Source organism: Prosthecobacter debontii, from assembly GCF_900167535.1.
Classification (GTDB): domain Bacteria; phylum Verrucomicrobiota; class Verrucomicrobiia; order Verrucomicrobiales; family Verrucomicrobiaceae; genus Prosthecobacter; species Prosthecobacter debontii.
On sequence record NZ_FUYE01000001.1, the window covers coordinates 228142 to 458827 of the forward strand.

The window sequence follows — 230686 nt, forward strand, 5'->3', positions numbered from 1 at the left end:
TCTATGCAGCCCACTCCGAGCCGACGGAGTGAGGAGAACTTCACACACCCATTGATCTTAGGCTCAGGTTGGCTACTGGGTAACGATGGTCCCACCCCGCAAGTTTGTTCCCCACCCGTTCACGTATCATCAGGAGCTCGATGTCCGGATTGAGAATCTGACGAACGAAGGCAGTGGTGTCGCACGCGTGGATGGCTGGGTCGTTTTTGTGCCCTTTGCACTGCCGGGGGAAAAGGTGCGCTGCCGAGTGTATCGCAATCACAAGAACTATAGCAATGCGGATCTCGTCGAGGTGCTGGAACCGTCCGCGGACCGTGTGCAGCCCCAATGCACGCTGTTTGGCACCTGTGGCGGCTGCCAATATCAGCACCTGGATTATGCCCGACAGACCGAATGGAAGCGGCGGCAGGTGGAGGAACTGCTCAAGCACATGGCAAAGATCGAACATCCGGTGGAGCCTGTCATCGCCTCCCCGCAGCAGTATGGCTACCGGTCCAAGATCACGCCTCATTTCCACAAACCGAAAGGCGGTGAGATCGGAGCCATAGGTTTCCTCCGTGCGGGCACGCGCAGTGCCATGGTGGACGTGGAGCACTGCCCAATCGCCATGCCAGCACTCAATGAAGAACTGGCCGCGGTGAGAGCGCAAGCACGGGCGAATCAGGACGCTTTTAAAAACGGAGCCACCCTGCTCATGCGTGCCGCCGTGAATGGCGTGCTGACCAAGGCCGATCAAATTGCCATCGAACAAGTGGGCGATGTGAAATTTGAATTTCAAGCCGGCGATTTCTTCCAGAACAATCCCTTCATCCTGCCCGAATTCGTCGGTTATGCTGTGGCAGAGGCCCGCGCTTCTGGCGCACGTTTCCTCGTCGATGCCTACTGTGGCAGCGGTCTGTTCGGCATCAGTGCCGCCCGTGATTTCGAGGAAGTACTGGGTGTGGAGCTGTCTGAAAGCGCCGTGCGCAAGGCCGCCCACAATGCCGAGATCAACGGCCTGACCAACTGCAAGTTCCTGGCTGCCGATGCCCGGGAGATCTTCAAAGAAGTGCCTCATGCCGGTCAAGAAACGGTGGTCATCATCGACCCCCCACGTGCCGGATGCAGCGAGGAGTTCCTGCAGCAGCTCTTCGCCTTCGATCCGAAGCGCGTGGTTTACATCTCCTGCAACCCTGCCACTCAGATGCGGGATCTGAATCTATTCACCGAGGCGGGTTACAAGCTCGGCAAGGTACAACCCTTCGACCTGTTCCCCCAGACCAAGCACCTGGAATGCGTGATGACGCTGAGCCGGGAGTCGTGACACGAAAGTGGGATGTATCGGTAATCGGAGGGCGGTTTTCTCAAAGATCGTCCAATAGAAGAGGCGAGCCCCTATGGGCCGTTCTGTTTTCTGGCACGGCTTCATCAATGAGCCCATCGAGCCCTTTCAAGCCCAACGGGCTTGTGTCTTTCAGCCCGGGGTTGTTACAACCCCGGGTCTCAGAATGAAGATCCTCATAACCAAGAGAGAAGCCTGAAGGGCTTCCGTCCATGGTCGTGAAGAAGACACAAACATGAAATCGTTCATCAACCGTGGGCAGAACCCAGTTGGGGTTCTCCGCCGACAGATGTGCATTGCTCGAACCACCCAGGGTTCAAAGAACCCTGGGCTCGATGACACAAACCCTTTGGATTTGATGAATCGCGAAGAGCCGAGGTGCCATCCAGGGCACAGCCGAAATATTCCAGAGCTTCAGCTCTTCAAGAGTCTGTTCTGGACTAACCGGCATCTGCACCAACATCGCAAACCCAGTGTCCCAAACCTCACTGTGGTCCGAGCGCTTCCACGATGACTTTGACGTTGTGGGTCAGCATCGTCTCGAAGGTATGTGCATCCTTGGAGGTGCCATCGGCGACGAGGGGACGACCGGTTTTCACGCCGGTGCCACGCACGATTTCAGTGAGCACCTTGGGGTTGGCCTGGTCTTCAGGAAAGACGGCTTTGATTTTGTAATCGCGGATGGCCTGGATCGTCTGGGCGATGTATTGGGCCGAGATGTCATCGCTGCGGCCAATGCCCAGCATCGGGATGGTCTTGAAGCCATACTCCTTGCAGAAGTAGCCAAAGGCGGCGTGGGCGGTGACCAACTTGCGATCCCCGCGGGGAATGCGGGCGATCTCCTTCTGCGCCCAGCTCTTGAGCTGCATGAATTTTTCTCCTGCGGCCTTGGCGCCTGCTTCATAGGTAGCGGCATTCGCAGGGTCCACTTCACTCAGTTCCGCAGCGACTACCCGTGCGGCACGGCGCATGTTTTCCGCACTGTGCCACCAGTGCGGGTCGATGCCGCTCTTGGCATGGGCTGGGCAACAGACAAAAATTTCCTGCTTGGGATCCAGCAGAAGTGACGGGATGGTTCGCCCCACCTCCACGACTTTCACCTCACCACCCACACTATCCCGCAGCTTGTCGAGGTAAGTTTCCAAATGCTTACCGCAGGCCAGGATGATCGGGGCTCCTTTCATCGCCGCGATGTCGCGGGCGGAAGGTTCGAAATGATGCACATCTCCACCGGGTTTCATGATCTCGATCACTTCCACATGAGCACCGCCGACTTGGCGTGTCACATCGGCCAGGATGGGGTGCAGTGTGGCGACTTTGACGGCCGCTTCAGCACTGAGGCTAAAGGCGAGAAGGCTGAGGAGTGAGACCAGAAATTTCATGGCAGAGGCAAGGCGAGGGGCGTCCCGAACTCAGGACGCCCTTTGGGTTTAATAACGATGGTGGAAAAGAAATTGTTGTCTCCGAGATTAGCGAACTTCAGGACCACCCCAGTTGAAGCTCACCTGAGCCCACACGGCGTGGTCGGTGCCACGTTCGTTGGAGTTGTCGTAGTTATATTGCAGGCGAAAGCGCAGCGTGCGGGCATCATTGGCATACCAGGTGACGCCGGGGCTGACTCGGAAACGGGAGTCTTGAGCGGTGTCCGCATTGCCGGCCACATACTCACCACGCAGACCGAGTTCGAGATTATTGCCCAGACCGTAGAGGACGCTCAGGTAGGCACCGAAGTCCTGCTGGGCCTCAGGATCACGGCCTTCCACGAGTTCATCCTCCACCTTGTAGTCGTTGAACATCGCCTCGGAACGCACGCGGAGATAACGACCACCGGGATCGAACCCGTTTTCACGCCACTGATACTCGGCATGCACTCCATAGACGCTGGTGCGGTAGCCGGAAAGGTTTTCACCCCAGGCCCCGGAGATACCGGCGCGGTATTGGTGGAAGTCGTTGTAGTTGTAAACGTTCGTCCAGTTCGCCACGATCAGCGTCTCATCCTCGGCAAAGACGGCTTCCTCAGCGGCATAACGTGCTGCGCCTTCTTCCTCATGGCCGTGACCATGATCATCCTCATTTTTGGGAGCGACGCCCAGAGCCAAGTCAAACTGCGACGTCCAGGGTAAGGGTGCCACCCAGGTGATCTCTGCCCCGATGGTCGTCATGGAGTCTTCCCCCAGCATGCGGGTGTTCACCAAATATTGGTCGACCCAGTCAAAGCCATGCGGGTGATAGGTGTTCTGGATGCCGAACCGATTGTAAACGCGGCCACCGCGAAGCTCGAAACCGCCGGGCAGGTTTTTAAACTTCCAAAACACTTCCTCAAAGATCGGGTCAATGCGGCTATCCGCAACGGCACCGGCATACGTGATGAAGAATTCATTGTGATCATCCAACCGACCCGAGAGCCCGAACTCCACATTCTGGAAAGTGACGGCATCCCGCTGCTCAGGATCGTGGTGGCCCGTCCGCAGTTCCCCCTGATCAATGGACGAGGTGCCAAACGCCGCATCCAAATGAATGTGCGGGAAGATCTTCCCCGCCAGACTGACGTCCATTCCCGTCAACCAATCGGCCTTACCATCCATCGGTAGCACCACAGGAGCCGACATTGCGGTAAAGGTGGAGTATTCGTAACGCTGTTGCTGCTGAGCGGCGAACTGCGTGGAGGTCTGGGCACCAGCCATCCAGGGGAAAACCAGGCAAGAGGAAACAACAAGTCGGAGAAGAGAAGCCGGGGAGCTCATGCTAGTAAAAAGCAATATAGTTGCATTAACATCAACTCATTTTCACAACTTTTTTGCATTAACAAAAAGCCCCCTCCAGGTGGAGAGGGCTAGCCCGGGGGGAATTGGTGGGAAAACGGGAATCGATCAGGCTTTCAGCTTTGCCGTGATCTGGGCGACGTGCTTGCCCTGGAAACGGGCCAGCGACAATTCCTTCCCACTGGGTTGGCGGGAACCATCCGCACCAGCAATCGTCCCGGCACCGTAGGGACTGCCGCCGCGCACTTCACTGATATCGGTCAACTCAGGAGCCGAATAAGGCAGACCCACATAAACCATGCCGTGATGCAACAAGGTCGGGATGAACGTGAGGATGGTGGATTCGTTACCACCGCCCGTGCCCGTGCTGGTGAAAATGCTGCCCACTTTACCAATCAAGGCCCCTTTAACCCACAGGCCACCGGTTTGATCCAGGAAGCTGCGCATCTGGGCCGCCATGTTGCCAAAGCGAGTCGGGGTGCCGAAGATGATGCCATCGTAGTCCGCAAGTTCTGCCGCAGTGGCTTCAGGGAAACCGTGATCGAGCTTGCCACCCATCTTTTGGATCACTTCCTCAGAAAGTGTCTCGGGGACGCGTTTGACGGAGACTTCGACACCATCGACGGAGGAAGCGCCTTCAGCGATGGCCTTGGCCATGGTTTCGATGTGGCCGTAGGTGGAGTAGTAGAGAACGAGGATCTTGGACATGGTCTTGAAAAGTTAGAGTTGCTTGACGGTTCGATTCTGCCCCCGCATTCGCGCCTCCACCAATGCCATTGAGTCAGTCTGAGACTGATCTTTGAGCATACCCTTCCACTTGCGAAGTGGCGCTTTTCCGCCAAAGAACCTCATTCCGGGACACTCTGTGCTATATCTCCACCGTCATGCCGATCACCCGCATCTACCTCATCCGCCACGGGGCCACGATTCTGACCGCAGAGGACCGCTTCGCCGGGGCCACCAATGTGCCCCTCTCCGATGAAGGACGTGCCCAAGCCGGGGGCCTTGCCGAACGGCTCAGCGCCTACTCAGTGGGTGCCGTTTACGCCTCACCCATGGACCGCACCATGGAAACCGCGCGCATCCTGGCCTCCCCCCATGGCCTGGAGGTGCAGCCGCGTGATGGCCTGCGCGAGATCTCCCACGGTCATTGGGAACAAATGACACGGCAGGAAGTCGAGCACGCCTTTCCCAAAGAAGCCGCTGCCTGGGATGAAGATCCCTACACCTACGCACCAGAAGGTGGCGAAAGCGGTCTCGCCGTGACGGCGCGTGCTCTGCCCGTGCTGGTGGACATCGTGCGCCATCACGAAGGTCAGTCCGTCATCGTCGTCTCCCACAAAGCCACCATTCGCCTTTTGCTCAGCTCCTTGTTAGGCTTCGATCCGCGCCGTTATCGCGATAACCTGGATCAAGACCCTGCCGCCTTGAACATCGTGGACTTCAAAGATCCTGTGCGGGCGCGTTTGATCCTTTTCAATGACACGTCCCACTATGCCGAGGCCCGCCTGAGAAAACCGGAGGCCCCCGAAGCTCGTCTCTCCAAGTGGTGGACACATTGACACCTACCTAACCCAAACCTTTTCATCATGAATATCGCCATCGGATCCGACCACGCCGGGTTTCGCTACAAAGAGGCCATCATCGAACACCTGAAAAGCACAGGCCACGAGGTGACCGACTTCGGCACCTATTCCGACGCATCCACGGATTACCCGAAATTCATCCGTCCTGTCGCGGAGGCGGTCGCAGCAGGTAAGTTCGAGCGCGGCATCGTCCTGGGTGGCTCAGGCAATGGCGAAGCCATCGCCGCCAATCGTGTCAAAGGCATCCGCTGTGGTCTCTGCTGGAATCTGGAATCCGCACGTCTCACCCGCCTGCACAATGACGCCAACGTTTTGTCCCTCGGTGAACGCATGATGGATCTGCCCACCGCCCTGCAAATCGTGGATGTCTTTCTGTGCACCCCCTTCGAAGGTGGACGCCACCTCGCTCGCATTCAGCAGTTGGATGAATAGCATGACTCCCGAACTCCTGCGCGAGACGGAGCAGTATCTGCATCAGCAGATCCCGCTGACCCAAGCCATGGGCGTGCGTCTGGAAATGGAAGGTGCGCGACTCGTCGTCACCGCGCCTCTGGAGCCAAATCACAATCACTTGGGCACCGCCTTCGGGGGAAGCCTCAGCGCCATCGCCACGCTGGCAGGTTACGTGCAGCTCTGGCTCATGCTGGAGGACCGCACCGCTCATGTGGTGGTGCGTGAAAGCCACATCCACTATCGTGTGCCGGTGCGCCATGGCATCCGCGCCATCTGCCACCCCCCTGACGCCACCTTATTGGCGGGCTTCCGTCACCACTTCGAGCAAAAGGGCAAGGCCCGCCTGCAACTGACGGTCGCGGTCGAGGATAACGGGCAAACTTGCGTCGAGTTCACCGGAGAGTTCGTGGCGATCCGTGGATGATTCGTGGATGATTCGTGGGCCGGATGTGTTCGGCGAAATCCAGCTTGATCGAGAGAAAGTCACTTCGCCTGGGTTGCACCAAACCCAGCTGGCCGATGAGATCTTGATCTCGGCTAACGCCAAATCGTCTTTTTGGAGAGAGGTGTTATACTGTAAGCATGAGCAGAAGTTCGTCCAGAATTTGCCAACGACCCTCTGTTTCTAGAGGCGCTCAGAGAAGGTTTGGAAATCCAAGAGCGCTTCTCCGCTGAACCTGTTTACGCCAAAACTGGCAAAGGTTACCTGAAGAGTGTCGGCGTGGAGGAACTGCAAAAGCTGAAAGCCCCAGAAGCGAAGAAATCCAAATGAGGTGATGAAATGAAGGCGGCTTGGTTGGCTCCTTACACACGGGTCTTTTTCACTGCGCAGAATAAGGTGTTATGCCAGACGAAGAACGCTCTTCATAAGCCAACATCAGATGGTCATGACGTGACTCAGGCATTGTGGGAGCGAGAGCACACCCAAATTATGAATCTTGAGGATGCCATTAACCTCTGCCGTCGCTGCCACCGCCTCGCCTCCTTTTGCTTTTACAATGGCAACACCTTTGCTGCCATTGCTCGCTCATTGATCCAGAAGCCGATGTGTCCCAAGCCCAAGCCGCAGTGCTACGCAGTTTAGCTGGACATATCGTCGCAGGCGTGGCGAGTGATGAGGAAGTGCAGGCTTGTTGAGCCTTTTGCCAATCTGGCCTGTGTGAATGACGGTAGGCCGGATGTGTTTGGCGGAATACAGCCTGATACATGGAACGTCTGTTCGTCGAACTATCCGGCTTCATTGGGTGTGCGAGGTCCTTTCCATGAACGAAGTCCCTAACGCCGGATCGTTTGGCGAAGATGATCCATCTCGTTGCGATATGGGTTGCGCCAAACACATCCGGCCTACGTTCAGCGAATCACCGCCGCAGAGCCCCGCCAGGGTGTTCTCCAGTTAAGTTTCCATCCCGAATGACGGGCATGCCATCCACCAGCACATCGTTGAAACCCTGGGCATAATGATGGGGATCATCGAACTGAGAGGTATCCTGCACCTGATCAGGATCGAAGATCACCAGATCTGCCCAATAACCAATCTTCAAGGCGCCTCGATTTTTCAGACCGAAGGTTTCCGCAGGTAGGGAGGTCATGCGCTGAATGGCCTCCTCCAGCGACAACACTTTTTGTTCGCGTACATATCGAGCCAAAACCCGCGCATTGTTGCCATAGCTGCGTGGGTGCGGCACGTCTTCACCGAGCAAACGCGGACCACCATCGCTGGCGATCATGGTAAGGGGATGCTTCAGAAACACTTTCAAATCCTCTTCATTCATGCCGTGAAACACACCACTGCCGCCGCCACGCTTTTCGATCTCCAACAGGAGTTCGATTTGATCCTCCAAGGCATCTGAACCCCGCAGCTTTTTCGCAGCTTGGGGAATCGTCAGGCCATTGAGTGAGGGATCATCCGCGAAACGTGCAATGACCGCATAGCTGTAATCCCTGCGTCCGCTGCGGCTGAGGATTTCCTTCATGCCCTGGATGATCTCCGCCTTCCGAATCGGCTCCTTCAGACGCGCGGCGAAGTCGGCTCGGGTGCCCTCCAAGGCTTCATCGGGGATCGTCTGTCGAAGGCCCGTGCTGGAGGCCGTGTAGGCATATTGATCGTGCGTGATGCGCAGCCCTTCTGCACGGGCTTTGTCGAGATAAGCGAGAACCTCCGGCGCACGTCCCCAGGCACTCGGCCCTGAGAGTTTGATGTGGGAGAGCTCGGTTTTCACCTTGGCCTCCCGAGCGATGCATGTGAGCTCGTCCAGGGCGGTGAAAATGCGGCTGGTTTCATAGCGCATGTGGCTAGAATAAATCCCGTCATGAGCAGCCACCACTTTAGCCAGCGTGACGATTTCCTCCGTCTTGGCAAAGGAACCCGGCACATAGATCAAACCCGTGCTCATGCCCAGAGCCCCATCCCGCATGGCCTGATCCACGAGCTTTTTCATCGCTTCCAGTTGGGCGGCATCCGGTGCACGGATGAACTTCCCACCCATCCCCTGCTCTCGCACCGCGCCATGGCCGATCAACGTCGCCACATGCAAACTCACCTTGGCTTGATCGATCTCGCGAAAGAACGCGCTCACATCGGTCCGTGACATGCCGCAGTTTCCCGTAACGATGGTGGTCACGCCCATGCGCAGAAAATTCTCGGCCACAGGCAACTCGCAGATTTTCTCGGAGTGCGTGTGCACATCGATAAAACCCGGAGCCACCACTTTCCCCTGAACATTGAGCTCCTGCTTGGCCTTTCCCTTCACCTCACCGAGAGCTGTAATCTTACCCCCGTGGATGCCGATATCGCCCAACCACGAGGCCTGCCCGCTGCCATCGACAATGCGAGCCTGGCGAATGATCACATCGAACGGAATGGTGGTTTCCTGAGCCCATCCGAGGCTGCATGAGATCATGCAGCCGAAGGTCACGCTACGAAGCCAAGCCATGATCGTCATCGCCCAAGCTTTTACAGGAAGGCGTTACTTTTTCCCACCTTTTTCGCGGATCATCTTCGCCAAATAGCGGGCGGTTTCATCACCGATCACATGATAACCTGCCAGATTGGGGTGTCGATCGCCAAACCAGCCGGGTAATTTGCCGAGCTGGGCATCGAGTTGGTTGTCCATCACCATCACATCCTGTTTGGGGGCTTTTCCAAAGACAAAGGATTTCACCAACTCGTGATACTGCTCCGGCACCTTACTCAGGGCATACCGACGATAGTTCAGCATGTTTTCTCCCTTCCTCAGCTCCTGGGCATAACGTGGGTAGATGTCGAAAAGCGGCAGCTTCTCATCTCGGGCCACCTGTCGATTCAGCGCGTTGATCTGTGCACTCTTTTCCGCATCCATGTAGGGGATAACGGTCATCACGATGAGGGTCGCCGCTGGGTGATCTTTGCGCAAACGCGCGATGAGTTCGCTGTAGTCCTTGGGATAGTTTTCGGTAAAGTTCTCGCGCCGAGCATAGTCATTGAGACCGTAACGAATGAAGATGTAATCGACGCCGGGTTTCTTGGCGATCTCCCGATCATAGCGCCCTGTATCGAGAAGACGCCGCACATACTCGCCACTCAAGCCGAGGTTAATGACGTTGGTCGGCGGCAGGTCTTTTTCAGCAGCAAGAAGGATACGCACCACATCCTCCAAATGCGGTCCCTGCGGACGCATGAGACGCGGCATGCTTCCCTCAGTGCTACTATCGCCCACCAATAAAATTTGCAGCTTGCCCTCATGCTCGGCGTGAGCAGGCAGCACGGCCGTGAGGCATGCCATGGCGAGAAAGGCCAAACGGCTCCGAGTGGTGGTCGTGAACCAGGTATTCATAAAGGAGATCATCATCGATTAAGCGTCCAGCTTCCAAGGCGCACGCATCGGGCGCAGCAGCATGGCATTGGCAGTGTCTTGTTGTGGGAAGGTTTCCGTAACCGGATCGAATGTTAGGCCATGGCCGACTTTCGCGGCAATCGCGCCCATGTGGCAGATCGTCGCCGCCCGTTGAGCGATCTCCGCTGGAGCCGCCACCTCGCCGCGTGAGTAGATGGCATCAACGAAGTTGCGATGATGGTTCTTCGACACATAGAGCCGCACATCTCCATCCTTCATTTTGGTGCGGAGGATGTTGATATCACTGGCCTTCAGCATCTCGGATTCGGAGAAGACCCAGCCCTCGCTGCCAATAAACTTCGTGCCGTAAGTGGCTTTATCATCGGTGGTGAAGAGCGTCATCTTCACGCCATTGGCATAGCGATACTGGATGCGATACTGCTCAGGCGCATCGTAGAGGCCCTGCGTGCGTTTCTTCACCTGAAGCGCCTCGACTTCCACAGGTGCGGTATCGTCCATGCCTGCGCCCCATTGCGCTACATCCACAAAGTGAGCCCCCCAATCGGTGATGTAACCCGGCGCATATTCATCGATCCAGCGGAAGTTAAAATGACAACGCGCGGCGGTGTAAGGCCGCTCCGGCGCACTGCCTAGCCACATGGCATAGTCCAGGTGGGGAGGCACGGGTTCAGGTCCTTCCATACCGGTGTACCCCCCACGAATGGCAAAGGTGCCGGGCACGCCAACTTCGATCTCCTTCAGCTCACCGATGTAACCGTTGCGCACCAGTTCACAGGCCATGCGCACCTTTAGGCCTGAGCGTCGCCAGGTGCCACATTGCAGGATCCGTTGATGCTCCTTCACCGCTTGGCAGATGGCGCGGCCTTCGACGATGCTCGCACCGAGGGGCTTTTCAGAAAACAGATCTTTCCCAGCCTTGGCTGCAGCGATGGCCACATTGGCATGCCAATGATCCGGCGTGGCATTCATCACGGCATCCACATCGGTTCGGGCCAAGACATCGCGAAAGTCCTTGTAGCCGTCTTTGGCAGTCAGCCCCGCCATTTGCAAAGCCTTGTCGCGATGTTGATCATCCACATCACAGATGGCCACCACTTGCACGCGCTCATCTGCTAGAAAGGAGCGCAGATTGGCCGTGCCTTGGCCACCAGTGCCAATGCAGGCGAGGCGGATCTTGCTGTTCGGCGAGACGGCACCAGCTCTTCCGAGCACCGAGACTGGCAGGATCAGAGGAACAGTGGATTTGAGAAACTGACGGCGAGACAGGGCTGTGTTTCCAGGCATGGGACACCAACGTTCTTTGGGGCCAGCTTTGATTGGCCTGTTTCTGACGGTTTCTGATACGTTTTCGCCATTCACCCCTCAGAAAGTTCATTTTTTCTTCCTCGCCTTAACCTTTTCTAAAGGTTGGCGGTTCAGAGTGCGGATGGGAGCAGACCTCTGCACCACCCCTTTCATGAAACTCTCCAATCCCCCCCGGAGCCTCATTGGCCTGTCAGGCATCGCCCTGACTGTGCTGATGGGGGCCTGCACCTCCCTCAAGCGTGAGCAGAGCGAGCTCGCGGTTCCAGGACGCTGGCAAGGGCGCGCTTCATCCACCGTGCCTTTGGATACCACCAGCCTTCCGAAATGGTGGCAGCGCTTCAATGATCCCGTGCTGAATCAGATCATCGCAGAGGCGCTTCAATCCAGTCCCGACGTGCGCACCGCACTTGCACGGGTGGATGAATACAAGGCCCGCCGTGGGGTGACCAAGTCCAACCTTTTCCCCACCGTCAGTGCCGGGTTTACTGGGCGTGCGTCTCGAACCGACAACCGCCAGACGAACCTCATCACCAATAGCGATAGCTACAGCACCTCGCTGGACGCCAGTTGGGAATTGGATCTCTTCGGCAAACTGCGCCAGAACTTCAAGGCGTCCTCGGCTGATCTGGCCCAGGTGACTGAAGATCATTACGGTGCCCAAGTCACCCTCGCCGCCGCTGTGGCCGAAGCCTATGTGGACCTGCGCACGGCGGAATCTCAGCTCGCCGTGTATGAAAGGAATCTCGCCACCCGTGGAGAGACCGTGCAACTGACGCGCTGGCGTGAGCAAGCCGGTGAAGGCAACAGCCTGGAAACGCAGCAAGCGGTGAGCACCCTGGAACAGGCACGCGCCACCATCCCAACGCTCAAACAAACGATTGAACAAACACGCAATCAACTGGCCTTGCTCGCTGGCAAAACCCCAGGCGCGCTGAATGCCCAGTTGATGAAACGACAGAAGGTCCCACAACCCCCCAGCGTGCTAGCCATCGGCATCCCTGCCGAGACTCTCCGCCAACGCCCGGATGTGCGGGCGGCTGAGCGAGGCATCGAAGCCGCCGTAGCGCGGGTCAAATCGGCAGAGGCCGAGCGTTACCCCACCTTGACGCTCAGTGGCTCTCTCGGCCTGGATGCACTGAAGTCGGGCAGTTTCTTTTCACCCGAAGTCGCCGCTGCCAATGCGGCGGGCAGCCTCGCCGCTCCGATCTTCAACGCCAGTCGCATCCGCCAAACCATCAACATCCAGAGCGCTCAAGAAAAGCAGGTGGTCATCGCCTATGAATCCACGGTGCTTCAGGCCTTGAACGAAGTCGAGAATGCGCTGATTGCCATCAATCGCACCAATGAACGCCTGCAGACTCTCAATGGTGCTGTAGCCTCGGCTCGGGAAGCCGCTACCCTGGCGGCTCAGAGTTATGAGGCTGGTCAAGTGGACCTCTTGGATGTGCTGGATGCTCAACGCACCCTGCTCAGCCTGGAGGAGCAGCAGACCCTGACTCAAGGCAGCCGCACCACGGCTCACATTCAACTCTACAAAGCCCTCGGCGGCGGCTGGTCGAAACAAGGCTGAACCTTCTCCCCCAACACGTATGGAATCAACAACCTCAACTTCACCCGAAGATCTGGGCAAGCTCATTGGAGCCCAAAAAGGATCATCCTCCGCCCGCTGGATCACGTGGCTGATTGTCGTGAGTGTGCTCGCAGGTCTCGGCTATTTTGGCTGGACCAAGTTTAACACACCTACCACCCCACTCGTCAGCTATGCGACCGAGCCGCTGGCACGTGGCGACATCAGCCTCACCATCACTGCCACCGGCAACCTGGAGCCCACCAATGAAGTCACCATTGGCAGTGTGCTTTCAGGCAATGCCGATGAGGTTTTTGTGGATATCAACGACCGTGTCAAGAAAGGCCAGGAACTCGCCAAGATCACCATCCGCCGCCTCGAGCAAGACACGGACAATAGCCGTGCAGCTCTGAACTCTGCCCGTGCGAAGGTGAAGCAAGTGGAGGCCACTCTGGCCGAGAATGAAGCGAGTCTGGCGCGCCTGCAGGAGCTGCATAAACTCAGTGGCGGCAAGACCCCGTCCAAGGCCGATATGGTCACCGCCCAGGCCTCCGTCGCCCGCGCCCAGGCCGACCTCGGCAGCGCGAAAGCTTCGGTGGAACAAGCCGAGGCAGAACTGCGAGCCAATGAGAGCGACCAAGCCAACGCCATCCTGCGTTCACCCATTGATGGCATCGTGCTCACGCGCTCGTTGGAACCCGGTCAAACCGTGGCGGCCAGCTTCACGGCACCTGAGCTGTTCGTCATCGCGGAAAACCTTGAACACATGAAGCTCAAAGTGGCTGTGGCAGAAGCAGACATCGGTCGAGTCCAAGCCGACCAACAGGCTACCTTCAGTGTCGATGCCTGGCCTGATCGTTCTTATGAAGCCAAGGTCACACGCGTTTCATTTGGCTCTGCCATTACCGATAACGTGGTCACCTATGAAACCGAATTGGAGGTGTCTAACAAAGACTTGAGCCTACGTCCCGGAATGACCGCCACAGCCGACATCCATGTCGCTAAAAGTGATGACGTGCTCATCGTTCCCACCTCAGCTCTCCGTTTCAATCCTTCCGCAGCCTCCAGCTCGCACTCGGGTTTTGGCGGCATGGGTGGAGGTGGTGGTGGCGGTGAAAAGAAATCCTTCGTGCAGAGCCTGATCCCTAGCCCGCGTCGGTCACGAAGTGGACCTCGTTCCTCTGAAGATGAAAAGCGTCCTGGCTCCGCAAAGGGAAAACATGCAGGCCACTCTCAGATCTGGATTCTACGAAATGGCAAGCCCGAGGCCGTGCCTGTCAAGACGGGCCTCTCTGATGGCCGCTATGTCGAAGTCTCGGGTGAAGGTCTGGAGGAAGGCATGGCCGTCATCACCCGCACCAACAGCATCGTCAAGCCATGAATGCTGCCGCCACCAAGCCCCTCATCTCGCTACATGACCTGACCAAAACCTATGGTAAAGGTGATGCCGCCTTCCAGGCTCTGCGCGGTGTGGATCTGACCATTGATCGGGGGGAGTTTGTGGCTGTCATGGGGCCCAGCGGATCCGGCAAATCCACACTGATGAATTTGTTAGGCTGCTTGGATACACCCACCACAGGGCAATACCTGTATCAAAACATTCCGGTGGAAACTCTGGATTCCGAACAGCGCTCCCTGCTTCGTCGTCATGCCCTGGGTTTTATTTTCCAGGGCTTCAATCTCCTGGCACGCACTAGCGCGCTGGAGAATGTCGAGCTGCCCTTGCTCTACCGAGGTATTTCCAAAAAGGAGCGGAGGGAGCGCGCCATCGAAGCGCTCAGGTCCGTCGGGCTGCCCACCAAACTGCGTAACACACCCGCCGAACTCTCAGGCGGCCAGCAGCAGCGTGTGGCCATCGCTCGTGCCGTCGTGACGGAACCTAGCACTCTGTTCGCTGACGAACCCACCGGTAATCTCGATACCTCCACCACAGCGGAGATCATGGAACTGCTCACACGTCTCAATGAAGATCGCGGCATCACCGTCGTCATGGTCACCCACGAAGATGAAGTCGCGGCTTATGCCAAACGCACCGTGCGAGTGAAGGACGGCCTCATTGAGTCCGATATTCGCCGCACCTAACCATCAATTTGCTCTTTCGTATGCTTTGGAATGCTTTCACCATCGCTCTCCGCGAAATACGGCGAAACCTCACCCGTGCCTTTTTGACGGTGCTCGGCATCATCATCGGGGTCGCCGCCGTGATCACCATGGTCACGCTTGGCCAAGGCACCACTCAGGCGGTGAAAAACCAAATCTCCAATCTCGGCACCAATCTCCTCACGCTCCGTCCCGGCACCGGCTTTGGCCCGCGCACGGCTGGGGTTCCCAATTTCACCCAAAGAGATGCCGATGCTGTCCGAGATCAGATCACCGGGCTGGCTGCCGTCGCTCCGGTGATGTCGGCAAGCCTCAGCACCATCTACTTCCAAAACGCCCGCACCACCCAGATCACAGGCACGACACCGGAATACTTCAACATCAGCAAATGGAGCATCGGTGAAGGACGTTTCTTCACCGAAGAAGACTATCGCACCGGAGCGGCCGTCTGCGTGATCGGCACCACGGTTCAAAAAGAGTTGTTTGAAGGTGATGACGCCCTGGGGAAAAAGATCCGTCTGGGCAAAGCCTCCTGCACTGTGATTGGCATTCTAGTCTCCAAGGGACAATCCTTTGGAGGTGACCAAGATGATACGGTCGTCGTGCCACTGACCACGCTCCAACGTCGCCTGGTCGGCAAGACCTCGGCACAAGACGTCCGGGAGATCATGATGTCTGCCGAAGATGGAGCCGATACGGATGCCGTGATCAATGACATCACCTCGCTGATGCGGCAGCGTCGTTCACTGCAAGCGAATGAAAATGACAACTTCTCCATCCGCGACACCCGTCAGTTGGCCGAGACGCTGAGTGCCTCCACTCAGATGATGACCAGCCTGCTCGCAGCCGTGGCAGGGGTCAGTCTCCTCGTCGGCGGCATCGGCATCATGAACATTATGCTGGTGTCCGTCACGGAACGCACCCGCGAGATTGGAATCCGTCTGGCCATCGGAGCACGGGCCCGTGAGGTCCTGCTCCAGTTCCTCGTGGAAGCGGTGACACTCTCGTCCATTGGCGGAGTCATTGGCATTTCATTGGCCCTGGGACTGTGCATTTTTCTGGCACAGCTCATCGACGTGCCGTTTATGTTTGATGCACGTATCAACATCATCGCCTTCTTTTTCTCCACAGCCGTCGGCATCATTTTTGGATTCACTCCGGCTCGCCGTGCGGCCAAGCTGGACCCGATCGAAGCCCTACGTCACGAATAAACCGCTCATGTCATGAGAGTCCTCCTGGTCGAAGACGATCCTCACCTGATACGTAGCCTTGCCGCCACTCTGCGGGAAGAAAACTATGCTGTGGATGAGGCTCAGGACGGCGAGGACGGTCTCTTCAAAGCCCAGACCGAAAACTACGATGCGATCATCCTGGATGTGATGCTGCCTCACCTGAATGGATGGCAAGTCCTGGAGCGATTAAGACCCGCTCGAAAAACCCCCGTGCTCATGCTTACCGCTCGGGATGCGGTGCGAGATCGCATCAAAGGCCTCGACACAGGGGCCGATGATTATCTGACCAAGCCCTTCGATATCGACGAACTGCTCGCCCGATTGCGTGCGCTGATACGGCGTGCGGCGGGTCAAACCCATTCCATCATCGAGATCAGCGAGCTCACCCTGGACACGGCGGCTCGCACCGTCCGGCTCAGTGGCCAAGAAGTCGCCCTCACGGCTAGAGAATACGCCCTGCTCGAATACCTAGCCCTCCATCGCGGCCAAGTGGTCAGTCGCACGACCCTGTATGAGCATCTCTTCGATGAAGATGACTCGTCCCTTTCCAATCTGCTGGATGTGCATGTCTCCAATCTGCGCAAGAAGCTCGGCCCTGACATCATCACCACCCGGCGTGGCCATGGCTACAGCATGACCTAACTAGAAATGATTAAAACACTTCTCCAATCCCTCCGCTGGCGGCTCCAGGTTTGGCATGGGCTGCTGCTTTTGGTCGTTATTGCAGCGTCATTTGGCCCGGGGTATCACTTTGCGTTGGAGAATCAAATGCAGCGGATTGATCGTGAACTCGGCCGCATGGAGCGCGGCTTGATCCGTTCACTCATGGATGTGATTCAAGGCATCCCCAGTCCCGAAGCCCGACACGATCAGCCTTTCTTATCTTTCCCTGAATTCGTCCAAAAGCTCATCGCTCAAAAAGTCGCTCCACCTGAAGCCACGGCGACTCAGTTTCAAGGAACCGAACCCGGGTATGCCTACTACAGCATTCGCGACCAAGACGATAACATCATCCTGCAATCGGAGAATGCCCCGGCTGATCTCAAGTTCCTGCCCATCCCTGCCACGGATGTGAGCGAAGAGGCCCGTAGCATCGACAATCGCCGTGAAAACCTGCGCAGCACAGCCCATGGACTGAAGATCGTCGTGGGCCGTGACATCACTCCTGAACTTCAAGAAATGCGCACCATGGCTTGGTTGCATTTGCTCATCGGGCTCGGTGTTTGGATCTTGGCACTGCTGGGTGATTGGTGGTTATCCGGACGCGCCATTCGCCCTATCCAAGCGATCAGTCAAACCGCCACGCGAATCGCCGATGGCAATCTTGAGGCGCGGATCGACATCACCGAGACTGACAGCGAACTCGGGCAACTCAGTCAAGTGCTCAACCAAACCTTCGAGCGATTGCATGCCTCCTTCGAAAGACAGCGTCAATTCACTGCGGATGCTTCCCATGAGTTACGCACGCCTATCACCATCCTGCTTTCGGAGACGCAACGCATCCTCAAGCGTGAACGCAGCTCTGAGGAATATCGTGAGGTGCTCGAAACCTGCGCTTTCACCGCTCAGCGCATGCGCCGCCTCGTCGAGGCCTTGCTGCTCCTCGCCCGACAAGAAAACGATGGCGTTAGGACGCATCACGAATCCTGCGATCTCGCGGTGATCCTGCATGAAGTCATCCAGCAGCTGACGCCTTTAGCTCGTGAACGCGGTCATCACATCGTCTCCAGTCTCGTCTCCGTTCCCCTCAGGGCAGATCCCGCAGGACTGGCCATTCTAGCCAGCAATCTCATCAGTAATGCCCTGCAACATGGGGGTAAAGTCGAAGTCAGTTGCAGCCGAGAAGGTGACACGGCGATGTTCACGGTCAGTGACGATGGACCAGGGATTGCGGAAACCGATCTGCCTCACATTTTTGATCGTTTCTATCGAGCAGACCAAGCACGCACCAGCACCTCAGGCCATACCGGCCTCGGACTTTCCATCGCCAAAGCGATCGTTGATAAACACGGTGGCAGCATTCAGGCAGTCAATCTACCGCAGGGTGCAAGCTTCGAAGTCAAACTACCGCGTCATCTGACGGAATTGCAGGATGAAGCTCTGGCTTAGACTAAAGATAATCGCAGTGGATTTCGGCCTCGCCCCTTTCTAACGATGGCATCAATGCCCACGGATCATCGCGACTGGTATGACACTCCGCTTTATTACGACATCATCTTCGATGGAGACACGCCTCGTGAAGCGGCATTCCTTGAGGAAGTCTGGGCCTGCTACGGGCCACGCAGCCGCACTCGGAAACTCCTAGAGCCTGCCTGTGGCAGTGGCCGCCTCGTGCTCGAGATGGCTCGACGTGGCTGGAAAGTTTCGGGCTTCGATGGCAATGAACGCATGCTGCAATTCGCTCGTGAACGATTGAGCAAAGAGGGCCTGCAAGCCCTGTTGTGGAGTGATTGGATGCAGAGCTTTCACCTGCCTAAAACGGAGCCGTATGACTTGGCGCATTGTCTCGTGAGCACTTTCAAATACCTGCTTACCGAAGCGGATGCGGTGGCCTTTCTGCAACGTATCGCGGCTTGCTTAAAGCCTGGGGGTGTCTTTGCTCTCGGCCTGCATTTGAGCGACTACTCGAAGGGGAAGGAAGAACACGAGCGCTGGGTGGCTCAGCGCGATGACATCCATGTCGTCTGCAACACCCACACTTGGGCCCCCAACCGCAAGACACGGCTGGAGGACTTGCGCACCCGATTGAAGATCACCCATGCCGGGCGTTCCCACTTGCAAGAAACTCGCTGGCAGTTCCGCACCTACGACGCACGCCAAGTCAAAGCCCTGCTGGGCCAAGTGCCCGAATTGCATCTGGCCGCCTGCTACGACTTCACCTACAACATCCACGAGCCGCGAGAGCTGGATGACAGCTATGCCGACATCGTGCTGATCCTTGTTCGTGAGTAAAACGGAAGTTTTGCATCAACGAGCGTACAACACATCAACGTCATCCAGCCAACGCTGCATTCACATCCAAGGAGATGAGGTGCAGCAGTTCGGTGGTGCTCAAGTCCATGAGCAGGGCTTCTGCGCCACCTTCCTTACTGAGTAAGGCCCCAGACATAGTAGTCTTCTTTTCCAGCAGGGCATCGATGCGTTGCTCGATGGTTCCTTGGCAGACGAACTTGTGCACGAGCACGTTCTTCGTCTGGCCAATTCGAAAGGCTCGATCCGTGGCTTGGTTCTCAATAGCGGGGTTCCACCAACGGTCAAAGTGAATGACGTGACTCGCGGCCGTGAGGTTCAGTCCTGTGCCTCCAGCCTTCACACTGATGATCATGAAAGGCGGCCCCTCTGGCGTTTGGAATTCTGCCACCAACAAAGGACGCTTCTTCACAGGAGTGCCTCCATGTAAAATCAGTCCTTCCCGCCCAAAGAGACGAGCTAGGTAACGGGCCAGTGGATCACAGGTCTCCTGGAATTGGGTGAAAATCAAAACCCGTTCATGCTTGGCGGCGATCTCCGCACAGATCTCACCGAGACGTTGGAACTTGCCACTGTCTTCAAAACCCCAAACACCATCGCCATTCCACTGGCTAGGATGATTGCACACCTGCTTAAACTGAATGAGATAACTCAGAATGAGTCCCTGCCTGCGCACAGGATCAAGACTGGGGTCCGTCATCAGCTTGGTCATCTGATCCACCAGCTTGGCGTAAATCGTTGCCTGTCTTTTAGTTAGGCTGCACCAAGCTTTGACCTCGATCTTATCCGGAAGGTCCTGGATGATGCTCTTATCCGTTTTCATCCGGCGCAGGATATAAGGCTGCACCAGCCTGCGCAGCGGCGCGTAACCTTCGCGACTCGCGGCACACTGCTTCACTACTTCCGCGAAAACCGAAGCAGGGCCTAACAAGCCAGGATTCAAAAAATCAAACAGGCTCCAGAGATCGCCAGGACGGTTCTCCACCGGTGTGCCCGTGAGTGCAATGCGCGAGGGAGCCTGGAGGCGTTTCACGGCCTGCGCGGCACCACTGCTCGGGTTTTTGATGGCCTGAGCTTCATCCAGAATCACCAAGCCCCATGCATGGGCTTGCCAGCTCTCCGTTCGCTGTAGCAAGGTGTAGGTGGTGAGCATCACATCCATCCCCTGGAGCGTCCTTTGAGGTGCCTGAATGGCTTCATCCAAAGGCCCCCGGTCCACGGAGGAGGGGTGTGCGATGAAGACCCGTAAGTCTGGAGCGAAACGAGCCATCTCCGCCTGCCAATTGCCAATCAAGGAAGCGGGCACGATCAGCAAGGTGGGAGCGAGTCTCCGAGGCTGGCGCAGAAGCAGCAAAGCAATGACTTGGAGAGTCTTGCCGAGCCCCATATCATCAGCAAGACAAGCACCGAGACCGAGCTGCGTCATGAAATGCAACCATGATAAGCCCTGAGCTTGATAAGGGCGCAGCGTGGCTTGGAGATTCGTCGGTGCAGCGATGCATCCGGGGGACTTCAGCCTCTCTAGTACGTCCGCCAATCCTTTCCCGGCGATCACCTGCGTCCAGTCTTGTAGCGTCTCCGCATCCACGGTTTCCTCCACCTCGGCTCGGGGCACGTATCGAGCCAGCAGACGCATGCCATCCAGGAAACCGATGAGCCCTTCACCCACGGCATTCTGCACCTTGCGCCAATGCTCCAGCACCTGATGCAGCTTTGCTCCATGAACCTCCACCCAGCGTCCACGTAGAGACACGAGCCCCGTCTGTGCACTGAGTAGCTTCTCCCATTCCGCGTCCGTGAGCGGTTCGCCCTGGAGCGCGGCTTCCATCCGGAAGGAAAGCAAACCCCCTGCATGAAGCCCTGCACCATCGGTCGGAGCATCCAGCGTGATCTGCACCGTGGGTCGTGTGGCCTTGCCCTCCTTCCACCAATCCGGCACCTTCACGACAATGCCGCTTTGTTGGAAAACGGCGGTGTCCTTCAGCCAGCGATAAGCTTCCTGAGGGTCCAGCGCCAGAGGCTGAAACAAGCGCCGCGTCTCCAGCCACTCTTTCAGCAAGGAGCTCTGCTCGGCCGCGATGCGCACAGGGCTCAGGAGGGCCTGCATGGCGGCTGCGTCCTTCTGCCCCGCATAGAGCTGCAAAGCCCGAGCCAACGGCAGGTGCTGGAGTTGCCCAGATGCTCCAAGCTTCTCGGCAAAGGTCGCCAGGAAGGCAAAAGGGCGCTGAGGATCGGCCTTGTTTTCAGCCAGGTGAAAAGTGACCCGCCCCACGAGATGCCACGTCGTATTCCCTGCCTGAAGCCACCCCTCCAATCCTTCAGGATGCGCGGAGATCTGGGCCGTGACACTCTCCTGCAAGGCCCGCCAGACTTGGCTCAGCCACCCCGGAGTCAGGCACTCCGCACCTGGAAAAAGCGGAGCCGTCTGAATGAGCTCCTGCCACACTTTCTCCTCCGGTGGAGGAAGCTGCTGCACATCACGCGCCCGGCAGAGACGGGTCAAAAACAGCCGAGAGACCTCCCTCAACCAGCGCCAGGGAGGCGTGAGCTCCGCCTGCAATAGCTCCGTGCCGAGAAGGATGCCCACAGCGCCCAGCCCAGCCTTCACCGTGGCGGCCAAACGCTTCTCCTCAGCCGTGGCTGCCTCCCCCTCGGTGAGGAGGTGGCCGTCAGGGGTGAGCACAGGCAGAAGCATGCCTGCCTAGTGGTCGAAAAACCAGGCCGGAGCAAGGCGGGAAGAGGTGTCTTCTCACTCGCCCCAGACCTTCGGTGCCGTGTAGTCTTTGGGCATCGGATTGCTCTTCGGTGGCAGAGCTTGAGCGGCCATCTCATCCAGCTTGGCCTTCAGTTCGGCCACTTTCTCGGGATGGCTATCGGCGAGGTTATTCCCCTCGTAAGGATCATCGGCGAGGTTGAAGAGCTCGACCGTGTCTTTGCCCTTGCTGGCAGGGGCCTTCTTCGCTTTGGCCTTCCCTTTGCCTTGACCTTTCCCCTTACCCTTACCCTTACCTTTCGGTTGGGCCCCTCCATCTTCGCTCTCTTCCCCGGCGAAGTTGCTGCCATTGATCACCAGCTTCCAGTCTCCCATGCGGATGGCTCCGTTGTTAGGGGTCGTGTTATAAAGGATCGTGTCATGCGGAGAGGCCGCACCTTCGGTGATGGCAGGCCAGGCGTCCTTGCCATCCAGAGGCAGCTTTTGCTCCGCCGAAGCCCCTGCCAGCTTCAGCAAGGTCGGATACCAGTCCACGATGTGGAGCGGTGCCTTGACCACACTGCCTGCCTGGATTTTCCCCTGCCAAGTCGCAAAGGCCACCACACGAGTGCCGCCTTCATACAGGGTGCCTTTGCCCGCGCGAATGGGTCCGTTATCCGTGATAACACCCGGGCTTGGGCCCCCATTGTCACTGCTGAAGATGAAGAGCGTGTTATCCCGGATCCCCGCTTCATCCACCGCTGCGCTGATCTTACCTACGGCCTCATCCATGCAGGTCAGCATCCCCGCATAGATGGCGCGGTTGCCTTTCAGATGGGCATAGGGTTTCACATACTCCTCCGGCACCTGCCAAGGGCTATGCACTGCATTGAAAGGCACATAGAGGAAAAGGGGCTTGTCCTTATCCCGCTCACGGATCACGCGCGCCGCATCCTCCCCCAGCAGATGGGTGGAGTAGCCCTTGTCATCACTGCGGTGGTCATTGCGATGCCAGTCATGCCCGCCATCCCGCTCCAGCTTGAAGTAATCGATGGCCCCATTGTAGTGCCCATACTGCTGATCAAACCCCCGCTGAGTGGGCAGATACTCGCGAGTGACGAATCCCAGGTGCCACTTGCCGACGATGGCGGTTTGATACCCTACCTCCTTCAGCGCCTGAGGCAGCAACCGCTCGGAAAGGTCGAGGCCATAGTTCGCCCAAGGGCGGATCACCCCGACTTGTAGACCTTGGCGCATCGGATACCGCCCCGTCATCAGCGCCGCCCGCGTGGGACTACACACAGGCTGCACGTAAAACTGATCCAGCAGAGCGCCTGCCTTAGCCAGCTTATCCAGATGCGGCGTGGCGATCTCTCCTCCCATGAAGCCGCAGTCGGCCCGCCCTAGGTCATCCGCCAAGATAAAAACGATGTTCGGCTTCGGTGCCTCCGCGTGCAGACCCACCACCGCGGCTAAAAAGAGGAAAAGGCGTTTCATGGCCCGCTGAAACGACCGGATTTTCCCCCGCCTTTCTCTCCATTCGACAATCCCGCTGAACTGGTTATTCTCCGTATTCCCCATCCACACATGAAAAAGAAAATCGTCCTCGCCTACTCCGGCGGCCTCGACACCTCCGTCCTGCTCTCCTGGATCAAAGAAACCTATGATGCTGAAGTCATCGCTTTCTGCGCGAACATCGGTCAGGACGATGAACTCAAAGGTCTGAACGCCAAAGCCAAGAAGACCGGCGCTCTGAAGATCTACGTGGATGACCTCCAGGAGGAATTCGCCAAGGACTTCATCTTCCCCATGATGCAGGCCGGGGCCATCTATGAGGGCCAGTATTTCCTCGGCACCTCCATCGCCCGCCCTCTCATCGCCAAGCGCATGGTGGAGATCGCCAAGGCTGAAGGTGCCACCGCTATCGGCCACGGTGCTACTGGCAAAGGCAACGATCAGGTCCGTTTCGAGCTCACCACCGCCGCGCTGGCTCCTGACCTCGAAATCATCGCCCCCTGGCGCGACGAGCGTTTCCGCACCCAGTTTCCGGGCCGTGCTGAAATGATCGCCTACTGCGAAGAGAAAAAGATTCCCATCCAGGCCAGCGCGAAGAAGCCCTTCTCCATGGACCGCAACCTACTCCACATCAGCTACGAGGCCGGTATCCTGGAGGACCCTTGGTTCAACGCCGGTGACGTCAAGTATCGCGACTACTTCACCACCCTCTCAGTGTTCCCTGAAGACGCCCCGGACAAGGCCGAATACGTCGTGCTCGACTTTGATAAAGGCAACTGTGTGGCCGTGAACAGCAAGCCCATGAACCCACTCCAGGTCATGAAAGCGCTGAACAAGCTCGGCGGTAAGCACGGCGTGGGCCGTGTGGACATGGTGGAAAACCGCTTCGTCGGCATGAAGAGCCGCGGTGTCTATGAAACCCCCGGTGGTGCCATCCTCCACTTCGCCCATCGCCAGATCGAGTCCCTCACCATGGACCGCGAAGTCATGCACCTGCGTGACAGCCTCATCCCTGAGTATGCCAAGCTCGTCTACAACGGCTTCTGGTATGCCCCTGAGCGTCTCGCCCTCCAGGCCCTCGTCACTGAGAGCCAGAAGAACGTCTCCGGCACCGTCCGTGTGAAGCTGTATAAAGGCGGCATCCACGCTGCGGGCCGTCAGTCCCAGTTCAGCCTCTACAACCCGCACATCGCCACGATGGAAGCGGACCCGACCAAGGCCTACAACCAGGACGACGCCACCGGCTTCATCCATCTGAATGGCCTGCGCCTCCGCGTGAATTCCCAGGTCAACGGACCTGCCAACATCGGTGGTTAATTGGTTTACAGGCTGAACGTTCATTCCGTCTACATCCAGCCCGGAAGCCGTCAGGTTTCCGGGCTTTTTCGTGTTCTTGGTGTGATGGTTAGGCTTCGACGTCCATGTCGGCCTTGCACCCTGTGTTCCCTTTTGCGATCGTTTGTAGACGTTTTGCATTTTGTCTACAGGCTCGCCCAAGACATCCCCACCTCCTTGTTAGCCAAGGTTTCCTAAACGTACCAAACCGGAAATGGATGAGCTCAAGATCTAAAAAAACAGGTTCCAGACTCTGTTCAAGGCGTGAAGGCTTCTAGCCCTGACATGAGGCCAAGATGGCCTCACACCTTGCTGGATGTTTCCACCACCTTGTGCCAAAGCTCCTGGCATGTCCTTCGATCCCCAGCGCGAGCTTTCCTTCCTCTTGCGGGATGGCACGCCTTTGGCGGTGCGTTCCATTCGCCCCGAGGATCGGGATTTCATCACGGAGGCGTTTCGCAGGCTGTCGCCAGAGTCGCGTTACTTTCGGTTTTGGACCCGTGTGCGGGAACTCAATCCCCGTTTGATCGAAGAGCTCTGCTCACCAGATCAGAAGGACCATGTGGCCTGGGTGGCACGGCATCAGACGCGTGAAGATATCCCCGGTGTCGGAGGCGCATCGTTTTGGCGCTTGAAGGACGATCCGACGGCTGCGGAAGTGTCCTTCACCGTGGCGGATGAGTTTCAGGGGCTGGGCGTGGGCACCTTACTATTGGCTTTGCTTTGGGAGCATGCGCTGACCTTGGGCATTCAGCGGTTGGTGGGGCATGTGCTGCACGAAAACATCACCATGCGGGCCTGGTGGGATGCCTTGGGGGCGATGGAGCAAGAGGCACCTCGGCATTGGCAGACGACTCTGATTTTGGATGAATCCCTGCTGGAAAACAATCATGCAGGCGACCATCTGCGCGAGCGCTTGGCTCAGGTCAGGAAGAGCATGAATGAAGAAATCACTTTGAAGGATTGACCCTCAGGTGCGTTTCTGTCTTTTTCTCTTCTTATTGTGACTCCCGAATCTCTCAACCTGCTCTATCTTTCCACAGCCTCGGTGGCTGTTTTGATCATCCTCATTGCCTGGGCGCGCATGAATGCGTTTTTGGCCCTGCTGCTGGCTTCGATCGTCATGGGTTTAGGCTCGGGGATGGACCCGGTGAAGATGGTGAAAGCCTTTGAAAGCGGTATGGGCGGCACGTTGGGCGGGATTGCCGGTGTGCTGGGCCTGGGCACGATTCTAGGCGGTCTCTTGGCTGCCTCGGGTGGCGCGGAGGTGCTGGCGAAGGCGTTGATCCGTTTGTTTGGCCCGAAGCGGGTTCACTGGTGCCTGATGGTGCTGGGCCTGTGCATCGGTCTGACCACATGGTTTGCCGTGGGTTTGGTGATGCTGGTGCCGATTTTGATCACCCTGGCTCGTGAGACGAAGGAGCCTTTCTTGAAGCTGGCGATTCCCATGCTGGCGGTGCTGTCCATCATGCACGGTGTTATGCCTCCGCATCCGGGGCCCGTGGTAGCCTTGCAGGCGCTGAATGCTGATCTCGGGAAAGTAATGCTGTGGGGCTTGCTCGCCGCTGTGCCTGTGGCGGCGATTTCGGGCCCGATTTTCGCGAGTTGGGTGGTGCCTCGGGTGACGGTGACAACTCCTGAATTGCCCCCCGTGGACCCAGTGGTTGCAGCACGTGCCAAGCCTTCCTTGGGTGTGACCGTGGCGGTGCTTGTGGTGCCGATCCTGCTGCTCATGACCCAGACGGTGGCGGAACTTCTGGAAGAAGATCCCAATCACCCGATTCGTCAGATCGCTTCCGTGATTGGTAATCCGACCTTGGCCTTGGGCCTCTCGGTGATCTTTGCAGGCATCGTTTTCCGCTTCTCACGCTCAGAGTCCCTGAAGATCGGTGAAAAAGCCATTGCAGCCGTGGGCATGACCCTTTTGGTCGTCGGTGGTGGCGGTGGATTCAAAGGCGTGCTGGAAGCCAGCGGTGCTGCCGGAGCGATTGGGGATATGGCCGAGGCGGCGCATCTACCACCTCTTGTCTTCGGTTGGGTCTGCGCGGCTCTAGTGCGCGTGGCCACAGGTTCGGCCACGGTGGCGATCACCACCGCTAGCGGCTTGGTCGCTCCTTTGGTGATTGGTAATCCAGATGTGAACCCCGAGCTCGTCGTCGTCGGCATTGGCTGTGGATCACTGTTCCTTTCACACCTGAATGACGCGGGTTTCTGGATTGTGAAGGAACTCCTCGGCATGACCGTTGCGCAGACGCTGCGTACCTGGACGGTGACAGAGACACTCGTGGGCATCACCGGTCTGTTCGTCGCCTGGGGCTTGGATTTGGTGTTCTAATCGGAGCAGGTCAAGCCACCGCCAAAGCCGCGCATTTGCGCCACAGCATCGCATGTAAGAAAGGCGATGGGTGGTGCATGACTCGAAGAATCGATTTTGGCGAACACGCACATCGTTGCCTGTTTAGGAACGACTGTGTCCAAGCCCATCTCCTGGGGCTGAAACCTGACTGCCGGTGTTTCGAGGCCTGTTTCCCGGCGAGCACGACCGTCATCGTCACCTTCGGAGAAGCCAGCGTGCGCATCCCCGGCTGCGAGCGCGAGCTGCGGGCCGGAGATCAGCTCGATGTGCCTCAGTGCAGCCCTCTGCGTTTGTTCACGTCCAGCGAGGCGGACGTCATGCTGCTGCTGAAAGCGGCATGAAGGGCAGGGAATGGCAAGCGACCATCAAAGCCTGACAAGTGGGGGCATTCAGATAGCGGCATTCCGTCTTATATCATCCCCTTACCATGAACTTGCCTAACCAATTCCGACTTCTCCTCTCCTTGCTCTTAGCCTTAGCTCCTGTGCAGGCCGAGGAGCCAGCCAATCCAACCTGCCCGATCATGACGGAGGACGAAGCCGATGTGGAAGCGAAGGTCAGCTATCAAGGGCACGACATCTTCTTCTGCTGCAGTCCCTGTGTGAAGCAGTTTAAAAAAGAGCCGGACTACTACGTGGCTTTGTTTCAGATCATGAAAAGCGTGCCTGCGGTGCAGGCGGTCAAGGTGCCGGGAGACATCCATCTTCTTGAGCAACGCTTCTGTCCATTCAGCGACAAACGTCTCGTCGGTCCTGCCTCTCCCTCCGTGGAATACAAAGGCGTGAAGGTGTATTTCTCCAAACCTGGCCACCTGAAAACCTGGGAGGCTGATCCTGATAAATACGCCAAGGAAGCCTATGCCAAAGGTCTGCTGCCTCAGCTGAAAGGTAAAATCTAATCTCCCTTCGCCTAACTATAGATTTATTACATATGATGCGTTCACTCATCGCGACTTTCGCCTTTGCTCTTGTCTGCCTGACGGCCAGCGTTTCCTCGGCCCATTCGGTTTGGATCGAAGCTCTTCCTGACGGCCAGCTTTGCATTCGCTTCGCCGAGTGGGGGGAGGAGTTTGAAACCTCACCTGGACACTTGGATTCCTTTACTCAGGTCAGCGGCTGGGCCGTCGGTGAAAAAGGGGCTCCATCGGTCTTCGAGATCGTGAAGAAAAGCGATCACTTTTTGTTAACTGGGTCTACCTCTGACAAGCCTGCTTTCGGTCAGGCTCCCTTTGTAGTGCGCAAGCTCCATGAGGATAAGCCTGCCCGCGCTCCCATCTTCTACTGCCGCTGGCAGCCCGAGGGCGGGGGTGCAGGGACCCCGGCCATGACCCTGGACATCGTGCCGACGGGTCAACCTGGCGAGGCTCGTGTCTATTTCCGTGGCAAACCGCTGCCCGACCTTGAAGTCGGTCTGCATCCACCCGCCTCCGATGAGATCAAGCTGAAAACCGATGCAGAAGGGTATGTGAGAGTGGAGGATCTGTCGAAGGCTGGACCTTACCTGCTCACCGTGGCTCGTTATTCCGAGGATCTGCCCGGCTACTTTTTGGGTGTGCCCTTTGCCATCACCAGCCACAGTGCCTCGCTGTATTGGACGGTGTCCAAGAAGTGATCCGTGTTTCGGAGTGCGGAATAAATTCCGTGCTCTTGGGCCACTGCTGAATGCACCCTACAAAGCAAACGCAAAGAACGCGAACACGCAGAGCATCCCCCACCAGAGCACCCAGGTCTGCATGCGCCCGTAGTCACGTCCGCCGCTGGTGTCGCTAGGGATTTCGTCATCGAAGCCAAACAGACGCACCTGGTGCTTCCAGAAATAATAACCGAGAGCCAGAGTGCCTGCGACACAGATGAAGGCGAGCACCTTGAAAGGAAACAGATCTTCACGGCTGAGCGTCATGGCGGCGATGAGTTCGAGGTTCATGCTCGGAATGTGTGGCTAAGCCAACCCTGCCACCAGATACAGATAGCTCGGTTCAGAGCATGCACAGATGGATCTGTATCCGATCACATCTGCCTCGCCGCCAGTTTGCCCAGGGTTTGGAGCGCATGATGGAGCCGTTCTGTCCAGGGCACGCCGCAGGAGATGCGGACGCAATTTCGGTAACCCTGGTTAGCTGAGAACATGGGCCCTGGAGCGATGTTGATCTCGTGGGCCAGCGCCTCGTCTTGTAGGCGCAGGGCATCCACTCCGGTGGGCATTTCCACCCAAAGGACAAAACCTCCCTGCGGCTGGCTCACCTGGGTGCCTTCAGGAAAGGCGAGGCGGATGGCCTGCCCCACGCGCTTAGTATTGGCCGCGTAGAAGGCGCGAGCGGAGCGCAGGTAGTGATCGTAACCTCCATTGGCGAGGAAGTCGGCGATGGCCAGCTCCGGCAGAGTGGGCGTCGCAAGTGTGGTGGTGAGCTTCAGAGCCTTGATCCGGTCGTAGTAGCGACCTGGAGCCACCCAACCCACGCGATAGCCGGGTGCGAGTGATTTGGAAAAGGAGCCACACAGCATCACCAGCCCTTTCTCATCGTAGCTCTTGGCCAGATGAGGCCGATGCGGACCATGATGCAATTCTCCAAACACATCGTCCTCGATCAACGGCACCTCGCGCTCAGCCAGCATCTGCACCAGACTCCGCTTATGCGCATCGGGCATGAGGCTGCCTGTGGGATTGCTGAAATTAGGCACCACCAGACAGGCCGAGATGTCATGTTGGGTCAAAGCCACCTCCAAGGCATCCAGATCCATACCATGCTCAGGATCGGTAGGGATCTCCACGGCACGTAGCCCCAGCTCCTCCAGCGCATGCAGTGCCCCGAAGTAAGCCGGACTTTCCACGGCCACCACACTGCCGGGTTGCGTCACCGCCCGCAGGCAGAGCATCAGGGCCTCCGTCGCTCCACAGGTGGTGATGACTTCCTGCGGTAGCAGCGTGGCGCCGGCATTCAGCGTCCGTTTCACAATCTCCCGCCTGAGAACTTCGGAGCCGGGAGGCATGTCATAGGCCACACCGCTTTTCCCCTGACGCCTGGCCACCGCCGCCAGACTGCGATTCAGCTTCACCATGGGCAGCAGTTCCGGCACCGGAACCGCTCCCCCCAGAGGGAGGATGCGTGGAACCATAGCGGCGTCGAACAGCCTCGATTGTAACCCGCCGACGGAGACCTGGGTGATGCTGCTCGCCGCGGGTTGTCGTTGGAAGGCAGGCTCTTTGATCGGCTTTGGCTGCACCCGCACAAAAAAGCCTGATTTGGGCCGACCTTCCACGAGACCTCGATCCTCCAGCTGAATGAACGCCTGAATGGCCGTGGTCAGGCTCACCCCGTATTGCCCACTCACCTTTCTCAGGGACGGTATCTTCTCCCCCGGACGCAAGACACCCCCCTGAATCAGTCGCGCGAGCTTATCCGCCACCTCCTGATAGAGGGGAAGCGAGGACGCACTGGCGGAGGAAGACGAGGTCATGGGAAGAAAATAGCCAAAGTTCACACTTGAGCATGAACCGAAGCCTTTGAATGATACACCCAGCGCGTAGCACCTGCGTCCCGGTAGTTCAATGGATAGAACGAGGGTTTCCTAAACTCTAAATACAGGTTCGATTCCTGTCCGGGATACCATGTTGAAGATCAATTGTTTGGGGTTCATGGAAGGGGTCGGCTGATTACAGGACTGACAATGCGTTCAAAATTGTTTCAGGCTGTGGGCAACTGTCTCTGAGAGGCGATTTTCGCATGCTGCATCCGCAGCTTACAAAACTCAATCTGGAGATGCGGGATCTTTCGGGGCGGTGCATTCCTTCTTGTTATGCCCTGCTTACAGTGAGGTTCTATCAGGAACTTGATTGAGTGACGGCTCCTGAAACTGGGATTCAGGATGCATCCCAAAATGCTGTGTTGCCCAAGATGACGAGGTAGGGCGAAACCATGGAGTAGAGATTTAAAAAGGGGCGGAGCCTGGGGCGTTCGCTGGGCAATCCAATCCTGCTTGTTTAATCTGCTCCGCCACTTTCAAATTCAAAGTATGGGAAAGTCACCGAAGCTCAATACTGTCCAATAAAAAAGGCGTGGGTAGTACCCACGCCTTCAAACCCGCTGCAAAAAAGGTTATGCTGCAACCAAGCTATCCCGCAAGTTGCGGATGTGATCGTGAGTAGCTTTTACTGTGGCATATTGAGTCTGGACGATGTCAATCACGTTAACTGGCAACTCCTTCTGTTCGAGCGCTTTTTTATAAGCGGCTACGGCGACGTCTTCACCACGCTCGCATTCAGAAAGAATGGCATGATTGTCGCGAGTGGAGAGAGCGGCTTTTAAATCGATCCATCCACGATGAATTGCTCCCCCGAGTGAGCCGCTATCGGTAGGTTCATCCTCGCCAAGACTTTTAACCAAGCCCTGCAGTTCACCTGCAAACTGAGCTCGTTGTTGGGAATAGCCGAGGAAGAGACTTTTAAGGTCGGCATCAGGCACGTCTTGGGCCGCATCGGCAAAGCCGTTCTGCCCGTCTTTGAGAGTTTCAATGAGATTATTGAGCGTTGAGATGGTGTTCATAGGTGTGTGTAGTTCGCTAAGAAGTGATTCTTTGCGCTTCAAAATTTGTTTTCATATTCATGGCTCAAATGGGCATCTGACCACCAGTCGCGCCGAAGACTTCGCCTGTGACATAGCTAGCCTGAGGGGAAGCGAGAAAGACAAAGAGAGGTGCGAGTTCGACAGGTTGAGCAGCGCGGCCAAAGGCATTGTCAGCGCCGAACATTTTGGCTTTTTCCTTCGGCAGTGTCGACGGGATCAGCGGTGTCCACACAGGCCCCGGAGCGACGCAGTTCACCCGGACTCCCTGTTTGATGGCGATGTTGGCCAGAGAGCGGGAAAAACTAACGATAGCCGCTTTGGTAGAGGCATAGGCCAAGAGTTCGGGACTGGGATCGAAGGATTGAATCGAGGCGGTGTTAATGATCGAACCCCCAGCAGGAATGTGCGGCATCACGAGTTGCGATAAGCGAAACATCGCAAACACATTGACCTCATAGGTTTCGACAAATTCATCATCACTCGTGTCATCGAGTTGTTTGCGAGATCGTTGAAAGGCGGCGTTGTTGACCAGAATATCGATCCCACCAAGCTGATGTAATGCGGTGTCAGTGATCTGTTTACAGGTTTGTTTTGAGGCGATGTCTCCGGCGAGAAGCACGGCTTTTCGACCCGCTTCGATGACGAGTTGCTCAGTGGCACGGGCATCTTCATGTTCGGAAAGATAGGAGATGGCGACATCGGCGCCCTCTCGCGCAAAGGCGAGAGCGACCGCACGACCGATGCCACTATCAGCGCCGGTAATGAGAGCTTTACGTCCAAGCAATAGATTGTGGCCTTGATAGCTTGTTTCGCCGTGATCGGCTTGGGGGCCCATCTCGTCCTCAGTGCCTGGAGGTGTTTGAGCCTTGGTTTTATAAGGTGGCGTGGGATATAGATAACGAGGATCGACGAGAGAATGGGTATTCATAGAACGTGAGTGGTGAGGGTTCGAAAAAGCGTTAAAAAGCTGGAGCGGGCGTTCCCAAGATCGCCGTGGTTGGAGTCTCGGAGGCTTCCTTTTCAAAGGTTTCCGCAACGGAGGGTGCGGCAGTCGATGAGGATCCCGGATACATGACCACCTTCACACAGCCGTCCTTCTTCTTATTGAAGATGTCATAAGCATGGGCAGCATCGGTTAACGGAACCCGGTGGGTGATGATGTCGTCCAGCCGGATCTTTTTGGACTCCACCCATTGAATCAGATCATCGATGCAGGCATGAACGGGGGCTTGCCCAAAACGCATGGAGATCCCCTTATCGAAGATCTGCCCAAGCGGAAAATTGTCATAGGGCACCGCATAAACACCCACCACGCTGACAATCCCACCCCGACGGACAGCGCTGAGGCACATTCGCAAAGCGTTGAGGCTTCCGACCTGGAGATGAACAATATTGGCGATCTTATCCCACAGGCTACGCTCCGCCTCTTGGCCCACCGCATCAATGCAAACATCTGCTCCACGCCCATGAGTAAGCTCTCGAATTGTTTCCGCCGGATCCTGGTCGTGAAGGTTGATTGTCTCGGATTTGCAGACATTCCGAGCCATCTCCAATCGGTAGTCTTCGATATCAACCGCAATGACTCGGGCTGCACCACGAGCCCAAGCCACTTTCTGCGCCATGAGTCCGACCGGACCGCATCCGAATACGGCGACGGTTTCGCCTCCTTTAACTCCGCCCCATTCCACCGCGCTGAAGCCCGTGGGAAAAATGTCTGTCAGAAACAGCACCTCTTCGTCGCTGTAGTCCGAGGAAATGATCCGAGGACCAAAATTGGCAAAAGGCACGCGGACGTATTCTGCCTGGCCTCCATCGTAGCCTCCGTAAAGATCGGTATAACCAAACATGCCACCGCCTTTTTCTTTCAGCAAAGAACCTTCCGGACCGTATTTGGAGGGGTTGGAGTTTTCGCAGTGTCCAGGCAAGTGATGGTTACAGAAAAAACATCCTCCACACGCGATGGGGAAGGGCACAACCACTCGATCCCCTTTTTTGAGGCGGGTGACGCCGGGGCCGACATCTTCGACAATGCCCATAAATTCATGGCCCATGATCATGGGTTTCACTTGGGGGGTGAAACCATTGTAGATATGCAAGTCAGACCCGCAGATGGCTGTTGCGGTGACACGGACGATGACGTCCTCCAGATGATGCAAGCGCGGATCAGGAACGTTATCCACACTAATCCTGCCAGGAAAGTGAAATACAGCGGCTTTCATAGTGACAAGGCTTCGCTGAGTTCATCGAAAGCGGAGGTGTGAAATTAGACCTGCGGGCCTAACGAACCTCAGTTCTTGTTGGTCACGCCTTCCTCAGTTGCCTTCCAGAGACGGCAGAGTGTTCTCACATCTAGATAGGAAAAAGCAAAACCTGTGAAGGAAAAGTCTGAGGGGGCCTGCATCTGGATTTGTTCCTGAGGCCGTTTCGCTCAAAGGCCACAGAAGGCTCCTCAGACGATAGATGATTACCAGCGTTTGACTCAACTCTCCCGAATGAACCCTCCCCCCAAGCTTGCCATCATCGGCAGTGGACCCTCCTCGCTCTACTTGCTGAAGCATATCTTCGATGAAGCTGCTGCATTAAGCTCGTCTTTGCGCGACATCACCATCTTTGAAAAGGAGCCTTTGACCGGCACAGGCATGCCCTACAGCCCGCTCACCACGGACAAATTTAATATGGCGAACATCTCCTCGGAGGAGTTACCAGAACTGCCCGTCACCTTTGGAGATTGGCTCCGTGCTCAAGGCCCAGAGGTTCTCGCCGCGCTGGATCTTGATGGTGGGGAGATTCGGGACGACGAAGTGTATAGCCGCATTGCGTTGGGGCAGTATTTTAGAGCCCAGTATCATGTTCTTACGGCTTGGCTGGTGGCCGTAGGCATCCGTGTGCATCCATATGCCGACAGTGAAGTCACGGATATGGTGGATGATCCTGAAAGTGGTCGAGTCACTGTGATCACGCAGGATGGACAAACGCATGAGTTTGACCGTGTGGTCATAGCCACAGGTCACTACTGGCCCAATCACGATCGACCCCAATCCGGATATTACGCTTCGCCTTGGCCCATCTCCAAACTGCTACCCAACGAGGGAGAATTTTATAATTTCACCATCGGGACACTTGGAGCGTCTCTCAGTGCCTTTGATGTGATCTCCTCCCTGGCGCATCGCCATGGAACATTCACAGAAGGCCCCGATGGAACCACTTATTCTCCCCACACTGGCACGGAGGGCTTCAGGATCGTCATGCATTCGGCTCAAGGATTACTTCCACATTTACAGTTCGATCAAGTCAACAACTTCAGGTTGATCTATCGGCATGTGGATCGTGAAGGCATCCTGGCTCTGCTGGATGGAAATGGCTTTCTGCGCTTAGAGAAATATTATGATCAAGTCTGCCGCCCAGTGCTACAGGAGGCCTTTCGAAAGGATGAGATGCCGGAGATGGTCCAACGCCTTGCTAATCCTAATTTCACTCTGCTGGATTTTGTCGAGGAGATGGCGGATAAGCATGAATACTGCGATGCTTTTGAGGGGATGCGCACGGAGATGATCGGGGCTAAGGAATCGGTCGAAAAACATCGGCCCATTCATTGGAAGGAGGTGATCGATGACCTCATGTACACTCTCAACTTTCATGTGGGATTCATGCCTGCAGAGGACGTCCTCATTTTGCAAAAAGAGGTGATGCCTTTTCTAATGAATGTGATCGCCGCTATGCCTCTCCCTTCCGGAAATAGGATTCTTGCGCTTCGTGACGCAGGCATCCTGGAATTGGTTCCCGGTAAAGTCACCTTAGCCGAAAACCAAGAGGAGGAAAACGTGACCACCATTGAGGTGGATGACGAAGGTAACAAATCCACGCGCCTTTATCGCATGTTCATCGACTGTAGCGGTCAGCAGCCGTTGGATTTAGAGAACTATCCCTTTTCAAGTTTGATCAAGCAAAAGTCGGTGCGTAAGGCTCGCAGCCGCTTTTTAAAAGGGAGGGCACATAACGATCTGGCGAAGGAGCAAAAGAGGCACGTTTTCAGAGACAATGGGCAATGGCTGTATCATCCTGGAGGCATTGATGTGGATGGCATCTATCGTGTTCTTAACCATGAAGGGGAGCCTAATCGTCGCATCCACGACGTCGCTTTTCCGCACCTCACTGGCCTGCGCCCCTACTCATATGGGTTGCAAGCCTGCAATCATACCGCAGCCATCCTTGTTAAAGGCTGGGTGGAGGAAATCAAGGCAGCAACCGCCTTGGAAATGGATCTCGCTGCGTTAACCCGCGTTTATGAGGCCGTGTGAGTCGGAGCAAAGACGCCTGATTGGCTTGACTGTAATATTCGCTTCACCGTTGAAGCGGATTCCTTGGAAGGAAATCACAAGTGTTATAGGTCGAATAGTGCGGATAGAAACACCGTGGAGGTGGCATTCATACCTTACTGAGGGAGGAACTGTTTCTAAAATTGAATAATGGAACGGAGTTTCTTGGCCAGTTATACCTTTTAATCCCTCATTGGTTTTCTGAATCGAGGATTTGACGATAATATAACAATGCCTCTGAATAGTGCCGTTCGCCTCGTTGGCGAGTCTCGATGGTAGGCCAGGAACCCTGGGAAGAACGTTGACTCTGACGTGTGAGCTTTCGAGCCTAACCGAGAGTGAGAGGCGGAGCTTAGGCAGCGGCCTCGGGGGCTGTCGCCAGACTGGGGGCAGGGAAGGGCTGCGGGAGGGCGGGCCGACGCAGGCGCAGGCCGAGGAGGATGAGCAGAAGCGGAATGGCGAACTTGAGCGCCTCGGTGACGGTTTCCAGCTTTGCGAGCACGTTGCCTTTCCACTCGAAGCGGGCTTCTTCCGGCGTGCTCATGTAGAGGTGGTTTTCCCGATGGCGGATGAGATCGACCATATCCGGGTGGGGTCCGTAGTAGCGGGTGAGCAGGGGCTCATTGTGAGCCAGCTCATCCAGGCTGAGCACGCGGCCCTGTTCATTGGTGGGGATGATCTCCAGGTCGGGATCGTAGAGATGCCAGTCGTTGTCATACCACACCTCCATGACGACGTGGCCCTGCAGGCCGATGTGACGGGCTTTGAACCCATGAGCGTGAGCGAGGTGGAGGAGGAGGTAGGAGGCTTGATCGCAGAAGAGAGAGTAGCCGTGGGAGACGAGGCGCTCTGGGGACCAGATGTGCCGGAAGGTGGGATGCACGAAGCCAGCGAGGTAGAGAATCCAGTTGCTGGCCAGGGTGTGAGTGGCCTCGGCGTGGGTGAAGCGATCCTCGACGATGTCGCACATCAGAGCGATCTTTTCCGCGTCGCTGAGGGAGTTACCCTCCAGCTTTTTGTCCACCGCATGGTTCAGCGCGGTGTAATCCTGCACTTGGGTGACTAGGGCGGGATCGAACCTCTCCCAGTCTCGTTTCTGGTCACCATAACCACGGCCCCAGGTTGTCCATTCGCCGAGTGCAGCCAAGGTGAAAAGGCTGAGCCCCATCAGCGTCAAAAGGACACCGGTGAGGGAGCGTGTGGGGCGGGAAGGCAACATGTGTGACCGGGAAATTTACAGAATGGACGCAATTTGCACGAGTAAGAAAACCGTAAATACCGCTCAAATCGGGCCGTGTCGGCGTCGAAAATGGGGGGATTTGAGGGGGGTATCAGTCCCGCTCATCGCTCTCATGAGTAAAATCCCCTTTGCGAATGTCCCCCGCACGGGTATCACTTCGGCCCCCGCGCAGGCGGCCTAACCTACCCCTATACTGACTGAAATGAGCCAAAAAAGTGACTTCGGACTGATCGGCCTCGCCGTGATGGGCCAGAACCTTGTGTTGAACGTGGAAAGCCGTGGCTTCCAGGTTTCCGTTTACAACCGCACCACCGCCACCACCGACGAGTTCATCGCCAAGCACCCAGGCAAGAAGCTGGTGGGCACGAAGACCCTCGAAGAGTTCGTCCAGTCCCTGGCCACCCCACGCAAGATTCAGATCATGGTGAAGTCCACTGCGGTGAAGGACACCGATCGTGACGCTGTGGATGCTGTGATCGAGCAGCTCATTCCTCTCCTCGAAAAAGGCGACATCGTCATCGACGGTGGTAACAGCTTCTACCAGACCACCGAACGCCGTGACGCTTACCTAGCTGAAAAAGGCCTGCGCTTCATCGGTGCTGGGGTCTCGGGTGGTGAAGAAGGCGCTCGTAAAGGCCCCTCCATCATGCCGGGTGGCCCTGCCAGCACTTGGGAGGTGATGAAGCCGATCTTCGAAAGCATCTCCGCTAAGGTGGACGGTGAGCCTTGCGTGATCCACATCGGCCCAGGCGGCGCCGGTCACTATGTAAAGATGATCCACAACGGCATCGAGTATGGCGACATGCAGCTCATCTGCGAAGCCTACAACATCTTCAAGGCCGCTGGCATCACCACCGACGAGATGGCTGCCATCTTCAACGAGTGGAACGAAGGCGACCTGCTCAGCTACCTCATCCAGATCTCCGGCAAGGCCCTGGAGCAGAAGGACCCTGAGACCGGCAAGCCAATCGTCGAACTCATCGTGGACAAAGCCGGCCAGAAAGGCACCGGCCAGTGGACGCTCCTCAATGCCGCTGAAAACGCCGTGGTGATCAGCACCATCAACGCCGCGGTGGAAGCCCGTATTCTTTCCTCCCAGAAGAAGCAGCGTGTGGCCGCCAGCAAGGAGCTCACCGGTCCTGCGGTGAACATCACTACCGAGAAAGCTGAGCTGGTGAAGAAGGTGCACGACGCCCTCTACGCCTCCAAGATCATCTCCTACGCTCAGGGTCTGGACCTGATCAAGACCATGGGTGAGAAGAAGAACTGGGGCCTCGACCTCGGCCGTATCGCCTCCATCTGGCGCGGCGGTTGCATCATCCGTGCACGCTTCCTCAACCGCATCACCGATGCTTACCGCAACAACGCCGATCTGGCCAACCTGATGCTCGATCCTTTCTTCAAGGACGTGCTCAGCAAGACCCAGCAGAACTGGCGCGAAGTGGTGTCCATCGCCACCCTGAACGGCATCCCGGTTCCAGCTTTCTCCGCCTCCCTGGGCTACTACGACAGTTACCGTGCTGAACGTCTGCCAGCTAACCTGCTGCAGGCCCAGCGTGACTTCTTCGGCGCTCACACCTACGAGCGTCTCGACAAGCCAGAAGGTCAGTTCTTCCACACCGAGTGGCCTGAAGTGATCGGTTAATCCGTGTAGAGACGCGCTCGCTGCGTCTGACTCTTCTCTTCTCAAAGGCGGCTGGGGCGACCCAGCCGCCTTTCTGTTTTATCAGGGAAGGAGGAGATCTCCGTTGCCCGCGAGGAGCTGTCGGCAAGTGCACTTTGCCATCGCTTGCCTCATGAGTAGATTGCATCCTGCATATCGCCTCGGGGTATACCCTGGTTATTCAGGCCAAAAAACGCGTGGTCAGCGCGTGGCACAGCGTTTGCGTAAAGGCTGAATAACCCATTCACCTAGCCATGCGCTGCTCCAAAACCGTCCCCGCTCTGCATAACTTCCTGTTCATGATCCCTGCCGGTGTCACCCGCGCCGAGGAGGAGATCATCTTGAATCTCGCCCGCCGCCTCACCTCCATGGGCTATGTCTATGTGGCCAGCAGTGGGGTGGAAACCATGACCGACCGGGATGACATGCGCTTTCTGCCACTGCATCCCCGCGCACTGCCCTCCTTCGGCAGCATGACCGGTGTCTTTGTGGTTCACAATCCAGGGCTGGCCATGCTCGCACGTGTCAATTATCCAGATGCCCACGTCCTCGTCATTGACCCCGCTCGCATTCAGGAAGACCTCGCCGATTTCGAACCGGAGACCGTCATCGCCTCCTGGCCCGCCGCTCGCATGACGCTGCCACGGCAGGCCGCTTGAGACGAGCATTGCCGCCTCGGGCATTATTGTTTGCAGCGCAAACAAGATCTCTCGGTTTACTGGTTAACGGCTGTCGGTGCCATTCTGTGCGATCTATTTTTTAAACAGACGCTTGAAGAAACTGGGCTTCTTTTCTTGGCCTGCCGCAGGCTGACTGGCTGGTGGAGTTGGTTGTCCGGGATTGGCTGGAACCACCGGTGGAGCAAATCGGGAGTTATCGGGCTGGGTTCCTGCGGGGAGACCTGGGGCTCCCCCTTGGGTATAATCCAGAGCTTGAGGCTTCAGTGTGGGCGATGCGGCATTCAGGTTCACGACCTTCGGAGCGAGCTCCTTACCGTCAGCTCCGTAACTGTGGATGACCTGTTGGAAGACCTCGCCTTGTAGGTTGATGAGACGATCTTCTTTACGGCGTCCGAACTCATCGTAAAGGCACTGGACTCGGGCTACCAATGTACCACGGCCGTCATAGACATTGCCTTGAATGGGTTCAGCTTTTTCATTGAGAAGAAAGACCTTTTTCACTGTGAGCTGCCCCGCAGTGTTGTAAGTCATCTCGGTCATTTCCCGGGTGTTTGGGTCCTTCACCATCTCTGTGCGGGAGTCATCCTGATGATAGAGTGTACGTCCCACCACGGGCTGGAATCCGGGGGCGGGTGTCTGGCCGAGGCTCGCTAGAGACAGGGAACAAAGGCCAAGAATGGCAGCGCACTTTTTCATCATTTCAGGCAGAGTTGAATGTCAAGATTAGACTCCTGCACCGTTTCAGACAATCTTCTTTTCGCCTTATGGACCTGCCAAGCAAACCCACCCCCGACGACTGGAGCCTGTTTTTACAATCCGTTGTGGCCGATTTTGACTGCGTGACAGGCACGCTGCATCGCTTTGATCCGGTGGATAATCACCTGAAGCTGGTGGCTGAGCTGGGCATCCCGCCACAGCTCATGCCGGTGATCCAGGCCATCCCCATTGGCAAGGGCATCGCCGGAGCGGCGGCGCAGCGGCGGGAGCCCGTCGAGCTGTGCAATCTCCAGACGGACACAAGCGGCGTGGCGCGAGAGGGGGCGAAGCAAACGCAGGTGCAGGGTAGCCTCGCCGTGCCGGTGCTAGATGGCGAGCGCCTTTGTGGCACGCTCGGCATTGGTAAGCGCGTGCCCTATGACTTTACGGAGACCGAGAAAGCCCGCCTCGTCGCTGAAGCCACTTCTGTGGCGGCTAGGCTGCTGCCAGGATGAGCGGGCTGCCTCTCGCTCATTCACTGCGCCGCTGACAGCACTTTGTTACGCTGCCATAGCAGCGCCATGGCCGCTACCCCAATCCATGGGGCCAGACCGGCGATGACCAACCCGGTGTCATAGGAGCCACTGCGGTCTGCCAGATTGCCGAACACGCGATGCAGGGGCGAAGTCACCGCCCACACCCACAGGCTGAGCAAACCTGTGAGCCTGCCCACATGGTGCACGGAGAGCTCCTGCACAAAGCTGTAGTAGCAAGGAAACAGCGCCAGCGCACCCGCCCCGATCAGCAGTAGCACGCCCAGCAGCACCCAGCCCTGCCCCAGCCATGGCAGCAGCAGGCTCAGGGAGGTGAAACCGCAGGCCACCGCATACACCCGGCGGCGAGAGTGGTGCGGGCTTAGACCAAACCGACGCACCAGCCAGAGCGAGGCTACCCCGGCCAGCACGCAGCCCACATCCGTGGAGATGTAATAGAGCGAGGTGAAATTCAGCGCCTCCGCTTCGCTGTAGCCGCGTCCCGTTTGCAAAAACTTCATCAGCCACACCCGATAGATGTGCCACACGGTTTGCGTGCCCGTGATGAGTAGGGCAAGAGCCCAAAAGTTACGGCTGAGCAGGATACCGCACAGCGGTTGGGTCGGTGGGTTAGCCTGAGTAGCGGGCGGCACCTCCAGCTCCGCCGGACGCAGGAGGATGAACCACACCGCCACCCAGAGCAGGCCTGCCGCCCCCACCACGATGAATGCACTGCGCCAGGAGCCAAGATCCTCCTGCGTCATCAGCAGCGCCATGATCTGCGGCGTGATGATGGCTCCGATGGAGGCGCCACTCTGCAAGACACTGTTCCCCATCGTGCGGTCCTTTTCACTCAGCAGGGCAAAGGTGGTCTTCAGTGCGCAGGGCCAGTGCCCGGCCTCGAAGAAACCGAGCAACATCCTGCACACTAACAGTTCCTCATACGTCCGCGTCCATCCGGAGATCATGCCCATCAGGGACCAGCCCGCCAGCACACAAGGATACAGCCAATAGATGCGGAACCGATCCGCCAGAAAGCCGAACACCAGGGAACCTGCCGCAAAGGCCCAACCGAAGACCAACTCCAGATGCCCATACTGCTCATCACTGAGGCCAAATTCCTGCGTCACCCGCACGGAGGCATTCGCCAGCGTCACGCGGTCCATGTAATTGATCGTCGTGGCCAGCAGCAGCAGGCCGGTGATCCACCATTTCCAGGAAGCGGGGCGATTCATACGATACGAAGAAGGCGAGCACGGAACGGACCGTGCCTGATCCATCATCTTGAACGGAGTGGACAGGAGTTTTTCAGCAGTTGAGGAGATTCGTATCAGTTTTCAGTTCTTTTAGTCAGGCCGCAGCCGTGCTTTTCTGCTCTGGCTGGGGCAAATCGCGCAGCCACGCACTCGTCCGAGCAGATTCGATATCTTCGTGAAAGAACTCCTGCGTTTTCTTCCCTCCACATGCGTCATGAGCACCTCCACCACCCCGATCTATGTTCCAGTGGGTTACCGTTCCATCACTCCATCCTTAACGGTTAAGGATGCAAGCGTGGCCCTCAAGTTCTACGAGGCAGCTTTCGGGGCCGTGCTGGGTCTGCGGCTGACCGATCCTCAGACAGGCGGGGTGGCACATGCGGAGTTCCGCATTGGAGACAGCACGCTTATGATTTCAGATGAATACCCTGGCTATCAATGTTGGGCTCCGGAAGTGGGTAAAGGTGGCCTATTCATGATCTATGTACCTGATGTGGACGCAGCCTTTCAAAAAGCCCTCAAGGTGGGTGCTTTTGAGGTGCAAGGTCCGGCGGATCAGTTCTACGGAGATCGCACGGCCCGAGTGAACGATCCTTTCGGCTATCGCTGGACTTTAGCTCAGCGGGTGAAAGACGTCTCCGAGGCCGAGATGACCCGGCTGATGGCAAAGTGGCAAGCTGCCTAACAAGTGATTCGAACGTTTTGGGTGGCGACGAGGGGATATCTGAATAGGGGAGCGAAGGGCTAGATCTACTGAACAAAAAAAAGGCACGAGCCTTTCGACTCGTGCCTTTGGAAAAGTGGAGTATGTGACCGCGCTCGGCGGCCTCATCATCACTCGTAGCTGGCCTGCTGGCCCTTCACGTCGCGCTTCTTGATCCAAGGCATCAGGCCGCGGAGACGACTGCCGGTCTTCTCGATCGGGTGCTTCTCACCGTCTTTGAGGAGCTTGTTGAAGGTCTTGTAACCGGTTTCGGTTTCCTTGATCCACTCCTTGGCAAATTTGCCAGTCTGGATGTCCTTCAGAGCGGCCTTCATGCGCTTCTTGACGCTGGCGTCGATGATCTTCGGACCCACCTTCACGTCACCCCACTTGGCGGTTTCGGAGATGGAGAAACGCATGCCGGCGATGCCGGACTCGTTCATGAGGTCCACGATGAGCTTCAGTTCGTGCAAGCACTCGAAGTAAGCCATCTCAGGAGAGTAGCCAGCCTCGATCAGCACTTCGAAACCAGCTTGCACGAGGGCAGCGGTGCCGCCGCAAAGAACGGTCTGCTCACCGAAGAGGTCGGTTTCAGTTTCTTCCTTGAAGGTGGTCTGGATGACGCCGCCACGGGTGCAACCCACGCCGTGTGCCCAGGCCAGAGCGATCTGCTTGGACTTCTTGGTTGGGTCTTGATAGATGGCGATAAGGCCAGGAACGCCTTTGCCTTCGGTGTATTGACGGCGGACGATGTGACCAGGGCCTTTAGGAGCCACCATGATCACGTTCACGTCTTTCGGCGGAACGACCGTCTTGTAAAGGATGGCGAAACCGTGGCTGAACAGGAGGGTCTTACCCTTGGTCAGGTTCGGGGCGATGTCTTTCTTATACACGCCACCAATCTTCGTGTCTGGCACGGCGACGAAGATGACGTCTGCCAGCTTCACAGCTTCAGCGGTGTCATAAACTTTGAAACCTTTTTCCTCAGCGACCTTGCGGCTCTTGCTGGAAGCATACAGACCGATGATGACGTTGACGCCGCTTTCCTTGAGGTTGAGGGCGTGAGCATGGCCCTGGGAGCCGAAGCCGATCACGGCGCAGGTTTTGCCTTTCAGAGGCGCCAGGCTGGCGTCTTTTTCAGTATAGATTTTAGCGGGCATTAGTTGTGGTCTGGTTTGAGGGCGGGCAGAGTGGTGCAACTGGGGGACATGGTCAAGAGGGAGTTGACACGCTGTTAGGCCATCTGGAGGCCAAAAAGGGCACTTTTGGCCACTTGGAGGGCTGTGACCGCCCTAACGAACCGCCATCGAGCATCACCGCAGTGATGGTTATGCAGCTTCAAAAAGGCTTCGTTCGCCTGGGCTTGAACTGCTGAAGAGTGTGCCGATGGCCGGACTCGAACCGGCAAGGGAGTTACCTCCCAGCAGATTTTAAGTCTGCTGTGTTTACCATTTCACCACATCGGCGCGATGCAGAGGGCCTTTACCTTAGCAAGTTTTAGCCAGAGGCCAAAGGCAAAGTGGAATCAATTTTTCAAGATCGTGAGATTTCTGAATTCCAACGCCCCGATTTTCTCCCCGTCAGGCCCGCCAGAGTCGCCGCCCAAGCCGAAGGCCTGCTTTTCCTCGGCCAGAGCGGGATGGCTGACGCTGAACGTTTGCCCATCAACGGTGGCGGTGAAGACGCTGCCTTTGAAAACAAGGCGAGCCTCATGCCACACTTCCGGCTTCAGGGTGTGGGCTTGTTTATAGAGTTCTTCGGTCTTGCCTTTTTCGGGGTGAGCCAGCACCCGCAATTCCTCGCGCGCCATGACGAGATGCACGATGTGCCCACGCTCTTGGCTCCCGTTAAAAATGATTCCAGCAAAGCCAGCTTGGCCTTCGAGCCGAAACTCACATTCCACGATCCCATCCGTCAGGGGAAAACGGCGCATTTTCACCGGCCCATGACGGCGAGGTCCAGATTCGAATCCCCGCAACACGCCCTGGTGAGTGGTCCAAGTGCCCAAGCCCCAGAACCACTGTGGCGAGAGCGGTTGCTGAAAGTCCTCCTTGAGAAGCACCTGTGGCTCTTCGGCCAAGCTCAAACCTGCACTGGCTAGGATCAGCCATGGCATCAACAAGAATGCGGACAGTTTCATCGGAGGCTGTTTTGCAACTCACTTCGCAGCTGCACGGGCGGTGCCAGAGACCTTCAACGCACGCACCTGAGCCGCCTTGCCCACCGCCAGCCAACTGCGCGTCTTCGGCGTGGCCAGATACGGATGCTGAGCCTTGAGCGTATGTCCGTCCAAATTAGCCGCCATTTGATCGCCCGTCCATTCCACCCGGAGGTGATGCCATTCCCCTGTTTTCACCGGCAGCTTCAGAGTCGCCAAGGTGTGAGAGGGTTTCACGGAGTCTTCTGCGATGCTGAGTCCATCGGGTTTCACAATGACTCGGCCGACATGCTTCGTCGCATCGCATCCCACCAGAAAGGTGCCGGGTTTATCGAATCGAACCTCGCACTCAATCACGGCTGTCTGAAGAGGCACCTTGTGATGCAGGACCGGCACATGTTTGTTTTCAGGCAACTCCACCACATCCAGCACTCCCTCGCGAGGTGTCCAACGTCCATGCGCGATGCTCCAGGTCTTGTCCAAGGGCTCTTTGAAGCTTGGGCTCGCAATCTCAGGCTGAGGCTGGCTGATCAAAAGAGGCTCAGCCGCAGGAAGGCTGGCGGCCAAGACAAAGATCAAGGAGAGGAAAGAACGAAGCGGGATCATGGCTGGATCAGGGTTGAACTGCACTAACGCGGAGATCATCGAGTTCGATCCCCTTTTCTCCGCCATTTTGCATCCAGAGTAGTTTTCGCTTCTGGCCCTTAAAGCCGGGGCGTTTCAGGGCATCCACATAAAGCTGACCGTCCAGATGCAGGCTCAGAATATCCCCACGAAACGTGAGTTTGACCTCGTGCCAGACATTCTCCTGGAGAGAAAGTGGCTGCAAAGGCAGCACCTCATTCAAACGGTAGGCACCACTCACGGCATCGGCCTCGCGTTTCATCTGACGCTGGGGATGTGCCGGATCTTTGGAATGTCCATCCACTTGGAGTTGGAGGCCGGTTCGCAGTAACTTGACGCGCAGCAAATGATCCGTGCTGCCGAAGCCATCATCGCCATCCACAAAAAACCAAAGCCAACCCCCGGCTTGCAAATGCCGATAGCGGAAAGAAAGCGTCAGATCCGCGCCTTCAACTCCCAGGTAAAACATGGGAGGGTATTTGCCTCCACTGCTACCGCGCGTCCACAAGACCCCATCACGCACTTCGGTGTTCTTGTTCGGAATGGGTGTGAGAAAACGCTCCGCATGAATGGGCTCAAAGGTTTCCACCCAGTCCTGCTCCTCCGCTGCCAGCGTGAGCACCGAAAGGCAAACCAGTGAACCCAGACACATCCAGCAACGAGAGGTGGTCATTCGAGATAAAGCAGTTCGTTGGAATTTAACAAGCCACGGCATAGTGCTGCCATGCCGTGGCTCTGAACGAGAGCTTCTGCCGCGCTTCTTTCAGGCAATGTGGGAGCTCGCTGAAACAGATAGCGAAAGGCTTGGCTGACAGGGTCATTACCACGACTGCGCTCTGCCAGAGCTTGCGCCATCTCCAGCGTGAAACTGTGGTTTAACAGCGTCAGCGCCTGCAAGGGGGATGTGGTGCTGGCACGGCGCGGGGCTGCAAAGGAGATGTCAGGAAGATCAAAGTCATTCAAGACATCCACCACACTGGCGCGGGCATTCTGGTGATACACGGCACGTCTCCACGTCTCGGGTCCATGCTGATCCAGTGGGAAATACGTGCACACATTGTTTTGCGTGAATTTGTAAAGCCTGAACCCTGGACCGCCCATGGGTTCGAGCTGAAGTTTCCCTGCCACACTGAGAAAGGTATCTCTCACCTCCTCTGCCGTCAGTCTGCGCGGCGGGAAGCGCCAGAGGAGCCGGGCTTCCTGATCCACTTGCGCTGCCTCCTGACGATACTGCCCCGACTGCCGATACGTGCGCGAAAGCAAGATCTCCCGATGCAGAGGCTTCCATCGCCAACCATAACTGCGCAGACGCTGAGCCAGAAAGTCGAGCAGCTCAGGATGGGTGGGCTGACTTCCGAGGAACCCGAAGTCACTGGGGGTATCCACCAGACCTATGCCGAAATGATAGTGCCAAACCCGATTGGCCAGCACCCGCAAGGTTAACGCATTTTTCTCAGCAGTGATCCAACGAGCCAGAGCTAAGCGACGCTCCCCCTCTGAAGCTGTTTCAGGTAACGCATACTCTGGCACAAGCTGGTCTAAGACCTTCAAACTGGCAGGCTGCACTGGCTCAGTGGGCTTCATCGGATCCCCGCCCTGCTGAACGAAGGTGGGTTCCTTCGGCTGGGTATAAGTGCCCGCCCAGACCGTCGGTAAAGGGACGATGGCCTTCAAAGCAGCCTGAATTTGCGCCATCTCTTTGTCTAACAGCTTCAGACTTTGCGCCTCATCCGCACGTGTCACCTGTCGCTTTGCTTTGGCTATACCGTGAGCGGGACTCCAGGGCTCACGCCCTTCATCACTCGCCACGGTTTGCCAGTGCTCACCGTCCATGGAGACCTGCACCTCATATTCACAGGGAGTCGCCCCGCGCACTTTGCTATCATCCAACTCACGTCCCCCTCGGGCATTGATGAAGGTGATGCCCTGGATACGCTCCGGCTTCGCTAAAGTCAGCGTGAGAGTGGCGGGCTGTCCGATGAACCATTGCTCGCCGAATTGGCCATCAATGCAGAGCTGCGGTCCATAAGCCTCTGGGAAATCCTCGGCGGTCGCCGACTTTGCCCCTTCTGCACGAGCGCCTTCTGCAGCCAAGGCTACATTGCGTTTCGGCACCTCAGCGCTCCATACCTGAAACTCCGTCAATCGCCCCGAAACCGCGCTTTTCGGACTCAGGTCCGTCGTGGCATGGATCACAAACCGCACCCGCTGAGCTTCCACCGGGGCGAAATTCTCTTCCGTGCCATGCACGTCAATCTTCGGACGAGTCGGCTTCTGCGCCGCATTGACCGCTTGGGCGCGTTTTTCGATTTCTTTATCCAGAGCCGCTTTCCGCTCGTTCAGCTTGGCCAACTTCTCATTCAAGGGCCTGACCGCTGCCGAATGGGCAGCCCGGGCTTCGCGGCTCGCAATGACACGGCGCCCATGCTTGACCCCTTCAAAGGCGGCCCGCATCCGATAATAATCCTCGGTGGGAATGGGATCGAACTTATGATGATGGCAGCGTGCGCAATTGATCGTTAGGCCAAGAAAGGCACTGCCCGCAGCGGTAATCATATCATCCAACGTCGCCGCTCGGATATTTTTTTGGGCAACCGGATCTTGATTGCCCACATCATCGTAGGGACCCGCGACGAGGAAGGCGCTACCCACTTCGATCTCCGGCTGATCTTTCCCCACCACATCGCCAGCCAGATGCTCCACGATCAACCGATTGAAAGGTTTATCATCATTGAGCGAGCGGATGACGTAATCCCGAAAGGGCCAGAGATCATCAATGATGAAGTTACGTTCGAACCCATTGCTTTCACCAAAGCGCACCACGTCCAACCAATGACGTCCCCACTGTTCACCATAGCGCGGGCTGGCCAATAGACGATCCACCAACGCTTCCGTCGCGGCTTCGGCATTGCGGGCATACTCCTCAGCGAACTGAGCCACCTCCTCCGGTGTGGGCGGCAATCCGATCACATCATAGGTCATGCGCCGGATGAGCGTGCGTCCGTCGGCAGGAGGATTCAGATGCAGGCCCTTTTCTGCCAGCTTATCCTGCACATAATCGTCCAGATGATCCTGGGTGAGATCTTCGCGGAGCGGTTGCAGTGACCACCAGGATTTATCCGCACGCTTCGCCTCGATTTTCATTCCCGCGCGTGGATCCGGCGCGCCCATTTTAACCCAGGTGATAAAATCTGAGATGATCGCGTCGGACAACTTGGGCTTCTTGGGCGGCATTTCCAAGCCCTCCTCCACATGCTGCAGGCTACGAATCAGCAAGCTATCCTGCGGATTACCGGGAACAATGACCGGTGAGCCGCTATCACCCCCCGCCTCCCAGCCCGCTTTCGAATCGAGATAGAGATTGCCTTTCAGCTTCTTCGCTTCCGCGCTATGGCAGCTGTAACACTGCTCCACCAAGACTGGACGGATCTTTTGCTCGAAGAAGGTGTGGTCGTCCGCACGCGTTTGGACCCAAACCAAAATGAAAGCCAATGGTAACAACGTTTTCATAACAAGAGGGCTCTTCACATCGCTTCAAACCAGCAGGTCCTTGAGCACGTGTCCGTGCACATCCGTAAGACGGCGATTGGTGCCGTTGTGGTAATAGGTCAGTTTTTCGTGATCCAACCCTAACAAATGCAGAACCGTGGCGTAGAAGTCATAGACCGTTGCCACATCCTCCACACTGCGGCGTCCAAAGTCATCGGTGGCACCGTGACTGATCCCCCCCTTGACTCCCGCCCCCATCATCCAGGTGGTGAAAGCATCAGGATTGTGATCTCGCCCGGAGGTGCCCTGCTGATGCGTGGGCATGCGACCAAACTCGGTGCACCAGACCACTAAGACGTCATTCAGCATCCCTCGCTGTTTCAGATCGGTAAGCAAGGCCGCGGTCGGCTGATCGAAGATGGGGCAATGACGTTCGTAGTCAGCCTTGAGCGTCTTGTGAGCATCCCAATTCAGAAGACCATCCACGGCACTGGCACGGCTGGCACAATACAGGCTGACATAACGCACTCCCTGCTCCAAAAGGCGGCGGGCGAGCAAACAATTACGCGCATAGGCTGCCTTGAGATGGTTGCTATCCTCCGTGCCATAGAGTTCCCGAATGGATGCCGACTCATGCGACAAATCACTGACTTCTGGTGCCGCCAACTGCATTCGTGCCGCCAACTCATAACTGGCCATCCGTGCCCGTAGCTCCTGGTTGCCGGGACGTTCAGCGGCATGCTGCTCGTTGAGAAAGTGAATGAAGTCACGAGTCGCTTCTTCTTCACGGCCACTGACCGCAGTGGGTCGCTGAAGATTGCGCAGCATCTGTTGGGCGGACATAGAAACCGCTTGATGCTGGGCAGGAAGGAAGCCGTTGGACCAATTCGCCTTCCCATTCGGGGGCTCCCCTCGCAGATCCTGGATGGCCACATACGTCGGGAGGTTATCGTTCAAGCTTCCCAGGCCATAACTGACCCAAGAACCTGCACTGGGAAAGCCATCCCGTGTGAAGCAGGAATTCATGTTCACACAGCCCGGACCATGCGTGTTGGTCCGCGAAGTCATGCTATGGATGAAGGCGATGTCATCCACATGACGTGCCATGTTGGGCAACATGGAGGAGATCATCTTTCCACTCTGCCCTGCTCGTGCAAAGTCCCAGGGTGAGCGCATGAGATTGCCATTCTTGCCCTGGAAAGACACCTCCGCCTCTCCGCCTGGAAGTGGGGTTCCGTGGAACTTTTCCAGCAGCGGCTTATGATCCCACAGATCCACGTGCGAAGCCGCGCCAGGGCAGAAGATCTGCAAAATTTGTTTGGCCCTCGGCGCAAAATGCGGCCGCTGAATCGGCACTGCCTGCATCAAGTGTGTGAGGGCAACACCCGTGAGCCCTGTGCTCATGCGTTCCAAAAACGCCCGCCGTGAAAGTGCCGACAGATCCGTGGTCATAACGATAAACTGAAGAGGTGAATTGCGAAAAGTTACAGGTGTTACTCGAGCCCAAGATCCTCGCGGGCCGTTACTAAGTGGCGGCTCATCGCACGAGCCGCAGCCAAGCCATCCCGTTGTTCGATGGCCTTCACCACCGCTCCATGCTGACGCACGGCCGTCGCCGGTGTCACACGCTTGTAACCGTGCTTTAGGCTGGTTTGCAGCAATTCCGACAAAGACTGCATCAGCAAGGCCGCGATCTGATTGCCTGAAATGACGGCCACGTATCGATGGAACTCCATGTCAGCCAACACAGACTCTTCATAACCCGTCGCACAGACCAACCTCTCATGCACCGCTCGCAACTCCACCACCTGTTCATCGGTGGCGCGCTCTGCGGCCAATCGAGCATTCTCGGGTTCCACCATCAGCCGGACCTCGATCAATTGTTTCAACCGCTCCGTTTTTTCTGGCACCAGTAGCTCCAGAGCTCCCGTCAGAGGTTTGTGCAAATGATTCACCGTCCGGACGCCCAGGCCCTGACGGACTTCTAAAAGCCCCTGCTGCTCTAAGCGTTTGGTCGCCTCCCGCACGACACTACGGCTCACGCCTAGCTGACTGGCCAATTCCCGCTCCGTTGGTAACCACGCTTCTTCCTCAGGCAAATGCTTGCGAGCGAGCGCCGCGAGGCTTTCACATACTTTTTCCACCAACGAAGGTGGACGAGCGATTGCATTCAAAGTCATGGCTTGGTGATCAGGTGGTCTGACCACTGTTAGAACGCTGGTCGCAGTTCTTTTATTTCAACCTCTATTAGGATAGGGGTTCAGCCTCTATCCACGAAACTCAAACGTCTCCGCAAGAGCTAAACACTCTGTCACCGTTTTCATACCGCCTGAGGGAGTCGGATGAGATAACGAAGCTGCCGCCGTGCAGACCGCGAGCTTCAAACGCTCAGGCAAAGATAAGCCTTCGTGAATGCCATACAACAACCCGGCCGCGAAGGCATCACCAGCACCTGTAGCCCCCTGGCTGTAGCCAGCAGGGAGGTTCAATGAAGGCTGGATATGGCTTGTGCTGTCGCTCTGGCAAGAGACCGCGCCATGCTCCACGTGGATGGTCACACTCGTTGAGACACCAAAAGCCAGAATCTCCTGAGCTGCTGCGAGCAGCGCGGGGAAATCCATGGCAGCGAGCGGGCGGGAAAGCACCCTCGACGCTTCGATTTCATTGATGATGAGATGATCCGTGAAAGGCAAAGCACTCAGTGCAATCTCGCGGAACTGCGGGTTCTCGGTGCTGACCATGTCCACACTGGTGATCAAGCCCGCTTCACGAGCCTTCTCCAGCAAATGCGAGGCATAGGTGCGGCCGGTGGCATCGAAGCTATCCATGCGATCCAGCAGCATGAGATAACCCAGATGCAAGATGCGGGCGCTACTTCGAAAAGGATCACAATGCAAAACATCAAAGAGCGCATTGGCTCCACGCTGATGGAAGAAGGTGCGCCTTCCGGTGCTCTGCACCGTCATGGCATCGGTGTAGGACGTGGAACGCTCAGAACTGCTGTGAAGCTGCGTGGTATCAATGCCATGCGCAGCGCAGTCACTGCGAATCCAACGACCATTGGCGTCCTCTCCCACGAGACCGCAAGCAGCCAGGGGAAACCCAGCCTGCATGGCGGCTAGGTCTTTGAGAACGTTGTAAGGGCCGCCGCCATTGGCCTGCGACTCGCTCAGGATGCTAGCCAGCATGTCCTGCTGCGGGTAGTGATCGACAATCTTCACGTAATCCACGATGAAGTTGCCAGCCGCGAGAATGCCTGAGCGAGATGAGGTCATGACAGAGGGAATGGGATCGGATCAGAGACTGACAACCGTGCCATTGCGCTGGGACTCCAAGGCAGCAGCAAAGATCTCGTGAGTCGCCACGGCCTCTTCAGGAGTGGCACAGCCAAAGCGGCCATTGAGTTCACCCGCACGCTCCATGAGAAAGGCGGCCCACATCTGCTGAATCACATCCGGGAAACCTGGCTCAAAGATGCCACCCGTCACGGCTTTGAATGGGGTGCCAAAGCCGAGATCGGTGCGTTTCCACCACTGTTCCTTACCGCGCTCAAAGATCCAGAGCGTCTTGGGTTCAGCCGTGCTAAATCTCACACCACCATCGGTGCCGAGGATCTCGATATACCAAGTGTTGGTCGCTCCAGGAGCCAGACGCTTCATTTCCAAACGCAGGGGCACTTCCTCACCCTGAATGCTGGTCCAGGTATGCAGCATTGCATTGTCCCAGGTATCGCAATTCGTCACGCCACCTTTGCCATCGGGACGCTGAGGATAACCCTTCTGAAGCTGAGCGAACAGGCGGGTGGGTTTCCAACCGAGGCGCAGGGGCAAGTGACAGGAGTGCATGCCCAAGTCATTGAGCGCGCCACCTTCACCACAGGTCGCGTTGAGACGCTTCCAGTTGGCGGCTTTAGTCGGATCGAGATCGCTGCTGTGATGGAAACCGGAGACGACTTCTAAGACGCGACCGATTTCACCTTTGCGAGCAATCTCAAACGCACGCTGAGCCCCCGGGAAGAAGGGCATCTCGGAACTGCAACGGACGAAACGACCGCTGGAGTTCACGGCTTCCAGAATGCGACGGGCCGAAGGCAGGTCAATGCCGAAAGGTTTCTCTGCAAAGAGGTCTTTGCCTGCAGTAAGCACGTCCAGATAAAGCTTCTCATGCAGGTTATGCGGCACCGCCACATACACCACATCCACATCAGGATTAGAGAGGAGTTCCTTATAATCCGTGGTCTTCTGCGTGCAGGAGGGGATGCAGTCAAACCAAGCCAGGGTGGATGGATTCAGATCTGCGACCGAAACCAGCACGGGGCGGACGGTCACGTCCGTAAGTGCACACCAGCGGGCAAAAGCGCTGGCCATTTCGCGACCCATGAGACCGCCGCCGATGATGCCGATGCGAACGTCTTTCATGTTAGGCGGCGACAAGTTTCAGAGCTTCATCCACACTCGCATTGTCATGCACCATGGCCATGAGGGCCTGGGTGATGCCTTTCGGGTTCGGATGCTGGATCACATTGCGACCATACACGATGCCCGCTGCGCCCTGCGCCAGGAGGCCTTGTGTGCGCTCCAGGATTTCCTTGTCGCTCACACGACCACCGCCACGAACCAGGATTGGGATGCCGGAGGCTGCGGCGACGACTTTGTGATAAACACTCACGTCATCGGTCGGGTCGGCTTTGACGATATCAGCACCCAGCTCCACGGCCTGACGGACAAGGTGAGTGATGGCGGTTTCATCGCCATTCACCATGTAGCCACCAGCCACGCTGTTTTCCTGGAACACCAGCGGCTCGATCATCATCGGCATACCGTAGTAGTCGGCCTGGGGTTTCAGGCGCAGGATGTTTTCCACACACTGCTCGTGCACTTCAGGCGCGCCGGGGATCTGGAACAGGTTCACACACACACATGCGGCGTCATAACGCACGGCTTGAAGCATGGTTTCCTCGATCATCAGACTGAAGCGGCTCTCGGGCAGCACCTTGCCGTAGATGTTGGCTACGTCCGTTCGCAGCACCAGGGAGGGCTTGAAGCGGCCTTGGACTTCCTGAAGATGGCGGGCCTGACCCAGCGTGAGCTGGATCGCATCGGGTGCTGCATCCACGAGGGTCTTGATCACCACACGCATGTCTTCGATGCCCTGGAGGAAGCCAGGTTGATTGAAGAATCCATGATCCACCGCCACATCAAAGCAGCGGCCAGACTTGGCATTGAAGAGACGATTGAGACGGTATTGTTTCATGATGGGGGAGGGAGTCGTGGATGATTATTGGAGTCCCATCAAGTGCTTCATCACATACAATTCCAACGCCTCGTAGTCGCGAGCGTCACGGAATTGCTGGATGAGGTTGTTGTCCACACTGCGGACCTTGTCCACGAGGTGCATGAAGATCTCGCGGCTGTATTTGAGGTGGTCGGTGACAGGGCAACCGCGCTGGGTGCGCATAGCTTTCACATCCAGGCCGATGAATTCGCCGCGCTTGCCGTAGCCGGCCTCTTCAAGCACACGGACTTGATTGAAGGCGACACGCAGATTGGCTCCGCCGAAGTTCTTGTCCTGGTCATACTTCAGGCCGTTCTGGTCATTGAGGTGGACGCTGCCCAGCTTGTCGTGAGCGAGAGCAAATGCCATTTCATCGCTCGGGTCCAAGCCAGCGAGGATGGCATGGGCACTTTCGATGAGGCCCTTCACGCGTTTGTGATCGCTGGAAGCATAGGCCAGGGCCACCGCGTGGCCGATGGTCGGCACATAGGCCTGATCGGTCGGCTCATTCGGCTTGGGTTCGATCCAGATTTCGATCTCCTTATCGTAGTCCAGCATGGCATTCACGGTGTCGAGGATGCGTTGGTAAGCCAGACGGGCGTCCTTGGCTTCGCGAATGTAGGTGCCTTCACGGGAAAGCCAGAGCACGATGGCTTTGCAATCAATGGAGCGGGCGATGTCGATGCACTTCTTCGTGCGATCCCAGGCGTAGTCGCGATCCGAGGCGCTGTTGGAAGTGTAGGCACCATCGGTGGTCTGCTCAGCAAACCAGAGACGCGGGGCGACAAACTCAGGAATCAACCCCTGATTGGCCAGCATGGCTTTCACTTCCCCGGACTTCTTAGCGATCTGGTCAGGCGTCAGGTCATCCATGCCAGGGACGACGTCATCGTCGTGAAACTGCACGCCTTCGAAACCCAGCGGGCGATACAGGGCAAACTTTTCCTCGTGAGGGAAAACGGCGCGGACTTCGGTTCCAAAGGGATCAGCGCCTTCGCTGATGTTCCAGGGGCCAAAGGAAAAACGGTAGTTGGTTGGGGTGCTCATATGCAGGGCTGTTTTTAACGTGGCCCCTAGATTCCGCTCTACGTCTGCTGTCTCGAAAAATGGCACTATCATCTCAAATCTGTATCGAAATTGTTCGAAAATGTGTTATGAAAGTGCCGTGCAGGTCGAACGTGAACAGATTCAGATTCCCAGCGGGCATTCCTTTCGAGTGCTGCGCTGGTCGCGTTCCCTACGAGAGGTGGAAAACGTCTTGGGACCGGAACAGGTCGAGCGTGTGAAGGGCGAGGGCACCCACTGGCATTTCCATGTCGAGATGGAACTCACACTTTTCACCTCCGGCACGGGCACGCGTTTCGTGGGGGATCACATTGGCTCCTTCGCGGCCGGAGATCTTGTCCTGCTGGGGGAAAGGCTGCCTCACTACTGGCACACTCGTGGCTCCAGCAGCGGCATCTCTGTGCAATGGCACTTTCCGTTAGGCCATGCTCTTTGGTCGTTTCCAGAGACGGCATCCCTCAGCGATCTCTTCCGCCAAGCCAGCCACGGTTTGCGTATTCGAGGCCCTGCCGCGCAACAAGTCGCCGCCTGGATGCAGGAACTGACGCAGGCCGAGGGCATGGATCAGCTCGCCCTGCTGCTGCGTATCCTCGCCTGCATTCAGCGGACCTCTACCCAGGAGCCGCAACCCCTCTCCGCACGCTCTTTTGCCCTGGCGACCGAGACCCACTACCAGCAGGCCATCGCCAAAGCGGTGCGCCACCTCGCGGCGCATTTCCGTGAGGAGGTGCGTCTGGAAGACGTGCTGAAACTCACCCACCTCAGCCGCCCCACCTTTGCCCGTCAGTTCAAAAAACACTCCGGTCGCACCTTCAGCGAGTTCCTCAATCGCCTCCGCATCCAAGCCGCCTGCCGCGACCTTCAAGAAACGGATCGCAGTGTCCTAGAAATCGCCATGCACAGCGGCTTTACCCAGCTTTCTTTCTTCAATCGTCTGTTCCGCCGCGTGATGAAATGCAGCCCGCGGGAGTATCGGGGGATGAAGCGAGGATAACGATTTGCTTCAATCATTCGTAATGACTCCAAAGCCGTAGAACCTTAACGGTCTTTTCTTCCTCAATTACTTGGTAAACCAAACGATGTTGGATGTTGATGCGGCGCGAATAGGCACCCTGCAGATCTCCGACCAAGGCTTCATAGGGTGGTGGGTTGGCAAACGGGTTCTTGGCAATCACATCCAGCAGTTCACGGGCTTTGGCCGCCAAATGGCTGCCTTTCAGCTTCTTGGCATCTTTTTGCGCATGGCGTGTGAAAACCAGTTTGTAGCTCACAAGTCAATGTCCTCACTGCAGTCTTCGATTCGCGTTTTCATCCCTTCGACAATCGAGTCCCGCATGCCGGGGATATTGAGCAAATAGAGTGTCTCTTGAATGGCCCGCCAGTCGGATTCAGAAACCAAAACGGCATTGCCACGCTTACCCGTGATTTGGACCGGCTCATGATTTGCCAGCGTGGCATCAATGAGATTGTAGAAATCTGCGCGTGCGGATGTTGCCGTGACCGTCTTCATACCGAGAACGTGCGTGATTGCGTGCGCTAAGCAAGGTTTTTCTCCCATCACTCATAATGATACCGAGCCTGCGCGACCTGGATCGTGTCGCCCTCCACACGATAAACCAAACGATGTTCGTCCGTGATGCGGCGTGACCAAAAACCACTGAGTGCATGCTTCAATGGCTCGGGTTTGCCAATGCCTGAGTAAGGTGTCCTAGAGATGTCTTTCAGCAGACCGTTGATCTTTTGAACGATCTTTTTATCCACCTGCTGCCAATAAGTGTAATCCTCCCAAGCCTGCGATGAAAACAGGAGTTTCATGCTTCCAGTTCATCCAGAGTTTTAGAGACGCCTTTGCCAGCTTTCAGTTCTTCAATGGAGTTCAACAAACGACGGGCATTGGCAGGGGAACGCAGAAGCATCGCGGTTTCATGGAGAGATTCGTAATCCTCCAGCGACATGAGTACCACAGCTTGATCGCGATTACGCGTGATGATGACCGGATCATGGTCCTCACAGACACGATCCATCGTCGCCGCCAAGCTTTCCCGAGCCGCCGTATAGGTGATCGCCTTCATATGGACAGGATGTTGTCCATAGCGTGTAATGTCAAGCCAAGACCAACATCCCTCGCTGTCGCCTCGCCCACCACTTGCACCCCAGCCACTCCTCAGCCATGAAAGAAGTGTGCTGACCGACTATCACACCCACCATCCCCTGTGCCGTCGCGTGATGAAATGCAGCCCACGGGATTATCGGGGGATGAAGAGGGGGGAAAATATTTACAATCACTAGTACATACCTCAACCAGTGAACCGTTTGACACATAGTCTATGACGCGCCCGCATCGTGAATGGTTTTGCTTTAATGATCCGACCTGCACATTGGAGAAGTTAGTGAAGCCTTACGATTGTCTTGGTAGGCACCTCTGGGTGACACAGACTATTTTCTTTGGGGACTGCACACTTACCCCGCCGACTTCCTCGTTGGAGCACGATGCTCATCTTCATACCATTGATGAGGATACTCCAGGATTGGCATCTCTTGAAAAGACCACTGAGTTGAAAGATCTTTGGCGTATCGCTAAAGACTTTGATGGACATCGCTATTATTGGGCAGCCCCTTCCGGGGAATTATGGGTGCGATACCATGATCCCGATGAATTTGAAAATCTTGGTGCATTGGGAACACAAGAACTACTTCAATGGTTTTCGACAAATCGTTCGAGATTGCCGGAAAAGCAAAATTGGGGCATCTACTACATCAATGTGGCTCCGGGCGCTTTTGGGCAGTGCTTTCTGGAACAACGTGAATCCATTGATTTGAAAACCATTGAGTCCAGCGTCTCAAATTTAAGGTCATTCCCCTGCCAATTTTCCGACACCAAACGTTTCTCTGCCTACGACCCAGCCTTGGGACTGTCTATTGAAGCGAGCTTTGATGAAGAAAGCCAATACGGGCTGCTAGAGATGAAGCTGCGAGCGCCGTCTAGTGTGTCCGCAGAAATCCGCCATAAACTGGAAGGCTGGTGGGACAATATGAAGTCCAACGTTTTTACCAGTGTAACGTAATGGGGCTAAGTAACCCAACTTCGCTCCCACTTGCACCCCAGCCACTCCTCCGCCATGAAAGAAGCGTGCTGACCGACTATCACACCCACCATCCCCTGTGCCGTCATGCGGAGGGGCATCCGATTGAATACGCCCGCCATGCCCGTAGCATCGGCCTCGCTGAGATTGGTTTTTCGGATCACAACCCGACGCCGGAGTTTCTGGATGAATGGCGCATGACCTGGGATGAGCTGCCGGTCTATCTGGCCGAGGTGGAGCAGGCTCGCGAAGCGGTGCCAGAGATCCCGGTGCGACTGAGCCTGGAATGCGATTACCTGGAGGGACGCGAGGCCTGGACGGATCGCATCGCCAAGCTGGCAGAGTGGGATTACCTCATCGGCAGTGTGCATTACATCCAGGACGGCTTGGCCGTGGATGATCCGAAATACATGAACCACTTCAAGACTCAGCCGGAGATCCTGGAGATGTGGAAGAACTACTGGCGGCTGTATGAAAAGATGATCCGCGCTCAGCAGCATGACTTCTATGCGCACCCAGATCTGGCCAAGCGTTTCGGGGCCCTGCCTACGGGGGATCTTCGGCCTTATTATGAACCTGTGATCCAGGCCTTGGCGGATACGAAGGGTGTCATGGAAGTGAGCACGGCAAGCCTACGCAAGGGACTCAACGAATTTTATCCCGCACGTGCCATGCTGGAGATGGCCTTCAGCGCCGGGGTGCCTATCGTGATCAATTCCGATGCCCATAAACCCACCGATGTGGGAGCAGACTTTGCTCAAGCTTTAGAGTTCGTTCGCAGTGTCGGCTATCGTGAAACCGTGCGCTTTGAGAAACGCCAGCGTCGTGTGGTGCCCCTGCCGGAAACATGGCCGCTTTGATTCTGCCTAACCATGATTTGGAAAGCCCGTCATCACGTCATTGAGTTTCCCCGCCGCCCGTTGGTGATGGGGATCGTGAATATCAATGACGACTCCTTTTGCGGAGATGGCACCCTAGACCCCGACAAAGCCCTGGCTCAAGCCGAGACCATGCTGCGTGAAGGGGCTGACATCATCGATATCGGAGCCGAGAGTGCGCGGACGAATCGCGGCCCCATCAGCGTGGAAGATGAAATCCAGCGGCTGCTTCCTTTCATGGCAGCCTGGCCGGAGTTAGTAGCAAAGTTTGAAAAGGCACCGTGGGACGCGGCCCAGCTCTGGCCGCCACTGCTTTCCATCAATACCTGGCGCTCCGAAGTGATCGAGGCGGTACTTCCCCATGGTGGTGATCTGATCAATGACATCAGCGCCCTGCCCGATGCCACGAATGCGCGCCTCTGTGCAGAGCATGGGGCCAGTCTGCTGATCATGCACAGCATCGGCCAGCCAAAGGTGCGGCACACTCATGTGGGTTATGCGAATATCCTGGAGACCATGACTGCGTTCTTCGATGAAAAGCTGGCTTTGGCGCATAGCGCAGGACTTTCTCCCGAGCACATCATCCTGGATCCAGGCATCGACTTCGCCAAACAGCGGGAGGATAATCTCACGCTGTATCGCCATGCCGATCAGCTTCAGAAATGGGACCGTCCGGTGCTGCTGCCTGTCTCACGGAAAACCGTGATTGGTCAGGTGCTGGATCTTCCTAATGCTGTGGATCGCGATGCCGGCACCCTCGCCTGCATCGCCGCCGGGATGCGACGCGGGGCTCAGATCTATCGTGTGCACAATGTCCGTGCCGCTGCTCAGGCCATCAAGGTATTGTGGGGCGTGAGCTCATCACCTCATGCATGAATTTGGTTCTTGAAAACGTTATGACCAGTGTCTCTCGTTTCCCATCCACCCCTTCGTCTGATCGTTGCTTTTTCGATGTTGATTTCGTGGTCGTTCGCGGCCGACTCAGGGTTTCAAGCCGCGACTTGTGAAGGCATTTATAAGCGTCATGTCCAGGGCATCTGCACCGATGCCCAAGACGCCATCTATTGGTCATGGACGGACGCGATCGTGAAGACGGATCGCCAAGGACATATCCTTAGACAGGTGCAGGCCCCAGATCATCAGGGCGATCTCTGCCATGTGGAGGGAAAGCTCTATGTCGCCGTGAATCTGGGCAAATTCAATCAGCCCGCCGGGGCGGCCGATTCCTGGGTTTTCGTTTACGATAGCGATAGCCTGGCCGAGCTGGCGCGGTATCCGGTGCCGGAGGTGGTGCATGGAGCAGGGGGCATGGCTTACCGTAACGGCCACTTTTACATCGTCGGCGGCCTACCTCCTGGGGCAGATGGAAACGAGGTGTATGAATACGACGCCTCCTTTAAGCTCGTGAAGCGTCATGCCCTGGCCAGTGGCTACACGCTTATGGGCATTCAAACGGTCGAATATGCCGAGGGGGCTTGGTGGTTCGGGTGCTATGGCAAACCTGCGGTGCTGCTGCGTGCAGATGAGGCTTTTCAAATGACAGGCCGCTGGGAAATCAATGCCTCGGTAGGCATCGCCACGCTTGGACAGGGCCGGTTTCTCATCGCCGAAAACCTAGTGGGTCCAGATAAGCGCAATACCGCCCGGGTAAAATTGGCGCGGGCGGATGCCCAGCAGGGGCTGATCTTCGAGGCTCCGATCCCAGCGTCACCGTAAAAACGGCGGCATTTGCATGAAACAAGCAGCGCCTTGCCGCTGTTCACAGAGTCTTGACCTCACTCCTGCCTGAGTGATCCTTCCTCGCGGTCTGATCGTTCGTGGCGGAAGCCTCCGCTTCACTTTCTTTTTATGTTCCGGTCCTTTTTTAAACCGCTCACCTTTCTCGCTCTGGCTGCTGCGCTGCATGCGGCCGATAAACCTAACTTCATCTTCATTCTCTGCGATGACCTCGGTTACGGCGATGTCCGCTGCCTGAATCCTGAGGGCAAGATCGCCACGCCGAACATGGATCGCATTGCCAAAGAAGGCGTGACCTTCACCGATGCCCACACCCCCTCCAGCGTCTGCACCCCCACGCGCTACGGCACCGTGACGGGCCGCTACAACTGGCGCACGAAACTGCAGAGCGGCGTGCTCGGGGGGCTGAGCCCGCACTTGATCGCCACCGACCGGATGACGGTGGCCTCCCTGCTGAAGGCGCAAGGCTACAACACCGCCTGCATTGGCAAATGGCACCTGGGCATGGATTGGGTCATCAAGGAAGGTCAGACCGTCTCTGAGCTGACCATCGAATCCCGCGAACAAGCCTGGAGCGTGGACTTTACCCAACCGGCAAAGAACGGGCCTAACAGCGTCGGCTTCGATTATTACTTCGGCATCAGCGCCTCTCTGGACATGGTGCCCTATTGCTTCATTGAAAACGGTCGTGTCACCGTCCAGCCGACTGAAGATCGTGAGCTGGAGATGGTGCAGGGAGAGACCAAGCGCTACACGCGCAAAGGCCCTGCCGCCCCCGGTTTCACCGGCTACGAGGTGCTGCCCACCCTGGCCTCCAAAGCCTCTGCGTATGTGGCGGAAAAAGCCGCTGACGCTAAAGCGGGCAAGCCCTTCTTCATCTACTTGCCCTTCACCTCCCCGCATACGCCGATCCTACCGAATCCTGAATGGCGTGGCAAAAGCGGCCTCAATCAATATGGCGACTTCGTGATGGAAACCGATGCCGCTGTGGGGCGCGTGCTGAAGGCCCTGGACGATAACGGACTGGCCGAAAACACCGTCGTCGTGCTGACCAGTGACAACGGCTGCTCCCCCAGTGCCGATTATCCCGCCCTGCTGGCGAAAGGCCACAACCCCAGCGGCAAGCTGCGCGGTCACAAAGCCGACATCTATGATGGCGGGCATCGCGTGCCCTTCCTCGTGCGCTGGCCCGCCAAGGTCAAGGGGGGGCAAACCACGACGCAACTCACCTGCCTCACCGACTTCATGGCCACCACCGCCGAGATCACTGGCACACGCCTGCCCGACAATGCGGCGGAGGATAGCTTCAGCTTTCTACCCGTTTTGTTAGGTCAGGAGAGCGACGCCCTGCGTCAGAGCGTGGTGCATCACAGCATCGGCGGCTACTTCGCCATCCGTGAGGGGAAATGGAAACTCGCCTTCTGCCCCGGCAGCGGCGGCTGGAGCGAGCCGCGCCCTGGCAAGGAACCGAAGGACGCCCCGAGCGTGCAGCTCTTCGACCTGGAAGCGGATCTCGGTGAGCAGACCAACCTCCAAGCCGAGCACCCCGAAGTGGTGGCCAACCTGACGATGAAGCTCAAACAAATCATCGCCGATGGCCGCAGCACCCCCGGCGATAAGCAGACCAACGACGTGCCCGTGGACATGGTCAAGCCCAGCCCGCCTGCCCCGAAGAAGGGGAAGAAGAAGTAAGGGGGGCTTGGTCATTGGTTCCCCCATGCGGGATCAGGAGGGCGGCTCGTTTGGAGCCCCGGCTTCTGCCCGGACTCTGTGGGCTGTCAAAGTCCCGAACGCTAGAAGGCACGCGGATGAATACACGGATTTCATCTTAGCTGCCGTCACAAGCAGGTAAGAATTCTTCGCTTACTTAAATCATCAGGCCGTCTGCATTCCGCGTTCGACATTCGTCATTTTCCTCTCACCGTTGGGCATGCTCGCGCTCTTCATCCTGGTCCTCGCATTGTGCTTCGGCGTCTGCCAGTGGGCGGCCGGGCGAGCTGACGTGGTGAAGAGCCAAGGCCTCAAAGAACGAGCTCCGACGGCTCATACGGCCACGGAGATGGTCAAGCTTTTCCTGGCTTACGAAGGGGCTCAAGATGTGGAAGTGGTGGAGTATGACGGGGTGGTCACCGACTACTTCGACCCTGCCCGGAGGAAGCTGTTTCTGCGCCCGCGTATTGCCCGTAGCACCTCAATGGGGGCTTGGGCTGTAGCGCTGCATGAGGCTGGCCATGCTCTTCAGACGGATTCGGCTCTTTCCGACCTGAAATGGCGACAGACGGTGATCCGGCTGAATCGGTATGGACCGTTCTTTGCCCTGGTGGCAGCGGGAGGGCTGCTTTTCTTGCGGCTTCCACCGCGCATTGCTGTGCTCTTGATGGTGGCTTGCTGTGTGATTTTCCTGCTCCTGAATCTGGGCACCTTAGCGGTGGAATACAATGCCAATGCGCGCCTGCGCCGCTTCCTGGAAAAGCATCTGGATCGCTACCCCGATGCACTGGATCGCCTGAATGGTTACCTGGGCCGCATGGCCGTGCGCGAGGTGGGGGATCTCATTCAGTCACCACGGTATTTCTTCCTCAGCGCATTGCCCGGTAGCGGTAAGCTACGCCCGACGGTTACGGAGCCAAAAAAAGATGAGGAAACCTAAGCACGAGCTGCTTTCGGATAGACTCTCACGGCCTTTTTCGCGGCGAGCCGTTCCGTAGTGCAATCTTCGCTGGCTTATAAGCGGTGAAGGGCACATGGCCTCGTTAATCATGTTTTCCCCATGGGGCTGACTTTCCCCGAAATCTGGCCCGCCCCTTGCGCTGGAAAGGTTCGCCACGAGAGCGACCGACCCAACCCGCCATGCACGAAGCGCCTTCCCGACATTTTGACATTGCCATCATCGGCGGAGGTTTTGCCGGCGTTTACTGTGCCCAACAGATCTTGAAACGCCTCGGCGGGGAAAAGCTGCGGGTGGGCATCATCGCCAGTGAAAACCACATGGTCTTCCAGCCCATGCTGCCGGAGGTGGTGGGCGGCTCGCTCTCCCCTCAGCATGTGGTCAACCCCATCCGCATGATCTGTGAGGCGGCGGATGTGCTGAAGGGGGAGGTGACGGCGCTGGACCTGGAAAGCCGCGTGCTGACCCTGGATGGCGGGCGCTTCACCCCCAATGTCACCGTCACGTTCGATCACCTCATGCTGGCGCCCGGCGCAGGCGTGGACCTCAGCCGCATCCCCGGCATGTCCGAGCACGCCTACCTCATGCGCACCGTGGGGGATGCCATGAAACTGCGCGCCGCCATCATCAGCCGCATGGAGGAGGCGAATCTCATCACCAAGCATCAGCAGCGGAAGGAGATGCTCTCCTTCGTGGTCGTGGGCGGCGGCTACTCCGGGGTGGAGACCGCAGGCCAGATCCAGGACCTCATCGCCGGGGTGCTGCGGTATTATGATAACATCCGCCCCGACGAGCCCAGCGTCACCGTCGTCCACAGTGGCGAGCGCGTGCTGGGCATGCTGGGGCCGCGCCTGGGGGACTACACGCGGGAGTGCCTGGAGAAAATGGGCGTGAAGCTCATCTTTCAAAAACGCGTGCGCGCCGTCACCGCCCGCACCGTGCAGCTCAATGACGGCACCACCATCCCCACCAGCCTCGTCGTCTGCACCGTGGGTAATGCGCCCAATCCCATCCTGGTCACCCTGGGGGAAAAAGGTCAGCTCCCGCTGGAGCGGGGCAAGGTGGTCGTCGAGGCCACCGGTCAGGTCAAAGGGCTGGACAAGGTGTGGGCGGCGGGAGACTGCGCCTCCTTCCCCAAGGCCGATGGCGGCCTCTGCCCAGAGACGGCCCAGTTTGCCATGCGGCAGGGTGCGCTCATTGGCCATAACATCATCTCCGCGCTGCAAAACAAGCCGCTCAAGCCCTTCAAATTCACCGGTCTCGGCGAGCTGGCCACCATCGGCCACCGCAAGGCCGTGGCCATGGTTCTGGGGCTGCGGTTCTCCGGCCTGCTCGCCTGGTTCATGTGGCGCAGCGTTTACCTCATGAAGCTGCCTGGGCTGGACAGGAAACTGCGCGTGATGGCGGAGTGGACCTTCGAGCTCTTTTTCCCCCGCGACATCAATCTCCTCACCCCCAGCTTCTCCTCCCCGCTGGGCGAGATGCACCTGGAGAAGGGCGACTCGCTTTTCCGCTCCGGTGAGCCCGCCCAATCTCTCTACGCTGTGAAAAAAGGCTGCGTGGAGATCACCGACGCCTCCGGTCAGCTCGTTAAAGCCGCGCGTGCTGGCGAACACTTTGGCGAACGTGCTTTGTTAGGCGATGGCATCTGGCGCTTCGATGCCACGGCCACGGAACCCAGCGAACTCGTGGCCATCGATGGCGATACCTTCAAGACCCTGGCCAACAGCATCGGCTCCCTCGGCTCCCTCTTCCGCTCCACCGCGCAGCAGTATCATCTGCCCGAGGAGATCCTGCAAACCGTCAACGCCATCCCCGAAGCCACCCGCCTCTCCACCGCTGCGGATGTCATGACGCGTAACATCGCCTCCCTCACCTGCACCCAGACCGTGCAGGACGCCGTGGCTGAGTTTCAGGCCCACCCGCACAGCACTTACCCCGTCACGGACGCGGGCAAAGTCATCGGCCTCCTGCGCCGCAGCATCGCCTACGACTGGCTGAAAAACCACGGCCTCACCTGCCGGGATCAACTGCAAGACCTGCCCCTGACCACCCCCTTCTGTGTCCGCTCCGACATGCCCGTGCCCGAGCTGGTGCAGACCCTCATGCGCAGCGGCGTGAGCAAGGCCGTGGTGGTGGACGCAGAGAATTATTTGTTAGGCATGGTCACCGTCTTTGATCTCCTGAAAGGCGCGGCCGCATGAGGGGAACTGGACGATGGATGGTTGAATGGCGGCCCACAGGCGCGGTTTCTGGGGGGGGGAGTTAGGGGCCCAGGCTTCGGCCGGATTCTTCCACCTCTCGCAGCTCCCCAGGTTACGCCTGAAGTCGGGACTCCGAACGATGCGCTGATAAGGATCGTTGGATGAGGGGGATGTATGGATCCTTGGATGCGCAAGCGGCTGCTCAAAGTGGCTCGCACACTCCGTGTGCGAAAAGCCCGGTTCGGCAGGCCAAGCCCAGGCTCCTGATCTCTCCCAACCTGGCATACGCACCCTTGGGGGTCATGGGCTGGGATGCCCCGGTGTGATCTCGGGTTAGGTCAGGCCAGGGTGGGCCAAGTTGGAGATCGATGGGCAGCTCACTCGGACTTCCACGCGGTTTCCCGCACACGGAGTGTGCGGACCACTTGAGGGCCACCGCCTACGTCAGCCATCCACCCCTCCTCTCTAGCGCCTCGTTCTTCGAGTTCGGAGCCCCGGCTTTAGCCGGAATCAGGAGAGCTTCGAAAGCCCCAAGATTTCGCCTGAAGCCTGGACTCCGAACTGGCGATTTGTCCCCAACCCGTTCTCACTTTGATACAGTCGGGCGTTTTGCCAGATTCGATTCTTAGGAAACGAACCTCCGAAATCACGTATGCCCCGCTCCTCTCCCGATGACGACGCTGAGCCTCCCTCTTTTCCAGCCCGTTCTTTCCCTTCCGCCCAGCCGAGGTTGAGGGGGATCGGGGGCGGTCTCGTTCTGGTGCTGATGATGTGCCTGGCCGCCTGCACGGGGGGCAGTGTCCGCCACCCGGCCACACAGCCACCTGTGCCCGCCTCCATCCTGGAGGGGCAGAAGACGATCGAGGCCTCCAATCACCAGCGCACGGTGCACCGGCAAGGCACCTCCGGTTTTGAACTGCTGGCGGATGGGCAGGAGGCCTTCCTGGCGCGTCTGGCGGTGGTGGAGACGGCGCAAAAGACCCTGGATTTCCAATACTTCATCTGGCAGGACGACACCCTCGGCACCGCCTTTGCCGAGCGTCTCCTAGCGGCGGCGGATCGTGGTGTGAAGGTGCGTCTGCTACTGGATGTGACCTTCAAGGCGCAGAGCGAGGTGCGCTCCGCCGTGTTGGCCGCGCATCCCAACATCCAGATCGGCTTTTTCAATCCCATGACGAAGCTCTCCGGCATCTTTGCGGGCAATCCCCTGCCGGTCATCGGTGAGATCGACCGCATGCAGAGCCGCATGCATAACAAACTTTTGATTGCCGATCGTAAGGTCGTCATCGGCGGCGGGCGAAACCTGGCGGATACCTACTTTGGGGTGGACCCGCGGCATAACATGCGCGACCTCGACTTCATCGCCGCTGGGCCCGTGGTGACGGCGGCGGCCAAGTCCTTCGACCTGTATTGGGACTCCCCCCTCACTCGTAAGGGCGACCCGGCCAAACTCACCGCCGAGGATCGCGAAGACCTCCAGGATCTGCGGCGTAAGATCAACCGCAAGAAACGCTTCCTGGCCTGGCGCCGTGAGTTTCCCTTTCCCCTGCTGCTGTCGGCGGAAAAGGCCCGCAGCCTGTTGAGTGACTTTGAGCGCCGCATGGTGTGGGCGGACTATGAATTTGTGGCGGATCCCCCCGAGCGCATGCTACGCCAGGGCCGGGTGTCCTCCCCAGTCTGGCACACCGTGGAGGGAGCGGTGGGCGAGGCCCGGCGGGAGGTGTTGATGCATGCCGCCTACCTTATTCCGCAGGAAGATACCCTGGAGCTCTTCCACCGAGTCACCGACCGGGGCGTGACCTTCCGCATCCTGACCAATTCGCTCGGCTCCATCGATGGGCTCAGCGCCATGTCCGGCATCGCCAACCGTCGCAAGGATGTGCTGGAGGCCGGTATCTCCTTGCATGAGATGGATGCCCACGCCCCCTCCCGCCGGGACTACGTGCGCGCCCGCCGCCTCACGCCCATGGGCATGCACTCCAAGGGGCTGGTGGTGGATGATCACATCTCCTTCGTCGGCTCCTACAACATGGACCCGCGCTCCAAATACATCAATACCGAGACCGGCGTCATCATCGACAGCCCTGTCTTTGCCCAGCGGCTGAAAGCTTACCTGGAGACGGATTTGAAACCCGAGAACTGCTGGCGCATCACCTGTGAAAAAGGCCGCATCACCTGGACCCGCCAGCTCCCCGGGAAGCGCCTAGAGGTGCATCATCATGATCCGCACACCCCGTTCAAGCGCCGCGTCATCTACTGGCTGTTCACCCACCTGCCGTGGGAGGATTTGCTGTAGCCTGAGACGTTTACGCCAACAGCCCCTTCACCACATGACCATGCACATCTGTGAGGCGATAGCGGCGGCCTTGGAACTTGTAGGTCAGGCGCTCGTGATCGATGCCTAGCAGATGCAGCAGCGTGGCGTGGAAGTCATGGATGTGCACGCCGTCCTTCAGGACGTTGTAGCCAAATTCATCCGTCTCTCCGTAGATCGAGCCTGCCTCGACTCCGCCCCCCGCCATCCAGGCCGTGAAGCAGCGTGGGTGGTGATCGCGCCCAAAGTTCTCACTGATCTTGCCTTGGCAATAATTGGTTCGGCCAAACTCACCGCCCCACACCACGAGGGTGTCGTCCAGCAAACCGCGTTGTTTGAGGTCTTTGATGAGGCCTGCGGAGGCCTGATCCGTCTCCTTGGCCAATTTACGGATGTTCCCCGGCAGACCGCCATGATGGTCCCAGTCCTGATGATAGAGTTGAATGAAACGAACCCCGCGCTCCGCCAGGCGACGCGCTTGCAGGCAGTTCGCGGCAAAGGTGCCCGGCGTCTTCACATCCTCGCCATAGAGATCCAGCACGTGCTGCGGTTCATCCTCGATCCCCGTGGCTTCGGGGATGCTGCTCTGCATGCGATAGGCCATCTCGTAGTGATCGATGCGGCTGCTGATCTCGGCATCGGGTGTGCCTTCGAGCTGATGCAGATGCAGCTCCTTCAGGCGATCCAGCATCATCCGGCGACTGTCGCCGCTGATCCCCTCGGGATTGCCCAGATACAGCACGGGATCTTTCGCCGCGCGGAAAAGAACGCCTTGGTGTTTGGTCGGCAGGAAACCGCTGCCCCACAGATGCGCCCCCAGCGGCTGACCGCCTTTGCCTTTCGTGATGAGCACAGTGAAGGAAGGTAGATTCTCATTCTGCGCGCCTAAACCATAACTCAACCACGCCCCCATGCTTGGGCGTCCGGCGATCTGGGAACCGGTCTGAAAAAACGTCACGCCAGGGCCATGGTTGATGCTCTCGGTAAACATGGATTTCACCACGCACAACTCATCGGCCACGCTGGCGGTGTGAGGCAGCAGTTCGCTATACCAGCCACCCGCTTGGCCATGCTGCGTGAACTTGAAGGGCGAACCGACCATCGGGATGGAGCTCTGATTTCCCGACATGCCCGTGAGCCTCTGGCCACCACGCACGCTGTCGGGGAGCTTCTCGCCATGGCGCTTGTTCAACAGCGGTTTGTAATCATACAGATCCAGGTGCGAAGGCCCGCCGGACATGAACAGATAAATGATGCGCTTCGCCTTCGGCGGCACATGCGGAGCCCCGAGAATCCCCGCATCCGCCCCCAGCGCCTGCTCACGCCCCAGCATCTCTGCCAAAGCCACGCCGCCCAGCCCCAGGCCAAAACGATTGAGGAGCTGACGGCGGTTGATGAAGTGATGCGAGGGCACCTCGACTCCGTTTGGAAGCGTGCGTTCAGATTTCATGGCTGAGAGAACAAAATGGGGAAGGGCGATGACCACGAATTTCACGAAGAGACACGAAGGCTAAACGGCTGGCGATGTTCGTGATCCATGGACTCTGACGATTCGTGATCATTCGTGAGATTCGTGGTTAAAGGCGTGCCCATTCACCGCTTCACCACGCAGGCGTCGTGGTTCATGAGGGCTTGGGCGAGGATGGTGGCGGCAGCGGATTCGGCGAGAGGCAGGTCGGGAGTTGGCTTGGAGTTGCCGTGTTGGAGCAATGCCTCGGCTTCTTGAGGGTGCGCTTGGTAGTGCTTCCGTTGATCTTGATAAAGCTGTGTGCAGATCTCTCGCTCACGAGCATCGGGCCTGCGGCTGAGGCAGCGGAGAAAGCCCTGCTCGATCATCGTTTCCAGCTTGCCTTGAGCTTCTCGGTGCAGGCTTTCGCCCAAGGCGCGTGCGGCTTCCACATACTGGGTGCCGTTCAGCAAAATGAGCGCCTGGAGCGGGCTGTCGGTGCGTTCGCGTTTGGCGCTACACACGGCGCGGCGTGGGGCATCGAAGGCGACCATAGCCGGAGGTGGGCTGGTGCGACGCCAAGTGGTGTAAACACTGCGGCGATAGACGCTCGTGTCCTTGCTCACCTCTACGGGCTTGAAGGCCTCCGTCATCTCATAGGGGTTCACAGGAGGGCCGCCGACCTGTCTCCCCAGCAGTCCTGAGGCGGCCAGGGCATTGTCACGAATCATCTCAGCGGGCAGACGGAAGCGTGGGCCACGAGCCAGCCACTGATTCTCGGGGTCATCGGCCATGAGGGCGGGATCGGCGATGCTGCGCTGGCGGTAAACCTCACTGCTGACGATCTCGCGCAGCAGGGCTTTGACATCCCAACCGGACTCGATCAATCGCAGTGCGAGATAATCCAGCAGCTCGGGATACAGAGGCTTCTCACCCTGGCTGCCGAAGTCCTCGCTGGTTTTGACCAAACCGCGCCCGAACAAACTATGCCACAAACGATTAACGATGACACGCGCCACCAGCGGATGCTCAGGTGAGGTCAACCAGCGGGCCAGACCGAGACGATTCTTCGGCGCATCTTTCGGGTAAGGCGAAAGCGAGGCGGGAGTGACGGGCGGCGCTTCCTCCCCGCGCTTGTCATACTCGCCCCGGAAGAGCACATAGGCTTTCTTGGGCTGCGGCAGCTCCTGCATGACCATGATCTCCGGAGCCCCGTCCATGAGTTCGGTCAGCTCCCGGCGTGCTTCTTTCAAGTCGGCCAGCTTTGACTTCAAACCGGCATCAAGGGGCTGGGAAACATCTCGTGAGAACACCCAGAGATCATCCACCGCACCGCCTTTGAAACCGCGATCGCGGAAGCGTTCGCCGAGGCTGATGGTATCACCACCGCCACCGGTAATGTCCTTGGTCAGATGATCCCGAATCGTCTCCACCTGGGCCTGCTGGCCGTTGATGAAAATCTTCAGCCCGTTCGCACGGCTGCTGCCATCGTTGGTCACCACCACATGCACCCATTCATTGAGCGGCAGCGTCTGCTGGGCACGAATCGAGATGGCATCGCCTGGCCAGAAGTGAATGAGGGACCACTTCAGTTTACCCTCTTCAATGAGCAGTTCATAACCACGGCTTGCGGCATCCGTCCAGGCTCGGGAGCGATGCAGCACCACCGCACGTTCTTTGACATCCGGTGTCTTGATCCAGAGGGACAGGCTGAAGGGATCATAGCGATGAAAGTTTCCCACCGGGGTATCCACCGGATCATCGCCCGTGAAGAGGATGGCTTGCCCCAAGCGCCCCGGCGCCAGCTTGTTTTCCCCCTTGAGAGTCGCGGCGGTTTCCGGCGCTTTGGCCTTCGGGTCTTTTTTGGGGGCTTTTGCTGACGGGGTGGTTTGAGCTACCACGCGTTTGTTGTCTTCCACATTCTCTCTGGACTGGGGGGGAGAGGGATTCAGAGAATCCTCGAGTTTATTACCGTCGAGATTGTTGAAGGTGAAGTGTGCGATCTGGCCTTCCAGTGATGCGGACACCCTGTCCCGCGACTGCGGTGATCCTGCCCGCAATTGGAGGATCGTATCAAGCTCAGTGCGGTCAGGAGTGCCCACATCCCTTTCCAGCTTCGCGATCTTGGCTTCCAATTCCGATTTCTTCTTCTTGTTAGGCTTGTCCAGAATCTTCATCGCGGGCGTCGGTGCCGATTGAGTAAAGAAGGAATACAGACCCGCTTCATCAATGTTCTGAAGGAAGGCGGAGAGGCCGTAATATTCCTTCTGCGAGATGGGGTCATACTTGTGGTCGTGGCAGCGCGCGCACTCGAAGGTGAGGCCCAGGAAAGCCGTGGCGAAGGTCTGCACACGATCCGCTACGTATTCGATGCGATACTCTTCCTCCACCGACCCGCCCTCGCTCTCCTGCTGATGCAGGCGATTGAAAGCGGTGGCTAACACCTGATCCTCCGTGGCATTCTGCAGCAGATCACCGGCCACCTGCCAGGTGATGAATTGATCCAGCGGCAGGTTGTCATTGAACGCGCGGATGACCCAGTCCCGCCACATCCAGACCTCACGCGGACGATCCACCTGAAAGCCATAGCTATCGGCATAGCGGGCCACATCCAGCCAATCCACGGCCATGCGCTCACCATAGGCCGGGGAGGCCAGGAGCCGCGAGATGAGATCCGCATAGGCACCCTGGGCATCGTGCTGGGCCTTCGCAGTGAAAGCCTGCACCTCCGTAGCACTCGGGGGCAATCCGGTCAGGTCAAAGCTGGCACGGCGGATGAGCGTCTCCGCATCAGCCGGGGGCTGAAGTTGCCGTTGACGAGCCTTAAGGCCGGTCTTCACCAAATGATCAATCGGCGTGACCTCCCCTGCGGCCTGAGCTTCCGCCTTCCAGCGTGGCATCTGGGTCTGATCCGGTGCGATGAAGCTCCAGTGCTTTTGATACTTCGCCCCTTCATTCACCCAGCGCTGGAGTGTGGCGATTTCACGTTCGGTTAGGCGACCCAACTTCGATTCTGGTGGCGGCATCACCTCATCGGCATCGTGGGTGAGCACACGCTCGATGATCACGCTCTTGGCCGCATCTCCCGGCACGATGTGCCCCTCCGTCACCGCGGCTTCCCGTTCATCCAGACGCAGGCCCGCCTTGCGCGTCTTGGGATCGAAGCCATGACAGTGAAAGCATTTGTCCGAGAGGATGGGGCGGATATCCCGATTGAACTCCAGTTCCGCCGCCACACCGGGCAGAGCGGTGAGCGAGAGCAGCAGCAGGGGGATGGCATTCTTGCAGATCATGTCACCTCATGTTACGTGAAAAGGCCGTGTCACATTGTCTGTATTCTGTGTCTGATCGTGAGCCATTCCATGCAGAATTCAGGCATGAGGCGAGCTTGAAACCACTTTTTTCATGTCGGATTCTTGATTTATCATGCTGAGCAGGCCCAAGTATCTGAACTACACCACCGCCCACGGCGTCAGCCTCTCCGGCATGGAACGCGCAGGCTGGTCGGCGTTTTTGATTCATGAAAGCGGCTACCATCCGGCTCTGGAGGACTGGAATCATCCCGGTGTGGATAGCCCCTTCTGGCGATTTTATTACAACCCCAAACCGGGATGCCATCTCCAGCACGAGGCGCGGCAGATCCCGCTCACGCCAGAGGCGGGAGTGCTGATCCCGCCTAACACCTTGTTTGACTGCTGTGCCCCGGTCTCGGCCTGCCACTACTGGCTGCACTTCACCGTCAGTCGCCTCGCCGGGCCGATACCGCGCGGCCCGGTGGTGATCCCACTGGATGAACCCCTGCGTGTGCTTATCGAGGCCGCCTTGCGCACCCATGCGGCCCCTGCCAGCGAGGCGCGGGATCAGCGTCTGCACCATCAGAGCGCGGCCCTGCTGCACAGCGTCTTTGCTGGGCTGGATCTTCCGCCTGCCCCCACCCTACCGGAGCCCCTGCTGGCCGTGCTTACCCTCATTCAAAAAGCCCCGCAGGCCCAGCTCTCCAATGGCTTCCTGGCGGATCGTGCGGGCATGCCGCTTGAGCGTTTCATCCGCCTTTTCCGCCAGCACACGGGACAAACCCCTGCCGCCTACGTCATCGCCACACGCCTGCGGTTAGCTCGCGAGGCCTTGGTGCTGACGGACAAAACCATCGATCAAATCGCCGTCGAATGCGGCTTTCCGAATCGCCATTACTTCACCCGCATGTTCACCCGCCAGCAAGGCTGCGGCCCCGCTGAGTTCCGCGCACGCCAGCATCAGCGGAGAGGGAGGTAAGGGTTTAGCACGGATCTTGTAAAAAGGGTTCGTCTAGGCTGCGTAGATAGAAGCCTTTCCAACCATGTTTTTACGTTCTCTGATTTTCGCTTTGGGTTTCACGGCTGTTCTTTGCGCGGCAGACAAAGACCAGCATATCATTCTCATCAGCATTGATGGTTTTCCCGCATGGATGTGGAAAGACCCTTCTTTGCCGGTCCCAACATTACGCAAGTTGGCGTCTGAAGGGGCACAATCTGAGGCGATGACAGTCTCCAACCCCTCTATTACCTGGATCAATCACACCACCATGGTCACCGGAGTCAATCCACAAAAGCATGGCGTGCTCTTTAACGGGCTCTTGGTTCGCCAGGAGGGGAACAAACCGCCAAGGATTGAGCAATGGGCACCGAAAAACCGCCTCGTCCATGTCCCAACGATCTACGACATTGCTCACAAAGAGGGCCTCACAACCGCTGAGGTGGATTGGGTCGCTATCAAGAACGCGGATACTATTGATTGGAGCTTTGAGGAGATTCCAGATGCCAGCCGTCCAATCGAACAAGAAATGATTGCGGCAGGGATTATGACGGAAGAGCAGGTAGGATGGATGACCCCTGGGCCTCAACGTAAAAATATGGCTTGGCACGATCTCATGTGGACCCGAGCTGCCAGTCACATTTTCAAGTCACATCAGCCTAATTTGTTATTGTATCACACATTGAATTCGGATGGAACCCATCATCGCTACGGCCCGGCCAATATGGCTAGTTACACGGCCCTGGCATACGCAGATCGTTTGGTCGGCGATCTGGTGCAGGCGGTGGATGAATCTGGGTTGAGAGACAAAACGACTTTTGTGATCGCTACCGATCACGGTTTCAAAAAAGTGTCCAAGTTTGTCTATCCAAATGTGGTTCTGAAAAACGCAGGTTATGCTCGCGCATTTGGCAATGCTATCACTCAGTGTGACGTCGCTGCAATGACTCAGGGCGGTCTCTGTTTTGTCTATGTACTAGACCCTGCCAGGAAGTCTGAGATGCTGCCTAAACTCAAAGAACTCTTTGCTTCTACAGAGGGTATTGAAAAAGTCATCGACGGCAGTGAGGGGCCCTCTCTCGGTATGCCTACACCCACAGAAAACCAAGGGATGGGTGATCTTGTTCTGTATGCTAAAGCTGGCTATGCTTTTAACAACGCCGCAGCAGGTGAAGCGGTGACCGCCCCGAGCATCGATTACGGGGGCACGCATGGCTATCTCAATAGTGATCCTGAATTGGATGGCATCTTCATAGCCTCAGGCAAAGGTATCAAAAAAGGCACTGTGTTATCGCGGATGGCTAATCTGGATATCGCTCCTACAATCGCCCGACTGTTGGAAATCGAGATGCCGTCGATGGATGGCCGTGTACTGGAAGAGATCTTGGACGTAAAGTGAGATCTGTCGCTGATCGACGGCTGATCCCTCAACGAAAATCAGGTTACCAGTCGAAGCCTTATGCTGCCTTCCTGTCTGGCTCCATGTCGCTGAGTTGCACATCCAGCGCACGGCAGGAGATCACCACTTCATTCAAAGTTAGGCTCAGGGAGAGGATCATGAAGATGAGGCTGATGAAAAAGCAGATTTGACCGCCGGGTTGGGCGTCGAAGAAAAGGAAGGTCATGCTCAGGGTGCAGGCGATCAGGCTGATGACGCCCGCCGCCTGCATATTGCGAATGAGATGGATGCGGCGACGCAGGTTGCTGATCTGGGCCTCCAGCAGGCAGTCATGGCTCTCCCGCCAGATGGCGTGGAGATTGCGGATGATGGTGGCGAGGGCCAGAAAGCGGTTCGTGTAGGCCAGCATGAGCAGCGAGATGGCCGGGAACAGCAGGGAAGGGGTGGAAAGAGGCAAGGCGGGCAGTGGCATAAGCGGAATTTAGGGCAAAGTTCCTGTCTGGGGAAACGGAGTCTTTGGTTGCGAAAACGTTCCGCCCGCTTCCAATGGTGGCGCATGGCAGACGCACCTCCTCCCGCAATTGGCATCATCGGCGGCTCCGGCCTCTACGACTTCGAAGGCTTTGAAGGCCGGGAGGAGATCGAGGTGACCACACCTTTCGGTCCACCTTCAGACACCTTGATCCGTGGCACGTATGCCGGGCGGCAGGTGTATTTCCTTCCACGACATGGCAAGGGGCACCGTATTCTTCCTACCGAGCTGAACCACCGAGCCAATATCTGGGCGCTTCGCTCTCTGAATGTGCGCTGGATCATCGCTGTGACGGCGGTGGGCAGCCTGAAGGAGGAATACAAACCTCGGGATGTGGTGCTACCAGATCAGTTTTTCGACCGCACCAGCCGCCGGGAACATCATACGTTTTTTGGTCGGGGTCTGGTGGGGCATGTGGCCTTTGCGGACCCGATCAGCGCAGGCTTGCGTGGTTTGCTGCACGAGGAATTGCAAGGCCTGGAAGCTCGGGTGCATAACGGCGGCACCTATGTGAATATGGATGGCCCGGCCTTCTCCACACGGGCTGAATCGAATGCGAACCGTCAGCTCGGGTTCGATGTGATCGGCATGACGAATCTGCCGGAGGCCAAGCTGGCTCGGGAGGCTGAGATCGCGTTGGCGACCCTGGCCATGATCACGGACTATGATTGCTGGAAGACGGATGAAAAGCACGTCACTGTGGATGCGGTGATGTCTCACGTGGCGGCCAATGTCGCGCTGGCGAAGTCGGTCATTGCGCGAGTGATCCCGCGCATTCCGCTGGAGCCGTCCTGGCCTGAACATCACGCGCTGGAAGGAGCGATCATGACAGCCAAGCCCTATTGGCCCGAGCAGGTCCTTCACGACCTGAAACCCATGCTGGAACGTTTTATCTAAAGAAGCCCCACGCCTATGTCTCTCCCCTCCTCCATTACACTCACGGAAGCCATTCCGGGGTATCCGGTGCTGACGATCCACCATACCACATGCTTGGCGCGTGTAGCTCTGAATGGGGCTCATGTCATGGAGTGGGCTCCGGCGGGCCAATCCCCCGTCCTCTACCTGAGTCCCCAAGCCGTCTTGGAACCGGGGAAACCCATCCGTGGCGGGATCCCTATCTGTTGGCCATGGTTCAATGCTCACCCGTCCGACGCCACGAAGCCGATGCATGGCATCGCCCGTAACCGGCCCTGGACGCTGAAAAAAGCCAATGAGTCGGAAGCGGGGGTGAAGCTGATGTTCGTCCTGTGCAACGATGCAGAAACCCATGAACTGTGGCCCCATGGTTTTGAAGCTCAGGTAACGATCTTGCTCGGGCAGAAGCTGGAAGTCAGCCTGGAGACCATTAACAAAAGTGATTCCTCCTTCGTCATTACTGAAGCCCTCCACACCTACCTAACGGTCGGGGATATCAGCAAGATCACTGTCAAGGGACTCGCCGATACAGATTACCTCGACACGGTGGGCGAACGAATGATGCGGCACCAAACGGGCGACATCACCTTTGACCGAGAGGTGGATCGTCAGTATGCGAGCACTGGCGCTGTAACGGTGGAAGATCCGGCGTTGGGCCGCATCATTACGGTGGAGAAAGAGGGCAGCGGCACGACCGTGGTCTGGAATCCGTGGATCGAAAAATCCAAGCGCCTCGCGGATCTCCCTGATGAGGCTTACCATCAATTCCTTTGCATCGAGGCGGCGAATGCCGGGGACTCTGCCGTCACCATCGGGCCAGGAGCCTCCCATGTGATTCGCACCGTGGTGCATTTGTGAAATGCCCATTGGCCAGATCTCTGGGAAGGCAGGCTCTATAAACGTCATCCACTGGCGGTGTTGGCCTAGCCAACGCCAGCGAGGCCTGAAATGCTTCCGACCTTGCAGAAAGTGATTGCCGTCCGGAGGCGTTTTCCGTGTAATCGCCCCGCCTTTCCTCTCCCGACTCCATGAAATCTGCTCCCCCTAGCTCTTCCCAGCCCGACATGAAGTTGTTCTGGGCCTGCTTCATCGCCCTCGTGGCCACCTCCTTCGTCTTCGGCGTGCGCGCCAATACCATCGGGGAATTGCAAAGCAGCTTTAACCTCTCCGAATCCCAGAAGGGCGACATCAACGGCGCGGGCATGTGGCCCTTTGCTCTGAGCATCATCTTCTTCAGCTTCATCATTGATCGCATCGGCTACAAGACCGTCGCGCTCTTTGCTATCGTCTGCCACGTGGTCTCCCTGGTGCTCACGCTGCGGGCCTCCGGCTTCAAGGATTTCTACTGGAGCACCCTCCTCGTCGCGGTGGCCAATGGCACGGTGGAGTCCTTCATCAACCCGGTGGTGGCCACGCTCTTCAATAAGAACAAGTCCAAGTGGCTGAACATCCTGCACGCAGGCTGGCCCGCAGGCCTCGCCCTCGGCGCGCTGTTCTGTGCGCTTCTGCCGGATACCAAGCTCTTTTTCGGGGCTGTGTGGCAGTTCCGTTTCGCCCTCTGCTTCATCCCCGTGGTGCTGTATGCGCTGCTCATCCTGCCACGCACCTTCCCTGTGAATGAGCGTGTGGCCGCAGGCGTGAGCTATCGCGACATGCTGAAGGAAGTGGGTGCTGTTGGCTTCTTCATCATCGGTTCCCTGGTCTATTTCGCCGTCATGCAGATGGCCGGGCATCAGGCTTCGCTGATGTCTTCTCTCATCGTCGGCACGGTTATCGCCGTGCTGGCCGGGCTGTACACCGGCTCTTTGGGGAACTGGTTATTCCTGGTGGTGCTCATCACCATCGGGCCGCTTGCCACCACCGAGCTAGGCACGGATGGTTGGATGCCCGATCTGCTCAAACTGAGCGGTCCGAATTTCCCGCACTTTGAGACCTGGATCTTCGTCTATGTCTCCACCATCATGACGGTGCTGCGCTTTTATGCGGGTCCGATTGTGCATCGCTTCTCGCCCATCGGCCTGCTGGTCATTGGTGCCATGATCGCCATCACGGGTCTGCTCATGCTGTCGCACTCCATCGGCTGGGCCATCCTCGGTGCCTCCACCGTGTATGCCCTGGGCAAGACCTTCCTGTGGTCCACCACGCTGGGTCTGACCTCGGAGCAATTCCCGAAAGGCGGTGCGCTGACCCTGAACGGTGTCTCTGCCGTGGGGGTGCTCTTCCTCGGTGTGCTGGGCAGCCCCTACATCGGCTACAAGCAGGACATGGACATGGATAAACGCCTCAATGTCACGGAGCATACTGCTCTCTACACGTTGGTGCAGGGGCAGCCGAAGGAAGGAATTTTTGGCACGGTACCTACGCTGGACCAAACTAAGATTCAGAGTCTGCTCGAAGACGAGAAGAAAACTCTGGAAGCCGTGCAGGCAGAGAGTAAGCGCAGCGTCTTCACCTCCATCGCCGTGCTACCCACCTTCATGCTGATTTGCTACATCGGCCTCTTTATTTATTTCCGCTCGAAGGGTGGCTACAAGCCGGTCGAAATCGGCGCGCACTGATACTTGCGTGCGCTTTTTTCCTTGTTCCTGACAGAGGCTACGCCTAAAACAACGCCGCTTTGCCAGGACGGGGCTCTTCCCGACGTTCAGGCACGTTCATTCCCCCCGTTTCATCATAACCGCACACCAACCTCATAGCATCCAAACACATGTCAGCAAAAACTGAAGGCATCGCACCTAACGCCAGTCGGCTCCTCTGGGCCGGATTTATGGCCATCCTCGCCGCCGGCGTCGGCTTCGCCATCCGTGGCGGTATCTTCGATAACTGGGGGAAAGAATTTGGCTTCACCGCCACCCAACTCGGAGCCATCGGCGGTGCCGGTTTCTCCGGCTTCTGCTTCGGCATCATCCTCGGCGGCGTGATCGTGGACAAGATCGGCTACGGTAAGCTCGTCGCCCTGGCCCTGATCTGCCACATCATCTCCGCCTTCGTCACCTTCGGGGCCAGCACGCCGGAGAATGCCTACAGCTACCTCTTCTGGGGCATGTTCATCTTTGCCTATGCCAACGGCACCCTGGAAGCCGTGGCCAACCCCCTGGTGGCTACCCTCTATCCGAACAACCGCACGCACTTCCTGAACATCCTCCACGCCTCCTGGCCCGCAGGGATGGTGCTAGGCACGGTAGCCGGCTGGATCTTGGACGACAAGATGCAACTGAACTGGAAGCTCCAGCTCGCCCTCTACCTGGTGCCGACCGCACTGTATGCGATCATGTTCCTGGGCCAGAAGTTCCCGAAATCCGAGGCTGCCGAAAAAGGTGCCAGCTTCGTGCAGATGCTGAAGCCCGTGGGTATCCTGGGTGCCGTCGTCGCCTGCTATCTGCTGGCCCTGTTCTTCGGTGACATCATCAAGGCCTTCTCTCCAGACAATGCCAAGGCCATCGGTTATGGCATCGGCGGTGCCCTGCTCATCGTCGTTGCTCTGATCACCAAGTTCTCCCTTGGCTCCATCCTGCTGTTCATCCTTTTCGTCACCCACGCCCTCGTCGGCGCTGTGGAGCTGGGCACCGATGGCTGGATTCAAAACATCACCGGGAACCTCTTCTCCTCCGAGCAGGGTAAATACCTCTTCATCTGGACCTCCGCCATCATGTTCGGTCTGCGTTTTTGCGCTCACTGGATCGAGACGAAGCTCAAGCTCTCCCCCATCGGCCTCCTCCTCGTCTGTGCCATCATCGCCTGCGTGGGCCTGAATCTGGCCAGCGGCATGCAGACCTTCGGCATGGCCCTCGTGGCCCTGGGCATCTATGCCGTGGGTAAGACCTTCTTCTGGCCCACCATGCTGGCTGTCATTGGTGACCGTTACCCGCACACAGGTGCCGTGGCCATGTCCATCATGGGCGGCATCGGCATGCTCTCCGCCGGTCTCATCGGTGGCCCAGGTCTCGGTTATGGTAAGGATCGCTTCGCTGGCGAAGCTCTTGAAAAAGCCAACCCTGCTCTGTATGCCGAATACAAAGCCGCTGAGCCGAGCAAGTTCCTGAACCTGGACTCCACCGCCGCCTACGGCCTCGATGGTAAGAAGCTGGCCGCTGCCAAGGAAGCCTCCCCCAAGACCCCTGAACAACAGGCCGTGGTGGATGCCGACCAGAAAGGCGACCGTGCCACTCTGAAGGCCGACTCCTTCATCCCCATGACCATGGCAGGCATCTACCTGCTGCTGTTGATCTACTTCAAAGCGATCGGCGGTTACCGCGTGGTGAAGATTGACGAGCAAGCCGCTTAGTCCCGGTCTTCTTCCCCCTCTCCTCCCGACCTCTCACGGCGTCCCTTTCATCGGGGACGCCGTTTTTGTTTCTTGTGAGCGAGGCCAACGTAGGACGGATTTGTTCTGCGAACGAGATCGCACTCATCTCAGATCCCAATGCAGAATAAACCGCTTCCAGAGAGAACGTTGACAGGTCTGCCAGGAGCATTCTACCAACCACCATCTTCAAGGCGGGTCATCCGGCATCGATGCCAGGAGACGATCCAGAGTCCCAAGCCGGACACGCCCACATTCCCCGACGACTCTAGAGAACACCCCCATCAACATCGCACTCGGCTCGTTTCTTCTTGATCCTGAAACGAAAACCCAGAACCTTAACCCCACTCCACCGTTCCCCCTCATGCCCACCTACGTTTACGAAACCATCCCCCAGTTTGAAGGTGACCAGCCCAAGCGTTTTGAGATGCGTCAGAGCATGAAAGACGCCCCGCTGACCCAGCATCCTGATAGCGGCCAGCCCGTGCGTCGTGTGCCTATCGGCGGCACCGGTCTCATGGGTGGTTCTTCGGGGGGCAGTTCCTTCCCCAGCAGTGGCGGCGGTGGCTCCTGCGGCACTGGCTGTGGCTGTCATTAGTCCCCTTTTAACAGAGGATGGGTGCAAGCGTGTTTTACCTCACCTCAAGCTGGCCTCGGCGCGTGCTTTCTTCACCTCATCGGCCAGGATCTCCAGGCCCTCCTGCACCACCGTCGTGGGCTGGCTGTAGGTGAGGCGCAGGCACTGCTGAGGGTGCAGCCAGGGTTCATCCAGACCGAAGGCGAAGTAATGCCCGGGGATCACCAGAACCTTTCGCGCTTTGAGCCGCTGATACAGCTCGGCGGCGGGGATGGGCAGATCCTTCAGCCACAGCCAGAGGAAGAAGGCGCCCTCCTGAGCATGCAGCGCCCAGGGCAGATCGTCGCCCAGGGCTTGGGTGAGGATGCCTTTGGCCAAATCAGATCGCTTTTTATAAAAGGGCTGGATCACCTCGCGTCCCAGCCGCAGCATCGTATCATCTCGGAGCAGCGGCCCCACCAGGGCTTGACCGACATTGCCATTGGCCAGAGAGACCACGGCATTCATGTTGGACAGGGCTTTGACGATGGCGGGGTCTGCAACGACGACGGAGGTGCGCACGCCGGGTAGGCCCACTTTGGAGAGACTGATGCTGAAGATCATGCCCGGCTCCCAGCGCGGACGGAAAGGGCCGTGGATGACGTCCGGAAAGGGATGCCCGTAGGCATTGTCAATCATCAGTGGGATGCCGTGATGACGGGCCAGATCCCGGAGCTGATAGAACTCGGTCTCGGTGAGCACGTTGCCCGTCGGATTGGTGGGGCAGGAGACGCACAGCGCGGCGATGTCGGGCGTGATCTTCAGGCGCTCAAAGTCCACCTCATACTTAAACTCACGCGGTCCATGCTCGCTGATGCGTGGGAGACAGGCGGTGAATTGCCCCTCGGTCAGAGCTTGGTTGGCGTAGCCGATGTAGTCGGGCAGCAGGGGGAAAAGGATGCGCTTTTTGCCCTGAAGCGTCTCTCCTGCCAGCAGATTGAAGAGCAGGAAAAAAGCGCTCTGGCTGCTGGGCATCACCACGATGTTTTCAGACGTGACCTCCCAGCCGCATTCGCGCTTCAGAAAGGCGGCGAAGGTTTCACGGAACTGGGGGTTCCCTGCCGGGGGATCGTAGTTTAGCAGCGTGCGGTCCAGGCTGCCTTCCTCCAGCATGGCCTGCATGCGCTGGCGCCAGAGGGCCTGCACCTGAGGGATGGCCGCTGGCTGCCCTCCGCCCAGCATGCGCATGTCTGGATACAGGGAGAGCGCCTCCCCCAGATCATCCATGAGCTCCTGAATGCCGCAAGGCCCGGCAAGGCGTTGGCCGATGGTGGAAAAAGAAGACATGGGGAAATAGGCGCCGTGCGCGATAGGGGTGGTGGAAACAAGCTCAGGAGGACCCGAGAAGCCTCTCCAGGATCTTAGCACGGCTAGCCGCCACTATGTCCAGGCCTGGCACGAATGCAATTCACTGCAATCTCGAGACCCTGCTTATCGTTTGCACGAGTTCCTGACTATGATTCGACGTCTTATTCTCAGCATCGGCCTGCTGGCCACCACCCTCTCCGCTGCGCCCAAGGGGCCGCCGAATATCGTGTTTTTCTTCTGCGATGACCTAGCCTATCAAGCCATCTCCGCTTACGGCGATGACCGGAAACTGTTGGAGACCCCGGGCTTGGATCGTCTGGCCAAGGAAGGCATGCGTTTTGATCGCTGCCTAGTCACCAACTCCATCTGCGGCCCGATGCGTGCCGTCATTCAGACGGGCAAATACTCCCACCTGAACGGCTTTTACAACAACAGCAACAGCACTTTCGATGGCAGCCAGCAGACCTTTCCCAAGCTGCTGCAGAAGAGCGGTTACAGCACGGCGGTCATTGGCAAATGGCATCTCATGTCAGATCCTCAAGGCTACGATTACTGGCACATCCTGCCCGGCCAAGGGATCTACTACAACCCGCCGATGATCGACAACGGCAAGGAAGTAAAACATCAAGGCTACACCACAGATATCATCTCCGACATCACTCTGGAGTGGCTGAAAAATCGCGATAAAACCAAGCCCTTCATGCTGATGACCCAGCATAAAGCCCCGCACCGGGAATGGGCTCCTGCACTCCGGCACCTGGGCTGGGATAAGGATCGCGTCTATCCTGAGCCGCCCACCCTCTTCGACGACTATGCCGGTCGTAGCAAAGCCGTGAGTGATCATGACATGGGCATCGATCGCACCTTTACCGATCGTGATGCCAAGCTTGTGCCGCCGCCGAACATGACGGAGGAGCAGCTCGCCCAATGGAACGCCTATTACGAGCCGCGTAACCAAAAATACCGCGAAGCCAATCTGACGGGTAAGGATCTGGTGAAGTGGCGCTATCAGCGTTACATGCATGACTACCTCGCCACGGTGAAGTCTGTCGATGAAGCCATGACCAAGCTGCTGGACTATCTCGATCAGGAAGGCCTGTCTGAGAACACGGTCGTCATCCTCAGCAGTGACCAAGGCTTCTACCTGGGGGAGCACGGCTGGTTTGATAAACGTTGGATCTTTGAAGAATCTCTGCGCACACCGCTGATGGTGCGCTGGCCCGGGGTGACCAAGGCAGGCCGCACCGATAACCACATCGTTTCCCTGCTGGACATGGCCCAGACTTTCCTGGACATCGCCGGGGTGCCTCAGCCCGCCGACATGCAAGGGCACTCCCTGGTGCCGCTCTTCAAAGGCGAAGCACCGGCGGAATGGCGCAAGTCTCTCTATTACCACTACTATGAATTTCCGGTGCCGCATCGCGTGCGGCCTCATTACGGCGTGATCACGGATCGCTACAAACTTGTGCATTACTACACGCCGGACGTGGATGACTGGGAGCTAATGGATCGTCAGGCCGACCCCTTGGAGGTGAAAAGCTTCTACAACGATCCTGCCTATGCGGACACGGTCAAAGAACTCAAGGCAGAACTCAGCCGCCTACAAACCGAGGTCAAGGAAACCCTTCCGCCACCGCGCTTCACCCATGGCAACAAGGCTTTCGAAGGCGAGCCCGAACCACCTGCCCCGGCGAAGGGCAAAGGGAAAGGGAAGAAGAAAAAGGCGCAGGCGGAATAACCTCTTCGTGGCCTCCTGGTAAGCAATGTGAAACCTGCCCCGCATCGGGCAGGTTTCTTTTTGGCACGATACAAATGGTCTTTACACCAAGGCCGCCAGAGCGATCAAGCCTACTGCGATCCAGTCTTTTAGACCGAGCCGATCGGCATCGCCGGTGAACCGGATGAGTTTAAACACCGCCCCCGTGGGGCAGCCGTATTTGCAATAAGCCAGTGGGGTGAATAGCGCGGCTACGAGCCCCACCACCGCCAGCACCAGACTGCCCCAGCCAGCCACGCGCGGCACATAGGCATCGAAGGGCTCCAGGGCATTCAGGTTCAGCCCCCAGCCGATGACTACGGAGAGGAAGATGAGGCCTAACAAGAAGAAAGGTAAAAGAGATAGGCTCTTATCCAACCCATGCGGCACCCGCCACTGCCAGCGCAGCCGCCGTGCCAGGAGCTGCTGCAGCGCCCCATGCGGGCAGATGTGGTGGCAATACAGGTGCTTACTGGTGAAGACCGGCCCCAGCAGGGCCACCGCAGCCAGCAGCAGCAGACCCGGCGCACTGCGCCACGGTGTGCCATGCGCGGCCCAGCCCGTGAGCAGGCCCTGAGACAGCAGCTCTCCCGCCATGAACCCGGCATACACCACCAGCAGCGCATGATGCCCATGCCGCACCCAGGCGCGACCCCGCAGACGCGTGAAGGCCATCACCAGCGCAGAGGCGATCACCGCCACATGGCCCCAGTCCTGCCAGCGCCACGTTACCGTGCGCAGCCAACCGGTGGGGCGCTGCTCAAGCAGACTCGCCGCGCGCCGTTTCAGCCCCTCAGCCATGCTGTAGCTCGTCTCGGTGGCACCTGAGACACCCTCGATCTTCGCCTTCTCGTAGTCCAGGTCCGCCAGCTCCTCCAGAGACTTGTCATTGAAGAGATTCAGGAAATACGAGTCCCCCGTGATGTAGCCCACATAGCGCTTCGTATCGTAGCTGCGGCGCAGGGCGATCTTCTTCAAAGTCTGCCCGCTCGGGTCTAACAACATGAGTGTATCCGTCGGTCCCTTATACCCGATCATCGTGTCCGTGACGGGTGAGGTGCGCACCACCCGGCCGATCCTTTTTCCCTGCGCATCCAGCACCTCAAACCCACCCGCGTATTGCGTGGAGGGCTGCAGCTCCGCCGCCTCCGGCATCAGCATCTGCACCTCCGCCAGCGTGATCGGTTCTGGGAAGCGGAGCGAGGCCCCCGCAGACTGCCCCATGCGCGTCAGCACGCCCTGCGCGATCGCCGCACTCGTCAGCGTCGCCCCCGTCACCGTGTGCAACGGCTTCTCCAGGGGCTCGCCCGGTTTGCGATTCGTGAACTGTTTAAAGAACTCCCGGTCCGCAATCACCTCCGCCAGGTGATCCGGCGTATCGTGGCTCTTCAGCACCCGCACCCCCGTCAGCACGCCCTGCGGAGAGAACACCAGCAGTGAGTTCGTTGGGCCGGAGTAACCAATGATGCCATCGGACTCCGGCGCGGTGGTGGCCACATAGCCCAGCACCTTTTGCGTGCCATCCAAAGCCGCCCGCCAACCACTGGTGGGCATCGGCTCACCCAGGCTCACGATCTCCGGGAAGAAATCCCGCAAGCGCTCCGGCTGCAGCGCCGCCACCGCCTCCCGAGCCTCCCGTGTGGCCACCCCCTGCCGCAGCACCAGCACCGCCGCGACCAGCAGCCCCACCCGCCAGAGGCGGAGGAGCAGCGCCCGCAGCCCCGCACCACCCCGCCGCACCGTGCGGGAAGGGGAGCTAGGGGGGAGCGTTGAGACTGCCATTCCCTATTAAACTGAGGCGGAGGTTGGCTTTTGTCACGTTCAGGGGCCAGATCTTTCCTGGCTCAACTAGATCGTAGTTCACCAAACTTATCCGATCTTCTCCGCGCCGAAGTGACCGCGCAGGGCTTCGGGGATGAGGATGCTGCCGTCGGCTTGCTGATAGGTTTCAACCAGCGCGACGAACAGACGCGCCAAGGCGGTGCCGGAGCCATTGAGGGTATGCGGCACGCGGTTCTTCCCGTTCTCGTCCTTGTAGCGCAGCTTCATGCGGCGGGCTTGGTAGTCGCCAAAGTTGGAGCAGCTGGAGACTTCCAGATAGGTGCCTTGGCCGGGAGCCCAGACTTCGATGTCGTAGGTTTTGGCCGAACCAAAGCCGATGTCACCCGTGCAGAGCTCGATGACCCGATAGTGCAGGCCCAGGAGTTGCAGCACTTTCTCGGCGTTGCCGGTGAGGCTTTCCAGTTCCGTCATGCTGGTCTCGGGGGTGGTGATCTTCACCAGCTCCACTTTATCAAATTGGTGCATGCGGATGAGACCACGGGTGCCCAGGCCGGCGCTGCCCGCCTCACGACGGAAGCATGGCGTGTAGGCGGCGTAGTTGATGGGCAGTTGCTCGTGCTTGAGGATCTCTTCGCGGTGCAGGTTGGTCACCGGCACTTCGGCGGTCGGGATGAGGTAAAGATCATCCTCAGGGCTGTGATAGACCTGATCGCCAAACTTGGGCAACTGACCGGTGCCGACGAGGCAATCCGGCTTCACTAGCAGCGGCGGGCTGATTTCCTGGTAGCCGTGCAGGGTGGTGTGCAGGTCCAGGAGGAAATTGATCAGAGAGCGCTCCAGACGTGCGCCTTGGCCGCGATAGACCACAAAGGCACTGCCGGTGATCTTGGCCCCAGCTTCGAAGTCAATGAGGCCGAGCTGCTGACCGAGCACGGTGTGGTCTTTGGGTTCGAATTCAAACTTCGGCTTGCTACCCCAGGCGCGCACCTCAGGGTTCTCCTCGGCGCTGTGACCGACGGGGCAGCCCTCATGCGGGAGGTTGGGCAGGCCGAGCAGGAGTTCCTCCTGGCGGGCATCCGCAGCATCGGCGTCACGACCGATCTGCTCGATGCGCTCATTGATCCCCCGCACCTCCGCCTCGATGGCGCTGGTGTCCTGGCCGTTCTTTTTGGCCATACCGATCTCTTTGCTGATGCGGTTGCGGTCTCCCTGCAGCTTCTGGCGCTCGGTCTCAGCGGTGCGGCGGGCGGTGTCGATGGAAAGCACTTCATCCACGATGGACGCGTAGTCGCCGCCACGGGCGGTGAGGCGTTCTTTGACTTGATCAGGATTGTCGCGGATGAGGCGGATATCGAGCATAGGGCGCGGAGATTAGCGGGAGAATCCCACTTGTCGAGAGTTCGGCAGAGAAGAGTTTGCTCCTACCAGTTACCACGCCGCAGCCCGGTGGTTTAAGGGTGCCTAGGTAAAAGCGTTTAAGATCTTGAGGCCGAGACGTTTGGGAAGGAAAGCGAACTCACAAAAACGGAGAATTACGAAGGTTTTTTGTAACGAGACCAGTGGTTTAAGGTAGTTGCTAAAAGAGCGGTCCTGTTTGGGGCTGCACTTGAGGTGTTGTGGAGGTTCCTTTGCCGCACAAGCTGCCTGGAAGATACTTTTTTCAGTGACTTCGGTCCGGGGGGGCTTTGAAGTTGAGCAGCTTGTGCGGCGTTTCCCCGGCTATCATCACGGTTTGAGATGAGATCACTTTCCGTTCGGCTGATGTTCTGACCAAGCAGGGTCTGTGAGTCGGGCGGCTTGCTCCTCCATCCCCATCCATTTTTGCCGATCCCAGTGGGTGCCGACAGGTTTTAGGATCTCATGGGCTAAGGACGGCATCTTGAGCATTGCTGCCAGCCTGCCCAGGTCGTTGCGGAGCGACAGGCTACGTGGATGCATCGCAATCGCTTTCTGGATGGAGGCTTCTAAGAGGGGAGCGTCCAGGCCTTCGGTGCAAACGGGCACGATCAGCGGTGGGAGGGCTGCCAGGGCCAATGCCACTGTCTGGGGGTGGTCGGTTTTGGCGATATGGGTCAAAAATTGGCTGCCGAGCGATCGTCCGTTGTCTTGTTTGAGCAGATTCAGATGCATCAGCATGACCAGGCTGGCATAGTCGGGGAACTTTTCATAACCCGCATGAAAATACTCCGCAGCGACGCTAAAATCTTCGTTCATAGAGAAGCTGAAGATCATCTGGAGCTGCGGCAGCAGGGGACTTACAGGGCCGAGGTCTTCGATCTTTTTTTGGATCGGCGCGAATTTCGCTAAGAAGGCTTTTTTAGTCTTTGGGTTGTCTCGGGTCACCGCACCCATTTCATAATGAAGTTCCACAATCTGCGCATCTATCGAGGTCGGCAGCTTCTGTCTCCACTCTCGGATGTGCTGGCCGATCTCAAGCCAGGCTTCATCGGACTCGTGTTTGTCAGGATGCAGGCTCTGGACACTGATGTCCGAAACCCATCTGGAAGAAGCCGTCGTGAGCTGACGCAAACGCGCCTGGGAAACGAAGTGATCCAGAGCGTCATAGTTCCGCTTCTTGAGGAGGTCTAACGTGAGGTCCTCGACGGCTTGGGTCTGAGATTCCGCATCGAATTCATCGTTCTCGGCTGGAAACTCAAAGGTGGCCACCTTTTGGGTGAGAATGGCGATTCGAAGGTGGCAAGCTTGCTCATGTTGACTGAGCGTTTTGCGAACGGGAAGAAAGGTCTGATCGGGACGAAGCAGAAGTGAGTACGGCAGGTTTTTATCCACCGTTTTCAGCACGGGAAGCGCCTCTTCGACGCGTCCTTCATTGAGAAGCGTGCATCCTTTGGCCAGAAGCAGAGCGCCAGCTTCATGGTAAGCTTGATACTGGTGAGCATCCTGCCAGGTGGGCACTTGGATGACCCAGGGAGACTGTCTCAACGCCAGAGGTAGAACCTTTTGCAAGGCCGCGTCGATCTCCCCAAGATGTTCGGCGTTGGGATGGTTATACCAGTCGAGTGCCGCCTCATGGAGATCCTCGCCTTGGGTTTTACCTGAGTGAGTTGGAACCTCATTCGAGGGCGGAGCGCTCAGTTGAGACAGCAGCGGTTTCTGCGCATTCGCGCTCGTGACGATCATTCCTGCCCATAAAACGGCGTGAATGATGAGGGAATCGAGCGACATGGAGGTCGACCTTATAGGATTTAAGATGAGCGTCAAATGCGGGTAATGCCTTGTCATGGCATCGGACGAACGGGGCGCAGCGAGACCGATGACGATTCGTGTGGAAGAAGGTTGGATTCCTCCGTGACCTGTGGTTGGTGGCCCCGATCATGAAACGACAAGCAAGCCATGACAAAGACAGTAGGGGAGCCGCGTGGGGAACGGGTCTGGTGGGGCTGGGCTTACTGCTGCTGACGGCTTGTTCGAGTTCACAGCGCGTGCTGGATCTGAGTCCTCGGCCCTTCATTCGTCGGGGGGAAGTCATGGCGATCGCTGAGGCTTATACACGGCATCGCTGGAAGCCGACGCAGGCGAATGTCAGACATGGACCGGATGCGCGGGGTATCCAGGTGGATACGCCAGATGCGGGGTATCACCCGGTGGATGGCACGGTGGCGGGCTGGTGGCTGCCAGGGCGGTGGAATGAAGGCCTGCCGTATCAGTGGGGTGGGTTTGATACACCGACGGAGTTCGATGCGAAGGTGAAGCAGGGCCTGGCCGCAGGGGATGTCTATACGCCGGTGAAGCGTGCGGGACTGGAGGCTCAGGTGAGCGCGGAGGCGGCGGGGATTGATTGCTCAGGTCTGGTCTCACGCTGCTGGCGGCTAGAGCGGTCCTATTCCACGCGGGAACTGCCAGGGTTGTGCTCGCGGCTCGGGAATTATGAGGAACTCCGGCCGGGGGATATCCTCAATACCCACAATGCGCATGTGCTCATCTTTGCCGGATGGGCCAACCCTGCCCAGACGCAGGTGAGTGTGTATGAGGCGGGCTGTCATCCCACCTGGAAGGTCTTTCGAAGGCAGGTGCGCCGGGAGTTTTTAGAAGCCAAGGGCTATGTGCCGCTGCGTTATCGAGGCCTCCGAGATTAGCCAAAGGTGAATCCATTCCCGCCGATGGAGCGAATAGTGACTGTGCTATGATGCGTGTGATGAAACTGTTTTCTGCCATTCTTCCCGGGTTGTTCAGCTCATGCAGCGCTGAACAGGTTTTCGTCCACGAACCCGCCCCCGTGATCTCCGCTGTGAATCAGGAAGGCGAGACGGTGAACTTTGCCGACGTCTATGCGAAGGGACCGACCGTGGTGTTCTTTTACCCCAAGGCAAACACCCCCGGCTGCACCGCGCAGGCTTGCTCTCTGCGGGATGCATTTGCAGACCTCACCAAAGACAAGGTGCAGGTGCTGGGGGTCTCCATGGACACGGTGGCGGCGCAAAAGAAATTCAAGACCCAACGTCAGCTCCCCTATGACCTCATCGCCGATACAGAGGGGAAGGTGATGGAAGCCTTCAAGGTGGGGAAGGCGATGGGCGGTCTGCTGCCGATGGCGCAACGCCAATGTTTCCTCATCATGGAGGGGCACATCGTCTGGCATGATGACAGTGCCTCCACCGCCCGTCAGGCGGAGGATGTGAAGAAGGTGCTGGCGGCGCTGAAGGAGAAGAATCCTAACGAATGATGCGTTGGTTCGTGAGGGTGGACCGCAAAAAGGCGCAAGAAGCCGCAAAGGGGGAGGGGGAAGGCAGAGCCCCTCGTAGGGCGGGTTTGTCCGGCTAGGGAGGTTTTGATCTCGTTGGATCGTGTGGCCGGATAACCCGCCTGCAGGGAAGGTGTGAAGAGGTGGTCGATTCGAGAATAACAAACGATATGATCGAAGGTGTCTACTAGGTGCAAGGGGGCAGCCACCTCGCTCGGGAGCCGGGTTATCCGGCAACGGGGATTCGAGAACGAACGTGAATCTCCAGCCGGACAAACCCAGCCTACGGTTGGCTCCAAACGGGAGGCGATGTCACAAAAAACTCCAGACCCGCGTGAGCAGGTCTGGAGTGGAGGTCTCGGGGTCCAGGTGAGGGACCGAGAAGTGGGTTAGGCTTTCCAGCCGTCGCGGTAGGCGGGGCGAGCGACGTATTTGTTCGGCTCTTCCACGTTGCTTACCTTCATGTTCTGCTTGTCCCACTGCACGCTCTGCTGGGCGCGGACGGCGAGGTTGCCGAGAAGCACGAACTCGGTCAGCGGGCAGCTGTAGTCGAAGTTGGAGCTTGGGGCACCACCGTTGACGATGTGATAGGCCCACTCACCCTGCGGGTTGTTAGGCATCACACTGCGGGTTTCCGTCTTCTTGATCTTACCGGCCTTCATGTCGAGGCGCACCTGGGTGTAGCGCTCTTCATTGTAGATGACGGGGCTGCCGCAATAGGCTTCGCCTTCGAAGACGGTGCCTTCGGTGCCGATGAACATCATGCCGCTGCTGGCTTTTTCGAAAGCCTTCTTGGCCAGATCGCTGGTCATGTGCGGGGAGATCTCGGGCTTGTTCGGCTTGCCATCTTTGGAGCCGTCGTTCCAGGAGACCTTGAGGGCGTCGTATTTGCCGGCAGGCATGTGATAGACGAGGTCGGACCAGACGGGGGCGTTCAGTTCCGAGATGGGGCTGCTGGTGGCGTCGATGCGCTCAGGGATGAGCTGACCGAGGATGCTGAAGGTGGCGTCCATGATGTGGCAGCCCATGTCGCCGAGGGCGCCGGAGCCGAATTGCCACCAACCACGCCAGTTGAAGGGGTGGATGCTGTTGCCGCGCTTGGCGCTCATGCCTTCGGGGATTTCAAACTCGAAGTAAGGCTCCATCGGCTCGCTGGAGAGCCAGAGATCCCAGTCGAGCTCCGCAGGTTTTTCAGCGGCTTTCTTCGGCAGCGGGCCCTGAGGCCAGATGGGGCGGTTGGTCCAGAGACGGATTTCTTTGAGGGTGCCGATGGCACCCTGCTCGATCCACTCTTTGGCCAAGCGCTGGCCTTCCATGGTGCGGCCTTGGTTACCCATCTGGGTGGTGATGCCGGCGGTCTTGGCGGCTTTATGCAGGTCACGCACTTCGGCGATGTAGTTGCAGAGAGGCTTCTGCACGCAGACGTGCTTACCATGCTTGATGGCGTGCATGGCGGCCAGGTAGTGGGTGTGGTCCGGAGTGGAGACGATGACGCCGTCGATTTCGTTGGCCATCTCGTCGAACATTTTGCGGAAGTCCTGATACAGCTTCGGTGCGGCAGGGGCTTCTTTACCGGAATCCAGGTGGTGCTTCTCACGCTTCTTGGCGGCTTCGTCCAGGCGCTTCAGGTCCACGTCCACGAGGGCGACGATGTTGTGGTCCAGGGTCACGCCCTGGGTATCGGACTGGCCTTTGCCGTTGGCACCGATGACGGCGAGATTCAGCTTCTTACCGGCGGCGTTTTGACCGCGGAGGAGGAGATTTGGACCTGCAAAAGCGCCGGCAGCGAGGCTAGCCGTGCGGCCGAGGAAATGACGGCGTGAGATGATGTTAAGACCCATGGGGTTATATAGTGGTTGAGTTGGGGGATCGAGTTAAACGGTGGGTTTTTCTCGAAATTTCGACCGAAATGCTAGCAACCATGCGGGTTCCCGTCCAGCGGGCAAATGCGGAGGACTATTTACAAAGGCAGGCATTTCCGCTAAATTCCGCCTCCCCATGAAGAAAATGCGCCTTGCCCCCCTGGCCGCCCTTGGTCTCGCTCTCGTTTTTTCCGCCTCAGCTCTGGCTCAGTCGGACGATGCGGCTGAGCAGTTCTTTCGCGGTTACGTGATGAAAAAGGACGCGGAAAAGATGGAGACGGACGGCAATATGTCCGGCGCTCTCCAGGTGTATCAGCAGATGGCGCAGATCTTTGACACCGTGGCGGAAAGCCATCCCGAGTGGCAGCCAGGCATGCTCGCCAATCGGCGGGGTTTGACCCAGCAGGCCATCACCCGTGTGAAGGCGAGCCTGAATCAACCGGCGGCAGCTCCCGCAGCAGCGGCCCCGGCGGCCGTGGCCGCTGCACCTGCCCCCGCTCCCGCACCGGCACCGGCACCGGCACCGGCACCAGAGGCTGCATCCACTCTACCGGGTCTGGCCCCCACCGCGGCGGCTCCCGTTCCTGGAGTGCTGGCTGGCTCTGCGGGCACCATTCCGAGCCTGGGAGATGTGATCACCCAGTGGGAGCAGTCCTACCGCCAGCGCATGCTGGCCCTGGAGACGCAGAACAATCAGATGCAGATGGATCTGACCAAGTGGCAGCAGTGGTATCAGTGGGCCTCCAGTGAGATCACCACGGCCCGGTCCGATAAAGATGCGCTGGCACAGAAGTCCGCCGCGCTGGAAAAATCTCTGGAGACGCTGAAGCAAGAGGTGGCCTCCGGTAAAGCCACCAACGGTCAGTATGAAACGGCCATGAAGGAAAAGCTGGCCATCGAGGTGGAATACCGCAAGGCCACGCAGCGGCTGACGGCGGCGGAGCAGGCGGCCAAGGAAGCCTCGCAAAAACTGGCGGATGCCTCCCTGCGGATCGCCGGTCTGGAAAAAGAGCGCAACGATCTGCTGGCGGAGCGTGACACTGCGGTGAAGCAGCGGGATGAAGCCGTGACGGCCCGGGATGGCCTGCAGAAAGAGCGGGATACCCTGAGCGCTCAGAATCTGGGCATGCAGACTGAGATCGAGGCGCTCAAGCGTCGGTCTCCGGCCAGCGATGACGTGAAGAAGATCCTCGCGGAGAATGACCGCCTGAAAAAGGATCTCGATGTGGCTCAAAAGCAGGTGGCCTCCCTGCAAGCGGATGTGAACCGGAAGGATCAGGAAATCGTGCAACTGCGCGGTCAGCTCACCACTCTCCAGACGGAGATGGCCTCCCTGCGCCAGCAGAGCGCCTCCTATCAGACGCAAGTGGCAGACCTGACCCTGCAACTGAAGACCCTCCAGGAAGGCAAGTCAGGGGAAATGACGCCGGAATTGGTCAAAGAAAACGAGCTGCTCCGCGAGATCGTCATGCGCCAACTGCGCAGCCAGTATCGCCAGCAGCAGGCGAAGGATCTCGTCCTGGCTGAGCTGCAGAAGATGGAGGGCGTGTCCAAAAAACTGCTCGAGCAGGTGGAAGATCTCAAGGAAAGCCGCATGATGCTGACCCCGGATGAGGAGAAGCTGTTCTCCGATCCCTCCGTCCGGGAAATGCTCGGCTCAGGCAGCATCCAGGGCACCCTCATCGCGCGGGTTTCCAATCCCGTGGAGAAAACCGTGGCCACCAATCCGGTGGAAGACCTGCTGAACAAGGCCAACGAAGCTTTCAGCGCCCAGAAATTTGCCGAAGCTGCCGCGCTCTTCGAAGATGCTCTGCGTGCCGACCCGAAAAATTCAACGGCGCTCGTGGGCTTGGGCTATTCCCGCCAGCGTGAAAACAAGCTCAGTGAGGCCGAGGCCGCGCTGAAGAAGTGCCTGACCTTCGATCCCTCCAACGAACTGGCGGCCTTCCACCTCGGCGTGACTCATTTCAAACAGCAGCGCTGGAGCGATGCCACGGCGGCCTTTGAAAAGGCGCTGGAAAAGAATGCCAAGAATGCTCGCGCCCGTCATTACCTGGGCATCATTTCCACCAAGCTGAACCTGCTGGATCGTGCCGAGCGTGAGTTCAAGACCGCCTTGGCCATCGATCCCAACTACGGGGATGCCCACTTCAATCTCGCCGTGCTCTACGCCACCTGGGACCCGCCACAGTGGGATAAGGCCAAGACCGAGTATGACTTTGCCCTGAAAAAGGGCGTGCCTCCCGATGAGGCTCTGGAAAAACTGCTGAAAGGCAGCGCAGCCAAGTCCGTGTCGGCCCGCTGATCCCTGCCTGCCTCCGGTTCTCAAGGCTTTCCGGGGGCGGACCTTGTCTTTTGAAGAATCCGAGTCATGCTCCGGCGCATGACTCATCACTGTGCGGTCACTGGTCAACCCTTTCCCTCCAGCAAGCTGCGCCCGCTGGCCTCGCTCACCCCGCAGGTGGCGGAGATCATCCGCACGCAGCATCCTGGTCTGAAAGAGAGTGATCTCGTCAGTAACGAGGTGGTCAATGAAGCGCGCCTGGAGCATGTGCGCGTTTTGATGCAAAGTCAGTTAGGCGACCTCTCGCATTTGGATGAAGAGGTGCTGGACAGTCTGCACCGCCATGAGCTGCTGAGTGAGCGCCCGCTGGATGAGCAGGAGGAGGATCAGCAGCAGACGCTGGGGCAACTCCTGGCAGATAAGCTGGCCGAGTTTGGCGGGAGCTGGACCTTCATTCTGTTTTTCGCCGGGGTCATTCTGGTCTGGATTCTTGTGAATGTGACCGTCTTGGTGAACCGGGCCTTCGATCCCTATCCCTTCATCCTGCTGAATCTCGTGCTGTCCTGCCTCGCCTCCCTCCAGGCACCCGTGATCATGATGAGCCAGAACCGCCAGGAGGCGCGTGACCGCAAGCGCGCGGAGAATGATTACAAGATCAATCTCAAGGCGGAACTGGAGATCCGGCACCTGCATGACAAGATTGATTTCCTCCTGCACCAGCAGACGACTCGGCTGATGGAGGTGCAGCAGATCCAGGTGGAGCTCCTGCGTGAGATGGCCACAGGCCGGTCCGAGACCCGCCATCCGAAAGCTTGATTCGATTCTTTTCTCTTCTTTTTATGTCGGCACCTTTTTCGCGGATACTGCGGCGGGTCGGGGTAGGTTTGATGCTGGTGGGCGCGGTGTGCGCTCAGGAGGATGAAGGGGAGGGGCCGGTGCCGCGAATGCAGGTGGCGCTGTCTCAGGGCCTGACCAAGGTGCGCGTCTATGAGCCGGATGAGGAGAAGCCGCAGGCGATTGTGATCTTCGGATCGGGGGATGGCGGCTGGTCCCCTTGGGAAGATGCTGTGGCGCACTGGCTGCGGGAGAGCGCGGTCATGGTGGTGGGGCTGGATCTGCGGAACTACGCTGCCAAGGACTATGATCAGAAGACCTTGGTGCATGACATGGCCACTCTCGCCACGGAGGCGGAGCGGCGCTGCGAGAGCAGCGAGATCCCCGTTATCTATGGCGGATGGAGCATGGGCGCGGTGCAGGCGGTGGCTGCCGCTGGCAGTGTTGAGCGGTCCCCACAACTCCGGGGGCTGCTCCTGTTCAGCGCGGATAGCAGAGGGCGCTATGGGCTGCGGGAGAAGGATGAGCTGGGCATCACGCCCGAGGGGCCGGGCACCTTTGGGCTGGCGGAGTTCAGCGCTTTTATGAAGGACCTGCGCGTGGCGCAGTTCCATGGTGGGGCGGATTTCATGGCTTCGACGGCCTGGATTCAAAGTCTGAAATCCCCCAAAGCTCTGTATGTAATGCCGGGTGGCAATCATGGTTTCAACGGACCTGACGATGCCTTTCAGGCCTGGGTGACACGCGGGCTGGCCTGGGTGCTCGGGGATGACAGCGCTGCGGTGGCCCCGGCTCAGGAGGAACTGCCCTGGGGCCTTTCACCGCTGTGGCCGGCGGCGGCTTTGTCGGTGGTGCTGACGTTTATCTTTTTGTTATCCCGGCGGCATTCCTTGCGCATTCTGGTCTGGTCCATTTCCATCATGGGTGCCACGGGGCTGGTCGAGGCGCTGATTCTGAAACCCTCCACGGTGTTGGATTGGATGGAGCAGTGGTTGCCGCTGGGTGTGCAGGATAACAGTCGCCTGCTGCTGCTCTTTTCAGGCATCGGGCTCATCACTCTGGCGCGGGGGCTGCGGCGGCATAAACGGATCGCGTGGTTGCTTGCCCTGATCCTGCTGAGTGTCTCGGTGGTGATCCATCTGACCCGCGCCTTTGATTGGCATCATGCGCTGGCCGCCGGGCTGTTGCTGGTGCCCTTGATCCGCTGGCGCTCGGAGTTCACGGCGAGGTCGGATGCGCCTTCACTGCGTCTAGCCTTTTTGGGGCTGCCGCTGCTCGCTGTCGGGCTGTTCGTTTACAGCGTCTTCGGCTTGCGCCAGTTCAGTGAGCGCGGCGAGTTCGGGGAGGCTTTGACGTGGGCGGATTGCTTCAGCGGTGCCGGGTCGGCCCTGGTGTGGCAGAAGAGTGATCTGGATATGGATGGCAGCCGGAAGGTGCGGCTGTTCTTATCTCATGTGCGGGGCGGCAGTCTGCTGGCCGCCTTGTTCGTGCTGGGGCTGACTTTGCGCCCCGTGCTGGCCTCGCGCTTGCCGGAGGCCTCGGTGGAGGATCGGGATCTCGTGCGCCGGATGATCGAGGCCGACGGGCGTGATCCGATGGATAGCTTCGCGCTCCTGGAGGATAAACGTTACTTCTTCAATGAGGATCGCACGGCCTGCATCGCCTACGCACTCTGGCGGAAATACGCCGTGGCTTTGGCCGATCCCCTGGGGCCGGAGAGGGATCGAGCCGGGATGATCACAGCCTTTGCCAAGTTTTGCGGGCGGCAGGATTGGGAGCCGATCTTTTACTGTGCTCATGTGAGCAACCGCCCGCTCTATGAGGAGGCCGGTTTTGTGACGGTGAAGGTGGGGGAAGATGCGCGGCTGGATGTGGCGGATTTTAAGCTGGAGGGCGGTAAGTTTCAAAACCTCCGCACGGCCCGCAATAAAGCCCGGAAGAATGGCCTCACCTATGAGTGGTATCATGCCGAGCCGCACCCGGATCATGGCCTGGAGGCGCAGCTTCAGCTTTTGTCGAATCATTGGTTAGATCAAAAGCACGGCGGTGAGATGACCTTCGATCTGGGGAGCTTCAGCCTGCTAGGCATACGCACCCACGGGGCCTCCATCGTGCGCAATCCTGAAGGCCGCATGGAAGCCTTCGCCACCTGGCTGCCCTATGCGCAGGGTAAGGGGCGCTGCCTGGATCTGATGCGGGCCCGTGAGGATGTGCGGGACGTCATGGACTTCCTCATCGTGGAGGCGATCGACCACTTCAAAACTCAGTCGGTGGAGCAGGTGAGTCTCGGCAATGCCCCGCTCGCCAATGTGGCTGCCGCCCAAGATCCTGCGGAACTGACTCGCGAGGAAAAAGCGGTGCAGTTCCTGTTTGAAAACTTCGATCGTTTCTATGGCTACAAGAGCCTGTTTAACTTCAAGAAGAAGTATCAGCCCGATTGGCAGGGACGTTATTTAGCCTATCAACCGCGCACATCCTTGGCCATGGTCGGGCTCGCCGTGGCCGGGGTGCATTTGCCGCGAGGCTTTCGGGGTCTGATTCGCTCATAAATCCTTGCCTGGGGCCGATGCTTCGGCACAGCATTCGTTTCGTTTTCTCATGGTGTCTGCCGCTTCTCTCTCTGCTGATTTCGTTACTTGGTTTCATCAGGTCGGTCGCGACTATCCCTGGCGGAGAACCCGTGATCCGTATGCGATCTTGGTCTCCGAGATCATGCTCCAGCAGACGCAGATCAGCACGGTCCTGGATCGCGGTTATTATGCCCGTTGGCTGGAGCGTTATCCGGATTTCGCAACCCTGGCCCGAGCTCCTGAAAGTGAGGTGCTGAAGACCTGGGAAGGGCTGGGTTACTACCGCCGGGCGCGGAACCTGCAAAAGCTGGCTCAGGTGATCCAGAGTGAGCATGGAGGGGTGTTTCCCACCGAGCCCGCCGCCATTCGGGCTCTCCCCGGCATCGGTCCCTACACCGCGGGGGCCATCGCCAGCTTTGCCTTTGGCCTCGCCGAGCCCATCGTGGATGGCAATGTGGCCCGGGTGCTGTCTCGACTGGATAATGACGCCACCCCCGTGGACTCCGCCGTCGGCAGCAAACGCCTGTGGGAGCGCGCGACGGAACTGGTGCAGGCGACCGAGGATCCGCGCGCGCTGAACTCCGCCCTCATGGAGCTGGGCCAGACCGTGTGTAAACCCCGGCAGCCGCTGTGTGCTGAATGTCCGGTGAAAAAACACTGCCGCGCGACCGAGCCCGAGTCTCTACCGGTGAAAGGCAATCGCACTGAGATCACCGAGGTGACGGAGCGGGTCGTGTTTGTGCAGACGGGGCAGGGGATCCTCCTGGAGCAGGAGACCGGCTCACGCCGAACCGGCCTGTGGAAGCTCCCGGCCCTGCCCGCGACGGGCGAGGCGGCCTTGCCTCCGGTGCTGATGAAGACCTCCTATGGCATCACGCGCTACAAGGTCACGCTCTGGGTGCATGAGGCCCCACTGGAGAGCCTCGCATGGCCGGAGTCCCATCAATTTATCCCCCTGGCCGCCCTGGCTAAAACCGCCATGCCCAGCCCCTACCGCAAGGCTTTGGACAAGCTGCTGCAGCATGCCGCTTTCCGCCTGGAGGGTTAGAACATCTTGAAGCGGCGGTATCCTGCTGTTAGTTGCACCCCTCATGTCAAAAGGCCCGGGGAAAACCACCACCCAGTTCTTTCAGCTCGGTTCCGAAGCTGAACCGTTCGTCTTTGCCAGCGGTGAATCGCTCCCTGGCATCACCCTGGCCTATGAAATGTATGGCAAGCTGAACGCCAAAAAGAGCAATGCCATCCTGCTTTTCCACGCCCTCTCAGGCAGCCAACACGCCGCAGGCCGCACCGAAGAGGTGGACGGCGTGGGCGAACGCTGGACGGAGGATGTGAAGGCCGGCTGGTGGGATATGTTTGTCGGCCCCGGCAAGGCGCTGGATACCAATCGCTACTGCGTCATCTGTGCCAATTACCTGGGCGGCTGCTACGGCAGTAGTGGACCGGCCTCCATCAATCCGGCCACGGGAAAACCCTATGGCAGCAGCTTCCCCGCCGTCCTGTCGATCGACGTGGTGAAGAGCCAAATCGCGCTCCTGGATCATCTCGGCATCGAGCAACTGCATGCGGTCATCGGCACCAGCATCGGTGGTTTGCTCGCCCTGAATCTAGCCACGGTGTTTCCCGAGCGTGTGCGCATCGTCATGCCGGTGGCCACGGGATTGCGCACCACGGTGCTGTCGCGCTTGACCCTGTTTGAGCAGGTCATGGCCATCGAGAACGACCCGCATTTCAATGGCGGTGATTATTACGAGGGTGAGGCCCCCGAATACGGCCTGGCCCTGGCGCGCATGATTTCGCACAAGACCTTCGTGCACCTGGATGCCATTGAAAAACGCGCCAGCTCCACCGTCAGCCAGGCCAATGGTCACCTCTCCTGGTATCAGGTGGGGCACAATGTGGAGAGCTACATGCTTTATCAGGGCAAGAAGTTCGTGAAGCGCTTCGATGCCAACAGCTACCTCCGCATCATCAACATGTGGCTGCGCTACGATCCGCTGCGCGATGCGGGCGTGGAGAACTACGAGCAGCTCTTTGCCCGCAGCACCGCCGCCGGGCATCATTACCTCGTCTTCAGCATCGACTCGGACTTCTGCTTCTACCCCGAAGAGCAGGCTGAGATGGTCCTGGCCCTGGAGAAGGCCAAGACCTCCTCCATGCACATCACCGTGCACTCTGGCAAGGGCCATGACTCCTTCCTGCTGGAACCCGAACTCTACACCCCCCACCTTGTTTATACCCTGGAAGGCCGCTGGAAAAAAGGCAGCCTGGATGGAGAGACGACGGTGCTGGAGGTGGAGTGAAACGTTGAGGATACGTGGATGGCGGCGTCTGCTGGATGGAGCGGACCTTTCTCGCGTCCCTCCAGGACGCGGCGCTGCGGGTGTGTATCGGGCGTGGTGCCCGGGGGTTCATTTCGCTTCGCTCAAGTCACCCCGGCTAATGTCTCGCCTCCCTCCAGGAGGCACCTATTCAGGATGCTTCCAGAACCAAGAAGGCCGCTGGAAAAGGCAGCCTGGATGGGGAGACGACGGTGCTGGAGGTGGAGTGAGGTTTGCTAAACGATGCATTTCCCATTTTGGGAAATTTGTTCTTTTCATGGGCTCAGAGGCGCTTAAAATAGAGGCGTCTCATGAAACTGGTTGGCCGCGACATTCTGGACAATTTCGCTAAACGGCACGCGAGTTCACTCAAGCCTCTCAGGTCATGGGTGAAAATTGTCGAGGCTGCCGAATGGAAATCATTTCAAGACATTCGAAATCACTTTCGCTCGGCTGATGTGTTGAGCCGTAATCGCGTCATCTTTGATATCAAAGGCAACGATTATCGTCTCGTCACCGTGGTCGCTTACAGACAGGGCGTGATGCAGGTTCTATGGATCGGCACCCACGCGGAATACGACAAGAAAAAATGGGACTGAATCCTTTTCTTTGATGATGAACATCTTTCCTATCCATACCCGAGCCGATCACCAGAAAGCCATGAAACGGGTTTCTGAACTGATGCAATTGGACCCATCCCCTTCTTCTTCTGAGTCGGATGAACTGGAAGTCTTGGCAGAGCTCATTGAAGCTTATGAAAAGAAACATCACGATCTCGGTTCTCCGACACCGGCGGAACTGATTGCATTCGTCATGGAACAACGGGGTCTGACGAAGGGAGAAATGGCGAGCTATCTCGGGTCTCCCAGCCGTGTCTCGGAGGTCTTGAATGGCAAGCGTGCGCTCACACTTCCCATGATTCGCAATCTTCATGTCCAACTGGGTTTGCCCCTTGAACCGTTGGTGATGGGAACGGCTTCCAATCCAAGCTCGCGACCAGCGAAGCCGAGGCGCTCCGTTGTCTTGCGACAGAAAAAAGCGACTGCGATGTCCAAGAAGCGCCGGGTTCAGAGCAAAGCGCTGTGAGACTAGATCACAGCCTCATGAGCTAGGGGCTCCTGTCTCGTTGGACAAAGAAGGGGAGAATGTGGATGTGGTGTGTATATTACGAATGGGGAAGGACCCTCCCCGTCGTCCTGGAAGGACGTGAGAGATTAGCCGGGCGGTGAAGCGAGGCACGAGCGTAACCCCAGGATTTGCGAACACGAGAGCGTGCATGCGCGGATCAAGCGTCCTGGAGGGACGCGAGAAAGGTGCCTGTCACCCCCCTCGTCTCCGACTTCTCCGTCATCCCCATTCCACAGCCAGCTACGTTCTCCCGTTGCGCATCGCCGATGGACGGAGACACTGCACGATGCCATCCACGCATCTATCTCTGCATTACCATCTGGTTTTCAGCACAAAGAATCGCGAGCCCTGGCTTTCCCCTACGGATCGAGATCGCGTGCATGAATACATCGGAGGCACCTTGCGGGGCCTGAACGGCATCGCCCACGCAGTCGGCGGCACAGGGGATCATGTGCATGTGTTTGCCGGATTGCGTGCTACCCATTGCCTGGCGGATGTGATGCGTGAGATCAAGAGCGAATCCTCCGCCTGGATTCACCGTGAGCTGCGGATGGCGGGCTTTGCCTGGCAGGATGGTTACGGCGGCTTTACCGTCAGCGCGTCCAAGCTGGAGACCGTGCGTCAGTATGTATTAAACCAGGAGGAGCATCATCGGGTGAAGACCTTCCAGGAAGAATATGTGGCGATGCTGAAACGCGGTCTGGTGGCGTATAACGAGGCTTATTTGTGGTGAGATGAGGTCATGGGGCATGGACCTTTCTCGCGTCCCTTCAGGACGCGGTGCTACGGGCGTCGATCGCTCGCGGTGTCCGGGGGTTCCGCTCGTGCCTCGCTGCACCCCCGGCTAATGTCTCGCCTCCCTCCAGGAGGCACACTGGTGTCATGATGGAGGACGCAGGGGCCCCCGCTAATGGCTAGCCTCCTGACAAGAGGCACCTGTTCAGGAGACTTCCAGACAACCTCAAGAACTCATTTACAACCCCATCGGCTGATCTTCCCCGATCACCTTCACTTCCATCTCGAGCTGCACGCCGCGTTCGCGTTGGGCCACTTCTTGGATTTCGGCGACGAGGTCGAGCACCTGACGGGCGGTGGCACCGCCGCTGTTGACGATGAAGTTGCCGTGGATGTCGGAAACGATGGCTTTGCCGACGCTGCGGCCTTTGAGGCCGAGGTCGTCGATGAGCTTACCGGCTCCACACACCTCGGGGTTTTTAAACGCGCAGCCGGCGCTGGCGCCCACGGGTTGACTGGTGCGGCGTTTCTGATGGGAAGCGGCGAGTTTGGTATCAATCTCGGCCTGATCCGCAGGCGTGCCTTTGAGCACGGCAGAGACGATGTAGCGCTCCTCAAACTCCGGCACGCTGCGGTAATGATGCTGGATCTCGGCCAGGGGCTTCTCTTTGATCTGGCCATCGGTATCGATGAAGCGCACGCTGACGATTTGGTCGAAGGTTTCCGTGCCCATGGCGCCAGCATTCATGCGGATGGCACCACCCAGATTTCCAGGCACGCCTTCCATCCATTCGAAGCCACCCAGACCGGCATTGCGGGCGGCACTGGCGATCTTTTTCAAGCGAGTGCCGACGCCGACGATGAGGGTTTCACCCTCGACTCGGACGTCTTCAAACTCACCCTTGGACGGATGGAGCACGGCACCGCGAATGCCACCATCTTTGACCAAGAGATTGGAACCACGACCGATCACACGAATGGGCACGGAGTGGGCGCGCAGGTAACGCACGATCTGGGCGAAACCCTCGATGCTGCGAGGCTCGATCCAATACTGAGCCGGGCCACCGATGAGGAAGGTGGTGTGACGTGCCATGGGCTCATAGAGGCGAGCCACCCCACCGCCGTGGGCTTCGAGCAGCGTCCACAGCTTTTCCAGCACCGGCAGATCGCGGGCGATGCAGCGTCCCACTTCATGGACATTGCCCGCGCCTAAGGTGATGAGCAGATCTCCTGGACGCAGGGTGTTGCCGACCTTGTCACGAGACAGCAGGAGGGTGGGAGTGGATTGGGCCTTGGTGGCGGACTGGGCTTTGACTTCTTCGACGATGGTTTCGCCGCTGACGCCGGGCAGAGGTTTTTCACTGGCGGCATAGACATCGGTCACAAAGAGTTCGTCCACATCGCCAAAGCTGGCACCGAACTCTTTTTTCAGAAGCTGGGTGCGGCTGTAACGGTGTGGCTGGAACAGGCAGACGATGCGCTGAGGTGCCAGCCCCTTGGCCGTGGCCAGGGTGGCGGCGATTTCGCTGGGGTGATGCCCGTAGTCATCCACCACCGTGAAGCGCTCACCACTGTGGCGGATTTCAAACCGGCGCTTGGCTCCACGAAAGCTCTTGAGGGCGCGTTGGATGTTTTCAAACGGCACGCCCAGCTTCGTCGCCAGGGCGATGGCAGCCAGGGCATTGGAAACATTGTGCTTACCCGGAATGCCCAGAGTGGCGATGCCTAACAAAGTATCCTTTTGATACACTTCGAAGTCGGAATGATCCGGCTTCATGGCCAAGATATTCGCCGAGAAATCGAAGTCGCGAGACCATCCGTAGCTCACCCCCTGAGGGCCGCTGCACACTTCACGAGCGACCGGGTCCTCGGCGCAATGCACCCAATAGCCTGGGGTTTGAGAAAGGAGCTGGCGAAACACCGCCTTGATGGCCTCGATGCCATCGTAAAAGTCCAGGTGCTCGGGTTCGATGTTGAGGATGATGGAGTGCTGGGGATGGAAGTTCACCAGAGTGCCATCACTTTCATCTCCTTCGGCCACGAACAGTTCACCTTCGTGATCCCAATGCGCATTGGCTCCCAGGATCGGGATTTCCGCCCCCACATAGTGGCTGGGTTTCAGCCCGCCTTGGCGCAGCACGTGGGCGGTCAGCGCGGAGGTGGTGGTCTTGCCATGCGTGCCGCCCACGACCACGCCTTTTTTATTCGCCATCACTGCGGCCAGAGCCTCGGCCCGGCGCACCAGGGGGATGCCCTGCTTGTAAGCCGCCTCATAGGCCACGTTTCCGGGTTTGATGGCGCTGGAGTAAATGACCATGTCGCAGTCCTCCACCTCCTTTTCGGAGTGTGGGGAAAAGAACTGCAGGCCCAGCTTCACCAGGCGATCCGTCTCCAGGGTCGTCACCTTGTCCGAGCCGCTGACCTTGTGCCCCAGCGCCAGCAGCAGGGAGGCCAGCCCACTCATGCCCGATCCGGCCACGCCGATGAGGTCAATGCGCATGGGGTGACGGCTTTCTTTGAGGAGGCTGAGGACGGCGTGGGACATGAGCAGCAAAGCTAAGCGCAGCTTTCAGATCGAGCAAATGCACACGCAAAGGAATGCGTTTCAGCCAGCCAAATCGGCATCTGCTTTCAGCCGTGCGGGGATATCCATCTTTTCATGCAGCACGCTGATGACACCGAGGCGCTTTTTGGGTAACTCACGAAAGAAGATGTAGTGATGCCGATAACGAAAAAAAATAGCCCCCGGTCAGCTCGTCGTCCAGGAAAGGCCTCCAGCGATGTCTTTGTCCGGCGACCCTCTCGATTTCAGCGACGAGTTCACTCACATAAGCGTTGGTCTGCTTTTCACCCCATTGCTCTTTGGAATAGTCCCAGATCTCCAGGATACGCTCTTCAGCGCTGGGGTAAATTTTAGCGGGCATTGGCCTTATTGCGCTTTTTGGCTTTTGAAATCAGAGTCTCCGCGTCCAGAGGGACAAACTCCGATTCATCAGCGACGGCACCGGCTCGAAGTTCGTTTCGAAGCCAAGCCCATTTACGCTGCTCTTCCTTATCGTAGTCGCGCCGGACGAGGTCACGGATGTATTCGCTTGTGGAGCTATACAGACCAGATTTCAAAACCCTCTCCTGGATGAAGTTTTGAAGTTCACCTGCGAATCGCACATTGACACCTGCTGCCATAATGAAGCCAATCTAGGCCCCGTCCCACAAAATGTCAATTCTGTGGGACGGAAGGCACCTCCTCGGAAGGTCCTGCCCGCAGTTCCACCCAGGTCGCGCCCCAGCCGCCGGAGCGTTCCCCGGCGGGCCAGCGGATTTCCTGGACGATCTCCATTTTCGCCAGGGCGGCGTGCACGCCGGTGCGAAGGGTGCCGGTGCCTTTGCCGTGGATGATGCGCACGTTCAGGATGCCTAGCTTTTGGCATTCGGTGAGGTAGTCCACCAGGAGATCACCGACCTCATTCGGGCGGAAGGTGTGCAGATCCAGCTCGTCGGTGATGGGGATGTGGACAGGCTCTTCCTCCATGGTTGAACAAACTAAGTCATGGAATGGAAGTTTTGCCACAGCACATAGCTGCCGGTGCAAAGAACCAACACGGCAAAGGTCTGCTGGAGACGCCGCACGGGGAGGCGTTTCGCAAACAGGCTGCCGATCCAGGTGCCCGCGACAGCGAGACCGGCAAAAAGGAGCATGAGCGGCCAGCGCAGCGGGGCATCGTGGAGATGGCTGAGGAAACCGGCGGCGGAATTGAAGGCGATGATGGCCAGGGAGGTCCCGGTGGCGGTCCGCACCGGCAGTCGGGCGAACTGGATCAGCGCGGGCACCAGGAGGAAACCTCCCCCCACCCCGATGAACCCCGTGAGCACGCCCACCCCGAACCCGGCCAGGAGGCAGCGGGCGGGCCGACACTCCGCAGGCACCACGGGCTCCCGCCCGGAGCTGAGCAGCATCTTCAGGGCGACCCCGAGCATCAGCAGGGCAAAGAGCATCATCAGCACCGCCGCAGGTAGCAGTGGGGTCAGCCTAGCGCCAAGCGTGGCACCCGCCATCCCGGAGAGGGAAAACATGAGGGCGGCGGAGGGATGAAAATCACCGGCGCGGACGCGCTGAATGGCTCCGGCCAAAGCGGCAGCGCCGACCACGAACAAACTCATGCCCACGGCCTCGCGGGCGGGGATGGCGGCCAGATAAACCAGCACCGGCAGGGTGATGATGCTGCCACCTGCGCCGGTGAGGCCGAGCGACAGGCCGATCAAGGAAGCACCGATGAGGGTTAAGAGTGTGTTCATGGCTGGCGGCGTTCAGGCTTCAGCATCCGGGAGAACAGGGAATGGTAAGGGTGCACCGCCGTCACGGGTCGCTCTCCCTGAACGACGGGGTGCCCCTCATTGGCCCAGGTAAAGATGCCACCTTCCAGATTGGCAACGTCTGCGATGCCGAGGCTGTGCAGGCGACGGGCGAGCTGGCAGGCGCGATATCCGGCCGAACAATAAGTGACGTAAGAGCGGGACGGGTCGAGACGCTGCAAAGTTTCATCCGTTACCGACTCGACATCCAGATGGAGCGCTTCCGGAAGATGGCTGACGGCGTTTTCCTCGGCAGAGCGTGCATCGATGACGATGGGGGGCTGACGCGAGGCATCGCTTAACCATCGTTGGAGATCGGCTGAGGAGATGTGGCGCACATCAGGAAACCGATCTCGCACCACGGAGATGGCCCAGGCGGTGCCTCGGCGATGATCCATCAGCCACCAGAGCAGGAACCCGGCGACCAATGTCGCAGCCAGGAGACCCAGGGTGATCTTGCTCCAGAGTGGCATAACAAAAAGCGTTTATTCGAATTTGATGTAGGCGTAGCCCTGCAATTGCAGATCCACCAATCGAGGGAAGGCCCCGACGACGAGCTTGACCCCCGGCATCAGCTCCGTGGGTTTCACGCCTTTTTGCTGCATGGTGTTTTCACACAGCTCGATCTGCACCCCGCGTCGGATCAGCTCCGCCAGGATCTCGCCATTGGGGTTTTCGGCTTTCTCCGCTTTCAGCCGCTCACGCGCTCCGGCTTGGACCACGGCATTCAGACCGGTGCCATGGAAGACCAAATGCAGGTCCACTTGATTGGGCGAGATGCCCTGCTTGTCATAGGTGTTGATCAGCTTGCGAGCATAGAAGAGGCCTTTGTTCACGCCTTCATAGGACAGATCCTCGGTGACTTGATAGACGATCTTCAGGTTCTCCCGCACCTGGAGGGGGATGACTGGCGTCTCGGCATCCGCCGCGTGGAGGCCGGGGGTGGCGAGCAGGAGGCAGCCAAAGGCGATGAAGGTGTTTCGATTCATGCGATGTGAAAGTAAGTTAGGCTTGAGCCGGGGTTTTGAGCGAGGCAGCGATTTGTCCGAAGCTCCCATCCACCAGCACGGCATCGAACCCCTCGCGGGCCAGGTAGGCGGTGGCGAGGCTGGCTCTCAGCCCGCTGCCGCAGTGGACATACAGGCGGGTGTCGCGAGGCAGCTCAGCCAGCCGTGCGGCGAGGCGGGTGTAAGGGATGTTGAGCGCGCCCTGCACATGACGTTCGGCATATTCATCGGCCCCGCGCACATCCAGGACCTGGGCGGAGGTCTGCGCTTGGAGCGCATCATAAAGCTGGGCTGTGGTGATGAAGGCCTGCGTCTGGATCAGGTCATCCTCGCTATGCAGGGCCTCGGCCACGGTGATCCAGCCCACCACGTGATCCAGGCCGATACGGATGAGCTGCCGCACGGCTTCCACCACCTCGCTTTCATCATTCACCACCAGCAGCAGAGCGGCGTCTTCCGCTACATACGATCCCGCCGCGATGGGTAGCTTTCCACCGGCCAACGGTGCCAGGAGTGCCCCGGCCAAATGCCGCTGCATGAACGGCTGGCGGTTGGATCTCAGGTCCAGCACCACGTTGGCGGGATTGGCTAAAAACAGCCGTACTTCAGATCTGGAAAAGTGCTTGGGCCGGGGGAGCCGACCTTGGGGTAACAGAGCCGGTCCTTTCTTGTTGTCCTGCTTCATGCGGGCGAAGTAGAGGGGCGGTGCGGGCTGGCCTGCCAGGATGTCTTTGACGAAGGTGTCTTCGGACTCGGTCAGGGCCTCTTTAAAGGCAGCGTTGAAGCGCCGCTCGTAGCCCATCACGCTGGTGGGCACGGCACCCAGGGCCTTACCACAGGCACTGCCAGCCCCATGGGCAGGCAGGATCTGCAGATGCTCGGGCAGCGCGGAGGCGGCTCTGAGGCTGGCATACAGCGTGCGGGCGCTGGGCTCCATGACCCCGGCCTGCCCCGCGGCACTCTCCAGCAGATCCGGCCGACCCACATCCCCGACGAAGATGAAGTCCCCACTCAGCAGGCCCATGGGCTCCGTGGCACCACTGCCGTGATCGACGATGAGAAAGCTGAGGTGCTCCGGCGTGTGCCCTGGGGAGTGGACGGCCTTCAGCTCGATGTTTCCCACTTTGAAAGAGTCCCCATCGCTCAGGAAACGGGCGTTCAGGTGGCCCTGCGCCCACTCGAACTGCCAGTCCGGGCCACCTTCGCGGGACAGGTAGGCTTTCACCCCGTGGCGCTCGACCAATTCCCGCGCGCCACTGAGGTAGTCGGCGTGGATGTGGGTCTCCGCCACGGCGGTGATGCGCAGGTCGTTTTCCGCCGCCAACCGCAGGTAGCGGTCCACATCCCGCTCGGGGTCCACGATGACGGCCTCCCCGGTGCGTTGACAGCCGATGAGGTAAGCATTCTGCGCCAGGGCAGCGTCGGTGATTTGTCGGAGAAACATGGTCGTGGGGGCTTAGCGGTGAGACATCAGTTAACGGCACAGTTTTTCGGTGTGCAGCACGCCTGACCTTCGACTCGGTTCCAAGGCATCTTGGAAAGCAGGATGGCCAGGCCACACCAGCCCGTGCTACCGGCCAGCAGCAGACCGGAGGCGAAGAAGGCACACAGGAACGCCCAGTAAGGATGCACGGTGAGGGCGAGGATGACCCCCAGCCAGACCCCGGCACCGATGATGAGCTGCACCTGCTGCATGAGCGGGAAGACCTTTTGGGAGCTCGACTTCACCGGCAACCCGGCTTCCTTCCAGGCGAGAATGCCGCCGGTGAGGTTCTCCACCTGGGGGAAACCGAGCGCCTTCAGTTTGGACAAGGCTTGTTCACCGCGCTTGCCACTGCGGCAGTGGATGACCACGGGCCGATCTTTGGCGATCTCCGAGGCGCGCTTTTCCAGCTCACCCAGGGGGATCAGGCGAGCGCCGGGGATATACATTTCCGCGTGTTCCACAGGTTCACGCACATCGATGAGCTGGCAGGCACCGTGGGAAAAGCGTTCATTCAACTCAGCAGGGGAGGTGGTAGTTTGCATTGCGAGACGGGGTTAAAGGATTACTTTTTCTTCAATCACTGAAGAAACTATATTGCTATATGGCGATATAGCAAATAAAATTACCGCATGCCTAAAAAGAAAAATCCTGAACCGAAACCTGTGTTGTCCGATACGGCTCTGGAGCTGATCGCGCTGAGGTTCCGGGCGCTTTCAGAGCCCATGCGGCTGAAGCTGCTGAATCTGCTGATGCAGCAGGAGCACACCGTGGGGCAGCTCGTGGAGGCCTCGGGCTCCGGCCAAGCCAACGTCTCCAAGCACCTAGCGGTGCTGCGGGAGTCGGGCATGATCGGCATGCGTAAAGAGGGCCTCTCCACCTGGTGCTACATTGCCGATCCCGTGGTCAATGAGCTTTGTGAAATGATGTGCCGGAGATTGCGGGAGGAGATGGAGGCGAAAGCGCGTGCGCTGGCCTTCGATCCCAAAATCTGATCGCCCTGTGATGTCTGATCTGAAAGAGCTGCTCATCGCCAAGACCCGTGAACTGGGTTTTGCCGACTGCCGCATCGCCCCGGCCAAACCGGCGGCTCGGAGGGAAATCTTCGAGCAATGGGTGGCCGAGGGGAAGTATGGCGACATGGCCTGGATGGCCAAGAACCTGGACCGACGCACCGACCCCTGCATCGTGCAGCCAGGGGCGAAGACCGTCATCGTGCTGGCGATGAACTACTACCAAGGCCAGGCTCCCGCCACCGCTGCCGGTGGCTATCGCATCGCACGTTATGCGTGGAATGAAGATTACCACGACCTCATTCAAAAGAAGCTGAAGGAGCTGGATGCCTTCCTCATCAGTCATGGCGGCACGCAGCGCTATTACGTGGATACCGGGCCGGTTCTGGAGCGTGACTTTGCCAGTGAGGCCGGGCTCGGCTGGGGAGGGAAGAGCACCATGCAGATCCACCGGGAGCTGGGCACTTGGTTCTTCCTGGCGGAGCTCATCAGCACGCTGGACTTCCCCGTGGATACCCCGGCCAAGGATCTCTGTGGCAAATGCACCCGCTGCATCGACGCCTGCCCCACCCAGGCCATCACCGCCCCACGGCGCATGGATGCCCGCCGCTGCGTGAGCTACCTCACCATCGAGAGTAAAGGCCCCATCCCGCCCGAATTTCGCCGGGCTCTCGGAGATCGCATCTACGGCTGCGATGATTGCCTCAAGGCCTGCCCCTGGAACAAGTTCGCGCAGGTTTCCCATGAGGCTACTTTTCAAGCAAGGGAGAGTGTGTTTAACCAAAAGTTGCGCGATTTTTTAAGCCTCGATGACGATGGCTTTCGCGCCTTGTTTGCCAAGTCTCCCATCAAGCGCATCAAGCGCCCCGCGTTCCTGCGCAATGTCTGCGTGGCCCTCGGCAATGTGGGCACGCAGGCGGATGTGCCTGCGCTGGAGGCCGCCGCCCAGGATGAGCATCCCTTGATCGCCGAGCATGCCCAGTGGGCCCTGGCGGAAATCCGTGAGCGGTTAGGCTGAGGCGAAAGCTAAGGCCAAGCTCAAGAAAGTATCAGTATCCAGCAGGTCTGAGCGGATACCCGTCGCTCTTTTGGCCTAGCCACTGCTCAGTAAGGCCAGTGATGAAATCCCCCCTTTTATCACTGGGGCTGGCACTGTGGCTGGCTCCTCTCACCGCCTCGGCGGCCACCGTTCTTTTCAGTCATCAGGGCTCCACCGACCCGACGACGGAAGGCTGGACCCGTAACTACACCACGACCACCGTGGTGGGCAGTGCCTATGATGACGATGGCACGCCGGTCTGGAAGGTGTATGACCCCGGCAATGCGTCAGGGGGCACCGGGCTGTATTACTCAGCCACGATGAACTCCACCGTGCTGGACACGGCGATGACCTCGGGCTGGGAGCTTTCCGCCACCATCAGCATCCCTACCGACGATCCGAACTCAAACATCGCCTGGCCGACGAATGGCAATACCTGGTTAGGCATCATCGTCAACGAAAGCCCCGGTGTCCGTCGATACTGGGGGTTGGTTTTCGGGCGTGCCGCCAATGGGGATACGATCGTTTCGATCAATGGTTACGTGGGCGGTGCTTCCAAGACCCTGGCCCCAGGCTATTATGATTACAGCATGGTCTATGACCCGGTCACCAAGCTGGTGAGCGTGTATGTGGATGGGGAGTTGTGGAAATCCGATTTCAATGGCCTCACCACCGGCACGGGATCGAATTCCGTCTATTGGGGGGACAATAGCGCGCAGAGCAGTGCCATCACTCCCCGCAGTGCCTATTATGAATCGGTGCAATTCACCATCGCGCCTGAGCCCTCCCGCCTGCTGCTGCTAGGGCTGGGCCTGCTGGCCCTAGGCGGCAGACGGCGGAAAAAGTGAATGCACTCCGAAGAAAGTGCAGGCAAGAAAGTATGGATTCAGGGCATGTCAGTGCCTGAACATCTGGCTCCGTTGGCTTGGCCATTGCTCAATAGAGCCAGCGATGAAATCCCCCCTTTTGTCCTGGGTTTTAGCCCTCTGGCTAGCTCCCCTCTCATCCGCCTTCGCCGCCACACTTCTCTTCAGTCATAACGGCTCCACCGATCCCACCACGGAAGGGTGGTCACGCAGCACCGCGACGACGACCGTCACCGGAGCCGCTTATGATGATGATGGCACCGCCGTGTGGCGGGTCACCGACCCTGGCAACAGCAGCGGCGGCACGGGCCTGTATTACTTTAGGACGATGAATGCCACCACCCTTGACACGGTGATGACTTCCGGTTGGGAGCTCTCCGCTACGATCAGCGTGCCCACCGATGACCCGACCTCCGGGATCGCTTGGGGCGTGGATAGCAATACTTGGTTAGGCTTTGCCGCCACGGAAGGGGCCGGGCGTCGGTATTGGGCCTTGATGTTCGGTCGAGATGCCTCCGGCAATACTCGGGTCACCGCCGCAGGATCGGCCGCAGGCACCCGAACTTTGGCAGCGGGGTATCATGATTACCGGCTGGTGTATGACCCCGGCACGGCGCGTGTGACCATCTACATCGATGGCGAGGTCTGGCAGTCCGATTACAACGGTGCCTCCGCCTCCGCCGGGAGCAATCTGGTGTATTGGGGTGACAACAATGGCCAGAGCTCCGTCATCCCCACCCGCAGCGCCTACTACGAGTCCGTGGACTTCGTCGTAGCCCCCGAGCCCTCCCGCCTACTCTTTCTCCTGCTCGGTGCCTTCGCTGTCTTTGGTAGAAGACGACGCGGATAAACTTGCTCTCCAGCCTTGGCTTTCCAATGTAAGAGCATGTCTGACATTTCCCCTCATGCCGTCATCGGCTTGATTGTGCATCATCATATCGTGGAAGCCGATGAGCCGCTGACGCCCGAGTCCGATCTCTTTGCCTGCGGCCTCGATTCCCTGGCCATGATGCAACTGATGCTGCATCTGGAGAGCGAGTTCAAGGTGCGCATCGATCCTGCCCAGATGACGCGCAATCACTTTGCCACGCCCACCGTCTTAGCCCAGTGGCTCTCGCATCCTAACCGCAGTGCTGCATGAGCTGGGAGACTGAGGTGGAGGTGATCGTGGCAGGCGGTGGCAGTGCCGGTCTCGCGGCAGCGCTCGCCTCGGCACGCGGCGGTGCTCGCACGCTGTTGCTGGAGAGGCAGACGAAACTCGGAGGCATGGGCACCTGTGCGCTGGTGCATACCTTCTGTGGTTTATTCCATCCCGATGTCACTCAGCCCTGGGCTTGGTTGAATCCAGGCATCGCCACGGAGGTCGGGCAGGAGATGATGATCCGCACGGGGCAGGAGGCACCCGACCTGATGGGGAAAGTGTATGTGCTGCGTCAGCACCCTTCTTTGTATGCGCAGATGGCGGATGAACTCTGCCGCGCCGAGTCCATGTTGGCCGTCTTGAGTGGCACAGAGTGGACGGGTTTGAAACAAACGGCATCGGGCTGGGAGCTTGAGGTCATTACACGCGGGGCAGCACGCACCCTCAGCAGCAAGGCTCTGGTGGACACCACTGGAGATGCCACCGGAGCCCGCCTGATGAATCCGCAATGGTGTGAGCAAACGGAAGGGGCGAGGCTGTATCGGCCCGCCTACATCAGTGCCTTTCATGGCATTGCTGGGGTGCATGATGATGCCTGGCGTTTGCAGACCGGGGGGATGATTTTTCGGGCGATCCGTGATGGCGTTCTTCCTCAGGCGGCGATGGGCGCGGCGTTTCGCGATTCCCCTTTTGCTGGGGAAACCTTTCTGACCGTGGATCTGGAAGCCGGGCAGGGAGACTGGGACCCGTTCGATCCCGTGAAGCGTGCTCGAATGGAGCAGGAAGGGCGAGAGGTGGCTCTATCTCTGTGGAAGTTTCTGCGGGCTCAGCACCCTGATTTCCAGCACTGCGCGCCGCCTTTACTCCCCACGAAGGCGGGCATCCGTGAAACAGCGCGTTATGTGGGAGACTATGTGCTCACGGGGGATGATCTGGCCGGAAACCGTCGCTTTGAAGATGAAATCGCGCTGGCAGGCTGGCCCATGGAGAAGCGTGAGAATGCCAGGGGGCCCAAGTTCCGTTATTTCGATGAAGCCAAACCTGCGGGTATCCCGGCGCGTTGTTTGCAGCGTCGTGAGGTGCCGGGTCTCTTCTTTGCCGGTCGCTGTGTATCCGCTGATCATGAGGCCCTGGCCTCCGTGCGTGTCATGGGCACGTGCATGGCCACAGGTCAGGCCGCAGGAAAGTTGGCAGTGGACTTTGTGCAGGGTCGCTGACATTGGCTTGTGCGTATGCGCTTGCTTTGTCTGACGAATCTCTTTCCTGATACAACCCAAGCTTGGCGAGGGTTGGATAACGTCACTCTTCTGCATGCTCTGAGAGCCTTGGACCCGGCTCTGGACATCCGCGTGCTGTGCCTGCGCCCAGGTCACGGATTTTGGACCGGCAAAGCCTGTGGGTTGAAACCGCGACCGGGAGACGAGGCGTTGCATCCCTCGTATCACTGGACGCCTTATGTGCCGAAGTTCGGTGGCATGAATGACCGGCTCTATGCGCTGGCGGTCCGACGGGCCTTGAAGTCACTTCCTGCCGGGTGGAAACCGGATGCGCTCCTGGTGCCCTGGCTTTTTCCCGATGCTTGTGGCGTCCATCGAGTGCCAGAGCTGAAAGGGGTGCCGCTTTTGACCGTGGCTCAGGGATCGGATGTGCATCAGTATCTGAACCTGCCCATGCGGCGGCGGGCGATCCTTTCTCTCTGCCAGCGGGCGCATGTGATCACCCGCAGTGAAGACCTGCGCCAGCGCCTCCTGCGGGCCGGGGCGGCTGCGGATCACGTCAGCACGGTTTACAATGGGGTGGATATCGAAACCTTTCGCCCCGGGGATAAGGTGGCTTCACGAAAATACCTAGGTTTGCCTCTCGGTCCTAAAATCCTTCTTTTTGTCGGCAACTTCCTGCCGGTGAAAGGCCTTGATCTCTTGATCCAGTCGGCAGCGGCCCTGCACGAGGAACTGCCGTTGCATTTGGTGCTCATCGGCAGTGGTCCTTTGGAAGGGGAAATGCGCAGCCTCTGCCAATCCTCGGGTTTGGGTGACGTGAATGTCACCTTTGCAGGCAGGAAAGGTCCCGCGGAGGTGGCACAGTATATGCGCGCTGTGGATGCTGTGTGCTTATCGAGTCATAACGAGGGGGTCCCCAATGTCTTGCTGGAGAGCTTCGCCAGCGGCAGACCCCTTGTGACCACGCATGTCGGCGGCATATCAGAGATCACCCAGCCCTCACCGAGAGGCGGTTTTCTGGTCCAGGAACGTGTCGTGGCCCCATATGTCCAGGCCCTCAAGGAAGCTCTCTTGAATCCACCGGATGAACAAACCTTGTCCGCCTACACCCGCCCCTTTTCGTGGCCTCAATGTGCGGGCGCATATTGGAAACACTTGTTTGCACTTCGCCAAAAAATCGGTAACTGAAACCCTACTATCTGTAACTGCTGCCCCCATTTAGGGTAACTTTCACTAGAACTCGGCTTTTAGCCTCCCTTTCTCCCGCTCATGCTTCTTCCCGGAACAAGCCATTGGATGTCAATCGCCCGGCGCGCTGGCCGTGACGGTTTGACGTTCGCACTTGGTTTTCTGTTGGCCAATTACGTGCGTTTTCATGAGTTCTGGCGGTTGGAGCATTACATCGCCCCGATTTCTGTCGGTGCGGTGGCCCTGATGATGTCCAGTTACATCATGGGTTTGTATTCGGTGGAATCACGCGGGCGTTCAAGGTTCTTTGCCCACGGTTTGCTCACTACCCTGGCGTTCACGATTGCATTCTTAGCAGTGATTGTGGTCGGGTATGTGGATTTCGGCACCCGAGTGGGGCGTGGGTTCATGTTTTTGGGCCTCTGCGCGGCTTATCCCACGGTCATCTTCCATCACTGGCTGATGTTCAATAAACATCGCTTTGCCCCAGAGCGGGTCGCCTTTGTGGCGGAGACCCCGAACGAATTGGAGGAATACGAAACGCTTAAGGAGCTGAAACCTCGTGGCATCGAGATCGTGGGAAGGCTGACGGTGAAGGACAATGAGCGTGCGGATGATGTTCTCGGGCGCCTCAAGCATGCGCCCATCATCATCCAGAGGCATAAGATTGATCGCATCGTGTTCGCGGATTGGCGTCTGACGGACCCTTATGCGAGGCCGTTTTTACGCCAGCTCCGGTATTCCGGTGTGACCTGTGTGCCCTTCATCAGCCTGTGTGAGCACTATCTTCAGTATGTTCCTCTGCATCTGGTGACCAATGAATGGTTGATGCACTTGGAGAGCGCTCCGCGTGACTTTTATTTCAGCAAGCTCAAGCGGGCTTTCGATATCCTGACATCCCTCGGGCTGCTGGTGGCGCTTTCGCCCTTCTTGCTTGCCGGTATTCTGCTCGTGAAGTTTTTCTCGCCGGAAGGTCCGCTGTTTTTCACCCAGGAGCGGGTGGGACGGTTTGGGAAAAAGTTCAAGATTTTCAAGCTGCGCTCCATGCGCACGGATGCGGAGAAAAACGGACCGCAGTGGTCTTCCGGTACCAAGGACCCTCGCGTGTTCCCCGGTGGTAAATTGCTGCGCCAATACCGCATCGATGAGATCCCGCAGCTCTTCAACATCCTGCGTGGAGACATGTCCTTCGTCGGCCCGCGCCCTGAGCAGCCTGCGTTTGTCGATGCTCTAAAGCAGGAGTTGTCCTTCTACGAGGAGCGTCATATGATTCTCCCAGGGCTCACGGGGTGGGCCCAGGTGTCCTACCCTTACGGCTCCACCACGGATGATGCCCGCTGCAAGCTGGAATACGACCTTTACTACCTCAAGCATGCGGGGGTGGTTTTTGACCTCCTCATCCTTCTGGATACCGTTCGCGTGGTGCTGATCGGAGGTATGAAGAAGGAAGCTCAGCGTCCTCGTTATCTCGCGACGCCGACGAGCAAAACTTCGTCCATCCCGATCATGAGCCCAGCGGTGGCGCAGAAGGATGTCGCGGCGTGATGCATTTATTGTCCTGAGGCTTTCCCTGGCACGCGTGGATCGTGGGCGGGAATGAGCAGGTTTCGCTGGGTGTCTTTCAGGATGGCTTGGCAGGCTCCGAAACTCGGGCTGGGGGCCAGTTGGTGTCCCATCTGTTCCAGTTGTTGCAAAACCTCGGCCGGCACCTGGCTTTCGATCTTCAGCTCATCCGGGTTCCATTGATGATGAAAGCGCGGTTCTTTCAGCGCCGCATTCGGGCCCATGCCGTCATCGATGACATGGCTGATCAAAAGCAAGGTCTGGGTGATGATGGTTGGGCCTCCGGCCGCCCCCACGGTCAGGATCGGCTGCCCATCCTTGAAGACCAGGGTGGGGCTCATGCTGGAGAGGGGGCGTTTGCCAGGAGCGATGGCATTGGCCTCTGCTCCCACGAGTTTGAAGGCGTTTGGCACCCCGGGCTGCACGGCGAAGTCATCCATCTCATTGTTGAGGAGCACCCCGGTGCCGGGAATCACCACCTTGCTGCCGAAAGCCGTGTTGATCGTTTGATTGAGCGCCACCCAATTGCCCTCGGCATCGGCCGTGCACAGATGGGTGGTGTGCTTGCCAAAGACGTCGCCCTCCCAGTGGGGCGGCATGCCGTGGGCTGGCACCGCTGTGGTGTGGTCGAGATCAATCTTGGCCGCCAGCTCACGAGCGTATTCCTGCGTCACCAGACCGCGAGGCACGGGCACAAAATCAGGATCACCGAGCCAGTGGGCACGGTCAGCGAAGGCCAGTTTCATGGCTTCGGTGACCACGTGAATCCGACTGCTCGCCTTGAAATGGCGGACGGGGAACTGCTCCAGAATGTTCAGGATCTGCGCCACATGAACACCGCCACTGCTGGGGGGCGGCATGCAGACGAGATCGTAGCCACGGTAGCTGGCGCGGATCGGCTCCCGCTCGATCGCCCGGTAGCCAGAGAAATCAGCGGTCGAGAGCAGGCCACCGTTTTCCTTCATCCAGGCCTCCGTCTGCTGAGCGAAGGGACCGCCATAAAACCAATCCAAACCTTGGTCGGCCAGGGCTCGGTAAGTTTTGGCCAGATCCGTCTGGACCAGGGTTTCACCTTCTTGCCAGGGACTGCCGTCGGGCTTGAGAAAGAGGGCGGCTGAGCTGGGAAAGCGGCGCAGCTTCTCGGCGGTGGCTTTCAGTTTCCGGGCATAGACTTCATCAATGGGAAAACCTTTCTCGGCGAGATCTGCCGCTGGGCGCAGGAGATCTGCGAGGGAAAGGCGACCGTGCTTTTTCAGCGCCAGTTCATAGGCTCGGAGCGCCCCAGGCACAGCGGGGGCGAGGGCCCCTGTTTTACTGGCTTCATCGTCCAGTTTTCCTCCGATGAGATACATGTCGCGATGGGCTTTGGCCGGGGCCGTTTCACGTCCATCAATGGCTGTGAGGCTGCCATCCGCAGCCCGGATGACCAGGAAGCAGCCTCCTCCGATGCCGGAGTTGTGGCCATCCACCACGCCGAGGGTGAGAGCCGCAGCCACGGCGGCATCCACGGCGTTGCCGCCACGGGCATAGGCGGCATGGGCGGCGTCAGAGGCCAGGGGATGGACCGTGGCGACGGCGAATTTGGAAAATCCTGCTTCGGCCTCCGGAGGCGCAGTTTGAGCGATGCTGGAATAGCCAAGTCCGCAGGCAAAAGGGAGTAAAACGATCATTTTCACGCTTCGGATGCTAGCAGGCCCAGGGTAGGGTTTTCACGGAAAAAATGACGGATTCATCCGACCTAGCCCCGGGTGAGAAGACATCACATTTGGGAATTGACCAAAGTCTCAACTTTTTGTTAAAACGAAGTTTCGTCGGTTAGGCACCTTTCATCCCGAAGCTGCGGACCGCTCCAACCACCCGCTCCCGCTCATGCAACGTTCTCACCCATGGACTCAGGTGAAAGCTTTTGCCGTCAGTCTTGCACTGCTTGCCTCTTCATCGGCCTTGCTGGCTGATACGGATTACGATGAAGATGGCTTCAGTGATGTCTGGCAGCAGATATATACCGCCTGGGGGCTGGCCCCCAATGGGGATGAAGACAATGACGGCTGCACCAATTACCTCGAAAGCATTGCCGGAACCAATCCCTGGGACCCGCTGGACTGTGTGAAAGTGGATGAAGCCACGGTCCTTGAGAATGAGGTGGTGATTCGGATGGCCTCGAAGCCCGGTAAGTTTTACCGACTGCTCAGCAGCGCCTCGCCGGGTGGGCCGGGCTGGACGAGTGAGGGGGAAGAACTCACAGGCACTGGGGAAATTCTCGAATTCATCACCCCACAATCAGGCGGTTCCTCACGCCGGTTTTTCAGAGTCGAGACCTATGACAAAGACAGTGATGGGGACGGCGTGGAAGATTGGGCTGAAGCCATGACCGGTACCGACCCGGCTGAGTCGAATACCCTGACCAATGCCTCCGGTGGCTCCAAATCCGATGGTGAGGTGCTGAAAAGCCTGTTCGCACTGTCCTTCGCAGCGGTGGAGTCGGACAGTGAAGCCATTGAAAAGGAAGGCCAGACGGCACGCATTCGCCTCAGCCGACCTGCCGAGGTCAGTGCCACGGCGCTGACGGTGGACTTCAGTCTTTCGGATAATCCAGATCCGGCCAAGGGGTCGGCCAGCGGCAATGATTTCACCTTGAGCGTGACTCAGCCAGGCGGAGCGGTGGTGGGCACAGGCAGCGGCCAAGTAACGATCCCGGCTGGAGTGAGTACGATGGACATCATCGTCAATGCCACGGCCGATAGCGCTGCGGAGGTTCCTGAGCTGCTGACCATGCATCTTCAGCGGCCTGGGGAGGGCTTCGCTAATGTGCCGCTGGCGGCCACCGCCATGATCAAGGATGCTGACCCTGTGAATGAGGCCAATCGCACCTTGTTCGTCGCCTATCTGGGGAAAGAAGCGGGCGTGAACACGAACGCCACCGGCATTGCCACGGCTCTGGTGAATGGAGACAACGATGGAGCTGAGATCAGCCTCATGTTCAGCAATCTCACCTCGGCCCAAAACACCGCGTATCTGCGCATCGAGAACGACGACATCATCAACGTGGGGCTGGGGCAGGTGAGCGGGCGTGAATGGGCCATCCGCGCAGCCAGCATCAAGCTCACCGACCAAGCCATGCTGAATGCCCTGTATGCCGGCCAGCTCTACATCAGCATCACCACGGCAGACAATCCCACCGGGGAGATCCGCGGTTACTTCAACCGAGCCACCGGTTCGACCGATTTTACCTACAATCCGAATCTCCATGGCGCTCCCACCCTGGGCAGCTCGAACTGGCTGGCACCGACTCCGGCGGAGCTGGAGCGGGACATCTGGCGCTTTTTGGATCAGTGCACCTTCGGTGGCACCGAGAGCCTGTATCAGGAGGTGCTGGCGGAGGTGAATACGGCGCTGGGGAATGGCGGCACCTACTTGGATGGTTATTCCGCTTGGTTGGATAAACAAATCGCCTTGCCCAATCCCAGCCTCTTGGAGTTGACCTATGCGGCGGATAACGAGGAGTTTGTTCTCCGGGGCAATAAGCCGTTGTGGTCCGGAAATGACCCTCAGTTTGCCGGTGAATCCTACGGGGTGACCTTCGATAGCTTTTACGGAACGCCCACCATCAGTGCGACGTCTAACGGGACGTTTAACAATAACCACCCTTTCCACAACAACCGTCGGCGTGAGCAGTGGACCCTGGCCATGCAGGCCAAGGCCCAGGTGCGGCAGAGGATGGCGCATGCACTCAGCCAAATCGTTGTCATCTCTGAGATCGATGGCACCGTGCAGAGTAAGCATTATGGCGCCGCCGCTTACTGGGACATGCTGGCTGACAATGCCTTTGGCCCCTACCGCAGCATTTTGGAAAAGGTGACCTATAGCCCGATGATGGGCATCTACCTGAGTCACCTGCGCAACCGGGCCGAGTATGTCTCCGGCGGGGTCTCCATTTTCCCGGATGAAAACTACGCCCGTGAGATCATGCAGCTCTTCAGCATCGGTCTGGTGCTGCGTCATCCGGATGGCAGCCTCGTGCTCGGTCCAAATGGTTTGCCCATTGCCACCTACGACAATAGCGACATCACGGAACTGGCCCGCGTCATGACCGGCCTCTGCCATGGCGCAAGGCATGCTACCGCCTCCGTCCAGCGTTTCAATGGCCTCCACTTCGCCGCCTCTAGCCCACGGGTCGGCACCACGATTGAGATTCAAGGGGTGGACTTCACCGGCTTCAATGAGGGTGGGGGAGACTCGTGGTGGCAGGCTCCCTGGATCTACCCCATGAAGGCGCTCGGACGCACCGGGACGGTGACCAGTGTCAACCGACCCATGCATGATTTCGCCGCCAAAACGCTCCTGCACAATTATAACGGTGGGACGGCCATCCCAGGTCTGACGGACAGTGAGGTGAATGCCCTGAGCCTGGCGCAATCCAATCAGCGCGCGGATCAAGACATTGCCATTGCGCATAACCTGCTGGCCGGTGATCCGACATCCCAGACTTACAATGGACACCAGAACACACCCGTGAACATTTCCCGCTGGTTGATTCAGCGCTTCACGACGTCGAACCCCAGCGCCGGTTATCTCTACCGGGTCAGTCAGGTGTATCGGAATACGAATGGAAACCTCGGTAGTGTTTTGAAATCCATATTGTTAGACTACGAAGCACGTAGCCTGCAGCTTGCGGATACCTCCATTTCCCATGGTCGCATCAAGGAGCCGCTGGTTCACTTCATGGCAGTCATGCGTGGTTTGAAAGCTTACACGGGATTGCCTGTGCAGGCCTTGAGAGACATGCAGCTCCCCTTCAGTGCGACGGACAGCCCTAAAAACACCCCCCTGTCTTCGACCGAGTTCGATAAGTATCTGCCGAACGCCACACGCTTCCGCTTTTCCGATAGCACCACCGCCTTGGGGCAATCGCCCTTGCGGGCCCCTAGCGTTTTTAACTGGTATCTCCCCGATTACATGGTGCCTGGGCCCATGGCTGCGGCTGGGGTTTTTGCTCCCGAGTTGCAGATCGCTTCCGAGACCAACCTAGTGAACCGCATCAACCGTCTCTGGACCTACACCTGGATGAATTTGGTCGGTATGGCCGTGCAGCCGGGGTCAGACTCCGGCGTGGAGGATGTGACCCAGGTTTCCACCAATGCTGCCGTGCAGGTGAAGGTGGGTTTGAATCAAAGCAATGCGAACAGCTTCGCTACCACGCAGACGCTGACGTTCACCTCGACGAACTACAACACGCCACAGACGATCTATGTGGCCGCCGTGGATGATAACATCCGTGAAGGCACCCACGTCACCTCGATCCAACATATGGCGACGAGTGCGGATGCCAGCTACAACAATGCCGCCCTGCCTGCTCAATCCATCAGCATCACGGACAATGAAGGCACCACAGGTGCGGTTATCGTGGAGCAGAGTGATGATCTGACGGTGGTGTCTGAACACACTACCCCGGCGACTTACTCGGACACCTACACCGTGAAGCTGAGCAGCGCCCCCACAGCGAATGTGACGGTGACGGCCAATGCCAACGCACAGTTGGCGTTATCCCCAGCCTCCCTCACCTTCAGCACCAGCAATTGGAATACCCCGCAAACGGTGACGGTCACAGCCGTGAACGATGCTTTCTCCAGCGAGGTGATCCACATGGGCTTCGTCGGTCACTCCGTGGCGAGCACGGATGCCGCTTATGCGGGAGTGGCTGCGCCGAGCTTGACCGCCTTTGTCGGGGACAACGATCAGGCGGGCAGCAATGGCATCACGGTGCGCCATACCGATGCCACGACGGTGGTGAAAGAGGGCGGTGGAACGGATCGCATCGTGGTGGCTCTGAATCGCGCGCCTACAGCCAACGTGACGGTCAGTTTAGGCACAAATGCCCGCATCACGAGAAGTCCCGCCAGCTTAACCTTCACGACGAGCAACTGGTGGGTGCCTCAGGTGGTGACGATCCAGGCAGTGGATGATGCCTTGGCCAATGGCGATACAACCTTCAACCTGTCTCTGAGTTCTTCCGGCGGTGGTTACAGCTCCACCGCGACCGCTGCCATCACGGTCCTCGACAATGACAGCACCGCCGCAGGCAGCATCGTCATCACTCAGACCGGTGGCACGACTCAGGTGGCGGAAAGCGCCACCTTTAGCACGGGCACCCAAGACAGCTACACGGTGCGTCTCTCCAGCCAGCCGCTCTCCAATGTGACGGTGGTGGTGTCTCCCATCAAGCATGTGCGGCCCATGTCGTCTTATGCCAAGCAGATGGGCTACTATGCCTCCGATTCTCCTGCCAGTACGAGCAACAACCAGAAAGACCGAGTGGTCTTCGATTACACCGACATCATCACTCTTTACAACAGCACCTTCACCAGCAGTGGAGGGGTGACGGGCAGCAATGCCAATAACCTGAATGCTCATCTGGCCGCCACTCAGGCTGTGATCAATAAGATGGATCTGATGTGGTGCGGGGGGCAGTTAAAGTCCCAATGGCCAGCGACTCTGACGACTACCGACCTCGCAGACACGGGGCTGATCAATCCGCGCAAATCCATCGTGGCGGGGGTCCTGTATGGTTACAGTACCAGCCGAGGCAGTTCGGAGAGTTCCTACGCTGCGGAGGTTCGCGACCGCTGCCGCATTGCCGCCTATCTCGTCAGCATCAGTCCGCAGTCATTCACTCTGAAATAAGGCTCTTCGCGCGTTTCATTTTCATCCTTTCCCGTCATGAATCTTTTTTCCCGTAGGACTCTGGATCGCAGCCAGCCCAACCGTCGTGACTTCATGGTGCAGAGCACCTGTGCGGGGCTCGGCATCACCAGCGCTGTGAATACCCTGGCCCATCTTCAGTTGGTGGGCACCTCGGCGGCTCAGTCCGCAGGGAATGATTATAAGGCCTTGGTGTGCATTTTCCTCAATGGCGGCTGTGATACGAATAACCTCCTGTTACCCATCGCAGGCACCGCACGGACCCACTATGAAAGCGGGCGCGGCATCCCTCAATACATCGATGCCAGTAAAGGGGGCGTCGCCATCCCTCTGGAGGACATCACGGCCGCAGGCACCCAGATCAGTCCGTTGAATGCCGTCGGCACCTATGAGCATGCAGCGGGTTACATCGGCCAAGATGGCAGTGGCAATCGCATGGCCGTGCATCCGGGGGCGTATCATCTCAAGACCTTGTTTGATGCTGAAGAGCTCTGCTTCATTTCCAATGTCGGCGTGCTCACGCAGCCGAATGTGACCCGGGCTAACTTTAGCGCGTTACCCATCTCGCAGAAGCCGCCGCAGTTGTTCTCCCACTCAGATCAGCAGACGCAGTGGCAGTCCTCCATCCCGGACAAGCCCTTCAAAAGCGGCTGGGGTGGGCGCTTGGCGGATCTGCTGGATGGCATCCACAATACAGACCCCAATGCGCTGTCCATGATGGTGTCTGTGAATGGCTTCAATAGCTTTCAGGTGGGCGTGCAGCAGCAGCCTTATGTCATGGGCTCATCGGGGGTGACATCGTTTTCTGGATTCGGCACCAACTACACCAACGGCCTCCTCACCTTGGGGCAGCAGCCTTACACGGGTTACAATGCCTTTGCCAATCCCGGCACCGCCAACTCGAACTACAAGAACAGCAATGCCGGCTGGCGCTTGGCGGCTCTGGAGCAGATGCTGGGCATGTCCCACGCCAGCTTGTTCGATCAAGGTTACGCCAATGTGGCCAAGAGCGCACGTGTGACGGAAGGGCTGGTGGGAGGCGCGCTCAGCATCACCGCCAATGGCTCGGCGACCACCCTGGACTCCCATTTCGTCAATGCCTTTGCAGGCACAGGCATCGATGGCCTAACCAATAACTTTGCACAACAGATGCGCATGGTAGCCCGGTTGATCGTGGGAAACTCCGCCCTCAATAACAAACGCCAGATCTTCTTCGTGCAGCTTGGCGGTTGGGATACGCATACCTCCCAGATCCCGGTGCTGAACAATGTGGCGCGCACGGATCAGAGCTACTACAGCCTGATGCTCCAGCTCTCCTGCGCCATGAAGGGCTTCCGGGATAGCATTCAGGGAGCTGGGATGTGGGACAACGTGACGGCCTTTACCGCCTCGGATTTCACCCGCACCTTTACGCCGAATAAAACGGACGCCACCGGTGGCTCAGATCACGGTTGGGGTGGGCACATGATGGTGATGGGCGGTGCGGTGCGTGGTAAGCGCATCTTTGGCACTTATCCAGATTTGACCGTCAATGGTGGCATTGATGTGCAGGGGAACCGCGGGCGCTGGATTCCCTCCACCTCGGTGGATCAATATGCGGCGGTCTTGGCCAAGTGGTTCGGCGTCGGCCCAGATCAATTGAGTGCGATCTTCCCCAATCTCTCGCGCTTTACCGATCCCTTCACTCCGGCGGCGAAGCTTGAGTTTATGGACGCGGTGGCTTGATTCGGTCATATTGCGGTTATGTTTTCGTTGCCCCAAAGGCCCGGCCCGTATCTCATCGCTCTGCTGCTCATCATTCTAGGCGTTCTTTCCTTTTGGATGCTGAAGGTGCTGAATGATCCGGCCATCCAGCAGGCGGTGCAGAAAAACAAGAGCCCTACGAGCAGCCTGCCGCCCCAGCCCACGGCCCCTCTCGCCGTGCCCGCCCCGCCGCCTCTGTCGGATCAGCCGATCGACCCCGCCTTTGTGCAGATGCATGAGGAGATGCTGCTGCCGGAGACTCCCCCCGAGCGGGAGCTGGAGATCCTCCAGGAGTTGATGTCCCTGCACCAAAAGGCCATGAAGGACAGTTCCTTTGGAGATAACGCGGATGTGACCCAGGCTCTGGTGGGGCAGTCCGTGCAAGGGATTTGGTTACCCCGACAGTCTCCGCGGATTCAAGACGGGCGGTTGCTCGACCGCTGGGGCACGCCCTACTGGTTTCATGCCAATACCGGCAGTCAGGTGGAAATCCGCTCCGCAGGTCCAGACCGGAATCTGTTTTCTCCCGACGACATCATCCTGAATGGAAGCCCCGCCGGGTTCGGCGCGACTCCCGCTCAGCCGTGATCCCCGACATCAGGCTCTGAAGTCAGTCCACACGTCCATTTTATCAGCGCATCGTTCGGAGCCCCGGCTTCAGCCGGACTCTTTGCCCACGTGGGGCCGACCCAAAAAAGCCATGCCCAGGAGTGGCATCCAGGCATGGCGTAAGGGGAGAGCCGCTTAGCTCACCTTGAGATCAATAGCTGCGGGCGAAGACGACGCGGCGCTGGCTGGGTTTGCCAGTCAGGAAGCATTTGCCTTCTTCCGCGAACTCGTCGCTCAGCGGCACGCAGCGGATGGTCACCTTCATGTCTTTGGCGATCTGGTCTTCCTCGTCGTTGCTGCCCGCCCAGTGCATGAGGGCGAAGCCGCCGGGGGCTCCTTCGGCAAAGAAGGCTTTGAATTCCTCCAGCGTGTCCAGCTTCTTCATGTTGGAGTCACGCATGGCTGTGGCGCGGGCCAGCAGCGCATCCTGAATCTCCTGGAGCAGTTCGGTCACGTTCTGGAGGAAGTCCTCCTTGCCCATGAACTCCTTGGCTTTCGGGCCTTGGTCTCGGCGACAGACGGCGACACTGCGGCTGGTGATGTCACGCGGACCGATCTCGATGCGCAGAGGCACCCCTTTCTTGATCCATTCCCAGTTCTTAGCACCGCCTTGCAGATCGCGCTTATCCACATGCACGCGCAGCGGCTCGCCGTGGAAGGTCTGGGCGCGTAGCGTCTTGGCGAGGGCTTCGCAGGAGTCGATGACCTCCTGGCGGGTGTCAGGCTTGGGCGTCACTGGCAGGATGACGATCTGGCTCGGGGCCACACGCGGTGGGATGATGACGCCATCGTCATCCCCATGGGCCATGATGAGGGTGCCGATCATGCGGGTGCTCACACCCCAGCTGGTGGTGTGGGCAAACTGACGCGTGTTGTCACGACCCAGGAACTGGATGTTCGCGGCTTTGGCGAAGTTTTGGCCCAGGTAGTGGCTGGTGCCGGCCTGGATGGCTTTACGATCCTGCACCATGGCTTCGACCGTGAAGGTATTCACGGCACCGGGGAAACGCTCGTTCTCAGTCTTCTCCCCAGGGATCACCGGCAGGGCTAGGTGATTGCGCATGAAGTCGGCATACACCTTGTGCATGAGCTTGGTCTCATCCATGGCCTCTTCAAAGGTCTCATGGGCGGTGTGGCCTTCCTGCCAGAGGAATTCGGCGGTGCGCAGGAACAAGCGAGGGCGCATCTCCCAGCGCATCACGTTGGCCCACTGATTGATCAGCAGGGGCAGGTCGCGATAGCTCTGCACCCAGCGGGCAAAAGCGGCGCCGATGATAGTTTCCGAGGTGGGGCGGATGACGAAAGGCTCCTCCAGCTTGCCTGTGGGGATCATCTTGGTGGTGCCATCGGGCTGCTTTTGCGCCTCCAGGCGGTGGTGGGTGACCACGGCACACTCGGTGGCAAAGCCTTCGGCGTGTTCGGCTTCTTTTTCCAGATAGCTCAGGGGGATGAGCAGGGGGAAGTAGGCATTGACGTGCCCGGTCTCCTTGAATTTGACATCGAGCTGGCGCTGAATGTTTTCCCACAGGCCATAGCCCCACGGCTTGATCACCATGCATCCGCGCACTTCGGAGTTTTCCGCCATGTCGGCGGCACGGACGACTTGCTGATACCACTCAGGGAAATCTTTTTCGCGGGTGGGGGAGATAGCAGGGGCTTGGCTCATGATTGGGGCCTGCACAGTAAAGGCAATCAGCGGGCGGTCAAATTCATCGCCAAGACTGGCGAAGCTTAATCCGGGAAGTTTCGGCCTCCCTGTGGAAGGGAGAGGAATTTACCTCACGCCCAGGCCTGCCGCAGCAGGCGCAGGAAGTTTCCGCTCATGATGCCTTCGATATCGGTCTGGCTGTAGCCGCGTTTCTCCAGCATGGCGGGGATGCGGGCGAGATCGGCGATGGTGTCGAGGTCCTCCGGGGTTTGTTCGATGCCGTAGCCGCCGTCGAGATCGGTGCCGATGCCGCTGTGCTGGGCATTACCTGCGAGCTGGCAGATGTGGTCGATGTGATCGCAGATAACTTCCAGCTTCAGGCCGGTCTCCTGCGGGGTGGTTTGCCCACGCACCCAGCCGGGTATCATCATCCAGGCATCCAGGGCGGCCCCGAGCACGGCTCCGCGTTCGATCAGGGCTTTGATCTGTTCATCGCTGAACTGGCGCACGTCGGGCACCAGGGAGCGGCAGTTGCTGTGGCTGGCCCAGATCGTGCCTTGGAAGATCTCCAGAGCCTCCCAGAAACAACCGTCGGAGAGGTGGGTCACATCCAGGATCATGCCCAGGCGGTCCATCTCCTGGATGAGTTCCTTGCCGCCTTTGGGCAGGCCGCCGACTTGATCATGACCCAGGGCGTATTTGCACACACCATAGTGTGCGGGGCCCATGGCACGCAGGCCCTGCTCCCAATGCCGCTCCAGGTGCTCCACGCTGCGGATGCTGTCGGCCCCTTCCAGGCTGAGGATGTAGCCGATGGGTTTATCGTCATTCGGGGTGCCATCCGTCCACAGGCTGATCATGGCCTCCAGGCCTGCCCGATCCGTGATCTGGCGCATGTGTCCCTCCTCCTCCATGGCGCGATACCAGGCGAGCTGGCCCTGGGTCTGCGCATAGGCTTGCTCGGAGGACATCCAGTTGGCCATGGGGCGCGGACCCACCATGCAACCGGCCAGCTGGGTGGCCACACACAGGCCCATCTCTGTCTTTCGCATTTCTGGAAAAGCCGTGGTGCCTAGCGCGCGGCCTTTCATATCCGTCATGCCTTCTTCGCGACGGCGGATCTCATGCACCGGCAGGCGCAGATCGCGATTGTATTCCAGAGCATTGAGACTGAGGTCGAGATGGGCGTCGAAGGTGAGCATGGGAGACGGGAGAAAAAACGCGGTGAAACTCGGGTTTATGCGAGCGAAAAACAGCCGGGCAAACGATCCGCTCCACTGTCCGCGAAATCACGGGGCAGGATAGCGCGAGAACTGACGAGTTTGCATGATTTTGCTTCCTCGGGATGGTGGGTTGAATTTCCGATGGGGCCCTTGGGGAAAGTGAGGGAGTTTAGACAGGATTAACAAGATGGGCAGGATTGGCGGAGAGGCCGAGGGAGTGGAAGTGCCTAACTAATTTTTGGTTTGGCAGTTTAGATTTGAGATCTGGAATCTGAGATTTGAATTGAAAATGGAGCCACGGCAGGTGCAGGCAGGGTGGAACTTGGTTTGACCTGTGACTTGGACGGGCGATGGTTTCCTCCCCCCAACCGACCATGTTAAATTCTCTTTCTGATCTGACGCTGAAGAAGCAAGCTGGTGAACGTGTGAGCGTGCTCACGGCTTACGATTACCCCATGGCCCGTCTGCTGGATGAGGCGGGGGTGGATCTCTTGCTGGTGGGAGATTCTCTGGGCATGGTGGTACTGGGCATGCCGGATACTACGGGAGTGACGATGGAGATCATGTGCCATCACATCCGCGCCGTGCGGCGTGGGGTGAAGCGGGTGCCAGTGATCGGTGATCTGCCTTTCCATGCCTATGAGACCCCCGCGCAGGCTTTGGCCAATGCACGTCTTTTGATCGAGGCGGGCGCGGATGCGGTGAAGCTGGAAGGCGGGGCGGCCTTTATCCCGCAGGTGCGAGCCATTGTGGAGGCGGGGATTCCGTTTGTTGGCCACATCGGCATGCTGCCGCAGAGTGTGAAGGAAGAGGGCGGCTATAAGAAAAAGGGCAAGACGCCTGCGCAAGCGGAGCAATTGCTGGCAGATGCTCTCGCTCTGGATGCGGCGGGGGCCTGTGCCATCGTTCTCGAAAGTGTGGTGGCAGACGTGGCGGCGGAGATCACGCGCCAGATCAAGGCGACGACCATCGGCATCGGGGCAGGGAAGGAGACGGATGCCCAGGTACTGGTGACGCCGGATCTTATCGGGGCCTTCCCTTGGTTTTGCCCGCCTTTTGCCATTCCTCGTGCCAATGTGGCCGGAGAGATCCAGCGGGCGGTGAAGGAGTGGATGGAGGCTATTCAGTGATCAGTGGTCAGTATGCAGTGGTCAGAGGCCGAACACGTGGTGGTAGCTGGATGTGTTCAGCGCGAGGGTAGCTCGTTCGCATGAAACGTCCTTTCGCTGACCATCCGGCTTTCAATGGACGCGAGGAGTCGTTCGGACGCCCGAAGCTCTTTTGGCCATCGCAACCCTTTCCCTGAGCCGGATAGTTTGGCGCAGAGCGCTATCTGACAGCAGACTGGGTTTGCGCCAAACACATCCGTACTACGACCAGCCTTCGGTATTCAGTCTCTGAAAACTGAATACCGAAGACTGTTTACTGACTACTTCGCGTGCTCTTGCTTGTAGTGCTCAGCCAGGATGTCGCGGCCAAAGTCACCGTCGAAGCTACGCAGGACACTGTGAGGGTGGTTGGCACCGTTTTGCACGTTGTCGTATTCGATGAGGAAGGTCTTGCCCTGCACCCGATAGTAGTGGGGCTCGCCACGCTCTTTACCACCGGCCCAGGCGAAGTAAACGGGACCGTTTTTCTCAATCTCAGCCCAGGTTTCAGCGGCCACTTCAGGGCGCAGGCGGGTGAGGTATTCGTCGATGATCTCGTGAAGCTTGGCTTTTTGCTCGGCGTTGAGCTCGGTATCAGCCAGGCCATCGGGCTTGAGGGGATCCACTTTCTTAGCGGCCTCAGTCAGCATTTCTTTGGGAGCTTCCACATTGAAGAAAGCGGTCTTGAATTGGGCTTCGTCCAAGGACTTCACCAGCTCCCGGCCGAGGTCTTCTTCCTTACCCAGCACACGCAGACCGACCAGCGGGCCCTGACGCAGTTCACCGGGGTTAGTGCCCATGAAGGCGGGAGTGGCCCGAAGCAACTCACCATCTTTAATGGTGAAGTTCAGGGACATGTGGTGCCCCTCGATACGCCAGCCCCAGGTGCCTTTTGGATCGGGCGTGCCGAAGATGCTGACGAAGTATTTCTCAGGATCGCGTTTTTCACGGATCGCAGCGCGCTTGGATTCATCGGCGGCGCTTTCCATTTGATAGAGCACTTCTTCCAGAGACATGATGGTGACGGCCTTAGCGGCACCTCGGAAACCGAGCCCGGTATTCATGAGGGCATGGGCCAGCAGGCGTTGTTGGGGAGTCATTTCCTTCATCGGCAGGCCCTTGCGCTCGCGCGGGATGAAGTGCCAGTTCAGGCGCTCTTCATCGTCAAACTTGAAGGTAGCCTTGGCTTTTTGCTCGGGGGTGAGGGAGTGCAGAAAGGTATCTGCGACCCCAGCCATCTGGAGGCCCGCATCATGAGCATGGACGGGGGCGACGGAAAAGAGAAGGGCGCATGAGAGCGAAGCAAACAAGGGGCGGAACATAGGAAGGGAGGTTGGCAATGGCAGAGACGAACGCGCCAGAAAAGGCGTCTTTGTCACAGAACCCGCCTCTCAGAGCGGCTTTTTGCAAAAAGAATCCACAGATAAGCCCGCGATGATTGACACTCAGCGTCAAAATCCTCTAGTCTGACAATTCACAAAAAATTTCCGCGAATCCCCCCGCCGCATGTATTCAAACGAAGAATATCTCCTGGAACTGCTGACTGAGTCAGGGTTGATCGCCGATCGCGACCTTCAACAGGCCAAAACCACCAAGAAACCGACCGAGACTCTGCTGGAGTGCCTGATTAAAACCGGGGTGGTCAGTGATGAGCAAGTCGCCCAGACGGTGGCGGTGAATTCCGGCATGGAGTATGTGGATCTGAACGGTTTTGCCGTGAATCCTTCCCTCAAGGGGCTGGTGCCGATGGAAGTGGCCCAACGTTATAAAGTGGTGCCGATCGGCATCAATGGCACCGCACTCCAGGTGGCGGTGGCTGACCCTTACGATTTCGAGACGTTGGACTCCCTGCCGCACGTGCTGCAGCCAGATCTGGAAATCTTCTGCTCCACTCCAGCGCTGATCAAGACCGTCCAGGCCAACATTTACGGCAATGAGATCTTTGGTGATGCGGTGACTAAAAGTGGCGGTGGTGCCAGCGATGGCGATGCTCCGATCATCAAGTTGGTGACCAACACCCTGATGGAGGCCTTTAAAAACGGTACCTCCGATATTCACATCGAGCCACTGGAGAAGGATGTGCGAGTCCGCTTCCGCATCGACGGTGTGCTGAACGATGTGGAGCACCATCCGAAGCGCCTGCACTCCTCCATCATCGCCCGTATCAAGATCATGTGCGGGTCGATGAGCATCGATGAAAAGCGTGTCCCGCAAGACGGTCGTATCCAGATGGCCTTCAATGGCAAAGAGCTGGACATGCGTGTTTCGGTGATCCCCACCAACAACGGTGAAAGCGTGGTCATGCGTGTGCTTGATAAGAGCAGCCTCCGCCTCGGCCTGTCCGATCTCGGTTTCCTCTCGGATGACCAGGACACCTTTGAGAAACTGATCACCCTGCCGGACGGCATCGTGCTGGTGACAGGGCCAACGGGTTCGGGTAAAACCACCACCCTCTACGCGTGCTTGAACTTCATCAACCGCCCTGACCGCAAGATCATCACCGTGGAAGACCCGGTGGAATATGAGTTGGCCGGGATCAACCAGGTGATGGTGAAGGAAGACGTGGGAATGAGCTTCGGTGCGGCCCTAAAAGCCATCCTTCGTCAGGCGCCGAACATCATCATGATCGGGGAAATTCGAGATCTCGAGACGGCGTCGATCGCCATCGAGGCCTCGCTCACCGGTCACTTGGTGTTCAGCACCCTGCATACCAATGACGCCCCGGGTTCCGTGGCTCGTCTGGCGGATATTGGCGTGAAGCCTTTCCTGATCGCTTCTGCGGTGCGCGGGATTTTGGCGCAACGTCTGGTGCGTAAACTCTGTTCGGAGTGTAAGCAGCCCTCCGGCCTGAGTGAGCGTGAACTGCGCAGCCTGGGGTTGGAAGCCAGCCAGCTGTTCAATGCCACGATCATGGGTCCCAATGGCTGCAACAAGTGCCGTCAACGTGGTTACAAAGGCCGTATGGTGATCGCTGAAATCTTCAAAGTGGATGATGAAGTCCGTAACATGATCAACCAGCAGCTCACCACACCCCAGTTGCGCAAGCGTGCCCGTGAGCTGGGCATGCGCACCCTCCGTGAAGACGGTGTGCGCAAGGTGCTGGCCGGGATGACGACGGCTGAAGAAGTGATCGAAGCCACCATGGCCGACGGTGAATAATCCACGGGTCCCCACGAAATCTTAACTCTGAAAGACTGATTCCCCCCTATGACAGCCCAGAACGTGGTAGATATGCTGGAAGCCCGCGGTGTGATTGACAGCGGCCAGGCCTACGACATCACCCAGGACGCCGTTCACAACGGCAAAGACGTTCTCCAGGTCGTGCTTGATTACGGCCTTTTCACGACTGAAGACGAGTTCTGGGCCATGGTGGCTGAGGAACTCGGTGCGGAACACTTCGACTTGGCGGAGTTTGAGCCGCCTCCCTCTGTCATCGGTTTGATTCCTGCTGGGATGGCCCGTCTTTATGGGGCATTCCCCATCACCCTGGATGGACGTGGTTTGCATGTGGCTTTCACCGATCCGCTGAATCCCCAGCTCGTGGAGGACCTGCGTTTCGGTCTGGATAAAACTGTCGTTCCTGTCGTGGCCCGCCGTGCTCAGGTTCAGGCGCTCATTGACAAACATTATGGCTCGGGTGCCCCGAACATTGATGAAATTTTCGGCGGTCTGAAGGATGCGGGGAAAGGCTCTCCTGAAGTGGAAGCAAACTCGGCACCGATCGTCAAATTCGTCGATCTGGTGATGACTCAGGCCATCAAGGAGCGTGCCTCTGACATTCACTTCGAGCCCTTCGAGCACGAGTTCAAAATCCGGTATCGTGTGGACGGTGCGCTGTATGAAATGGCACCTCCGCCCATCCACTTGGCCACCAGTGTGATCTCTCGTATCAAGGTGATGTCGAACATGAACATCGCCGAGCGCCGAGTTCCTCAAGACGGTCGTATCAAAACCACCGTGAACGGCAAAGGGGTGGACATGCGTGTGAGTTCACTGCCCACTCAGCACGGTGAATCCGTGGTGCTTCGTGTCTTGGACCGCAGTTCAGTGAACCTGGACCTCGAACATCTGGGCATGCCGCCCTACCTATTCGATTACATTTCTGAGACGATCAACAAACCCAACGGTATTTTCATCGTCACAGGCCCTACCGGTGCCGGTAAGACCACCACCCTGTATGCTTGCCTACGTCGTATCAACACCATCGACAGTAAGCTGCTCACGGCGGAAGACCCGGTAGAATATGAGTTGGATGGCGTCATGCAGGTGCCGGTGAATCCCGCGGTCGGCCTTACCTTTGCTAAAGCTCTCCGCGCATTCCTGCGTCAAGATCCTGACCGGATCATGGTGGGAGAGATGCGTGACAAGGAAACAGCCCAGATCGCCATTCAGGCCTCGCTGACGGGACACTTGGTGCTGAGCACCCTGCACACAAACGATGCTGCCGGTGCCGTGACTCGTCTTGTGGATATGGGTGTGGAGCCTTTCCTCGTGGCCGCCACGCTGGAGGGTGTGCTTGCCCAACGTCTGCTGCGCACCGTTTGTAAAAACTGCCGCATGCCTTACGAGCCGAGCCTTTCCATCCTCAACCAACTCAACCTGTCGCAGTCGGACATTGGTGGAAAACAATTCTACACGGGTAATGGCTGTGACAAGTGCGGTGGCAGCGGTTACAAAGGCCGTAAAGGCATCTACGAACTGCTGGATGTGACCGATCCGATCCGTGACCTGGTGACCCAGAGAGCGCCGACTCTCGCCCTGAAACAAAAGGCCATCGAGCTGGGGATGCAAACTCTACGCGAAGACGGCCTGCGCAACATTTACGATGGCGAAACGACCATTGAAGAGGTGCTGAAATACACCTGATCTCAACCGGGGCTCAAAGGCAGTTTGTCAGCCCTGACATTATTTATTTGTTGGACATTCTGCCTCAAGACCCGGTAATCTCAAAATTGCTCTAAACCCCCCGCAGCGCTCCCTTTTCTATGCCGAAGTTCCACTACATCGCCCTCGATCAGAACGGTCAAGAAGTCGCCGGTGAACTCGATGCCTCCAGCGAAGCCGAGGCCATCAACCTCCTCCGTCAGAGCCAGCTTTACCCGACTCAAGTAGCCCAGGAAGGTCGGGGTGATGCAGCCGTGAAAAAGCGCGCCAAGGCCACCACCCCCAAAGGCAAGTCTGTGAAGGCTGGTGCCAATGCTAAGGTGAAGGCCAAGGTGCTGATGATTTTCACCCGCCAGTTGGCCACTCTGATCGATTCGGGTCTACCCCTTCTTCGTGGTTTGACCGTGTTGGCCCGTCAAGAGCCGAACCCGATCATGAAGAGCACCGTTACGACCATTGCTGATAACGTGCAGACGGGTAGCACCTTCTCGGAGACGCTGTCTCAGTATCCCAAGATTTTTAACAAGCTTTACATCAACATGGTGAAAGCGGGTGAGTTGGGTGGTGTGCTTGAAATCGTGCTCAACCGCTTGGCTGAATACCAAGAGAAAGCTCAGAAACTGAAGAACAAGATCGTGGCCGCGATGGTTTACCCCATCATCGTGATGTTCATCGCCGTGGCTATCATGGTCTTCCTCATGTTGGTCATCGTGCCTCGCTTCGAGAAGATCTTCGAAGACATGCTGGGTGATAAGAACAAGCTCCCCGAGCTGACCAAGCTGGTGATCGGCTTCAGCCGCTGGATGGGAGATAACTTCCTCTATCTCGTCGCTGGTGTTGTCGTGACCGTGGTCGGTTGGAGGCTGTATGCAGCTACGGCTGGTGGACGTCGTGCCATTGATAAACTGAAGCTCAAGTTGCCTCTGTTTGGTGACGTGCAAAAGAAGACCGCCATCTCTCGTTTCAGCCGCACTCTGGGCACTCTGGTCACCTCCGGTGTCCCGATTCTGCAAGCCCTGAACATCACCCGTGAAACTGCTGGCAATACCGTCGTTTCAGACGCCATCACCAAGGTGCATGACGCCGTGAAAGAAGGTGAATCCATGGTAGCCCCTCTGGAGTCCAGCAATGTCTTCCCGCCGATGGTGATCTCCATGGTGGATGTCGGTGAAGAAACCGGTCAGCTCCCAGAGATGCTTCTGAAGATTGCCGATGTGTATGAAGATGAAGTGGACAATGCGGTTTCGGCCCTCACGTCCATGCTTGAGCCTCTCATGATCGTGATGCTGGCTCTCGTAGTCGGTGTTATCGTTATGGCGCTGTTCCTTCCGCTCATCGAGGTGATCAAAGGCCTCAGCGGCGGAGCCTAGTCCTCCCCAACCCTCCATCCCCCAGCCAGCTTATGAAAACTTACATGCGGAAGCCTGTTCAGGCGGGCTTCACCGTGGTCGAACTTCTGGTCGTCATCACCATCATTGCGCTGTTGTTCGCTCTGACGATCGGCGCATTTACCTATGCGCAGCGCTCTGCGGCACGGAGCCGCACAACCGTGGCGATGAACGCCATCAAGAGCGGTCTCGAACGCTACTCGACGGAATTTGGTGAATATCCGACGCCTCAAAACGCGGGTGACACCATCGCTGTAGGCAACAAAACATACGAGGTGGGGGCTGCAGCAATGCTCTACCAAGTGTTGAGTGGTGATGGCTACGATAACATCGCCATCGCAGAACCTCCTGTGGACGCAGGCCCAGCGAGTTCAAACGGCTCAATTGACGAAAACGAGTCTAAGTATGTCATGATCACAGACATGCCCAAAGAGATTTACGTTTACGAGTCCACCAGCAATCGCGGTTACATGGTGGATGGGTTTGGTAAACCTTTTCAATATGAGAAGGCCAATCCAGCTAACTCAGGTGCAGGTGTGAATACCGTCAATCCAACTTACGACCTCTGGTCTTACGGTGAGGATGAAGAAAACATCACGGCACGTTCTATTGATACGCTTAACGCTGGGCCCGTGAAGGATGCCAGCCAAAAGTGGATCAAGAATTGGTAATCGATTTTCCGTCCTGCGTTTTTCTCAGAACGGACTCAATTAAAAATAACTCATTTTTTCAGTTGAGATTTTTCGGCGGTGATGGATCATCCGCACCCCGACCCAAGGCGTTTGCGCGCGTGGCGGAATTGGTAGACGCGCTAGATTCAGGTTCTAGTGAGTAACATCGTGGAGGTTCGAGTCCTCTCGCGCGCACCACCTCAACAACTTGTTGGGGTGTCTTTTTTCGATGCAGGACGCTGGTTATGTCAAAAAAGCTTTCGCGGGGATCGCTCGCCGTTACATGCTGGCCAATCATGTGTTGAGTCTCGGCATTGATGTGCTTTGGCGAAAAAAAACGGCAGGTCTGGTGGCTCAATGTGAGCCCAAGATGATCTTAGATCTGGCCACGGGTAGTGGTGATCTCGCTCGGGAGTTGCAGCGCCAGTGCCCGCAGGCACGCGTGCTCGGGGCGGATTTTTCGATTCCGATGATGCGGGAGTCACAGGCTTTGGATTTCCCTCAGCTGGTGGCTGCCGATGGCATGAATTTGCCTTTCCAGAGTGAGTCCTTCAATGCCCTGACGGTGGCTTTCGGGCTGCGTAACATGGCTTCTTGGCCGGGTGCTTTGAGGGAGATGCAGCGTGTGATTGCACGTCAAGGAAGCTTGTTTGTCTTGGACTTCTCTTTGCCGACACTGCCCGTCGTGCGCCCGCTGTATCTGTTTTATCTCAAACGCATCATGCCCATGATTGCCGGTTGGATCACGGGTGAGCGTGCGGCTTATGAATACCTGTGCAGCTCCGTGGAGCGGTTTCCTTCTGGCGCGGCCATGGAGAAGCTGATTCTGGAGGCAGGCTTCAAGACGGTGAAATCCATTCGACTGACGTTCGGCATTGCCTCGCTGTATCTTGCCAAGAAGGGCTAACAAGCTCGCTCAAGGGGCGCTGCTGACGGGAGCGATGCGTTTCAGCGAATCAAAGCTGACCCGCTTCATGACGGTGATGAACTCCTTCATATAAGCGGTCTGAGCAAGGCTGCGGGTAGTCGCCGCATGGAGATTGGAATAAAGGCCTTGTTTGCGCACGGGGCGGCTTTCTACATAACCTTTCTCCAAGTAGGGCATGACGGCCCAGCAAGGCATGGCGGCGATCCCTCGACGACTCGCCACGAGCTGTAAAATCGCGATGGTGAGCATCGCGGTGCGCCGGATGGGATTCACACCCACGGGGCCTAAAACCTCGCGCACGATATCAATACGATCATCTGGGATGGGGTAGGTGATCAGGGTTTCTTTGGCAAAGTCTTGAGCGGTCAGAAAAGCTTTGCGGGTGAGAGGATGTTTGCGTGCAAGCAGAGCCAACACCTCATAACGAAACAGCGGGTGATAAACGACATCTCGCCTCGGAGGCGCTTTGGAGACGATGACCAAATCCGCTTGGTCTTCTAGCAAGAGACCTGTGGGGTCGGGTTGGAAGCCCGAAACGAGATCCATCTCCACCTCCGGCCAAGCTTCGCGGAAGCTATCCATCGCAGGCATCAGCCAGTCGAAACAGGAATGGCACTCCACGGCAATGCGCAGTTGGCCCGCTTTGCCCTCGGCAATACGCGCCACATCCCGCTCGCATTGTTGCATGTTTTTGACGACTTCATAGGCCGTGCCTAACAATCTTTCACCCGCGGCACTGAGACGTAAGGGACTGCTTTTACGTTGGAAAAGTTCCACCCCCAGATGTTCCTCCACGGCTTTGATCTGATGAGAAAGGGCAGGCTGAGAAAGGTGAAGCCGCCGACCTGCTTTGGACAGGTTTCCGGTTTCGGCTAGGGCGATGAGAGCTTGGAGATGGCGGACTTCGAGCATGAGACTATCATAAACCATTTGAATGATGATCCACAAAACTCTGTGGATTGTTTATATCGGGAGTGACGATAGTTGTCTGGTCGCCATGAGCGATATTTACACACACAACTTGGGCTACCCACGCATCGGGGAGCAACGCGAACTGAAAAAAGCCACCGAGGCGTACTGGCATGGCAAGCTCTCCCGTGAGGAACTGGAGGCCACTGGACAACAGTTGCGATCCCAAAACTGGGCGAAGCAAAAGGCGGCAGGAGTGGATCTCATTCCATGCAATGACTTCAGCTTTTATGATCAGATGCTCGATTTCTCATGCCTCATTGGCAACGTTCCACCGAGATTCGGCTGGCAGGGCGGGGAAGTAGATCTGGATGTGCTTTTCTCTATGGCCCGTGGCTCACGTGGAGAAGGGCAGCCCTGTGCCTCGGGCTGCTCGCATCAGCCTGCGTTTGCTTGTGAGATGACGAAGTGGTTTGATACCAACTATCACTACATCGTGCCGGAATTCCGTGCAGAGACAAAGTTCCAGCTCGTGGGAGATAAGGTGTTTCGGGAGTATCAGGAGGCCGTTTCCTTGGGCTATCGGGTCAAACCGGTGTTGCCAGGTCCGGTGACGTATCTTTCGTTAGGCAAGGTTCAGGATGAGCAGAATCCAGACTTTGATCGATTTGTGCTTCTGGAGAGTTTGCTGGAGCTTTACGAGAAAATTCTGCAACGGCTGGCGGCTCTTGGGGTGGAGTGGGTTCAGATCGATGAACCGATTTTTAGTCTGGATCTGAGTCCCGTTCAGCGTGATGCGCTGCTCACGGCATGGCAGCGTTTATCGCAATCGGCCCCGGGGCTGAACATTCTGGTGACGAGCTACTTCGGTGCTTTACAAGAAAACCTCTCCTTATTCTTGGCTTTACCCGTTCAAGCTCTGCATTTGGATGTCGTGAGAGGGGAAGCAGACTTGGACGAAACTCTGGCGCGCTTTCCGGCTCATAAGACCTTGTCGTTAGGCGTCGTGGATGGGCGGAACATTTGGAAGAACGACTTCTCGGCTTCGCTGACGCTTCTGCAAAAGGCTCAGGCGAAACTGGGGGCGGCGCGTCTCTGGGTGGCGCCTTCCTGCTCGCTCCAGCATGCCCCCATTTCTCTTGCGCTGGAGCCCAAGCTGGATGCTGAACTGAAAAGCTGGATGGCCTTTGCCGACCAAAAGTTAGAGGAAGTCGTCGCTCTGAGCGGGCTGCTGCGGGGCACGACGCCTCCTCTGGTGCTGCAAGACAACCAGCGTGCCATCCTGTCCCGACGAAAAAGCACGCGCATTCACAAGCCACAGGTGAAGGATCGTGTGGCTGCAGTGCAACCGGAAGACTCCCAGCGTCAGTCTTCCTTTGCTCAGAGGCGTGAGCTTCAGCAGGCGAAACTCAAGCTGCCAGAGTTCCCGACGACGACCATCGGCTCCTTTCCACAAACCGCGGAGGTGCGCTCCATGCGTGCCAAGTGGAAAAAGGGTGAGATCAGCACTGAAGCCTATGAAGTTTACCTTCAGCAGGAGATCCAGCACTGTGTGGCCTTTCAGGATGAGATTGGCATGGATATGCCCGTGCACGGAGAGTTTGAGCGGAATGATATGGTGGAATACTTCGGCGAGCAGTTAGAAGGCTTTGTCTTCACTCAAAAAGGGTGGGTGCAGAGCTATGGCTCACGGTATGTGAAGCCCCCCATCATTTACGGGGACGTCAGCCGACCTGCTGCCATGACCGTTCGCTGGTCACAGTATGCGCAATCATTAACGAAGCGGCCCATGAAGGGGATGCTCACTGGCCCTGTCACCATCTTGCAGTGGAGCTTTGTGCGTGACGATCAGCCGCGGTCTGAAACGACTCGCCAAATCGCTTTGGCCATTCGAGACGAAGTGCTGGATCTAGAAACCGCAGGCATCGCCGCGATCCAGGTGGATGAGCCTGCCATCCGTGAAGGACTGCCTTTAAGACAGCGGGATTGGTCCGCCTACCTGGATTGGGCCGTCGAGTCTTTCCGCCTCTGCGCCAGTGGTGTGCGGGATGAGACCCAGATTCATACCCACATGTGTTATTCAGAGTTCAATGACATCATCGAAGCCATTGCCGCCATGGATGCCGATGTGATCACCATCGAAACATCGCGTTCGAACATGGAACTCCTTGAAGCCTTTGTGGGCTTCAAGTATCCCAATGAAATCGGACCCGGCGTGTATGACATCCACTCGCCACGGGTGCCATCCGTTGAGGAAATGGTGAGGCTGATGCGCAAAGCTGAATCTGTGATCCCTCGTTCCCAGCTCTGGGTGAATCCTGACTGTGGGCTGAAAACGCGAGGTTGGGAGGAAGTGAAATCTTCTCTGATTCACATGGTCCAGGCCGCTCGTCAGCTACGTGTGGCCCAACCTATCAGCGCCTGATCCATCATGCATATTCGAGACATCTTTGCCCGTGCTCGACGTCCGACGTTGTCCTTTGAGTTCTTCCCGCCTCGATCGTCCGAGGCGGTGAAGGATCTACAGGACTCGTTGCTTCAGCTCGCTCCTTGGCGTCCTGACTTCGTCAGCGTGACGTATGGAGCGGGGGGCAGCACGCGTGATCGGACCCAGAGTTGGGTGAAGGAACTGGGCCAATCGGATGTCTTCGATCCTATCCCTCATCTCACGGCCGTGGGGCACACGGAGGCGGAGATGATGGGGATCTTAGAAACCTATGCCGCAGCGGGTGTCAGCAATCTGCTGGCCCTGCGCGGCGATCCATCTCCGCAGGTGACACAGAGTGGCGACTTCCAGACAGCGGCGGATCTTGTTCGCTTCATCCGCCGTTTTAATGACCGGGGCTTGCATCCTGACCCGCGAGGATTTGGGATCGGCGTGGCTTGTTTTCCAGAAGGTCATCCTGCGACGCCTAACAGAATGTTGGAAATGGACTACCTGAAAGCCAAGGTGGATGTCGGCGCGGACTGGATGTGCACGCAGGTCTTCTTTGATAATCATGATTTTCACGATTTTCGCGCACGTTGTGAGTTGGCTGACATACGAATTCCGATTCTTGCGGGTATCCTGCCCCTTACTCAAAAAAACAGTTTGTCGCGGATGGCCGAGCTCGCGGCAGGTTCACGTTATCCAGCTAAGCTATTACGGGCTTTTCAGCGTGCGGGAGACGATACGGACTGCTTTCAGCAGGTGGGGATTCATCATGCAGTGATGCAATGTACCGATCTTCTCGATCATAATGTCGCCGGGATCCATTTCTATACTCTTAACAAAGCTGCTTTCACGCTTCAGGTACTTCGCGGTTTAGGAAGTCGCTAGGTTACGATTCGATCGGAAGCTCAATTGTAAGGCGATTGAGGGGAACAAAAAAGCGCGCAAGACTCTCATCTTGCGCGCTCGTTCAGTTGATGACTTGAAGCTGATTACACCAAGCACTCGGCGATCTGCACGGCATTGAGAGCCGCTCCCTTCAGGAGCTGATCACCCACCACCCAGAAGCTGAGGCCGTTGTCCAGAGCGCAGTCGATGCGCAGACGACCGACGGCGCAGTTGTCACGACCGGCGATGTCCAGAGCCAGGGGATACACTTTGTTCGCCGGATCATCCAGCACGTCCAGGCCTGGAGCCTGAGCCAGTACCTCGCGGGCTTTCGCCAGATCGACAGGCTTTTCAAACTCGGCGCTGATGGAGATGCTGTGGCTGCGGAAGACAGGGATGCGCACGCAGGTGACGGAGGCGCGGAAGTCCGGATGATGCATGATCTTCCGACCTTCGTTTTCCATCTTCATCTCTTCCTTCGTGTAACCCGTGTCGAGGAAGGAATCCACGTGCGGGATGGCGTTGAAGGCGATCTGGTGAGGATAGACGTGCGGCTTGGAGGACAGCTTGGCAGCATCCCAGGCGCGGTTTTCAGCGGCCCATTCGCGGGATTGCTTCGCCAGTTCTTCGATGGCCTGCGCTCCAGTGCCGGACACGGCCTGATAGCTGGAGGCAAAGATGCGCTTCACACCAAAGGCCTGATGCAGCGGATACAACGCCATGAGGGAGATGGCGGTGGTGCAGTTCGGATTGGCGATGATACCCTGATGGTTCTTCACGTCAGCGGCATTGATCTCTGGCACCACGAGCGGCACCGTCGGGTCCTGGCGGAAAAAGGAGGAGTTATCCACCACCACAGCCCCAGCCTTCACCGCATGGGGCGCGAAGTCGCGTGAGATGCCTCCACCGGCACTGAACAGCGCGATGTCCACCCCGGCAAAGCTGTCTGGAGTGAGTTCCTTAATGGTCACGTCCTCACCTTTGAATTTCATCTTCTTTCCAGCACTGCGGGCACTGGCGAGAAGGGTGAGCTGGCCGACGGGGAAATTCCGCTGCTCCAGGCAGCGAAGCATTTCCACTCCCACCGCTCCGGTGGCGCCGACGACCGCGACGTGTTTGAGGTTGCTCATGGCTAGGGTGATCTAAGGGATGGTTGGATTTTCGGATGTCCCCGGAAAAAGGGGGCGGCAGGTTAGACTCGGTTTTGAAATCCGCAAGAGTCCCTTGTGAGGCCTGGCTCTGCAGATCGAGATGGCGATTAGCCACGTTTTCCTAAAGCTTAGGTCAAAGAAGCCTCATCATTACAGGGTTTCCGGCTCAGAAACATGGAGAATTATCGCACTCCAGCATTGCCAGCGCACGATTGCTGCATGTAGCCTGGATTTTCCTGCGTTAAATCCGTCCTCGTTTTTTAAACCCACCCATGAGCAAGAAGAAAGCCGCCAAACCTGCCCCCAAGAAAGCTGCTAAGAAGTCTGCCCCTCAAAGCAAGGCGATCTTGACTGAAAACCGCGTCTTCAAGCCGAGCGCAGAATTTTCCAAAAAGGCCCGTATCGGCAGCATGGCGGAGTATCGCCGGATGTATGAGGAATCCATCAAGCAGCCGGATAAGTTCTTTGGCCGCGAAGCGAAGGAACTGACTTGGCAAAAGCCCTTCACCAAGGTGATGGAATGGAAGTGCCCGAATGCCAAGTGGTTCCTGGGTGGCAAGCTGAACGTCAGTGAAAACTGCCTGGACCGCCACCTGAGCGGGCCTAACAAAACGAAGGCCGCCCTGATCTGGGAAGGCGAACCCGGTGAGAAGCGTGTGCTGACCTATCAGCAGCTTCACCGTGAAGTCTGCCGCTTCGCCAATGTGCTGAAGCGCAACAAGGTCAAAAAAGGTGATCGCGTGATGATCTACCTGCCGATGATCCCTGAGGCTGCCATCGCCATGCTGGCCTGCACCCGCATCGGCGCGGTGCACAGCGTCGTCTTCGGCGGCTTCAGCGCAGACAGCATCAAGGACCGCGTGCTGGACTGCGGGGCTAAGATCATCATCACCTCGGATGGTGGCTACCGCCGCGGGGCGGTGGTGCCTCTGAAAAAGAATGTGGATGATGCGCTGAAGAGCGGAGAAACTGCAGTGGAAACCGTGATCGTCTTCCGCCGCACCGGTCAGGACGTGCATATCGAGGAAGGTCGCGATGTGTGGTGGCACCGTGAGCTGGAGTATGTGGATGCCCACTGCCCTGCGGCCTCCATGGATTCTGAGTCGCCTCTGTTCATCCTCTACACCAGTGGCAGCACCGGTAAGCCCAAGGGCATCCTGCACAGCACAGCAGGCTACCTGCTGCACGCGCAGATGACCTGTAAATACGTCTTCGACCTGCGGGCTGACGATGTCTATTGGTGCACGGCGGATGTCGGCTGGGTCACCGGCCACAGCTACCTCGTCTATGGCCCGCTGGCTCTGGGCGCCACCTCCCTCATGTATGAAGGGGCGCCGAACTGGCCGGAGAATGACCGCTTCTGGCGTATCATCGAGGAATACGCCGTCTCCGTCTTTTACACTGCACCGACCGCCATCCGCGCCTTCATGAAATGGGGTGATGAGTGGCTGAAGAAGCATGACCTCAGCAGCCTGCGCCTGCTCGGCACCGTGGGTGAACCGATCAACCCCGAAGCCTGGATGTGGTATCACACTCAGGTAGGTGGTGGTAAGTGCCCCATCGTGGATACCTGGTGGCAGACAGAAACCGGCGGTCACATGATCACCCCGATCCCTGGGGCCACTCCGACCAAGCCCGGCACCGCGACCCTGCCCTTCTTCGGCGTGGATGTGGCCATCGTGGACGACCTCGGCAAGGAAGTGGGTAAGGACGAACAGGGCAAGCTGGTCATCCGCAAGCCGTGGCCTTCCATGCTGCGTGGCATTTGGGGAGATAAGAAGCGCTACCAGGAAACCTACTGGAGTGAATTTGACGGCTGGTATTTCGCTGGTGACGGAGCCCGTAAGGACAAGGATGGCTACATCTGGATCATCGGCCGTATCGACGACGTGCTCAACGTGGCTGGTCACCGCCTGGGCACTGCCGAGGTGGAGAGCGCCCTCGTCTCTCACCCTGCTGTGGCTGAGGCTGCGGTGGTGGGGCGCCCCGATGAGATGAAAGGTCAGGGCGTGGTCTGCTTTGTCACCGTGAAGGAAGGGGTCGCCACCGGTCGCGAACTGGCGGATGAACTGAAAAAACACGTGCGCAAGGTCATCGGCCCTGTGGCCACGCCAGATGAAGGCCGCTTCGCCGCCGCCCTGCCGAAAACCCGTTCCGGCAAGATCATGCGTCGCCTGCTGAAACAGATCGCCGCCGGTGAAGTGATCAAAGGTGACACCACCACCCTGGAGGACCTGAGCGTCATCGCCCAGCTCGCCGCCAGCGGAGAAGATTGATCGTTTTACCCATTCTTCACGTTAACACTCATGCGGCTGGCAGATGATCCATCTGCCAGCCGTTTTTTTCATCCCACCCACGACTGTCTCCACCTTCGACCCCCATGCTTCGCCGCGCCTTTGTTCTCAGTTTCGCCACCGTTGGTTTGACCCTTCCCCTCATGGCGGAGGAAGCCACCGCACCCGTCACCACCACCGTGACCGTGGGGGAGCTGGTGACTTGGCAGCCCTTCAATGACCCGGCCTCCCTGGCCAAGGGCCAAACGAAGTGGCAGGCTGGCATCGGCAAGTGGGAGATTGCTGAGGGTGCGGTGCGCGCCACTGAGGAAGCTCCCTCAGAAAAGCGGCCGAATGGCCATGAAGCCGTGTGTGAGTATGTCTCCGAGCAGGGAGATTTCGTCATGAAGGGGGAGTTTCAGATCAACTCGGCCGCGCATGTGGGCTTCGTTTTCCGCGACAACGGCCAGCCCAACAATCACCAGGGCCGCATCATCGTCACCCCGACCTCCATCGAGCTGCACAAGATGAGCGGGATTTCTAAAACCACCCGCCGTGAAGTGCTCGCCTCCCTGAAAGAGCCGCTGGCTGCGGATCAATGGCACAGCATCGTTATCGAGGTCTCTGGCGACCACTGCCGCGCCGTTGTGGATGGCCAACAAACCGTCGAAGGTCGGCACGAACGTTTCCTGGCCCCCAAGGGCCGCATCGGTGTCGTCGCACGTGGTGACAGCGCTTTGTTTAAAAACGTCGGCATCTGGAAGGTCAACCCGAAAGTGAAGTGACGTGTTCTGGCTGTCTGGTCACGCCGCCTTGTTCTGCCTTTGGTGCATTTCAGAGAACTGACTGTGCATAACCATTCGAGCCAAAGATATTCTAGGCTCGAATGGTTTGGACGTTATTCCTTCACGCGCTCCAACTGGGCTCCGAGGGTGGCGAGCTTGTCGTCGAGGTGCTCATAACCGCGGTCGATGTGGTAGAGGCGGTTGACCTCTGTTTTGCCACTGGCGATGAGACCGGCCAACACGAGTGCTGCGGAGGCGCGGAGGTCACTGGCCATGACGGGGGCGCCTTTGATGGCGTGACCCCCACGGATGCGGGCGGTGGCACCTTGGAGGTCGATGTTGGCTCCCATCCGCTTCATCTCAGCCACGTGCATGAAGCGCTGGGGGAAGATGGTCTCGGTGATGGTGCTGACGTCATCAATGGCGCAGGCGAGCGCGCAGAACTGGGCCTGCATGTCGGTGGGGAAACCGGGGTAGCAGAGCGTGGTGAGGTCAAACCCCTTGGCCTTGGGGTTTGGCGCGATGCTGATGCTGTCCTTGCCGATCTCGATGGGGAAACCGCATTTTTTCAGAGCTCCTGTGATCTCTTTCATGTGCTCAGGCATGACACGCTTCAGCGTGATGCCTTCGCCAATCATGGCTCCAGCGCAGAGGAAGGTGCCGGCCTCGATACGGTCGGGGATGACGGTGTGCTCGGCCCCGTGCAATTCCTTCACGCCTTCGATGACGATGCGGTTGGTGCCTGCGCCTTCGATCTTGGCGCCCATCTTGATGAGGAAATTGGCCAGGTCTTCCACCTCGGGCTCCGCTGCGGCGCCTTCGATGATGGTGGTGCCTTTGGCCAGGGTGGCGGCCATCATGACGTTATCCGTGCCGAGCACGGTGGAGCCATGTTTGCCCATGAGGTTCATCGGGCCACCTTTGAAGCCTTTTTTGGCGTTCACGGTGATGTCACCTCCATCCACGGTGATCTGGGCTCCAAGGGCCTCCAGACCCTTCAAGTGCAGATCCACGGGGCGATCACCGATGACGCAGCCCCCGGGCAGGGAGACGACGCATTTTTTCAAACGACCGGTCAAAGGGCCGAGGACGCAGATGCTGGCGCGCATCTTCCGCACGAGGTCATAGGGGGCCACGGATTTGATCTTCTCCGCCTTCACCACCACCACGCCGCTGGCTCGCTCCACCTCAGCTCCGAGCTCGCCCAGGATGCGGACCATGTAGTTGGTGTCACTCAGGTCAGGCACACGACGGATGGTGCAGGTGTCTTTGGTCAGTAGCGTGGCTGCGAGGATGGGCAGGGAGGAGTTCTTGCTGCCGCTGATATTGACCCGGCCTTTGAGCGGTGCGCCGCCGTGAACGATGAGCTTTTCCATGTTGCCCGTCTAAGTGCGTCGCGGTGGCGTGGGTGCAAGCGCTAAGATGAGCCTCTTTTCGTGACCTCTCTCAAAAGCGACGCCCACGAGACCTGTCGCCAGAACAAGCACCGTGAAAGCTTGTCCCGAGCGACAGACCCCGCAGACACATGGCATTACCGCATCCAGAAATACTGGTTACACTTTTCTGACAAAAATTTTGGCTATTCGCTCAAAGGCCTTTTGGCGAAGACAAAACGCTCGATTCCGGCCAAGTCGGCACGCACTTCGGCCTGATGAAAACCGAGGCTTTGAGCATGCTCAGCGGTGGCGTGGCCTTGATCATGTCCCACTTCCAAAGCTACCCAACCAGATGGGGGCAAATGGGCGGGCGCATCGGTTAAAAAACGCCGGACGATGTCCAGGCCATCCGGTCCGCCATCCAGCGCCAGGATGGGGTCGCGCTGCACCTCACGGCTGAGGGCGGGGATCTCTCCGCACGGGATGTAAGGCAGGTTGGTGACGATGAGATCGAAGCTGCCGGTGATTTTTTCGAAGAGATCGCTGCGTAGGATCTGCACGCGGGTCAGGCCCAGACGCTCGGTATTCAAGCGGGTGAGGTCCAGGGCTTCCTCCGAGATGTCCGCCAGGACGACTTGACTCTCCGGCCAGGCGGTGGCGAGGCTGAGGCCGATGCAGCCGGACCCGGTGGCCATGTCCAGCACCCGCGCAGGTGGGGCCTTGCCATAGCGTTTGATCAGCAAATCGCAGAGATACTCCGTCTCAGGCCGGGGGATGAGGGCGCGGTGGTCGCTGACCAATTCCAGGCCGAGGAAATCCACGGTGCCGAGCAGGTGCTGCAGCGGCTCCCCCTCCGCCCGGCGTTTGGTGAGGCCGCGCAGTTTCTCCAGATCGGTTTCATGCAGGGCCTCGCCAAAGCGCAGATACAGGTCCAGGCGACGGCACCCAAGCACATGGGCGAGCAGGTGCTCCATGTTCAGTCGGGCTTCCTCGACGCCATGCTTCTCCAGGTAGCCAGTGCCAGCGCGGAGAGTGTCGAGGAGAGGTTTCATGAAGGGAGTGCCTCTCTTCATGCCGCAGGCGGATAGGCGATGCAAAAGCCTTCTGCGTTTTTCGGGGAATCCGATGCTGGAGGAACTTCGGATGAGGGGCTGAGGCGAGCGTGAAAATTAACGGGTAAAATGAGACCCTCAGGGCCTCCTCACCCTAACCCTGCCCCCAGAGGGGCGAGGGAACAATCAATTGGTCTGCTGCATTGAAGACCTAACGGCGTCCTCCCTCGCCCCGCGAAGTGGGGGGAAACCCGCGCAGCGAAAGGGCTGGGGAGAGGGGGAGTGTGATTTCACCCTCCGAAATTCCCTCCCGAGACCCCCAACAAAAACGGGTCCCGGCGGCAACCGGGACCCGTGGGATAAAGGTCGTTCTGGCGAAGGAAAGACTTACTTCTTCTTCGGCGGATTCAGCTCTTCAGCGGTCCACATGCCAGCCTTTTCTTTGTATTGGGCGCGCAGTTCGGTGATGGTTTTCGGCTCTACAGGGGAGGCGTTGTGTTCCCATTCACGGCGCAGGTAGGTGAGCACGCTGGCGATGTCTTCATCGGTGAGGTGCGGCAGCGGTGGCATGGAGAGATTCCAGGTGCGGCCAGAGACTTTTACCGGGCCTCCCAGGCCGTGCAGGACGATGCGTGCGGGCACATCCGGCTTGCCCAGCACCCACTCGCTATCCACCAGCGGCGGAGCCAGACCATCCAGGCCAAAACCATGCGGCTGATGGCAGGCGGCGCAGAGTCCGGCGTAGATGATCTTGCCTTTCTCAAACCGGGCCTGCTGAGCTTCTGTCAGAGGGACGATCTTCGGCGGTGGTGGGGCACCTTTTTTACCAACCCAGGCGAGGCGGGATTCGATAGCGGCAATGTTGGTGATACCGGTCTTGGTGGCAGCTTTTTTCAGCGTGGCTAGGGACTCAGGTTCCTTGTCCAGCCAGAGCAGCTTCGGTTTGACGGCGTTCTTACCGCTGCCGGTGGTGGAGAGGGCCTTGATGAAGTTACGCTGCACACTGCTGCCTTTGGGCTGGGCAGCGGCGACGGCCAGGGCTTCTTCGAAGAGTTGGGCCTTGTTCGCGGAGGCGATGAGATTTCCCAGCAGGCCAAAGACTGGGGTGGTGTTGGCTTCGGTTTCGGCATTGGTTTCAGCGGTCAGCAGTCCAGCAAAGGCGGCTTCACGGCCACGCAGACCGGTCATGGCACCTTCCGCCACGAGCGCATTTTTGCCACCGCCCAACGCTAGAAGTTTGGCTGTCGCCGCATCGGCATCGGGGAGGTTGAAGGAGGTCAGTTTGATGGCCAGTTGGGCCTGCACCAGCACGGCTTTTTCACCCGTCATGGCCAGCAGTTCGGGCGCGAGGTCGCGGCCAGCCAGACGCACAGCCGCGGCTTTCAGGGAGACATCGCTGTCTTTCAGAGCGCCACGGAGAACATCCGGCGTCAGCATGCCCAGGCCATCCAGCGTCCAGAGAGCGTGCAGGCGGGCCAGAGGCTTGGCCTCGGTGGATTGCACCAATTCAGCCAGGGCAGGGGCTGCTTTGGCATCACTAGACTCGACAAGCAGGCGCTGGGCCGTGTCACGCACCCAGCCATTGGCGTGGCTGAGCTGGGCGATGCGACCGGCGGTGTCAGTGGCGATCTTGGTGCCTGCGGGTAGGGTTTTACCCTCCGGCACGATGCGCCAGATGCGGCCTTGATCAAAGGGCTGGTCCAGCTTGCGAGCCTCAATGTTTGCAATGAGGTAGTGGGTGAGGAAGCTGCTGTGCTGGATGATGCCGCGATACATGTCGACGATGTAAACCACGCCATCGGGGGCATTCACCGCCTGCACGGGGCGGAAACGCTCATCGGTGGAGGTGAGGAATTCGGTGCCTTCCACGGCGTTTTTAGCGCTCAGGCTGCCGTCCTTCTCAGTGAGGATCATGCGCTTCACGATGTTGGCGGATGGCTCGGGAATGAAGGCATTGCCGTAGTGGCTGGCGGGGTAGGCTTCACCGCGATAGATCAGCGCTCCGCAGGTGGCGGTGGCCTTGGTCAGGGTGCCGTCTTCGCGCAGGGATTTGGGGTCGTAACCACGGTTCACGCCTGGGGTTGGGTGGCTTGGCCAGACGGTTTGATCCTTGGCCACCTGGAAGTTGATGGAGGTGGCATTGCGCAGCAGGGGATTGCGGCCAAAGGCTTCCGTCGGCAGCAGATCGCAGCGCAGGAGATCGGAGTTGTAGTTGAAATAGAGACGGCCTTGATCGTCCTGGCACAGGCCATACTGACCGCGACCCAGGCCGCTGTCCTTCAGCCACACTCCACCGCGCAGGCGGAAGCGGGTGGCGTATCCAGCGCTCCAGATGCTGTTATCCATGGCCCAGGTCGGGGTATTGGCCATGTGCTCAGGTTGTCCTCCGGCGGTGCCATAGTCGGTGGCGATCACTTCTTTCACATCGGCTTTGCCATCGCCATCGCTGTCCTTGTAGAAAAATAGGTTAGGCGGCACGGCGACCAAAGCACCGCCATTCACGGCCATCACCGAGCGTGGCATCACCAACTCATCCACGAAGACGGTGTCCTTATCCATGCGGCCATCGCCATCAGTATCTTCCAGCAGCTTGATGCGGCCAGTCGCCTCACCCTCGGTGGTGCCTTCCTTGTCGCGCATGTAGCCGCGCATCTCCACCACATACAGGCGGCCCTGGTCATCGAAACTCACAGCAATGGGAGCCTCGATCATCGGCTCGGCGGCGACGAGTTCGATCTTGAATCCCTTCTCGACCTTGAAGGTCTTCAGCGCTTCTTCGGGGGAAAGCGGCTCGGGTGGTGGCAGGTTGAATTTGATCTCAACTTCGGTTGGGCCGGCGTTCTTTTCGTGGAGCGCCAGCGCAGGCAGACCGAGCAGGCCTGCGGTGGCCGCTACCAAGGCGGTTTTTTTCAGGGTGGTGGAGGGCATGTTTAACAGGGTGGGGGGGAGGAATTAAACGCAGGGATTTACGGGCATTTCAAAAAAGTTCCACAAAAGCCCGACGAGAGCGCACAAGGCACCCAATGCTGGTGACATGGATACGGATGTTCCCCCCGGGGAAAGGGCACATCGTTCGAATCCACACTATGGGGAGAAGTGTGGGCGACCTCGTTGGGGAAGGTTGCGCCTGCTCCTCATCCTTTGTGAAAGCCCCGATGTTCTCCCTCAGATTCGGAGAGGCCAGCAGATTATGGCAAACCGTTTGCCATAATCTTCTAATCTGCTGGCTTCCTTGAATCTGCTGGAAATCACAAAGCGTGCTGACTCCACCCCTTTCATTTCAATGTCACTTGGGTATCAGGGTGCATTTCCCTGCGTTCGGCGGGTTGCACCCAGGCCGCAGCGGCGTATATCCATTTTCCCCCTTTCATGCCCATGCAGACTTCCTTTATTCCCGCCCTCGATGCCCTCCCAGAGCGCAAGTCGCCCCTGATGGAGAGGTTTTGGAGCCTGCTGGAGACGAAGTCGCCCTCGCAACTTGAGGCCATGGCGCGGGAGTCCCGCCTGATCACGCGGCGGAATTTCGGCCGCACGATGCGCCTGTTTGCCCCGCTGTATGTGTCCAACGAATGCGTGAACAACTGCTCCTACTGCGGTTTCTCCCGGGATAACACCAGCATCATGCGGGTGACCCTGACAGTGGATCAAGTGGTGCGCGAGGCACGCCATCTCACGGAGCTGGGTTTTCGTAATATCTTGTTAGTGGCCGGAGAGCATCCTCGCTTCGTCAGCGAGGGGTATCTGGAGGAATGCATCCGCGCCATCCGTGACTTCGTGCCCACCATCGGCATCGAGGTCGGCCCCATGGAGGCTCCGGAATACGAGCGCATGGTGAAGGCCGGAGCCGAGGGGTTGGTCGTCTATCACGAGACCTATGACCGCGCCATGTATACGGACATGCACACCGCTGGGCCGAAGAAGGACTTCGACTGGCGTCTGGCCTGCCCCGAGCGTGGCTATGAAGGCGGATTCCGCCGCATCGGCATCGGCGCTTTGTTTGGCCTCAGCGACTGGCGACTGGAAGCGCTGCGTCTGGCCGCGCATCTGGAGCATCTCTACAAGCACTGTTGGAAGTCCAGTTTCACCGTCGCCTTTCCACGCCTGCGTCCCGCTGCCGGGGGCTTTCAACCGCTGACCGGTTTCCCCGACTGGGCACTGGTGCAGACCATCTGCGCCTTTCGCCTGACTTTCCCTGAGGTGGGCATCGTGCTCAGCACCCGCGAGCCAGCCTCCCTCCGCGATGCCTTGGCTCCGCTGGGCATCACCACCATGAGCGCTGGCAGTCATACTGAACCCGGCGGCTACACCGGAGCCGGTCAAGATGACCTCCACCAGACAGTGCGCGGGCGCCGAGTGGAACTCGAAGCCAAGACCGAAGACGCAAGGGCCGAAGGCCAGTTTGGAATCGCCGATGAACGCAGTCCGGCTGAAGTGGCCGAGATGTTGCAGAAACAAGGGCTCGACGCCGTCTGGAAGGACTGGGACCCGGCGATTCTCACCGAAGGCGCTTTGGCGGCTTGATGCAGCAGTCTTCAGTGTTCGGTATTCAGTTTTCAGTATCCAGTTCCTCGATCATGACGATTACCCTCAATGGCCAGAAACATGAACTCTCCGCCAGCCAGCCACTGACGGTTCTGCTGGAAAGCCTGGGCATGGCGGGTAAACCTGTGGTGGTTGAGCTGAATCAGATGGCGCTGCTGCCCAAGGAGATCAGCTCCGCTCAGGTGAATGAGGGGGATGTGATCGAGATCGTCCAGATCACGGCGGGAGGGTAAAATCACGCTGAAAGGCGTTCACTGATCTGACGCACCCTGCTTCTGTAGAAACTCCACGCCATAGTCTCCGGCGGGAATCCAAAGATCCAGGCCTTCGGTGAAGGCGGTGCGATCCACCTGGAGCCAGAGGCTGGCCGGGGTATCGTAGGAGGCGATCGATGTCAGCTTGCCCGCTTCTGCATCGGCGAAAGCCAGCTCCAGATTTCCGGGGCTGCTGGCGACGAGGTGCCCTCGGGCCGCATGAAGCAAGGTCGGAGGGGCATTCGTGTTCCACGTGGCGGCTTGGCTGAGCTTGCCGCTGCTTTTGGCATAGCGGACGACGACGACAGCAGCACGTCCGGTCTCCCGCGTGAGATACAAGCGATCATCCTGGGCGGCTGCGGCTGAGGAGGCGGTGGTGCCGGTGATGTAGTTATCAAACTGACGGACGGAAACTCCATCATAGCCGCTCGCCTGAATGACGCGAGCAGGGGGGCTGTCTCGCCGTAGGGAAAGCTCCGTCTCCGTGAGCACGACCGCACCTTGATCATCGATATCGGTCACACTGAGCAATTGGCCAGGGATCGAGACAGGGTCCCTCAACAAGGGGGCTCCGCTGCGGCAGTCCACCACGTGAAGCCAGGAGCTGATCTCCCCCGGCTGGGGCCGCCAAGGAACACGCGATGGAGGCCCGAGATCGGAGCCTGAGGCGGCACCTGCGGAATCATGGCTGAAGAAGATAAAGCCCTCCTGGCTGATCGCTCTCGAGGTATGCAGCACGCGGCCTCGGATGCGCAGAATTTGAGGTTCTTCAGGACTGAGGCCGGTTTTGGTGAGGTGGACGGGGCACAGCACCATGACAGCGGATGATGCTGGGATGAGATCCTGGGCGGAAGGCTGGGCGGCGGCCACGGCGATGGGGCTGCTCCACCAGAGGCTGGGGTGATGCCGCGCGGGGATGAACCAGAGCAGGGTCTCCCGATGCAGTCGGAGAGGTTGGACGGCGGAGAGATCCACATCCCATTCATCCAGTCCCTTGAGCCGCTGCTCAATCGGCGGGTGGAGCTTGATGGCGGAGGGATCACTGAGATTCAGGGTCCAGGTCAGCAGGCGCGTTTCCGCTTCACCTTCCAGGCTGGCGGGCACCCATTGGGCAATGAAGACTTCATCATCCTGCTGGGTCATACCCACCACGCGCCCTGGGCCAAGGGGTAATTCCTGAAGCAGCATATCAGGGGCGGTGATCGGCGTCACCCGCACCCGTGCTTGGGACCCGGGGGCCAAGCCATCCTCCACCTGCAAAAGAATATCGCTGCTGGGGATGACGCGGTCGGTCCGCCAGCCCAGCGGTAAAGTCACCTGTGCCACCTGCGCCTCGGTTGCATGCTTGAGGATCAGGTCCTGGCCTCTGATGCGCACGTCATAGCCCAGCACCTGGGTGGCGGAGCGGAACTGAGGTTGATCCACGGACTGGCCTGCGGCTGAGCTGACAGGCACTTCATGCAGACGGACTTGACTGCCCTCCTTCACCCGGACCATCAGGTGGGTGTCCTGCGTCTGGAAAACGGCGCCTCCACCGGAGAACACCATGTCGCTCAGACGGGTCGGATTGGGCGGTTGGCTAAGATCCAAACGGGTGAGCAACGTGCGCAGGCCCTGTCCGGCTTTCTTGGATTGGCTCAGCACATGCAAATGTGGGCCGATGAATCGGCTGTCGGTGAGTCGGCCAGGGATGGTGAGTTCCTTGACGATTTCGGGAAGGCCATTGGTGATCTTCAGGAGGTAGAGCAGGATGCTGCCCTGGCGCTCCTTTGCAATCGAGCGACCGAGCAACATCACTTCGGTGCCCGCCTCATTCAGCGCCCACAGCTTTTCCCCCACCACGGGCAGACGAAGGGTGCCGAGTTTCAGCGGGTTGTCAGGATCTTTTAAATCCACCACCTGCAGGCCGCGATGATGGTGATAGACGAGCAGGGTCTCGCCTGCCAGATGCCAGAGGGAGTTGGCTTTTAGCGAGGGAGGTGAGACTGCGCTGGATGGGACGGGGGCCGCTTTCTGGGATCTCAGTCGATCCAGGGGCGGGTGGGCCGCAGTTTCCGCCGTCACTTCGTAGCGGGAGAAGGCCTGTTTGCCATAGGCGAAGCGGGAGGGGAACTTCGGATTTCGATAGCCGAGAACCCGCACATCTTCAGGACTCAGTCCGCTGGGTAAGACAAAGTGAACATCCCGCATCTGTTCACGGCTCAGCGTGCGTGGATAAAGCACCGAAAGGGGGCGCCAGCCTGAGCCGGAGCGTTTTTCCAGAACCACCTGATGATAACTCAGCGCCAGTGGCACCGAGAGATGGTCTGCGGGGCCGGTGGTGCGTAGCTCAGCCGCAGGCCGTGCGGGTAGGTTCGCCGCATGAACATGGACCTCCGACACGAGAAACATCGCGCAGCCAAACACGCTGAGGATGAGGTGAACGGGATTCACGACAAGTGGGGGGAGCTGCGTTTTACGAAAAAGCTTCCATAAAGGCAAGAATGAAAGGGCGACTGAGTGAAATACAAAATGAGCGGCCCTTGTGCGATCCATCTAGGTTCCATCCGCTCAGGAAGGCTTAGCGGTGACCTGCATGAAATGCTTGCCAAATTCGAGGGCGTTACTTGCAAATACTCTGCCTTGTTTCAAGTATTATTCTTATGGTTTGCTGCCAATCTGCCTGCTATTCGTTTCTTCCGATTTTCATCGCACTAATCCTTAGTGAGCCTTGCCTAGCAGTTCCAGCGGATCTGGATCCGACATTCAATAACGGAAATGTTCTACCTCTGGATGATGTGGGGTATTATCTCGAACCGTCTTATCATCTGATCCTCCAGTCCGATGGCAAAATTCTTGTGGCGGGGCAAAATGGCAGCCGCATCGGGATTCTTCGCCTGCTCCAAGGCGGTCAGTTAGATCGGGACTTCAGCACGGATGGCCGCACCCGCAGTTATTACGACGGGAGCTTGGCAGGAATCGCCCTTCAGAGCGATGGGAAGATTGTGGTGGGAGGCAAAGTTTCTAAAGATGGGGTGGAAGGGTTGGGTGGCTATCGGTTCCTTTCGAATGGCGAAGAAGATCTAGCCTACGGGCATTTAGGGCAGGCGATAAACCCTCAAACAGACGGGATGACCGCGAGCAGCATGCTGCTGAGAAAGGACCAGTCTCTAATCGTCGCGGGCACCACCTCGGGTTCCACCTACCGCTATGGTGGTCTCTGCCGATTCGCGACCGACGGGCAGGCGGACCCAACGTTCAATGATAGTCAGGGCTATTCCCTCACCCCGTTGCGCTACGAGCAGGTGGCTTATCAAATGCTAAACCGGCAGGACGGCGGTGTTTTACTGGCAACGAGCCCTTCCGCATACCTTCATGGTTTTCTTCCAGACGGAAGGTTGGATCTCGATTACGAAGCTGTGACTTTCACGACCGGACAAATCATAGGTGGGTTGCTCGCTGATGCAGGGGATGAAAAAGTCTGGTGTGTGGCGATGAATAAGCAGAGCAGCTACAACCAAAGCATTGGCTTGACGCGCTTGCTCTCCAATGGTCAGCCAGATGAGTCCTTCCATGGTGGTGAACCTGTATGGTTAACGGCCGCTGGCACTTACAATGAAGTACATGACATCGCCGTCCAACATAATGGGAAGGTTCTGCTGGCCGTCAGCACCGGCAATACCTATGTAGCTACCCAAGGAGCGATCCTTCGAGTGAATGTCGATGGGTCTCTGGACGAAAGCTTTAATGGCACAGGTAAGCTGGTGCTGGAAAACCAATCGCATCTGGATGCGGTGGCCGTGCAGAAAGATGGCAAGATTTTAGTCGCTGGCTGGGGAGGGCTACTCCGCCTGATGGGCGACCCCACAGTGCCGGAGATTGTGATCGAACAACCTGCTGGATCGGTCTTGGAGAGTGGGACATCGACATGCGTGTTTGCCCCGTCTTTGCCTAACGAACATTCTGTTCTGAATTTTATCGTCAAGAATCTCGGTGGCAATGATCTGACCTTGGAGGGAATCACTTTTTCAGGGCCTGATGCAGCTGATTTTGAAGTGAGCATTGCCCCTCAGCCCGGCACGGTTTTGCTAGGCGGACAGGAGAGCTTTAGCATTCGTTTTCATCCTTCGGTCGCGGGTTCTAAGCAGACTGTCATGCACGTTGCCAGCAATGCCGAGGATGCGCAGGATTTTACGGTCAATCTCACCGGACTTTGCTTATCGCCTGACGCAGACGACGATCATGATGGGGTGAGCAATGCCGCCGAGATCCGTATGGCGATGTTGGGATTTGATCCGCTGGTCGATTCCTCCGCTCTACGCACCTTACTTCATGAAAACGCTGCGGGAGCTGGATTGCTCAATGAGGCTGCCCTGGAGACTTTGGCGTTGAAAACGGTGCTCTTGCCCAAGGATGCTGAATCTGGACGATTCAAACTGCGTCTCTTTTTGGAGAGAAGTTTGGACCTCAGCACCTGGGTGCCCGTTGCAGGGCTCAATCCCCAGGTCGATGCGGAAAATGGTCGCATCGATGTCGAGATCGAGCCTGCTTCACAGACGTCGGCGTTTTTTAAGGTGTTAGGGGCGAAGCCCTGACGCGCCCTCAGCTTTTGAATCACTCCCTCTGTTTCGCTTGAGCCTTCCCTTTACCCTTGCCTTTTCCTGTGGCGGGGGCTTGGGGTTGTTCGTTGAGGGTCTTTTTGGCGAGGTCTGAGAACTGATCGGTCTGCTTCTGCCAGATGGCTTCCAGTTCCTTGACCTTGTCCGGCATCTTGGCGGCGAGGTTGTGAGCTTCCGCACGATCGGTGGAGAGGTCGTAGAGTTCCCAGGGATCACCCTTGGCGGCGACGAGTTTCCAGTCGCCCACACGCACGGCGCGGTTTCCTTCATGCAGCCACCAAAGGGAGTCTCGGGCGATGATCTCATCTTTGGCCAGAGCCGGGACGAGGCTTTTCCCAGGAGCTTCAGGGAGTGTTTCGTCTTGCCATGCTTTTGGTTTTTCGACACCAGCTACTTCCAGAACGGTGGGGACGATATCCACCACATGGGCAGGTGTATGACGGAGCTCACCATGGGCTTGGATACCCTGCGGCCAATGTGCGATCAGCGGGGTGCTGATGCCACCCTCATGCACCCAGGTCTTGTGCCGACGGAAGGGCGTGTTGCAGGCATTGGAGAAGCCTGGGCCGAGGCAGAGGTAGGTGGCGGCGCTGCCGGGCTCGGCTTTCGGATCATGGCCGCCATTGCGCACCATGATCTCGGCGCTAGCACCGTTGTCGGAGGCGAAGAAGATCAGCGTGTTCTCATAGGCCCCCATCTCGCGGAGTTGCTGGAGGATGCGGCCGATCTCGATGTCCATGCGATGCACCATGGCGGCGTGTATGGCCATCTTAGTGGCTTGAAAATGGCGCTGCTCATCCGTCAGATCATCCCAGGGCAGGGGACGATTGATTTCACCGGGACCGAGTTTTTCAAAAGCATCGGGAAAGTCATAGGGGGGACCGATATCGCGCTCCACGGCGGAGAGTTCGGTGTTGACGATCCCCATGTACTTCTGCCGCTGGTAACGGGTCTGCCGCATCTTTTCCCAGCCTGCTAGATATTTGTCGCGGTAAAGCGCGATATCCTCCGGCAGCGCATGCAGGGGGAAGTGGGGAGCGATGAAGGCCACGTAGTGGAAGAAGGGACTCTTTTGGTAGTTGGCCGCATGCTCTTTCAGACAATCAATGGCGTGGTCCGCCGTGGCGGTGGTGGCGTAGTAGCCCGTTTCATTTTCAGGTGGCACCACCGGCACGTCATCGAGGGCGTTGCCTTTCGAGCTGAAGAAGTTGCCCTGGTTACGCACATCGAGAGAGCGGTCAAAGCCGGACTGTAAGACGGGGCCGTCGATGTGCCACTTGCCGCTATGGTAGTTGCGGTAGCCCGCGGGTTTTAAATAGTCTGGCAGCAGGCGTGCCCAGGACTGACGCACGCCACGGCCTCCTCCTCCGAGGCCTGGTAATTCATCTCGATGGATCTGCTGGGCATAGTAACCGCTCATCAGGGCACCTCGGGTAGGCCAGCAGCGGGCGGTATTGTAAAACTGGGTGAAGCGCAGGCCCTCTTTAGCCAGGGCATCCAAATTCGGCGTGGCGATGTCTCCGCCATAGCAACCGAGATCCGAATACCCCAAGTCATCCGCGAGGATGAACATGACGTTAGGCCGGTCGGCCGCCACGCTGAGGCTGGTGAAGAAAACGAGTGAGAGTAAGCAACGCATGGTTGGAGCTTTCAAAGCAACGATGAGATTTAAAGCACTCAGCCCACGAGCCTGAGGCTGTGGGTTTGTTAGGTAGTTCAGAGGTTGTCACTTCACATCCCGCCACAGCCATTCGAGCGCTTCGGGGAGGTGCGGGGCCATGCCGCGGCTGCCGTGGAAGCACTCGGTCCAGTCCATGCGGAAGTCGTAGTTCATGTATTTGAGGCTGGCTTCCATCATGCGGTTGGCCAGAGGCCAGTTGCCGTATTTGTTGTCGAGGTCATTGACGCCATCCAGCAGGTAAACACGGATGGGTTTGCGCTCGGTGACACGCACGAGATAGGGATAGGCGTTGCCGCCGCGGATGTCCACGAAGGTGCCGACCCAGCTCAGGACTTTGTGGAATTTATCAGGCCGCTCCCAGGCGGCGGTGAAGGAGCAGATGCCGCCCGAGGAACCCCCGGCAATGGCCCAGGCTTTCGGGTCCTGGCGGAATTTCACCGGATAGCGCTTTTCCACTTCAGGCAGGATCTCGGTGAGCAGGAAGTTCACATAGGCATCTCCCAAGCTGTCGTATTCAAAACCGCGATTAGCGGCCTTGCTGCCGGGTTTCTGCTCGGGCTTGCGTCCGGGGTCCACGAAGACACCGATGGTGACGGGCATCTTCTTTTTGTGGATGAGATTGTCAAAGACCACGCCAGCACGCATGGGGCCTTTGGGGTCCACATGACGGCTGCCATCCTGCCAGACCATGAGGCAGGCTTCCTCACCGGCCTTGTATTGCTCCGGGATGTAAACGGTGACATCCCGCACGGTATCCGGGAAGATTTTACTCTGCGTCCACTGGAACTTCTCCAGGCGTCCCTGCGGCACACCGGGCTGAGGATCACTGTCGGCGGTGTAGTCGTAGTGCTCCAGATGCACCATGCCAGCCACACGGGCGGCGCCATCCACCTCAATGCGGTAGTTGAACTCCTGGAAATTTTTCATCGTCTGCACCAGCACCTGCAGGCCGTCCTCGCCGACGCGGGTCATGTTACCGATCACGGTGCCGTCTCCACGCGTCACACGCGCGGGGTTCATGTCCATCACGGCCCAGGCCACGGTGGTGGCTTCGATCTTGGTGCTGGGTTTACCTTTCAGCAGGTTCTGGCGGCCAAAGAGGCGGATGATGTCTTCGTGCAGTTGATTCGTCTCGGCGGCATTCTGCGTGCCTTCCAGTCTCTTTTTCAGGGCGATCGGCGTGAGCGGCTCGGCGGCTTGCGGGGCTTCTGCGTGGAGGGCGAGAACAAGGAAAAGGGGGGAGAGAAACAGACGCCGGAACATGGGCTTTCTAAAACGGAGACGAAAGCTCTGCCTTTCGCTCGTTTGTGTTCCGGCACAAGGTTTGTCCTCGCGTCCCAGGTCTTTACGGCGCGGGCTTGGCGTCTGCGTTCTCCCCAGCGGGCTTGCCAGCGATCTTCTCGGCTAGGCTCTGCACCACGACATACAGCCAGGGGATGAAAAACACGCCGATGACGGTGGCGGCGGTCATGCCGAAGCAGACGGCGGTGCCCAGGCTCTGGCGGCTGGCGGCACCCGCACCGCTGGAGAGCACCAGCGGCACCACGCCGAGGATGAAGGCCAGGGAAGTCATGACGATGGGGCGCAGGCGCAGCTTGGCTCCTTCCAGGGCGGCCTCGCGGATGCTCATGCCCTGTTCACGTCGCGTGCGGGCAAACTCGACGATGAGGATGGCGTTCTTCGCCGCCAGACCGAGGAGCATGACCAGACCGATCTGCACATACACATCATTCGTTAGCCCACGAAACCACGCTCCGAGGAAGGCGCCGAAGACACCGATGGGCAGCCCGAAGAGCACAGCGAAGGGCACGGCCCAGCTTTCATACTGCGCTGCCAGCACGAGGAAGACGAAGAGCAGTGCGAGGGCAAAGATGGTGCTCTGCTGGCCCCCGGCTTCCTTTTCCTGGAGGGCGGTGCCGGTCCATTCATAACCGTAGCCTGCGGGCAGGTTTTGCCGGGCCAGCTCCTCCATGGCGGTGATGACTTGACCCGAGCTGACCCCCGGTTTGCCCGTGGCGGTGATCTCGGCGGTGCGATAGACGTTGTAGTGGGGCAGGAGATCCGAGCCAGTGGTGGATTCCACTTTGGCAAAGGTGCTGAAGGGGACCATGCCGCCCTCTGCATTGCGGGTGTAGATGGCGTAGATGTCCTCCGGCGTCATGCGATACTGCGGCTCCGCCTGGACCTTCACCTGAAAGCTGCGACCGAAGAGGGTGAGGTCATTCACGTAGATGCCGCCGAGGTAAGCCTGCAGTGAGGTAAACACGCCATCTAGGGGAATGCCCAGCGTCTTGATCTTATCCCGATCCAGCTCCACGAAGGTCTGGGGCACGCGGGTGCTGTAAAAGGTGAAGACGCGGGCGAGCTGCGGATGCTGGGCGGCGGCTCCGAGAAATTGATCGGCCACGGCTTGCAGTTCCTGCGGCGTGCCCCCGCTGCGATCCTGAAGCTCAAACTGCACGCCCCCGGCATTGCCCAGACCTTGGATCGGCGGCGGTGCGGTGGGGATGATCATCGCTTCGGGGATCTGGCTGACTTTGGCAAAGATGGCAGGGACGATCTGTCCCACCTGCTGGGCGGGGTCTTCACGCTCTTTCCAGTCCTTCAGCGAGACGATGCAGACGCCTGCGCTGGAACTGCGGGCACCGCTGAGCAGGTTCAGCCCGCCAATGGTGATCACGTCCTGCACACCGGGGGTGTCCTGAAGGATCTTCTCCACCTTTTGCAGGACTTTGTCCGTCCGTTGCTGGGAAGCGCCATCGGGCAGGGTGGTGATGACGAACAGATAGCCCATGTCTTCATCCGGCAGGAAGGAGGTGGGCAGTCGGCCTAACAAACCAAAGATGCCTCCGTAGATGCCGAGCAAGAGCAGCGCGGTGATGAGGCCGAAGCGGATGAGCCGACGAGTGATGGCGAGGTAACCCGCAGTCAGCTTGTCAAAGCCGCGATTGAAAGCCCCCAGGGCCCGCCCGAGCAGACCGGTCTTGGTTTTACGCGGACGCAGCAGCATCACACACAGCGCGGGCGTGAGCGAGAGCGCCACCAGGGCCGAGAGCATCACGGACACCGAGAGGGTGATGGCGAACTGCTGATACAGCTTCCCCGTGATGCCGCCCATGAAGGAGACCGGAACGAAGACGGAGCAGAGCACCAGGGCGATGGCGATGACGGGGCCGGAGACTTCGTTCATGGCCTTCTTGGTGGCCTCTAGCGGCGTTAAACCATGCTCAATGTGATGCTCCACGGCCTCCACCACGACGATGGCATCATCCACGACGATGCCGATGGCCAGCACTAGGGCGAAGAGGGTGAGGGTATTGATGGTGAAACCGAAGAAGCCGAACAGGGCAAAGGTGCCGATGAGGGACACGGGCACCGCCAGCATGGGGATGAAGGTGGCACGCCAGTTCCCCAAAAAGATGAAGACCACCAGCACGACGAGCACGAAGGCCTCGGCCAGGGTGTGCATCACCTCCTCCAGGGACGCGGTGACGAAGAGGGTGGTGTCAAAGCTCACCTTCGCCTCCATGCCGGGTGGGAAACTTTTGGCCAATTGCTCCATGCGCTCCCGGCAGGCCGTGGCGGTATCCAGCGCATTGGCGGTGGGGAGCTGGAAGATCCCGATCAAGGCGGCCGCCGAACCATTGATGCGACCAAAGCTGGCGTAGTCCTTGCCGCCGAGTTCCGTGCGTGCCACATCCCGCAGTCGCACCACGGTGCCATCGGGGAGTGTGGTGATGACGATCTCGGCAAACTCCTCGGCATTGACGAGGCGACCCCGCACATTCACAGAGAACTGAAACTCCGTCCCTGCCTCCGCCGGTGGGGCGCCGATTTGACCGGCAGCCGCCTGTACATTTTGTTCGGCCAAAGCGCGGGTGACATCCGTGGCGGTGAGGCCGAGTTTGGCCAGCTTATCCGGCTGTAGCCACACCCGCATGGAGTAGTCCTTCTGCGTGAAGATATTCACCGCACCGACACCGGGCACACGAGCGAGCTGCGGTTGCAGATTGAGAAAGGCGTAGTTGTTCAGGAACAGGTCGTCATACTGACCGTCCTTGGAACTGAGCGCGAAGACCAGGAGCATGTCGGGCGATTGCTTGGTCACGGTGATGCCGTTTTTCACCACATCCGCAGGCAGCTTGGCCTGGGCACGGGCCACGCGGTTCTGCACATCGACCGCGGCGTCGTCGATGTCCTTCCCCACCTTGAAGGTGATCTTGATGGAGCACTGCCCATCACTGGTGCTGCCGCTGGACATGTAGAGCATGTCTTCCGCGCCATTGATCTCCTGCTCCAGCGGGGTGGTGACGGTCTCCTCCACCACTTGGGAGCTGGCGCCGGGATAGGTGGCCGTGACCTGGATGGTCGGCGGCGTCATGTTCGGGTAGCGGGAGATGGGCAGGCTGCGCAGCCCCAGCCACCCCACCAGCACGATGAGGATGGACAGCACCATCGCGAAGACGCGGCGTTGGATGAAGAAGTGAGCCATGGGAAAAGAAGCGGTTCAGCGGTTACTTGGCTTCTGGGGCTTCGGCTTCCTCTTGGGGATTCACCTGCATGCCGGGGCGGGCTTTCTGGACGCCTTCGACGATGACCGTCTCACCCGCTTTCAGACCGCTGGTGACGACGAACTGATCCTGATACCGCCCATCGGTCTTGATGGGGCGTTGCTCCACCTTGTTGCCCTCACCCACCACCAGCACCATCTGCAGGTTCTGCGTCTCGCTCACCGCACGCTGCGGCACCAGGAGGGCCTCGGGCTTCTCCTCCGTCTTGGCCCGCACGCGGGCAAACTGGCCGGGCCTCAGCAGATACTCGGGGTTTGCAAAGCTGACCACGACCTTCAGCGTGCCTGTGCGTGGGTCCAGCGCCCGGTCCGCATACTCAAAGTGGCCTTTGGTTTCATACACGGAGCCATCTCCCAGGAGCAGCTCAAACTCCATCTGCGCGCTGTGCTGCTCCTTCGCTTCTTCATCACCCATGAAGCGACGCTGAAAGCGCAGGTAGTTCTGCTCCGCCACATTGAAGCTGACCCGCATGGGATTGGTGGTGGAAACCGTGGCCAGCAGAGCATTCTGCGCGCTACCGCTGACGTAGTTCCCCACATCCACCTGCCGGGCTCCCACCATGCCATCAAAGGGGGCCACCATCGTGGCATAACCCAGATTCAATTCCGCCGTGGCCAGCGCAGCTTTGGCCGCGAGCAGGTCGGCCTCGGCGACCTTCACCGTGGTGGCGGCGGTATCGCGATCTTGCTTGGAGATGGCACTAGAGGCCACGAGCGGTTCCAGGCGAGCCAAGTCTGCGCGGGCTCGTTCCTGCGTGGCTTCGGCCTTGGCCACATTGGCTTTGGATTGATCCACCACGGCTTCATAGGGACGGGGATCGATTTTGAAAAGCAGGTCGCCTTTCTTCACGAGGCTGCCTTCTTTGAACGGTGCCTCGATGATGAAGCCATCCACACGGGCGCGGATCTCCACCGTCTCGGCGGCTTCCGTCTGGCCGACATTCTCCACATAGATGGGAACCGTCTGCTGGGTGACCTTGGCCACGATCACGGCGGTGGGTGGAGGTGCCGGGGGCGGTCCACTGTCCTTGGGCTTACAGGCGGGGAGCAAGGAACTGCACAAGACGGCTGCACTCAGCCACCCGGCAGGGGCGGATCTCAGAATCGTGTTCATACGGGAGATGAGGTCCCTGCACAGGGTGCAGTGCGAGACGATCATCTGTTAAAACGAGTCTGCCGTCCATCTTAGACTTGGCTATTTTGGGATCGCTATCCTTGAAGCGCGTTTCTGATCACGCCATGAAGGTCTGTTCGGCTGAATCGGATCGGAGGGGGAAAGGCCTTCTCGGTGTGGGTCAGGGAGGCCGCTGCGAAGGCTCTCTGATTTCAGCGTTGGATTTAAACGGGTCAAATCATCGAACCCCAGCCCTTTCGCTGCGGGTTTCACCCCCACTTCGCGGGGCTAAGGAGGATGTCTTTTGGCCTTCAATACCGCAGACCAAATGATCATCCCTCTCCCCGCTTGTGGGGAGAGGTTAGGTGAGGGGCAGGGGTTTGCTCTCAACGCTGCCCAAAAAAACACCCCAAGGCCTGGTTAGGCCTTGGGGCATCTGGGATAGACAAAAGCGGGCGAGGGCGCTGATGCTTATTCGCCGAGCAGTTCCTTCACCTTCGGCTCGATGGCGGCAGCCCACATGTCGTAGCCTTTTTCGGAGAGGTGCAGCAGGTCGGGCATGATCTCGCGGGTGAGGGTGCCGTCGGGCTGGAGGAATGTCTTGCCGATGTCTTGATAGAAGACCTGCTTGTCATCGGCCAGCTTGGCAATGATGGCGTTGGTCTTCTCATTCTGCTGGCGCATGGCATCCGCTGGGGTTTCACCACGGGGGAAGATGCCCAGGAGTAGAATCTTGGCTTCAGGGGTTTTGCTCTTCAGCTTGGCGATGATGGCGGCGACGCCATCGGCGGTCTGCTCGGCGGAGCAGGCATAGACTGCGCCATTGAGTTCCTTCTGCTCGCGACCCACATGACCGGTGTTGTTGGTGCCGATCATGAGCACGATCAGCTTGGGTTTCAAGCCATCGAAGTTACCGTGATCCAGGCGCCACAGCACGTGCTCGGTGCGGTCACCACCGATGCCGAAGTTGGCGGCTTGGCGGTTGCTGTAAAACTTCTCCCAGGTGGCCTTGCCCTTACCTTCCCAACCCTGCGTGATGGAGTCTCCCAGGAAGACCAGCTTGGCTTCGCCTTTCTTGGAGATTTCATTGAAGCTCTCATGGCGCTTCATCCATTTGTCATCGCGTGGCACCGGCTGGGTGGCGACATGGCTGGGGGTGTCGGCAAAGACATTCAGGGTCAGCAGACTGAGGAGGGCGAGGGATGCGATTCTCATGGGGTTGGGTTGTGATAGCGGAGTCATTAACAAAACGGGTGACTTGAGAGCAAGTCACCCGCGTCTGAGCATTGAAACGAAATGCGAGGCAGGAATGGTCTTAACCAGCTTTCGCCAGCAGTTCTTTCGCGGCTTTCTCGATGCCGGGCAGGAGTTCATCCGGCAGCTCTGTCAGCAGAGGCAGCACGGGGCCAGTCTGAGCGATGCCCGCCAGGGCCACGGCGTGATGCAGCACCAGGATGGGGCTGTGGGCATTGCGCTGATCTTCCAGCGGCAGGAAGATCTCGCGGATCTGCTCGGCACGGTCATAGTCCTTAGCGTCAATGGCGCGCAGCAGGTCCATGCTCAGGTTGGGGGCGATGCATACGCAGCCGGCGGTGAAGCCGGTGATGCCAAAGTCACGCAGATGGACGATGGCCGGTTGCTCACCGATGCCGCTGACGATGAGGTCCGGGTTCACCAGATCCACCAGCTTCGTCAGGTAGAGATCATCGGCAGGGTTGGGTTTCACCACCGCGTATTTGATCCAGGAGATCAGGCCGTCATTCACCAGCTCAGCCGCATGCTCGGGGGTGATGTAGGCTTCGTCCTTGATGTAGAGCACCAGTTGCTTACCGGAGACCTCGGCCAGCTTACGGACGGCGGCCACCACGCCAGCGGGCTTGGAGGGGAACAGCGTCGGCAGCAGCATGGCGGTGGGGAAGTCGTAGTTCTTCAGGATCGCCGCCTGATCCATCGCCGTGCCATACATGGGGCCGATGCTGGGCACCATCCACAGGTCATCCTGAGGGGCCAGGTCCTGCAGCATGCTCAGCAGGGCATCGTATTCCGAGACGGCGATGTTGTAGAGATTGGCATTGCCTCCGTAGAGAAGGGTGCGGATGCCCCCGGCGTAGAGATGCTTGATCAGCTTGTCATTCTCCTCACGGCTGAGGCTGAGATCGTCATTCCGGCACAGGGGCGGGACGGCGATGACGGAGCTGCGGAGGTCGGCGGTCGTGACAGGGCTGTTCTTCATAGAAAATCGGGTGCCGTGCAGGAAAGAGGAGCCAGGCGACAGGTCAACTAGAATCGCCGCCGATGACCCGCAGTTGCAGAAACACCGATTTTGAAGCATGAAGCGGCATCTATGGCCAAAAAACCCGTTGTTCTGATTATCCGTGATGGCTGGGGCATCAACCCCGGCGGCAAAGCCCAGGCGGCTGCCAATGGCGACGCCACCCTCCTGGCAAGCACCCCCTTCCATGACCAGCTTTACACCACCTACCCCTGGGCTCAGGTGAGCGGCAGCGGTGAAGACGTCGGCCTGCCTGAAGGTCAGATGGGGAACAGCGAGGTCGGCCACCTCAACCTCGGTGCCGGACGTGTCGTTTATCAGGACCTCACCCGCATCAACAAATCCATCCGTGATGGCGAGCTGGCCAAGAACCCCGTGCTCGTCGAAGCCTTCGAAAAAGCCAAGGGCAAGCGCATCCACTTCCTCGGCCTCATCAGCGATGGCGGCGTGCACTCCCACCAGGATCACCTCGCTGCGCTCTGCAATGCCGCCAAGGCCGCCGGAGTGACCGACATGATGGTTCACGCCATCACCGATGGCCGCGATACCTCCCCCACCGGGGGTGCCGCCTATGTGGCTAAGCTGGAAAAAGACCTCGCCCCGAGCGGAGCCAAGATCGCCACCGTCATCGGCCGCTACTATGCCATGGACCGCGACACTCGCTGGGAGCGCAACAAACTCGCCTGGGACGCCATCGTCCTCGGTCGTGGCGAACTGCGCATCGATACCCCGAGCGCAGCCATCCAGGCCGCCTACGCCACCGAGAAGCGCGGCGATGAATTCCTGCTGCCCATGATCTTCTCCGACGCCAACGAGCAGCGCATCCGCGATGGTGACGTTGTCCTCTGGTTTAACTTCCGCGCTGACCGCGCCCGCCAGCTCAGTGAGGCCTTTTTGAAAACCGGCTTCGAAGGCTTCGACCGCGAGGTCCACCCCCTCGTCTCCTACTACACTCTCACCGAATACGACGCCACCTACTACGACCTCGGCTGCCGCGTCATCTTCGCCCCCGAGAGCCTGCATAACAACCTCGGCCAAGTCATCGCCGCCGCCGGCCTCACCCAGCTCCGCGCTGCTGAGACCGAGAAATACCCCCACGTCACCTTCTTCTTCAACAGCGGGGTCGAGACCCCGAACGTGGGTGAAGACCGCTACCTCGCCATCAGCCCGAAGGAAGTGCCCACCTATGACAAAAAGCCGCAGATGAGCGCCCCCGACCTCACCTTCGAAGTCCTGCGCCGCCTGGAGAACTACGACGCCGTCATCATGAACTTCGCCAACCCCGACATGGTCGGCCACACCGGCGTCGTCGAAGCCGGCGTGCATGCCTGCGAGACCATCGACCTCGGCGTGCGCATGATCGTCGAGAAGACCCTCGCCCTCGGCGGGAAGCTCTTCATCACCGCCGACCACGGCAACTGCGAGCAGATGCGCAATGCCGACGGCAGCCCCCACACCGCCCACACCACCAACCTCGTCCACGGCATCTACGTCGCCGCCGATGCCGACCGCTACACCGTCAAGGACGGCAAGCTCGCCGACATTGCCCCGACCCTGCTCGACATGCTCGGCGTCGCCCAGCCCCCCGAGATGACCGGCGAGACCCTGCTGGTGAGGAAAGCCTAACCCCCACGTGAAAGTGATGCGGGCACTCCTGCCCGCAACTTTGACAATCCTCTCTCCCGAGCGGAGCGTGGCATTCGCTTCGCAGCTAAGCAGCCTGTACGCAAGCCTCTGAAAGAGCCTGATCTGTCCCCCCCCCTCCGGCCTGGCCGAGCGATCCCGCTCGCCAGGCCTTTGCCGTCTTTTGCCGTTATCCGGAACTGATGACGGAAGAGGCCTCGCAACGGGAGCACCCCTTGCGCGATGTGTTCAATGCCGTTCGTTATGTCGTCCGGGCTGGTTGCCCTTGGAGAATGCTGCCCCATGACCTGCCGCCTTGGGCCATTGTTTACCAGCAATGGCAGCGCTGGATCAAGGCTGGGTGCTTGGAGGCCATGGCGCATGATCTGCGCATGCTTTTATGAATGCTGTCTGACAAGAACGCCCAGCCCAGCGCTGTGATCTTGGATGGTTTGTGAGCGTCGTGCGGGCGTCGGTGCGGGCGTCGGTGCGGGCGTCGGTGCGGGGGTTGGCGCTGGCGTCGGGGTTGGCGGAGGTGATGGCCAAGGAGTCGGAAAGGGTGTGGGGGTCGGCGTTGGTTCCTCGACAGTCACTTCAAGATAGTCTTGTTCCACCAATCCAACGTAGGCCACAAGCCGCGTGCCCAGTTCCGTTCCTGCCACAAAACCATCCAGGCCACGCCTGCCTGTGCCTGTGGTGCACTGGGCCCGGATACCTTTGGCCGCAGCGGCCAGTGGCCATCCCAAACTCGGTGGACGCGCTGGCAGCAGAATAAGTTGGATGCCTGGGGAAGAATCCTGGAAACCCGTGTCTATCACAGCATCCCAGTCTCCGGCCCAGGGGTGCAGGGGACAAACTTCGACGCTCAAACCTTCCAATACGATGTGATGGGACGGCTGCGGCGCAGCGTATCGCCTGGCGGCACCATCAACCGCAGTGTGCTGGATGCCCGCAGCCTGCTCATCGCCACGTGGATCGGGACTGATGATGCAGGTGCCACCGATAATGATCCTTCTGGTGGAGGCACTCCTGGCAACAATATGAAACCGGTTTGGCTGGGCGTTTATGATGGCGGCAGCGCTGGCGGAGACGGCAACCTCACCCAAATCACTGAACCGGTGAATGACACCAGTGGGGATGATCGCATCACCGTCAATGCTTATGACTACCGGAATCTCATCATCAGCGTCACGGTGAATGACGGCAGTACCGCTTTCATCACCACCAGCACTTATGACAACCTCAGCCGCCCCACGTCGCAGTCCAGGTTCCATACCAGTGTCGCGACGGCCAACCGCACGCATGAAAGCACCACCGCGTATGATGCCCAGGGGCAGGTCTATGAGGAGAAGCGTTTTTATGTCCATGCCAATGGCACTTTAGGGGATCCGCTGATCACCGGCGTCTGGTATGACCCCAATGGCAACCCCATTAAGCAGACCCAGCCAGGGGCCAAGGTGGTTACGAAAACCGTTTTCGATTCCCTGGACCGACCCATCACGGTTTACCAAGTCGTGGAGGACGCCTCCACGACTGAGGCCAATACCAACGATGTCAGCCTCGACATGGTCATTGAAGAGCAGCAGACCACTTACAACGCTGCGGGGCAGACCGTTTCCGCGTTCATCCGCGCCCGTTTTGATGATGCCACGGGCACGGGGCCCTTGAACGGACCCAATGGAGCTGAGCCCAAATCCCGCGACAGCTTCGTTACCCAGTATCTGGACCCCATAGGCAGGTTGCGGTTCCGCGCCAATTATGGCACCAAGGGCGGCAGCGTCTTCATACGTCCCGCCCTTCATCCTGAGCCGTCCGAGACTGTGCTGGTGGAAGAACAACGCTATGCTGTCGATGGTGATCTTTTGGCTGTAATCGCTGCAGATGGCACTGTGACGGTCATGCGCAGGGACGCTGCCGGACGCCAGACGGAGACGGTGGAAAACTCCCCTCTGCCATCTGTGGAGGCCAGGGGTGGAGCGACAGCCAATTCCCGCATCAGCCAGTATCAATATGCCCCAGATGGCGGCATGGCTCGGCTCATCGTTTATAATGAAGCCACCGGAGACCAAGTGACCACCTGGGACTATGGAACCACCCTGGCCACCAGCGGCGTTGCGCGCAGTGACCTCCAGGTGAGCAAAACCTTACCCGGAGGGCAGGTGGAACGCATGACTTACAACCGCCAGGGCGAAGTCTCTGCTTACACGGACGCCAATGGCAATGTGCACAGCTATCGCCGTGACAAGATGGGCCGCCCGACGGACGATGGCATCACCACCCTGGCGGCAGGTGTGGATGGGCAGGTGCGGCGCATCAGCACTTCTTACGACAACCGGGGCCGGGTGGAATACCTGACCAGTGGCAGCGAGCCAGCCCCGGAGGCTGGCAGCGTCATCAACCAGGTGCGCCTGACTTACAACGGCCTTGACTGCCTGGTGGGCGATGCCCAAAGCCACAGCGGTGTGGTGGACGGATCCACTCCGAAAGTGGAATACCAATGCACAGGTGGTGAAGCCAACATCCTGCGGCGGACCGGCCTGGTTTATCCCAATGGCCGCACCCTCGCTTATGAATACGGCACAGAAGGAAGCATAGACGACGCACTCAACCGCGTGCAGTCCGTGCATGACGATCTGACAGTGCTGGCGGAATACCAGTTTGTAGGTTCATCCATGCCCGTCATCACCACCCTGCATGCGGCAGGCATCCAGAGGCGGTGGAAAAAATTGGCCGGTGCGCCGGACGGCGATGCGGGCGATCCCTACACTGGTTATGACCGCTTTGGCCGGCTGGAGCAGACGCTGTGGCGGCAGACCGGAGGAGCGGAAAACACCTTGGTCCAGGTGCAGTGGGGCTACAACCGAGGTTCATCCAAGACCTGGCGCAAGGACCTGCTGGCTCCGGCGGCCACGTCCCAGGACCAAGCCTATAGCTATGACGGGCTGCAACAGATCAAGCAGCGCCAGCAGGGGCTGCTGAACATCAACCGCACGGCGATCGGTGGTATCCCCGCGCAGCAGGAAAACTTTGTGTATGACCCCAGCGGCAACTGGCAGCTCTATCAGCACCAGGCTGGAGGAGTGATGGATATCAACGAAGGCCGGATCAACAACCGCAATAACCAGATCACGCAGGTGTATCCAGACAGTGCGGAAACCCGGCACCCAGGCTACGATGCCAACGGTAACATGACCGAACCCCCCACTGGCGAGGCCCTTGAAGGCCCGGGCCGGAAGATGGTGTGGGATGCCTGGAACCGGCTGCGCAAGGTGCAGGATGAGGGAGAGCCCTTGGCAGAGTATGAGTATGACGGGAAGTTCAGGCGCACGCTCAGCAGCGATGCAGGAGGCACGCGGCATTATTACTACAATGACCAGTGGCGCAGTGTTGAAGAACGGCTGGACAGCAGAGAGGAACCGGAGCGCCAGTACGTGTGGCAGCCGGGCAACCGCTGGGAGTTGATATTGAGAGATCGCTCCCCAACCAACAACGGAGTGCTGAGCGAGCGTCTTTATGCGCTGAAAGATGATTTGGATATCGTCGCCCTAAGCGACGATGATGGGACGGTCGTTGAGCGCTTCAGCTACAGTGCCTATGGCCAAGTGACCTTCCTGGATGCCGCCTTTGAACCGCAGTCAGGCTCAGCGCATGACTGGAACCTGCTGTTCCACGTGGAGTTCGCCGATCCGATCACCGGCTGGATGAATTATGGCTTCCGGTATTATTCAGTGGAGCTGGGGAGATGGCTGTCCAGGGATCCGATGAGGGAGGCTTCAGGGCTGAATCTTTACAGTTTCCTGGATAATACTCCTGTAAGTTTAATAGATCAATATGGATTAAGTGGCCTGAATGCGGACGGCACTCGACAATATGAAGGATTTGGGGATTTTGTCGTAAGTTCTATCGCGAGTGTGGGGCAAGATACATGGATAGCGGCGTCGGAATCCTCTATCATGACTGGGCTTACTAATGGTTTCGCTGGTTTTAGTAATGACTGGTTACTTGGCATTCCTAACGCAGTCGTGGGCTTGGCCGGAGGTGATTTGATGTATGGTGTTGATAAAAATTCTGCCTCCTATAATAACGGTGGGATGGTATCAACTGGACTTGGATTAGTAACAGGAGCGAAGAGTTTATTGAATATTGTTAAGAATGGAGCAAAAGGTTCTTTAAAGAGATTTATTGGAAAACACGCGGCATTTCCTAGGGGGAATGTATTCAAGGAATTCTCACATTTCATTCCTGATGAAGTAGTCCAAAATCTAGCAAAAAAAGTTGGTGGAAAGATTGGCAATGCAATCCGAGCTCTCGGAGATAGTAGGTTCAATGGTAATATTGTTTCAGGTATTAAACATGCGATGCATGATCCTCAACGTTTCAGACTTATGAAAAAGGCTTTTGTAGATTTTGAACAATTAACAGGAGTGAAAAAATGGGCCGATCGGTTTCCAAAAGCCTTATCTGGACTCCTCGCAAGTGCTCATACTGCTGCACAAGGAGTGGCAAAATTCTTTTCTAAATGCCCATGATTAACTGGATAAAAAAAAAGAAAGAAGAAAGCTTTTTGAGAAAATGGCTCAAACTGGCTTTAAATGATCCTATTATTAAGCAAATCTTAAAAGTTGATAAAGCTGTTTTTTCTATTGCGGATCCAGTTTCGATACTCTCGATAGAAAAGCCCGGTAAGATGCTCCTAGGGCAATATTCAGGAGACTGGCCAAAAATAAAAGGGGCATCACCTGATTGCTTATTTAACATCGGAAAGCTGGCTAACTCCATTGTTGAGGAAGGCGTTACAATTTCAGCTGTAATCGTTTCAAAAAGGGTGATTGGTTTTCTTTTTACGCCAATCGCAAACAGTTTTTACAATTTAACCAAATTGGTATGCTTTTATCCAAGTAATGAAGCTACACTACTCTCATCTGGGTCAGTATCTATACCCAAAAACTTTCCTTCATGGCTTCCAGAAGAGGATTGGACGCCTGGCGAAGTGGATAATAACTATTATTTGCCTGGTAAGTATGAAAACGCGGATATATGCGAGTTGTTTAGGTGGTTTCACACTTTACACCACCAAGAATATTTATTAACGCGACCTGGAATTGAAGATGAAATTCAGCTTCATAATGCAAACTTCCTCACTATTGGACAAGATGATTGTGGGAATTTATTAGCTCTGAGTAGTTCTTCATCTTCAAATCTTGTTTTGATTAACCATTCATCTCTAAAAGCAATAACTATCGATGGTGGGATTAGAGTTTTTTTAACTAAAAATAATTTCCAATAAGTTTTCCGATCTGGGATCATCTATCTTAACGATGGAACCAGCAAGTTCAGGCGCGTGGGCGGGAGATAAAATTTTATCGGGATTTAAAGCGGCCCAAGCTAGTATAAAAGGATTTCAAAGATCTAATGCATTGAATTCAGCAAACCTGTCTCAAAAAACCTTGGCATATGGAGATACAATTACCCGGGCATCTGCCTCGTCTCAATGGGGTTCTAAAGCTGGCACTACTGTAGGTAATGTTGTGGGGAGTTTTATTTCTAATGCAACATTTTTTAGTGATAAGTAGAAAATTTCATCAAGGATAAAATAAACAATACTCTTCCATTTTCATCATCACGAGTTACCTCTAATTGCCCGTAGAAATATGTTTAAAATTGCTCTGATGTATTGGTTGAAGTATACAGGTTTGTTTATTGTTACTTGGCTCATACTTTATTTTTTTGGAATATTAAATAATGGCGAATTTATCAGGGCTATTTGTATAAGCCCTGTTGCAATGGCAATACTCGTGACAGTCATAGCGATTCATATTCACAAAACATAGAGTGAAATTTGTGTGACCAACCTTATGGCTTCATAATGTTGATTTTACAAATCTTGGCAGTTCATGTTTAAAAGCGATTAGCATATTCCAACGCGGACGATATTAATGCACACCTTCAATTACAAAGTCGTTTGGATATTAGGTCTTCCCAGTGCGGGTAAATCTACCTTGGCGAGGTCTTTGCAAGTACGCATTCATGAAATCGGGTTAGGATGTTTAATGCTTGATGGAGATGAATTACGAGCAGGGCTTTCTAAAAACCTTGGATTCAGCGCCAGTGACCGGGAGGAAAACATTCGGCGGGCTGCAGAGATTGCCCATTTGTCAGCTAAATCTGGTATTTTATCAGTCGCTGCATTCATCACTCCTCAAGAAGTGCATCGGAACGTGGCTCAGTTCATTTTGAAAGATGTTCCGGTGCTGTGGGTCTGGGCAAAGTGTTCCCGCGAGGTTTGTTATCAACGAGACGTCAAAGGATTATACCGAAAGCATGCCAACGGCCACCTTTCTAATCTAACAGGTGCCGACGGAGAGTTCGAAGATCCCCCTTCTTCTTTCCTCCAAATCGATACCGAAAATAATGACATCGAGGACTCAACAAATCTGATTTGGAATCAGCTATTTTGTCTCGATAAGCCGGGCTGTGAGAGAGGTGGCACATTCAGACAAGATAAGGTGCTACGGTGAGCTGAAATAGTCTTTTTTTTAGAAGGAGTCCAAAAAGAATAAAGTGAATGATTGAACAGTAGATTTTCAGATTGCCTATTTAATTGCTAGCGAATTGGGAGCATTCTAAAACATGAACACCGCCGCCATTAACTCTTTCCAAATAACGCCGGATTGGATCCAATGGATTGATGAAAACCTCCGTTTATCAAAAAGCCACCATTCTATAGTGGAGGCGATGGTCGAAAAGGGCTGCCCAAAGACTTTAGCCACAGGTCTCATTCAAGAATGCTCTCAAATTTCCAAGAGATCCACACTCGAGCACAACCAGCGATTTAAAAAGACGAAGTGGATTCTCAATAGTCTGCGTGAGCTGCAACTGGTCAATCCGTCTCCGCCCATTGCTTTCCGAACCAGGATCGATCGAGATGAATTTTATGATCAATTTTATGCCAAAAACTTTCCGGTAGTGTATCGGAATCCGGCCTCCATTCAGCCCATTGTTGAACAGTTTTCCTGGCACCGCCTGACTTCAGAGCATGGGGAAACGGTCGTCGAAATTCAGGAGGGACGGTCTCTGAATCCCAATTTCGAGCGTGAACATTCTGCGCTCAGCTCGGAGACGAAATTGTCTGAGTTTATCAGTCGAGTCAAGGCTGCCAAGGATAGCAATGATTTTTACATGACGGCTAGAAACGGTTCGGTCAATGCAAGGCTCCTCGAATCCGTCGTGGATACATCCACTCTCTGCACGGAGCTTCTCGATGGGACACAAGCTAGAGAGAAAGTCTTTCTCTGGATCGGGCCCTCTGGAACCTACACTCCGGCGCACCATGACCTCACGAATAATCTCTTTTTCCAGATCAAGGGTCGGAAAGAGTTTAGACTCTCTTCCAGCCTATCCCTTCTAGAAGTCAATAATGACTATCATTGCTACTTGTCTTCCACTTTAGAAGAGATTGATGCGGCAAGGTCCGCTTCTGGCCTCTCCAAGATCTCATTTACGGTGACGTTAGAGGAGGGGGATATTCTTTTCATTCCGTTAGGTTGGTGGCATGAGGTCAGGGGGCTATCTGCCTCCATCTCACTCTCAGCCACTAATTTCAGAGCGAGAAACGATTTCCACAGCAGTTACCAATTCTACGGGAGACTGGACGAAATAAGTTTGCCTGAGTCGGTTGGCAGGAATCCGGCTTCTAACAAAGAGAATGAAATGGAGTCCTGGTTGAACTGGACCCGAGAAAACATCCATCGAGGCTGTGATTTATCTGACTTATGTCAGCAATTACTCGAGAAGGGCCCAAAACTCGAGGTCGAGCGCTCCGCCCCCCCTGCACAGGCTGGGAAACCTGGCTACGACTATGTGGCGTCGTCGCGGATCGTGCCCACGCTATTAAACGCCGGGTGTCAGCGATTTGCACAGGTAGGTGATGCCGACTTCCAGCTTTACATCGGAGTGGACTTTCTGTCGCAGGATTTGTGTCGATCTCTCTCTGAGAAGATCAAGCAAAACTCCCTGCCATCTACTTTGACAACCATGGAGAAGGATCTGGAGTTCAGAACAAGTTCGACCAGTCATCTGGATATCCTCAAGGATCCCGAGGTTATTGATCTTGATCGTTGGATTGCTGAATCTCTCGGAATTCCGTTGGAATACTCAGAACCCATCCAGGGGCAAGTCTATGGGCCGGGTCAGCAATTTAAACTTCATACCGATTACTTTACGCCGAGAACTCCAGAATTCGTTGAGCATGCAAGCATACGCGGTCAAAGAACGTGGACCTTCATGGTTTATCTGGAAGCGCCAGAAGAAGGCGGATCGACGTTCTTTAAAAAACTGAATCTGGCGGTTCCTTGTCGTGCTGGAACCGCTGTCGTCTGGAACAATCTCAAGGCTGACGGCTCGGTCAATCCTCATTCCTTACATGAGGGAACGAAGGTTCATTCAGGCATGAAAGTCATCATCACCAAGTGGTTCAGAGATAAAAATAACAAGGCCTCATAGAACCCTCAATGAATTGAGTTTTTACTCTACACCACCGCATTATGATTTTTGTTCAGATTGCAGCTTACCGTGATCCAGAGTTATTGCCGACGATTCAAGACTGTCTTGCCACGGCGAAGTATCCCAACGATTTAAGATTTGGCATTTGTTGGCAGACAGACCTCGATGATCACTCGATCTCTGAATTTCAAGATGACAAACGATTTCGCATTGAACGAGTCCATTGGGTAGAGAGTCAGGGCCTAGGCTGGGCGCGGTCCAAAATTCAAAAGTTGTATGAAGGTGAGACCTACACGCTTCAGTTGGATTCCCATCATCGATTCGCCGAACATTGGGATGAATTCCTGATCGAGTCGCTCGCGACATGCGGGAGCCAAAAACCCATCGTCACGACTTATGCCGGCATGTATGATCCGACGCAGAATATAAAAATCCAGCAACCACCGTCGAAGATGGTGGCAGAGAAATTTACTCCATCTGGCACAATTCTATTTCGCCCTCATCATATCGGGGGCTGGCAGGATCTTGATAGACCAATACCTGCACGATTCGTTTCTGGACATTATTTCTTCACTCTGGGTTCTCATTGTGAAGAGTATTTATACGATCCTAACATCTATTTTGCTGGAGATGAAATTAGCCTTAGCATCCGCTCTTATACAATGGGTTATGACCTCTACCATCCTCACAGGAATGTGGTGTGGCACGAGTATACCCGTACTGGCAGGACCAAGCATTGGGATGATCACATCACGAAAGCCGTGCCTCAAGGCGTGACAACGGAGTGGTGGAAGCGCGACACTCTCAGCAAGAGGCGACTTCGGAAATTACTCAGGGAGGAGGAAAATGAGGAGAACTTGGGAGTCTATGGACTGGGCACCATCCGAACGCACGAGGACTACATGCGATACGCTGGTATTGATTTTGCCGGTCGGCGCCTGCAGCGCGATACTCTGAGCGGCGTGAATCCACCAAACACTTATGTTGACGATAGCAGTTGGGATGAGGGTTTCATGAAGATTCATCGACTGAACCTGCAATGGAAGGGGGAGGATGTGAGCCAATGTGACGATCTAAAATTCCTCTATATCGGTGTCGAAGATGCGCAGGGTAATGTGATTTATCGTTATGATGCGACTCCTGGTAGCGTCGAGGCACAGGCTGGAGATGGCTGTAAAGCGGTGGAATTCCACGCGGAGAGAGAGCCATCTATTTTGGTTCTATGGCCCGTCAGCCAATCGAAGGGATGGCTGAAAAAAATTGTTTATCCTTTGTAGAGTTATTAACTTCTTTTTAAGGCTATGGTCTATCCCAACCCTCAGATTTACCACGACCTAAAAGCCATGTTTGTGCATGTGCCTAAAGCGGCGGGAACATCCATTGAGAACACCTTGCTTAAATACGACAGTCTCAGTATCTGCGGGGGTCATACGACGGCAGTGGGTTACCGGAGGGCGTATCCTGATCATTTTGAGACCTATTACAAATTTTCTGTGGTTCGTCACCCGGTTGACAGATTTCTATCCGCCTATTCTTACTTGATCAGTCGGCCCATCAATGAAGGTTTAGCCAATCGAGTCGTTCATGAATGTGGCGATATCCAATCCTTCATCGACAAAGCGCTCAGCGATCCTGCCGTCCTTGATCGAATTGTGCACTTTCTTCCTCAAAAAAAATTTATCTGCGATGGGGATGGCCGGATCTTAGTCGACTCAGTCTTCAGGTTCGAGAAGCTGGACGAGGCTTGGCTAGAGATATCAACTCGATTGGGCTTTGATTATCAACCGCTCCTTAAGTTAAACCCATCTCCGAGGCTTGATGATCGTGACGGACTCGCTGCGAGAATTCATGACCTGATGCAAAGGGTCTATCGAGACGATTTCTCGATTTTTCAATATGAGTTCGATTCCCATCACTAGAGACAATGCGCTTTTATCGAAACCGCAGACTTTGGTCATAGGAAATGGTCCAAGCGCTATTTGCTCCGACAGATATGGAGAACTGATTGATCAGTTCAACGGCATCATTGTTCGCTTCAACCGATGCAGAATTCAGAGGCTTGAACGATTCGTAGGGAGTCGAACAGACATTTGATCGTCATGCGGAAATATTGGCGTCCGTCAGCTGGGGCAGAAGATCAATCTCCTTGGAACCCATATCCATTTTTCTAAGGCAAGCGAAAACGACTGGCGGAAGTTTCAAAGCGATCCACGAGAACACGATAGTGTCTCTCTTGAGACGTTCAATCAGACCGTTTCTGAGCTCCAAGCCTACCTATCCAGTGGAGTTCTTGTGATCAATCACCTTCTGAACTCGGGTTATGCCGTATGGATTCACGGATTCGATTTTTTCAATCCCGCGATGGACCATCATTATTATGAGCAGGGAAGAGTCACACTTGCCAGAAACGGCCACCAACCGTTGAAAGAGGCGGCGTGGTTTTTAGATCGGATCAGGAAGGGCATGATCTCCATCTGGCATCCGGCTGGAGTCGATTTGCCTGAGATTGGAAGCCTTTCCCAACTGGGGCTTTTTTTGGGAAGAATGGGATTGAAGGGAAAAGGTGTTTTATTGAATGCAAATCACGACCTTCTAGAGCATACGCTGACTCATTATTCTCCTTTGTCTGTTTTGAGTGTGTTTGAAAACAATGTTTATAAAACCATTCATTTGTTAGAGCGTGAGCTTCGTCAAGAGCTCGTTTCCGCAACTCAGGTGAATGCAGCTTGCTTCACCGACCAAGATTTGGATTTTGTCTTTTTTGGTCATCTCAACAATCACCGATCTGAATTGACATCTTGGTTACCCAAGCTGAGTCACGCAGGGATACTGTCAGGGCGAGTTGTTGGAGAGCGTAGCGAATCGGATTTGCATTCAATTTCGGTGGATCTCGACATGCGATTGAGATTTATCCAGGACAATCCGACGGATCTATGGTTCATGTTCCGCGATCATTGAGTCATGATGAAGCTCCGGTAACTCAGAGGGTGGCTATCTGACAAATTAGATCACAGGCTTCACCGACTCAGGCCATTCCCGATACCATGACTTCCATCCAGTCGAAATGGGTAACTCGGTGCGGTTCCAGCTAAAAGGTCCCTCCCTTGTCTCGAGGTAAACTCCCCGATTGAAAGGAATGGGTCTGTCGTCAAATCCATTGCTAATAAATTTGAACTCTGACGTTACATCGTCCGTGGAGCCATTCATCTGAGTAGATAATCTGTGGCGTAGCCTTCCCCTGTGAATCATGGCGGTATAACTGCTCCCTGGAGTCCCTGCGAACTGCTCCGAACGCTGCAGGACTAAATTACAGATGAGACCGAAAGTGGTTTCATCTGTGAATGGAAGATTGGAAAATCCGTCTGAATGGTTTTTCACAATGAACTCGTCCAAGAAGATGTGGTTGGGAAATGAATCCAAAATCTCGCTGAAAAACAAAGTATTTTCAGGTTCATCGGTAGATATGACAAGAAACTCCTCTGGCTTAAAAATAGACTGCAGGGTATCGATGATGTCCCTCTTATATTTTTCTTCCGATCTGGGCTGGAACCCTCGAAAGTCGGTCAAGCGGACATGAATAGCACAGAATGTTTTCAAGGATTGGGCGATCTTATCCGCAAGGTCATTGTAAGGATCCTTCATTTTTATGTGTTCCATTACGGAATGGAACCCAGATGGTGGATCAAAAAAAACCGGGAATAATAACCTAGGTTCACATTTCCTAAGTGAAATATTTCACTCTTCGGATCAACCAGCCATGTCCGTTCTTCTGAAAAATTCTCCAATAGTTTCTTGCGTTCAGGCTCCTCGAAATCCATCAGCGGACAGAAAACAGATTCGTGTAGGTGCGCCGCACAATCGGTTGTTTCCAGATGTTTGCCAGCAGTAGTCGTTTTAAATTCCGATAGTATCATGCACGGAACAGGTACATGATCAACCAAGTCTAGGATGTTAGGCCTTACTGTATTATTGATTATATTTCTCCGGCTTTCAGGGATAAATTCATACCTGCCGCCCCGGCAATAAGTAGGATGTTGATTGGGGCCAGCTGTGCCGTAATAGATAAGGATTCGCTTAGTTACCCAGGCTATCCCGACTGCAAGTTCCAAAGACATCAGATCGTTGTTGAATCCAGACTCGAATCCCTTGTAAAGTAAATATCTTTCTGGCATGAAGTTATTTGTTTAAATTTGGCCTGAATGTATGATGTTTTCCGCAGAAGCGGCGAGGATGATTGTAACTTGATTTCAAGAATAAATTTATAGCATTGTTAATTTTGATGAAACTGCCCCCTCGGCTGCAAAATGTGATCCAATGGAAAGAAACCGTGTTCGTAGAAAATGACTTTTTTCTGACTATTCTGAATTCTACGATAGGGTTTCACCGGGGTGTGTTTTAAAACTGGTTTCTGAGGGATAAAGAGTAGATGCCGAGGAGAGCACCGGCCATGTAGGAAGCGGCGGTTTTGCGTCGCGAGTGACAAGACGCCGGCTCGATATTTTAGATGCAAACGCATCTCTGGAACGATCCAACCCCAATTCCTCCCAGGGAATGGAGGCTGTCGAAAAAGAATAAGGCGACGCCCTGAGATAGACCGCTTGGCTTACAAGACTTGCCGTCGATGTAAAAGCGGGCATAATACCCGCTGGATTCATGACGGCATTGATGCTGAGTTTTTGGGTGCACCACGTGTTGGGGACGGTTTTGCAGTCTTCCTCACGAAGTGTTTTTAACTGGTGTATAAACACTTCAAAAGCCGCTTGTGCCGCTCGTGCATCCCTTGTAAATCACAGCAAAAGCGCCCGTAGCTCAGTGGATTAGAGCACCGGATTTCTAATCCGATGGTCGTTGGTTCGAATCCAACCGGGCGTGCTTTGTGGGATTTTCACGTTCGTTAGCGTTCACCACCTAGCCCAGGCCCAGTGGAGGCCGGAGAGGGTGATGAGGGCGAGGGCGGGCTGACGCACGCGTGGATGATACCAGGTGCGCTGCCACCAGGGGCTGAAGAGTAGGACGAGGGCGAGGATGAGGGTGAGCTGGCCGAGCTCGACGCCGAGATTGAACCCGAAGAGGGCGGAGAGGGGGCTGCGCCGGATGTTCTCAGCCTGGACGAGGCTGTGAGCGAAGGCGAGGCCGTGGATGCCGCCAAAGGCGAGGATCATGAGCGGGCGCCAGCGCTGGAGCAGGGCGGGGCGCAGACCCTCCAGCCCGAGCAGGGCGATGCTGAGGCCGACGCCGAGCTCGACCCAATGCACGGGGATGTGCAGACCGGTGAAGACGACGAGGCCGAGTACGAAGGAGTGCGCGGCGGTGAAGAGCGTGGTCTGGAGGAGCAGGGTGGGGAGTTCCCGGGAGAGGAAGAAGAGGCCGAGGATGAAGGCCATGTGATCCAGCCCCTCCGGCAGGATGTGGCGGAAGCCGGTGAGGGTTTCATCGGCGAAGGTGCGGAGGTCAAAGCTGCTGGCCAGCAGCGGGAGCACGTCCTGCAGGCCCAGGAGGAGCAGCAAGGGTAGGAGGAGACCGGTGTGGAGGCTTTTCAGCATGCGGCGGGGGAAAGAACGGACGCGGCTATAAACGCGCCAGCAGGAGTGTGTCTGCGAATTTTTTGCGTTGCTGAGGATAAGACTTCAGCCTAGTTGAGACATGTCGCATCGCATCCACGATTTGCCCGAGGAGGACCGTCCACGTGAACGTCTGTTGAGACTGGGGGCCGGGGTCCTGACGGATGCGGAATTGCTGGCGATCTTCATCAATACGGGCACGAAAGGGGAAAATGCGATTCAGGTGGCGCAGCGTCTACTGCGGGAGGTGGGCACCCTGAGGCAGCTCTCGCGCACGAGCCCGGCGGAGCTGGCGGCAAGTCGGGCGCTGGGTCCGGCAAAGGCGGCTCATTTAGCGGCGGCGTTTGAGCTGGGGAAACGAGCGGAGCGGGAGTGGGTGAAGGAGACGCCGCTGAATGCCCCGGAACTGATCTACCGGTATCTGGCGGCGGAGATGCAGTGCCTGGGGCATGAATCGGTACGGGTGCTGCTGGTGAATACTCGGCTGCATCTGCTGCGGGATGAGGAGGTCTTCCGTGGCAGTGTGAATGAGAGTGTGGCTCACCCCCGTGAGATCCTGCAGCGGGCGATTGTCCATAAGGCCTATGGGTTTGCCATCGCTCACAATCATCCCTCAGGGGATCCTCGACCCAGTGAGGCGGATAAGGTCTTCACGAAGAAGCTGCGGGAAGGCGCGGAGATCCTGGGCCTCACCTTCCTGGATCACCTCATCATCGGTCTGCCAGCAGAGGGCAGGGGACAGCCGTATTTCAGCTTTCGGGAGAGCGGGATGCTGTGAGGGGAGGTAGTTGTCGAGGTAACGTATACCCTGGGGAAAGGAGGCTCTCAATCTGAGGCCGCCCCTTGCAATTCCAGGGGATGCGCGGATGGTTTCAGCAAAGCCATGCTGCTGATCATCGACAACTACGACTCCTTTACCTACAACCTCGTCCAGTATTTCGGGGAGATGGGGGCGACCATGCAGATCCATCGCAATGATCAGATCACGCTGGAGGAGATTGCCAAGCTAAAGCCGGATCACATCTGCGTGTCTCCCGGCCCCTGCACGCCAAAGGAGGCGGGGATCAGTTGTGATGTGATCAAGACCTTTGGCCAGAGCACGCCGATCCTCGGGGTGTGTCTGGGGCACCAGAGCATCGGCCATGTTTTCGGCGGCGATGTGGTGCGCGCGGGGCGTCTCATGCATGGGAAGACCTCGGTGATTCGGCATCAGGGCCAGTCGGTCTTTAAAGATCTGCCGCAGCCTTTCACCGCCACGCGGTATCACTCGCTGCTGGTGAAGCGGGACACGCTGCCGAAGTGCCTGGAGATCACAGCTGTGGCAGACGATGATGAGAGTGAGATCATGGGCCTGAAGCATAAGGAACTGCCCATTCATGGCGTGCAGTTTCACCCCGAGTCCATCCTGACTCAGGAGGGGAAGAAGCTCCTGAAGAACTTCCTGGAGATGTAGCCATCTTTGGAGGTTGAGGTGGGGCCTGTGGATGGGGCCAATGCGATATCCATGAGAGCGATGTGACGACGTGACATGCTATGACTTACCTCCTCACTTTCCTGGCAGGTTTCATCTGCGGCACCGCCACGTGGCTGCTGTATATGGCTTTCCGTTTCGTGATGGGGGTGAAGGCGGCTCAGCGTGAGATTGCCGAACATGCCGGGGACCTGAATGGGCCTAAGGATCAGGAGGCGCTGCAAGCGGTGGAGGCATGTAAAAACCGTCTCCGCTGGCAGAAGCGGGTGAACCCGGAGTGGCTGCCGCCGCTGGTGGATGAGGTGCCGCAGCTCGTGCGGGAGATCGCGCGGATCTACTACCCGCAGCATCCAGAACCGCTGCTGGCACCGGGACTGAGCCAGTTTAGCAGGGCGGTGCATCTGGCGGCGCTGGACCTGTCCAATTTCCTGCAAAACCGCTCCATCGGTCGTCTCGTGGATGTCAGCGCCAGCACGGCGGTGAAGACCTGGGAGATGACGCATAAGATCGCCAATCATGAGGCCGTGCAGACGGCTGGGAAGTGGTATAAGCGCCTGCTGCCCGTATGGCAGGTGCTCAAATACAAGTCCCCGATGGTGTGGGCGGGTGTGGCGGTCTCCAACGTGGCCGCACGCACGCTCCAGCCGGCCATCATTGATATCCTGGCGCGCCGGACGATGGACCTCTACAGCGGCCGCATCGGGCGCAGTCAGGCCGCGCCGCCGATCCAGCCGGTGGAAGAGGTGTGAGGGGGGGAATCGGCGGAGAGTGGGAAACTCCGAACTTGGCGGATTTCAGGGATCCCTTATTTTTCGCCCTCTTTAAAATCACGGTGGTTATAGTTTTTATATTGCGGATTCTTAAAATAATCCGTATAATTTACTAACTCCATAATTACCATCATGAACACAACCCGCCTGCTCCGTTGTTCGGTGGCTCTTTCGGTGACCGCCGCGTCACTTTCCCTTTCGTCCTGTGCACTTTCCCCCTTGGAGGCGATTGGTTGGGCCAGCCCGCAGCCGAAAGAAGGTGCCCCTTTGCAGCCCGGCGTGCGCTATGAAGTGCGCAAGGCCTTGGCGGCAGGGGTACCCTTCCGCCCCAAAGAGATGAAGCGCTACTACTTCGTCATGGAACAGCCGCGCCCACCCCTGCTGGCGGCGACCCAGAAGCCGGGTAGCTACATGAATGTGCGGACCACGGCCTACTGTCATGATGAGGCGGACCATCTGGCCTACGGCATGAAAACGGCCCTCGGCACGCCGTTGCAGTTTGGCAGCATCCGCAGTGCAGCGGCGGATTGGTCCCGCTACCCGGTTGGCACTCGGTTCCGCATCGCGGGTCAGCCCGATGTGGTGTATGAGGTGGATGACTATGGCAGTGCGCTGGTAGGCACGGGCACGATCGATCTTTATAAGCCTAACCAAAACATGATGGATGACTGGGGCGTGCGGCATGTGGACATCGAGGTCCTGCATTGGGGATCCTATGCCCGCAGCATGGAGATCATGCGGGATCGCATCCGCTGGCCGCATGTGCGACACATGGTGGAGGATATCCAGGCCAAGGTTTATCAAGCCACCTTGCAGAGTCTGAAAACTCCTATGACAGCATCCTTATAATTGGTTAGGAAGGGAATCACCCTCAATGCTTGGACAAGCCGCTCTCAGGAGCGGCTTTTTGATTTTTAGATTGTGCGAACTGCATGATTTTTCCTGGTGCTTTGCAAGGAAGCAGCCGTTTAAGCACTCAACGTTAATTCTGTGGGTGAGTTTAAATCGTTGGTTGTCAGTAGTTTAGGGTGTTCGGAAACGGTGGCACTGCCTCTGCGAAAGAGTGTCTCGCACCTTACCCGCTATGATCAGCACCGATCCAAGTACTCCCAACCTGCACCTTCGCGTCATTTCTGCGGCCATCGTTTTATTAGCGATGACAGCAGCTGTGAGCGGAGTTGCCGGGAGTGCGTCGGTGTTGGTTTGGGTGGTGGCGCTGATCGCCCTGACTGTGTTCGGGGCGAGCTTTTATCTGAAATCTTAACGTCCATCCCTTCCTTTTTACCATGACTCCCACACCCCGCACTGAAGCAGTCCTGCATGATACGGCCAATGACTTCCGCGCTCTCGGCGCTGCCGTGAAGCAAGATCTGAACAACCTCCGCGAGGAGGCCCGCACTCGTATCGATGGCTGCACCCATAAGGTGGTGCAGGACGCGAATCAGAACCTGGATCGTCTGCGCAATTTTGCCCAGGAAAACCCTCTGCGTGCGCTCGCTTATGCCGCGCTGGGCGGAGTCTTCGTGGGGCTTTACATGCGTCGCTGATCTCAGCGCAATCCTCTTTTCAACGTAACCTCCAACTAACAAATATTATGTTATACACCGTCGCTGTCATTCTTCTCGTCCTCTGGCTGTTGGGTCTCGTCACCAGCTACACCCTCAGCGGATTCATCCACATTCTGCTGGTGCTGGCCGTGGTCAGTATCCTTGTCCGTCTCATCCAGGGACGTCGTCCGATTTGATCGGCCTAACAGATTTTATTTCGTCCGTTCAATCCTTCAACATTCAACTCCTCTACTTCCATGAGCCTGCTTTTTAAACGCAAACCCTTGAATACCACCGAGCGCTTTCAGCACAGTCTGCGCACCATCTCCGATGAAGCCAAAGGCATCCTTGATAGCCTCGGCCAAGATTCCCAGGCCTACACGGGCCAGATCAAAGAACGCCTCTCCGGCATCGCCGATTATGCTGGTGAAGCCAGCCATGAGATCGAGCGTCAGATTCGTCGTAATGCTTCGCAATTGAATAAGGTCGTGCACAATCGGCCCTATGAATTCCTGGGGGTCGCCGTCGGCGTAGGCCTGCTGTTTGGCTTATTGCTCTCCAGCGGCAGCAGCAGCCAGCGTCGTTGATCTCCACCCGCCAGACCCGTCTCGCACGTCGTCTGGAACTCTACCCCCATGGAAGCGCTTCAGCTTCATCTGATCCCTCTGATCCGGCTCGCCACGGTGGCTCTCACCGTGGCGATGCTATGGTGGGGTCGAGAGTTTCTCATGCCGCTGGCCATGGCGGCACTTTTGACCTTTCTTTTGACGCCGGTTGTTTCGTTCTTCAAACACCGGCTTCGATTCAGTTGCACGCTGGCGGTGATTACGGTCACCTTGCTTTCGTTCTCCTTTCTAGGCAGCGTGTTTTGGGCACTGGGCTTGCAATTACGAGACCTCGCGGAGGAACTGCCGAGCTACCGCACCACCATCCAGCAGCGGATTTCCAGCCTGCGTGAGGTGGGGAATAACCGCGTATTGGAGCGCTTGTCCGATCTCGCCCGAGATGTCTCGGGACAGGCTAGCCAGCCGGACCCTGGAGTTAGCAGCGCGCCTGCGGAGCCCCCCGTTTTTATCGAGCGTTCGACCAACAAGCTTCAGGAGACGGTCATGTCAGCCGGGGCGCTGCTGGCGGATAGTTTGGGCACAGCGGCGGTGGTGGTGGTCTTTGTCATCTTCATGCTGCTGCGCCAGCAGGATTTACGAAACCGGGTGATCCATCTGGTAGGCTACAGCCGCCTCACCACCACCACCCGGGCGCTGGATGAAGCTGCCTCTCGAGTGAGCCGGTATCTGCTCATGCAGACGCTGATCAATACGGTCTATGGTCTGATGCTCGGTTTGGGTTTTTGGCTCATCGGGCTGCCTTACGTCGTGTTATGGGGGGCCTTAGCTGCCATTTTTCGGTTCGTGCCTTACATCGGTCCCTGGATTGCGGCGATCTTGCCCACGGCGCTCAGCTTGGTGGTCTTTGATGGCTGGACGCAACCCTTGTTCGTCATCACTCTCATCGCCTCGCTGGAGCTGCTTACCAATATGATCCTGGAGCCGATGCTATATGGACACAGTGCTGGAGTGTCAGACATCGCTTTGCTGATCGCCATCCTTTTCTGGACTTGGGTGTGGGGCTCTGTCGGGCTGCTTTTGGCCACGCCTCTGACGGTGTGTTTGGTGGTGTTTTGCAAATACATTCCCGAGATGCACTTTGTGGAGGTGCTCATGGGGGAAAAGCCCCAGGTCCAACCCTCCCTCTTGGTCTTTCAGCGGCTCTTGGTGGGGGATGTGGAAGAGGCGGAGAGCTTTGTGCAGAACTCTGTCCGTGAGCGGGGAGCCGAGCCGACGATCGATCAGGTGCTGCTCCCAGCGGCCGTGCAGGTGAGGCGAGAAATGCTGGCGGGCAGGCTGAATCGGGAGGAGACAGAATCGATCCTCGGCACCTTGTCGGAGTTAGCGGATGAAGCTGAGCCGAATGGGGAGGACCTCCTTGAGCCTCCACCCTCTGAAACCCGTCCTCTATTGCTCTGCCGGAGCTTTGACGCCTCCGCAGACGCCATCGCGCTACGTTGGCTGGAGCGCCGCCTCGCCCCTGGGTTTTTGAAGTGGGAGTCCATTCCGAAATCGGCCCTCGTCTCAGAAGTGATTGAGCAGGTGGAGCGCCTGCAGCCGCGCCTCGTCTGCATCAGCGCCGTGCCTCCCGGAGTGAGCAGTCAGGCCCAGATCCTGTGCAAACGCCTCCGCCATCGCTTCCCTGAGCTGCAGATCCTGCTAGCCCGATGGGGCGGACAGACGGCGGAAAGCACTTTAGAAACCGGTGCCTCCTGGGTGGTCACGACCACTGAAGCGGCCCGGGAGCGCCTCACCGAGGCCCTGCGGCTGGACCGCCCTGTCGCGAATGAAGAGGATGGCGGAAAAACTAAAAAAAATGAGGCCTCATTCGTCGCGTCACGACGATATGGCTTGTGATGACTTTACCCGTCGGGCAAATCACCCGACACCCTCGTTTCATGAGAACCTACACCTGTGTTTGCGGTCAGCCCGTTTTCTTTAACAATAGCGTCTGCATCTCCTGCGGTCGGGCCGTGGGTTTTGATCCTCAGACACTCGAGATGAGGTCTATGAATCTGACTCCAGAGGGCACATTGGAGGATGCCGTGGTCATCCCCATGCCGAAGAAACGCGGACTCTTCCGCCGCACGCCAAAGCCCCCTGCGGCCCCCCGTTTCCGCTACTGTGCCAACCTCAACGTTTGCGCCTGCAACTGGCTCATCCCACTGGAAACGGACCCGACCGTGACCCTCTGCGCCGGCTGCACCACCACGAGGGTGATCCCTGATCTCTCCAAACCGGAAAACCCAGAGCGCTGGATCAAGCTCGAAACGGCCAAGCGGCGGCTGCTTTACACGCTCCTGGATCTGAAGCTGTGGGGACCGCAGGCGCGCTTGCAGCCGCCCTTCCCCCTGGTTTTCGACTTTCTAGAGGATGTGCCTGGCCAGCCGCCAGTGCTGACCGGCCACCAAAATGGGGTCATTACCCTGAATGTGATGGAGGCCGATGATGATGTGCGGGAGCGGAATCGCCTGCAGATGAAGGAGCCGTATCGTTCCTTGCTCGGGCACTTCCGCCATGAGTCAGGCCACTATTACTGGGACATGCTCATTCGCGACGGCCTCTGGCTCACGGAGTTTCGCACGCTCTTCGGGGATGATACCCAGGATTATTCAGCGGCTCTCCAGCGCAATTACGCGGAGGGCGCCCCTCTAGGTTGGGAGACTGGCCATATCAGCTCCTATGCCGCCTGTCATCCCTGGGAAGATTGGGCAGAAACCTGGGCACACTGGCTGCATATGCGTGACACGCTGGAGACGGCCGAGGCGGCTCAATGCCAGAGTAACATCCCGCGCCCGAAGATCGACACCTCCATCCTATGTGGTGAGGGCCAGACCCCCACGCCAGAGATGCAGGCGTTTGGCGAGCGTATGGGCCGCTGGGTCGCTCTCACGACCCTCGTGAATGAACTCACGCGCAGCATGGGCCAGCCAGATGCTTATCCCTTTGTGTGTAGCGGTGAAGTCTTGAAAAAGCTCTACTTCATCGATCGCGTGGTCGGCGCTTTGTGAGCAGAGACGGGGGCTAAACACGGAAAAACGGGCGTTATGCAGTTCCAGATCGGGGATGCTATGTCTTCTTGCGCCTTTACATTGAGCGCTATTGCAGACTGCAAGTCGGGTATGTTAATGTATCGTGCATAAAGCCTGAAAAACCTAAGATCAAAGATGGAGCGAGAGAGTGTAAGGCTCTGGTTATCAATGGGTTAAGATGTCGTGAAGGGCCTTGGCAGGGGCTCTGCACTAGAGGGAGGAGTGAAGGCTGCAAAGCCTCTGTGTTTGACTTCCAAAACTCATACCCCCTTCCACCCATGAAAACCATTCAAGATTCCCCTGCTGTCACTTCCGCTTCCCAAGACGAAACCATCGCTCAAAAACTGGCCCTGTTTGTTTTCGTCTTTGGAATGCTGATTCTGACCACTTCTTTCCTCAGCAGTTGCAATACCACCCGAGGCCTGGGCCGCGATGTCCAGAAAGTGGGCAATACCATCGAACGAGGTGCCGACCGCGTGCAGGCCAACATGCCATGAGCCCACGGCTCTGACCTCCTCTCAATGATAACAACCCCTCTTCCCCCGATCTCCTCATGAGTGCCAACTTGACCCCAATCATGTCCATCGTCGCCGGTATCTGCGTGCTGATCTTTCCCCAGCTCCTGAACTACGTGGTGGCCATTTATCTCATTCTCACAGGCATCCTTGCCCTGATGAAATGATCAGCCCCCTTCAACCACTTCCCCCTATGACTCCTGTTCAACAACGCATCCAGACGGCTTTCGGCGCGATTCTCGCCCTCCTGGTCGGTCTTACACTCACGCTTGTCAGCTGCCGCGACAAAACGGTGAGCCTGAACCCAGATCCCTCCATGAGTGAGAAGATCAGCGATAAAATCGATGATGCTCTCGACCGCCGCCCAGGCGAAAAAGTGCTCGATGTCGTGGAGGATGTCGAAAAAGCAGGTCGTGATATCGAGGAAAGTGTGAAGGAAGCTGTCGAAAATTAAGTCTGACCCCCAGCCCATTCTCCTGCCTGGTGGATCAAGCCCCAGGCAGGTTTTTGGTTTCAGATACCCCCCTCTTAGCCTGCATGCTCCGCTCCTGGCACGGTCTGTTTCTTATCTTCACTACGCTGCTGCTCCTGCTCGTCATGGGCACGGTGGTGCGCAGTGGCCGCTTGGCTGAGGAGGGCAGTGAATTGGTGACTCATACGAATGAGGTGATTGGTGAATATCTGCGCCTCCGCGCCATCGTGACCGAGGTGGAGTCCTCCACTCGTGGTTATGCCATGACCCGCCAGGTGGAGTTGCTCAAGCCTCTGGAAAGAGCCCGTCAACAAGCTACCGCCGTGCTGGCACGACTACGTAAGCAGACCGCGGATAATGCTGATCAACAAAAGATTCTTCCAGAACTGACCGCGCTTGTGGAGAAGCATCTGGATTACCAGCAGCAGCTGGCCGATACAGCGACGGGAGGAGACGCGGATCAGCCCCTGCGTCAGATCATTAGCAACAGTCAGGGCGTGGCCGAGCAGATGCAGCACATGCTGGATCAAGGCATCCTGACCGAGCGCAGCCTGCATGCCGGTCGTGAGAACCAACTGCGCAAGGTGCTCCAGACCATGAATGTCACCGGCATCGGCGGTATCGTGCTTGCCGTCATCACGGCCATGGTGAGTTTCATCATGCTTCAGCGCAGCCACCGCTCCGCCATGCGCGCCATCGAGCTGGAGGTGGAAAAGGAGCGAGCCATCGAAGCCGACAGCCAGAAATCCCGCTTCCTGGCCAACATGAGTCATGAGATCCGCACCCCGATGAATGCCATCATCGGTTTTGCCGATTTGTTAGGCGGCCTTGTCAGGGATGAACGCGCCCGTGGTTATCTGCGGGCCATCCAGAGCAGCGGCCGCTCTCTCCTGGATTTGATCAATGACATCCTGGACATCTCACGCATCGAGTCTGGTAAGCTCTCCCTGCGGCCTGAACCCGCGAGTGTGAAAGAGATCGTGGAAGGCGTGGCCGTGGTGGTGAAAAAACTGGCGGAAGATAAAGGACTGGCACTGGAGGCCAAGGTGGAGCGCCAAGTCCCTGCCATGCTCATGGTGGATGCCCTGCGTTTACGTCAAATCTTACTGAACCTCACCAGCAATGCGGTGAAGTTCACGCACAAAGGCCGAGTCAAAGTTCATGTCAGTACCCTAGGCACGCCAAAGCCCGGCGAAGCCTGCACCCTCCAGATCCAAGTTTCGGATACCGGGGTTGGTATCGCGGCCGATGATCTGGAGCGCATCTTCTCCGCCTTTGAGCAGGTCAGCACCCAGAGCCGCAGCGGGGCCCAGGGCACAGGCTTGGGGCTCAGCATCACGCGGCGTTTGGTGGAGCTCATGGATGGGGAGATCAGCGTCAACAGTGAGCTCGGGAAAGGCAGCGTCTTCACCGTCATTCTCCCTGGACTCCCTCCCTCTCAAGCTCCCAATGACCCGCCCAGTGAACACACGGCGAATTTCAATCAGCTACGCCCGGCCACCATCCTGGTGGTGGATGACAATGCGACGAACCGCGAGCTCATCGCCGGGTATCTGCATGGCAGTCATCATGAGATGTTGTTCGCGCAGGATGGCATGGAGGCGCTGGATCTGGCCCGCTCGGCCAAGCCGGATGTGATCCTCATGGACATCCGCATGCCGCGCATGGATGGCAAGTGGGCTCGTCAAATCCTGAAGGAAGATGACCGCACGGCAGCCATTCCTGTGATTGCGCAGACAGCCTCGTCCATGCCGGCCGAGAGTGCCAAGCTGGCAGAGATGTTCGATGGCTATCTGCGCAAGCCGTTTTATCAAAAGCAGTTATACAAGGAACTGGAAAATGTGCTCGGGCACTCCACGATGCGCTTTACCACACCGCGTGAGCACGAGCCTGAACCGCTGAATGTGCCGACGACGGTGATGGAGTCTCTGGACGCCAGCACCACAGCTTCCTGGCCGGGGCTGGCCCCGCGTCTGAAGGCTCTGGAGGAGGGGGATGTGCAACGCTTTCTGGATACCGTTCCCATGCTCGAGATCGGCACCTTTGGGCATCATCTTCACCAGGAGGCGGCACGGCATGATTGTCCGCCTCTCGCACGCTACGCCAGCGCCCTCTTCACCGCCGCTGAGGCCTTTGAGGTGGAGCAGGTGGAGCGCCTGCTGCGGGATTTCCCCGCCTTCTCTCGCCGCATCACCGGCGTCAAGTCAGCCTAACTTTCGCACCCCATGATTGACGATGCTTCCGATCCTTTGAACTCTGAAACCACCGTGCGCGGCGTCGTGCTGGTGGTGGATGATCAGATGCAAAACATCCAGGTGGTGGGCACCGTGCTCACCCGGGAGGGCTATGAGGTCATCCCTGCCACGAGTGGGGTGCAGGCCCTGCAGCGCGTGGCCGCCCGTGTGCCTGACCTCGTGCTGATGGATGTGGTGATGCCGGAGATGGACGGTTTTGCCGTCTGCAAACGCCTGCGTGAGAATCCGAATACAGCCAATCTACCGGTGATCTTCGTCTCCGCTGCAAACGATACGGAGACCGTCGTGCGCGGTCTGGAGGCAGGCGGGGTGGATTACATCACCAAGCCCTTTAACAAAGCCGAGTTGCTCGCCCGGGTGCGCACGCAGGTGGATCTCCAGCGTGCCCGCGAGACCACCGCCCGCATCATGCGCGAACGTGAGAGCATCGTCAGCATGGTGGCCCATGATCTCAAAAATCCCCTCGGGGCGATCCGCTTCAGTGCCCAGACCCTCATGGAGCTTCCTCCAGACCGCACGGATACCGCCAGTGAGCTCACCAATCACATCATCAACACATCCGATCAGATGCTGAAGTTCATCGAGCGCTTTCTCAGCCATCGCGCTCAGGAGGCGGAGCAAGCACGGGGAACTCTCGTCCAAATCTCCACGGATCAGATCAAGGAAATGTTGGCTTCCTGGCATCCTACAGCCAAGCGCAAAAATACCACAATTTCAGTCGCCGCTCCTGAGATACCTTTGCTCACAAGTGGGGATATCATGACTGTGCGACAGATCATTGATAATCTCATCAGCAACGCGGTGAAATTTTCGCCACTTGGCAGCCACATCGCCTGCCAATTGCATGCGGAAGGAAATTTTCTGCACATCGACATTGAAGATGAAGGACCAGGTTTCACCGAGAGCGACCTTGCCCGCATCTTTCAGGACTACACCCGCCTGAGCGCACGCCCCACCGGCGGAGAATCCTCGACAGGTCTCGGCCTTGCCATCGCCAAACGTGGAGCCACCCGGATGGGAGCCGGGCTCAGCATCGAAAATCGCACGGAGGCACAGGGCTGCAAGGCTCGTCTCAGCTTCCCCCTTGTGGCCTCTGAAACCACCCCCGCCTAAGCCCGACTCAGTTCTCTTTTTTAAACTTTCACACACCCCCCGTTATGGACATCCTTATTGTTGACGACGAAGCCAGCATCCGCCGCGCCACCAGCCTGGCCCTGGATGCTGCCGGTCATTATGTTGAAACCGCCGAGAACGGCACCGTCGCCCTCCAAAGTCTCAAAGAAACATCTTTCGATCTCGTGTTGCTGGACCTCTACCTCGGTGAGGAAAATGGCCTGCACATTCTCGAGACCATCCGTCGTGACCATCCCGACGTGCATGTGGTCATCTTCACGGCCAATGCAACCATCCCGAATGCCGTGGAAGCCACCCGGCTGGGCGCCGTGGACTTTCTGGAAAAGCCCTTCAGCCCGGATCAACTCCGCCAGGCCCTGAAGCGCATCACCACCCTGCGTAATCTGGAGCGCAAAGTCGAGGAACTGACCTCCGAGGTGCGCACCCATACGCCTCCGCCTCAGGTCGCTTCCAAGAATCCCGGACTTCAGCGCCAGCTCGATGTCCTTTTCCGGGCGGCAGATACCCAGGCCTCCATTTTGATCCTGGGAGAGAGCGGCACGGGGAAGAGCATGATCGCCCGCGCTATTCATGATCAGAGCCCCTTCCGGGACAAGCCCTTCGTCACGGTCAGCTGCCCCAGCCTCTCCCGTGAGTTGCTGGAGAGTGATCTCTTCGGTCATGTCAAAGGCTCCTTCACCGGAGCTCTACGGGATACCTGGGGCAAGGTGAAAGCGGCCGAAGGCGGCACCCTCTTCCTGGATGAAATCGGTGAACTCCCTCTGGAGATCCAGCCCAAGCTCCTGCGCCTGCTGCAAGAGCGCGAGTATGAACGCCTGGGAGAAACCGTGCCTCGTAAGGCCAATGTCCGCGTCATTGCCGCCACCAATCGCGATCTGAAGCACTGGGTGGCGGAGGGGCGCTTCCGTGAAGACCTCTTCTATCGCCTCAACGTCATCTCCGCCTCCATGCCTCCGCTGCGGGAGCGCCCGGAGGATCTCATGGCCTGTGCAGAGAACTTCTTGAAATTCTTTGCCGACCAATTCCGCCGTCGCGTGCGCCGCTTCAGCCCCACGGCACTCATCGCCCTCCGCACTCACTCCTGGCCTGGCAACATTCGCGAACTGCGCAACGCGATCGAACGCGCCGTCATCCTGGCCGAAGGGGAAGAAATCCTCCCGCGCGACCTGCCTGAGGCCACAGTGGTGAATAGTCTCAACGGTTACGATCACGACGTCGAGGTGGGGCAGCGCATCAGCATTGAAAAGCTGGAGTGCGAGCACATCCGCCGTGTGATGGACATCACCGATTCCCTCCAGGAAGCCGCCGAGGTCCTCGGCATCGATGCCGCCACGCTCTATCGCAAGCGCAAGCGTTACCAGCTCGACCGGAATTGAGGAATGTCGTTCCCATGAGTCCAGGGGCCTTTCCAATCCCCTGAGCTCATGTTAGGGACTCAGCGCTCAGTTGGGCGAGCTGACTTCAATATAACCTTTCGACTGCCAGTCTGCGCTGATTCGCTGGATGGTCTGGTCTAAGGTTTCATGGTTCTGGCAGGAGATGAAAGTGTCGGCTGCATCCAGTGCGGCTTTCAGGGTTATGGATTCGATCACCTGATCGCTGCCTTCCAAGCTGAGGCGCTGATGACTGCCCGTGAGGGTTTTAGGCGCGAAAATCGAACTCGTTTTCGTGAGGTTATTCACGCTGCTTGCGCCTTGCAGCCAGAGGCAGGACCGGGAATCTGGTAGGGTATCGGCCATCTCGCTGAACACGGTCTGGGTTCCGGCGGAGGTGATGGCAAACCCAAGCTCCAGTGGCTGCACTTCAAAAAGGTTCAGGCGGCCTTCTTTGCGGGTAAGGATAAAGACGGCTTTCGGGGACTCGCCACGACGGTCCACCAGCAAGAAACCTGCAAGTGTCACGCGTTGCGGAGTCTCTTGCTGGTGCATGAGGCCCGTGCCTGTCATTTTATAGATCAGCACTCCAGATTCGAGAACCTGCAGAGAGGCGGAAGCTGTCCCCGCTTTGTCGCCCTTTTTAGCCAAGACGCTGTAGCGCCCCGATTGGGCCTGTGTGACGTTAGGCAGATTTAACGTGCTGTAGATAGCGCCCGAGAGAGGCTTGCCATTGTAGGACCACTGGTAGGTCACATCTTCGCCTTCGACCAACGCACTGAAGCTGGCGGTTTCACCAGAGGGGAGGGTCTGATCCACGGGGTGGAGACTGAATTCCAGTTCAGTGCCGATTTGCACCCAGGCGGTCTGAGAGAGCGTGGCTCCATGGGCATTTTTCACCACACAATCATAGCGGCCTTCATCGCTTTTTTGGGTTGCAGAGATAGTTAGGTTGGCTTGGGTGGCCTTAGGCAGGGCCGTGCCATTCTTGCGCCACTGATAAGTCAGGGCTTCGCCTGTGGCGACGACGCTCAAGTTCAAGTTGGCATCGGGTTCGATCGTTTGATTCTGAGGTTGGCTGGTGATGACAGGGCCGCTGCCAATGACTTCGACTCGCACAGGCTTCGACCAGATCAGATTCGAGTCACCATCTTCGATCTGCACTCTGTATTCACCTGCCGACTCAGCATTGGCGGTGATGACTAAACGTTCACTGCTGCCTCCTACGATCGGGAAGTGATACCAATACCAGCGATAGATCAAGGGCTCTGGACCGGTTGCTTTGACGGAGAGGACGAAGTCATCCCCCTCACGCACTTTACCCCCGACCGGTTGTTGGAGAATGGCCAGGTCCGAATAAACGCGCAGTTCTGACTGTTCAGAGATGGCTGTGTCATAGCGGCTTTTGACCACCACATCATAGACGCCCTGATCCATCGCTTTGAGTTTGGTCAGCTTGAGAGCAGGGCCAGTCGCCTTGGGTATATCCCGCCCGTCTTTGCGCCATTGATAGGTGAGATCGGTGCCTTCGGCTGTGACTGACAGAGTCACCGTGCTACCGATTTTAGCCGATTGATCTTCGGGGTGGCTAACAATCGCAGGGTCTTTAAACGTGAGCACAGCCTCTCCTGATGTCACACTGCCGCCATCGGTGGTCACAATGACATCGTAGATGCCTTCATCCAGTTTATTGGGCGCGCTCAGGGTGTAGGTAGCACCCGTAGCATCGGGGATGTCTTCACTATTTTTACGCCATTGATAAGTCGGAGCAGTCGTGCTTTTCACCGCGACGGAAAGGGTGTGAGGCACATGAGGTTCGAGCTCATGATCAATGGGGTCTTGAGTGATTTCAGGCAGATCAAAACCGATGCCATAAGCGAGGTGTGCATTGGCATCGTTGTAGTCAGGATGAGGCACCCAATCCGTTTCTGGAACGTTCGTTTTTGGAATCAGCGAATTGCGACTGGCGATCGTGCGTACTGTGTCGGTGCCGTAATGAACAGGACGGTCATAGTGCGGCCCTGCATACTCGATGCGTTTGAGCGGATCTTCGAGCAGCGTTGCATGTGCCGTTTGCTCCACGTCAGGGTATTGAACGGCATCATAACCGTAAATGAGGGCTCTTCCGCCGGGGAGGCGCTGGCTGGAGGTGCGTGGATCCAACGCATTCAATGGCGAGCTTAACGTAGTGTAAGACCACTCGTAAGTGCGGCCTCGGATCGACTTCCTCAATGGATCGTCTTGATAGACGTAGGCACCCATATCGTTGCGGCGTCCAAGGACGCCATCTCGGTGAAAGCCCCACCAGCGCGGAGCTTGCACAGCAGGATGGTTATAAAGGCTACCCGTGGGAGTGAGGTAGTTAACCTGGTAAGATCCGGTGGTCACCAAGTCGGGAGGTGGTGCTTGGCCATTAGGAAGGCGGAATTGGACGGTCTGAATCGGCAGTGCATTGATCCAATCGTGAGTATCGTAGATCCGGATGGTGATGAGACCGGATGAAAAGGACAACAAGCTATCTCGATGGGCGGTGAAAAAACTGGAGGCCAAATCTAAATTGTTTCGCCGATATGTGGGAATGGATGGATTGCGTATGTCATACGACGCGTCTTGAGGCTGGAATCCCAAAGTGTCTAGCCCTCTCCCGATGAAGATTTTTTGCGCGGGGGAAAAGCCGCCTATCTCAAGCGTGCCAGCCGTTTGAAAGATCTTTTTTTGGGTTTTCAAGACCACTGAGCTGCCACTGTTCCAGAAAACGTTTCTGTTATTGACCACAACGCTATTGAGGTCGGCTTGAGAAATGACGAACGTTAAGTCGTAATTCAAATCAGGATTCGTGCTGGGTGGGGTGTGGAGGTCCAGATAAAGTAAGGCCTGAAGTCGTTTTTCAGTCACAGCCAGCGGTGTGTCTAGATCCAAGGTCCAGTTCCAGTTTTTCCAGTCATAACCAGGATGCAGACGATAATAACGGGCATAGTTGGATGAGCCCGCGGATGTTGGGATGCCAATCGTCCCATAACGGCCCGCCCAATTGGGTTGGCTCAGAGGTGGAAAGTTGGAGTAATACCGCTCTTTGATCATGCCTGGAGCGGGTGTGAAACCATCGGGCTGTGGGGTGCCATTCCTCCAATGAATCGCGTCAACGTTAGTTAGATTAGCCTCGGTGGTAAAACCATAGGCATAACTGTGGGCGATGTAGAAACCGCTGAGATTTTCTTCGCGCACTTTCAGGGCCGTTCGCCCCCCGCTGACGATTGGAGTCGTCGCAGTGGCATAACTCTCAAGTTCGCTGTCGCTGATCTCTGGAAATTTGTAATCACGCTGCTCTCCCTCAGAGTCTGGGATCGGAATGCGCCAGCTATATCGATCGGGCTGGCCATCAGCGGTGCAAATGAAATGCAAACCCACTTGGCTGATGGTGAAACGTGGGGCCTCATCTGCATGGAGATGTGCCGATGCGAGCGTGAGGGAAAAAAGGAGAAACGTGAGGCGTGGGGGAAAAGCCATTTAATGGGATTGTCTATCATGGCTAATCCAGATGATCAATCCTCGGGCAGCCCGCGTGTGTGTATTTTTCGTCACATCCCATACAGGCTCTCCACCATGCCCAGTACCTTGGGACCGGGGAGCGCACCGACTTCCATCTGGTTCATGACGTAGGCGAGGGAGATGCCGTTTTCAGGATCAGCAAAGGCGAGGCAGCCGCCTGCGCCGGGGTGACCGTAGGCGGTGAGGCTGGGGCCGTAGTGCTGGCGCATTTTGCCGCCGTCGGTGCGGGGATCGGGGTCCAGTGGGTCCTGCATGACACCGGCGGCGAAGGCGATGGGCGTGATCAATACGCTGTCGTCTTCCTGCGAGAGAGTGTGGCTGAACTGACGCAGGATGGATTCGGAGACGTAACGGACGCCGTTCCAGGTGCCGCCTTGGGCCAGCATGGCGTAGAATTTACCCAGGCCCCGGGCACTGCCTACGCCGCCCATGCTGGCGTAACCGTGGGACCAGAAGGAAGATTGGTTATACTCGCTGACGGCATTGACGCCTAGCGGGCTGGTGAAGGTGCGCTGAGTAAGACTGCCTGAGGTGTTGAAGGCTTTTAGGAAAGGCTGATCACTATTGGCGATGCTGAGCTTCCCCGGATACATCGGGGAGACACGCTCCCATTGGGCGCTGGGCAGGCCGATCCAGAAGTCCAGACCGAGCGGGCTGCCGAGGGTTTCGCGGAAGTATTCGCCCAGGGAGTCCACTCCGGTGATGCGGCGGACGACTTCGTCCATGAGGAAACCAAAGGTGCGGGCGTGGTAGCCCTGGCGAGTGCCGGGTTCCCAGAGCGGCACTTGTTTTTCCAGCGCGGCGATGACTTCCTCGTAATTGAAGATGGGCACCCGCTCATCGAGGGCGCAGAGCCCGGCCGTGTGAGAGAGCAGGTGCGCGAAGTGCATGGTGGATTTTCCCCCGCCGACGAACTCGGGCCAGACCTCGGCCACGGGGCAGTCCAGCGGCAGATTCGCCTCTTCCAGTGCCATGAGACAGCAGAGGGCAGCAGGGGCCTTCGTGGCGGAGAAAACCGGGGCAAGCGTCTCCGCATCCCAGGGGCGGGTGCACTGCCGGTCACACCAGCCGTGGGAAAGGGATAGCACCTCCACGCCATGCTGCCAGATGGACACCGACGCCCCGAGCTCTCCACGGCTGCGGAAATTTTCCTCAAACCAGGAGGTGACGGCTTGGTGAGCGGTGAGAGAGATCGAGGGCATCGTTAGGTGATTTCCAGTCGGGGGCGGAGGCGGTCTAAGTCGGGGTCTTTGCGAGCATGTCGGCGCAGGCTGCCATCCATTTCAAAGGATTGTTTGAGCAGGGGCAGGGCCTTGTCGTCCTCCCCCAGGCAGGCAAGGTAGCAGCCTTTGTTATAATAATAGACGGGCTTGGTGCGTAGTGCGGCGGGACCACGGTCCAGCAGGTCCAGCGCCTCGGCGGTGCGGCCCATCTCATGCAGGCAGTAGGCGGCGTGAATGAAGCCGCCCGGCTCGCCCGGCTCCAGGGTGCACAGCTTGCGGGTCATGGCCAGGGCTTCCTGCCAGCGTTGGTCCTTCATGAGGCAAAGCAGGAGCAGCTCGATGACGTCCACGCGGTCGGCCGCTGAGGCGGGGAGTTTGCTGAGCTCAACCTGGGCTTCTTCATGGAGTTCGAGTTCCACATAGCCTTGGGCGGCCAAGATGCGTCTTTCCAGGTCGTTCATGCGATGATTCGTTATGGAATATACGGTGCTCGGAGTCAACTCGGCCTGTGGGAGCTCTTCGCATGGCGTCGGCAGGCGTCGCTACAGTAGCGAACCTCATTCCAGTTCTTGGCCCATTTTTTTCGCCAGGCAAAGGGGCGGTTACAAATCGGGCACATTTTTGAGGGGAGATGCTCTTTGCGGATGCCGTTCATGCCGGGAGAATTCGCCTGACATTACGCCTCCTTCTTCTTTGTGGGATCGAAGAAGATTTTCACGTCGGCCTCGGTGGTGCCGAGGAGTTGCTGCGCCCGTTTGAGAGCATTGCGGGTGGCCACGTTCGGGTTGCTGGGGCTGGCCAGGAAGAGGTTGTCCTTGCCAATGACCTCAACCATCCCGGAGTCCCGCAGCACCCGGTAGATGTCCTTCATGACGCCGCTGATGAGGAGGTCACGGCCATCTGCACGCAGGGCTCTCACCAGATCCTCCAGGGCCATGACGGAGGTGGCGTCCATGTGGCGGGCATTTTTCAGGCGCAGGATGATGATGCGCAGGTTGGGGTCGGCGCAGGCCTGCTGGACCTGGGTGCGGAAGAGCTCCGCCGCACCAAAGAACAACTCGCCCTCGACATGAACGATGGAGACGGCGGGGTTTTGCCGCACGCCTGGCTGGCTTCGGCCAGATGACCTTCCTGGTTGAACTCATACTCCACGAGGCTGGGGCGGCTGGCCTTGCGCAGGTAGAGCATGAGGGAAACCCCGACGCCGGTGAAGATGGCCACATGCAAGGGCACCATCAAGGTGGCGGCGAGGGTGAGCAGGAAAGTGAACGCATCTGACCCCGTGGCTTGGAGGCAGATGAGGATGTGTCGTTTCTGGATGATGGAGACCACCACGCAGATGATGAGCATGGCCAGGGCGGCACGCGGCAGGTAGGCCACGGCGCTGCCGAGCGTGAGGGCTCCGACGAGGCAGACGCTGCCATTAATCATCGCCGCCACCGGAGTGCGGGCACCGCTGGAGAAGTTCAGCACGCTGCGGGTCAGCGAGCAGGAGCAGGGCATACCGCTGAGGTAGGCACAGCTCAGATTGGCCATGCCGAGGCCAAACATGTCCTGGTTAGCATCCACCCGCAGGCCTTTGAGACCCGCCAGCATCTTACTCATGGAGGAGCACTCCAGGGTAGCGAGGAAGGCCAGGGCCACCGCGAGGCCAAACAGGCGGCTGAAGTCCGAGAGGAAACGCTGCGAGGTAAAATCGGGAAAGGGGGGCAGCAGGTCCAGCCAGGTAAATTGTGCATCCTGAAAGGTCGGCACATGCAGGTTCAGGGATTTCATGCCCAGCCCGGCCACGGAGGCGCCGACCAGGGCCAGCACGAGGCTCGGCCAGGTGGGACGGAACTTGCGCACGCCCCAGTAGATGGCGGCGGTGAGGAGGGCGATGGTCAGGCTCTCCCAGTGGCATTGGTCGAGCCGTTTTAAGAGCTGCCAGACGATACCGGGAAAGGTGCGTGGCTGGAAGACCTGCCCATCCTCGGTTTCCACCCGTGAGGAGATTCCCAGGACATTCCCAGATTGATTGGCCATGATGAGCAGGGCCGCCCCGGTGACATAGGCCACCATGACTGCACGGCTGATGTATTGCGCCAGTTCCGCCACCTTGAGAAAAGAACCGATAAGCAGCAGCGTGCCGACCATGAAGACCAGGAGCGGCATCATCCCCACCCGATCCAGGTGTGCGTCCGCCGCGAAGTAGGAGAAAATCATGAAGGCCGTAGCATTCGAGGGCCCCAGCACCGTGAATCGGGAATTGATGAACAACGCCCCAATGATGCCCCCGACCGCGGAGCAGGTGGTGCCAAACTGCAACGGCAGACCTGCAATGGCGGCGTAGGCCATGCTCTGCGGGATATCCAGCAAGGCCACAGAGGTGCCGGCCTTGAGGTCTGATTTGAACCGCTTCGGCGTGTAAGTACTCCACCAGCGTCGGATGGGCAGGGGGTCCAACCCCGTATCTGCCAGATTTTCTTTCAGCCAAGAACGCCCTTGCCGTGACAGATTGCGAGCAATCTGCCACCAGGAGGGTGTGGTTGGTCCGGACATCGGGCTTACTTTAACGTGGGAGTTGGAAGATGGAAGTGGCTGGTTCCATCTTATTCGTTATTGATGAGGAATCTGCGGCCGTTTCTGATGTTGCCGCAGGTTTTTCTTGGTCTTTCCTTTTCCATCTGTCTGTTTTCGTCCATGCCACCTCCGAAGAAAGCTGCCGCCACCGACTCCGGCCCGATTCATGTCATCCTGGGCACGGATGATGCCCGGGTGAAAGAGGCCGCCATGAAAACGGTGCAGCGCCTCACGCCCCCTGGGGCGGATGAATTCGCCAATGAGATCATCGAGGGCAATGCCGACAACGCGGAGCACGCCGGGCAGATCTGCTCCAATGTCATCCTCGCTCTCCAGACCATGCCCTTCTTTGGTGGAGCCAAAGTGGTGTGGCTGAAGGGGGCGAATTTCCTCGGTGATACGCAGACCGGCAAAGCCCAGGCGGCGGTGCAGGGCTTTGAGAACCTGCTGGATGTGCTGGAAGGAGGCCTCGGCCCCGATGTGAAATTTGTCCTGAGTGCCAACAGCATCGACAAGCGACGTAACAGCTACAAGCGCCTCGGCAAGCTGGCGGCCATCGAAGTCTTTGATAAACCCGATACCAGCAAAGCCGGCTGGGAGGGAGCCGTGCTGGCTCAGGCCTCCCAAAAAGCCAAACAACTGGGGTTGACCTTCGAAAGCGGCGCCTTGGATCTCCTCGTGCAGATGGCCGGGGATGACACCCGTCAGCTGGAGAATGAAATCGAGAAGATCGACCTCTACCTCGGCGAGCGCCGCCGCTGCGGCATCAATACCGTTCGCGGCTTGGTTTCCTTGAGCCGAGCCGGGGTGGTGTGGGAGATCGGTAATGCCATCGGCGTGCGTGATCTCCAGCGTGCACTGGAGCTTCTCGGGGTGCTGCTTTACCAGGGGCAAAACGCCATCGGTATTTTACTCGGAGCCATTGTCCCCCGTGTGCGCAGCCTGCTCGTCGTCAAAGAGCTAGCCACGAAGCACAAGATCAATCGGGCCAGCTACAGCGGCTTCACCTCCAGTCTGGACGCCCTGCCCCCCAGTGCGACGGCGCATCTGCCCCGGAAAAAAGACGGTACGGGCTTCAATGCCTATCCGCTCTTTCTGGCGCTGAATGAAGCGGGTAAGTTCACCCTGGATGAGCTGCATGCCGCCCTGGAAGCCTGCCTGGAAGCCAACGTCAAACTGGTGACGACCCAGCTCGACTCGAAAGTGGTGCTGGAGCGCTTGTTGGTGGGGATGTTGTCTCCGCGGGTAACTCGTTAACCCTCTAGGTGGAGGGGGGACAGATGCGCACCTTGTCAATGCGATGGCGGTCCATGTCAGCCACTTCGATTTTGAAGTCGAGCCAGTCGAAGTGTTCACCCTCCGCAGGGACATGGCCGAGCATGTGCATGACGAAGCCGGCCAGCGTGCGGTAGTCATCGTCATCGAAGGTGGGTGAGAGAGGCACTCCGGTGAGCTTAGCCACATCTTCCATCTCCGCTTGGCCATCCACCAGCCAAGAGCCGTCATCGAGGCGCCGCCCTCCAGGGGCGGTCTCCATGGGATCATCGGGCATGGTGCCCAGGATGGCTTCCATCATGTCATTGAGGGTGATGAGGCCCTGCATGGCTCCGAATTCATCGATGACCAGGGCCTGGTGGCGGTTGTGTTTACGGAACTGTTCGATGACCCTGGCCGCAGGCATGGACTCCGGCACGAAGAGAGGGGTCATGAGGAGAGGACGGAGATCGGTGATCATGCCGGATTCACTCTGCTTCCACAGCGTCTTCACTGAGATCATGCCCAGCACATCGTCACGCGTGCCTTGATAGACCGGGAAGTAGGAGTGCCCGCCTTCCACCATCCGTCGCCGGATTTCCTCAGGACTATCGGCGAGGTTGATCCAGACGATCTGGGGCTTCGGCGTCATGAGATCCGCCGCCGTCAGATCATCCAGTTCCAAGACACTCTCCAGCATCTCCCGTTCGTGGCTCTTGAGCGCTCCGGCACGGTGGCCTTGAATGATGGAGGCGCGCACTTCATCCTCAGACATCACCTCCGCCGCGCCGGGGTTCACGCCGAACAGCCGAACTAGCGCATCACTGGAAAAGTCCAGCAACCTCACGATGGGGGAGGCCAGGGTTGAGAGCTTAGTCATCGGCCCGGCCAGGGTGGACGCCCACCGTTCCGGCGCATGAATGGCCAGGCGCTTCGGCAGTAGCTCACCCACCACCACGCTCAGGAAGGTGATGATGGAAACGACGATGACCATGCTGACCGAGGAAGCCCACTGACCTAGCCACGGCACGGCGGAGACCCAGGGCTCCAACTCGCGTGCCAAGCCGGCTCCACTGGCGGCACCTGCAATGATGCCGACCAGCGTGATGCCCACCTGCACCGTGGAAAGGAAGACGCCGGGATCGGTCTGCAGCTCGATGGCTCTCTGCGCACTTTTCTGTCCCTGCTGCACCAGCATCTCCAGCCGCGGACGTCGGGCGGAAATCAGCGCCGTCTCCGCCATGGCAAAGACGCCATTGAGCAGGAGCAAGCCCATGAGGATGATGAGTTCCGTCAAGATAGAGGACATAGGGAAGCCACCATGGGCGTGACACGGGCACTAAGCAAAGGAAGAGACGCGAAGGCTCTTTCGAGCCGTGGAGGTGGCCGCCTGAAGGAGGCGTTTTTTCAGGTGCCGCGTTTGTTACCAAACAGCTCGATGTGCAGCCGCGGGCTGAGGCGGTAGCCATGACTCAGGCAGGCGGCCACCAGCAGGGAGTAACGGCTGCGCATGGCCTCCATGCTGGTGCCTTCCGGCATAAGCAGGACTTTCTCCGGTGGCACAGGGAGGCCGATGGAGTCGATGACCGTTTGCGCTTCCTGAAGATCCGCTTCGGAAGAAATCACGAATTTCAGCTGATAGTCCGGTGCATGCTCCAACCAGGCTTTCAACACAGCGGGCTGGAGTCGGGTTTGTTCGTGGCGTTGCACCCAGGCGGCACCGGCTTTCTCGACACTGGGGGTGGAGTTGGCCAGTTTCGGGCTGATGGAGGCCAGATCCACGGGGATACCCTCCGGCAGGATGGTGCCTGCGGTCTCGATGGTGATGTGCTTCCCGGCTTGGTGAAAGGCGGCTAACAGCTCGTGGATGCCTTTGGCGATGAGCGGCTCTCCTCCGGTGACCACGACATGGCGGGCGGGATGGCGCAGCACTTCCGCCATGATTTCAGCCGTCGGCATCTCAGGGCCCTCCGGCTTCCATGAGGCATAAGGCGTGTCACACCAGGTGCAGCGTAAATTACAGCCGGAGGTGCGCACGAAAACGGACGGCACGCCGGTGAGGGAGCCTTCGCCTTGCACGGAATAAAAAATCTCAGAGATCCGCATGTTTCTCCCCACCATAGCGCGGAGCGGGAGCGATACAATGCTTGCGAGAAAGCTCTCCCTGAGGATAGCATGGGGGATGCCCCCCAGCCTATGCATGCGCCTCCTCGCCGTCGCCGGATGTTTCGTCCTGGCCAGTTGCGGCTCCAGTCCCAAGACCTGGGATTATGAGTATTCACGGGGAAAAACGGCCGTGCTGGTCGGCGGAAAAGCCGTGCCGCCTGCCGGGCTCCCGCCTCAAGTGATGCGTGCCATCAGTGCCGGCAATCGCATCGCCGGTAAGCCCTATAAGTTTGGCGGAGGGCACCGCTCCTTTGAGGATACGGGTTACGATTGCTCCGGCACGGTGTCTTATGTCCTTCACTCGGCTGGTTTGCTCGATACCCCCGGCACCTCCAGCAGCCTGCGGAGCTTTGGCAAACCCGGCCCGGGCAAGCACATCACCGTCTTCTCCAAGGATGGACACGCCTTCATCATCGTAGCGGGCATGCGCCTGGATACCGGTTACAACGGTGAGCGCAAAGGCCCGCGCTGGTCCTCCCGGTCACGACCCTCGAAAGGTTATGTCATGCGGCACCCTGCGGGGTTGTGAAAAGAAGATTGCAGGAGATGCCGCAAGTTAAGACTGGGCGATTTTTTTGACATTTTTAAGCTGTAGCGTAAGTTATACTTACGTCATGCATCGGTTGCTGTCTGCCATCCTGTTGTTGTGCTTCGGAGCTTTAGCTTCGCTGCAAGCAGCTCCTTTGCAGCGATGCTTGGTGCAAAACCAAATTGTGCTCAGCGGTGCAGAGTCATGCGGTCCCAGAGTGGCTTCGTGCTGCCGTCAATGCCACTCAGATCGTGAAGGACGAGAGCTTGATAAGCATTGCTGCACAGACGTCAGTAAACTTTCAAAATCCACAGCCCCTGCTGTGTTTGAGAGACTGCCAGAGCCCGTCTTTACGGTGGTCATCTCATTCTTCTTCAGTGAAGTTAGTCTGCCCGTATTACAGGATGGAGTGGGAGATGCAAACGGGGTTTCGTCCTCAGAGAGGATACCGCCGATACTCGTGAGGCGTCAGGCATTGTTGAGAGTGTGGACGGTTTGATACCTGCGAAAAGCCTTTCGCTATGACCTAACGGGTCATCCATGTCCGTGTCTTGAGAGACGGACTTCTTATCAAACTTTTATCTTTCATGATTCGTGTCCTCACCTTCTTTGGACTTCCTGTCCCCTCCTGAGTCTCATGTTGAGTCTCATCCACGTCGGATGCCCGCCTGGGTGCTGCCGGCGAGCATCTTTGTGGGCTTTGCCCTGTTTTTTGCAGTCCTTTTTCAGGACCGCCTTTTACCCGCTGCCCATGTGAAGATCGCTCCCGTGCTTGTCACTGAAGAAGCGGCCACCACCAAGAGCGGTCATGCAATCGCTCAGCCTGCCGAGGCGGTACTATTTCAGGCCAGTGGTTGGATCGAGCCTGATCCTTACCCGATCAAAGTGACGGCTCTCACGGACGGCGTCATTGCTACCGTGGAAGTGCTCGAAGGTCAGGATGTAGAAAAAGATCAGTTGCTGGTTTCTCTGGTTGATGAAGATGCACGCTTAGTGCTCTCCGCTGCGGAGAGACGGCACACTTTGTTAACCTCCGCTCGAGAGGTTCATTTGGCGGCGGTGGATACCATGAAGCAAAAGCGTCAAGTGACGGTGCAAGAAGTGGCCGCGGCTCAGGCCATGGCCGCAGACGCTGAAGATCAACTGGCACGCTTGGATCGAGTGGTGAAAACGAGTGCCATTTCACAATCCGATTATGTCTCTGGGCGCTTTCGACTTGAGAGGGAAAAATCGCTTCATCTAGCTGCGAAAGCTAAAGAAGCAGAAGCCGCAGCTGAAGTGCGACGTATGGAATTGGAAACACAGTCTAAAAACGATGAGATTGCCCTCGCGGCTGTGGCTGTGGATCAAGCGAAGTTAGCACTTCGGCGGACGCAGGTGAGAGCTCCTGTAAAGGGGCGTGTTCTGCGTCTGATGGCTGCTCCTGGAGATAAAAAAATGCTCGGAATGGACCATCCGGATAGCTCAACCGTGTGCATTCTTTATGAACCGGAAAAATTACAGGCACGCGTGGATGTGCCGTTATCAGACGCTGCGCATCTGCGAGTGGGGCAAAAGGCCCGCATTCACACAAGCATGCTGAGTAATGTGGTCTTTGAAGGAGAAGTCTTGCGCATCAATGGAGAAGCAGATCTTCAGCGGAACACGCTGCAAGCTAAAGTCCATATCAAAGCGCCGGCTGATCAGTTAAGACCGGAGATGCTGTGCCGGGTGGAGTTTCTAACAGAAGGGAAACCGCTCAGCGGAGAGGCAACCTCTCTTCCGGGTGCTTCATCGGCACTCTCACTCTGGGTGCCTGCCGATGCACTGCATGGAGATCAAGTATGGGTTTGTGACCCTGAAACACGAAAGATCACCGCAAGGACTGTGACTCGTTCGGGGCAATTTCGTGACGGTTATCAAAGCATCACTGAAGGGCTCCTCGCTGGGGAGTGGGTTGTGCTTTCTCGAGGCGACTGGCGTGATGGCCAACGCGTGAACCCTCAACCTATCAAGCCATGAATGAACTTATGATCCGATGCCAAGGCATCTCGAAAAGCTATCAGAAAGGTAAGACGGTTGTGACCCCCCTTGAGAAGTTGAGCTTTTCCGTGGCGAAGGGAGAGTTTTTGGCCCTGATGGGACCGTCGGGCTCAGGTAAAACCACACTCTTGAATTTACTGTCGGGTATTGATTCCCCGAGCGAGGGTTCTCTGATCATCGCAGAAACGGAGTTGATGGGGCTTTCTCGTCGCGACCTCACACGCTGGCGGGCTAAAAACGTGGGCTACATTTTCCAGCTCTACCATCTTGTCCCCGTTCTGACCGCTTTCGAAAATGTGGAGTTGCCATTGCTGTTGTCGCAGCTCTCTAAAAAAGAGCGTCATGCGCGGGTGCGTGCTGTGCTAGAGCTCGTCGGTCTCGGGGATAGGCTTCATCATCTTCCCTCCGAGCTTTCAGGGGGGCAGGAGCAGCGCGTGGCCATTGCACGTGCGTTGGTGGGGGATCCTCCGCTCCTCGTGGCTGATGAACCCACAGGGGATTTGGATAAAGAATCTGCGAACCGTATTTTAGGGTTGTTAGGCAGATTGTCCCGTGAACACGGGAAGACCATTGTCATGGTGACTCATGATCCGCGTGCTGCTGAGGCAGCCAACCGAACTCTCCATTTGGAAAAAGGGCAGCTCTGCACCACAGTATGAGACCTTTCTTCAACTTACTTCATTTGGCGGGTAAACAGATGGTTAGGCATCGTGTTCGCTCTGTTTTTACGATTCTGGGGGTTGCTTCGGGCATGTTTCTGTTCACTGCGGTTGAGACGCTGCAGCGTTCTTTAGCTCAAGCGACTCAAACGACGGCTGCCGATACGGTCCTCGTGGTTTATCGACAAAATCGTTTTTGCCCGGCGACTAGTCGGCTACCAGAGTATTACGCCAACGAAATACGAGGTATCTCTGGGGTGCGAGAGGTGATCCCGGTCCAAATCGTGGTCAACAACTGTGGAGCATCTTTGGACGTTATCACCTTCCGAGGTGTCCCTGAGGCGTTGCTCCTCTCTTTTGCGCCCGAAATTCAACTCATCACAGGGAGTCTCGATGACTGGGCAAAACGTGATGATGGGGCATTACTGGGAGAAGTTTTTGCTGCTAGGCGTGGTCTCAAGGCGGGTGATAAATTTGATGCAGCCGGGGTGACGATCACGGTGGCTGGGGTAATTCGCTCACCGTTTGTTCAGGATAATAACGTGGCTTACGTCAAATTGCCGTTCTTACAGCAGGCCAGTCGAGCGGGACTCGGCGTGGTGACTCAATTCAATGTTCGTGTGCATCATGCGGATGATCTGACGGGAGTCGCACAAGCGATTGATGACCGTTTTAAGTCGGATGAGCAGCCTACCGATACGAGACCTGAAAAAGCATTTTTTGCAGAGACGGCCTCTGAACTCATCGAGCTTATTCGCTTTACACGTTGGTTGGGATTTGGGGCAGTCTTGGCTGTTGCAGCACTTGTGGCCAATGCACTTCTGCTGATTGTGAGAGGACGGGTCAAAGAGAATGCGGTTTTACGCACTCTTGGTTACCCTGGTCGGGCGATCGGCTGCTTGGTCGTAAGCGAGGGCGGGTTATTGGGACTCGTCGGCGGTGTGTTAGGGGTCGGCGTCGCTATCGTCTTTCTCCGCTGGCAGAGCTTTACCTTCGGCAATGAAGGTCAGACTCTAGCCGTGCGTCCCGATGGGAGCGTGGCTCTGATCGGCATTTCAGCGGCGCTTGTCCTGGGACTCTTGGCGTCATTCTGGCCAGCTTGGCAGACGATGACCCAGTCCATTGTGAAAAACCTTCGTTCTTGACCCATGCTACCTTTTACTTATGCCGTGCGGAATCTTTTCCGCTCGAAGATGCGGTTGCTACAAACTGTAGGAGGGAGCTTTCTGGTCGTGTTACTGGTGATGACGGCGGTTTCGATCAATGAGGGCATGACACGTATGCTCTCAGCTTCGGGGTCAGTCCATAACGTGATCTTAGTGGGCACAGGATCGGAAGAAAGTATTCAGAGGAGTGAGGTGCCTGAAAAGAGTGCAGGGATCGCTGGAGCCGTGATCTCAGGCATTTCTGAGGAACTCGGTGTCCGGGCCGTTTCGAGTGAAATTCAGCACATGAGTTATGTCACTGTTACCGGTAACAACCGTGCACAGGCACTTTTGCGAGGGGTGACGCCTGTCTCTTTCCGCACCCATCCAGAAGTGAGGCTTTTATCCGGAGGATTTCCCGCTTCAGGGCAGGTCATGGTGGGACGGTTGGCATGGCGAAAGCTCAATGTTCCCAGCCACAATCTTGAACCAGGCCAGACCCTAGAGATTGATGATCTGAAATTCTCAATCAGCGGTGTCTTTGCTGCCCCGGGGACAGTCATGGAGTCTGAGATCTGGATGCCATTGAGTGATCTGCGAGTATTGGCAAAGCGTGACTCCCTCTCGTGTGTCGTTTTGCGGCTTGAGGATCCTGAGGACTTCAGTGAGGCCGAGTTGTTCACTAAGCAGAGATTGGATCTCGAACTGAACGCCTTACGAGAGAGTGAATACTATGCCCATATCACAGCTTTTTTTCGCCCTGTGCGAGGCATGATTTGGGTCACTGTCATTCTCATTGCTGTGGGAGCTGTTTTTGGTGGGGTGAATACCCTTTATGCGGCCTTCGCTTCGCGAGTTCGTGAGATGGCCACACTTCAAGCCATCGGATTTGGTCGAACCACTTTGTTATTCTCGCTGATTCAGGAAAGTCTTCTGGCTTGCCTGACAGGAACGCTGTTGGCCTCCTTCATTGCCTTATTCTTGTTGGAGGGGAAGACCGTTCCATTCTCTATCGGGGCCGTGGTTTTGGAGGTGAGCCCTCTGGTGAGTTTCGTGGGAATATTGACCGGGTTCTTGTTGGGAGTTCTCGGGGCCCTTCCTCCCGCCATTCGCTGTCTGAAGCCCTTACTGGGAACGGCTTTAAGATCCTCCTGATCAGGCCTAACAAAATAAATTTGACCCATCATTCCAACTCCATCGAACCAACACCTAAACTAACCCCTAAATACTATGATTCCTTTTAAACTGATCTTCATCGCCAGTCTCGTGGGCAGCTCTGTTCTTCTGAGCTCATGCGGTAAAAACAAACCATCGAATGCAGCCGTAGCTCCAACAAGTCCTGCCTTGGAGGCCGTCTTCTCAACGACCCCGAGTCAACAAGCCGAAGCGATTCATCAAGCACGCTTGACGGCAAAGCCAGGGGATTCACTGACCTTGAAAGGGCGTATCATGGGGAATTTAAAACCTTTTGTTGAAGGACGTGCAGCTTTTATTCTTGGAGATCCTGACAAGATCACACCTTGCAATAAAAACCCTGACGATGGCTGCCCGACTCCTTGGGATGCCTGCTGCGATACCTCTGAAGTCATCAAAGTAGGAACGGCAACCATTCAAGTGGTAGACGCTCAAGGTAAAGTACTCAAAGAACCGCTCGAAAATGTCCATGGTCTCAAACCCCTCAGCAGCGTCGTCGTAAGCGGGATCGTGGCTCCGGGATCTAATCCTGAGCTTTTGGTTTTAAACGCTCAGTCGATTCAAATCCTTGAATAGGGATGTGTTGTGAAGCTGTGCCGCCTGACTCGGCGCAGTCCCTGCATGAGGGGCTGGGGAGTTGAAGTCTGAGGCTCTCGATCAATCCTTCGAGTCAATATTCCCCGATTTCCGGATCGCGCGCATCAGTCTCCAGCCCAGATAAACGCTGACCATGTAGCCAAGCGCACCGAAGATGGAGATTCCCCACAGAAGCGGTGGGGCGGCGCTGCTCCAAAGCTGGCTGGAGCCTAGGAAGATGGCGGCGGTGAGCACACCGAACACGAGGCGGTTGATGATCGGGTCCAGGTGCCGATGATCTAGATGCACCGTGAGGGTACCATCGCGGAAGCGCGACATCAGGTCCGCCAGATCCCGCGGCAGCACGGTGATGAGGCGATCCCAATCTCGATACGTGCGGCGGGCGCGGCGCATCATGCGAGACGGGGAAAAGCGCCGTAGGATCATGCGCTGACAGAAGGGTTGGATGAGCTCGGCCAGACTGATATCAGGACTGAAGCGCCGACTCGTGCCTTCCAGCACGATGATGGTTTTCAGCAGCACCGCCAGCGGAGGCGGGAGGGTAATGTGATAACGCCGGATGATCTCAATGAGGGAGGTCAATGCATGCCCCACATTGATGTCGCGGAGCGGATGGCCGATGAAGTCCGCCATGAACTCGTCCAGATCCGAGCGCAGGCGTTCACGGTTGAAGTCTGGCGGCACGGCCCCTAACCGCAGCACTTGTTCCGTGACTTGAGTGGAGTCATTTTCGACAATGGCCAGCAGCAGCGCCTCCACCTCATCCCGCAGTTCGTCATCGATGCGCCCCACTTGACCGCAATCAATGACGCCGACGATGCATCCCGGCAGTAGCATCAGGTTTCCTGGGTGCGGATCGGCATGATAGAAACCATCCCGAAAGACCATTTCTAGATACATGTTCGCCCCGCGTCGTGCGAACTCGGCCAAGTTTTCTCCCGAGGCACGCAGGCCCTCGATATCCGTGCCGGAGATGCCTTCCAGCCGCTCCATGGTGATGATCTGATGCGAGCAGAGATCTCCATACACTTGGGGAATGCGCACCTCGGGTTCATCCTCAAAGTTGCGCGTGAACTCCTCGATGTTTCGCTTCTCATACGTGAAGTCCATCTCCCGCAGCAGGGCTTTACGAAACTGACGCACGATGGCGACTGGCTGATACGGGCGTAGGCTCGGGGAATGCTTTTCCAGCAACTCCGCCATGGCTTGGACGATCTCCAGATCCGTGGTGCTCTTGGCCTCGATGCCGCCACGCCGGACCTTGACCACAACACGCTCACCCGTATGCAGACGAGCCGCATACACCTGAGCGATCGAAGCCGCTGCAAGAGGCACCTCATCGAACTCGCCAAACAATTCTTCAACCGGCTGTCCCAAATCCGCGAGGATGATCGCCCGAGCGATCTCCACCGGCTCAGCGGGCACATTCGCTTGCAGCTCGGCCAGTTCCGCCGCCATCTGCGCACCGACGAGGTCGGGGCGGGTACTGAGCATCTGTCCGAGCTTGATGAACGTGGTGCCCAACTCCGTGAGAGCCAGGCGCACCCGTGCGGGTGTGGTCAGATCGGATAAGACCTGGCCATCAGCACTGAGCAGGCGCTTGTTCAGCCACGGGTAATCGAAGCCGCCAAACAGATCGGCCAGCCCATACTTGCCCAGCACAGCCGCGATTTCCCCCAGCCTTTTCGCATGGCGTTCCAGTCGGGCGAGCGGTTCGATCTTCATGCCCATACTTTAGCCAGATGGAGAAACTTCCAAGTGCCTTCGTGTGGAAGCACTCAGGTCCTGGGGAGACAGCGTTGTGACGTTGAGGCCATGCACAAAATTTCACCCCGGCTTGCCATGAAGCGAAGCCGGGGTGAAGGGGGGCGATGTGATCGGCGCGGTAAGGCGGATTATTCGATGATCTTCACCGCGATAGGCTTCAGTTTTTTGCCTTTGTTTTCGACCTGGACTTCCAGCTTCTGGCCTTCTTTTAAGGCATCGAAGGCTACTTTTTCAGAGCCTTTGGTGATCTCAGTCGTCTTCTTCAGGTAGAGTTCCAGGATCTTGCCATCATCGGTTTTGACATAGATCTCCTCTTCTTCAGGATCGACTTTGTGAGCGGTGCCTTGGTAGGTGCCGGTATCGACAAGGTCTGTTTTTTCGATCTCGACCTTGCCGCCTTCTTTCTTGTCATCGGCAAGAGCAGAGGTGGTGGTCATCAAGGCAAAGGCCAGCAGGCAGGAATACAGCAGATGTTTCATGGTAAGAAGGTAGATGTGGGTTTGAGTCAGCCACACAACGAGGGACTCCCGAAAGCAGGAGATCGACTCAGCCGGTGGTGAAGGGTATCGCGCCTTTGATCCAACGTGGTTTTATCAAATGTCCCCGAGAGGGGAACTCAGTGGATTACCAAGTCGAGTTATTGCGCGTTCGCTGTCTCCCAGGCGTCTCCCCCGTGACTCGGCGGTAACAACGAATGAAATAATTGGCATCTCGAAAACCGCAGGCGTGGGCGATGTCGGTGATGTTCAGAGAGGGATCCGCCATGAGGGAGCGCGCGCGGCGTAGGCGGGCATGCAGAAGGTGATCTTGAAACGAGCGCTCGCTGAATTCGTGAAAGAGACGGGAGACGTGATTGGGATGGATGTGGAGAAAATCGGCGACTTCTTGACGCCCCAAAGGCTGATGCAGGTGATCCTCCAAAAACTGACAGGCGGCCTGCCAGGTGAAATGGCCTTTGCGCGTGGCCTGCTTGGTGATGTCAGTCCGGCTGGCGATGTCAGCGCTCTTGAGCAAGAGCAACTCCACCAGACGTCGTGCAGCCAAATCCTCTGGGGGTGCAGAGTCACGGTGATAAAGGGCTTCGAAAAAGTGATGCCCGTCCGAATCGAGAACAGTGCTGTCGTGATGAGCTTGGAGGAAGCGATGACGACCTCGAGATTGCTTGGCTAAGAGCAGCCTCGTCATGGAGGGGGTGAAGACAAGGCCTAACGCTAAGTAACGCGAGGGGCGATGCGGTTCCATGTGAGCTCCGGGCGCGGCAACGATGGCATCCCCACGCTTGAGCGTAATGATCTGGCGCTTCTGCTGCCTGAGCACGGTGTATTGGCCGGTGCCAGCCAGACAGAGAGAGAAGCGTGGGCTTTCATGAGCGGGGAAGCCGCTGCGACTCTCAACGGCGAGGTACACACGGGTGGGCCAACCGCGATTCAGCAATCGCTGAATCCACTTCGGCCACTCGGAGGGGGAGGTGGCGGGTTGGTATGCCATGTTACAATCGTGCTATTTTTGTGCGGATGTTCCGGTCGAAATGTTGTCTGGGGTTACGATTCTTTCAAACAACCGTTTCTCAATCCTGCCATGAGTTCTTCCAAATCCCCGTTTTCGCGTCGTCATTTCCTACGTGCTGCCTTGGCGGGTCCAGGTTTGCTGCCTGCCGCAGCCTGGACGTCTGCCAGTGGTGCTGAGGAGGCGGCGGCTGCCGCTGAGGCGCCTCTTTTCGATGAACCGGGGCGTCAGGTGCCGCTGGTGCAGGATGCGGATGTGATCGTCTGTGGTGCCGGCCCTGCGGGAGTGGCCGCCGCGATCTCAGCTGCACGTGCAGGGGCCAAGGTGCGGTTGTTTGAAGCCAATGGCTGTCTCGGTGGGGTGTGGACTGCAGGGTTGCTGACGTGGATCTTTGACTTCGATAAACCCGGCTTCACACGGGAGCTGAATCGTCTGCTGGAGGAGCGTGGTGCGCGGCGTGGCACGAGTGCCAGCAAGTTTGTGTATGAGCCGGATGAGATGAAACTGCTGCTGGAGGATCTCTGCGCGGAGGCCGGCGTCAGCTTCCGGCTACACACGCGTCTGGTGGCGGCTTATCGGGAAGGGCGGCAACTGACCACCATCATCACAGAGTCGCGCTCGGGGCGCGAGGCCTGGCGGGCTCCGGTATTCATTGATACCACAGGCGATGGTGTCCTGGGGAACTTGGCCGGGTGCAGTTGGGATCTGGGCGAGATGGGGCAGGATAAAGCCCCGCAATGCCTTTGCCAGCCGCTAACCATGAATGCTCTCGCGGTGGTGAGTGATGTGACGCAGATGCAGTCCTACATCTCCTTTTATGAAGGGGATCTCAACTGGCATGTGAAAGCCACGGAGAACTTCAAAGCGGAGATAAAGCGTGCCGGATTGGACCCCTCCTACGGCATGCCGACGATCTTTCACGTGCGCGATAACATCGTGCTACTCATGCTGAACCATGAGTATGGCGTGAGACCGGACGATGCCGATGCCATGACGGCGGCTACGGTGCGTGCACGCAAGGAAGTCTTCGACATTGTGCGTGCACTGCGGAAGCTCGGCGGTGTGTGGGAGGGCTTGCAAGTGGTTGCCACGGCAGAGCAAATCGGCGTGCGCGATGGTCGGCGTATTCATGGCCGGTATACCGTGACCAGAGAGGATCTGATGAGCAGTGCCCGGCATGAGGATGCGGTGGCTCGGGTGACCTTCGGGGTTGATATCCATGCCCGCACGAAGAAGGCCAATGATGAGCTGACGATCGAGCGTGGGGGTGTGAAAAAGTTCACGCCTTATGACATCCCTCTGCGGGCACTCATCGCTAAGGATGTGGATGGTCTCATGATGGCAGGCCGCTGCATCAGTGGTGACTTTGTGGCACATGCCAGTTATCGAGTGACAGGCAATGCTGTGGCGATGGGCGAGGCCGCAGGTGTAGCGGCGGCGATCGCCGCAACGACGAAACGTCAACCCCATGAGGTGCCCTGGGAAGAATGCCGCAAGATGCTGGTGCAAGTTGCACGGTAAAGATGTCCTCGCGTGGGAAAGAAATTTTATCTTATGAATGAATAGGGGCGGAGGTGGTGCGTCAGATACAATGTTATGAAACCCAACTTCTCCCCCAGCCGCCGGGGCCTCGGTGCGGCTTTCCTGGCGCTGTCAGTGGTCGGTATGCCTTTGGTGACCCAAGCGGATTCCCGGGATACTCGACGTGAGCGTGAACGTGAGCGCCCGTCCAGTTCATCCCGTCCGTCATCGTCGTCTCGTCCATCCATTCCTTCCTCCAGCAGGCCTTCGATTCCGCAGCGTCCCTCCACGCCTTCGGTGAGACCGAGCAGCAGCCCCCAGCGGCCTAGCATTCCCTCACGGCCCTCCATTCCTTCGGTGCGGCCACCGTCGGGTAGCTCCTCCCCGAGCAGTCGTCCCGGCGGCACAGTGACGCGTCCGAGCATCCCTTCACGGCCCTCCATCCCCTCAGTGCGTCCTCCATCCTCTCCGGGAAGTTCCTCAGGTAGCAGCCGTCCTAGTATCGTGACGCGTCCGTCGATTCCATCCCGGCCTTCGATTCCTTCCTCGGTGTCTCCTCGTCCGAGCCGCCCTTCGGATAGCTTGAGCTCACGTCACTCCGAAGTTCATAGCCGTCCATCCTTCTTTAACCGCCCTTCTTCGGTGAGGCATTCTTCAGGGCGTAGTCACTGGCACTACCATGACTCCTCTCGCTTCTCGGGGTTAAGTCGGCATTCGATCTTCCATAGCTACCCGCACCATCATTACCGTCTGTGCCAAGGCAACGGCTACCGGGGCTATGGCTGGTATTTCGGGCCGCCGAACATGGGTTACTACTATGAAACTCCCGGCGTGTATTATTACAGCTCGCTGAGTTCGGTGCCTTCTACCTATCTGAGCCTGCGTTATTCAGCCGTCAATTCGCTGGACTACGCCGTGCAGGAAGCCCTGGCGGATCTGGGTTACTATGGTGGCCCCCTGGACGGTGATATCGGCCCGATGTCCCGTTTGGCCATCGCTAACTTCCAGGCAGACAATGGTCTGGAACCCACCGGTATCATTGACGAAACCCTGCTGTATTACCTGGGCATCCAATGATGTGGCGATAGATCTCGACTCTTGAGTCGCTCAGTAAACCCTCGGCTGGTCAACGGCCGAGGGTTTATTTTGAGGTGTAAGTGAACTCGTTATCAAAAGGCAGGAGAACGCCAAGCTGTGATTACAAACCCAAAGGGTTGGCGTTATTGAGCCCTGGGTTCTTGGAACCCTGGGATGCTTGATGAAAAACATACGAGTCAGAGGTGAACCCCAACGGTGGTTCCGTCCATGGTTGATGGAACCGCTCCATATTGGGGGTCTGACCGCCCTAGACGGAACCCTTTCAGGCTTCGTCTCTAATCTGGGTGCATTGTTTCTAACAACCCGGGGTTGTGCCAACCCCGGGCTGAATGACGCAAGCCCGTTGGGCTAGAAGGCCTGGTCTGAATTACCGGAGGATGCAGGAAACCAAGCTGCCCAATGAGGGGGATGGCATCAATCGGACTATCGTTGGGGAAACCTGGAGCCTGATCTGAAATCGCTTCACTTCACCAGATCAAACCCACTCCTCGCCAAAGACTCACCATTGATCAGGATCTCCACCTCATGATGTCCGGCATGATGCACGCGGGTGGTGAAGTCCTTGATCATCTGCTGTCGCGTGAGTGAAATCGACGCATCAGCGGGCAGGGTGAGTTCCTTCCACTTGAAAACCTTGGCGGACACACTGCCACTCTTTTTGACGTAATGAATGGCATAATCCACGACGAGGCGCTGGCTTTGATTGGAGAGTGACTGGAGATTAAGTGTAAACTGGATCTTTTGGCCTAACTGAATGTGTGTGGGTGAAAGCGAGAAGTCCGTCACTTTGACCTTCGCTTTCTCCCCCGCGCCGATGATGGCTAAGGCACGTGGATCACCTTTTTTGATCAAGGTGCGCAGGGCGTGACGGACGATCCAAGCTGTGTGTGGGTTTTCCAAGGACCAAGCCTCCACACGATCCAGCATCCAGTCGGGGTGATCTTTGGTGATGTCGTTGAGATGATTGGCGACGGACTTGCGGACGTAGAGACTCTTGTCGGCCTTGAGGTTTTCTAAGATGGGCATCACCGGGGAGGGATCGGCAATCAGCGCCTCCAGCCGGAATGACCAAGGGAGCCGTGGGCGGCAGCCCTCACTGGCGAGCCGCCGCACACCTTCGTGTTCATCTTGGCTCCAGGTCCTCATGACCTTCAGGGTGCGTTTCAGATCTCGACGCAGATACTCACGGATGGCGAACTCCGAGGAGCCATAGACGGTGAAGTCCTTCAGCGCAGCCAGGGAGGCATCGAAGTGATCCAAGCCATACTGACCCACATAGTCAGGCAGGACGAGACTGACGAAGTTGTGATTGATGTGAGGTGCCAGACCCCGCAGCAAATCGAGAGTTTGAAGATAGTCCGCAGGTAGCGTGGCATGCAGACTCTCGGTCATCCGCCGCAGGCGCTGCATCAGGCTGAGTTCGTTCAATCCCTGGAGAGAGATTTTGAGAAAGCGCTGCCGATCAAAGCGAGGGTGAAGAACGCTGAGTTCATCCGCAATGTGCTCATACCGGGCACGGTCAAACCAGTCTTTTAGGGCAGGGGCGGCGGGGGGCGATTCGGGCATGGGGACAGGTTCCGGCAGGGTGGGTTCAATCGGGGGCAGGAGGTGGGCTCGGCGACCGAAGACGAGGAAGGAAAGCATCACCCGGCCAGAGTGGCGCAGGGCACTGACAACCCTATGTCAGCAGCGTTTTTCAGCCGCCTGCATTTTCACTCTTTGCGGATCTTTTCGGCGATCTGAAAGATGGCCAGGATGACTTCCATGGCGACCCGCGCCGTGAGCACATACAGCACAAATGCCACCGGCCCGGTGACCAGTGTGAAAAGCCCATAGAGAAAGCTGGAGCGGAAGCCGCTGAACATCCAGGTGAGGGCGGCTAGCGTGGCTGCCAGCAGGGTGAGCGCGTAAAGAATGCGGATGAGGTGCGGAGTGACGAAGTGCTTGAACGAAAAATCCAGCACCAGATCCAACACGGCCTTCAGCTCCGTCCACAGAGTGGCTGCAGCGGTGGGTGTTTTTTCGGGGGGTGGCGCACTCATGATCAGGGAAGCTAACGCCGACTCGGTGGAAGTTCATGCAGCTTGTGAAGTCAATTCACAGAGAGATTGCAGGAATGCATATTCTGCGCCCTGCTTGAGCTGGGAGACGTTATCTTCCCGCAGTTCCCTGTGTCAGATCTAGCCCCGGCTAAGAAGACGGCACGCAAGCAGGCCGTCAAAAAGCGTTCGCCTCTCCCCCCAGCCCGCGCGGAGAGGAAGGAGGTGCACGCTCTCGTGGCCACGGTGCTGGAGCAAAAGGAGTTTCGACAAAGGCTCAAGGCTCTCGGCTCCGGTCAGGAAATGGTCTTGGATCATGTGACCCCTGAGGCACGGGCCTTTGCGCTCGCGCTCGTGCTGGCGCATCTGGCCGAGACTCAGCCGGGCAAACGAATGTGGGTTTTATGCCCCGATGTGCGCACGCAGGATCAGCTCCACTCCGAGCTGCTCGTCTGGCAGTGTCCGACGCTCTACTTCCCCCGTCACAGCGCCCCTGCACTGGACGTGTTGCCGGACCCAGATGCTCTCGCGGAGCGGGTGTCCATCCTCAGCCGTTGGCGTGAGCACGGTCCGGATTGCCCTTCGGCGCTTTTGATTTGTGCCGATAGCTTGGAAGAGACCGTGCCGGCGGCGAAGGAGATCGAAAATCAGCGCCGCACGCTGGAGGTCGGGGGCAAGGTGGACGTCGAGGCCTTTCTAGAGGAACTGGATGCGGCGGGCTATGAGCGGGTGCCGGTAGTGATGGAGCGCGGCCAGTATGCTCGGCGCGGCGGCATCGTGGATTTCTTTTCCTGGCAGGCGGAGGAACCTCTGCGCCTGGAGTTCTTCGATGACGAGATCGAGTCCATTCGTGCCTTTGACATTCATCATCAGGCCTCGATCCGACGCATGGAGCGTGCGGGAGTCATTCTTCAAATCAGTGAATCTGCGGCTGAAGATGGTCGGGTGTCGGATTATCTCCAGCCGGAGGATCTGGTTCTCGTCATCGGGGATGAACTTGCGCCACGCTGCGATGCACGCATTGTGGCTGGGGCTGCGCCAGGAGATGATCTGGAGGATTTTTCCACGGCCATTCACGAGAATCCGCTGGGGGTGTTCGATGCCTCTGACTTCGTGCTGCATGAGGCGCGTCGAAAGCAGTTCCAGCTGCAATTGAAAGAGTGGCAGGGGCAGCGCTGGCGCACGGTGATCTTCTTCCATAATGAAGCGGAGAAGGAACGGTTTGCCGAATTGGCCTCGACCCTGACGGTGAAGGCTCCAGAGGCTTTGTTAGGCCTTTTGTATCGTGGTTTCACGATTCCCTCGGCCAAGTTGGCCGTGCTTACAGGAGCCGAAATCTTTGGCCGACATCAGTACACGCGGCGCGTGCGGGGATCGAAGCTCGATGATCCTGAAACCCTGCGTAAAGCCCGTGATGTCTTGCGTGAGTTACGCGATGGCGATCTGGTGGTGCATTCAGATCACGGCATCGCACGTTACGGCGGTGTATCCACACGCATCAGCCCCGGTGGTCGGCGTGAGGAGGTGCTGGTGCTGCACTATGCGGAGGAGGCGAAATTCTTCGTGCCGGTGGCACAGGCGCACATGGTCACTCGCTATGTCGGTGTGGGTGGAAAAGCCCCTGCACTGAGTAAGCTAGGTGGTGCCTCCTGGCAAAAGACCCGCAAGAGCGCGGAGAAGAGTGTCGAGGAATTTGCCGCCAAGATGCTGACTATCAGTGCGGAGCGGCAGAGCGTCACAGGCTTCGCTTTTCCTCCAGATAGCAAGTGGCAGATGGAGTTTGAGAACTCCTTCCTTTATCGCGAGACACCGGATCAACTCCGCTGCGTGGAGGACATCAAGCAGGACATGGAGTCTGAAAAACCCATGGACCGTCTGCTCTGTGCGGATGTGGGATTCGGTAAAACGGAAGTGGCGATCCGAGCCGCCTTCAAAGCAGTGATGGGCGGCAAACAGGTGGCGATTCTGGTGCCCACGACGGTGCTGGCACGGCAGCACTGGAGCAACATCCGCGAGCGCATGAGCGAGTTCCCAGTGACGGTGGAAATGCTTTGCCGATTAACCCCGAAAAAGAACGAAAAGAAAATCGTCGAAGGCATCCGCGAGGGTCAGGTGGACATCGTGGTCGGCACGCATCGAGTCATTTCGAAAGACGTGCGCTTTAAAGATCTCGGCCTCGTCGTGATTGATGAAGAGCAGCGCTTCGGCGTGAAGCACAAAGAGCGGTTCAAGGAACTGTTCCGGTTTGTGGATGTGTTGACGCTGAGCGCCACACCTATCCCCCGCACGCTGTATTTGGCGCTCATGGGGATGCGTGACATGAGCACCATTGAAACACCGCCACCTAACAAACAAGCGGTTCAAACCTTGATCTGTCCGTATGATGAACGGGTGATCAAACAGGCGGTGGATGCGGAATTGGATCGTGGTGGTCAGATCTTCTTTTTGCACAACCGCGTCATGACGATTGAAAAGATGGCACAGCGCATCCGTGAGCTGTGTCCTAGGGCCAAGGTGATCATTGGCCACGGGCAGATGGATGAGGAATTGCTGGAAGATGTCATGCACACCTTTGTGGATGGCCGGGCAGATGTCTTGGTCTGCACCACGATCATTGAGAGCGGTGTGGACATCCCGAATGCCAATACTATCATCATTGATCGAGCAGACCGGTTTGGCCTAGCGGATCTGTATCAGCTACGTGGTCGCGTAGGGCGTGGTGGGCAGCAAGCCCATGCGTATCTGCTGCTACCTCGGGATGCGGTGACGGCGGGCGATGCACGCAAGCGCGTGAATGCCATCAAACAATACGCAGGCTTGGGCAGCGGGTTTAAGATCGCTCTGCGAGACCTGGAGATTCGTGGCGCGGGGAACTTGCTGGGCACCGAGCAGAGCGGGCACATTGCGGCGGTCGGTTTCGATATGTATTGCCAGATGCTCAAACAGGCCGTGAATAAGATGCAGGGGCGGCGAGTGGCGCGGCCGATCGAGGTGGCGCTGCGGGCCGATTTTCTGGTGCAATCCGAAGCTCTCATGGTGCAGGCGGCTCAAGGGGCGACGCCCGCCTTCCTGCCGAATGCCTTCATCGAAGACACTCGCTTGCGCATTACGGCTTATCGTCAGTTAGGCGAAGTGATGACGCGCAAGGAACTCGATGAACTGGAGAGCCAATGGCGTGACCAGTTTGGCGATAAGCTGCCCCACGCGGTGCAGAACCTACTCACCTGCGCTGCGATCCGTTTGGCAGCATCTCATGCAGGCATTACGGATGTGGAAATTAAAGAACGAAAACTCATGCTGACTCGCAACGGTCAACTCGTCATGATCCAGGGTAAGTTTCCACGTCTGACTGAACGTCAAGGGCACAAGCAGTTGCAGGAAGCGCTGATGATGCTCCGGAGCTTGTGAACGCTAGGCGTGGATCATAGCATCGCATGGCAGCAACTCGGCACGGCATCGCTGCCGAAATCCAAGGTGTCTCGCAGACGCCACGCCATCACGAGCGCGGCGACGAGCGCCAAAGCTCGTTGAAACTTGCGCAGGGTGGCGGGTTGCAGGCGTCCGCCTAGCCAATGGATTTGAGTTTGTGCCAACCACAGCAGAGGCAGGGTGCCGAGCCCAAAAGCAATGGCGAATTCAGCGCCTTTAAACACACTGCCATTCGCCAAGGCGAGGGCGAACATGACATACAAGGGACCGCAGGGCAGGAGTGGCGTGGCGAAGCCCAGCAGAGCAGCTCGGGTTCCGCTCTTCATCCGGAAAGCTTTCTCCTGAATTTTGCGCAGGCTGCCACTGAGGAACTTGGGTTTAGGCAGCCACTTATCCAAGCCGAGGCCAACGAGGGCAAAGGCCACCACCATCATCCACGGCAGCACAATGCCTGCCCCATGCTGAGCCCAACTCAGCGGTATGAAACCCGCCGCACCCGCGATGCCGCCGACGAGACCGTAGGCGAGCAAACGCCCTGTGTGGTAGAGGGCTGTGCTGCGCATGAAACCCGCCATGCCAGGCTGTGAGGAGACGGCCCAGGAACAGGACAGGGGACCACACATCCCGATGCAGTGGACGCTGGTGACGAGACCAGCCAGAAAGGCCGCAGCACTGGTGTCAATGGTGGTCATGAAGCTTGGTTGGAGCCGAAACGTCGTGGGTTAATGGGAACTCTGCTGAGGAAGCGGTCGAAAAACTCGCTCGACCTCCGCCGGGCGGTTCTTGATGGCAAACACGATGAAACTCATCCAAATCGCCACGAAGGTGAGGAAGGCTAGGATGGGCAACAACCAGGGGTTATTGAACAAAATCTTTCGGATTGAGAGGGGCATCGGATTTGAGTCTGGGGTCGGGGCCGAGGAACTCCATTTGACGCGTTTCGGCCGAGTCGCTGCGGTCGAGGTCGGTGACCTTGACATGGAGTTTAAAGGAGCGTTGGAAAGCGGACTCTGGTAGGCTGAGCACCAGCGTTTTTTGATCTTCGGCCAGAGGTGCCAGATGAAGCTCTTCGTCCAGACCGGTGACCGAGAGATTGGCGGGGAGATCCCCCGCTAGTTCCAAGCGATACCGCCCAGGGCTATTACGTTTATTGATCACCCTAACCAAAAATTGATTTCTTAACACACCGTCCGCCAAGTAAAACGGCGCGCCCACCATGCGCACACTGCTGGCGCGGAGGGGCTTGATGCGGGTGGCGGAGAAAATGAAAGCGCCCATGCCGAGCAGCAGCAGCCCCGTGTAGAGAATGATGCGGGGGCGCAGAAAGTGGGTTTTACCTCCAGCTAAAGCCGTGAGGGAACTGTAGCGCACTAGCCCGGTGGGGCGTTTCAGTTTCAGCATGATGTCATCGCAGGCATCCACACAGGCGGCACAGCCGATGCACTCGAGCTGCAGGCCATTACGAATGTCAATGCCGGTCGGGCAGACCTGCACGCAGCGGCGGCAGTCAATGCAGGATCCCGTAGTGCTGCCGACTTTACCGCGGGGTTCACCGCGATTTTTGTCATAACCAATGACCACGCTATTGTCGTCGGTGAGTGCGGATTGCAGACGCCCATAGGGGCAGAGAATCACACAAAACTGTTCACGGAACCAACTGAAGGCGAAGTAAAGGCTACCTGTGAGAAAGATTACCACCCCAAAAGCGGCCAAGTGCTGCGTGGGGGGGCCCTGCATCATCTCATAGAGCTTTTTCAGCGAGACGAAGTAGCTCAGGAAAATATGGGCAATGACGGCAGAGATCACGACATAGGTGCCATGCTTGAGCCCCCGTTTGAAGACCTTGTGGAGGCTCCAGGGAGCATCATCCAGGCGACGTCTGGCCGTGGCATCCCCTTCGATCCAACGCTCAATGCGACGATACACATGCTCCAGAAAGACCGTGTAAGGGCAGGTCCAGCCACACCACAGTCGGCCAAAGAGCGCCGTCACATAAAACAACGAGAATGCCAGCCCGGTGATGAGGAAGAACCCCACCCACAAATCCTGAGTGGCGAGGGTCAGGCCCAGGAAGTGAAAGCGCCGCTCTTGCACATCGAGGAACACGGCCGGGTAACCATTGATCGGAATCCAGGGGAGCGCCACATAGATACCGATCAGCAACAGTGCTGACCAGCGGCGCCAGGATGTAAACCGCCCCCGAACGTCGGCCGGATGAATGTATCGACGTGAGCCGTCTTCCTGAATGGAGGACAGCGAGTCCAGGGTGGGTGTTTTCATGGTCAATCCAATGTCCGCGGCATGGATCATCCCGCTTCCCGCCGATTGCGGATTGGGGGGCGGATTTTGCGGGGAGAAACGGTTGCTAGGCTCGGCAAATCTCGTATTTTTTAGCCATGAGTGCCGTCGTTTCGCATCTTCTCGACCAGGCCCTGCTGTTGTCTGAAGAGGCACGCACGGAACTGGTGGAGGCCATCTTGGAAAGAAGCTCTCCGTCAGAAGATTTTATACAGGCTCAAGTGCACGTGGTGGCTGAGCGAATGAAAAATGTTCGCGAAGGAAAGTCCGCATTGATCGTGGAGACAGAGGCCCATCAACAGGTTTTGGCGTCCCTGAAGCTCCGCCAATGATCGTTTCTTTTGAAGCGCAAGCGCTTGAGGAATATCAGGACGCGGCCCAATACTCAGAGGATCGTTTTGGTCTGGGAAAAGCGTTCGTCCTAGCGATGGAACAGGCGTTAGAAGCCATCGCCTTAAATCCCGAGCGCTATCAATCGGTCGGTGAGGGGATTCGGATTTTTCGGATGAAAAGATTCCCTTACTATCTCTTTTATCACTTCTCAGATGAGCTGAAGCAGGTTGTGATTTATGCGGTAGCACATCATCGCAGGCAGTCTGATTATTGGAGAGGACGACTACCGGAGAGGTAGGTTCATCTCATCAATGCTGGGGCAAGTTTTGAAGCGGGCGAGAAACGATTCATGCGTGATCTCAAGCCCAGGATTTGCTTCCATTTCAGCGGCTCTCAATTCAGCCTCTTTGAGCCAAGCTTCAGTAGCCTCCTTTTGCCAATTAGCAGGAACGCTTGCATGGAGTTGATCGGCAAGGGCAAGACGTTCCTGCATCGGTAGGGCCAACAAGGTCTGGGTCGCCGTGCTCATGGGATAGCTTTGGCGATAGAGCCCAAAAATTCAGTCTCAATTCTAACGATAGGAAAACCCTCACTTCGCCTTCAGCGGCGAGTCCCCGGCGAGAGTGATGGGCTCACCTTTCTCGTGTTTGCTCAGCACATAGGCCACCACTTCCACGACGCGCTGGAGACCGAGTTGAGGTTCCCAGGGAGGCATGCCTTTGGTGATGTCGGGGGAACCTTTACGCACGACCGTCAGGATCTGGGTGGGGTTGCCACCATGCTTCCATTCTTGGTCATTGAGCGGTAGGCCCGGGAGTTTAGCTCCGGCGAGGTGGGCACTGAGGTCAGCCGCATGACAGGCCACGCAAGTGGTGTTGTAGGTGGCGGCACCTGCAGCGACGATTTTCTCATCGCGAGACATCTCCCAGAGCTTGTCGTCGTTGATCTGCTCCAACTCCTGCTTCTGCACTTCGGCGATGTTATCCATGGCGCGCTGGATGTTTTTCTCATCCGACATGCCGACGCCGAATTGATAATAAGCCACCCAGGCGATGACGAACCAGACCATGGTGATATACCAGGTGAAGAGCCACCAGTTGGGCAGTTTCTGGTCATACTCCTGGATGCCGTCGTAAACGTGTTCTCGGAGTTGAGGACCTTGATTGGGGGAGTCTTGGGACATGTGAGCGCGTGTTTAAAAGTTCAGCAGAGTTCAGTCATCCAGAGGCAGTTGGGCCATGCGGTCCATGCGGTCTTTTTTCAGAGCCACAGCGCGGATGATGAAGGTCAGGAAAACCAGCCCGGTGATGCCGAAGGAGACGTAGGGCACCCAGTTCAGCCAGGCCTCATAGATGACGTTGCGAAACATAACGTTAGGTCAGGGTGGTGAAGGGTTGAAGATTATTCGCTTTCAGCAGGGCGCTGTTTGTCTGGGTTGCCAGGGCCGGGGATCAACTGAGGCACACCAGGAGCACCGCGCATTTTTTCCTCCGCTTCCGGAGTGTCGTATTTGCCCAGCTTCTGGAGGTAGGCGATGAGGGCCACGATCTTGGTGTCAGGGGAGGCGACGAGTTTGTCGTTCTTCAGGTTCTCGACGATCTCGATGCCTTGTTTGATGGCGTTCTCCTTGATCTCCACATCGGTCATGATGGGGTAGGGCACACCGAGTTTCACCATCGTGGCGATCTTTGAAGGTAGAGATTTCTGGTCAAACTTCTCGGTGAAGAGGTGAGGGTAGGCTGGCATGTTCGAGCCCACCGAGGTGCTGCGGGGTTCCATCATGTGGTTGTAGTGCCAGCTATGGGGATACTTACCACCTTCACGGGCCAGATCAGGTCCAGTGCGCTTGGAGCCCCACTGGAAGGGGTGATCATAGATGCTCTCACCCATGCGGCTGTAGTCACCGTAGCGCAGCACATCCGGCAGCATGGTGCGGATCATCTGGCTGTGGCAGTTGTAGCAGCCTTCGCTCACGTAAATGTCACGGCCTGTCAGCTCCAGCGGGGTATAGACTTGCTGGATACGGTCTTCCATGTTCTTCGCGCGATTCACCATCACGGTGGGCACGATCTGGATCAGGCCACCGAGCGCCACGGCAATGAAGGTGAGCACGGTGAAGGGGAGCCAGTTCTCTAACAAGCGATCATACCAGTTGGACCAGCGCTGATGGTTCTCGGCAAATTTCTTCACCGCGATGGCAGCAAAGGCCAGCGAGCAGATCAGCGCGGTGATGTCGGCACCTTTCGGGAGGAAGATCCAGCCCATGAGCAGGAAC

Annotated in this window: 200 protein-coding genes, 4 tRNA genes and 2 pseudogenes (2 of these 206 running past the window's edge); 117 read left to right on the top strand and 89 right to left on the bottom strand. The window is 57.6% G+C overall.

Annotated features, from left to right (window positions below; genetic code table 11):
* Both B5D61_RS00915 and B5D61_RS00920 read left to right on the top strand, forming a co-directional pair.
* Positions 1-32 carry the final stretch of a pentapeptide repeat-containing protein gene (locus tag B5D61_RS00915; protein WP_078811419.1) on the top strand. Its footprint begins 256 nt before the window's first position, so the window shows 32 of its 288 coding nt (coding positions 257-288); the start codon falls outside the window, past its left edge; its stop codon occupies positions 30-32.
* Between the two features lie 53 nt (positions 33-85).
* Positions 86-1303, top strand: coding sequence for a class I SAM-dependent RNA methyltransferase (locus B5D61_RS00920; protein WP_078811420.1), 1218 nt, complete (start codon positions 86-88; stop codon positions 1301-1303).
* Positions 1304-1806: 503 nt separating this feature from the next.
* On the opposite strand, the gene B5D61_RS00925 is transcribed toward B5D61_RS00920, so the two are convergent.
* The 3 genes from B5D61_RS00925 to wrbA form a co-directional block, all read right to left on the bottom strand.
* Positions 1807-2703, bottom strand: coding sequence for a metal ABC transporter substrate-binding protein (locus B5D61_RS00925; protein ID WP_078811421.1), 897 nt, complete (start codon positions 2701-2703; stop codon positions 1807-1809).
* A gap of 87 nt (positions 2704-2790) precedes the next feature.
* A complete protein-coding gene (locus B5D61_RS00930) occupies positions 2791-4065 on the bottom strand; it encodes a hypothetical protein (protein WP_139372981.1) in 1275 nt (424 codons plus the stop codon).
* 126 nt (positions 4066-4191) lie between these two features.
* Positions 4192-4791 carry an NAD(P)H:quinone oxidoreductase gene (gene wrbA / locus B5D61_RS00935; protein WP_078811423.1) on the bottom strand — a complete coding sequence of 200 codons (600 nt, stop codon included), beginning with the start codon at positions 4789-4791 and terminating at the stop codon, positions 4192-4194.
* Between the two features lie 176 nt (positions 4792-4967).
* On the opposite strand from wrbA, the gene B5D61_RS00940 reads away from it, so the two are divergent.
* From B5D61_RS00940 to B5D61_RS26035, 5 genes are all read left to right on the top strand, one after another.
* The gene (locus B5D61_RS00940) at positions 4968-5645 is read left to right on the top strand and encodes a histidine phosphatase family protein (protein WP_078811424.1); all 678 of its coding nucleotides are present in this window, start codon (positions 4968-4970) and stop codon (positions 5643-5645) included.
* 27 nt (positions 5646-5672) lie between these two features.
* On the top strand, positions 5673-6101 hold the full coding sequence (rpiB, locus tag B5D61_RS00945; protein ID WP_078811425.1) for a ribose 5-phosphate isomerase B: 429 nt from the start codon (positions 5673-5675) through the stop codon (positions 6099-6101).
* A 1-nt stretch (position 6102) separates the two neighbouring features.
* A complete protein-coding gene (locus B5D61_RS00950; protein WP_078811426.1) occupies positions 6103-6546 on the top strand; it encodes a YiiD C-terminal domain-containing protein in 444 nt (147 codons plus the stop codon).
* 222 nt (positions 6547-6768) lie between these two features.
* Positions 6769-6894, top strand: a complete 126-nt coding sequence (locus B5D61_RS26935; protein ID WP_281251734.1) for a hypothetical protein — start codon at positions 6769-6771, stop codon at positions 6892-6894.
* Between the two features lie 159 nt (positions 6895-7053).
* Positions 7054-7206, top strand: a complete 153-nt coding sequence (locus tag B5D61_RS26035; RefSeq protein WP_176159155.1) for a hypothetical protein — start codon at positions 7054-7056, stop codon at positions 7204-7206.
* A gap of 274 nt (positions 7207-7480) precedes the next feature.
* Here B5D61_RS26035 and B5D61_RS00965 read toward each other — a convergent pair whose 3' ends face one another.
* Genes B5D61_RS00965 through B5D61_RS00975 form a run of 3 tightly spaced genes read right to left on the bottom strand, consistent with a single transcriptional unit; the run spans position 7481 to position 11239 of the window.
* Entirely contained in the window at positions 7481-9055 is a 1575-nt protein-coding gene (locus B5D61_RS00965) for an N-acyl-D-amino-acid deacylase family protein (RefSeq protein ID WP_176159156.1), read from the bottom strand.
* Between the two features lie 33 nt (positions 9056-9088).
* On the bottom strand, positions 9089-9934 hold the full coding sequence (locus tag B5D61_RS00970) for an SGNH/GDSL hydrolase family protein (protein WP_217698867.1): 846 nt from the start codon (positions 9932-9934) through the stop codon (positions 9089-9091).
* A gap of 18 nt (positions 9935-9952) precedes the next feature.
* A complete protein-coding gene (locus tag B5D61_RS00975; protein WP_078811430.1) occupies positions 9953-11239 on the bottom strand; it encodes a Gfo/Idh/MocA family protein in 1287 nt (428 codons plus the stop codon).
* Positions 11240-11411: 172 nt separating this feature from the next.
* Between B5D61_RS00975 and B5D61_RS00980 the strand changes: the two genes are divergently transcribed.
* The 7 genes from B5D61_RS00980 to B5D61_RS01010 are packed head-to-tail and all read left to right on the top strand — an operon-like array spanning position 11412 to position 19111.
* Positions 11412-12830: an efflux transporter outer membrane subunit gene (locus tag B5D61_RS00980; protein WP_078811712.1), complete on the top strand. Its 1419-nt coding sequence runs from the start codon at positions 11412-11414 to the stop codon at positions 12828-12830.
* Between the two features lie 19 nt (positions 12831-12849).
* On the top strand, positions 12850-14208 hold the full coding sequence (locus tag B5D61_RS00985) for an efflux RND transporter periplasmic adaptor subunit (protein WP_078811431.1): 1359 nt from the start codon (positions 12850-12852) through the stop codon (positions 14206-14208).
* The gene (locus B5D61_RS00990; RefSeq protein ID WP_078811432.1) at positions 14205-14909 is read left to right on the top strand and encodes an ABC transporter ATP-binding protein; all 705 of its coding nucleotides are present in this window, start codon (positions 14205-14207) and stop codon (positions 14907-14909) included. Before B5D61_RS00985 ends, B5D61_RS00990 begins: the two co-directional genes overlap by 4 nt.
* A 20-nt stretch (positions 14910-14929) precedes the next feature.
* Complete coding sequence (locus B5D61_RS00995) at positions 14930-16138, top strand: ABC transporter permease (protein ID WP_078811433.1); 1209 nt, start codon at positions 14930-14932, stop codon at positions 16136-16138.
* A gap of 12 nt (positions 16139-16150) precedes the next feature.
* On the top strand, positions 16151-16801 hold the full coding sequence (locus tag B5D61_RS01000; RefSeq protein WP_078811434.1) for a response regulator transcription factor: 651 nt from the start codon (positions 16151-16153) through the stop codon (positions 16799-16801).
* 6 nt (positions 16802-16807) lie between these two features.
* Positions 16808-18268, top strand: a complete 1461-nt coding sequence (locus B5D61_RS01005) for an ATP-binding protein (protein WP_176159157.1) — start codon at positions 16808-16810, stop codon at positions 18266-18268.
* Positions 18269-18313: 45 nt separating this feature from the next.
* On the top strand, positions 18314-19111 hold the full coding sequence (locus tag B5D61_RS01010; RefSeq protein ID WP_078811435.1) for a class I SAM-dependent methyltransferase: 798 nt from the start codon (positions 18314-18316) through the stop codon (positions 19109-19111).
* Between the two features lie 40 nt (positions 19112-19151).
* On the opposite strand, the gene B5D61_RS01015 is transcribed toward B5D61_RS01010, so the two are convergent.
* Positions 19152-21824: a DEAD/DEAH box helicase gene (locus tag B5D61_RS01015; protein ID WP_078811436.1), complete on the bottom strand. Its 2673-nt coding sequence runs from the start codon at positions 21822-21824 to the stop codon at positions 19152-19154.
* Positions 21825-21878: 54 nt separating this feature from the next.
* Positions 21879-23318, bottom strand: a complete 1440-nt coding sequence (locus tag B5D61_RS01020; RefSeq protein ID WP_078811437.1) for an arylsulfatase B — start codon at positions 23316-23318, stop codon at positions 21879-21881.
* A gap of 90 nt (positions 23319-23408) precedes the next feature.
* Between B5D61_RS01020 and B5D61_RS01025 the strand changes: the two genes are divergently transcribed.
* The 6 genes from B5D61_RS01025 (at position 23409) to B5D61_RS01050 (ending at position 28638) form a co-directional block, all read left to right on the top strand.
* Complete coding sequence (locus tag B5D61_RS01025; RefSeq protein ID WP_078811438.1) at positions 23409-24653, top strand: argininosuccinate synthase; 1245 nt, start codon at positions 23409-23411, stop codon at positions 24651-24653.
* 367 nt (positions 24654-25020) lie between these two features.
* Positions 25021-25638, top strand: a complete 618-nt coding sequence (locus B5D61_RS01030; protein ID WP_176159158.1) for a GNAT family N-acetyltransferase — start codon at positions 25021-25023, stop codon at positions 25636-25638.
* A gap of 36 nt (positions 25639-25674) precedes the next feature.
* Positions 25675-27006: a GntT/GntP/DsdX family permease gene (locus tag B5D61_RS01035; protein ID WP_176159159.1), complete on the top strand. Its 1332-nt coding sequence runs from the start codon at positions 25675-25677 to the stop codon at positions 27004-27006.
* Positions 27007-27083: 77 nt separating this feature from the next.
* Positions 27084-27368, top strand: coding sequence for a hypothetical protein (locus tag B5D61_RS01040; RefSeq protein ID WP_139372983.1), 285 nt, complete (start codon positions 27084-27086; stop codon positions 27366-27368).
* An 86-nt stretch (positions 27369-27454) separates the two neighbouring features.
* The gene (locus B5D61_RS01045) at positions 27455-27925 is read left to right on the top strand and encodes an eL24 family ribosomal protein (protein ID WP_078811442.1); all 471 of its coding nucleotides are present in this window, start codon (positions 27455-27457) and stop codon (positions 27923-27925) included.
* Between the two features lie 32 nt (positions 27926-27957).
* Entirely contained in the window at positions 27958-28638 is a 681-nt protein-coding gene (locus B5D61_RS01050) for a hypothetical protein (protein WP_078811443.1), read from the top strand.
* 57 nt (positions 28639-28695) lie between these two features.
* Here B5D61_RS01050 and B5D61_RS01055 read toward each other — a convergent pair whose 3' ends face one another.
* Positions 28696-28950, bottom strand: coding sequence for a hypothetical protein (locus B5D61_RS01055; RefSeq protein ID WP_078811444.1), 255 nt, complete (start codon positions 28948-28950; stop codon positions 28696-28698).
* 83 nt (positions 28951-29033) lie between these two features.
* Entirely contained in the window at positions 29034-30482 is a 1449-nt protein-coding gene (locus B5D61_RS01060; protein ID WP_078811714.1) for an aminotransferase-like domain-containing protein, read from the bottom strand.
* Between the two features lie 77 nt (positions 30483-30559).
* On the opposite strand from B5D61_RS01060, the gene B5D61_RS01065 reads away from it, so the two are divergent.
* Positions 30560-30634 (top strand) — tRNA-Arg (locus B5D61_RS01065).
* Between the two features lie 486 nt (positions 30635-31120).
* Here the strand turns inward: B5D61_RS01065 and B5D61_RS01070 are convergent.
* From B5D61_RS01070 to B5D61_RS01080, 3 genes are all read right to left on the bottom strand, one after another.
* On the bottom strand, positions 31121-31567 hold the full coding sequence (locus B5D61_RS01070; RefSeq protein ID WP_078811445.1) for a PA2169 family four-helix-bundle protein: 447 nt from the start codon (positions 31565-31567) through the stop codon (positions 31121-31123).
* 64 nt (positions 31568-31631) lie between these two features.
* Positions 31632-32516 carry an SDR family oxidoreductase gene (locus tag B5D61_RS01075; RefSeq protein ID WP_078811446.1) on the bottom strand — a complete coding sequence of 295 codons (885 nt, stop codon included), beginning with the start codon at positions 32514-32516 and terminating at the stop codon, positions 31632-31634.
* 31 nt (positions 32517-32547) lie between these two features.
* Entirely contained in the window at positions 32548-33807 is a 1260-nt protein-coding gene (locus tag B5D61_RS01080) for a zinc-dependent alcohol dehydrogenase (protein WP_078811447.1), read from the bottom strand.
* 273 nt (positions 33808-34080) lie between these two features.
* Between B5D61_RS01080 and B5D61_RS01085 the strand changes: the two genes are divergently transcribed.
* Positions 34081-35886: an FAD/NAD(P)-binding protein gene (locus B5D61_RS01085; protein ID WP_078811448.1), complete on the top strand. Its 1806-nt coding sequence runs from the start codon at positions 34081-34083 to the stop codon at positions 35884-35886.
* Positions 35887-36256: 370 nt separating this feature from the next.
* Here the strand turns inward: B5D61_RS01085 and B5D61_RS01090 are convergent, their stop codons facing one another.
* Entirely contained in the window at positions 36257-37123 is an 867-nt protein-coding gene (locus B5D61_RS01090; RefSeq protein ID WP_078811449.1) for a hypothetical protein, read from the bottom strand.
* A gap of 223 nt (positions 37124-37346) precedes the next feature.
* On the opposite strand from B5D61_RS01090, the gene gnd reads away from it, so the two are divergent.
* Positions 37347-38789, top strand: coding sequence for a decarboxylating NADP(+)-dependent phosphogluconate dehydrogenase (gnd, locus tag B5D61_RS01095; protein WP_078811450.1), 1443 nt, complete (start codon positions 37347-37349; stop codon positions 38787-38789).
* Between the two features lie 272 nt (positions 38790-39061).
* Positions 39062-39466: a hypothetical protein gene (locus B5D61_RS01100; RefSeq protein WP_078811451.1), complete on the top strand. Its 405-nt coding sequence runs from the start codon at positions 39062-39064 to the stop codon at positions 39464-39466.
* A gap of 93 nt (positions 39467-39559) precedes the next feature.
* Here B5D61_RS01100 and B5D61_RS01105 read toward each other — a convergent pair whose 3' ends face one another.
* Positions 39560-40186, bottom strand: a complete 627-nt coding sequence (locus tag B5D61_RS01105) for a hypothetical protein (protein ID WP_139372984.1) — start codon at positions 40184-40186, stop codon at positions 39560-39562.
* 65 nt (positions 40187-40251) lie between these two features.
* On the opposite strand from B5D61_RS01105, the gene B5D61_RS01110 reads away from it, so the two are divergent.
* A complete protein-coding gene (locus B5D61_RS01110) occupies positions 40252-40698 on the top strand; it encodes a GAF domain-containing protein (protein WP_078811453.1) in 447 nt (148 codons plus the stop codon).
* Positions 40699-40718: 20 nt separating this feature from the next.
* Here B5D61_RS01110 and B5D61_RS01115 read toward each other — a convergent pair whose 3' ends face one another.
* Entirely contained in the window at positions 40719-41951 is a 1233-nt protein-coding gene (locus B5D61_RS01115) for an MFS transporter (RefSeq protein WP_176159160.1), read from the bottom strand.
* A gap of 235 nt (positions 41952-42186) precedes the next feature.
* Between B5D61_RS01115 and B5D61_RS01120 the strand changes: the two genes are divergently transcribed.
* The gene (locus B5D61_RS01120) at positions 42187-42657 is read left to right on the top strand and encodes a VOC family protein (RefSeq protein WP_078811455.1); all 471 of its coding nucleotides are present in this window, start codon (positions 42187-42189) and stop codon (positions 42655-42657) included.
* 149 nt (positions 42658-42806) lie between these two features.
* Here the strand turns inward: B5D61_RS01120 and ilvC are convergent, their stop codons facing one another.
* From ilvC to B5D61_RS01180, 12 genes are all read right to left on the bottom strand, one after another.
* Entirely contained in the window at positions 42807-43835 is a 1029-nt protein-coding gene (gene ilvC / locus B5D61_RS01125) for a ketol-acid reductoisomerase (RefSeq protein WP_078811456.1), read from the bottom strand.
* Between the two features lie 221 nt (positions 43836-44056).
* A tRNA-Leu gene (locus B5D61_RS01130) sits at positions 44057-44141 on the bottom strand.
* A gap of 59 nt (positions 44142-44200) precedes the next feature.
* Positions 44201-44815 (bottom strand): LamG domain-containing protein, encoded by a 615-nt coding sequence (locus B5D61_RS01135; RefSeq protein WP_139372985.1) that lies wholly within the window; start codon positions 44813-44815, stop codon positions 44201-44203.
* Between the two features lie 18 nt (positions 44816-44833).
* Positions 44834-45439 (bottom strand): hypothetical protein, encoded by a 606-nt coding sequence (locus tag B5D61_RS01140; protein ID WP_176159161.1) that lies wholly within the window; start codon positions 45437-45439, stop codon positions 44834-44836.
* Positions 45440-45446: 7 nt separating this feature from the next.
* Positions 45447-46130: a hypothetical protein gene (locus tag B5D61_RS01145; protein WP_078811459.1), complete on the bottom strand. Its 684-nt coding sequence runs from the start codon at positions 46128-46130 to the stop codon at positions 45447-45449.
* On the bottom strand, positions 46127-48967 hold the full coding sequence (locus tag B5D61_RS01150) for a DUF1553 domain-containing protein (RefSeq protein WP_078811460.1): 2841 nt from the start codon (positions 48965-48967) through the stop codon (positions 46127-46129). The genes B5D61_RS01145 and B5D61_RS01150 overlap by 4 nt, the downstream gene beginning before the upstream one ends.
* Before the next feature lie 24 nt (positions 48968-48991).
* Entirely contained in the window at positions 48992-50398 is a 1407-nt protein-coding gene (locus B5D61_RS01155) for a DUF1501 domain-containing protein (protein WP_078811461.1), read from the bottom strand.
* 41 nt (positions 50399-50439) lie between these two features.
* Positions 50440-51126 (bottom strand): FadR/GntR family transcriptional regulator, encoded by a 687-nt coding sequence (locus B5D61_RS01160; RefSeq protein WP_078811462.1) that lies wholly within the window; start codon positions 51124-51126, stop codon positions 50440-50442.
* An 87-nt stretch (positions 51127-51213) separates the two neighbouring features.
* A complete protein-coding gene (locus tag B5D61_RS01165; RefSeq protein ID WP_078811463.1) occupies positions 51214-52221 on the bottom strand; it encodes a carbohydrate kinase family protein in 1008 nt (335 codons plus the stop codon).
* 21 nt (positions 52222-52242) lie between these two features.
* Positions 52243-53364, bottom strand: coding sequence for a Gfo/Idh/MocA family protein (locus tag B5D61_RS01170; RefSeq protein ID WP_078811464.1), 1122 nt, complete (start codon positions 53362-53364; stop codon positions 52243-52245).
* A 1-nt stretch (position 53365) separates the two neighbouring features.
* On the bottom strand, positions 53366-54199 hold the full coding sequence (locus B5D61_RS01175) for a class I fructose-bisphosphate aldolase (protein WP_078811465.1): 834 nt from the start codon (positions 54197-54199) through the stop codon (positions 53366-53368).
* A gap of 24 nt (positions 54200-54223) precedes the next feature.
* Complete coding sequence (locus B5D61_RS01180; protein ID WP_078811466.1) at positions 54224-55267, bottom strand: TIM barrel protein; 1044 nt, start codon at positions 55265-55267, stop codon at positions 54224-54226.
* 100 nt (positions 55268-55367) lie between these two features.
* On the opposite strand from B5D61_RS01180, the gene B5D61_RS01185 reads away from it, so the two are divergent.
* Positions 55368-56279, top strand: coding sequence for a helix-turn-helix domain-containing protein (locus tag B5D61_RS01185; protein WP_078811467.1), 912 nt, complete (start codon positions 55368-55370; stop codon positions 56277-56279).
* Between the two features lie 13 nt (positions 56280-56292).
* Here B5D61_RS01185 and B5D61_RS01190 read toward each other — a convergent pair whose 3' ends face one another.
* From B5D61_RS01190 to B5D61_RS01205, 4 genes are read right to left on the bottom strand one after another with little or no spacing between them, the layout of a single operon-like run.
* Positions 56293-56556: a Txe/YoeB family addiction module toxin gene (locus B5D61_RS01190; RefSeq protein ID WP_078811468.1), complete on the bottom strand. Its 264-nt coding sequence runs from the start codon at positions 56554-56556 to the stop codon at positions 56293-56295.
* A complete protein-coding gene (locus B5D61_RS01195; protein WP_078811469.1) occupies positions 56553-56795 on the bottom strand; it encodes a type II toxin-antitoxin system Phd/YefM family antitoxin in 243 nt (80 codons plus the stop codon). The genes B5D61_RS01190 and B5D61_RS01195 overlap by 4 nt, the downstream gene beginning before the upstream one ends.
* A gap of 47 nt (positions 56796-56842) precedes the next feature.
* Positions 56843-57100, bottom strand: coding sequence for a Txe/YoeB family addiction module toxin (locus B5D61_RS01200; protein ID WP_078811470.1), 258 nt, complete (start codon positions 57098-57100; stop codon positions 56843-56845).
* A complete protein-coding gene (locus B5D61_RS01205; protein WP_078811471.1) occupies positions 57097-57357 on the bottom strand; it encodes a type II toxin-antitoxin system prevent-host-death family antitoxin in 261 nt (86 codons plus the stop codon). Before B5D61_RS01205 ends, B5D61_RS01200 begins: the two co-directional genes overlap by 4 nt.
* A gap of 255 nt (positions 57358-57612) precedes the next feature.
* Between B5D61_RS01205 and B5D61_RS01215 the strand changes: the two genes are divergently transcribed.
* The 8 genes from B5D61_RS01215 (at position 57613) to B5D61_RS01250 (ending at position 68151) form a co-directional block, all read left to right on the top strand.
* A complete protein-coding gene (locus B5D61_RS01215; RefSeq protein WP_139372986.1) occupies positions 57613-58350 on the top strand; it encodes a hypothetical protein in 738 nt (245 codons plus the stop codon).
* 65 nt (positions 58351-58415) lie between these two features.
* Positions 58416-59228 (top strand): histidinol-phosphatase, encoded by an 813-nt coding sequence (locus tag B5D61_RS01220; RefSeq protein WP_139372987.1) that lies wholly within the window; start codon positions 58416-58418, stop codon positions 59226-59228.
* Positions 59229-59240: 12 nt separating this feature from the next.
* On the top strand, positions 59241-60122 hold the full coding sequence (gene folP / locus B5D61_RS01225; RefSeq protein WP_245846418.1) for a dihydropteroate synthase: 882 nt from the start codon (positions 59241-59243) through the stop codon (positions 60120-60122).
* 27 nt (positions 60123-60149) lie between these two features.
* On the top strand, positions 60150-60962 hold the full coding sequence (locus B5D61_RS01230) for a Kelch repeat-containing protein (RefSeq protein ID WP_217698869.1): 813 nt from the start codon (positions 60150-60152) through the stop codon (positions 60960-60962).
* Between the two features lie 132 nt (positions 60963-61094).
* A complete protein-coding gene (locus B5D61_RS01235; RefSeq protein WP_078811475.1) occupies positions 61095-62675 on the top strand; it encodes a sulfatase family protein in 1581 nt (526 codons plus the stop codon).
* Positions 62676-62913: 238 nt separating this feature from the next.
* Complete coding sequence (locus B5D61_RS01240) at positions 62914-63633, top strand: zinc metallopeptidase (protein WP_078811476.1); 720 nt, start codon at positions 62914-62916, stop codon at positions 63631-63633.
* A 200-nt stretch (positions 63634-63833) separates the two neighbouring features.
* On the top strand, positions 63834-65855 hold the full coding sequence (locus B5D61_RS01245; protein WP_078811477.1) for an FAD-dependent oxidoreductase: 2022 nt from the start codon (positions 63834-63836) through the stop codon (positions 65853-65855).
* Between the two features lie 652 nt (positions 65856-66507).
* On the top strand, positions 66508-68151 hold the full coding sequence (locus tag B5D61_RS01250; RefSeq protein ID WP_078811478.1) for a phospholipase D-like domain-containing protein: 1644 nt from the start codon (positions 66508-66510) through the stop codon (positions 68149-68151).
* A 10-nt stretch (positions 68152-68161) separates the two neighbouring features.
* Here B5D61_RS01250 and B5D61_RS01255 read toward each other — a convergent pair whose 3' ends face one another.
* Entirely contained in the window at positions 68162-69619 is a 1458-nt protein-coding gene (locus B5D61_RS01255; protein ID WP_078811717.1) for a DUF1501 domain-containing protein, read from the bottom strand.
* Positions 69620-69762: 143 nt separating this feature from the next.
* Positions 69763-72909, bottom strand: a complete 3147-nt coding sequence (locus B5D61_RS01260; RefSeq protein WP_078811479.1) for a DUF1553 domain-containing protein — start codon at positions 72907-72909, stop codon at positions 69763-69765.
* Between the two features lie 133 nt (positions 72910-73042).
* Between B5D61_RS01260 and B5D61_RS01265 the strand changes: the two genes are divergently transcribed.
* On the top strand, positions 73043-73888 hold the full coding sequence (locus B5D61_RS01265) for an AraC family transcriptional regulator (protein ID WP_078811480.1): 846 nt from the start codon (positions 73043-73045) through the stop codon (positions 73886-73888).
* 64 nt (positions 73889-73952) lie between these two features.
* Positions 73953-75305, top strand: a complete 1353-nt coding sequence (locus B5D61_RS01270) for an alkaline phosphatase family protein (RefSeq protein ID WP_078811481.1) — start codon at positions 73953-73955, stop codon at positions 75303-75305.
* 58 nt (positions 75306-75363) lie between these two features.
* On the opposite strand, the gene B5D61_RS01275 is transcribed toward B5D61_RS01270, so the two are convergent.
* Positions 75364-75777, bottom strand: coding sequence for a DUF2721 domain-containing protein (locus B5D61_RS01275; RefSeq protein ID WP_078811482.1), 414 nt, complete (start codon positions 75775-75777; stop codon positions 75364-75366).
* An 84-nt stretch (positions 75778-75861) separates the two neighbouring features.
* Between B5D61_RS01275 and mtnP the strand changes: the two genes are divergently transcribed.
* The 5 genes from mtnP to B5D61_RS01300 all read left to right on the top strand — a co-directional run bounded on the left by mtnP (position 75862) and on the right by B5D61_RS01300 (position 81653).
* Positions 75862-76734 (top strand): S-methyl-5'-thioadenosine phosphorylase, encoded by an 873-nt coding sequence (gene mtnP, locus B5D61_RS01280; protein WP_078811483.1) that lies wholly within the window; start codon positions 75862-75864, stop codon positions 76732-76734.
* 15 nt (positions 76735-76749) lie between these two features.
* On the top strand, positions 76750-77610 hold the full coding sequence (locus B5D61_RS01285) for a D-hexose-6-phosphate mutarotase (RefSeq protein ID WP_078811484.1): 861 nt from the start codon (positions 76750-76752) through the stop codon (positions 77608-77610).
* A gap of 170 nt (positions 77611-77780) precedes the next feature.
* Complete coding sequence (locus B5D61_RS01290; RefSeq protein ID WP_078811485.1) at positions 77781-79310, top strand: MFS transporter; 1530 nt, start codon at positions 77781-77783, stop codon at positions 79308-79310.
* Between the two features lie 149 nt (positions 79311-79459).
* The gene (locus B5D61_RS01295; RefSeq protein ID WP_078811486.1) at positions 79460-81037 is read left to right on the top strand and encodes an MFS transporter; all 1578 of its coding nucleotides are present in this window, start codon (positions 79460-79462) and stop codon (positions 81035-81037) included.
* A 382-nt stretch (positions 81038-81419) separates the two neighbouring features.
* On the top strand, positions 81420-81653 hold the full coding sequence (locus B5D61_RS01300; RefSeq protein WP_078811487.1) for an FmdB family zinc ribbon protein: 234 nt from the start codon (positions 81420-81422) through the stop codon (positions 81651-81653).
* Between the two features lie 39 nt (positions 81654-81692).
* Here B5D61_RS01300 and B5D61_RS01305 read toward each other — a convergent pair whose 3' ends face one another.
* Positions 81693-82958, bottom strand: a complete 1266-nt coding sequence (locus B5D61_RS01305) for a valine--pyruvate transaminase (protein ID WP_078811488.1) — start codon at positions 82956-82958, stop codon at positions 81693-81695.
* A gap of 169 nt (positions 82959-83127) precedes the next feature.
* Here B5D61_RS01305 and B5D61_RS01310 point away from each other — a divergent pair, with 169 nt between their 5' ends.
* A complete protein-coding gene (locus tag B5D61_RS01310) occupies positions 83128-84717 on the top strand; it encodes a sulfatase family protein (protein WP_078811489.1) in 1590 nt (529 codons plus the stop codon).
* 81 nt (positions 84718-84798) lie between these two features.
* Here the strand turns inward: B5D61_RS01310 and B5D61_RS01315 are convergent, their stop codons facing one another.
* The 3 genes from B5D61_RS01315 to B5D61_RS01325 all read right to left on the bottom strand — a co-directional run bounded on the left by B5D61_RS01315 (position 84799) and on the right by B5D61_RS01325 (position 89703).
* On the bottom strand, positions 84799-86517 hold the full coding sequence (locus tag B5D61_RS01315) for an FMN-binding protein (protein WP_078811490.1): 1719 nt from the start codon (positions 86515-86517) through the stop codon (positions 84799-84801).
* Between the two features lie 87 nt (positions 86518-86604).
* Positions 86605-87876, bottom strand: coding sequence for a serine--tRNA ligase (gene serS, locus B5D61_RS01320; protein WP_078811491.1), 1272 nt, complete (start codon positions 87874-87876; stop codon positions 86605-86607).
* A 384-nt stretch (positions 87877-88260) separates the two neighbouring features.
* Positions 88261-89703: a hypothetical protein gene (locus B5D61_RS01325; RefSeq protein ID WP_078811492.1), complete on the bottom strand. Its 1443-nt coding sequence runs from the start codon at positions 89701-89703 to the stop codon at positions 88261-88263.
* A gap of 149 nt (positions 89704-89852) precedes the next feature.
* Here B5D61_RS01325 and B5D61_RS01330 point away from each other — a divergent pair, with 149 nt between their 5' ends.
* Positions 89853-90614 (top strand): hypothetical protein, encoded by a 762-nt coding sequence (locus B5D61_RS01330; protein WP_139372988.1) that lies wholly within the window; start codon positions 89853-89855, stop codon positions 90612-90614.
* A 59-nt stretch (positions 90615-90673) separates the two neighbouring features.
* Entirely contained in the window at positions 90674-91201 is a 528-nt protein-coding gene (locus tag B5D61_RS01335) for a peroxiredoxin (protein WP_217698870.1), read from the top strand.
* 407 nt (positions 91202-91608) lie between these two features.
* On the opposite strand, the gene B5D61_RS01340 is transcribed toward B5D61_RS01335, so the two are convergent.
* On the bottom strand, positions 91609-93060 hold the full coding sequence (locus B5D61_RS01340) for a Gfo/Idh/MocA family protein (RefSeq protein WP_078811494.1): 1452 nt from the start codon (positions 93058-93060) through the stop codon (positions 91609-91611).
* A gap of 157 nt (positions 93061-93217) precedes the next feature.
* On the opposite strand from B5D61_RS01340, the gene B5D61_RS01355 reads away from it, so the two are divergent.
* The 8 genes from B5D61_RS01355 to tnpA all read left to right on the top strand — a co-directional run bounded on the left by B5D61_RS01355 (position 93218) and on the right by tnpA (position 102951).
* Positions 93218-95386: a tetratricopeptide repeat protein gene (locus tag B5D61_RS01355; protein WP_176159162.1), complete on the top strand. Its 2169-nt coding sequence runs from the start codon at positions 93218-93220 to the stop codon at positions 95384-95386.
* Between the two features lie 78 nt (positions 95387-95464).
* Entirely contained in the window at positions 95465-96181 is a 717-nt protein-coding gene (locus tag B5D61_RS01360) for a DUF1003 domain-containing protein (protein ID WP_245846420.1), read from the top strand.
* Between the two features lie 23 nt (positions 96182-96204).
* Positions 96205-98748 carry a phosphatidylglycerol lysyltransferase domain-containing protein gene (locus tag B5D61_RS01365; protein ID WP_139372991.1) on the top strand — a complete coding sequence of 848 codons (2544 nt, stop codon included), beginning with the start codon at positions 96205-96207 and terminating at the stop codon, positions 98746-98748.
* 49 nt (positions 98749-98797) lie between these two features.
* The gene (locus B5D61_RS01370; protein WP_078811499.1) at positions 98798-99817 is read left to right on the top strand and encodes an A/G-specific adenine glycosylase; all 1020 of its coding nucleotides are present in this window, start codon (positions 98798-98800) and stop codon (positions 99815-99817) included.
* Between the two features lie 43 nt (positions 99818-99860).
* Positions 99861-101072, top strand: coding sequence for a homoserine O-acetyltransferase MetX (gene metX / locus B5D61_RS01375; protein ID WP_078811500.1), 1212 nt, complete (start codon positions 99861-99863; stop codon positions 101070-101072).
* A 329-nt stretch (positions 101073-101401) separates the two neighbouring features.
* The gene (locus B5D61_RS01380; protein ID WP_078811501.1) at positions 101402-101689 is read left to right on the top strand and encodes a type II toxin-antitoxin system HigB family toxin; all 288 of its coding nucleotides are present in this window, start codon (positions 101402-101404) and stop codon (positions 101687-101689) included.
* 13 nt (positions 101690-101702) lie between these two features.
* On the top strand, positions 101703-102176 hold the full coding sequence (locus B5D61_RS01385; RefSeq protein ID WP_217698871.1) for a helix-turn-helix domain-containing protein: 474 nt from the start codon (positions 101703-101705) through the stop codon (positions 102174-102176).
* A gap of 328 nt (positions 102177-102504) precedes the next feature.
* A complete protein-coding gene (tnpA, locus tag B5D61_RS01390) occupies positions 102505-102951 on the top strand; it encodes an IS200/IS605 family transposase (RefSeq protein WP_078811502.1) in 447 nt (148 codons plus the stop codon).
* Positions 102952-103191: 240 nt separating this feature from the next.
* Here tnpA and murC read toward each other — a convergent pair whose 3' ends face one another.
* The 9 genes from murC to B5D61_RS01435 form a co-directional block, all read right to left on the bottom strand.
* Positions 103192-105498, bottom strand: coding sequence for a UDP-N-acetylmuramate--L-alanine ligase (murC, locus tag B5D61_RS01395; RefSeq protein WP_078811503.1), 2307 nt, complete (start codon positions 105496-105498; stop codon positions 103192-103194).
* A 154-nt stretch (positions 105499-105652) separates the two neighbouring features.
* Positions 105653-105877: a type II toxin-antitoxin system RelE/ParE family toxin gene (locus tag B5D61_RS01400; protein WP_078811504.1), complete on the bottom strand. Its 225-nt coding sequence runs from the start codon at positions 105875-105877 to the stop codon at positions 105653-105655.
* Positions 105867-106136 (bottom strand): ribbon-helix-helix domain-containing protein, encoded by a 270-nt coding sequence (locus B5D61_RS01405; RefSeq protein WP_078811505.1) that lies wholly within the window; start codon positions 106134-106136, stop codon positions 105867-105869. Before B5D61_RS01405 ends, B5D61_RS01400 begins: the two co-directional genes overlap by 11 nt.
* 34 nt (positions 106137-106170) lie before the next feature.
* Entirely contained in the window at positions 106171-106482 is a 312-nt protein-coding gene (locus tag B5D61_RS01410; RefSeq protein ID WP_078811506.1) for a Smr/MutS family protein, read from the bottom strand.
* 11 nt (positions 106483-106493) lie between these two features.
* The gene (locus tag B5D61_RS01415; RefSeq protein WP_078811507.1) at positions 106494-107246 is read right to left on the bottom strand and encodes a sulfite exporter TauE/SafE family protein; all 753 of its coding nucleotides are present in this window, start codon (positions 107244-107246) and stop codon (positions 106494-106496) included.
* Entirely contained in the window at positions 107243-107776 is a 534-nt protein-coding gene (locus B5D61_RS01420; RefSeq protein WP_078811508.1) for a rhodanese-like domain-containing protein, read from the bottom strand. The genes B5D61_RS01415 and B5D61_RS01420 overlap by 4 nt, the downstream gene beginning before the upstream one ends.
* Before the next feature lie 12 nt (positions 107777-107788).
* Positions 107789-108292 (bottom strand): DsrE family protein, encoded by a 504-nt coding sequence (locus B5D61_RS01425; RefSeq protein ID WP_176159163.1) that lies wholly within the window; start codon positions 108290-108292, stop codon positions 107789-107791.
* Between the two features lie 16 nt (positions 108293-108308).
* A complete protein-coding gene (locus tag B5D61_RS01430) occupies positions 108309-109754 on the bottom strand; it encodes an MBL fold metallo-hydrolase (RefSeq protein ID WP_078811510.1) in 1446 nt (481 codons plus the stop codon).
* Positions 109755-109780: 26 nt separating this feature from the next.
* Positions 109781-110338, bottom strand: coding sequence for a rhodanese-like domain-containing protein (locus B5D61_RS01435; RefSeq protein WP_078811511.1), 558 nt, complete (start codon positions 110336-110338; stop codon positions 109781-109783).
* A gap of 87 nt (positions 110339-110425) precedes the next feature.
* Between B5D61_RS01435 and B5D61_RS01440 the strand changes: the two genes are divergently transcribed.
* The 8 genes from B5D61_RS01440 (at position 110426) to B5D61_RS01475 (ending at position 117805) form a co-directional block, all read left to right on the top strand.
* Positions 110426-110788: an ArsR/SmtB family transcription factor gene (locus B5D61_RS01440; protein ID WP_078811512.1), complete on the top strand. Its 363-nt coding sequence runs from the start codon at positions 110426-110428 to the stop codon at positions 110786-110788.
* 10 nt (positions 110789-110798) lie between these two features.
* Positions 110799-111824: a tRNA epoxyqueuosine(34) reductase QueG gene (gene queG / locus B5D61_RS01445; protein WP_078811513.1), complete on the top strand. Its 1026-nt coding sequence runs from the start codon at positions 110799-110801 to the stop codon at positions 111822-111824.
* Positions 111825-111925: 101 nt separating this feature from the next.
* The gene (locus B5D61_RS01450; protein ID WP_078811514.1) at positions 111926-112693 is read left to right on the top strand and encodes a PEP-CTERM sorting domain-containing protein; all 768 of its coding nucleotides are present in this window, start codon (positions 111926-111928) and stop codon (positions 112691-112693) included.
* Positions 112694-112796: 103 nt separating this feature from the next.
* Positions 112797-113561 carry a PEP-CTERM sorting domain-containing protein gene (locus B5D61_RS01455; RefSeq protein WP_078811515.1) on the top strand — a complete coding sequence of 255 codons (765 nt, stop codon included), beginning with the start codon at positions 112797-112799 and terminating at the stop codon, positions 113559-113561.
* Between the two features lie 36 nt (positions 113562-113597).
* A complete protein-coding gene (locus B5D61_RS01460) occupies positions 113598-113852 on the top strand; it encodes an acyl carrier protein (RefSeq protein WP_078811516.1) in 255 nt (84 codons plus the stop codon).
* Positions 113849-115069: an FAD-dependent oxidoreductase gene (locus B5D61_RS01465; protein ID WP_078811517.1), complete on the top strand. Its 1221-nt coding sequence runs from the start codon at positions 113849-113851 to the stop codon at positions 115067-115069. The genes B5D61_RS01460 and B5D61_RS01465 overlap by 4 nt, the downstream gene beginning before the upstream one ends.
* A gap of 15 nt (positions 115070-115084) precedes the next feature.
* Entirely contained in the window at positions 115085-116260 is a 1176-nt protein-coding gene (locus tag B5D61_RS01470) for a glycosyltransferase (RefSeq protein ID WP_078811518.1), read from the top strand.
* 81 nt (positions 116261-116341) lie between these two features.
* On the top strand, positions 116342-117805 hold the full coding sequence (locus B5D61_RS01475) for a sugar transferase (protein WP_078811519.1): 1464 nt from the start codon (positions 116342-116344) through the stop codon (positions 117803-117805).
* 5 nt (positions 117806-117810) lie between these two features.
* On the opposite strand, the gene ggt is transcribed toward B5D61_RS01475, so the two are convergent.
* Entirely contained in the window at positions 117811-119493 is a 1683-nt protein-coding gene (gene ggt / locus B5D61_RS01480; RefSeq protein ID WP_078811721.1) for a gamma-glutamyltransferase, read from the bottom strand.
* 199 nt (positions 119494-119692) lie between these two features.
* Here ggt and B5D61_RS01485 point away from each other — a divergent pair, with 199 nt between their 5' ends.
* Genes B5D61_RS01485 through B5D61_RS01495 form a run of 3 tightly spaced genes read left to right on the top strand, consistent with a single transcriptional unit; the run spans position 119693 to position 126853 of the window.
* Positions 119693-124504, top strand: a complete 4812-nt coding sequence (locus B5D61_RS01485) for a DUF1800 family protein (RefSeq protein ID WP_078811520.1) — start codon at positions 119693-119695, stop codon at positions 124502-124504.
* A gap of 36 nt (positions 124505-124540) precedes the next feature.
* On the top strand, positions 124541-126247 hold the full coding sequence (locus B5D61_RS01490; RefSeq protein WP_078811521.1) for a DUF1501 domain-containing protein: 1707 nt from the start codon (positions 124541-124543) through the stop codon (positions 126245-126247).
* An 18-nt stretch (positions 126248-126265) separates the two neighbouring features.
* Entirely contained in the window at positions 126266-126853 is a 588-nt protein-coding gene (locus B5D61_RS01495; RefSeq protein ID WP_078811522.1) for a hypothetical protein, read from the top strand.
* Positions 126854-127025: 172 nt separating this feature from the next.
* Here the strand turns inward: B5D61_RS01495 and proS are convergent, their stop codons facing one another.
* The gene (proS, locus tag B5D61_RS01500; protein WP_078811523.1) at positions 127026-128540 is read right to left on the bottom strand and encodes a proline--tRNA ligase; all 1515 of its coding nucleotides are present in this window, start codon (positions 128538-128540) and stop codon (positions 127026-127028) included.
* Between the two features lie 113 nt (positions 128541-128653).
* A complete protein-coding gene (locus tag B5D61_RS01505; RefSeq protein WP_078811524.1) occupies positions 128654-129724 on the bottom strand; it encodes a dipeptidase in 1071 nt (356 codons plus the stop codon).
* A gap of 395 nt (positions 129725-130119) precedes the next feature.
* On the opposite strand from B5D61_RS01505, the gene panB reads away from it, so the two are divergent.
* Positions 130120-130875, top strand: a complete 756-nt coding sequence (gene panB, locus B5D61_RS01510; protein ID WP_139372992.1) for a 3-methyl-2-oxobutanoate hydroxymethyltransferase — start codon at positions 130120-130122, stop codon at positions 130873-130875.
* A 299-nt stretch (positions 130876-131174) separates the two neighbouring features.
* Here the strand turns inward: panB and B5D61_RS01515 are convergent, their stop codons facing one another.
* Complete coding sequence (locus tag B5D61_RS01515; protein WP_078811526.1) at positions 131175-132215, bottom strand: DUF3500 domain-containing protein; 1041 nt, start codon at positions 132213-132215, stop codon at positions 131175-131177.
* Between the two features lie 184 nt (positions 132216-132399).
* Between B5D61_RS01515 and B5D61_RS01520 the strand changes: the two genes are divergently transcribed.
* The 6 genes from B5D61_RS01520 to B5D61_RS01545 all read left to right on the top strand — a co-directional run bounded on the left by B5D61_RS01520 (position 132400) and on the right by B5D61_RS01545 (position 138743).
* A complete protein-coding gene (locus B5D61_RS01520; protein WP_078811527.1) occupies positions 132400-134052 on the top strand; it encodes a GspE/PulE family protein in 1653 nt (550 codons plus the stop codon).
* Positions 134053-134100: 48 nt separating this feature from the next.
* On the top strand, positions 134101-135759 hold the full coding sequence (locus B5D61_RS01525; RefSeq protein WP_078811528.1) for a GspE/PulE family protein: 1659 nt from the start codon (positions 134101-134103) through the stop codon (positions 135757-135759).
* A 119-nt stretch (positions 135760-135878) separates the two neighbouring features.
* Complete coding sequence (locus B5D61_RS01530; RefSeq protein WP_078811529.1) at positions 135879-137147, top strand: type II secretion system F family protein; 1269 nt, start codon at positions 135879-135881, stop codon at positions 137145-137147.
* Between the two features lie 32 nt (positions 137148-137179).
* On the top strand, positions 137180-137836 hold the full coding sequence (locus B5D61_RS01535) for a type II secretion system protein (RefSeq protein WP_078811530.1): 657 nt from the start codon (positions 137180-137182) through the stop codon (positions 137834-137836).
* A gap of 113 nt (positions 137837-137949) precedes the next feature.
* Positions 137950-138034, top strand: a tRNA-Leu gene (locus B5D61_RS01540).
* 31 nt (positions 138035-138065) lie between these two features.
* Complete coding sequence (locus B5D61_RS01545) at positions 138066-138743, top strand: ubiquinone/menaquinone biosynthesis methyltransferase (protein ID WP_078811531.1); 678 nt, start codon at positions 138066-138068, stop codon at positions 138741-138743.
* 9 nt (positions 138744-138752) lie between these two features.
* Here the strand turns inward: B5D61_RS01545 and B5D61_RS01550 are convergent, their stop codons facing one another.
* Entirely contained in the window at positions 138753-139676 is a 924-nt protein-coding gene (locus B5D61_RS01550; RefSeq protein ID WP_078811532.1) for a LysR family transcriptional regulator, read from the bottom strand.
* A gap of 85 nt (positions 139677-139761) precedes the next feature.
* Between B5D61_RS01550 and metE the strand changes: the two genes are divergently transcribed.
* Positions 139762-142098 (top strand): 5-methyltetrahydropteroyltriglutamate--homocysteine S-methyltransferase, encoded by a 2337-nt coding sequence (gene metE, locus B5D61_RS01555; protein ID WP_078811722.1) that lies wholly within the window; start codon positions 139762-139764, stop codon positions 142096-142098.
* Positions 142099-142104: 6 nt separating this feature from the next.
* Positions 142105-142992, top strand: a complete 888-nt coding sequence (gene metF / locus B5D61_RS01560; protein WP_078811533.1) for a methylenetetrahydrofolate reductase [NAD(P)H] — start codon at positions 142105-142107, stop codon at positions 142990-142992.
* A 104-nt stretch (positions 142993-143096) separates the two neighbouring features.
* Here the strand turns inward: metF and B5D61_RS01565 are convergent, their stop codons facing one another.
* Complete coding sequence (locus B5D61_RS01565; RefSeq protein WP_078811534.1) at positions 143097-144122, bottom strand: aspartate-semialdehyde dehydrogenase; 1026 nt, start codon at positions 144120-144122, stop codon at positions 143097-143099.
* A gap of 293 nt (positions 144123-144415) precedes the next feature.
* Here B5D61_RS01565 and acs point away from each other — a divergent pair, with 293 nt between their 5' ends.
* Both acs and B5D61_RS01575 read left to right on the top strand, forming a co-directional pair.
* Positions 144416-146419, top strand: a complete 2004-nt coding sequence (gene acs / locus B5D61_RS01570; protein WP_078811535.1) for an acetate--CoA ligase — start codon at positions 144416-144418, stop codon at positions 146417-146419.
* Between the two features lie 104 nt (positions 146420-146523).
* On the top strand, positions 146524-147201 hold the full coding sequence (locus B5D61_RS01575; protein ID WP_078811536.1) for a 3-keto-alpha-glucoside-1,2-lyase-like domain-containing protein: 678 nt from the start codon (positions 146524-146526) through the stop codon (positions 147199-147201).
* A 113-nt stretch (positions 147202-147314) separates the two neighbouring features.
* Here B5D61_RS01575 and murA read toward each other — a convergent pair whose 3' ends face one another.
* The 4 genes and pseudogenes from murA to B5D61_RS27175 form a co-directional block, all read right to left on the bottom strand.
* Positions 147315-148577 (bottom strand): UDP-N-acetylglucosamine 1-carboxyvinyltransferase, encoded by a 1263-nt coding sequence (gene murA, locus B5D61_RS01580; RefSeq protein ID WP_078811537.1) that lies wholly within the window; start codon positions 148575-148577, stop codon positions 147315-147317.
* A gap of 203 nt (positions 148578-148780) precedes the next feature.
* A complete protein-coding gene (gene prmC, locus B5D61_RS01585) occupies positions 148781-149629 on the bottom strand; it encodes a peptide chain release factor N(5)-glutamine methyltransferase (RefSeq protein ID WP_078811538.1) in 849 nt (282 codons plus the stop codon).
* Positions 149630-150016: 387 nt separating this feature from the next.
* Positions 150017-150337: pseudogene (locus tag B5D61_RS27170) on the bottom strand (c-type cytochrome); the annotation flags it as partial.
* A 960-nt stretch (positions 150338-151297) separates the two neighbouring features.
* A pseudogene (locus tag B5D61_RS27175) lies at positions 151298-152557 on the bottom strand (PVC-type heme-binding CxxCH protein); the annotation flags it as partial.
* Positions 152558-153004: 447 nt separating this feature from the next.
* Between B5D61_RS27175 and thiH the strand changes: the two are divergent.
* Positions 153005-154150, top strand: a complete 1146-nt coding sequence (gene thiH, locus B5D61_RS01595) for a 2-iminoacetate synthase ThiH (RefSeq protein ID WP_078811540.1) — start codon at positions 153005-153007, stop codon at positions 154148-154150.
* Between the two features lie 53 nt (positions 154151-154203).
* The gene (thiS, locus tag B5D61_RS01600) at positions 154204-154404 is read left to right on the top strand and encodes a sulfur carrier protein ThiS (RefSeq protein WP_176159164.1); all 201 of its coding nucleotides are present in this window, start codon (positions 154204-154206) and stop codon (positions 154402-154404) included.
* 18 nt (positions 154405-154422) lie between these two features.
* Here thiS and B5D61_RS01605 read toward each other — a convergent pair whose 3' ends face one another.
* Positions 154423-156858 (bottom strand): LVIVD repeat-containing protein, encoded by a 2436-nt coding sequence (locus tag B5D61_RS01605; protein ID WP_139372993.1) that lies wholly within the window; start codon positions 156856-156858, stop codon positions 154423-154425.
* Between the two features lie 209 nt (positions 156859-157067).
* On the opposite strand from B5D61_RS01605, the gene B5D61_RS01610 reads away from it, so the two are divergent.
* Positions 157068-158999, top strand: a complete 1932-nt coding sequence (locus B5D61_RS01610) for an Ig-like domain-containing protein (RefSeq protein WP_078811543.1) — start codon at positions 157068-157070, stop codon at positions 158997-158999.
* A 19-nt stretch (positions 159000-159018) separates the two neighbouring features.
* On the opposite strand, the gene B5D61_RS01615 is transcribed toward B5D61_RS01610, so the two are convergent.
* The 6 genes from B5D61_RS01615 to B5D61_RS01640 all read right to left on the bottom strand — a co-directional run bounded on the left by B5D61_RS01615 (position 159019) and on the right by B5D61_RS01640 (position 168621).
* A complete protein-coding gene (locus B5D61_RS01615) occupies positions 159019-160662 on the bottom strand; it encodes an arylsulfatase (RefSeq protein WP_078811544.1) in 1644 nt (547 codons plus the stop codon).
* Between the two features lie 87 nt (positions 160663-160749).
* Complete coding sequence (locus B5D61_RS01620; protein WP_139372994.1) at positions 160750-161967, bottom strand: alpha/beta hydrolase; 1218 nt, start codon at positions 161965-161967, stop codon at positions 160750-160752.
* An 82-nt stretch (positions 161968-162049) separates the two neighbouring features.
* On the bottom strand, positions 162050-165196 hold the full coding sequence (locus tag B5D61_RS01625; RefSeq protein ID WP_078811545.1) for an efflux RND transporter permease subunit: 3147 nt from the start codon (positions 165194-165196) through the stop codon (positions 162050-162052).
* Between the two features lie 22 nt (positions 165197-165218).
* Positions 165219-166388 carry an efflux RND transporter periplasmic adaptor subunit gene (locus B5D61_RS01630; RefSeq protein ID WP_176159165.1) on the bottom strand — a complete coding sequence of 390 codons (1170 nt, stop codon included), beginning with the start codon at positions 166386-166388 and terminating at the stop codon, positions 165219-165221.
* Between the two features lie 471 nt (positions 166389-166859).
* A complete protein-coding gene (locus tag B5D61_RS01635) occupies positions 166860-167603 on the bottom strand; it encodes a platelet-activating factor acetylhydrolase IB subunit (protein WP_176159166.1) in 744 nt (247 codons plus the stop codon).
* A 100-nt stretch (positions 167604-167703) separates the two neighbouring features.
* On the bottom strand, positions 167704-168621 hold the full coding sequence (locus B5D61_RS01640; protein ID WP_078811548.1) for a dihydrodipicolinate synthase family protein: 918 nt from the start codon (positions 168619-168621) through the stop codon (positions 167704-167706).
* Positions 168622-168732: 111 nt separating this feature from the next.
* Between B5D61_RS01640 and gpmI the strand changes: the two genes are divergently transcribed.
* From gpmI to B5D61_RS01690, 10 genes are all read left to right on the top strand, one after another.
* Positions 168733-170286: a 2,3-bisphosphoglycerate-independent phosphoglycerate mutase gene (gpmI, locus tag B5D61_RS01645; RefSeq protein WP_078811549.1), complete on the top strand. Its 1554-nt coding sequence runs from the start codon at positions 168733-168735 to the stop codon at positions 170284-170286.
* A 200-nt stretch (positions 170287-170486) separates the two neighbouring features.
* Entirely contained in the window at positions 170487-170687 is a 201-nt protein-coding gene (locus B5D61_RS01650) for a transposase (RefSeq protein ID WP_078811550.1), read from the top strand.
* 201 nt (positions 170688-170888) lie between these two features.
* The gene (locus B5D61_RS01660; protein ID WP_139372996.1) at positions 170889-174812 is read left to right on the top strand and encodes an RHS repeat domain-containing protein; all 3924 of its coding nucleotides are present in this window, start codon (positions 170889-170891) and stop codon (positions 174810-174812) included.
* Positions 174809-175570 (top strand): hypothetical protein, encoded by a 762-nt coding sequence (locus B5D61_RS01665; RefSeq protein WP_139372997.1) that lies wholly within the window; start codon positions 174809-174811, stop codon positions 175568-175570. The genes B5D61_RS01660 and B5D61_RS01665 overlap by 4 nt, the downstream gene beginning before the upstream one ends.
* Before the next feature lie 31 nt (positions 175571-175601).
* Complete coding sequence (locus B5D61_RS26040) at positions 175602-175856, top strand: hypothetical protein (protein WP_176159167.1); 255 nt, start codon at positions 175602-175604, stop codon at positions 175854-175856.
* Between the two features lie 363 nt (positions 175857-176219).
* Entirely contained in the window at positions 176220-176801 is a 582-nt protein-coding gene (gene cysC, locus B5D61_RS01670; protein ID WP_078811554.1) for an adenylyl-sulfate kinase, read from the top strand.
* 112 nt (positions 176802-176913) lie between these two features.
* A complete protein-coding gene (locus B5D61_RS01675; protein ID WP_078811555.1) occupies positions 176914-178785 on the top strand; it encodes a cupin-like domain-containing protein in 1872 nt (623 codons plus the stop codon).
* 41 nt (positions 178786-178826) lie between these two features.
* Entirely contained in the window at positions 178827-180062 is a 1236-nt protein-coding gene (locus B5D61_RS01680) for a GlcNAc-transferase family protein (RefSeq protein ID WP_078811556.1), read from the top strand.
* Between the two features lie 24 nt (positions 180063-180086).
* Positions 180087-180704 (top strand): sulfotransferase family 2 domain-containing protein, encoded by a 618-nt coding sequence (locus tag B5D61_RS01685; RefSeq protein ID WP_078811557.1) that lies wholly within the window; start codon positions 180087-180089, stop codon positions 180702-180704.
* Between the two features lie 442 nt (positions 180705-181146).
* Entirely contained in the window at positions 181147-181743 is a 597-nt protein-coding gene (locus B5D61_RS01690) for a hypothetical protein (RefSeq protein ID WP_078811558.1), read from the top strand.
* Positions 181744-181788: 45 nt separating this feature from the next.
* Here the strand turns inward: B5D61_RS01690 and B5D61_RS01695 are convergent, their stop codons facing one another.
* Together B5D61_RS01695 and B5D61_RS01700 are read right to left on the bottom strand one after the other, a co-directional pair.
* The gene (locus B5D61_RS01695; RefSeq protein WP_078811559.1) at positions 181789-182442 is read right to left on the bottom strand and encodes an O-fucosyltransferase family protein; all 654 of its coding nucleotides are present in this window, start codon (positions 182440-182442) and stop codon (positions 181789-181791) included.
* Complete coding sequence (locus B5D61_RS01700; protein ID WP_078811560.1) at positions 182442-182957, bottom strand: hypothetical protein; 516 nt, start codon at positions 182955-182957, stop codon at positions 182442-182444. The genes B5D61_RS01695 and B5D61_RS01700 overlap by 1 nt, the downstream gene beginning before the upstream one ends.
* A gap of 626 nt (positions 182958-183583) precedes the next feature.
* Here B5D61_RS01700 and B5D61_RS01705 point away from each other — a divergent pair.
* Positions 183584-183657: transfer RNA gene (locus tag B5D61_RS01705), tRNA-Arg, on the top strand.
* 29 nt (positions 183658-183686) lie between these two features.
* On the opposite strand, the gene B5D61_RS01710 is transcribed toward B5D61_RS01705, so the two are convergent.
* Entirely contained in the window at positions 183687-184328 is a 642-nt protein-coding gene (locus B5D61_RS01710; RefSeq protein ID WP_078811561.1) for a HupE/UreJ family protein, read from the bottom strand.
* 100 nt (positions 184329-184428) lie between these two features.
* On the opposite strand from B5D61_RS01710, the gene radC reads away from it, so the two are divergent.
* The 16 genes from radC (at position 184429) to B5D61_RS01785 (ending at position 197523) form a co-directional block, all read left to right on the top strand.
* Complete coding sequence (radC, locus tag B5D61_RS01715) at positions 184429-185124, top strand: RadC family protein (protein WP_078811562.1); 696 nt, start codon at positions 184429-184431, stop codon at positions 185122-185124.
* Between the two features lie 105 nt (positions 185125-185229).
* Entirely contained in the window at positions 185230-185799 is a 570-nt protein-coding gene (locus B5D61_RS01720) for an anthranilate synthase component II (RefSeq protein WP_078811563.1), read from the top strand.
* Positions 185800-185879: 80 nt separating this feature from the next.
* Positions 185880-186566 (top strand): hypothetical protein, encoded by a 687-nt coding sequence (locus B5D61_RS01725; protein WP_078811564.1) that lies wholly within the window; start codon positions 185880-185882, stop codon positions 186564-186566.
* Between the two features lie 153 nt (positions 186567-186719).
* Positions 186720-187436: an RlpA-like double-psi beta-barrel domain-containing protein gene (locus B5D61_RS01730; protein WP_078811565.1), complete on the top strand. Its 717-nt coding sequence runs from the start codon at positions 186720-186722 to the stop codon at positions 187434-187436.
* Positions 187437-187671: 235 nt separating this feature from the next.
* The gene (locus tag B5D61_RS01735) at positions 187672-187851 is read left to right on the top strand and encodes a hypothetical protein (RefSeq protein ID WP_078811566.1); all 180 of its coding nucleotides are present in this window, start codon (positions 187672-187674) and stop codon (positions 187849-187851) included.
* A 22-nt stretch (positions 187852-187873) separates the two neighbouring features.
* Positions 187874-188134: a hypothetical protein gene (locus B5D61_RS01740; RefSeq protein ID WP_078811567.1), complete on the top strand. Its 261-nt coding sequence runs from the start codon at positions 187874-187876 to the stop codon at positions 188132-188134.
* Between the two features lie 47 nt (positions 188135-188181).
* Positions 188182-188331 (top strand): lmo0937 family membrane protein, encoded by a 150-nt coding sequence (locus B5D61_RS25560; protein ID WP_139373000.1) that lies wholly within the window; start codon positions 188182-188184, stop codon positions 188329-188331.
* Positions 188332-188391: 60 nt separating this feature from the next.
* Complete coding sequence (locus B5D61_RS01745) at positions 188392-188721, top strand: DUF883 family protein (RefSeq protein WP_078811568.1); 330 nt, start codon at positions 188392-188394, stop codon at positions 188719-188721.
* Between the two features lie 48 nt (positions 188722-188769).
* Positions 188770-190596, top strand: coding sequence for an AI-2E family transporter (locus tag B5D61_RS01750; protein WP_078811569.1), 1827 nt, complete (start codon positions 188770-188772; stop codon positions 190594-190596).
* A 41-nt stretch (positions 190597-190637) separates the two neighbouring features.
* Positions 190638-191750: a zinc-binding metallopeptidase family protein gene (locus B5D61_RS01755; protein ID WP_139373001.1), complete on the top strand. Its 1113-nt coding sequence runs from the start codon at positions 190638-190640 to the stop codon at positions 191748-191750.
* Positions 191751-192049: 299 nt separating this feature from the next.
* Positions 192050-192268 (top strand): entericidin A/B family lipoprotein, encoded by a 219-nt coding sequence (locus tag B5D61_RS27035; protein WP_078811571.1) that lies wholly within the window; start codon positions 192050-192052, stop codon positions 192266-192268.
* A 56-nt stretch (positions 192269-192324) separates the two neighbouring features.
* Positions 192325-192453: a DUF3096 domain-containing protein gene (locus tag B5D61_RS01765; RefSeq protein WP_078811572.1), complete on the top strand. Its 129-nt coding sequence runs from the start codon at positions 192325-192327 to the stop codon at positions 192451-192453.
* Positions 192454-192479: 26 nt separating this feature from the next.
* On the top strand, positions 192480-192740 hold the full coding sequence (locus B5D61_RS01770) for a hypothetical protein (protein ID WP_078811573.1): 261 nt from the start codon (positions 192480-192482) through the stop codon (positions 192738-192740).
* 83 nt (positions 192741-192823) lie between these two features.
* Positions 192824-194971, top strand: coding sequence for an ATP-binding protein (locus tag B5D61_RS01775; protein ID WP_078811574.1), 2148 nt, complete (start codon positions 192824-192826; stop codon positions 194969-194971).
* A gap of 12 nt (positions 194972-194983) precedes the next feature.
* Entirely contained in the window at positions 194984-196126 is a 1143-nt protein-coding gene (locus B5D61_RS01780) for a hybrid sensor histidine kinase/response regulator (protein ID WP_078811575.1), read from the top strand.
* Positions 196127-196170: 44 nt separating this feature from the next.
* Positions 196171-197523: a sigma-54-dependent transcriptional regulator gene (locus B5D61_RS01785; protein WP_078811576.1), complete on the top strand. Its 1353-nt coding sequence runs from the start codon at positions 196171-196173 to the stop codon at positions 197521-197523.
* Between the two features lie 66 nt (positions 197524-197589).
* Here B5D61_RS01785 and B5D61_RS01790 read toward each other — a convergent pair whose 3' ends face one another.
* From B5D61_RS01790 to B5D61_RS01815, 6 genes are all read right to left on the bottom strand, one after another.
* Positions 197590-201027 (bottom strand): immunoglobulin domain-containing protein, encoded by a 3438-nt coding sequence (locus B5D61_RS01790; RefSeq protein WP_078811577.1) that lies wholly within the window; start codon positions 201025-201027, stop codon positions 197590-197592.
* A gap of 71 nt (positions 201028-201098) precedes the next feature.
* Positions 201099-202271 carry a serine hydrolase domain-containing protein gene (locus tag B5D61_RS01795; RefSeq protein ID WP_078811578.1) on the bottom strand — a complete coding sequence of 391 codons (1173 nt, stop codon included), beginning with the start codon at positions 202269-202271 and terminating at the stop codon, positions 201099-201101.
* Positions 202272-202273: 2 nt separating this feature from the next.
* Positions 202274-202753, bottom strand: coding sequence for a TPR end-of-group domain-containing protein (locus B5D61_RS01800; protein WP_078811579.1), 480 nt, complete (start codon positions 202751-202753; stop codon positions 202274-202276).
* A 35-nt stretch (positions 202754-202788) separates the two neighbouring features.
* Positions 202789-202947 carry a DUF2256 domain-containing protein gene (locus B5D61_RS27040; protein WP_176159168.1) on the bottom strand — a complete coding sequence of 53 codons (159 nt, stop codon included), beginning with the start codon at positions 202945-202947 and terminating at the stop codon, positions 202789-202791.
* Between the two features lie 21 nt (positions 202948-202968).
* Complete coding sequence (locus tag B5D61_RS26745; protein WP_245846434.1) at positions 202969-203349, bottom strand: sodium-independent anion transporter; 381 nt, start codon at positions 203347-203349, stop codon at positions 202969-202971.
* A complete protein-coding gene (locus tag B5D61_RS01815) occupies positions 203262-204833 on the bottom strand; it encodes a SulP family inorganic anion transporter (RefSeq protein WP_078811581.1) in 1572 nt (523 codons plus the stop codon). The genes B5D61_RS26745 and B5D61_RS01815 overlap by 88 nt, the downstream gene beginning before the upstream one ends.
* A 141-nt stretch (positions 204834-204974) precedes the next feature.
* Here B5D61_RS01815 and holA point away from each other — a divergent pair, with 141 nt between their 5' ends.
* Positions 204975-206111: a DNA polymerase III subunit delta gene (gene holA / locus B5D61_RS01820; protein ID WP_176159169.1), complete on the top strand. Its 1137-nt coding sequence runs from the start codon at positions 204975-204977 to the stop codon at positions 206109-206111.
* Between the two features lie 4 nt (positions 206112-206115).
* Here the strand turns inward: holA and B5D61_RS01825 are convergent, their stop codons facing one another.
* Positions 206116-207417, bottom strand: a complete 1302-nt coding sequence (locus B5D61_RS01825; RefSeq protein ID WP_078811583.1) for a hemolysin family protein — start codon at positions 207415-207417, stop codon at positions 206116-206118.
* A 98-nt stretch (positions 207418-207515) separates the two neighbouring features.
* Positions 207516-208214 carry a 7-carboxy-7-deazaguanine synthase QueE gene (locus B5D61_RS01830; RefSeq protein ID WP_078811584.1) on the bottom strand — a complete coding sequence of 233 codons (699 nt, stop codon included), beginning with the start codon at positions 208212-208214 and terminating at the stop codon, positions 207516-207518.
* Between the two features lie 94 nt (positions 208215-208308).
* Here B5D61_RS01830 and B5D61_RS01835 point away from each other — a divergent pair, with 94 nt between their 5' ends.
* The 6 genes from B5D61_RS01835 (at position 208309) to B5D61_RS01860 (ending at position 214399) form a co-directional block, all read left to right on the top strand.
* Entirely contained in the window at positions 208309-208803 is a 495-nt protein-coding gene (locus tag B5D61_RS01835) for an NlpC/P60 family protein (RefSeq protein ID WP_078811585.1), read from the top strand.
* A gap of 594 nt (positions 208804-209397) precedes the next feature.
* On the top strand, positions 209398-210804 hold the full coding sequence (locus tag B5D61_RS01840) for an efflux RND transporter periplasmic adaptor subunit (RefSeq protein ID WP_139373002.1): 1407 nt from the start codon (positions 209398-209400) through the stop codon (positions 210802-210804).
* Positions 210805-210812: 8 nt separating this feature from the next.
* Complete coding sequence (locus B5D61_RS01845; protein ID WP_245846424.1) at positions 210813-211484, top strand: ABC transporter ATP-binding protein; 672 nt, start codon at positions 210813-210815, stop codon at positions 211482-211484.
* Positions 211485-211522: 38 nt separating this feature from the next.
* Positions 211523-212629: an ABC transporter permease gene (locus tag B5D61_RS01850; protein WP_281251737.1), complete on the top strand. Its 1107-nt coding sequence runs from the start codon at positions 211523-211525 to the stop codon at positions 212627-212629.
* A gap of 3 nt (positions 212630-212632) precedes the next feature.
* Positions 212633-213784, top strand: coding sequence for an ABC transporter permease (locus B5D61_RS01855; protein WP_078811589.1), 1152 nt, complete (start codon positions 212633-212635; stop codon positions 213782-213784).
* A 75-nt stretch (positions 213785-213859) separates the two neighbouring features.
* Entirely contained in the window at positions 213860-214399 is a 540-nt protein-coding gene (locus B5D61_RS01860) for a hypothetical protein (RefSeq protein ID WP_078811590.1), read from the top strand.
* Positions 214400-214480: 81 nt separating this feature from the next.
* Here the strand turns inward: B5D61_RS01860 and B5D61_RS01865 are convergent, their stop codons facing one another.
* From B5D61_RS01865 to B5D61_RS01875, 3 genes are all read right to left on the bottom strand, one after another.
* The gene (locus tag B5D61_RS01865) at positions 214481-216145 is read right to left on the bottom strand and encodes an ABC1 kinase family protein (protein WP_176159170.1); all 1665 of its coding nucleotides are present in this window, start codon (positions 216143-216145) and stop codon (positions 214481-214483) included.
* A 170-nt stretch (positions 216146-216315) separates the two neighbouring features.
* Positions 216316-216666, bottom strand: coding sequence for a hypothetical protein (locus B5D61_RS01870; protein WP_217698873.1), 351 nt, complete (start codon positions 216664-216666; stop codon positions 216316-216318).
* Positions 216667-216811: 145 nt separating this feature from the next.
* Positions 216812-217675, bottom strand: coding sequence for a helix-turn-helix transcriptional regulator (locus B5D61_RS01875; RefSeq protein ID WP_078811592.1), 864 nt, complete (start codon positions 217673-217675; stop codon positions 216812-216814).
* Positions 217676-217765: 90 nt separating this feature from the next.
* Here B5D61_RS01875 and B5D61_RS01880 point away from each other — a divergent pair, with 90 nt between their 5' ends.
* Positions 217766-219214 (top strand): FAD-dependent oxidoreductase, encoded by a 1449-nt coding sequence (locus B5D61_RS01880; protein WP_078811593.1) that lies wholly within the window; start codon positions 217766-217768, stop codon positions 219212-219214.
* A 26-nt stretch (positions 219215-219240) separates the two neighbouring features.
* On the opposite strand, the gene B5D61_RS01885 is transcribed toward B5D61_RS01880, so the two are convergent.
* On the bottom strand, positions 219241-219657 hold the full coding sequence (locus B5D61_RS01885) for a hypothetical protein (protein WP_078811594.1): 417 nt from the start codon (positions 219655-219657) through the stop codon (positions 219241-219243).
* 106 nt (positions 219658-219763) lie between these two features.
* On the opposite strand from B5D61_RS01885, the gene B5D61_RS26585 reads away from it, so the two are divergent.
* Positions 219764-220291, top strand: a complete 528-nt coding sequence (locus B5D61_RS26585) for a peptidoglycan-binding domain-containing protein (RefSeq protein WP_217698874.1) — start codon at positions 219764-219766, stop codon at positions 220289-220291.
* 483 nt (positions 220292-220774) lie between these two features.
* Here the strand turns inward: B5D61_RS26585 and B5D61_RS01895 are convergent, their stop codons facing one another.
* Positions 220775-221878 (bottom strand): DNA alkylation repair protein, encoded by a 1104-nt coding sequence (locus B5D61_RS01895; protein ID WP_078811726.1) that lies wholly within the window; start codon positions 221876-221878, stop codon positions 220775-220777.
* A gap of 146 nt (positions 221879-222024) precedes the next feature.
* Complete coding sequence (locus tag B5D61_RS01900) at positions 222025-222354, bottom strand: DUF4282 domain-containing protein (protein ID WP_078811596.1); 330 nt, start codon at positions 222352-222354, stop codon at positions 222025-222027.
* A 129-nt stretch (positions 222355-222483) separates the two neighbouring features.
* On the opposite strand from B5D61_RS01900, the gene mfd reads away from it, so the two are divergent.
* The gene (gene mfd, locus B5D61_RS01905) at positions 222484-225759 is read left to right on the top strand and encodes a transcription-repair coupling factor (protein ID WP_245846427.1); all 3276 of its coding nucleotides are present in this window, start codon (positions 222484-222486) and stop codon (positions 225757-225759) included.
* 14 nt (positions 225760-225773) lie between these two features.
* Here the strand turns inward: mfd and B5D61_RS01910 are convergent, their stop codons facing one another.
* On the bottom strand, positions 225774-226472 hold the full coding sequence (locus tag B5D61_RS01910; RefSeq protein ID WP_078811597.1) for a sulfite exporter TauE/SafE family protein: 699 nt from the start codon (positions 226470-226472) through the stop codon (positions 225774-225776).
* Between the two features lie 166 nt (positions 226473-226638).
* Positions 226639-228060, bottom strand: a complete 1422-nt coding sequence (ccoG, locus tag B5D61_RS01915) for a cytochrome c oxidase accessory protein CcoG (protein WP_078811728.1) — start codon at positions 228058-228060, stop codon at positions 226639-226641.
* Between the two features lie 116 nt (positions 228061-228176).
* On the opposite strand from ccoG, the gene B5D61_RS01920 reads away from it, so the two are divergent.
* Both B5D61_RS01920 and B5D61_RS01925 read left to right on the top strand, forming a co-directional pair.
* Positions 228177-228410: a hypothetical protein gene (locus B5D61_RS01920; protein WP_078811598.1), complete on the top strand. Its 234-nt coding sequence runs from the start codon at positions 228177-228179 to the stop codon at positions 228408-228410.
* Positions 228407-228709, top strand: coding sequence for a type II toxin-antitoxin system RelE/ParE family toxin (locus tag B5D61_RS01925; protein ID WP_078811599.1), 303 nt, complete (start codon positions 228407-228409; stop codon positions 228707-228709). Before B5D61_RS01920 ends, B5D61_RS01925 begins: the two co-directional genes overlap by 4 nt.
* Here B5D61_RS01925 and B5D61_RS01930 read toward each other — a convergent pair.
* The 4 genes in view from B5D61_RS01930 to ccoN are tightly spaced (at most 60 nt apart) and all read right to left on the bottom strand, a layout consistent with a single transcriptional unit that may run on beyond the window.
* A complete protein-coding gene (locus B5D61_RS01930) occupies positions 228695-228940 on the bottom strand; it encodes an addiction module protein (RefSeq protein ID WP_078811600.1) in 246 nt (81 codons plus the stop codon). The two genes, B5D61_RS01925 and B5D61_RS01930, sit on opposite strands and share 15 nt — an antisense overlap.
* A 60-nt stretch (positions 228941-229000) precedes the next feature.
* Positions 229001-229594, bottom strand: a complete 594-nt coding sequence (locus B5D61_RS01935) for a cbb3-type cytochrome c oxidase N-terminal domain-containing protein (RefSeq protein ID WP_078811601.1) — start codon at positions 229592-229594, stop codon at positions 229001-229003.
* Positions 229595-229624: 30 nt separating this feature from the next.
* Entirely contained in the window at positions 229625-229780 is a 156-nt protein-coding gene (locus B5D61_RS26050) for a hypothetical protein (protein ID WP_176159171.1), read from the bottom strand.
* A 32-nt stretch (positions 229781-229812) separates the two neighbouring features.
* Positions 229813-230686: the end of a cytochrome-c oxidase, cbb3-type subunit I gene (gene ccoN / locus B5D61_RS01940; protein ID WP_078811602.1), read on the bottom strand. The gene runs 1508 nt beyond the window's last position; only the last 874 of its 2382 coding nucleotides appear in the window; its start codon lies beyond the right edge, outside the window; the stop codon is at positions 229813-229815.

Coding starts and splice junctions, on each gene's coding strand:
- B5D61_RS01000 (WP_078811434.1), top strand. CDS start 16,151: ATGAGAGTCCTCCTGGTCGAAGACGATCCTCACCTGATACGTAGCCTT.
- B5D61_RS01025 (WP_078811438.1), top strand. CDS start 23,409: ATGAAAAAGAAAATCGTCCTCGCCTACTCCGGCGGCCTCGACACCTCC.
- B5D61_RS01430 (WP_078811510.1), bottom strand. CDS start 109,754: ATGTTTCTCCGACAAATCACCGACGCTGCCCTGGCGCAGAATGCTTAC.
- B5D61_RS01870 (WP_217698873.1), bottom strand. CDS start 216,666: ATGAAACATCTGCTGTATTCCTGCCTGCTGGCCTTTGCCTTGATGACC.
- B5D61_RS01625 (WP_078811545.1), bottom strand. CDS start 165,196: ATGGCTCACTTCTTCATCCAACGCCGCGTCTTCGCGATGGTGCTGTCC.
- B5D61_RS01875 (WP_078811592.1), bottom strand. CDS start 217,675: ATGGCATACCAACCCGCCACCTCCCCCTCCGAGTGGCCGAAGTGGATT.
- acs (WP_078811535.1), top strand. CDS start 144,416: ATGAGCAAGAAGAAAGCCGCCAAACCTGCCCCCAAGAAAGCTGCTAAG.
- B5D61_RS25560 (WP_139373000.1), top strand. CDS start 188,182: ATGTTATACACCGTCGCTGTCATTCTTCTCGTCCTCTGGCTGTTGGGT.
- thiH (WP_078811540.1), top strand. CDS start 153,005: ATGCAGACTTCCTTTATTCCCGCCCTCGATGCCCTCCCAGAGCGCAAG.
- B5D61_RS01060 (WP_078811714.1), bottom strand. CDS start 30,482: ATGACCTCGTCTTCCTCCGCCAGTGCGTCCTCGCTTCCCCTCTATCAG.
- B5D61_RS00940 (WP_078811424.1), top strand. CDS start 4,968: ATGCCGATCACCCGCATCTACCTCATCCGCCACGGGGCCACGATTCTG.
- B5D61_RS26040 (WP_176159167.1), top strand. CDS start 175,602: ATGGAACCAGCAAGTTCAGGCGCGTGGGCGGGAGATAAAATTTTATCG.
- B5D61_RS01245 (WP_078811477.1), top strand. CDS start 63,834: ATGCACGAAGCGCCTTCCCGACATTTTGACATTGCCATCATCGGCGGA.
- B5D61_RS01920 (WP_078811598.1), top strand. CDS start 228,177: ATGAGTGCCGTCGTTTCGCATCTTCTCGACCAGGCCCTGCTGTTGTCT.
- B5D61_RS01485 (WP_078811520.1), top strand. CDS start 119,693: ATGCAACGTTCTCACCCATGGACTCAGGTGAAAGCTTTTGCCGTCAGT.
- B5D61_RS01200 (WP_078811470.1), bottom strand. CDS start 57,100: ATGAAACTCCTGTTTTCATCGCAGGCTTGGGAGGATTACACTTATTGG.
- B5D61_RS00965 (WP_176159156.1), bottom strand. CDS start 9,055: ATGGCTTGGCTTCGTAGCGTGACCTTCGGCTGCATGATCTCATGCAGC.
- B5D61_RS01680 (WP_078811556.1), top strand. CDS start 178,827: ATGATTTTTGTTCAGATTGCAGCTTACCGTGATCCAGAGTTATTGCCG.
- B5D61_RS01305 (WP_078811488.1), bottom strand. CDS start 82,958: ATGTCTTCTTTTTCCACCATCGGCCAACGCCTTGCCGGGCCTTGCGGC.
- B5D61_RS01885 (WP_078811594.1), bottom strand. CDS start 219,657: ATGGAGGGCCGTGAAGGGATGCTCGGACGCGTCACTGTGCCGCCGGGA.
- B5D61_RS01205 (WP_078811471.1), bottom strand. CDS start 57,357: ATGAAGGCGATCACCTATACGGCGGCTCGGGAAAGCTTGGCGGCGACG.
- B5D61_RS01150 (WP_078811460.1), bottom strand. CDS start 48,967: ATGAAAACGTTGTTACCATTGGCTTTCATTTTGGTTTGGGTCCAAACG.
- B5D61_RS01275 (WP_078811482.1), bottom strand. CDS start 75,777: ATGCCACTGCCCGCCTTGCCTCTTTCCACCCCTTCCCTGCTGTTCCCG.
- B5D61_RS01465 (WP_078811517.1), top strand. CDS start 113,849: ATGAGCTGGGAGACTGAGGTGGAGGTGATCGTGGCAGGCGGTGGCAGT.
- B5D61_RS01255 (WP_078811717.1), bottom strand. CDS start 69,619: ATGAAATCTGAACGCACGCTTCCAAACGGAGTCGAGGTGCCCTCGCAT.
- B5D61_RS01020 (WP_078811437.1), bottom strand. CDS start 23,318: ATGAAACGCCTTTTCCTCTTTTTAGCCGCGGTGGTGGGTCTGCACGCG.
- B5D61_RS01285 (WP_078811484.1), top strand. CDS start 76,750: ATGTCTCTCCCCTCCTCCATTACACTCACGGAAGCCATTCCGGGGTAT.
- B5D61_RS01100 (WP_078811451.1), top strand. CDS start 39,062: ATGCGCTGCTCCAAAACCGTCCCCGCTCTGCATAACTTCCTGTTCATG.
- serS (WP_078811491.1), bottom strand. CDS start 87,876: ATGCTCGATATCCGCCTCATCCGCGACAATCCTGATCAAGTCAAAGAA.
- B5D61_RS01365 (WP_139372991.1), top strand. CDS start 96,205: ATGTCGGCACCTTTTTCGCGGATACTGCGGCGGGTCGGGGTAGGTTTG.
- B5D61_RS01795 (WP_078811578.1), bottom strand. CDS start 202,271: ATGCCCTCGATCTCTCTCACCGCTCACCAAGCCGTCACCTCCTGGTTT.
- wrbA (WP_078811423.1), bottom strand. CDS start 4,791: ATGTCCAAGATCCTCGTTCTCTACTACTCCACCTACGGCCACATCGAA.
- B5D61_RS01045 (WP_078811442.1), top strand. CDS start 27,455: ATGAACTTGCCTAACCAATTCCGACTTCTCCTCTCCTTGCTCTTAGCC.
- B5D61_RS01160 (WP_078811462.1), bottom strand. CDS start 51,126: ATGACTTTGAATGCAATCGCTCGTCCACCTTCGTTGGTGGAAAAAGTA.
- B5D61_RS01435 (WP_078811511.1), bottom strand. CDS start 110,338: ATGCAAACTACCACCTCCCCTGCTGAGTTGAATGAACGCTTTTCCCAC.
- B5D61_RS01775 (WP_078811574.1), top strand. CDS start 192,824: ATGCTCCGCTCCTGGCACGGTCTGTTTCTTATCTTCACTACGCTGCTG.
- panB (WP_139372992.1), top strand. CDS start 130,120: ATGTTAAATTCTCTTTCTGATCTGACGCTGAAGAAGCAAGCTGGTGAA.
- B5D61_RS01185 (WP_078811467.1), top strand. CDS start 55,368: ATGTGTTATGAAAGTGCCGTGCAGGTCGAACGTGAACAGATTCAGATT.
- B5D61_RS01935 (WP_078811601.1), bottom strand. CDS start 229,594: ATGTCCCAAGACTCCCCCAATCAAGGTCCTCAACTCCGAGAACACGTT.
- B5D61_RS01930 (WP_078811600.1), bottom strand. CDS start 228,940: ATGAGCACGGCGACCCAGACCTTGTTGGCCCTACCGATGCAGGAACGT.
- B5D61_RS01050 (WP_078811443.1), top strand. CDS start 27,958: ATGATGCGTTCACTCATCGCGACTTTCGCCTTTGCTCTTGTCTGCCTG.
- folP (WP_245846418.1), top strand. CDS start 59,241: ATGATTTGGAAAGCCCGTCATCACGTCATTGAGTTTCCCCGCCGCCCG.
- B5D61_RS01460 (WP_078811516.1), top strand. CDS start 113,598: ATGTCTGACATTTCCCCTCATGCCGTCATCGGCTTGATTGTGCATCAT.
- metX (WP_078811500.1), top strand. CDS start 99,861: ATGTCAAAAGGCCCGGGGAAAACCACCACCCAGTTCTTTCAGCTCGGT.
- B5D61_RS01330 (WP_139372988.1), top strand. CDS start 89,853: ATGAAACGACAAGCAAGCCATGACAAAGACAGTAGGGGAGCCGCGTGG.
- B5D61_RS01470 (WP_078811518.1), top strand. CDS start 115,085: ATGCGCTTGCTTTGTCTGACGAATCTCTTTCCTGATACAACCCAAGCT.
- B5D61_RS01155 (WP_078811461.1), bottom strand. CDS start 50,398: ATGACCACGGATCTGTCGGCACTTTCACGGCGGGCGTTTTTGGAACGC.
- B5D61_RS01175 (WP_078811465.1), bottom strand. CDS start 54,199: ATGAAACAATACCGTCTCAATCGTCTCTTCAATGCCAAGTCTGGCCGC.
- B5D61_RS01260 (WP_078811479.1), bottom strand. CDS start 72,909: ATGATCTGCAAGAATGCCATCCCCCTGCTGCTGCTCTCGCTCACCGCT.
- B5D61_RS01360 (WP_245846420.1), top strand. CDS start 95,465: ATGACTCATCACTGTGCGGTCACTGGTCAACCCTTTCCCTCCAGCAAG.
- B5D61_RS01780 (WP_078811575.1), top strand. CDS start 194,984: ATGATTGACGATGCTTCCGATCCTTTGAACTCTGAAACCACCGTGCGC.
- B5D61_RS01575 (WP_078811536.1), top strand. CDS start 146,524: ATGCTTCGCCGCGCCTTTGTTCTCAGTTTCGCCACCGTTGGTTTGACC.
- B5D61_RS01450 (WP_078811514.1), top strand. CDS start 111,926: ATGAAATCCCCCCTTTTATCACTGGGGCTGGCACTGTGGCTGGCTCCT.
- B5D61_RS01515 (WP_078811526.1), bottom strand. CDS start 132,215: ATGTTCCGCCCCTTGTTTGCTTCGCTCTCATGCGCCCTTCTCTTTTCC.
- metE (WP_078811722.1), top strand. CDS start 139,762: ATGAGCGATATTTACACACACAACTTGGGCTACCCACGCATCGGGGAG.
- B5D61_RS01195 (WP_078811469.1), bottom strand. CDS start 56,795: ATGAAGACGGTCACGGCAACATCCGCACGCGCAGATTTCTACAATCTC.
- B5D61_RS00920 (WP_078811420.1), top strand. CDS start 86: ATGGTCCCACCCCGCAAGTTTGTTCCCCACCCGTTCACGTATCATCAG.
- B5D61_RS01415 (WP_078811507.1), bottom strand. CDS start 107,246: ATGAACACACTCTTAACCCTCATCGGTGCTTCCTTGATCGGCCTGTCG.
- B5D61_RS01550 (WP_078811532.1), bottom strand. CDS start 139,676: ATGCTCGAAGTCCGCCATCTCCAAGCTCTCATCGCCCTAGCCGAAACC.
- B5D61_RS01565 (WP_078811534.1), bottom strand. CDS start 144,122: ATGAGCAACCTCAAACACGTCGCGGTCGTCGGCGCCACCGGAGCGGTG.
- B5D61_RS01290 (WP_078811485.1), top strand. CDS start 77,781: ATGAAATCTGCTCCCCCTAGCTCTTCCCAGCCCGACATGAAGTTGTTC.
- B5D61_RS00990 (WP_078811432.1), top strand. CDS start 14,205: ATGAATGCTGCCGCCACCAAGCCCCTCATCTCGCTACATGACCTGACC.
- B5D61_RS01235 (WP_078811475.1), top strand. CDS start 61,095: ATGTTCCGGTCCTTTTTTAAACCGCTCACCTTTCTCGCTCTGGCTGCT.
- rpiB (WP_078811425.1), top strand. CDS start 5,673: ATGAATATCGCCATCGGATCCGACCACGCCGGGTTTCGCTACAAAGAG.
- B5D61_RS01385 (WP_217698871.1), top strand. CDS start 101,703: ATGATGAACATCTTTCCTATCCATACCCGAGCCGATCACCAGAAAGCC.
- B5D61_RS01115 (WP_176159160.1), bottom strand. CDS start 41,951: ATGAATCGCCCCGCTTCCTGGAAATGGTGGATCACCGGCCTGCTGCTG.
- B5D61_RS01830 (WP_078811584.1), bottom strand. CDS start 208,214: ATGCGGATCTCTGAGATTTTTTATTCCGTGCAAGGCGAAGGCTCCCTC.
- B5D61_RS27035 (WP_078811571.1), top strand. CDS start 192,050: ATGAAAACCATTCAAGATTCCCCTGCTGTCACTTCCGCTTCCCAAGAC.
- B5D61_RS01865 (WP_176159170.1), bottom strand. CDS start 216,145: ATGAAGATCGAACCGCTCGCCCGACTGGAACGCCATGCGAAAAGGCTG.
- radC (WP_078811562.1), top strand. CDS start 184,429: ATGTCGCATCGCATCCACGATTTGCCCGAGGAGGACCGTCCACGTGAA.
- B5D61_RS01005 (WP_176159157.1), top strand. CDS start 16,808: ATGATTAAAACACTTCTCCAATCCCTCCGCTGGCGGCTCCAGGTTTGG.
- B5D61_RS01295 (WP_078811486.1), top strand. CDS start 79,460: ATGTCAGCAAAAACTGAAGGCATCGCACCTAACGCCAGTCGGCTCCTC.
- B5D61_RS01120 (WP_078811455.1), top strand. CDS start 42,187: ATGAGCACCTCCACCACCCCGATCTATGTTCCAGTGGGTTACCGTTCC.
- B5D61_RS00975 (WP_078811430.1), bottom strand. CDS start 11,239: ATGCCTGGAAACACAGCCCTGTCTCGCCGTCAGTTTCTCAAATCCACT.
- B5D61_RS01640 (WP_078811548.1), bottom strand. CDS start 168,621: ATGAAGAACAGCCCTGTCACGACCGCCGACCTCCGCAGCTCCGTCATC.
- cysC (WP_078811554.1), top strand. CDS start 176,220: ATGCACACCTTCAATTACAAAGTCGTTTGGATATTAGGTCTTCCCAGT.
- proS (WP_078811523.1), bottom strand. CDS start 128,540: ATGAGCCAAGCCCCTGCTATCTCCCCCACCCGCGAAAAAGATTTCCCT.
- B5D61_RS01090 (WP_078811449.1), bottom strand. CDS start 37,123: ATGTTGCCTTCCCGCCCCACACGCTCCCTCACCGGTGTCCTTTTGACG.
- tnpA (WP_078811502.1), top strand. CDS start 102,505: ATGCCATCCACGCATCTATCTCTGCATTACCATCTGGTTTTCAGCACA.
- B5D61_RS01215 (WP_139372986.1), top strand. CDS start 57,613: ATGACGCGCCCGCATCGTGAATGGTTTTGCTTTAATGATCCGACCTGC.
- B5D61_RS01040 (WP_139372983.1), top strand. CDS start 27,084: ATGACTCGAAGAATCGATTTTGGCGAACACGCACATCGTTGCCTGTTT.
- B5D61_RS01340 (WP_078811494.1), bottom strand. CDS start 93,060: ATGGGTCTTAACATCATCTCACGCCGTCATTTCCTCGGCCGCACGGCT.
- B5D61_RS01740 (WP_078811567.1), top strand. CDS start 187,874: ATGACTCCCACACCCCGCACTGAAGCAGTCCTGCATGATACGGCCAAT.
- B5D61_RS01635 (WP_176159166.1), bottom strand. CDS start 167,603: ATGAGAATCGCATCCCTCGCCCTCCTCAGTCTGCTGACCCTGAATGTC.
- B5D61_RS01675 (WP_078811555.1), top strand. CDS start 176,914: ATGAACACCGCCGCCATTAACTCTTTCCAAATAACGCCGGATTGGATC.
- B5D61_RS01620 (WP_139372994.1), bottom strand. CDS start 161,967: ATGTTCCGGCGTCTGTTTCTCTCCCCCCTTTTCCTTGTTCTCGCCCTC.
- B5D61_RS01265 (WP_078811480.1), top strand. CDS start 73,043: ATGCTGAGCAGGCCCAAGTATCTGAACTACACCACCGCCCACGGCGTC.
- B5D61_RS01300 (WP_078811487.1), top strand. CDS start 81,420: ATGCCCACCTACGTTTACGAAACCATCCCCCAGTTTGAAGGTGACCAG.
- B5D61_RS01880 (WP_078811593.1), top strand. CDS start 217,766: ATGAGTTCTTCCAAATCCCCGTTTTCGCGTCGTCATTTCCTACGTGCT.
- B5D61_RS01800 (WP_078811579.1), bottom strand. CDS start 202,753: ATGAACGACCTGGAAAGACGCATCTTGGCCGCCCAAGGCTATGTGGAA.
- B5D61_RS00925 (WP_078811421.1), bottom strand. CDS start 2,703: ATGAAATTTCTGGTCTCACTCCTCAGCCTTCTCGCCTTTAGCCTCAGT.
- B5D61_RS01165 (WP_078811463.1), bottom strand. CDS start 52,221: ATGACCTCATCTCGCTCAGGCATTCTCGCGGCTGGCAACTTCATCGTG.
- B5D61_RS01785 (WP_078811576.1), top strand. CDS start 196,171: ATGGACATCCTTATTGTTGACGACGAAGCCAGCATCCGCCGCGCCACC.
- B5D61_RS01170 (WP_078811464.1), bottom strand. CDS start 53,364: ATGAAAGACGTTCGCATCGGCATCATCGGCGGCGGTCTCATGGGTCGC.
- B5D61_RS26035 (WP_176159155.1), top strand. CDS start 7,054: ATGAATCTTGAGGATGCCATTAACCTCTGCCGTCGCTGCCACCGCCTC.
- B5D61_RS01825 (WP_078811583.1), bottom strand. CDS start 207,417: ATGTCCTCTATCTTGACGGAACTCATCATCCTCATGGGCTTGCTCCTG.
- B5D61_RS01610 (WP_078811543.1), top strand. CDS start 157,068: ATGGTTTGCTGCCAATCTGCCTGCTATTCGTTTCTTCCGATTTTCATC.
- B5D61_RS01720 (WP_078811563.1), top strand. CDS start 185,230: ATGCTGCTGATCATCGACAACTACGACTCCTTTACCTACAACCTCGTC.
- queG (WP_078811513.1), top strand. CDS start 110,799: ATGTCTGATCTGAAAGAGCTGCTCATCGCCAAGACCCGTGAACTGGGT.
- B5D61_RS01755 (WP_139373001.1), top strand. CDS start 190,638: ATGAGAACCTACACCTGTGTTTGCGGTCAGCCCGTTTTCTTTAACAAT.
- murC (WP_078811503.1), bottom strand. CDS start 105,498: ATGTCCCACGCCGTCCTCAGCCTCCTCAAAGAAAGCCGTCACCCCATG.
- B5D61_RS01080 (WP_078811447.1), bottom strand. CDS start 33,807: ATGAAAGCCGCTGTATTTCACTTTCCTGGCAGGATTAGTGTGGATAAC.
- B5D61_RS01860 (WP_078811590.1), top strand. CDS start 213,860: ATGATTCCTTTTAAACTGATCTTCATCGCCAGTCTCGTGGGCAGCTCT.
- B5D61_RS01105 (WP_139372984.1), bottom strand. CDS start 40,186: ATGATGAAAAAGTGCGCTGCCATTCTTGGCCTTTGTTCCCTGTCTCTA.
- ccoG (WP_078811728.1), bottom strand. CDS start 228,060: ATGAAAACACCCACCCTGGACTCGCTGTCCTCCATTCAGGAAGACGGC.
- B5D61_RS01505 (WP_078811524.1), bottom strand. CDS start 129,724: ATGCTCACCTTCGACGCCCATCTCGACCTCAGTCTCAATGCTCTGGAA.
- B5D61_RS01085 (WP_078811448.1), top strand. CDS start 34,081: ATGAACCCTCCCCCCAAGCTTGCCATCATCGGCAGTGGACCCTCCTCG.
- B5D61_RS26050 (WP_176159171.1), bottom strand. CDS start 229,780: ATGTTTCGCAACGTCATCTATGAGGCCTGGCTGAACTGGGTGCCCTAC.
- B5D61_RS01665 (WP_139372997.1), top strand. CDS start 174,809: ATGATTAACTGGATAAAAAAAAAGAAAGAAGAAAGCTTTTTGAGAAAA.
- B5D61_RS01075 (WP_078811446.1), bottom strand. CDS start 32,516: ATGAATACCCATTCTCTCGTCGATCCTCGTTATCTATATCCCACGCCA.
- B5D61_RS01475 (WP_078811519.1), top strand. CDS start 116,342: ATGCTTCTTCCCGGAACAAGCCATTGGATGTCAATCGCCCGGCGCGCT.
- B5D61_RS01140 (WP_176159161.1), bottom strand. CDS start 45,439: ATGATCCCGCTTCGTTCTTTCCTCTCCTTGATCTTTGTCTTGGCCGCC.
- B5D61_RS01735 (WP_078811566.1), top strand. CDS start 187,672: ATGATCAGCACCGATCCAAGTACTCCCAACCTGCACCTTCGCGTCATT.
- B5D61_RS01240 (WP_078811476.1), top strand. CDS start 62,914: ATGCTCGCGCTCTTCATCCTGGTCCTCGCATTGTGCTTCGGCGTCTGC.
- mtnP (WP_078811483.1), top strand. CDS start 75,862: ATGGCAGACGCACCTCCTCCCGCAATTGGCATCATCGGCGGCTCCGGC.
- B5D61_RS01750 (WP_078811569.1), top strand. CDS start 188,770: ATGGAAGCGCTTCAGCTTCATCTGATCCCTCTGATCCGGCTCGCCACG.
- B5D61_RS01895 (WP_078811726.1), bottom strand. CDS start 221,878: ATGCCCGAATCGCCCCCCGCCGCCCCTGCCCTAAAAGACTGGTTTGAC.
- B5D61_RS01030 (WP_176159158.1), top strand. CDS start 25,021: ATGTCCTTCGATCCCCAGCGCGAGCTTTCCTTCCTCTTGCGGGATGGC.
- B5D61_RS01700 (WP_078811560.1), bottom strand. CDS start 182,957: ATGCCAGAAAGATATTTACTTTACAAGGGATTCGAGTCTGGATTCAAC.
- B5D61_RS01650 (WP_078811550.1), top strand. CDS start 170,487: ATGACGGAAGAGGCCTCGCAACGGGAGCACCCCTTGCGCGATGTGTTC.
- B5D61_RS01055 (WP_078811444.1), bottom strand. CDS start 28,950: ATGAACCTCGAACTCATCGCCGCCATGACGCTCAGCCGTGAAGATCTG.
- B5D61_RS01925 (WP_078811599.1), top strand. CDS start 228,407: ATGATCGTTTCTTTTGAAGCGCAAGCGCTTGAGGAATATCAGGACGCG.
- B5D61_RS01770 (WP_078811573.1), top strand. CDS start 192,480: ATGACTCCTGTTCAACAACGCATCCAGACGGCTTTCGGCGCGATTCTC.
- B5D61_RS01855 (WP_078811589.1), top strand. CDS start 212,633: ATGCTACCTTTTACTTATGCCGTGCGGAATCTTTTCCGCTCGAAGATG.
- B5D61_RS27040 (WP_176159168.1), bottom strand. CDS start 202,947: ATGAACGGCATCCGCAAAGAGCATCTCCCCTCAAAAATGTGCCCGATT.
- B5D61_RS01685 (WP_078811557.1), top strand. CDS start 180,087: ATGGTCTATCCCAACCCTCAGATTTACCACGACCTAAAAGCCATGTTT.
- B5D61_RS01380 (WP_078811501.1), top strand. CDS start 101,402: ATGAAACTGGTTGGCCGCGACATTCTGGACAATTTCGCTAAACGGCAC.
- B5D61_RS01900 (WP_078811596.1), bottom strand. CDS start 222,354: ATGAGTGCGCCACCCCCCGAAAAAACACCCACCGCTGCAGCCACTCTG.
- B5D61_RS01070 (WP_078811445.1), bottom strand. CDS start 31,567: ATGAACACCATCTCAACGCTCAATAATCTCATTGAAACTCTCAAAGAC.
- B5D61_RS01250 (WP_078811478.1), top strand. CDS start 66,508: ATGCCCCGCTCCTCTCCCGATGACGACGCTGAGCCTCCCTCTTTTCCA.
- B5D61_RS01815 (WP_078811581.1), bottom strand. CDS start 204,833: ATGTCCGGACCAACCACACCCTCCTGGTGGCAGATTGCTCGCAATCTG.
- B5D61_RS01845 (WP_245846424.1), top strand. CDS start 210,813: ATGATCCGATGCCAAGGCATCTCGAAAAGCTATCAGAAAGGTAAGACG.
- B5D61_RS01615 (WP_078811544.1), bottom strand. CDS start 160,662: ATGCGTTGCTTACTCTCACTCGTTTTCTTCACCAGCCTCAGCGTGGCG.
- B5D61_RS01110 (WP_078811453.1), top strand. CDS start 40,252: ATGGACCTGCCAAGCAAACCCACCCCCGACGACTGGAGCCTGTTTTTA.
- B5D61_RS01135 (WP_139372985.1), bottom strand. CDS start 44,815: ATGAAACTGTCCGCATTCTTGTTGATGCCATGGCTGATCCTAGCCAGT.
- prmC (WP_078811538.1), bottom strand. CDS start 149,629: ATGAAACCTCTCCTCGACACTCTCCGCGCTGGCACTGGCTACCTGGAG.
- B5D61_RS01010 (WP_078811435.1), top strand. CDS start 18,314: ATGGCATCAATGCCCACGGATCATCGCGACTGGTATGACACTCCGCTT.
- B5D61_RS01355 (WP_176159162.1), top strand. CDS start 93,218: ATGAAGAAAATGCGCCTTGCCCCCCTGGCCGCCCTTGGTCTCGCTCTC.
- B5D61_RS01490 (WP_078811521.1), top strand. CDS start 124,541: ATGAATCTTTTTTCCCGTAGGACTCTGGATCGCAGCCAGCCCAACCGT.
- B5D61_RS01310 (WP_078811489.1), top strand. CDS start 83,128: ATGATTCGACGTCTTATTCTCAGCATCGGCCTGCTGGCCACCACCCTC.
- B5D61_RS01420 (WP_078811508.1), bottom strand. CDS start 107,776: ATGCCACTCTGGAGCAAGATCACCCTGGGTCTCCTGGCTGCGACATTG.
- B5D61_RS00950 (WP_078811426.1), top strand. CDS start 6,103: ATGACTCCCGAACTCCTGCGCGAGACGGAGCAGTATCTGCATCAGCAG.
- B5D61_RS01530 (WP_078811529.1), top strand. CDS start 135,879: ATGCCGAAGTTCCACTACATCGCCCTCGATCAGAACGGTCAAGAAGTC.
- B5D61_RS01520 (WP_078811527.1), top strand. CDS start 132,400: ATGTATTCAAACGAAGAATATCTCCTGGAACTGCTGACTGAGTCAGGG.
- B5D61_RS01015 (WP_078811436.1), bottom strand. CDS start 21,824: ATGCTTCTGCCTGTGCTCACCCCTGACGGCCACCTCCTCACCGAGGGG.
- B5D61_RS01315 (WP_078811490.1), bottom strand. CDS start 86,517: ATGGCAGTCTCAACGCTCCCCCCTAGCTCCCCTTCCCGCACGGTGCGG.
- B5D61_RS01790 (WP_078811577.1), bottom strand. CDS start 201,027: ATGGCTTTTCCCCCACGCCTCACGTTTCTCCTTTTTTCCCTCACGCTC.
- B5D61_RS01690 (WP_078811558.1), top strand. CDS start 181,147: ATGGACCATCATTATTATGAGCAGGGAAGAGTCACACTTGCCAGAAAC.
- B5D61_RS01405 (WP_078811505.1), bottom strand. CDS start 106,136: ATGGCAGCAGGTGTCAATGTGCGATTCGCAGGTGAACTTCAAAACTTC.
- B5D61_RS01910 (WP_078811597.1), bottom strand. CDS start 226,472: ATGACCACCATTGACACCAGTGCTGCGGCCTTTCTGGCTGGTCTCGTC.
- B5D61_RS01745 (WP_078811568.1), top strand. CDS start 188,392: ATGAGCCTGCTTTTTAAACGCAAACCCTTGAATACCACCGAGCGCTTT.
- B5D61_RS01850 (WP_281251737.1), top strand. CDS start 211,523: ATGGTTAGGCATCGTGTTCGCTCTGTTTTTACGATTCTGGGGGTTGCT.
- gnd (WP_078811450.1), top strand. CDS start 37,347: ATGAGCCAAAAAAGTGACTTCGGACTGATCGGCCTCGCCGTGATGGGC.
- B5D61_RS01440 (WP_078811512.1), top strand. CDS start 110,426: ATGCCTAAAAAGAAAAATCCTGAACCGAAACCTGTGTTGTCCGATACG.
- B5D61_RS01535 (WP_078811530.1), top strand. CDS start 137,180: ATGAAAACTTACATGCGGAAGCCTGTTCAGGCGGGCTTCACCGTGGTC.
- B5D61_RS01765 (WP_078811572.1), top strand. CDS start 192,325: ATGAGTGCCAACTTGACCCCAATCATGTCCATCGTCGCCGGTATCTGC.
- murA (WP_078811537.1), bottom strand. CDS start 148,577: ATGGAAAAGCTCATCGTTCACGGCGGCGCACCGCTCAAAGGCCGGGTC.
- B5D61_RS01425 (WP_176159163.1), bottom strand. CDS start 108,292: ATGAATCGAAACACCTTCATCGCCTTTGGCTGCCTCCTGCTCGCCACC.
- B5D61_RS01400 (WP_078811504.1), bottom strand. CDS start 105,877: ATGCCCGCTAAAATTTACCCCAGCGCTGAAGAGCGTATCCTGGAGATC.
- B5D61_RS00995 (WP_078811433.1), top strand. CDS start 14,930: ATGCTTTGGAATGCTTTCACCATCGCTCTCCGCGAAATACGGCGAAAC.
- B5D61_RS01725 (WP_078811564.1), top strand. CDS start 185,880: ATGACTTACCTCCTCACTTTCCTGGCAGGTTTCATCTGCGGCACCGCC.
- B5D61_RS00980 (WP_078811712.1), top strand. CDS start 11,412: ATGAAACTCTCCAATCCCCCCCGGAGCCTCATTGGCCTGTCAGGCATC.
- B5D61_RS01630 (WP_176159165.1), bottom strand. CDS start 166,388: ATGAACACGATTCTGAGATCCGCCCCTGCCGGGTGGCTGAGTGCAGCC.
- B5D61_RS01410 (WP_078811506.1), bottom strand. CDS start 106,482: ATGGAGGAAGAGCCTGTCCACATCCCCATCACCGACGAGCTGGATCTG.
- gpmI (WP_078811549.1), top strand. CDS start 168,733: ATGGCCAAAAAACCCGTTGTTCTGATTATCCGTGATGGCTGGGGCATC.
- ggt (WP_078811721.1), bottom strand. CDS start 119,493: ATGATCGTTTTACTCCCTTTTGCCTGCGGACTTGGCTATTCCAGCATC.
- thiS (WP_176159164.1), top strand. CDS start 154,204: ATGACGATTACCCTCAATGGCCAGAAACATGAACTCTCCGCCAGCCAG.
- B5D61_RS01545 (WP_078811531.1), top strand. CDS start 138,066: ATGCAGGACGCTGGTTATGTCAAAAAAGCTTTCGCGGGGATCGCTCGC.
- B5D61_RS01525 (WP_078811528.1), top strand. CDS start 134,101: ATGACAGCCCAGAACGTGGTAGATATGCTGGAAGCCCGCGGTGTGATT.
- B5D61_RS01455 (WP_078811515.1), top strand. CDS start 112,797: ATGAAATCCCCCCTTTTGTCCTGGGTTTTAGCCCTCTGGCTAGCTCCC.
- B5D61_RS01180 (WP_078811466.1), bottom strand. CDS start 55,267: ATGAGCACCCCAACCAACTACCGTTTTTCCTTTGGCCCCTGGAACATC.
- B5D61_RS01495 (WP_078811522.1), top strand. CDS start 126,266: ATGTTTTCGTTGCCCCAAAGGCCCGGCCCGTATCTCATCGCTCTGCTG.
- B5D61_RS01695 (WP_078811559.1), bottom strand. CDS start 182,442: ATGGAACACATAAAAATGAAGGATCCTTACAATGACCTTGCGGATAAG.
- B5D61_RS01710 (WP_078811561.1), bottom strand. CDS start 184,328: ATGCTGAAAAGCCTCCACACCGGTCTCCTCCTACCCTTGCTGCTCCTC.
- B5D61_RS01335 (WP_217698870.1), top strand. CDS start 90,674: ATGAAACTGTTTTCTGCCATTCTTCCCGGGTTGTTCAGCTCATGCAGC.
- B5D61_RS00970 (WP_217698867.1), bottom strand. CDS start 9,934: ATGAATACCTGGTTCACGACCACCACTCGGAGCCGTTTGGCCTTTCTC.
- B5D61_RS01835 (WP_078811585.1), top strand. CDS start 208,309: ATGCGCCTCCTCGCCGTCGCCGGATGTTTCGTCCTGGCCAGTTGCGGC.
- ilvC (WP_078811456.1), bottom strand. CDS start 43,835: ATGCCCGCTAAAATCTATACTGAAAAAGACGCCAGCCTGGCGCCTCTG.
- metF (WP_078811533.1), top strand. CDS start 142,105: ATGCATATTCGAGACATCTTTGCCCGTGCTCGACGTCCGACGTTGTCC.
- B5D61_RS00930 (WP_139372981.1), bottom strand. CDS start 4,065: ATGAGCTCCCCGGCTTCTCTTCTCCGACTTGTTGTTTCCTCTTGCCTG.
- B5D61_RS01730 (WP_078811565.1), top strand. CDS start 186,720: ATGAACACAACCCGCCTGCTCCGTTGTTCGGTGGCTCTTTCGGTGACC.
- B5D61_RS01370 (WP_078811499.1), top strand. CDS start 98,798: ATGGTGTCTGCCGCTTCTCTCTCTGCTGATTTCGTTACTTGGTTTCAT.
- B5D61_RS01270 (WP_078811481.1), top strand. CDS start 73,953: ATGTTTTTACGTTCTCTGATTTTCGCTTTGGGTTTCACGGCTGTTCTT.
- B5D61_RS01145 (WP_078811459.1), bottom strand. CDS start 46,130: ATGACCACCTCTCGTTGCTGGATGTGTCTGGGTTCACTGGTTTGCCTT.
- holA (WP_176159169.1), top strand. CDS start 204,975: ATGCCACCTCCGAAGAAAGCTGCCGCCACCGACTCCGGCCCGATTCAT.
- B5D61_RS00985 (WP_078811431.1), top strand. CDS start 12,850: ATGGAATCAACAACCTCAACTTCACCCGAAGATCTGGGCAAGCTCATT.
- B5D61_RS01325 (WP_078811492.1), bottom strand. CDS start 89,703: ATGTCGCTCGATTCCCTCATCATTCACGCCGTTTTATGGGCAGGAATG.